This window comes from Oceaniglobus sp. K40-3 (assembly GCF_055808395.1).
The window spans coordinates 890,001-1,120,686 of sequence record NZ_CM147868.1 but is presented as its reverse complement, the minus strand read 5'-3'; the positions used below and the strand labels follow the sequence as shown (position 1 = coordinate 1,120,686).

Below are 230,686 nucleotides of genomic sequence, written 5' to 3'. Positions count from 1 at the left end.
ACGACCAACGGACCGCCACTGTCGCCCGAACACGAGGTGCGCCCCCTCATAGGTGCCCGAACACAGCATGTTCGGTGACAACGGCAGGGGGGCACGATCAACCAGCGCGCGCCATGCCTCTTGTGCGTCGCCTTCCTTGACGCCGAAAATGCTGACTGCTTCGCTGAACCCGCGCGCTGCGGCGTTGGCCCGCGCTTCCATCATTGCGCCGTTGCATTGCTCGCGCGGCAACATCTGGATCTGGCCCTGACGCATATCTTCGGGATGTTTCATTCCGTTGATCAGGCCCCAGCCGGTCACGATCGAGGGCACGCCGGGTTTGTCCAGAATCTCGCCCAGCTCGGCGGTGGGCACCTGAATCGTCTGATATTTCGCGTTCGGTTTGCGCGCCAGTTTGATCAGGGCAATATCGTTGTCAAACTCGGTCGTCAGATATTGCGGATGCCGGTACACCGCCGTCACCGGCACCAGATCGCCCTGCCCCGGGCGCAGGGTATTGGTGCCGACAAGCACTGCAAAGCGGTCAGGGGCGACATCAAAGGCATTGCCCTGGTCATCAACCATGCGAACGCAATGAGCCGCCGTCAGCACCCATTCGTCAAGAATGATCGTGCCGCCGCAAAACTGCGCATCCGGTGAAATCGGTTGACCGGCCACCATCAGGCCCACCTGCCAGGGCCAGGCCCCCTCGGCAGCCACTTCACCGCCGATGACCCGGCCACCGCTGGATTCGGCGATCTTTTCGGCGTCGGCCTGGGCGGCGGCCTTTGCCTTGGATCTCGGCAAAGGCAAAGGGTGATTTCGCCACATTTTCGGCGGCGCCAAGGGAGGAATTATCCTCGGCGCTGACTGATCCGGCCATGAGGCCCGCAGCCAGAAGGCCGGTGAACATGCGCTGTTTCGTTGTCAACATGGTATTGTCTCCGCCTGGTGAGGTGTCAATTCATTTCACGTCCGGCACCAGGTGCAGCCGGGTCCGCGTAATTTTGAGAGGCGCAATCGCGCCGGTGAAGCCGAAATTGCGGCTGTTGGTGGCCGGGTCGATGGCCGCTTCGAGAAACTGTTGCAACGCCGGGGCATCGCCACCGCCCCGTGTGGCGGTCGGATCGGCCAGCGCGGTCAGCACGGTGCGCGGGCTGCCCACCTCGGCAGGCACCGCGATCACGATGATTTCTTCCTGCCCCGGCAATCCGTCAGGGCTGTGAATTTCAAGCCCGATTTCCTGCGTTTCGCCAAACGCGATCCGGTTGGACAGGCCCGGGTCGGGCCACAGCACCGAGGTGTTGAACGCCCGGTCCACATACAGAACCGTCACATCCTGCGCCGTACGCGAGTTATTCTTGAGCGACAGCCACAGCCGGTCACATTCGCTCACGATTCCGCTGACATCAAATGCGCCGACACCTGAAATCGGTTCGTTACAACCATTGGCGCCCGGATTGCCGACAGCGCGTTCGATATTCTGGGTCAGCCCCGCACCGGGCAGGGAAAACCCCTTGGGTTTCTGGGATTCAGCCAGCGCCAGTGCCCGGCGCAGCCGGTGAACCCGCGCGGCCCGTTCGAAAAACCCGGCGGGATCGCCGCCCATACGCGGGGTGCTGCCCGGCCCGTCCGGGTCAAGCACCCCGCCGGGACCAGCCAGCGCCAGGGCGCCGCCCGACAGGATAAGAACCGCATCCGGGGCGGGCGAATTCCATTCCACCCCCTCGGGCAACCCCGCCGCGGCCAGCGCCCCAAGGGCATCAAGGACAGGCGCGTAATCTTTGGTGTCCAGCACCACGGGGGGCGAAATGCGGAACGGGGCAGGCGTGGCGGGGCGCACCTGCACGCCGTACCCGTCGGCGGGAATCGTGCCACTGACCAGCTCAAGCGCCGCAGAACTGGCGCCAGCCCGAACAAGGGTGGCGCGGGCCACGGGCGTGTCGGACGTGGCCGTGGTGTAAAGATCAAACACCGCCCCGTCGCCATAGCCCGAAAGCAGCCCTGCCCCCAACTCTCCGCCCGAAAACGGCACCCGTCGCCCGCCCGGCGCAAGCGACCCGAACACCGGCGCATTCAGCGCGCTGCCTTCGCCGTCAGGAGTCTGCACCGCCGAAGCCGCGCCATCCTGCATTGCATCCATGGCGCCGCGCAGGGCCTGTTCCCACGTCAGATCCGGCGTTTCAGACAGAACCGACGCCAGCGACCGGGTGAAATCACCGTACCAATTCGACAGGTCGGCCTTGTCCCCCAAGGGATATTCAAATGACCGCTGATCCGATTGCGAAGAATAGAGAAACGCGAAATCGCCCTCCAGCGGCGGCGCGATGGTGCCGGTTTCCTCGGGGTCCACGCCGCCTTCGGGCAGGCCAAGGGTGGCGGCGCTGATGAACCGCTCGGCCCCTGCCGCGCTGCTGATCGCGCGAAACCCCGTGGCCGAATAACAGGCATCGACGATGGCGATCAGGGTGGCGCCCTTGTCAAGGATGGTCTGGAACAGCGGCTGAAACTCATCATCGATCAGCGCGTTTTCCACCGCGCCGATCACCCCGTTCCAGTTTTTGGCATCGGCCGGCAACAAGATTTCGTCATAGCCGCCGCCCTCATCGCCGTTCATGTCGGGGGCCTGCGCGCCGTGGCCCGAGAAATAAAAGATCACCGTATCGTCCGGCCCGGCCACCCGGCCCAGATCGGCAAGCCCCGCAAGAATGGCAGCGCGGGTGGCAATCTGCGGCGGCGCGATTCCATCGGGCAGAACGGCGCCCGGATCGGCCAGCACCCGCACATCATCGGCCCCCCGGGCAAGCAGGGTGCGCGCCATCAGCCCCACATCATTGACCGGACCGCGCAGATCAGCATCCAGAAACTGATAATCGCTGACCCCGACCAAAAGGGCGTGAACATCTGCCCGGGCGGGCATGGCAGCCAAAACAACAGCACTGGCAAGTGCAAGGGGGCAAGCGGTTTCATGCCGATGACATTACCCGTTGCGCGCCACGTTGCAAGAATTCCGCCACAGGTGACGGAAGTTGTCATACCCGCCCGCTCAGTTGCGCTGGGGTGCGATACGGCGCGCCGGGCCACTGGCGGCCAGCGCCGTTCCCCCCAACCCCGTCGCATGCAGAAACCCGTTCAATTCCGGGCTGGAGCGGGTGGCGATCTGCCCCGCGCGGATCGCCAGATCAACCTGCGCCACCTCAAGAGCAAGGCGCGTCGGGATTGCATTCATGTCGCCCTGCATCGCTTTGGGCAGATCATCGAACGACACCTGCCCCACGAACAATTTGACATCCTTGCAATCCCACCCCGTCAGACCGCCGCGCAGCCGCGCCACCGTCGCCCGGGGCAGCGAACAGCGGTATTCCACCAGATCCTGCTCCCAGTCCCGCAATTCGAGGCGCATCGCGTCATACCCGGTGCGGCTCGCCGCGCTCATGGCGGAATTGGCGATCGACATGGCCAGCTCAATGCCGCCCGGCCCGGGCAGTTTATGGGCCCAGGCCAAATCGCGGCTGACCCCGGCATTGGCCACCAGAAACAGGATGCGTTTCATTTTCACCGCCTCTTCGGGGCTTAAGGGCGAATGGGCCATCTGCGCGCGGGCCCGTTGCACCGACAGGCCGGTTGTGCCGAAATTATCGGTGATCCCGCCATCCAGAAGTTTGACAAAGCTCACTTTTTCAGGATCGGCATAGCTTTCCAAGGCAGCAGCATAGGCTTTCATCGCGCTGCTGGCCTCGGGGTTGAAACGCGCAGCGGTCAACCAGTCAGGGGCGACATAATCGCAGTCTTTGCTGTGCGCTTTCAAAACGATGGGTGAAAACACCAGAGGAAACGCCGCCGAGGCACTGACCGCCTGAGAAATCGGATAGGATGACAGATCGGAACACAGCGCATCAAAGGTTTCCGCCGAAAACAGGAATGCCGTGTTGTTGGCGATGTCGCTGGCGTTGATCCAGGTCGCAATCCGGCTGCGTTTGCGCAGATCGCCAAAGGTGGCGCCGTGAAACAGGGATTCATCCAGAAACCGGCCAAAGGTGTCGGCGCTGTTTGCCCCGCCCGACAGGCCCCGCACCAATGTGACGGGGTTGAGGGGTGAATTGGCCATGTATTTTTCGGCATTGCGGATCAGGAATTTGTCGCGGTAATCATCCACCCCGGCGGGGCCGTAGTACCCGAAATAGGCCGCCGTCACCGATCCGCCCGACACGCCCGTCACCAGTTTGACGTCTGACAGGATACCATCGGGATCGCGCGGCGTGGCGGTGGCGGCACGCAGCCCCTCAAGCATCCCTTGCGCAAAGGCCGAGGCCCGCATCCCGCCACCGGAAAATGCCAGCCCCACCCAGACATCATCATCCCCGACCGCCGCAAGGTCACTGTCAACCACCGACAGGTTCGGTCCCGTGGCGACCTTGTTAACCGGCGTGTTGACCGCTGCACAGCCCAAGACAACGCTTAGCGAAACGAAACGGACATGGCGCAGCAGATTGGGCAGGGGCATCAGGGTTCATCAATCAATTCCGGCGGTTGCGCCACCTTAGGCCAGGCGATCGAAATGGCAAATCCCTTTTGCACCGTGGGCCGGGTCAATCGCGCCCCGTGGCGCGTTGCGATCGCCTGAACCAGGGCAAGGCCCAGACCATGGCCCGCCACCGCGCGGTCCCGCTCGCCGCGAACGAACCGTTCAAACGCCAGATCACCCAGATCATCAGGCAGGCCGGGGCCGGTGTCGCGCACCGCCAGGACGTGGCGGTCGCCCTGGGTGTTCAGCGTGATCGCTATGGCATCGCCGGTGCCACAAAACTTGATCGCGTTGTCCAGAAGATTGGAAACGCATTGGGCAATCAGGTTGCGATCTCCCAGAATCCACAGGCCCGGCGCCACCTCCATGCGGTAGGTCAGCGCCTTGTCTTCGGCCAACGGTTCATACAATTCGCCCACCTCACCGACCAGTTGCGACAGATCGACAGGCACAAGGCCGGGCGCGCCGCCCGATGCCGCCTCGGCCCCGGAAATATCCAGCAGCGAATCGAAGATACGGATCGCACCGCGCATTTCAGCGCGCACCTCGTCGGCGCCCGGTGAACGATCCAGCTTTTGCAAAATCCGGTTCAGGGGGTGCGCAATTCATGGGCGATGGCATCTGACAACCGGTGCGTGGCACGGTTGAGGTTCTGAATCCGGTCCAGCATCTGATGCACGTGCCGCTCTAGCCGGCCGAATTCATCATCGCTGCGCGGCCCCGGCAGACGTGCAGCCAGATCGCCCCCCGCCACCCTGTCAGCCAGCATGTTCAACCGGTCAATCCGCCCGATCACCACCCGCGCCACCGCCAACCCCGCCAAAAGCGCCACAAGGCACAGGCCCAGCCCGACCCAAAGGATATTGGCGCGCAAATCGCCCAGCACCGCCTGCGTCTGGCCCTGCCCCCGCGCGATCAGCAAGGGAAAGCCGCCGGGCAGCATCCGCGCGACCCCCAGATAGGGCTGTGCATCACGGTGAAACGCCCGCGCGCCGTCCATCGACAGATCGCCCACCAGCGCGGGCAGATCATCGGGCCAGTCCGCTATATTCCCGGCCAGAACCTCGCCCGTCTTGCCCTGAAGCAGGAACAGCGCCTGATCGGGGGGCGTGGTGGCGGCGCGAAACTCTACCGCTTCGCGCAGGGCGATGATGCGGCGTTGGTCGTAAAACGCCGCAAAGGCCGCCACATCGGCGGCCAATGTGGCGCGATCCTGCGCGGCAAGCGCGGTTTGCGTGCTGCGGTATTGCAGCGCCATCGCCCCCAGGGACAACAGGATAATCCCGCCCGCCACCGCCAGCGTCAGGCGCAGCATGGCCGAGCGTGGCCGGATCACCCGGGCGTCCCGTCGGGGGAAAACACATAACCCTCGCCCCGTTCGGTGTGGATCACCGCGCGCCCTGCCGCCGCCTCAAGTTTGCGACGCAACCGGCCCACATGCACATCAACCACGTTGGTTTGGGGGTCGAAATGCAGGTTCCAGACGTGTTCCAGCAGTTGCATCCGCGTCACCACCTCGCCGGCGTTGCGGGCGAAATAGGTGATCAGTTTGAATTCCTTCGGTGACAGGGCCACATGATCGCGCCCGATGTGCAGGGTGCGCGCCTTCAGCCGAATTTCCAGATCGCCAAAGGCCAGCATATCGTTATCCAGCACCGTCATCGAATTGCGCCGCAGCAGCGCGCGCAGACGGGCGCGCAATTCATCCGGGTCAAAGGGTTTGGCCAGATAATCGTCGGCGCCCCTTTCCAACCCTTCTATCTTGTTGCTTGCCCGGCCCAGCGCGCTGACCACAAGGATCAGTGATTTGGACCCGGCGGCACGCATCTTGGCGATGGCATCCACCCCGTCACCGCCGGGCAGCATCCGGTCCATCACCACCACGGCGAACCGGGCCAGGGAAGCCGCCTGCACCCCATCCGCCCAGTTGCGCATGATCACAGGGTCGCCCCCCAGATCGCGCACGGCGGTGGCGATGGCATCGGCGGTTTCGGCATCGTCCTCGACGATCAGGATACGGGGTACATCGGTCATGGTATTATCCCAGATCAAAAGAGATGCGTGCCCGCGTCAAGCAGATTCGCCCGGCTTTGCATCGCGGTGCGCGGTACATCGGCCCAAGGGTCGATCAGCACATGCAGCGTATCGCCCCCCCGCGTCACCAGCAAAAGGATCGGGGCGGTGATCTGCAAGGCGTCCAGTTCGGCGCGGCTTACCTCTTTGCCGTTCAGGGCTATCACCGTATCACCAGGCAACAGTCCGGCCACGAAGGCGGGTGAGTGATAATTTACATGCCCCACCCGGCCCGTGTCCTCGAACATCACACCGAGGGTGGCAAAGGTATAGCTGGTGATCCGCGCCACGCCCGTGCTGCTGCTGACCGCCAGCATCCCAAGACGGGCCGTCACCGGCGCCAGATCCAGAGCAAGCGTGAGCAACGTGCCACCCCGGCGCAGATGCAGGCGCGCGGTATCCGCCTCACGCCCGTCGATCAGCATGGCCAATGCGCCCACGTGATCAAGAACGCTGCCGTTATAGCCCAACAGGATATCCCCCGCGACCAGCCCGGCACGATCCGCGCGCGATCGCGGCGCGACAGATTCAACCAACAGCCCGGCAGGGACCACGCCCAGCGCCTCGGCGATCTGGGGTGTGACCCGGCGCAGGGACAGGCCCAGATCAGGCACATCGCGCAGGGTGCCATCGGCCATCAACGGCACAAGCCGCGCCAGATCGGCTGCCGCGATGGCCCAGCCAACCCCGGCCAGCGCCCCTTCGGGGGTGGCGCGGTTCAGCCCGATCAGCCGCCCGTCCCCATCCACCAGCGGCCCACCGGCCACGCCTTCGTTCAACAAGGCATCATGTTGCACCGCGTGCATGGGTACGCTCGGGTCATATTGACGTGCAGCGGCGGCGATGATCCCACGGGTCAGCATCACATCCATGCCCAAGGGCGCGCCCACGGCATAAACCGCCTGCCCCACCGGTAATGTCACCGGGGCCAGCGGCAGGCCGGCGATGTCAAATCCATCACCCTCGACCCGCAGCAATACCAAACCACGCGCGCCATCCCGCGCCACAACCCGGGCGCGCACCTGCCGCCCCTCGCCGTCACGCAGCGCCACATGGCCCCGCCCGCCAATTACATCAACCACGCTCAGCACCAGACCGCCCTCGATCAGCACGGCCGAGCCAAGGGGCCGGTCCCCGTCGCCCAGCACGATCACGGTTGCGGCGACCGCCCGTTCCAACCCTGTTCGGGCCTGTGCCACCAATGGGGCGCCCAGCACGATAACCATCAAGAGCGCCGCGCGCAGTGTGGGGCCGAAGAGGCCAAGCCGGGCCGTCAAAACCTTGGTAACCATGGCACGATCCTTTTGTTGAGTGCCTGACAGATATAGCGGACGCGCGCCCCGGGTTCACATGACAAGTCCCGTCACGCACCGGGTTGGGGCAAGGAAACCGTTGTATTGCGGGGGTTTTGGGGCAAATATTCAACCAACCCGCTGGTCACGAAGGATCATCCATGTCCATCAAGCTGTTTCACCTTGTCACGCTGGCGGCCCTGGCCGCCGCCCCCGCCGCCGCGCAAGAGACTGACCCGATCACCGCATCGCGGCTGTCGGCCGAATTGTTCGCCGTCGGTCAGGCGCAACATGACGCGCTGTTGATGATCGCAGCCGCCAAACTCCGCAAACAGGCCGAAGCCGGGGTCGAGGTAATAGAACGCACGCCCGAACGCGATGGCCCCCTTCCCCGCGAAAACCCGATTGCACCGCTGTTCTGGGAAACGATGCTGAACGCCGCCAGCGATCTGAACCCGGACGATGCACAGATGAACGGCCTGATTGACGACATCCGCGCCGAAACCACCAAAGGTGTGCGCAGCGGGCGGGTGGAAAGCTACACCAGCATCCGCGCCGGAGGCACCGACACCTATCGCCCGCTGGAGTTCAGCGCCGGTGTCTATGCCGATGTCTATGTCGAAGGATCGGGGGCGGCGGATCTCAACCTTTATATCCGCGATACCAAGGGGCGGCTGGTCTGTTCCGACACCGATATTTCCGCCATCGCCTATTGCGGCTGGCAACCCGACAGCGCCCAGACCTATGCGGTCGAGGTGCGCAACAAGGGGCGCAGCGCCTCGGCCTATAAGCTGATGACCAACTGAGGGGATGATCATGCACCGCCTGATTGCCACGACCGCCGCATTGCTCCTGCTGGCTCTGCCCGCCTTTGCCCGCGAAAACTATGCCCTGCTGATCGGTGCCTCCAGCTATCCCAGTCTGGACGAACGGTATTGGCTGAAAGGGCCGGCGAACGATGTTGATCTGGTGCGCCGGTTTCTGACGACGAACCCGACAATGCCCTTTGCCCCCGAAAACATCACGGTACTGGCCGATGGAATTCCGGGTGAAACCGCACCCACCCTGGCCGCGATCCGCACCGCGATGGGCGATCTGACCAACAAGGTGCAGCCCGGCGATTTCATCTACCTTCATTTTTCCGGCCACGGCACCCAGGCTCCGGCGCTTGACCCCACAACCGAACTTGACGGGTTGGACGAATTGTTCCTGCCCGTCGATATCGGCCCCTGGAACGATGGCACCGGCACCGTGGAAAACGCGCTGGTCGATGATGAGGTCGGCGTGATGCTGGACCGGCTGCGCGACCGGGGGGCCGATGTGTGGGTGGTGTTTGATCTCGTGCCATTCCGGCACCGCCACCCGGGGCGCCCCCACCGGCGATGATGACGTGCGCCAGCGCCAGTTGCCCCCCGGCGCCCTGTCGATCCCGGATGCGGCGATGGCCCGCGCCGAAGCGGCGGCGCAGGCAGCCGAAGCCACGCGCGGCCTGCCCGCCGATCCCCGCGCCCGCCCCGAGGCGCCGCTGGTGTTTCCCGGCACGGCGGAAAAAGGCAGTCTCGTGGCGTTCTTTGCCGCACAAACCAATGAAACCACGCCGGAAAAGAACATGCCCAAAGGCCAGGCCGACCGCCGCTCGCAAGGGGTGTTCACCTATACCCTGTTTCAGGCGCTGGCCGAACGCCCCGGCATCACCTATCGCCAGTTGGCCCAAGAGGTGCTGCGCAAATATACCACCGGCAATCTGGCCCGCTCGACCCCGCTGTTCGAGGGCGATCTGGACGCACAGGTTTTTGACGCCGAACCGGGGGCGCGCCTTGCCCAGTGGCCCGCGCGCGCCACGGGCGACACCCTGACGCTGGATGCCGGCACATTGCACGGGATCGAACCGGGCATGGCCTTGTCGGTCATGGCCTCGCCCGCCGACCCGACCGAGGCGGCAATGGGCACTGTCACCGTCACCGACGCGGGCACCTTTCGCACGATCACCGGCGCGCCCGCCGACCTGCCGCGCGGCGCGTGGTTGCGCAAAACCTCGGATGTGATTGACTTTTCCCTGACCGTGGCCCTGCCTGCGGCCCGCGGTGAAGCCACGCGCGCCCTGTTGCGCGCCGCCGAAATCATCCGCAGCGAAAACATGGCCGGTCCCCGGCTGCGCTTTGTCGCGCCGGGGGTCGAGGCCGATCTGCGGCTGGAACTGTTCGAGGACAGCGCCCGCCCCGATGCCATCTGGTTTCTGCCAGCCACCGGTCTGGTGTCCGAGGCGGATCTGAAAACGATCCCGTCGGTGTCCACCCGCGACAAGAGCGATTTCAAACTGGCCGATGTGATGGCCGAAAACCTGCGCGCCATGGCCAAGGCGCTGAACCTGCTGAAAATAGGCGCGGCCGCCAGTGGGGGCACCCTGAACGTCAAGGCCGCCCTGCAATCGGCGCGGTTCGATCCCGACCTGGAAGAGGTGATTCCCGGGTCGCGCGTGGCCCTGAGTGCCGCCAACGTGCCGCGCCTTATCCCCGACGATGTGATCGGCCTGCGGTTGGAAAACACCACCAATGGCCCGGTGGATTACAACATCCTGTATGTGGGGGCGGATTATTCGATCACCTTCATGGGCAATGGCCGGATGCCTGCGGGCGCCGTTCTGGACGAAGATTTCGTCAGGATTACCGATACCGGTTTCGGGCGCGACCGGATGGTCGTGGTTTTGTCCCCCGCATTGCCGCAATCCCAGCTTGAGGATCTGTCGTTTCTGGAACAGGCGGCGGTGGAACGCACCCGCGCCGCCCCGGTTGAGCGCACGGGCATCGCCGGGCTGCTGGACGAGGCGGGTTTTGGCGAAACCACCCGCGCCGCCGTCAGCCTGCGCAAGAAAAAGGCGGCAGATGCCCCCCTGCCCCTGTTCCTGTCGTTTGAATTCGACACAATTCCGGGGCGCTAACCGGCTATCCTGCGGCTGTGCGCAGGGCGGTGATGTTTTCGCCGTAAATCTCGGGTTGCGTGACCGATCCATCGCGAAACACCGAAGATCCGGCAACCAGAACATCAGCCCCCGCCGCCACGCACAGGGGCGCGGTGGCGGTATCGACGCCGCCATCAATTTCGATATGGATCGGGCGTTCACCGATCATCGCGCGCAGATCGCGGATGGTGCGCAGTTGCGATTCGATGAATTTCTGCCCGCCAAAGCCGGGGTTCACCGTCATCACATTGACCAGATCAATCATATCCAGCAGCGGCGCCACCGCCCCGGCAGGCGTTCCGGGGTTGATCGCCACCCCCACCTTGCAGCCCGCCGCACGGATGCTTTGCAAGGTGCGGTGAATATGCGGCCCCGCCTCGACATGCGCCGTGATCACATCTGCGCCCGCCCTGGCAAAAGCCTCAATATAAGAATCGACGGGGGCAATCATCAGGTGAACATCCATTACCGTCTTGATATGCGGGCGAATGGCCGCGCACAGCGCCGGGCCAAAGGTGATGTTCGGCACAAAATGGCCATCCATCACATCCACATGCACCCAATCGGCGCCCTGTGCCTCGATCGCGCGGATTTCCTGCCCGAAGTTGGCGAAATCGGCAGAGAGGATCGACGGGGCGATTTTTACGGAACGATCAAAACGCATGGCAACGGGCCTTTTTGAGCAGAGGTTTCGTGCCAGTTACCCCGGATCGGCCCGGTTGAACAGATGTCAGAAGGGGGGATGAGGTTTGACCGTTTGGTCAATGTTGCCAAATGCCCTGACCCGTGCAAGGGTTTGACCAGCCGAATTTTCCGGGGCCGCGCCATGACAACCACCCACGCCACTGCAACCCAATTGCCTCAGGTCACGCTTGCCCGCAATCCGGGGATGGAGCTGGACATGGATTGGGTGCGCGCCGTGCAGGCCAATACCAGCGCGATCGAGCGCCGCGCCGCCACCCTGCCTGGGCGACGCTCGGTGAAAAAGGAGTATCAGGCGGCCTGGTTGTTGCGCGCGATTTCCTGCATGGATCTGACCACCCTGTCGGGCGATGACACCCCGGCGCGGGTGCGCCGCCTGTGCGCCAAGGCCGCCAACCCGGTGCGCCGCGATCTTCTTGACGCTATGGGGGTGAGGGGGATCACAGTCGGTGCGGTCTGTGTCTATCACGACATGATCGAACCTGCGGTTGCTGCGTTGGAGGGCACCGGCATTCCCGTGGCGGCGGTGTCCACCGGGTTTCCCGCCGGGTTATCGCCGTTTCATCTGCGGCTGGCCGAAATCGGTGAATCGGTCAAGGCAGGGGCGGCAGAGATTGATATCGTGATTTCCCGGCGCCACGTTCTGACCGGCAACTGGCAGGCGCTTTATGACGAGATGCGCGCCTTTCGCGCCGCCTGTGGCCCCGCCCATGTAAAGGCGATTCTGGCAACCGGCGAATTGGGAACCCTGCGCAATGTCGCCCGCGCCTCGTTGATCTGCATGATGGCCGGGGCGGATTTCATCAAGACATCCACCGGCAAGGAAGCGGTAAACGCCACGCTGCCCGTCAGCCTGGTGATGATTCGCGCCATCCGCGCCTATCACGCGCGCACCGGGGTCATGGTGGGGTACAAGCCCGCCGGTGGTATATCGAAAGCCAAGGATTCGCTGGTCTATCTGGCGCTGATGAAAGACGAATTGGGCGACCGCTGGCTGCGCCCCGATCTGTTTCGGTTTGGGGCATCGTCGCTTTTGGGTGATATTGAACGGCAGTTGGAGCATCATGTGACCGGGCAGTATTCAGCGGGGTATCGCCATGGAATCGGGTGACAGCATTTGGGGCGGGCCGGGGAATTTGAGTATTTGGATCAGTAAAAAGCCATGAGCATTTCCGAGATATATCAAAACATGGAGTATGGCCCGGCCCCTGAGAGTGACGGTGAGGCGCAGGCGTGGCTTGAAAGCCATGGACGCGCCTTTGGGTTGTTTATTGGTGGGGCGGTAACGGCGCCCGGTGACGGGTTTGAAACCCGTAATCCGGCGCGCGACACGGTTCTGGCGCGGGTGACGCAGGCGCGGGGCGAGGATGTGGACGCCGCTGTTGCCGCGGCGCGGCGCGCGCAGCCGGGGTGGGAAAAATCCGGCGGCCCGGCGCGGGCGCGGGTGCTTTATGCGCTGGCCCGGCTGGTGCAGAAACAGGCGCGGATGTTTGCGGTTCTGGAGTGCCTTGATAATGGCAAGCCGATCCGCGAAAGCCGCGATATCGACGTGCCGCTGGTGGCGCGGCATTTCTATTACCACGCCGGGATGGCGCAGTTGCAGGAGAGCGAACTGCCCGACCGCGCCGCTCTGGGGGTGTGCGGACAGATCGTGCCCTGGAATTTTCCGCTGCTGATGCTGGCGTGGAAGGTGGCGCCCGCCATTGCCATGGGCAACACTGTGGTGCTGAAACCGGCGGAATATACGCCGTTGAGCGCGCTTTACTTTGCTGAGCTTTGCAGCCAGGCAGGGGTGCCGCCCGGCGTGGTGAATATCGTCACCGGTGACGGGGTGGTGGGCGAAATGATTGTCGACCACCCGGGCATCGACAAGATCGCCTTTACCGGCTCTACCGCCGTGGGGTGGCGGATTCGCGAACGCACCGCCGGGAGTGGCAAGGCGCTGACGTTGGAGTTGGGGGAAATCGCCCTATATCGTGTTCGACGATGCCGATATCGACAGTGCGGTTGAGGGGTTGGTTGATGCGATCTGGTTCAATCAGGGGCAGGTTTGCTGTGCCGGGTCGCGCCTTTTGGTGCAGGACAATATCGCCGATGATTTCCACGACCGACTGCGCACCCGCATGGCGGGGCTGCGCATTGGCGATCCGTTGGACAAATGCATTGACGTGGGCGCCATCGTCGACCCTGTCCAACTGACCACGATCCGCGACAAGGTGACGCGCGCAGGTGGCGAGGTTTTTCAGGCCTGCCCCGCGCCCGAAGGCTGTTTCTATCCCCCCACCCTGATCACCGGATTGTCGCCTGCCGATCCGCTGATGCAAGAGGAGATTTTCGGCCCGGTTCTGGTGTCCTGCACCTTTCGCACACCTGCCGAGGCGGTCGAACTGGCCAACAACACCCGGTACGGGCTGGCGGCGAGTGTCTGGAGCGAAAACATCAATCTGGCGCTGGATGTGGCGCCGAAACTGGCCGCCGGGATCGTCTGGATCAACGGCACCAACATGATGGACGCTGCCGCCGGGTTTGGCGGGGTCCGCGAAAGCGGCTTTGGCCGTGAAGGCGGCTGGGAGGGATTGGCCGGATATACCCGTGCAAACCGCAAAACCACCGCGTTAAAGCCGGTTGAGGCCGTTGTCGCGCCCAAATCCGCGACGGTGCCAACGCTGGATCGCACGGCCAAGCTTTATGTCGGGGGCAAACAGGCACGCCCGGATGGCGGATATTCGCGCGCGGTCTGGTCGAAAAAGGGTGCGCTGCTGGGGCACGTCGGCCTGGCCAACCGCAAGGATGTGAGAAACGCCGTCGAGGCGGCGCAGGGGGCCAGGGCATGGTCACGCAGTGCCGGGCATCTGCGCGCGCAAATCCTGTATTACATCGGTGAAAACCTGTCGGCGCGGGCGGCGGAGTTTGCCGCACGGCTGAGCGATATGACCGGAACAAGCGCCAAACAGGCCGAGGCCGAAGTCACCACCGCCATCGACCGGCTGTTTCACTGGGCGGCCTGGGCCGACAAGAATGACGGTGCGGCCAAGGGCGTGCCGATGCGGGTTGTTGCATTGGCGATGAATGAACCGGTGGGTGTTATCGGGCAATTTTCGCCCGACGATGCGCCCCTTCTGGGCCTTGTGTCGATGATTGCGCCCGCGCTGGCCATGGGAAACCGGGTGGTTGCTGTGGCGTCGCAGCCCTTTCCGCTGGCCGCGACGGATTTTTATCAGATCCTCGACACGTCGGATGTGCCTGCGGGGGTCGTCAACATCCTGACCGGCGATCATGGCGAATTGGCACCACACCTGGCGGGGCATCTGAATGTCGATGCCGTCTGGTCATTTTCCGGGCAGGATATATCGCGCGCTGTCGAACTGGCCTCGGCCGGCAATCTGAAACGCACCTGGGTGAACAACGGACGCAACCGCGACTGGGCCGGGCCAGATGGGCAGTCACACGAATTTTTAACCGCCAGCTGCGAAACAAAAACAATCTGGATTCCCTATGGTGAGGGGTGAGCGCATCTGACCACTGTACTTGTGAGCCGATCTGCCCTAGAAAACCCGGCAAGCTGCGCGGGAAACCGGGTGTGCCCGAGCAGACGAATAAAAAGCCACAACAAAGAGCACCGCACCTCGAATGACCGCATCCGCCCCGCGCGCCGCAACCGCCGCCATGCCCGCCCGTAACTGGATTCAGATCCTCGCAAAATACCGCGATCCCCACCATGGGCGCAGTATCTTTGAACTGGCGGTCAGCCTTCTGCCATATATGGTCATCTGGGCCGTCGCCTGGTGGCTGTTGCCGATCGCGCCATGGGCCTCGGTCGTGCTGGCGCTGGTGAATGGCGGGTTTCTGGTGCGGCTGTTCATCATCCAGCATGATTGCGGCCATGGTGGGTTTTTCCGCAATCGCCATGCATCTGACTGGACGGGCCGGGTGTTGGGGGTGCTGACCCTCACGCCCTATGATGTCTGGCGGCGCACCCATTCGATTCACCATTCCGCTGCGGGCAACCTTGATAAACGCGGGATTGGCGATGTTCACACCCTGACCGTCGCTGAGTATCGCGCGCTTTCCCCTTGGGGGCGGCTTTCCTACCGGCTTTACCGCAATCCGCTGGTTTTATTTGGTCTTGGGCCGATTTATCTGTTTTTGCTGCAAAACCGCCTGCCGCTGGGGTTGATGAAATCCTGGACCTATTGGTCAAGCGCGATGGCGACCAACCTTGTGATCATCCTGTCTTTGGCGGTCATCGCATGGTTTGGCGGCTGGCAACCAATCGTGCTGATCTTTCTGCCCACTGTCCTTGTCGCCGCATCGGCCGGGGTCTGGCTGTTTTATGTGCAGCATCAGTTCGAAGAAACCCAGTGGGACAAGAACGAAGACTGGCAGTTGCACGATGCCGCGCTGCATGGTTCGTCACATTATGTTCTGCCGGGCATTTTGCGTTGGTTTTCAGGCAATATCGGGGTGCATCATGTGCATCACCTTTATTCACGCATCCCGTTTTATCGCCTGACCGAAGTGTTGCGCGACCATAGCGAGCTGGCCACCGCCCAACGCCTGACCATCCGCGAGAGCCTTGCCTGCGTCAAACTGCACCTCTGGGATGAACAGCAGCGCCGCCTGCTGTCCTTCAAGGCCGAGCGCAAACTTTACGGCCGCACATAACGACTGGGGGCGCGAAATCACGCCCCCTGCTGCGGCTTTTTCCTGATGAAAATACTCAAAAAATGAACGCCCACCAACAGCGGGGCGTTCATTTTTCTTTTTCCAACTGCCCAGCCAGCGTGACAGGCGCCCGCGCCGCTCATCCGCATAGGCATCTACCTGATCCCAGCGTTCGCTGGCATCTTCGACCATCGGGTCGATGGTGCGTTCGCGGAATTGCAGCCACATCCGGCGTATCAACAACACCAGCACCAACAGGAAAACGAATATGGTGATGTTCAGCCAGGGAATAAGCCGCACATCAGGGCCATCGACCGGGCGCAAAGACACCGCGTTGGGAAAGATCGACAGGAATTCGTTGCGCCAGCCATAGTGGCGCACAGCCACCCATTGCGGTTTGTCGCGGGTCGAGATCATGTCGCTGGCTTCGGCCTGCAAATTCGATGAATCCAGCTTGAAATAGGGCGGCCAGCCCCACCCCGTGTCTTCGTTGCGATAAACGATAGGTTTGCCATTGGGGCGGATCGTTTCGATGAAACGCACATCCCGGTTCACCGTCGTGGGGTCGTTGCCCACGTCGGTCTGCGCCCAGAACAGGCTGTTTTCATTCACATCCACCCGGCGCACTTCGGTGTTGACGATGCGCACGATGTCGCGCTGGGGCATGGTGTAATGCAGGAATCCCCCGACCACGACGATCACCACGATCCAGAAGGTCCACTTTACATATCGCATCATCGTTCCTTACCAGTAATTGATCGCATAAATCAGCGTACCGATCACAATAACCGGCACAACATATACCCCGAGGATCAGCTTGCGCCGCACCGATCCGTCATATTCGGCCAGCCCGGCGCGCACATATTCCGCACGATCACCGCCAATCCCTTCTTCCTCCCAGCGTTTTTCAAGCCGCTCACGCCGCACCGAACGGGAATAGATCGACACCAGCACATATATGATACTGAGCACCACGAACCCCATCAGCCCCAACCGGGCAATCGCAAAGATCATTGCTGTCTCCTTACTGCGCCCCAGGGGCCAACCCGTTCGACCATGGCGCGTCGGTCGGGGACAGCCTTTGGCGTGACATCATCCATCCCCGGTTCGCCGCCGAACAGGGCGGCGCGGGTGCCGGCCTTGTCCACCTGATATTCCCGTTCCAGAAAATCGGCCACATATTGGCGCCGCTGATCGGGCCATGTGCGGTACAGTTTATAGAACAGTTCCTTATGGCAGATGAACAATTGCCGCACGTCCAGCGGCGCCAGTTCGGCCAAAAGCATATTCACCAGATCGCGGTCCGGCCCGGCAGCGGCGCGCAGGGTATAGAAATAGGCGGGGTGTTCGCTGGTGATCCGGGGCCATGTGCCGCCCCCCTCGACCCAGCGCAAAAGATCGCCAAGACCAAGAAAAGCGTCGGGCAAGGCACGCCCCAGCCGCCGCGCAATGGCGCGCAGATCGGTGCGGGTGGCGCCGCCCAGATCAATCTCAAGCGTCGCGGCCGCGTCAATCAGGATGAAATCCATCTTCTGGCGCAGGATCGCCACCGCGTCCACATTGCGCGCCTTGACGATAGGTTCGACCAGCGCGTTCTGTTCCAGCGTGCGGGCAATGGTGTTCGGCTGATCCAGCCCCATGACCGCGGCGCTTACCCCGTCATCAACCGTAAAGGCAGGCGGTGTCGCCGTGATCACAAACGGGGCATCCATGGTCTGGAAAACGTAAGAGCCACCGAAATGCGAGGTCCAGAAATCTCCATGGTCAAACTCCATCCGCTTCAACGTTACCGGGTTGCGGGTGACATCACCGGTGTGTTTGGCCAGTCCGATCATTTCGGCGATCAGCACATCATCCCACCAACCATCTTCGCGGGTGCGAAACAGGTCGATCTTTTCGGCCAGTTTGCGCGCGTCGGCCACATGCGAACCTGTGGTGTCCGCCTCGACCACGATCTTGCGGATGTCGAACAGGCGGGCGGGGCGCGAAATTTCAAACACCGAATTGGCCAATTCGCCCGCCACCGCATCACGGGCGGTCAACGCGAACAGCTCGCCTTCGTTGGTCTTGATAAAATCCACCAAAATCGGGCGGCTGGTGGAAAATGCCATGTTCAACAGCGGCGCGGTTTTCTGCTCCGTGCTCAGCAAGATGAACTGCCGGTTACAGCCGTTGGCGTTCAGATACTGATGATCGCCCAGCTCTTCGCCCACTTCCGGCGAATACCCCGACAGATCAATATGAAAATCCGCCAGCGCCGTCTGTTTGCCGGTGAGTTGTTTCAGCGCCCGGTTATAGCGTTCGATCAAAGCGGGCGACGACACCTCGACCAGCCCGCCAAACATCAGCCCCTTTTCGATCAGGCGTTTCATGTCGCCCCCTTCCCGCCCAACAGCATCCGCGCCCAGGTGATCGCAATGCCAAACCCCGCCAATTGCGCCCCGACCCAGCCAAACCACAAAACCGCACCCCACGGATCATGGTGTATCGCCGCCCGCACCTCGACCCCGTTCGATACGTAGATGCCCAGCGCCAAAACACCACCAAGTGCCAGCAACAAAACGGCGATCCCCGCCATGCGCGACAATACCGCCTGCCCCCGGCCCATGACCCAGCCCAGAACGGCCAGGCCGCCCACAGCCATCAGCGGCAGGGTTGTGGTGGCGGCCCAGACAACGGGCAAAGGTTCACTTACCATTCTTTCACTCTCCAACGGCGCGGCAGGGTCGATATGGTCAGCACAACAACCGGCGCCCAGATCAGCCCGGCCCACAGGCCAAGCCCAAGGAAATACCGCGCCGTCCCCCCCGGGGCCACCCCCAGCGCATCAATCACCCGACTGTCCTGTTGCCCATAGGCCCACAGGAAATATCCCGCCGAAATCAACGTCATCGCCACCGCCGACAGCCCGCCATTCACCACCAGCCACGCGCCGCCCTCGGGCAACACCCGGCCAAGGCCCAATGGCACGGCAATCGCGGCCAGCACGATCGCCAGAACCGGCAGAACCACCCCCATCACGCCTGTTCCCGATTGCGCCGCCGGGCCAGCGTGGTGAAAACGGCCAGAAAAATCGGCAACCAGATAAACGATGAAAACACCACGATGCCAAACGTCCGGCGCACATAAGCCTCGAACGGTTCAGGCCAGGGCAGCGGATCGGGGTTCATCACCGCAAACAACGCAAAGGCACAGATCGCACAGATCAGCACGCCCCCCACCAACGCCCGCCCATGGCCCAACGCACGGTAAACGCCCGGATCGGTGAAAAACGCCGCCACCCCCAGACTGACCACCACCGACGCGACAATCAGCGTGGCCCCGAACACCAGAACACTCATGCGCCCCTGCCCTCCAGATACCGCCGCTTGGCCTCTTCGCTCAGGCCGAAGTCACGCACCATATTGGCAATCGCCACCTCGTCGCTCTTGTCGGCATAGCGGAATTCACTGTCGGCATATCGGTTGATTTCCTGCACCACCATATCCACCGTGATCGGCTGTGCCATATCCCGGATCATCGCCAATTTGTCGCCGTAAGGTTTGAACAGGAACAGATCGGGGTTTTCCATCCATTCGTCGGGCAGCTCAAAATCCATCGCCCGCACCTTGACCGCATCGGTGATGTTCTTGATTGCGCGGCCGGTAAACCGGTGATCCGCCTCTTGGATCCCCTTCAGATATGTCCCCAGCTTGGCAATCGTATCCAGACGGCCCAGCCTGGCCTCCGTGCGCTCCCACACCTCGATCAACCCGTCCTCTTTCGGGCGACCGTGGCTGGCGAAACTGGCGGCGACCGCCTTTTTGATTTCCTGCGCCGCAAACAGATCATGATCGCCCACCGGGATCGCATGGTTCTTGCCCATCAACAGATGCAGAATGTCGATGTAATCCTCCCGCGTCTGCGGCCCGTCCACCAGAAACCGCGCCCCGGCCCTCTGGCGCAGGGCATCATCCACATTCTCGGGGTAATTCGAAAACATCCCAAAGGTGCAGTTCCCCCGCACCACCGTATTTGCCCCGGCAAAACTCTCCATCAACACAGCGGTGATCTCCAGCTGCCCGGATGAGCTCTGCCGATCACCGCGCTTGCCCGCCAGTTGATCAATATCGTCAATCGTGCCGAACCCGATCACCGACGGATCAATCATATTGTTGATAAAGGCCTTGGCGTTCTGCCCCGATTTCCCCTGATAGGAATCGATATTGTCGGTACTCAAGTTCTGATAGCGGAACGGATAGCCCGCCACCTCGCAATACCCCGAAATCAACCCCGCCATCATCTGGATCAGGGTGGTTTTCCCCGTCCCCGGCGCGCCATCGCCCATAAAGGTAAAGATAAACCCGCCCAATTCGGCAAAGGGGTTGATCCGCCGTTCGAAATCATAGGCCATCAACATCTTGGACAGCTTCATCGCCTGATATTTGGCGATATGGTTGCCCACCACCTCGTTGGGCTTCTTGAACGTCATGCTCAGGGCGCTGCCCCCGGCCCGGCGCGCGGGCGCAAATCCCTGAACGGTAAAATCATCCGCCTCAACCCGCCACGCCGCCGAGGTAAACGCCCCCAGCCCCGGCGCACTGCCCGCGCGCATTTCGACCCGCCCGATCAACGCCTCGCCAAAGGCCAGAACCGTGGCCACAAGGCGCGGCTCATCACTGGCAAAGGCGTGGATGTCCTGATCCAATTCCCACAACACACCATGCAAGGCCAGCGGCGCATTGTCGGTCAACACCTCCTCGACCTCGCCAATCTCCACCGTTGCCTCACCCGCATGGGCCGCCAAAAGAAACGTGGCCGCATTGGCAAACACCGACATGCACACCAATGCCTCCGCCGCCAGAAGATCCGAAAATTCGCCCTTGCGCGTGGCCGCCACCCCCGGCCAGATTATCCCGCTTCAGCGCATCCAACCCGGTGCGTTCGCAAAACTGCTCGCCCACCGCCAATGCAATCGCCAGCGCCCGGCGCATTCCCTGCAATACACTTGCCTGCAAGGGCGAGGGCAGACCATCATCGCCCACCCCCTCAATCCGCTCGATCAGCCGCACACCTTCGGGGCGCGCAGTCGACCGTGTCACCAGCCCCGGCGTGGTCGAGCGAAACCGCCGCCGCGTGCCAATCCCGGGCGAACGCTCTGCCGGGGCCTCGCCATGGCCCTCGGCCACCCGCGGCGTGTGATCAAACCCTTCCAGCATGGCCAAAGCCGCAGAATAATGCTTGCGGATATCCGCCTCGGGCAGTTCCATCTGATCGCCTGAAATGCTCACGAAACCCCCAGCTTTTTACTGACAAAAATACTCAAATTCCGACATCCACCAAACGCAGCTACCGATAACTCAGAACACGCCCCGCCGGCGACACCACGAATTTGCGAACCGAGGCAAAGCCGGGCGGGTTCATCTCGGCCAACACCTGATAGGGGCGCTGGGGCAGGATCACCGCGCGTTCGGTGCGGGTGGCGCCGGTATCGGCCCCGCGCCCGGCAAAAGGGTCAAGCGCGAAAATCTCGCGCTCCACGGTTGAAAACCACCCCTTGCGTTCGCTTTCCACCCGCTCGCTTTCCAGTTCCTCGATGGTCCAGGCCAGGCACCAATCCTGCCCCTCGGGCGCGCGGGCCTGTTCCAGAACATCGCGGATCGGCCCGCTTTGCCGGGTATAGGCCGCCGAATACATCGGTCCTACATGGATACGGCGCAGGCGTTTGGGGTGAAGATTGTCAAAATCCCCGTCAAACCCCTTGGCGATGGTCAGCAATTTCAGCCCGTCCATGGATTGCGCGATCAGATGCGCCTGAACGGCGGGCCAGCGGGTGGCGTCCTTGGGCAGTGATGTGTGCCCCGTGTCCTCAAGCTCCATCAGATAGATCACCGGCAGGTTCACCTGGCTGTCATAGACCGCCCAATGAACCAGAAACCGCCGCCGGTCATGCAAGCCATCCAGCCAGATCGTGCGCGGGTCATTCTGCGCCCAGAACAACCGTTGCTCCAACAGCGATTCGTAATACAGCCGCTGGGACATCGCGAATTGCAGCCGCGTGGGGATTTCGCGATCACCGATGATCTGGCTCAGCATCTGCTCGATCAATGCCGTGCGATCCGGGGTTGCCTCAAGATGGTGCGTGGCCTGGGCAAAATCGCTGCCCATGGTCAGCAACTCGCGAAACACCGGAAAACCGCTTTCGGTGGTGTCCATGGCAAGACTGCCAAGAAACGTACCGGTATCGCGCCCCGTCATCAGATATTTCATGCCCAGCGCACGAAACGTGCCGGCGATCCGTTCGATATAACCGCCAATAACCTGCACCTCGTTGCGGTCAAAGGTGCCCTCTACCTGCATTTCGGTGGCGACCCGGTCCAGGTGGGCCGTGATCGCTTCGAACTTTCTGAAATACCGGCGCACGATCTCGGTATCGGAAAGCCCCACGTGATCGCGGCTCAGATCCTTGCCTGTGATCACATCGCTCATGGCCTACTCGCCATACAGGTTCTTGTCGTGTTTATCGACGATCCCGGCAAAGCGGCGGGCAAAGCGTTCGTCCGCCTTGGCCTTTTGTTCCAATACCTTGCGGGCAAATACCATGTGATCTTCGTGGGCTTCCATCATATCGGCCATCCGGCTGTTGGTGGCCACACCGATCTGCGCCATGGCCGTCTGCGCCTCTTGATCCGTCTGCACGCCGATTTCGTTGATCCGGTGCGCCACATCCTGCTGCTGCGCCGTTTTCAGCGATTTGGTCAGGGCATCGTACAGCACCACACGTTGTTTCGTGTCGGTCTGCAATTTGTTGATCAGCACCATCTGTGTCGCCGCCTGATTTTGCAACGAATCCACCCAAGTTTTGCCCTTTTCGATATAGCGTTCAAGGGTTTGCGACTTGGCCAGCTTCACCTGCTCTTGCTGCACCATATCGTTATAGGCCTTGTTCAGGTCGGCCAGTTCAGTTTCCAGACGGGTGCGCGCGGCGGCGTCCTGTTCAACGCTGATCTTGTTTTCCAACTCGATCAGTTTCGGGTCCATGGCCAGAATTTCGGCCCGCAGCGACTCAAGCTCTCCCACGGTGAATTCACGCTCGTCCAGGGTTTCGCTCAGATTAACCTCAACCTTGGCTTTTTGTTCGTTCAGCACCGCCAACTGCCCTTCCAGCAGCTTGACGATGATGTCGGATTTTGAAATCAGATCCTGCAATTTGTCATCGACGCTGGCGGTGCGCATCCGCTCCTGCCGCATGGAATCGGATTTTCCCTCAGAGAATATCCCGACAAAACTCTCCCATCCCGTCTTGTCACGCATTTCGGCAAAGTCACGCGAAAATCCGGCGGTTACATCATCCAGCCCCATGATCAGCTCGGCGATGTTCGCGTTCATCATTTCGGTGTGAGCGTGAACATCGTCCAGGGTGGCGTTTTCAATGTCCACCGTGGCGTCGGTGCCTGCGGCCATTTTTGAACGGGCCGTTTCAATCCGGCTGGTCAGTTCGGAAATCTTGGATTGGGCTTCGGCCACCTGCGCCTGACTTTCGCGAACCTGAGATTCAAAATCGGCCATCTGGCCCTCCGTAATGTTACAAAGATTTACATAGGTATTTCCTTGAAGAATAGAAGGGCACAGGCACAGCGGCAAGCGTAGATGCACGATCAGCCAAGGCGAAGCCGCGCCATGGCAACCCTGCGGCGAAACTCGCTCAGCGCCGCGGGCGGCAGCGGCGCGGGCAGTGCATCAACCACCGAAACGCCCCAATCCACATAGGCCATCATCCGCGGCCGGGACCAGTTTTCGGGCGGCGACGCAACCAGCGCGCCGATGTTGGAGCATTTATCCGCCAGTTTCACCAGCGCCGCCTCGGGCGATTTTCCCGGGGCATTGGCAAGTTGGCACTGCTTTCGCTCGGGTTTCGGCAGGCTTTTGTCGTCGGTCAGTTCGGCCACGATTCCGGCGACCCGCGCGCCCATTTCCACCGTCAGATCAGCGGCGCTGAACGGGGGGCAATCCTCGACCGTATCGTGCAACCAGGCGGCGGCGATGGTGTCATTGTCGCCACCCCATGTGGCAACCAGCGCGGCAACTTCCTCCAGATGGATGATATAGGGTTCGCGCGCCGCGCCCTTGCGCATCTGCCCGTCGTGCAGCCGCCGTGCCAAAGCCTCGGCGCGTTCGATCGTGTCGTTCATGTCACCTCTCCTTGCCGGAGCCGACACCAGACGCACGCCGCGCCGGTCTCATGCCCGGCGCAAATATTCAGGGAAAACAGGGCAGCGAACACCGCCCCGCAGGTTCAGCTTGAAACAAAACATCGCGGGCGTCAACCGGCCCTTACACCACGTTGAAATCCGGGCCATAGGGATAGCCGGTGATATTTTCCGCGTCGTCATCGCCGATCACCAGAATATCATGCTCGCGGTATCCACCGGCACCGGGCATGCCCTCGGGCAGGGTCAGCATCGGTTCCATGCTGACGACCATACCGGGGGTCAGTACGGTATCCACATCCTCGCGCAGTTCCAGTCCCGCCTCGCGGCCATAATAGTGCGACAGGATGCCAAACGAATGGCCATAGCCAAAGCTGCGGTATTGCAACAGATCGCGACTGGCAAAGAAATCGTTAATCGCGTGAGTGATGCCCGAACAGGTGGCTCCCGGCTTGATCAGGGAAATGCCCAATTCATGGGCCGCGACGTTCGCCTGCCAGATTTTCAGGCTGGCGTCGTCCACTTCGCCCACGAACAACGTCCGTTCCAAGGCGGTGTAATACCCCGAAATCATCGGAAAGCAGTTGAGCGACAGGATATCGCCCCGCTTCAGCCTGCGGGCCGTGACAGGATTATGGGCACCATCGGTGTTCAGCCCCGACTGAAACCACACCCATGTGTCGCGGTATTCGGCATCGGGGAACCGCTGTGCGATTTCCAGCTCCATGGCATTCCGTCCGGCCATGGCGACATCAATCTCGCGCGCGCCTTCGCGCACCGCATCCCTGATTGCATACCCCCCACATCGGCCACCGCCGCCCCGGCGCGGATCAGATCGATCTCGGCGGCGGATTTGACCATGCGCTGTGCCATGCAGGCGGGGGCGATATCGATCATGCGTTCGGGCGACAGCATGCCTTGCATCGCCTGATGCTGGGTCAGCGTCATATGATCGCCCTCATACCCCAGAACCACACCGCTGCCGGTCACAGACCGCACGGCGCGCCAGAAATTATCGCCCTGCCAGTCCGTATAGGTGATCGCCGTGGCAAAGGATCGCCGCCAGGGTTGCCCGGCATCGATGCCCGCCGAAATCACCACACAATCTGTCGCGGTCACAACCAACCCGTAGGGGCGGCCAAAGCTGCAATAAAGAAAGCCCGAATAATAGGCGATGTTGTGCATCGAGGTGAACACGGCAGCCGCGATTCCGCGTTCGGCCAGATTGGCCCGCAACCGCGCCAGCCGCGCCTCATATTCGGCACCGGCAAACGGCAAAGCTGCCTTGTTGCCATTTTCGAATGTCAGAAATTCCGTGCGTGTATCGGTCATGCGTCATACCTCCTGACCTGAAGTCCCGGCGTTCAGGACGGATCAGAGCGGTATCGGAACGACGCCATCATTCCCGCTGCTTTGGCACTTAACCCTCTGGGCGCGGCCAATCAAGGGGCCATGGCGCGCTCAGGCCAAAACGGCATTTGTCAGCGCGCTGTCAGGCAATTCCAGCGCCTCGATCACATCGAAATGGTGGCGCCCCGGTTCGATGTGCAGGCGCGCATTTGGCCAGGCATCAGCCAGCCAGCGCGCCTGATCAATGAACACCGGGCGTTCATCGCCGCCCACCCATGCCGTTACCGGAACATCGCGAATGTCGCGCATCAAACGGGGGCTTTCGGCCTCGGCCGCTGCCATGTCGAGGTTGAAATCGGCATTCATCGCGGTGTCGATCAGCGGGCGCAAATCCACGACCGGCGATATGGGCACACAATTCACCACCCGCGCCTCGGCCCGGCCCAGATCGACATCGCGGCACAGCATCCGCGCCACCAGATGCCCCCCCGCCGAATGGCCGGTCAGGCGGATCGGCCCCTCTGTCGCCTCGGCGATCACCCGCAGGGCTGTGGCAATTTCCTGCGTGATCCCGGCAATCCGCGCCTGCGGGGCCAATGTGTAAGACGGTATCGCCACCACATAGCCCCGCGCCAGCGCCCCCGCCGCCAGATGCGACCATGAGGTGCGGTCAAACATCCGCCAATATCCCCCATGCACAAACACCACGACACCCTTGGCGGCGGTTTCAGGCAAAAACATATCGTACTGCTGGCGCGCCCCCGGCCCATAGGGTTGATCCAGCAAGGCCCGCCCCTGCGCCGACAACCCCGCGCGAAACGCTTTGGCCGCAGCGGCCCATTTCGCCGGATAGGCGATGGCGCCGGGAATGAAATCTCCGTTGGCATAGGCAATATCGTTGGACATGTCGGAACCCTCTGTGTGCAGGATCGGTTATAACTGGACAATCCGCCGGGTCACATGATTTGTCATGTCAAACCCGCGAACCTGCCCCAGACGGAGTGCTTGTCATGCTCGATTCCACCACCAACCTGTCCGACCTTCTGACCGATCCCGCCCTTCTGGTCACCCGTGCCTATCTGGCCGGCGACTGGGCCGACGGCGCGGGTGGCAAGACGTTCGATGTCACCAACCCCGCGCGGGGCGATGTGATTGCCAGCGTCGCCGATCTGAACCGTTCCCAATGTGCCGATGCCATCGAAAAGGCCCGTCTGGCGCAAAAGGAATGGGCCGCGCGCACCGCCAAGGACCGCGCCAACATCCTGCGCAAATGGTTCGACCTGATGATCGAACACGCCGATGATCTGGCCACCATCCTGACCGCCGAACAGGGCAAACCACTGGCCGAGGCCAAGGGCGAGGTTCTCTATGGCGCGTCCTTCATCGAATGGTTCGCGGAAGAGGCAAAACGGGTCTACGGCGAAACAATTCCCGGCCACCAGCCCGACAAACGAATCATGGTGATGAAACAGCCCATCGGCGTTTGTGCCGCGATCACGCCGTGGAATTTCCCCAACGCCATGATCACCCGCAAGGTGGCCCCTGCCCTTGCCGCAGGCTGTGCCATGGTGGTGCGCCCGCCCTCGCTGACCCCGCTGTCGGCCCTGGCATTGGGCGTTCTAGCCGATCGCGCGGGCCTGCCCAAGGGCATCCTGTCGATCCTCCCCTCGTCCTCCAGTTCGGAAATCGGCAAGGAATTCTGCGAAAACCCCACTGTGCGCAAGCTGACCTTCACCGGGTCCACCGAAGTGGGGCGTATCCTGCTGGCACAGGCCGCCGATCAGGTGATGAAATGTTCGATGGAGCTGGGCGGCAATGCGCCCTTCATCGTGTTCGACGACGCAGATCTTGACGCCGCAGTGGAGGGCGCGATGATGTGCAAATTCCGCAACAACGGCCAAACCTGCGTCTGCGCCAACCGGATCTATGTGCAATCCGGGGTTTACGACGCCTTCGCCACCAAACTGGCCGCCGCATTGGCAAAGAAAACCGTGGGGGACGGGCTGAAGGGCGCCGACCTTGGCCCGCTGATTGAAATGAGCGCGGTGGAAAAGGTGCAGGACCACATCAAGGATGCACTGGCCAAAGGCGCCAAGCTACAGACCGGCGGCGCGCCGCACGATCTGGGCGGGATGTTCTTTCAACCCACCATCCTGACCGGCGTGACCCAGGACATGGCCGTGGCCACCGAAGAAACCTTTGGCCCCCTCGCGCCCCTGTTCCGCTTTGACGACGTGGACCGCGTGATCGACATGGCCAACGACACGATCTTTGGTCTGGCCGCCTATTTTTACGCAAACGACCTGTCCAACGTCTATAAGGTGGCCGAGGCGCTGGAATATGGCATCGTCGGCGTGAACACCGGCATCATCTCAACCGAAGTGGCCCCTTTTGGTGGCGTCAAACAATCGGGCCTTGGCCGCGAAGGCAGCCACCACGGCATCGACGATTACCTTGAGATGAAATACGTCTGCCTGTCGGTATAACCGAAGCACCAGAAATCAAATGCCGGGCAAAGCCGCTGGAAATTGCGGTTTCGCCCGGCCCGTTCCCATGACATAATCCACCCCGTCGCGGCCCTGTTCCGGGGTCGCAATTCCATATCTCATTTTCAAGGACAGCCATGTGAACTGGGCGGACATTCTGCGCGAATTTGTAACACTTCTGGTCGTTATTGATCCGGTCGGCTCTATTCCTGTATTCCTGTTTGCAGTCGCCAATGTGCCACGCACGCTGCACCGCAGCTTTGCGGTACGCGCAGTGGCCATCGCCACCGCCGTACTGTTGGCATTTCTGATTGGCGGGCAGTATATTCTTGAAATTCTCGGCCTGCGCCTTGGATCGTTTCAGATTGCCGGCGGTATCATCCTGTTCCTGTTCGCCCTGACGATGATCTTTGGCAATTCCAAGCCCGACCTCGAAATCGAAGAGGCCGAGCGCGATCATCTGGCCGGTGCCGTCTTTCCTCTTGCCATGCCTTCCATCGCCTCGCCCGGCGCGATGCTCGCGGTTGTGGTTCTGACCGACAACCACAATCAAACCATCGCAGAACAGGCCCTGACCGGCGGGCTTCTGGTGCTGGTGATGATCCTGACGCTGTGCCTGTTGCTCGTTGCCACGCTGGTCTATCGCGTTATCGGCAAAACGGGTGCCAGCGTGATCAGCCGCGTCATGGGAATCGTACTGGCAACGATTGCGGTGGATTCCATCCTCGGCGGATTTGATACCCTGCACCTCATCGACGTGGCCGAAACCCCGCCAATATCTTCGGCCATCGAATAATGCCCTAGCGTCAAAACGCCTTGAACGTCAGGGTTGTCAACGTCCGCTCCACGCCCTTGATGGTGCGGACGTTGTCGTTGATGAACAGCCCGATATCGGCCTCTTTGGGGATATACATCTTCAGCAGCAGATCGAATTCGCCGCTGGTGGAATACAGCTCGGAATGCAACTCGCGCAGCACGATTTCATCGGCAACGCGGTAGGTTTCACCGGGGACACATCTGATCTGGACAAACACGCATTCCATGGGCCGTACTCCTCTTTGCGCGCAGTATGGACCGGCCCCGCGCCCGCGCGCCAGACCCCATGCAAAAAATTCCCCCGCCCCGCCAAGGATTGACCACCGCCACCCGTCATATGAGGGTGATACACATGAACCCATCGGATGAGGATATGGCCCACAGGGCTGCGAACGGCGATGGTGCCGCCTTTGCCGCCCTGCTTGAGCGGCGCTATGACACCCTGTTCGCCCTGTGTTTCCGCCTGACCGGAAACCGCGCCGAAGCCGAGGATCTGACACAGGACATATGTGTCACCCTGCCCGCCCGCTTGGCACGGTTTCACGGGCAGGCCCGGTTCACCACCTGGCTCTACCGGGTGGCGGTGAACGCGGCTCACGATCGGCGCCGCCGTCACGCCAGCCACGCCAGGGCCGCCACCGGATGGGGCGATTGGGAACAGGCCCGACAGGCCGATATGAACGACGCAGCCGAACGGCAGGATTGGCTCTATCACACCATGGCCCATCTGCCCGCTGATCTGCGCGACACCCTGGCGCTGACCATGGACGACGAGATGACCCACGCCGAGGCCGCCCAGGTGTTGGGTATCTCCGAAGGCACCATAAGCTGGCGCTTGTCCGAGGTGCGCAAACGCCTGCGCGATCTGGCCCAACAGGAGGGCGCGATATGACCGACCCGCTGAACGATCTGAAATCTGCCATGGCGCGCGCCACCCCCGCGCCCGACGCCACGCGCCGCGCCCGCATTCTGGCCGAGGCGCAAAAAATTTCGACACGACCCAAGGATCGGCAAACACCGCGCGTCCTATTCATGACCGCCCCAAGGGATGGGCGGTGTTATGGACAGGAGCCAGACAGATGTTTTCCACCCTCACCCGCCCCGTTCCCCTGACCGCGACAACCGCGCTGGTTGCCGCTGCCGTGTTTGTGGCGCTGCCAAACACCCGCGACATGCTGCGCCCAGGCGCGTCCCCCGACACCCTGCAACGGCAGGAAGAAACCGCCGACCGCGCCATGAGTGACGCCCCCATGGCCGAACCCGCAACCGCAGCGCCGCCGCCACCGTCGCCCGCCCCCAGCCTTGCCGCCAAACGCGCGCGCCCCGCCGCCGATGCCTATCTTGGTGGTGTGGTCAGCAAACCACCCGCCGCAGTCCCCGAGCCAAACACCGAAGCCTATGCCAATGCAAACCCGAACCCCGTGAAACCCGTCAGCGACCAACCGGTTTCCACCTTTTCGGTCGATGTGGACACGGCCAGTTATGCCGTCGTGCGCCAATCCATCATGTCCGGCACCCTGCCCCCCCGATGCCGTCCGGGTCGAGGAAATGATCAACTATTTCCCCTACGATTACCCGGCCCCCGCCACCGGCACCGCCTTTCGCCCCACGGTCAGCCTGATGCAAACCCCCTGGAACGCCGGCACGCAACTGCTGCGCATCGGGCTTCAGGGCGCGCTGCCGCCACTGGCAGATCGCCCGCCCCTCAATCTGGTGTTCCTGATCGACACTTCCGGCTCGATGAATGACCAGAACAAATTGCCCCTGCTGATCCAGTCGTTCCGCCTGATGCTGGCACAACTGCGCCCCGATGATGAGGTGGCCATCGTCACCTATGCCGGATCAGCCGGCCAGGTGCTTGACCCGACACCGGCCGGGGACCGCTCCACCATCCTCGCAGCCCTCGACCGGCTTTCGGCGGGCGGCTCCACCGCCGGGCAGGAAGGGCTGCAACAGGCCTACGCCACGGCAGCGCAAATGACAAAATACGGCGAGGTCAGCCGCGTCATTCTGGCCACCGATGGCGATTTCAACGTCGGCCTGTCCGACCCACAATCGCTGAAATCCTACATCGCCGACAAACGCGACAGTGGCATTTATCTTTCCGTGCTCGGCTTTGGGCGGGGCAACCTCGACGATGCCACGATGCAGGCCCTGGCCCAGAACGGCAACGGGCAGGCCGCCTATATCGACACGCTGTCCGAGGCGCAAAAAGTGCTGGTCGATCAACTGACCGGCGCGCTGTTTCCCATTGCCGATGACGTGAAAATACAGGTCGAATTCAACCCGGCGGCAGTGACCGAATACCGCCTGATCGGCTATGAAACCCGCGCCCTGCGGCGCGAGGATTTCAACAACGATGCGGTGGATGCAGGCGAAATCGGCGCCGGGCATCAAGTGACCGCGCTCTACGAAATCACCCCCGTCGGATCACCCGCCACCCTGAACGATCCCCTGCGTTATGGCGCCGAAACGCCGGGCGCCCCCAGCGGCGAACTGGCCTTTCTGCGCCTGCGCGCCAAGGCACCGGGAACCAACAAAAGCACCCTGACGGAACTGGCAATCCCCGAAACCCTCACCACCGGTGATACCGACGCAAGGTTTGCCGCCGCCATCGCCGGGTTCGGGCAGTTGCTGCGCGGGTCCGATTATCTGGGCGACTGGGATATGAAAGATGCCATCGCCCTGGCACATGGCGCCTTGGGCGAAGATGCGTTCGGATATCGCCACGAAGCGGTCAGCCTGATGCGCCTGGCCGACAGCATGAAAAACTGACGCCTGGCTTTTTACTGATAAAAATACTCAAAAAAGGCGCGCCACCTGGCGCGCCTTCAATCTTCACTAAGGTCGGAAAATCAGACCGCAGCCTTTTCAACCGCCTTGCGTTCAACAGTATCGCCCTTGGCAATCTCGATGCGGCGGGGTTTCAGCGCCTCGGGTACTTCGCGTACCAGATCAATATGCAGCATCCCGTCCACATGGGACGCAGCCGTCACGCGCACATGATCGGCCAGATGGAACCGGCGCTCGAACGCGCGGGTGGCGATCCCACGGTGAAGATAGGTGCGCGGTGTCTCTTCAGTCGATTTGCGGGCAGACACGATAAGGGCGTTTTCGCGCACTTCAACGGTCAGATCCTGTTCGGAAAATCCGGCGGCGGCGATCGAAATACGCCATCCATCTTCGGCGGTCTTTTCAATGTTATAGGGCGGATAGCTCTGCGCGCCGACATTGTCGGTCAAAACGCGGTCCATCAGATCGGCCACCTGGTCAAATCCGACAGTGGCACGATAAAGCGGGGCAAGATCAAAGGTTCGCATGGGTCATCCTTCCAAAAGCGACAACATTTTAAAGCCCTCCCAGCGGGGACGGGCCGATGTGCCGGGCCCGTATTGGCGCCCGGTAACGCTTAGGTAGGCAGGGAATCCGACGGTTCAAGCCCCTCAATCGCGCGGGCGCGCCTTGATGAACCGCGCACCCGACGCCCTGTGATCGCGCCGGGGCACCACGCGGCGGGTGTTTGCCGGCGCCGCCTCGATCACGCCGCGCCCGGTGCGCAGGGCCGCTTTCAGTTCGGCCAGAACCGGCGGAATATCCATGCCATAGGCCACCTTCCGTCCGCGGAATTCCCCCCCGATGACACGATTGAAACGATCCGGGCGCGACGGCCCGACAGATCGAACACCGGCGCGCCGGACGACCCGAACGTCACATCACACGACAGCATGATCAGGGCATCGCGACTGTCCAGCACCCCGCAGCGCCGCTGCCACGACAAGGCAGCGGCCCGGCCCCGGGCATAAGACACCACCGATACCTCCTGTCCGCGCGTTGGCATGGCTTCAACGACAAAAGGCGCGGCAATGCTGGCCGGGATCGGCTGATCCAGTTCCAGCAGCGCCAGATCGAACCGGATCTGCCCCGCACGGCCCATGGTCGGATCAGCATAGACCGGATGTACCACGGCGCGTTTCACGCCACGATCCGCCACCGCCAACCCATCGCGCAAACCCGCGCGAAACCGGACCGCGCCCAGGTCATGGGCCTTGCCCGCCATCCGGTCAAACAGGCAATGCCCCGCTGTCAACACCAGATCGGTGGCAATCAATACCCCCGAACAGAACCCCTGCCCGCCAATATCAACCCGCCCCACAGCCTCCCATCCCAACCCCTCAGAGCGAAGGGAAAGCCGTTTCAGCCCGGAATCCTGAGCAAATACCGGCGCCGGTCCACAGGCGAGCAGACCCAGGACCAGCGCAAGGAAGGCGTGGCAGACCGCCCTCATGGTTTCAGAAATTTCGCAAAACGACCGCTGCCATGGTTGAGTTGGCTCAACCGCGATGTCGAACGCCCGAACACCCCGTCATTCTCTTGCAACAGCGCCATGAGCACCGCCAGAGGCTGTTCCAGCGAGGTGCCGATCGACACCTTCTGTTCCTTCATATCGGCCATGGCCGACACCACCGATACAATCTCGGGGCGCCCGCCATCCAGCACAAAGACCGGCGCGCCTGACGATCCGAAATCCACCTGACACGACAGGATCAGCGCGCCGGATTGGCGGGCCAGAACATGGCAGGTCTTTTGCAGGCTGGGCCGTTCGGCACGATCATGGGCATAGGACACGACACCGACGCTATCGCCCTTTTGCGGGCGGGCATGGGTCGCAAATGGGGTGATGCGGCTGTTGCGGATCGGGCGGTCCAACTGGATCAGCGCCAGATCCCGGGCAATCCGGCCCATCGCCTTGTCGTTGATGTCATAATCCGGGTGCACCACGCTGCGCCGCGCCCCGCGATAGGCCTGGGCGCGGCCATCGCGCCAGCCTGCCAGAAACTCGATCTTGTCATCGTCGAACCTCCGCCCGGTGCGTTTGTCAAACAGACAATGGGCGGCGGTCAGAACAATATCCTCGGCAATCAGCGCCCCGGTGCAAAACGCTGTGTCGCCAAAATTCAGCCGCCCGACGGCATCCCAGCCGCGACTGTCATCCGCCGTAAGCAGGGTGCGCAACCCGGTTTCCTCTTGCGCCTGCGCGCCCAACGCGGCCAGCACCGCCATCGCGCCTCCAACAATTGCCCCGATCAACCGCATGCTATACTCCCTTGCCTTAACAAAGAGATAATCACGTTATTGGGCAGAGTTGCGGCAGAACCCTAGCGAAGGCGCGGCACTTGCGGGGCACCGCCATGGTCAAGCGCCGCTGGCCGCGGCCCCCGTGGCCCAGTCAAGCAATTCAACCGTATGCACCACCGGCACCTCCGCCGCGCTGCCGATCTGCATCATACAGCCGATATTGCCGGCGGCGATCACATCGGGGTCTTTCGCCATCAACGTCGAAACCTTGCGCGTTTTCAACTCCTTGCTGATTTCAGGCTGCATCAGGTTATAGGTACCGGCCGAGCCACAACACAGATGGCTGTCTTTCGGTTCAACCACCTCAAACCCGGCCCGTTTCAACAAATCCTTTGGCGCGCTCTTGATCTGCTGCCCATGTTGCAGGGAACAGGCCGCATGATAGGCCACGCGCAGGCCTTTTGTATCAACCGGCAGGTCATCAGGCAGCAATTTCACCAACACTTCGGACACATCCATCGCCAGTTCCGAAACCTTTGCCGCCTCCGCCGCCAAAGGATCATTGCGCAGCATATGCCCATAATCCTTCACCGTCGTGCCACAGCCGCTGGTGTTGATCACGATCGCATCCAGCGCATCGCGCCCATCCTCGGCCATCCAGGCCTTGATGTTGCGCGCCGCCGCCGCGTGGCTCTCCTCCTCGCGCCCCATGTGATGCACCAGCGCCCCGCAACACCCCATCCCATCGGCCACCACCACCTCGGCCCCCAATCGGGTCAACAAACGGATCGTGGCATCGTTGATATCGGTGTTCAGCGCCTTTTGCGCGCACCCCGTCAACAGGGCCACGCGCATCTTGCGCGCGCCCTCGGCGGCAAACACCTGCGGGTCGTCGTTGCGGCTTACCGGCGGCACCTTTTTCGGGGCCATCTCCAACATCGCGCGCAACCGCGCATCAGGCACCAGAAAGGCAAAGGGCCGCCCGATCTTGGCCCCCAACAGCGCCAGCCGGAACAGCATCGGATTGGGCAGCACCTTGGCCAAAGTCCAGCGCAGCACCCGTTCCATCATCGGGCGCCGATAGGTCTTTTCGATATGGGCGCGGGCATGATCGACCAGATGCATGTAATGCACCCCCGACGGGCAGGTCGTCATACAGGCCAGACACGACAGGCAGCGGTCGATGTGTTTCACCGTTTTCGCATCGGCCGGCCGGTCATTTTCCAGCATGTCCTTGATCAGGTAAATCCGCCCCCGGGGGCTGTCCAATTCATCCCCCAACACCTGATAGGTGGGGCAAGTGGCCGTGCAGAACCCGCAATGCACACAGGCCCGCAAAATCTCATTGCTGCGCGCGGTGGCCGGATTTTTCAACTGTTCAGGCGTGAAATTCGTCTGCATGTTCCGCTATCCCATCCGTCCGGGGTTCAAGATGCCGCGCGGGTCAAACTGGGCGCGGATACCCGCGCTGATCGCCGCCAGCGGCGCGGGTTCGGGGTGAAATGTCCCCAGCAACGCGTGGGTTTCGGGCGCCGCGCGCACCAAGGTGGCATGGCCGCGGATACCCGCCAACGCGCCGCGCAGATCCGCGCCCGCCGCCGTCCCGGCCCAGATCAACCCACCACCCCAATCAAACAACAACCGCGCATCAGGCAGCCGCGCCGCAATGGTGGCCCCGTCACCGGGCTTGACCGAGATCCGCCAGACATCCTCATCCGTTCCGGCAAATGTGGCACCATTGGCAATATCGCGCCACAGATCACCGACACGGCCCGCATCCATATCCACCTCTGCCGCACCGAAGGTGGCCAGCAACGCCTGCAACCGCCCCGCCCGATAGGCAACCGAATTGGCAAAGCCCTCGATACGGATCAACGCTCGCCCCTCGTGAAAGGCCGCACCGGAAACTTCAAACGGTGATCCCAACGCGGCAGACAGGGCCGCAATCCCCTGCGCCACATCCAACCCGGACAGCGAAACCACCGCCTGTGTCGCGGTGCAAGGCAACACCTTGAAACTGACCTCACTCAATACCCCCAGCGTGCCATGGGAACCGGCCATCAGTTTGACCAGATCGTACCCGGTGACATTCTTCATCACCCGCCCACCGTTCTTGATCGCATCCCCGCGCCCATCGACAAACCGCACCCCGATCAGACTGTCCCGGCACGCCCCCGCCTGAATCCGGCGTGGCCCCGAAACATTGGCCGCCACCACACCGCCAATGGTCGGCACACCATCGGTGCCCAACACCACCCGATGATCCATCGGCTCAAACGGCAGGCGCTGGTTTTCCGCCGCCAGCGCCGCCTCCACTTCGGCCAAGGGCGTCCCGGCCCGCGCCACAAGGGTCAGCGCCCCCGGTTCATACAGCGTGATCCCCGACAGGCCCGCCGTGCTCAACCGCTCACCCACGCGCGGCACAACCGCTCCCCGGGTGCCGCCCCCTTCAACCCACAAAGGGCCATCGGCATCACGCACCATCGCGCCCAATTCCGCCTCATCCCTGGGCAAAAGCATCGCATCCCCCTGCTTTTTACTGATAAAAATACTCAAATCCCAACGCCTGCGTCATATGGCCCGGCGGCTTTCGGTGCTGGCCAGCGGAAACACCTTGGCCGGGTTCAACAACCATTTCGGGTCGAACACATCTTTGATCCGCAACTGCGCCTCCAAATCCACCGGATCGTATTGATCCACCATCAGATCGCGCTTTTCGATCCCCACGCCATGCTCCCCGGTCAGGCAGCCGCCCACCTCGACACACAGGCGCAGAATGTCGGCGCCCATCGCCTCGCATTTTTCCAGGCTCGCCGGGGGTGTTGGCATCGAACAGAATCAGCGGGTGCATGTTGCCATCCCCCGCATGAAACACATTGCCAACGTCCAGCCCGTATTCAATCGACAATTCCTTGATCCGGCGCAGCACATGGGGCAGCGACGACACCGGGATCGTCCCGTCCAGACACATGTAATCATTGATCTGCCCCATGGCGCCAAAGGCCGATTTGCGGCCCAGCCAGATCTTGGCGCTTTCCTCGGCGGATTTGCTTTCGCGCAGTTCCACGGGGGTATGCCTGCGGGCAATCTCGATAATCAGGGCAAGCTGTTCGTCGATCTCGGCATCGCTGCCCTCGACCTCGACAATCAGCAACGCCTCGCAATCGGGGTATCCCGCGTGGGCAAAGGCCTCGGTCGCGCGAATACAGGGGCGGTCCATGAATTCGATGGCCACCGGCAACACCCCCGCCTTGATGATGTCGGACACGCAGGCCCCTGCCACCTCATTGTCGTCAAATCCGATCAACACCGGGCGCGCGCCTTCGGGCTTGTGCAGAATCCGCAGGGTCGCCTCGGTCACGACCCCCAGTTGGCCTTCCGAGCCACAAATCACCCCCAACAGGTCCAGCCCTGGCGCATCCAGATGGGCACCGCCGATTTCCACCACGGTGCCATCCATCAAAACCATGGTCACGCCCAACAGGTTGTTGGTCGTCACGCCGTATTTCAGGCAATGCGCCCCGCCGCTGTTCATCCCGATGTTGCCGGCAATCGCACAGGCCAGTTGCGAACTGGGGTCGGGGGCGTAAAAGAACCCGTCATCCTCGACCGCGCCGGTCACCGAAAGATTGGTGCGCCCGGTCTGCACCCGCACGACACGGTTGGGATAATCGGCCTCTAACACTTCATTCAGCCGCGCCACCCCAAGGATCACGCAATCCGCCGTGGGCAAGGCCCCCCGGCCAGCGATGTGCCCGATCCGCGCGGCACCACCGGCACGCCCATCTCGTGGCACAGTTTCAGCACCGCCGACACCTCATCGGTGCTGGACGGCAAAACGGCGCACAGCGGCGGACAGCGATAGGCAGTCAGCGCGTCGCATTCATAGGCCTTGGTTTCCCGCGCCTCATGGATCACCGCATGGGCAGGCAGAAGCTTTTGCAAGGCGGTCACAATTTCGGCCTTGCGGCCAATGATGGTGGCATTCGGGGCGGGCATATCCATGGGCGGCACTCCTGCGGGGCGATTGGTAAGAAAATATAACCAATTTTCCCATCTGGCAACCCGCTATCCTTGCCCCTAATGTCACGGGCATGACATTGATTGATCGTCTTACCCTGCTGTCGCTTCTTGATGCCGCTTCGGTCGCGGTGCTGCTGGTCGGCTGGGCGGTGATCGGCTGGTGGATCGAAAGGGAAGATGCGGCGCATCCTTCGGTGACCGTCATCATGATGCGATACCGGCGCGACTGGATGCAGGAAATGGTCACCCGGGAACCGCGCATCTTTGACGCCACGGTCCTGGGCGCCCTGCGCCAAAGCACGTCGTTCTTTGCCTCGACCAGCGTGATCGCGATTGGCGGGGTGCTGGCCCTGATCGGCAATGCCGAACGTCTGGGCGGAGTGGCGGCCGAACTCTCGTTGACCAGCGTGCCGGATTTTATCTGGGAACTGAAACTGGGCCTTGTGGCACTGCTGTTGACCAATGCGTTTCTGCGCTTTGTCTGGTCCAACCGCCTGTTTGGATATTGCGCCGTGGTGATGGCCGCGGTGCCCAATGCCATCGACAATCCGCTTACCTATCCCCGGGCGGTGCAGGCGGGCGAGTTGAACATCCGCGCGGCGTGGAATTTCAATCGCGGCCTCAGGTCGATGTATTTTGCCCTTGGCGCGCTGGCCTGGTTGCTGGGGCCTGTTCCCCTGCTGGTCGCCACGGCAACAACCCTGTGGATTCTCTGGTCGCGCGAGTTCCGCTCGCGCCCGCGCGACATTCTGCTGTCGGTGCCACCCGCGAAACCGTGAACTGCATGATCGCGGCGCCTATGGTATCACAAGGTACCCTGACACCGGAGCCTGCCATGAAACCTCTCGTCCTGTCCATCGCCTTGCTTTTCGCCACCCCGGCCCTGTCCGACCCGGCGCAGATCGAGGCGGTCACGGCCCGCGCCGACAGCGCGGGTTGGACATTTTCCGTCACCCTGCGCCACGCTGATACCGGATGGGATGATTACGCCGATGGCTGGCGGGTGGAACTGGCCGATGGCACGGTTCTGGGCGACCGCCCCCTTGCCCACCCCCACGAAACCGAACAACCCTTCACCCGGTCGCAATCGGGCATCGCGGTGCCGACAAGCGCGAACAAGGTGTTCATCCGCGCCCGCACCAAGGTTGAAGGCTGGGGCGAAACCACAACGCCGTTTGAAATGCCCCGTTAACGCCGCCCCTCGCGCAGCCAGGCGCCCACGGTCAGCAGCGCCGCCAACAGCAGGAACAGCCAGGCCGACACCAGCGGTATCACCGTGACATCCGCGGTCAAATAGGCCTTGCGTGGGGTAATCCCGATCCAGCCGCGCCCGGCGGCGGGCCGCCCTTCGCGCACCTGTCGCAGATCGGGAATGCCGTCTTCAACCGACATGACGCCCCCGCGCCGCAGATCCACCAAGGGCTGCAACAGACTGGCCGAGGCGACGGTTTGTTCAAACTCGCGCGGGGCAGCCGGGCCAAGGGCGATTACCGCGTCCTGATCGCCTTCGCGCAAACGATACAGCCCGATTTCCGGCGCGTCCCAATCCGCCGAAAATCGCCCCGGCGCCACCTGTTGCAGGGTCAGGGTGGTGGTGGTGCCATCGGGCGCGGTGATTTCGACATCGCCCACGGTATCTGACAGGGTGCGGCGCAACACAGTCATCCGCTGACCTTCCGCCGTTGCCGTCAGGGCCTCTTCGTCCAGTTCGGGTTCTTTCATCATCCAATGGGCCAGACGGCGCAGCAATTCCAACTGCGGCCCGCCGCCCTCAAACCCGCGCGACCACAGCCAGGCCTGATCCGAGGCCAAAAGCGCCACGCGCCCCTCGCCCACCCGGTTCAGGATCAACAGGGGCGCATCGTCCACGCCTTTCATCACCACCTGCCCGCCCAGCGGCGTCAGTTCGATCTGGCGCATCCAGCGGCCCCAACCGGGCAAACCATCAGCCGTCAGCGGCCCTTCGGCGGTGTCCAATCCCTGGGTCACCGGGTGCCGTTTCCCCAGATCGCTCAGGCGCGGCAGGAACCCCTGTTCGAACACCCGCGCCGTGGGCGCACCGGGCAGCACATCCCCCAGAGGCGAGCGATAGATCAGATCCGCACCGGCAAAATCCGGCCCCGCCGCCACCAGAACGGCCCCGCCCCGTTCCACATACTGACGAATATTGTCAAAATAAAGCGCGGGCAGAATGCCGCGCCGTTTATAGCGGTCGAACACGATCAGATCGAATTCATCGATCTTTTCCAGAAACAATTCGCGCGTGGGAAAGGCAATCAGCGACAGTTCCGTCACCGGCACGCCGTCCTGTTTTTCCGGCGGGCGCAGGATGGTGAAATGCACCAGATCGACGCTGCTGTCGGATTTCAGAAGGTTGCGCCAGGTGCGTTCGCCCGGGTGCGGCTCACCGCTCACCAGCAGAACGCGCAGCCGGTCGCGCACGCCGTTGATCTGCACCACGGCGGCATTGTTGCGGTCGGTCAGCTCGCCATCAATTTCCGGGGTGATGAACTGAATCACGTTCATGCCCCCGTGGGTCAGGGTGACGGGCAGTTCCAGATCCTCGTTCACCGGCACCTGAAAGGTCTGCATCGCGCCACCGTCCAGCGCGATCTGCAACAGCACCTCATCCGCCGCACCATCCGGCACCGCGCCCTGATCCTCGACCCGCACAGTCAGGGTGACAGGTTCGTCGATGATCGCAAAGGCGGGGGCGTTGGTGACCACCAGCCGCCTGTCCCAATCACTGCTGTGCCCGGTCAGCAGCACATGCAGCGGCGCGGGCAGATCGGGCGCCGCATCCACATCATGCAACCGCCCGTCCGTCAGCAGGATCGCACCGGCCAGCCGGGCGCGCGGTTCTTCGGCCATGGCCTCGGCAAGGGCCGTCATCAGCAAGGTGCCCTGATCACCCTCGCCATCCCCCAGATGCACCACCCGCAGTTCGGTGTTGTCCAGTTGCGCCACCTCGCGGGTAACGCCTGCAATAGCCTCGGCATTCTGCGCGGCGCGGTCGGCAATCCCCTGCGACGCACTTTCATCCACCACAAGGATCACGATGTCGCTCAGGGGGGCGCGATCCTCTTGTTGCAGCGAAGGATTGGCCAGCGCGACCAGCAGAACAACCGCCGCCAAACCGCGCAGCCACCACCCCGACAGCCCGCGCCAAAGGCACAGGGCGACAATACCACAGGCCAACGCGCCAAGCCCAGCCAGAACCGCGAGTGGCACAAGGGGATCAAAGATCACGCTATCCATGTTTCATTGCCCCAACCGATCCAGAAGAGCAGGCACATGCACCTGATCCGATTTATAATTCCCCGTCAGCACATGCATGATCAGGTTCACGCCAAACCGCATGGCAATTTCGCGCTGCCGTTCCCCGGCATAACCGCGCCCGACGGGAAACATCGCATTACCCCGTTCATCAACCGCCCAGGCCGCCGCCCAATCGTTGCCGCCGATCACCACCGGCGTCACGTTATCGTTGAGGTTGCGAAACGGCATCCCGTCCACCGTCTTGGCATCGGCGGGCGCCGCCTCGACCCAGACATCGCGGCTGTCAAAACGCCCCGGAAAATCCTGCAACAGATAAAAGGTGCGCGTCAGCACATGGTCACTTGGGATCGGCTCCAGCGGCGGCACGTCCAGCGCCCGGGCCAGTTGTTGCAGCTTGCGCCCGTTTTGCGACCCACCGCCAAACCGGGCAACATCGGCATCGCGGGTGTCAAACATGATCATCCCGCCCGTGCGCAGATAGGTGTTCAACCGCGCATAGGCCTCTTGGCTGGGCAGGGGTTGATCGGGGGTCACGGGCCAGTAAAGGAACGGAAAAAATGCCAGTTCATCGGTTTCAAGGTTCACGGCAATCGGGTCAGCCGGTTCAATCGAGGTGCGCGCGCTCAGAGTTCTGGACAGGCCCAACAGCCCGGCCTGTGCCACCCTGTCGACCTCGGGGTTGCCGGTAATCACATGGGCCAGAACCACCTCGGAGGTGGCACGCAGGGCGAAAGCGTCGTTCTTTTCCAGCGCCCAGCCGCTTTGCGGTGCCAAAACCAGCAGCGTCAGAACCACCACAGCGGCCCGCGCCCCGATCAGCCGCCCGGCAATCCACAGCGACGCCAGAACATCCAGCACCAAAAGCCCCAGCGCCGCCGACAAAAGCGGCCCCTGCAGGGCAGTTTCCCGCGCCACGGCCAGCCCCTCAACCGGGATACGCGGCGGCCAGATGGTGGGGGCCAGCGTGGTTTCATCTGAAATCACATTCAGCGCGATCCGCCGATCATCCCCGGCATAAAGCCCGGGCGGCGTTTGCGCCGATGGCACGGCAGCGGCCAGCGCGGCCCCGTCAATGCCGGGCAAGGTGCCGGCATCACCCGGCTGACCAAAGGCATTCAACACCACATCGGGCGTCCATGTGGTGCCTTCAAGATCCTCGGCGGTGGGGCGCGCGGGGCGGGTGGATACGGCCAGCCGCTCCAACATCTGAACAAACAGGCCCGACAGCGGCAGGGTGGACCATTCGGCGTTTGCCGTCACATGAAACAGCACCACCTGCCCCTGCCCAATCCGTTTGCGGGTGACCAGCGGCGTGCCATCGGCCAGCGCGGCAATCACCCGCCCCGCCAGATCGGGGTCGGGCTGCGCCATGACCTGGGCGTTCACCGTCACATCCTTTGGCACCGGCAGGCCAAAGAACGGCGATCCCTCGCCAAAGGCACGCAGGCCTTTCGGTTCGCCCCAGCTCATGGCGCCGCCCACGCTGCGGCCACCAGCGCGCAGGCGCACGGGCATCAGCGGATCCTCAGTCTCGCGGCTGATGTCACTGGCCGCAAGCCGCGGCCCGGCAAAGCGCAGCAGCAGACCGCCCTCCTTGATCCATGCCTCGATCGCCGTCGCCTCATCATCCGTGACGGTGGCCACATCGGCCAGAACGATCACATCGGGATTGGCCAAAAGGACATCATCCAGCGACCCGTCGATCAGATCGGCGGTGGGTTTCAACGCCTGTTCCAGATAATGGGTGGGCGACAAAAGTTGCAGCGCCTCGCGGTCATCGCGCCCGGCAATCAGGGCCACCTCGCGCCGTTTCAGCCCGTCATCCGTCAGGCTGACCGCCCCGGCGGACCGCACGCCATCCAGTTGAAACCGCGTAATCCGGTTGCGCAATTCAGGCGGCAGCGACAGGGCCAACTCGGCCCCTGTTTCACCATTGGCGAACGTCATGGTCGCCCGGGCCAGTTCCCGTTCGACCCCGTTCGGATCAAGGCCGAAACCGCTCACATCCACCGATTGCGCCTGCCCCGGCGTGGCGCGCAAGGCCGACAGGGTGATCGCGCCATCCCCGAACCGGGCGGGCGCAAGGGCCAGAACCGGGCGCGGGCTTTCGAACACCCGCAGGGGGCCGCGTGCCTCAAGGTTTTGCAAAACATCACCGCGCCAAGGGTGATCCAACCCATCCGACAGCCAAAGGGTTTCAAACTGCCCGCTCAGCGTATCGGCCCATTTCGACACTGCCGCGCCGTCAACGCCCCAAGGGTGCGGCTCAAGGCTGGGCAGGCGATTGGCCCAGGCATCGGCGGATTGAAACGGCAGATCGCCCCCCTCGGCAGGCAGATCGGTCAGCGACACCACGGCCACGGTGCGCCCATCGCGCCCCGCCTCATCCAGCGCACCGGCGATCCGGTCGATCCGGCGGGGCCAGTCGCGGGCGTCGGCCCATGTGCCATCAACCACGATCAGCATCGGCCCGGTGCCCGGCACCCGGTCATCGGGGTTCAGCACCGGCCCGGCGAACCCAACGATCACCGCCGCCACCGCCAGCATCCGCAGCAGCAACAGCCACCACGGGGTTTTATCGCTTTGCTGATCGTCATCCCTGAGGCCCAGCAACAGCGCCACACCGGGAAACCGCCGCCGGATCGGTGCCGGGGGCACAGCGCGCAACAACAGCCAGAGAATGGGCAGCGCCACAAGGCCCAGCAACAGCCAGGGCGCCGTGAAACCTATGCCGGAAAGGGTGAACATCAGTGGTCATGCTCCAACGCGCCAAACAACCACAACAGGGCCGAGGCCGCGCTTTGGCCCGTGTGATGGCAATGATATTGCCAACCGGTTGCGCGGGCCAGATCGCCCAACAGCGCCTTGCGCGCCGCCAGCCGGTCAAGATACCGGGCGCGCAGATCGCCGGCTTTCAGGGTTTCGTGGCGGACGGAACCGCCCATGGATTCGAAAATCGTGCGCCCGTCAAAAGGAAACGCCTCTTCCTGGGGGTCCAGCACTTGCAAAATCACGCCCTTCACGCCGCGAACCGCCGCTTCGGTCAGGGCCGCTGTCACCGGCGCGGGATCGCCCAGAAAATCCGACACGAACAGAGCGCGCGAACGGGGCAGTATCCCCCGCACCTCGGGGGCACCGTAATCGGGGGTGTCCGCGTCATCAGACAGCGCCGCCGCCAGTCGCAACAATTGCACCGCCCCCGAGCGCGGCGGCAGGCCAACACCCGACAGGCCTACACGTTCGCCGCCCCGCACGAGCAGAATTGCCAGCGCCATGGCCAACAATCGCGCCCGCGATGCCTTGGTCGCCAGCCCCTTGTCCGAGGAAAACCCCATGCTGCGGGCATTATCGACCCAAAGAAGCACGGATTGTGCCGCCTGCCATTCCTTTTCCTGCACGTAATGGGCATCGCTGCGCCCCGAGCGGCGCCAATCAACCGAGCGCGCCTCGTCCCCCGGCATGGCGGGGCGGTATTGCCAGAATTCATCGCCCGCCCCGGCCCGCCGACGCCCGTGCGCCCCCAGCATCACCGACTGCGCCAGATGTTGCGCATCCGCCAGCAGGGGCGGCAGCGGTGCAGCCAGCCCTTCGGCAGAGGCGCGGAGTTCGGCGGCGTGGCTCACGCAGCGGCCTCGACACGGGTGACATGGGCCACCACGGTTGCAATCACCTGTGCCAGGTTTTCACCCCGCGCCCGCGCCGCAAAGGTCAGCGCCATACGGTGCGACAGAACCGGTATCGCCATGGCCGCCACATCGTCGACAGAGGGCGCCAACCGGCCATCCAGCAAGGCCCGCGCGCGCACCGTCAGCATCAAAGCCTGTGCCGCCCGTGGCCCCGGCCCCCAGCCCACAGCGCCGCGCACCGCATCCGGCGCGCTGGCATCTTCGGGGCGGCAGGCGCGCACCAGATCGAGAATCGCCTCGACCACCGTATCGCCCACCGGCATCCGCCGCAGCAGGGTTTGCGCGGCCAACAGTTCGGCGGCGGAAAACACGTTGACCGATTCGTCCTCTTGCACGCCCGTGGTGGCGATCAGGATGTCACGCTCGGTCGCGCGGTCTGGGTAAGGCACGTCAATCTGCACCAGAAACCGGTCAAGCTGTGCTTCGGGCAGGGGGTATGTTCCTTCCTGCTCGATCGGGTTCTGGGTGGCCAGAACATGGAAAGGCAGGCTCAGGGCGTGGGGCTGACCGGCGATGGTCACGGTTTTTTCCTGCATCGCCTGAAGCAGGGCCGATTGGGTACGGGGGCTGGCCCGGTTGATTTCATCGGCCAGCAAAAGCTGACAAAACACCGGTCCCTGAATGAACCGAAAGGCCCGGCTGCCGTCCTGTGCAGTTTCCAGCACCTCGGACCCCAGAATATCGGCGGGCATCAGATCGGGGGTGAATTGCACCCGCGCGCCATCCAGCCCCATGACCGTGGACAGGGTATCGACCAGCCGCGTCTTGCCCAGACCCGGCAACCCGATCAGCAACCCGTGGCCGCCACACAGCAGCGCCGACAAAACCAGATCGACAACCTGCCCCTGACCGATAAAGCGGCGGGTGATGCTGTCCTTGGCATGGCTCAGCTTTTCGCCCAATGTCTCGATCTCAGCGATCAGCGTGTCGGCCTCGGCCATGACATCTCTCCGTTAATGACTATGTTGCTATTAGATAGACCTATCGTGACGGCGACAAATGGCAAAAGCAATGAGGGGACAAAACATCGTGAAACCCAGTGCCGAAGGCATCGCTGCCAGCGCGCGTGCCGCATCCAAAGGCGGATTGCCGCCGGTTCATCTGTGGAATCCGCCTTTCTGTGGCGATCTGGATATCCGCATCGCGCGGGATGGAACATGGTTCTACCTTGGCACCCCCATCGGACGCAAACGGTTGGTTCGGCTGTTTTCCACGGTTCTGAAACGTGAGGGCGACAATTATTTTCTTGTCACCCCGGTCGAAAAGGTGGGGATCACCGTTGAGGATGCGCCCTTCGTCGCCGTTGATTTCAACGTCACCGGCACAGGGCGCGACCAGAGTATCCGTTTTGAAACCAATGTGGGCGACATCACCACCGCCGACGCCGACCACCCGATCCGTGTGATCCGCGACGCGACAACAGGCGAGCCTTCGCCCTATGTCATGGTGCGCGCCGGCATGGAGGCGCTGATCGACCGCAAGAGTTTTTACCGGCTGGTCGATCTGGGCGAGGCATCGCACCATAAAGGGGCCGATTGGTTTGGCCTTTGGTCGGGGGGCGAATTCTTTCCGATGATACCGCTGGCCGAATTGGGTTAAACAACCCGCGATCAGTACAGCTCCCAGTCGTCTTCGTCGACGGCGGCGCCCATGGCTGTCCAATCGGCACGCACCCGGGCGATGCGGGTGTCGCCCCAGGTGCGAAACACCATCCAGAACCCCTCTGGTGTGACCCGGTTGAACGACAGATCGGCACGGGGATTGGTTGTCTGGTCCATGTCCCACATGGACATCGACACCTGAATCACCGGCGCATCACGAAACGCTTCGCCGAACCGGACCTCGCGCTGCAATTCACGTTCGCCCTGCCCCGACCACATCTGGCCGTTGTCCTTGTAATCGGCAAACAACAGGACCGTGCCCTGCTGCACTCCAAGAACCCGCGCATCTATCCGCCGCATTGTTGCTTCTCCCAGTTGACATAATTGGCAAACCACGCCGTACAAACAACAAAGGCCCCACGGATATCCGGGGGCCTTATCCTGCTTATCACTTGTCGGATCAGAGCGACGTTTACTTGGTCGACAATCCGATATGAGTGCCCATGGCAACCATATCTGCCAACAGCTTGGCCGCGTCATCAACGGGGCCGGGTTCGTTCTGGAACGTGGCCTTGGCGGTTTCGTGGGCGTCGACCGCCTCTTGCACCATTTCGTCCATATGCTCTTGAGTGACATCCCCCCGGGGCATGGCACGTTCGGCCAGAACCGTCACCCCATCGGCACCGATCTCGGCAAAGCCGCCGGTGACGACATATTCGTTCACCCCGTCGGGGCCAGAGGCCCGCAACAGGCCCGGGCGCAGGGTTGTGATCGTGGGCGCATGGGACGGCATCGCCGTCATATCGCCTTCGGTGCCCGGAATCTGAACCTCGGTCACCTGCACCGCAGCCAGGCTGCGTTCCGGGCTGACCAGGTTGAATTGCATCGTTTCGGCCATGTCGGCTCCTTACGGTACTTGACCGGCACGCCCCGAAAAAGGGGCGCGCCGAAAGATCATCACGCGGCGTCGGCAGCCATCTTTTGCGCCTTGGCTTTCACATCCTCGATGCCGCCAACCATATAGAAGGCACCTTCGGGAAGGTGATCGTATTCGCCGGCGACAACCGCCTTGAACGACGCGATGGTTTCTTCCAGCGGCACCTGAATGCCCGGCGAACCGGTAAACACCTGTGCCACGTCGAACGGCTGGCTGAGGAAACGCTGGATCTTGCGGGCGCGCGTCACGGTCAGTTTGTCTTCTTCGCTCAGTTCGTCCATCCCGAGGATGGCGATGATGTCCTGCAACGATTTGTAACGCTGAAGGATACCCTGAACGTCACGGGCCACCTGATAGTGCTCTTCGCCCAGAACCACCGGATCCATCAAACGCGAGGTAGAATCAAGCGGGTCAACGGCCGGGTAGATGCCCAGCTCCGAAATCGCACGGCTGAGGTTGGTGGTGGCGTCGAGGTGGGCAAAGGAGGTTGCCGGTGCCGGGTCGGTAAGGTCATCCGCAGGCACATAGATCGCCTGAACCGAAGTGATCGAACCGGCCTTGGTCGAGGTGATACGTTCCTGCAACTGGCCCATGTCGGTGGCCAGCGTCGGCTGATAACCAACGGCAGAAGGGATACGACCCAGAAGCGCCGAAACCTCGGAACCCGCCTGGGTAAAGCGGAAGATGTTGTCGACAAAGAACAACACGTCAGTGCCCGACTGATCGCGGAACTGCTCGGCCAGGGTCAGGCCAGACAGGGCAACACGCATACGCGCACCCGGAGGCTCGTTCATCTGGCCATAGACCAGCGCCACCTTGGATTCGGGCAGGTTGTCCGGAACGATAACACCGGATTCGATCATCTCATGGTACAGATCGTTACCCTCGCGGGTCCGTTCCCCCACACCGGCGAACACGGAAAATCCGCTGTGCACCTTGGCGATGTTGTTGATCAGTTCCATGATCAGAACTGTCTTGCCCACACCGGCACCGCCGAACAGGCCGATCTTACCACCCTTGGCGTAAGGCGCCAGAAGGTCGATGACCTTGATCCCCGTTACGAGGATTTCCGAGCTGGTCGACTGCGCGGCGAAATCGGGCGCGGGCTGGTGGATCGGGCGTTTTTCGTCGGTGGTGACGGGTCCGCCTTCGTCTACCGGCTCGCCGATGACGTTCAGGATACGGCCCAGGGTGCCGCTGCCCACGGGCACGGTGATCGGGCCACCGGTGTCCGACACGGCGGCGCCCCGCACAAGGCCCTCGGTGCCGTCCATGGCAATGGTGCGCACGGTGCTTTCGCCCAAATGCTGGGCCACTTCCAGCACCAGACGCTTGCCGTTGTTCTCGGTTTCAAGGGCGTTCAAAATTTGCGGAAGGTCACCGTCAAAGTGCACGTCCACGACGGCGCCGATGACCTGGGTAACCTTGCCTTTAGCGTTTGCCATTTTTTGTCTCCGGTTCGTCTTAGAGCGCTTCCGCGCCCGAAATAATTTCGATCAGCTCGTTGGTAATCACGGCCTGACGCGAGCGGTTGAATTCGATGGTCAGCTTGTCGATCATCTCGCCTGCGTTGCGCGTGGCGTTGTCCATCGCAGACATCCGCGCACCCTGTTCGCTTGCAGCGTTTTCCAGCAGAGCGGTAAAAATCTGCGTGGCAACGTTGCGCGGCAGCAAATCGGCCAGAATGCCTTCTTCGCTGGGCTCGTAATCGTAAAGCGTGCTTTCCTCGGCCGGTTCGAACGTGGCCGGGATGATCTGTTGCTCGGTCGGGATCTGGGAAATCACGTTCACGAACTGGCTGTAATAGATCGTGCAGACGTCGAATTCACCGTTGTCGAACCGCCCCAGCACATCCTTGGCGACATCCTGAGCATTGGTATAGCCCAGACGCTTTACCTCGCTCATGTCGACATGACCGATAAGGTAATCGCCATAATCCCGGCGCAACTGATCGCGGCCCTTCTTGCCAACGGTCAGAATCTTGACGGTCTTGCCCTCGGCCAGCAGCTTTTGGATGCGCGCCTTCGCCTTTTTGACGATCGAGCTGTTAAAGCCGCCGCACAATCCGCGTTCCGATGTCATCACCACCAACAGGTGGGTTTGGTCGCTGCCCGTTCCGGCCAGAAGGCGCGGGGCGGTATCGCTGCCCTGCACCGATTGGGCCAGCCCCGACATCACGGCGTTGAACCGTTCGGCATAGGGGCGCGCAGCCTCGGCGGCATCCTGGGCGCGGCGCAGTTTTGCAGCCGCGACCATTTGCATCGCCTTGGTGATCTTGCGGGTCGATTTGACCGACGCGATCCGGTTTTTGAGGTCCTTCAGGCTAGGCATCTAGACTGTCCTTCCGGGAATTTCAGGCTGCGAAGTCGTCGGCAAACTCACCGATGGCGGCGCGGATGCGGTCTTCGGCATCACCCTTTACCTTGGGGTCTTCGGCGGTGATCCAATCCAGCATTTCGCTGTGCTTGGAACGCAGATGGTTCAGCAGGCCCGCCTCGAAACGACCAACGGCCTTGACCGGGATCTTGTCGAGATAACCCTTTGTGCCCGCCAGAATGACGCAAACGATTTCGGCGTTTGTCAGGGGCGAATACTGGGGCTGCTTCATCAACTCGGTCAGGCGGGCGCCGCGGTTCAGCAACTGCTGGGTCGAGGCGTCGAGATCGGAACCGAACTGCGCAAACGCCGCCATCTCACGGTACTGGGCAAGCTCCAGCTTGACCGGGCCAGCGACCGATTTCATCGCGTTCGTCTGGGCGGATGAGCCAACGCGCGACACCGAAAGACCGGTGTTCACGGCGGGGCGGATGCCCTGATAGAACAATTCGGTTTCCAGAAAGATCTGGCCGTCGGTGATCGAAATCACGTTGGTCGGAATAAACGCCGAAACGTCGCCACCCTGAGTTTCGATAATCGGCAACGCGGTCAGCGATCCGGCACCGTTGTCTTCGTTCAGCTTGGCCGAACGCTCCAGCAAACGAGAGTGCAGATAGAACACGTCACCGGGATAGGCTTCACGTCCGGGCGGACGACGCAGCAGCAGCGACATCTGGCGATAGGCCACGGCCTGTTTGGACAGATCATCATAGATGATCAGCGCGTGACGGCCATTGTCGCGGTAAAATTCGGCCATGGCAGTGGCGGCATAGGGCGCCAGGAACTGCATCGGCGCCGGGTCGGACGCGGTGGCGGCCACGATGGTCGTGTATTCGATGGCGCCGGTTTCTTCCAGCTTCTTCACCAACTGCGCCACGGTCGAACGCTTTTGGCCGATGGCGACATAGATGCAATAGAGCTTCTGGCTCTCATCCGTGGCGGCATCGTTATAGGATTTCTGGTTCAGGATCGTGTCAAGCGCCACGGCGGTTTTACCGGTCTGACGGTCACCGATGATCAGCTCGCGCTGGCCACGGCCAACGGGGATCATGGCGTCGATCGCCTTCATGCCGGTCGCCATCGGCTCGTGTACCGATTTACGCGGGATGATGCCCGGCGCCTTGCTGTCGGCCACGCGACGCTCGGTCGCGTCGATCGGGCCTTTGCCGTCGATCGGGGCACCCAGACCGTCAACAACCCGGCCCAGCAGGCCGTCACCGGCGGGCACGTCCACGATCGAGTTGGTGCGCTTTACAACGTCACCTTCCTTGATGTCGCGGTCCGAACCGAAAATAACGATCCCGACGTTGTCGGTTTCCAGGTTCAGCGCCATGCCCTGAATTCCACCGGGGAATTCGACCATCTCACCGGCCTGCACGTTATCAAGGCCATGAACCCGGGCGATACCGTCACCAACCGACAACACGCGGCCAACTTCGGCCACTTCGGCGTCTTGCCCGAAGTTCTTGATCTGGTCCTTGAGGATCGCAGAAATTTCGGCTGCTTGGATACCCATCTATCCGACCTCTTTCATAATGTTCTGGAGTGCATTCAGTTTGGCGCGGACCGACGTGTCGATCATTTGCGAGCCCACCTTGACGACAAGGCCGCCAATCAGTTCGGGGTCGACAGCCACATTAATATTCACCTCTTTGCCGACCGCCTTTTTCAGGGTCTCGGCAAGGGATTTCTGTTGTGCCGCTGTCAGCTTGGTCGCGGCGGTGACATCGGCCGTCACCTCGCCTTTTTCGTCAGCGATCAACCCTCGCAGCGCCGTCAGCAGTTGCGGCAGCACGAACAGACGCCGCTTGCTGGCCATCAGGCGCAGGGTGTTGGCCATTGTCGCGCTCAGATCCATCTTGTCAGCCAGGGCGCCGATTGCGGCCTCCTGCTGATCGCGGGTGAACAGAGGCGACGAGATCAGCGTGCGAAAATCGTCGCTGTCGGACATGGCTGCGCCAAGCGCCGCAATGTCACTCTCAATGGCCGGCAAGGCCTTGTCTTCCTTCGCCAGGGAAAACACTGCCGTGGCATAACGCCCGGCAATCCCTGTGGAGATCGAAGCTGGTTCGGACACGTCCACCCTTTCGATGTCTTTACGCCCCGAACATCATCGCAGGACGATGTGTTCAGCGCAGTTGAAAAGACGCCCCCTCACGGACACGTCATCAAAGTCGGCGTGGGTGTAGCAGAGGTATCCCCCCCGCAACAGTCTAAGGCACCTGCCGCACAGGAAGGATGGAAGACGGGGACACCCCCTAATATCCGCAATATTTCATTTTATATCAGCGGCATAAATCGCACAAAGCGTGCCCTGCACCCGCCCGCGTATGTGGTTTTTTTCCCACGCGCCCCGATGCCATAGGGTAAGAGCGCCGCTTTATGGCCTCAAACCGGTTTGACCCCGGGCACAGCAAGGCCATCCAGCACCCGCAGCGGGCGGCGCACCGAATCCTTCAGACCCGGCCCGTGGCGGGCGGGCACCTGCTTGCTCACTTCCACCATAAGAATGCCACCGGCATAATGCCCCGACACCTTGCGCCCGACCCGTTCCATGAAATCCCCGGCCTTCAGCCAGAACCGCCTCTCGGACGGGGGCTGAAACAGCGCGGCAACATGGCGTTCGGGTTTGAACCCGGCCTGCTTCAGTTGCGATTCGAGCTGGCTCAGACTGTAGGGGCGCCCAAAACCAAACGGCGTGCGGTCGCGCCGCGCCCACATTCCCGCACGGTTCGGCACGATGAACAGCGCCCGCCCCGAGGGTTTCAGCACGCGCCAGGCCTCTTCCAACAGCGATGTCGGGTTTTCGCTGCTTTCCAGCCCGTGCATCATCACCAGGCGATCGGCTGTTTCACGCTCCAGCGGCCACAGGGTTTCTTCGCACAGGACCGAAACATTCGCCATGCCCGCAGGCCATGGCATCACCCCTTGCGGCCCTGGCATCAGCCCGACAACCCGGCGCGCATCGGCCAGATAGGGGCGCAACAACGGCACGGCAAAGCCGAACCCCACCACGGTCTGTCCTTTTGCGTCGGGCCACAGGTGCAACACCCGCCCCCGCACAGCGCGCTGTGCAGCACGGCCAAGGCGCGTGCGGTAATAGAATGTCCGAAGATCAAGTACGTCCAGGTGCATTGCCGACACGCCCGATTGCTGCAAGTGTTGGGTAACATAGGAACCAAAAGAGTAGAACGCCATGTCCCTTGATCTTGCCGTCATTCCCTGCCTGTCCGACAATTACGCGTTTCTGCTCCATGATACCGAAACCGGGGCCACTGCCCTGATCGACATTCCCGAATCGCTGCCCATTCATCGGGCGCTTCTGGCGCGCGGCTGGACGCTCAGCGAAATCTGGATCACCCATCACCACGATGACCATATCCAAGGGCTTGCCGGGCTGCTGGCCGATCATCCCGGCGCTTTGGTGACCGGCGCCACCGCCGATGCACACCGTTTGCCGGCGCTGGACCGCAAGGTAAGCGACGGCGACACCTTCGAATTCGCGGGCCATGCCGTGCATGTGCTGGACGTGTCTGGCCATACCATGGGCCATATCGCCTTTCACGTGCCGGATGCCCGCGCCGCCTTTACCGCCGACAGCCTGATGGCGCTGGGATGCGGGCGGCTGTTTGAGGGCAGCCCCGAAACCATGTGGGACAGCCTGAGCAAACTGGCCGCCCTGCCCCCCGACACCCTGATCTGTTCGGGCCATGAATACACCGAAACCAACGCCCGCTTTGCCCTGAGCGTGGACCCGGACAATGCCGCCCTGATTGCCCGCGCCGAGGCGATTCAGCGTGACCGCGCCATGCAGGTGCCCACGGTGCCGTCGCTGCTGTCCGAGGAACTGGCCACCAATCCATTTCTGCGCGCCCATTTGCCAGAACTGAAAGCGTACCTATCTATGCAAGACGCCAGCGACGCAGCCGTCTTTGCCGAGATCCGCGCCCGAAAGGACAGGTTCAAATAGTGACCGATTCTGCGCCACTTGCATCTGCCAAACGTCACACAAGGTTAAAATGTGAACGCTTGGACAAAGAAAAACCTTGAAGCAGGGCCATAAACAACCAAGCTTTAAGATTAAGAGGCCACGGTCGGAAAAGGAATCCTTTGCCGACCCAAGACAGGAAGGAGCACGGCGGTGCCTTCATTTTCAACGACACTTGAGCAAGCCATCCATTCAGCACTGGCCCTGGCCAATGCCCGCCGACACGAACTCGCCACGCTGGAACATCTGCTTCTGGCGCTGACCGACGAACCTGACGCCGCCAAGGTGATGCAGGCCTGTTCGGTCGACATCGAGGAACTGAAAACAACTCTGGTCGATTTCATCGACGATGATCTGTCCACCCTCGTCACCGATGTCGAAGGATCGGAAGCGGTGCCAACCGCCGCGTTCCAGCGGGTGATTCAGCGCGCCGCGATCCATGTGCAGTCTTCGGGCCGCACCGAAGTGACCGGCGCCAACGTGTTGGTCGCGATCTTTGCGGAACGTGAATCCAACGCCGCCTATTTCCTTCAGGAACAGGACATGACCCGCTATGACGCGGTGAATTTCATCGCCCATGGGGTGGCCAAGGATCCGTCCTTTGGCGAAACCCGCTCTGTCAGCGGCGCGCCCGAAGAGGCCGGGGAAGACACCCAGATCGAAGAGGGTGACGGCAAGGAATCGGCGCTGGCGAAATATTGCGTGGATCTAAACACCAAGTCCCGCAAGGGCGATGTGGACCCCCTGATCGGGCGCAGTCACGAGGTGGAACGCTGCATTCAGGTGTTGTGCCGCCGCCGCAAGAACAACCCCCTTCTGGTGGGTGATCCGGGCGTCGGCAAAACGGCGATTGCCGAAGGTCTGGCCCTGAAAATCGTGCGCGGTGAAACGCCCGAGGTTTTGGCGTCGGCCACCATTTTCAGCCTCGACATGGGCGCACTTCTGGCTGGCACAAGGTATCGCGGCGATTTCGAAGAGCGGCTCAAGGCCGTCGTGACCGAGCTTGAGGAGCATCCCGACGCGGTGCTGTTCATCGACGAAATTCACACGGTGATCGGCGCCGGGGCCACGTCTGGCGGCGCGATGGACGCGTCCAACCTGCTGAAACCGGCCTTGCAGGGCGGCAAACTGCGCTGCATGGGCTCAACCACCTATAAGGAATTCCGCCAGCATTTCGAAAAGGATCGCGCACTGTCCCGCCGGTTCCAGAAGATCGACGTGAATGAACCCTCGGTCGACGATACGGTCAAGATCCTGAAAGGTCTGAAAGAATACTTCGAAGATCACCACGGCATCAAATACACCGCCGACGCGATCAAGACGGCGGTGGAACTGTCGGCGCGCTATATCAATGACCGCAAATTGCCCGACAAGGCCATCGACGTGATTGACGAGGCGGGCGCCGCACAACATCTGGTCGCGGAATCGAAACGCCGCAAAACCATCGGCACCAAGGAGATTGAGGCGGTGGTCGCCAAGATCGCCCGCATTCCGCCCAAGAACGTCAGCAAGGACGACGCCGAGGTGCTGCGCGATCTGGAAGGTTCACTCAAACGGGTGGTGTTCGGGCAGGATACGGCGATCACCGCCCTGTCCAGCGCCATCAAACTGGCCCGGGCGGGCCTGCGCGAACCGGAAAAACCCATTGGCAACTATCTGTTTGCCGGTCCTACCGGTGTGGGCAAAACCGAGGTGGCGAAACAACTGGCCGATACGCTGGGGGTTGAGCTTTTGCGCTTCGACATGTCGGAATACATGGAGAAACACGCCGTTTCGCGACTGATCGGCGCGCCTCCGGGCTATGTCGGGTTTGATCAGGGCGGGATGCTGACCGATGGTGTCGATCAGCACCCCCATTGCGTGCTGTTGCTGGACGAGATCGAAAAGGCGCACCCCGATGTGTTCAACATCCTGTTGCAGGTGATGGACCACGGCAAGCTGACCGATCACAACGGGCGCGCGGTGGATTTCCGCAACGTGATCCTGATCATGACCTCCAACGCGGGTGCCGCCGATATGGCCAAGGCCGCCATTGGTTTTGGCCGCGACAAACGCGAGGGCGAAGATACCGCAGCGATCGAGCGGATGTTCACCCCCGAATTCCGCAACCGTCTGGATGCGATCATCAGTTTCGGCGCCCTGCCGAAAACGGTGATCCTGCAAGTGGTCGAAAAGTTCGTGCTGCAACTTGAGGCGCAGTTGATGGATCGCAATGTCCATATCGAACTGACCAAACCCGCCGCCGAATGGCTGGCCGAGCGGGGCTATGACGACAAGATGGGCGCGCGGCCCCTTGGCCGGGTGATTCAGGAACACATCAAGAAACCGCTGGCCGAGGAATTGCTGTTTGGCAAACTGGCCAAGGGCGGTGTCGTCAAGGTGGGCGTGAAGGATGGCAAGATCGACCTGCGGATCGAACCACCCGAAACCCGGCGTCTGGCCTCGAAAAAGCCGCCGCTTCTGACGGCGGACTGAACCGGTTTGCCACGTTACCTGCTGACGGCAACATTGATCCTTCTCGCGGCGCCCGCCGCCGCGAGAGACCCTGTTTTAAGCCTGCCACTTGACTGCACTCTGGGCAAAACCTGCTTTATTCAGCAGTATACCGATGCAGATCCAGGCAAGGGCGCGGCTGATTTCACCTGCGGCCCGCTCAGTTATGATGGCCACAAGGGCACCGATTTTGCCCTGCCCGATCTGGCCGCGATCACCAAAGGCGTTGATGTCTATCCTGCCGCCCCCGGCACCGTGATCGGGGTACGCGATGGCATGGTCGATCAGCTTCAGAACACCGAAAACGCCCCCGATGTCAGCGACAAGGAATGTGGCAACGGCGTTGTCCTGCGCCATGGTGATGGCTGGGAAACCCAATATTGCCACCTGAAACGTCGTTCAGTAAAGGTGCGCAAAGGACAGAAGGTCGGCACCGACACGGTCATCGGTCAGGCCGGGCTGAGCGGGCGAACCGAATTCCCCCACCTGCACCTGTCCGTGCGCAAGGACGGCAAGGTCGTTGATCCGTTCAACGCAACGGGCAACATTTTCTGTGGCGAAGCCCCTGAAAAATCGCTCTGGAAAGACACGCCGCCCTATCGCCCCGGGGGCCTGATCGCTGCGGGGTTTGCACCCAATGTCCCGTCCTATGATGCCATCCGGGCAGGCACGGCAAACACCGCCACACTGTCCGGCGATGCGCCGGCGCTGGTGATCTGGGCGGCTGCTTTTGGCGGACAGAAAGATGATGAGGTTTTGCTGGAAATCGTCGGGCCGGATGGGCCGATCCTGTCGCAGACTGTCACGCTGGAAAAGGCGCAGGCGCAGTTCTTTCGTGCGGTGGGCCGAAAGCGCCCAAAGGGCGGCTGGCCTGCGGGCGATTATCTGGGCCTCGTGCGCCTGATCCGGGACGGTGTTGAACTTGAAAGCCTCGGCGCGGATCTGACCATCACCGCCATACCCCCGGGGTAGGGGGGATTAACGCTCGGTCAGTTTCAGCTCGATCCGGCGGTTCTGCGCCCGCGCCTCGGGGGTGTGGGCCGGGTTTACCGGGTAGAATTCGCCAAACCCGGTGGGGGCCAGCCGGTTGGCCGGAAAATGCAGGTCTTCGGTCAGAAAGCGCACCACCGACAGGGCACGCGCCTGGCTGAGTTCCCAGTTGTCGGCATATTTGGCACTGGGGTTCAGCGGCACGTCGTCGGTATGTCCATCCACGCGCACCACCCAATCAATATCTTTCGGGATTTCGTCGGCCACCTCAAACAACAGCCGCGCCACCCGGGCAATCTGTGCCCGCCCCGCATCGGACAGGTCGGCAGAGGCGCTTTCGAACAGCACCTCGGACGAGAATACAAAACGGTCCCCGACGACACGCACGCCTTCGCGGTCGCCCAGAAGGTCGCGTAGTTTTCCAAAGAATTCCGACTGATACCGCTCCAACCGCTTGCGTTCGGCGGCTTCCAGTTCGGCGCGCCGCTTTGCCTCGATCGCGGTGCGGGCAAGGGCCGCGTTCAAATCGGCCCCCAGCGTTTCGATCCGCACCCGAGAGGCGGCGTCTTTGTCGCTTGCCAGATCCAGCAGGGCCTGAAGTTCGTCCAACTGGTCGCGCAATTTGGTTACCTGTTGGTTCAGCACTGCCAACTGGCGCTGGCTTTTTGCCGATTTGGCCTCTTCGGTTTTCAACTGCTCGTTTGCGGTGTCCAGCAATGCGGCACGTTTTTCGGCCTCGCTCAGGCGCGCTTTGGCCTGACGCTCGGCGGCGAGTTTGGCCGCCAGGGCCTCGGCCAGTTGATCGCGCAACGCGTCTTGCCCGTCCACGGCCCCCGACAGCGCCGCCGCCTCGCTGCGCGCCGCCTCAAGCGCGGCGGCAAGGCGATCACGCTCGGTCGCCTCGCGCCCCGCTTCATCGCGCAGTTTTGCAACCTCCGCTTCGGCGTCGCTCAGCCGGTCGCGGGCCGCTTGCAGATCCCCCTGAAACATTTCCTTTGCCGCCTCTGCCGCCCGCAGCGCCGCAGAGATCGACGCCAACTCCTCGGTCGTTTCATCTTTTTGCGCCAGTGCCGCGCGCAACAGCGCCGCACCTGAATCGCGTTCCTCTGCCGCCGCATCCCGGGCGGCAAGGGCCGTGGACAGGGCCGCTTCGGCCTGTTTCAGCTCATCCGCAAGGGCCGCACGCGCGCTCAGGGCCGCCGCCAGTGCCGTCGCAGCGTCATTGCGTTCGGCGTCGCCTGCCGCGAGGGCTGCGCTTAACCGCGCCGTAAGGTCGGCGTTGGTATCGCCCGATGTCGCCAGCGCCGCCCGTGCCTGGGTCAGTTCCTCGGCGGTCTGGTCGCGCGCCAGCAGCGCGGCAGCCAACCGTTCGTCCAGCGTGGCCGCATTGGTTTTGGTATCGGCAAGGTTGGCCCGGGTTTCGTCCAAAGCCTTGCGCAGATCATCCTCAGCCAAAAGCGCCGCGGCCAGATCGCGGTTCAGGGAATCGCGATCCTCTTTCGTCTCGGCCAGCGTTTTTTCCAGCGTGGCGGCGGCGCTGCGCCCTTCGTCGCGGGCCAGAATGGCGGCGGCAAGACGGGTGTTCAGATCGGCGCGATCTTCCTTCAGCGCGGCCATCTGTTCACCCAGCGCAGCGACCTGTTCGGCTGTCTTGCCCTCGGCCAGCAAAGCTGCGGCCAGCTTTTCGTTCAGGGTTGTACGGTTGGTTTCGGCCTGATCCAGCGCAATCTGCAAGGCGGCGACCTCGGCGTCGGATTTGTCTTTCGTCAGCAGGGCCATGGCCAGACGCCGGTTCAGATCGGCCTTCTCGTTCTCAAGCTGTGAAACGGTTGCGGTGCTGTCATCCTTGGCCAGCAGGGCAGCGGCAAGGCGTGCGTCCAGATCTTTTTCCGCCGATTTGGCAGCGGCCAGCAGGGTCAGCGTTTCTTCGGCACGGGCGCGCTGTTGCTCCAGCGCCAGTGTCATCGCCGAAAGTTCGGCATCGGATTGTTTCAGCTTGTCACGCAGGGCTTCGGCGGCGGCGGCTTCGGCAAGACGCGCCTTTTCTTCGTCACTCAGGCGGGATTCGGTGTCGGCCAGCGCCGTGTCGCGCTCTTTCACCTTGCTGCGCAGCTCTGCCGTCATCGCCTCCAACGCCTCGCGCCGGGCGGCGGCAAGGCGGGCCTGTTCGGTCTGCGCGTCGATTTCATCGCGGGCCTTGGCCAGGGCCAGTTGAACCTGCTCTTGTTCGCTCAGCAGTGTGCGCTGCGCCTCTTTCAGCTCCTCCACCGTGGCGCTCAGGGCCTCGCCCTGGGCAAGGGCCGTATCACGCTGCGCAAGAAGCGACGCGACCTGAGATTCAAAATCCGCGATCTCGCGCGCCCTGATCCTCGGTCTGGGCCGTGAGGCTGGAAATCAGCGCATCCTGTTCGGCGGCGCGGTCGTTGGCCGCCTGCAATTCATTGCCAAGATCGCTGTTGCGCGCCTTTTCCAGCCCCAAAAGCCGGGTCAGCCCCGCAACTTCGCTTCCCAGTGAATCAAGTTCGTTTTCCTGACCGGAAATTTCTTCACGCAGGACGAACTGGACGACCATGAAGATGGTCAGCACGAACATCATGACCAGCAACAGCGCCGTCATCGCATCGACAAATCCCGGCCAGATGCTGTTGGAAACCCGCTGAGACGATCTGCGCGTCAGAGCCATGGATCAGCCCCGCCCGCCATTGACCGGCTGGATGTCGCCCCGCGCCCCCTGCCCGCGCACAGCGCGGATCAGTGATTTGATATCGCTGCGCAATTCGGCGGTTGCCTCTTGCCGTCCGGCGGCCATTTCTTCCAGCAGGCGCAACAGTTGCACATCAATCGAGCGCAGGCGCATCCGGCTTTCGGCGTCCATGCTGCCACCGCCCTGTTCGGCCTGGGTGTCAAGGGCATCGGCCAGCCGCTCCTGCCCGCGCGCGACACGGTCCAGCGCTTCGCTGACCGACCCTTCGGAGGCCATCCGTTGGGTCATCTGTTCGATTGACGTCGCCAGGGTGCCCAATCGTTCGTCCACGGCGATGCGGCTGGCTTCGCCCTCGGCGAACATGGTTTGCAACTGGTCCATCTGCTGGGACATGTAATCAAGAACGGCGGCCACCATGCCCGCCTCGCCCTGCCCGTCCCCCTCGGCGCCGGCATAGCCAAGGCGCGTGATGCTGGACAACCATTCCTCAAGCTCGCGATAAAACCGGTTTTGCCCGTGACCGGCGAACAGCTCAAGCAGGCCCACAACCAGCGACCCGGCAAGCCCCAAAAGGGACGAGGAAAACGCCACCCCCATGCCGCCAAGTTGCGATTCAAGCCCGGCCATGAGGCGGGCAAACACCTGCATCCCGTCTTCGCCCTGATGGGGGGCCAGACCGCGGATGGTTTCGACAATGGCCGGAACAGTGGTGGCAAGGCCATAGAACGTTCCGAGAAGCCCAAGGAAAATCAACAGATTGACGATATATCGGGTGATATCGCGCGCCTCGTCGATCCGGGTTGCGACCGAATCCTGAATGGAACGGGATGACGAGGCGGAAATCTGCATCTGATGCCCGCGCGAGCCGCAACAGCGCCGCCAGCGGTGCCAGAAGGCGCGGCGCCTTGACGAATTCATGGCCCGGATTTTCGGCCACGAACCCCTCGATCCAGCTGACCGATTGGAACAATTGCACCAACTGCCAGAAACAGGCCGCGATCCCCAGAACGAAAACGATGGCGATAAATCCGTTCAGCCACGGATTGGCCAAAAACACCGGTGCGACCCGGGGAAACGCCACATAGCCACCGATGCCGACCAGCACCAGCACCACCAGCATCATGGTGATCTGTCTGATCGGTTGGGTGAATTGCGCCTTGACCTTGTGCTCGGCTTTGCCCGCCATGGGTTGTCGTGCCCCCTCAAATATTGCAGTGCAGAATAGACATCGTTCAGGGAATGTCCAATCACCCTTGGCGATTAGCCCGAGGTGAGGATTTCGCGCACCCGCCCGTCAAGCCACGCCAGATCGGGATCGGGAATACCCACCTCGACCAGATGGGCCACGGTGTTGAACAGATATTCGGTGTTCGGCCCCCGTCCGCCCACCGCCGTGGCGATAATCCGCGCCTGTTCCTCAAGGGGCAAGCCGCCGCAATATTGCACATGGTCGGTATCCACCACATAGGACACGGCCTGTACCTCGCGCCCATCGGCAAGGGACAGGGGCAGGATGCGTTCAACATAGGCCGATGAAATCAGTTCGCGGGCGCGCAGGTCTGTAAGGGTCTGCGCCTCGGCCCCCGGTTCCACCCGAAACCCCAGACCGACACAGCAGGCATCGGGCGCCGGGTCCAGCGCCAGAACAAGCCCGGGGTCATCTTCGGTGCCGCGATGATGGATTGAACGCATACAGAATGTCCGACTGTGGGCATTCAGGGTCGCGACAGATCGCTCGGCCACCGGAAACCCAGGGTTCCACATCAGTGATCCGTATCCGAACACCCACATTTCTGCTTGCGTCATCGCTCTGGTCCTTATGTTGCGGGGCCTGTAAACACCACCTGAGGCATGGGGGAAAGGGGCCGGAATGCGCAAATTACTGGCCGTTGTCGTGATTGCGGCGGCTCGCGTGGGGCGGATATTGGTTTGTCGGCTCATCTGCGGTTGAACGCGGGTTGACCGCGTGGTTTGACGCGCGGCGCGCCGATGGCTGGGTGGCCGATTATACCAGCCTGAACACCTCGGGGTTTCCCAGCCGCTTTGACACCACGATCACCGATCTGAACCTGTCCGATCCGCGCAGTGGCCTTGACTGGTCGGCGCCGATATTCCAGATCCTGTCGCTCAGCTACAAACCGCATCACATCATCGTGGCGCTGGCCCACAGCCAAAGCATTTCAACCCCGGCCGAGAGGATCGACATCACCAGCGATCAGATGCGCGGGTCGGTGGTGTTCGAACCTTCAACCGCGCTGCCGGTCGATCATTCGGCCTTTGTGATGCACAATGTTGCGCTCAGCGCCAGCACCGGCTGGACAAGCCGCCTTGACGAGGGGCGATTTGCCACGCGCAAAACCGCGGCGCAGGAAAACACCTATGACATCGCGTTTACCGCCCTTGGCTTTGCCCCCACCAATGCAACGCGCCGAGCGCTCGATCCTGCGGGCAAATTGCCAGATACCGTTGAAACCCTGACCATTGACACCACCGTCGCCTTTGATGCGCCCTGGGACAGGTTCGCCATAGAAGGCCCCCACCCAAGGATCACCGACCTGAAACTGAACGCCCTGCGCGCCACCTGGGGTGATCTTGATCTGCGGGCCACGGGCGATCTTTCGGTGGATGGCGGGGGCATTCCGACGGGCAACATCACGGTGACCGCCACCAATTGGCGCGAGATGCTGAAAATGGCCGTAGCGGGGGGCGCCATGCCCGCGTCCCTTGCGCCCACGCTTGAAAAAGGGTTGGAGGTATTGGCCGGGCTGTCAGGCGATCCGGGAACGCTGGACATCCCGCTCCGCTTTCAGGATGGCATGGTCAGCGTCGGCCCCGTGACCCTTGGCCCCGCCCCCGGTTGCCGTGATGGCCCTGCCCCGGCTGGATAACACACTGGCGCGGCGGCTGTTTCTTGACCGCCACCAGCTGCTTGCGCCCCCTTCAGGGCCGGGCAAGGGCGCCGACCTTTTGGGCCTGATCACCGATCTGGGGTTTGTGCAGGTCGACAGCGTGAACACCGTTGAACGTGCCCACCACATGATTTTGCACGCCCGGCGCACGGCCTATCGCCCCGCGCACCTTGCCCGACTGCTGGAGCGTGACCGCAGCCTGTTCGAACACTGGACCCATGACGCGGCGGTCATTCCCGTGGATTTTCTGCCCCATTGGCAGTTGCGCTTTGCCCGTGATGGCGTGCGGCTGGCACAGCGGTGGTCCACCGAACGCCGTCCCGGGTACCGCGCCGAATGTGGCAATGTCCTGCACCGCATCCGCACCAGTGGCCCTTGCCGGTCCGATGACTTTGCCGACCGCAGCAGCGGAAAAACCGGCGATGGCTGGTGGGATTGGCACCCCTCCAAAACGGCGCTGGAATATCTCTGGCGCAGGGGCGATCTGGCGGTTGCCCGGCGCGAAGGCTTTCGCAAGGTTTATGATCTGGCCGAGAATATTTACCCGCCGCTCAGCGCACGCACCGAAAGCGAAACCATCCACTGGGCCTGCACCGCCGCGCTTGACCGGCTGGGGTTTGCCACCTCGGGCGAATTGGCCGCGTTCTGGGCATTGATCACCCCTGCCGAGGCCCGGACATGGTGCGCCGAGGCGCTGGCAACAGGCGAAATCATCGAGATCGACGTGCAATCCCACGACGGCACTTGGCGCCGCCACTTTGCGCGGCCCGGTGTCATGCAAACCGCTGCCGCCCTGCCCGCCCCCGGCAATATGGTGCGCGTGCTCAGCCCGTTTGATCCGGCCCTGCGCGACCGCAAGCGCGCGCTGCGCCTGTTCGGATTCGATTACCGGATCGAGATTTTCACCCCCGCACCAAAGCGCAAATACGGCTATTATGTCTTTCCCCTGATGCAGGGTGACCAGATGATCGGACGGATCGACACAAGCGCCAATCGTGCCGCAGGCGCGCTTGGGGTGACCGCGCTTTGGCCCGAACCGGCTGTCCGTTTCGGAGCGACACGAGTGGCGCAACTGACTGCGGCCCTGACCCGCACCGCGCGCCTTGCCGGGCTTGACCATCTGATCTGGGCCGATGGTTGGTTGCGCGCCGAACCTTAACGGCAGTAAGATCCGCCGCGATACCGGGCCGTATCAAGATGGAAATGGTTCTGGTGAAACCGGTTGGCGTTCGGCCCCAGAACCGTGCCGAACGGGCCGCAGGCCGCCCGGTGCATCGCCTTGAGCAATGGCCCCTGCTGTTTGTTGCGCCAGCCATTCAGCACACTTACCTCGACCCCGTTGCGCAACACGATCCCGGCAATATCAATGGCGTGGCCCTTGCCATGTTCGGAAATCTTGGCGCCTTTCACATTGTTGCGCCCCCGACAGGAATACCCGGCGATGACCCTGAGCGAGGCAGCGCCGCCACCCAGCCGCCCGATGGTGGGCTTCACGCCCCGTTCAACCCATGTTTTCAACGCTTTGGCCGTGGTGCAATCCATCGTCGCACCGGTGGACAGGGCAATTCCCGCCACCGATGTCACCCGCACCGGCGCCGCGACCCCGCAACCCTGGATTCGCCCGGCGATGGGTGACAGGCGCGCCCCCTGAATGGCGCTGTCACCACAAATCGCGCCCTTTGCCCCGGCCACGGGCGGCGGCGGCGCCACGCGAAACCCTGCCGCGGCCACAGTCGCACGACGGCGCAGGTTTTCCGGGCGCGCTGGCGGGCGGGGCGAGCGGGCAACACCGCCCGCCAGCGCCGCCTCAACCACCTTGGTGTTCGGTGCAGGCACCTGAACATCGCGCAGAATGCGTGCAATGACATCATTCGTGACAGCGGGGCGTGGTTCGGGGCGACGCGAAACATTTGGCGCCCCGGCCCCCGCAACACCTGCATTCAGCAGGGCTATTGCAAGGGTCAGCGCGCCAAGTAATTTCATCGTTTCTGTATGCTCCGTCCAAAATTCGGGGCGTCGGTATCCTGGCCGGCTTCGATGATTCCCCGCCGGATCGCCCGTGTCCGGGTAAAGTAATCGAACAGATGGTCGCCGTCACCCTTGCGGATCGCCCGTTGCAGCGCGAACAATTCTTCGGTGAAACGCCCGAGAATTTCCAGCGTCGCTTCCTTGTTGTTCAAAAACACATCGCGCCACATGGTCGGATCGCTGGCCGCAATCCGGGTAAAATCGCGAAACCCGGCGGCGGAATATTTGATCACCTCGCTGTCGGTCACACGGCGCAGATCATCGGCCACACCCACCATGGTATAGGCGATAAGGTGCGGTGTGTGACTGGTGACGGCCAGCACCAGATCGTGATGTTCAGGGTCCATCTCATCGACCAGCGCGCCCATCGCCTCCCACAACGACCGCAGTTTCGCCACCGGCGCGTCGGGCGTGCCATCGACCGGCACCAGCAACAGCCAGCGGTTTTCAAACAGTTCGGCAAAGCCTGACCGCGGGCCGGAATGTTCGGTGCCTGCCAATGGGTGGGCCGGGACGAAATGCACGTTTTCGGGCAGATGCGGGCCGACCGCCTCGATCACTGCCTTTTTCACCGACCCGACATCGGACACCGTACAGCCGGGTGCCAGATGCGGCGCGATTTCGGCGGCAACCGCCCCCATTGCCCCCACCGGCACGCAAAGCACCACCAGATCGGCGCCCTTTACCGCCTCGGCGCTGGTTTCGGTGATCCGGTCGCACAGCCCCAATTCCGCAGCAATCGCGCGGGTTTCCGGCGACCGCGCGGTGCCGACGATTTCACCGGCCAACCCGGCGCGTTTCATCGCCAATGCCATGGATCCGGCGATCAATCCCAGACCGATCAGGGCAACCCGTTGGTAAATCTGGCTCATCCGTCCTGGCCCTTGAACCCTGCGATCGCATGAACCACCCGGCGGCAGGATGCCTCATCCCCCACGGTGATCCGCAGGCAATCAGGGAGCTTGTATCCCGCCACCTTGCGCACCAAAAGGCCCTCGGCCCGCAGATGCGCCTCGCAGGCGTTCGCCTCATCCGGATCATGGAACCGCGCCAGAATAAAATTGGCGCAAGAGGTATCACTGGGCACCCCCAGTTCAGCCAGCGCCTTGGCCAGCCATGCCCGCATCCGTGAATTTTCGGCCCGGCATTTTTCAACATAATCGGTATCGCGCAATGCGGCCTCGGCGGCAGCCATCTGCAATTCCGACAGGTTGAACGGCCCGCGCACCCGGTTCAGGGCGTCGATCACATGGTCCGGCCCATAACCCCAGCCGATGCGCAGCCCGCCCAGCCCATAGAGTTTGGAAAACGTGCGCGTCATGAACACATTTTCCCGCTTGTCCACCAGTTTGGCGCCGCCGTCGTAATCCTCGACATATTCGGCATAGGCGCCATCCAGCACCAACAGCACATGTTCGGGCAGATCGGCCGCCAGACGCGCCATTTCATTGCTGCCGATCATCGTGCCGGTCGGGTTGCCCGGGTTGGTGACAAACACCAGACGGGTGCGGAAATTTACCGCCTCCAGAATGGCGTCTACATCGACCTTGCGTTCGTGTTCGCACACTTCGATCGGGGCCGACCCGGCGGCCAGCGCCGAAATGCCGTACATGGAAAATCCGTGTTCCGTGTGAATCACCTCGGTCCCGGGGCCGCCGTAGGCCTGACAAAGAAAGGTGATGATCTCATCGCTGCCATTGCCACAGATCACGCGCGCGGGGTCCAGCCCGTGAACAGCACCGATGGCCGCACGCAATGCCCCATGATCGGACATTGGATAGCGGTGCAGTTGATGCACGGATTTGCGCACTGCTTCCTTCGCCGCCTCGGACGGGCCGAACGGGTTTTCATTGCTGCTCAGCTTGACCACATCATGGGCGCCGGCAATCTTGCTCGCGCCTCCGACATAGGGGCTGATTTCCAGAACACCGGGCTTTGGCTGTATGGCGTGTGACATCGTGACGTTCCCCTTTGCCCGGGTTCTAGCGGGGGTGGGGAACAAAACCAGAAGCCTTGTTGCCCGCAGAGCACGCAACGGAAATTTTGTTTCGCGCTGCGGTTTTATAGTCACGCGGAACCAAAAAGGGCCGCCGCAGTTTCCCGCGACGGCCCCGAATTCGGTATCTGCTCAGATCAGTTCTGAGCGTAGTATTCGATCACCAGGTTCGGTTCCATCTGAACCGCATAGGGCACATCGCCCAAACCGGGGGTGCGCACGAACGTGGCGGTCATCTTGGAATGATCAGCCTCGACATAATCGGGCACGTCACGCTCGGCCAGACCGACAGCTTCCAGCACAACGGCCAACTGCTTGGATTTGGCGCGCACTTCGATCACGTCACCCTCTTTCACGCGGTAAGAGGGGATGTTCACGCGCTGACCGTTCACGGTCACATGGCCGTGGTTCACGAACTGGCGGGCGGCAAAGATCGTGGCAACGAATTTGGCGCGGTACACGACAGCATCCAGGCGACGCTCCAGCAGGCCGATCAGGTTTTCACCGGTATCGCCTTTGACACGCTCGGCCTCGGTAAAGATGCGGCGGAACTGCTTTTCGGTCAGATCGCCGTAATAGCCTTTCAGTTTCTGCTTGGCGCGCAACTGAAGACCGAAATCCGAAACCTTGCCCTTGCGGCGCTGGCCGTGCTGGCCGGGGCCATATTCACGACGGTTCACCGGCGATTTGGGACGGCCCCAGATGTTTTCGCCCATGCGTCGGTCAATTTTGTACTTGGCAGAGGTGCGTTTTGTCACCGTCTGATCTCCTTCTTTTGTGCCCGTTGGCGGGCGTGAAGGGCGTTGTCCTTTGGGGTTTCCCCGACAGGCATCCCCTTGCGGGGGCCACCAACACCAATAAAACACGCCCCGAAAAATCGGGGCGCTGGCCGGGTCATACCCGTCTGAGTGGTGGTGTCAAGAGGCCGGTTGCACCGCCCGGCGACGCACCCGCCCCCGCGCCTCGTGCAGCAGGATCGCCGCTTCGGGCGATGACAGCATCCTGCGGGCCGTATCGCCAAAACTGTGCGGGTCGGTTTGCACATCCGGGGTGCAATCAAACAGGGCCGTGCGCTGTGCATCCGGGATCGCATCAAGCGGCGCGTGGGCAGGATGAAAACTCTCGCTCGCGACGCCATTGGCCCAAACCACATGATGGGCCGGCAACATGATGTGATAATAGACCACCTCGCGCATGCCATGATCGCGGATAACGGTGCGATCGTTGATCATATCGGCAGCGGCAACCAGCACCTCGGAGGTATTGAACAACGCCTGCGCCACGTCACCACGCACCAGAATGCGATGCTGTGGTGAAACGATCAGATCCGGCGCCGGACATTCAAGGCCGAGCGCGCCGGTGCGAACACGGATCGGCCGCAGGTCGGGAAGGGCCAGCAGCCGCGCGCCGGTGATGCGACGATGGCCAATCCATTGCACCGGTTGCGCCCCACCGTCACGGGTTTCGATCATGTCGCCCTGTTCCAGCCGTTCAACCGCGCGCGGCCCGTCGGGCGTGCGCAGAAATGTTCCCGCGGCAAAGCAGATCACGCCAGTGTCACGCACAGGTGGGGCATCGCGGCCCCCGATCGCCCGCGTCACCCAAAGATCGCGGTCGCGCGGTGGCATCCGTTCGGGAAACAACAGCAAAGGCCGGGCAAGCCGCGCCGTTTCAATCAACATCACCGGATAGGAGAGCCGACCATCGGTTACAACAAAGCAGCGGTCGAACAGCGGTTCGTCCGAATCGTCATCACCGATCTGCGGCAGGGCAAAGGATGCCCCGACCAGACGGCGCACAATGCGCCCCGCGCGTCTGCGCAATTCATCTTCGCCTTCCGGGCCGCTGAGAACCAGAACATCGTTCGGACCGTCCACGCGCACAGGCGCACCATGCCAGCGCCACGTGACGCCAACATCCAGAGACGCAACAGGCGCCCCGGCCAATCCATCAATCTCGGTCTGCGACCAGGAAACGACGAACGTGCCTCGAAAGCCCGCCATCCTGATATAAACCTGCCACTGCTCGTTTTTTTATTGGGTTTATTTTACCAGACGACGCATGGGCTGCCTAGAATAACGGCGTGTCACCAGTGGCCATATATGTAATCTTGCCGCCGAACCGGGTTTATTGTTGCAAATATTCCACAGATCGGCGGCAAGGCCCGTGTCAGGGGGTGGCAGCACCGCCAATATTTCCCCAGCCAAGCGACGGCTCACCCCGCTGCGCATCATAGGGCCGCCCCCCGACAAGCGCCGCCTTGATCGCCGAAGGCGCCGTGCCCCGCGCCAACCGCCCGGTGGAAAACCCAAGGCTGATCAGGCCCGCCGCCACCCCGGTTGCCGCCGAGGTGCCGCTGAATTCGCAAAAGAAGCTGGCGAACTCAAACGCCACCGGTGCGCCCCCCGGCCCCGGCTCATCGCGCCAAACCTTCTGGAACGCGCTGCTTGAATATCCGGGGCGTCCGGCCACATCGGTGGAAATCAGGGTTTCCACGGCCACCGGACAGGCGCCTTCACGGTCAAACAGGCGCTGCTCGTCCGTGCTGTCCAACTCGGCAAACGGATCAAGCCGATAGGCGTCGGCATCCAGCGCCGGCGCATCGCCCGACAGCGCAAACAGGGTGACCGGCGCGCCGCTCTCCGCCCCGGCGGAATAAGAGGCGCGCAATCCGTCCGACGTACAGGCCCCCACAGCCACGATGCCATTGTCCGGCGCGGCCAGATTGGCAGGATAGGCGATCATGCCATCCCCCGCATTGCCCGCCGCGCACAGGATCAGACGGCGCGATGATACATCCAGAAATGCGTCTTTCAGCCCGTCCCAGGCGGCCAGTGCGGCGGCGTCCGATGGATTTGCCTCGGCCCCTGTATCGGTCTGACCAACGGGCACCATCCCCGTGGCAGGGGGCGTTGCAGGCACCATACCCACCCCTGAACGTGTCGGGTCAGGCAAGGAGGCGGCCAGCACGATAACATCGGCCCCGATCAGATCGGCATAGGCAAGGGCCGCGCACATCTGATTGGGGTTCGGCATCGCGCTGGTGGAAATCGGCACGATTTCGCAGAACGGATCAATTCCGGCATAGGGCAGCGCCACTTCGGTTTCGCCCGCATCCCGGGGCCGGGGCGACAGGCGGGCCGGTTGGTGCAGATACACCTCGGACGCCGGCCGCGCACCAATCAGCCCCGCCATCGAAGTGCCATGGCCGCTGAACGCCCGCGCGGTGGCGGGGCGGGCTCCGTCATGGGTGGCATAGGCCTGGCCCAGATCGCGCAGGAACCGGTCGCGCGCGCTGTCCCCTGCCCCTGCGGCGGCGGCGGCATCTGAAATCAGCCCGGACCGGGCCTGTGCCTCGGCGCCCGACAGATCGGCCCGCGCCACGGCGAACACGCCCAGATCACGCGCGGCAAAATCAATGGCGCGGGCGCGGTCGATGGCCGGGGCGAGGCAGGGATGATCCAGATCCACCGACGTGTCGATCAGGGCAACGCGGGTTTTCTGCGTCCCGCTGCGCACCTTGCCCCAGGCATCGGGGCTGGAAAACCGGGTCAGATCAGTCACGACGCCCAATCGTTCAAGATGCCAGAGCGCATGATAGGTGGGATAGCTGCCCGCGTGTTGCGGTTCGCTGTCGGCGGGGCTTTTTACGTTGAATGCCATGGTGTTATCCCCTCCACTCTTCGGACGTTCGGATCATCTGTTCCTCGACCACCCGTTCCAGAACAGGCAGAAACAACTGTGCCAGTTGAAAACCGGCCCTCGTATCGGCAGGGAAATGCACGCCAGCCCACTCCCGATTGTGGGCAATCCGCATGGCCCGACGAAACAGTTCGGGGTTGCCCGGATGTTCCGGCACGGCGCGCGCGAAAATCTGCGCGATGGCCATGGATTGAAACGCGTGATTGCTGGGATAGGAATAATGGGCCGGATTGGCAAGAAAGGGCCGCATGGAAGGTTCCAGCATGTTGGGCCGGATCGCCTTCCACCGATCCTTGTAGCGCATCCCGACCTCTTCGCAGATCTGCGCCACAACGACCATCAGGCGCATGGTTTCGCCAAACCCGCTGGCGCCATTGATCCCCAGAGGGGCAAGATAGCCGGACAGTTCCAGATCGCGCTCATTGAGGATTTCTTCGCGCCGCCCCTGTTCATCGGCGGTTTGCAGGCGGGTTTGCAGATCGAGAAGAACCGGGATTTCGGCGCGCAGGTCGTTGCGGGTGGGTGGCGGTGAAACCGGCAGATTCACCCAATCCGCGCGCAGATCGTGCAATTTTTCGCGTTCTTCCCAAGGGGCGAGGATGTTGTAAACCGCCGCATCGTCGGCGTTGCCCCGGTTGCCGCGATTTCCCCTGTTACCACGGTTGCCCCTGTTACCACGGTTGCCGCGATTGCCCCTGTTCCCCCGGTTTCCACGATTGCCACGGTTGCCACGGTTCAGCGCCCCCTGAAACGACAGCCCCGACAGGGCCGCACTGACCGACAGCGCCGAAACCGATCCCATCATCTGTGCCCCCGGCCCGGTCGGTGACCAGCCCTGTTGGCTGGGTTGCAATGCGACATCACCGTCGCCCGGCGTTGCGCTCAGTTCGATCGTGTCGGCCCGCACGCTCAGCGCCCAGTCCTGCAGGATCGACAGGTCGAATCCCCCTCGTGTGCTCATGATCTTCCCTCTCCCTCGGAATTTTTGTTCAGGTCAGCCCGGCCAGAATCAACCCCCGCCGCAGGGTGTCGCCCGGGGCGTCATCAACCATTTTTATCAAGCCCTGCGTTTTGCGCCCGGCTGTAAAGGTCGGGTCCAGCGTCAGGATGCGTTCCGCCATCGCCTCGGCCTCGGCCCGCCGGCCCAACAGGCCAAGGCCGGCGGTGACATAGCGCAGAGCCGAGGAAAATTCAGGTTTGCGCGCAAGGGCGCGGCGGCCAAAGCGGATCGCATTGTCAAAATCGCCCTCGGCGTGGGACACCATCGAAAGCGTGGTGTCATAGGCATAGCGCAGGGGGCTGAACCGCCCCAGCGCAACCGCCCGTTCGGCCGCATGGCGCGCCTTGGCCCGTTCCCCCTGCGTGTGCCAGAACAGCGCCAGATGATCCCAGGCCAACGCCTGCGCCGGGGCCACCTCGACCGCGCGGGTCAAAAGATCGGCGGCCAGTTCATTGTCATCAGTCAGATAAAACAGCGCATAGCCCGCCGTGGTCAGATAAAGCCCGTTGAAGGCCCCGCGCGACAGCCCCTCGCGGGCCAGATCGGCGGTGTCACTTTGGGGGCCAACCGCCCGCCCCCAGCTTTCGCCAACGCGAAACGTATCCAGATAGGACAACAGGCCCAGATGCACCGGATCATGGGTTTCATCCCAGGCGCCGCGCAGCAGGGCATCGGCCCGGGCCATGGTTTCGGGCGACAGGCTGAACATCATGTTCAGGGATTGATAGGGCGCCTGCGCCGCCGTCGCCGACGGATCAACCCCGGGCAGGATGGACATCGCCAGTTGTTCGATCGCGCGGGAAACGAATTCGGCCATCCGGGGATGATAGATGTTCAGCATCCCGGTGTTTTCACATTCCAGCCGCTGATTCCACAGTGATCGGAGCGTCGCTGTCTCGATCACCTTGAGCGTCAGATGCACGCCGTCCCCCAAGGGCCGCACATGAAGTTGCAACAGGTGGGCCGGTCCGGGGCCAGGCGGATCGCCATAGTGGCGGCTGGCACCGTCGCGATGGTCATAGATATCGGTGCCACACATGGCCTGCGCCTCGGCACCGATGAAATCCAGCACCTCGTCGCAACTTTGTTCGACGTTCGCGGTCAACCCGTCGCCAACCACCGTCAGCAGCCCAAGTCCGGGCCTGAGCGGCGGCGGTATCGGCGGCGGCAAGATCAACGTGGCGGCGGGGGCGTCATCGACAAAATCGGCCCAGGCGCTGCGCTCAACGCGCAACCAGTCTTCGAAACTGTCGCGCCCTTCGCCGCCGATATCCATCCCTTCCAGCAGGTCGAGCGCGCGGTCTGATTTGGGCAGCGGCGCGCGACCGCTTCGGAAAAGAACGGTATCGATCGACAGCCTGTCGCGGTTGAGGGTGATGCTGTGGGGATCGGTCAGCAGGATATCATCGCCAAGAGGCGCCAATTCCCGGCGCAACACCGAAAGAGCGGTGCGAAACGAACCGGCAGCCTGTTTCGGCGCGCGGTCGCCCCAAAACATATCCTGCAAGGCAACCCGCGAGCGGCTGCCCCGATCAGACAGGGCAAGAACCGCAAACAAGGCCTTGCGCACCGCACCACCCGGCGTGCAATCGCGCCCGTCGGTCGTGCGCACACGCAACGGCCCGACAAGTTGCACATGGCCCCTGGGCGCACCCTCTGGCATCCGTTCTGGTTGCGTTGTCAAAACGCCCGTTCCACCCTTGTCTCTCAGGGCCTGCGTTCCGCTCAGACCCTTGAAAACCTTAGCAGGTGTACCATTCGGCGCAAGCGACCAGAGCCCGTGCACCAAGAGACAACTGGCATCCTGCTTATGTGTTGCCACAGCGGCAGGGAGTACCTCGGCAGGATACCAGTTGCCGTTTCCTGGAAACGCAGTCACCAGCCACGCCTTTGTCCGGGAAAACAAAGATTGGCCAATGGGTCGAACCTGCGCCAGGGTTGATATGGCTGCCCGCCCCCTCGGAACGGACAGCCACAACATCGGGAACCGGCCTGAAGGCCGTATCGCCCGGGAAATCGGACGTCCCAACCAAGCAACGTACGGGTCTGATCCGAAACACTGAACAGGCCACACGTCAAACAAGTGCGAGACAGCCAAACAGCCAGCCCCACAGGGTGATCGAAAAAACGCGGGGTTCGGCGATGACCACTGCGGCGGCGATTGGATTTGGAACGGGCCACCGCGATCATCGTTGTTCTTTCCGAGTTACGTCCTTTCGATAAACTGACCTTGCGTCAGCCGCGTTAACGATTCGTCAGCAAATGGGCGCGATATTGGCCCCGTTCGCGAAAAAACCGAATATTCTGGCGAAATTCACAAGGTTTATTTCGCTTTAAGGCGCATCAACACGAAAACGGCGCCGATCCCGGGGACCGGCGCCGTAAAATTCCACCTGTTCGGGAAAGCCCCGTCAGTGCCCCAGAATCTGGCTCAGGAACAATTTGGTCCGGTCTGACTTGGGGTTGTTAAAGAATTCTTCCGGTTCGTTCTGCTCTACGATCTGGCCCTGATCCATGAATATCACGCGGTTCGCAACCTCGCGGGCAAAGCCCATTTCATGGGTCACGCAAAGCATGGTCATGCCTTCTTCGGCCAGTTCGATCATCGTATCCAGAACCTCCTTGATCATCTCGGGGTCAAGGGCCGATGTGGGTTCGTCAAACAGCATGATGCGCGGGCGCATACACAGCGAACGGGCAATCGCCACGCGCTGTTGCTGCCCCCCGAAAGCTGGCCGGGGTATTTATCGGCCTGCTCGGGGATTTTCACCTTTTCAAGGAAATGCATCGCGGTTTCCTCGGCCTCTTTCTTGGGCGTCTTGCGCACCCAGATCGGGGCCAGCGTGCAATTCTCAAGAATCGTCAGATGTGGGAACAGGTTGAAGTGCTGAAAACACATGCCGACCTCGGATCGGATCTTGTCGATGTTCTTCAGATCCGACGACAACACGGTGCCATCCACGGTGATCTTGCCGGCCTGATGTTCCTCAAGCGCGTTGATACAGCGGATCAGCGTGGATTTGCCCGAGCCGGAAGGCCCGCAAATCACGATCCGTTCACCGCGATAGACGGTCAGATCAATATCACGCAGCACGTGAAAGGTGCCGTACCACTTGTTCATGTTGTCGATGGAAATCGCGACTTCGTCGCTGATGGCCATCTTGGCCGACGTGGGGGCGGTTTCGGTCATGGTCATGGCCAGTCCCTTTCCTTAACGGTGATCGGTCTGAAGCTGACGCTCCAACCATTGCGAATATTGCGAAATGCCATAGCAAACGACAAAGAACAGAAGCGCGGCAAAACCGAACAGTTCCCAGTACACACCGTTCCAATCGGTGCTTGCCAGGATCGGACCGCGGATCATGCCCACCAGATCGAACATCGAAATGATCGAAACCAGAGTGGTATCCTTGAACAGACCCACCGCCACGTTGACGATGCCCGGGATCGAGATTTTCAACGCCTGCGGCAGAATAATCAGCCGCATGGATTGCGCATAATCCAGACCCAGACTTTCAGCGCCCTCGTATTGCCCCTTGGGCAGGGCAGCCAGACCACCGCGGATCACCTCGGCGATATAGGCACTGGCGAACATCGTGATCATGATGATCACCCGCACGATCAGGTCAAAATTCGTCCCCGGCGGCAGGAAATAGGCCAGCACGACATTGGCAACGAACAACAGGGTAATCAGCGGCACACCGCGAATGAACTCGATGAACACCACGCAGATGCCCTTGATGATCGGCATATCGCTTTGCCGCCCCAGGGCCAGAACAATGCCCAGCGGCAGGGACAGCGACACACAGACCACGCCAAGGATCAGGTTCAACATGAACCCACCCATATCGCGACTGTCCACCGGTTCGAACGCCAGAACGCCCTGCGCCTCGGCGGTGATGAACCCGCCCAGCCACCACACGATCATGGCAACGATGACACCACCGAAAAACCCAAGCGCGAAAGAGCTTTTTACATATTTTCGATAGGCGAAATACCCGGCAACGAACCCGATCAGCGCCACGATAGGCGTCAGGATCGTCCCGCCCCAGATCAGATAGAAGGCGATGAACGGGTAAAGCCCGGTCAACACCAGCATTTTCTGCGGAAACATCTTGGAAAACAACAGCGGCGCAATGGCGACGAACAACAGCACAAAGGCCAGAGTCGGGCGCCAGTATTCATCTGCGGGATACTTGAACCCGAAGATCAACTGCTGCCAACGATCCGCGATCACCGCAAAACAGCCACCGCTGGCCCCATCCATGATTTCGCGGCATTCCCGGATATCGGACGCATGCCAGACGCCGTTGGTAAACCACGGCACAAGAACCCCAAGCAGCAGATAGACACAGTAAATCGCCGCCACGGTGAGAAGGGCATTGAACCAGCCTGAAAACAGGTTGGTGCGCATCCATTTCACGATCCCTGTCTCAAGCGCCGGGGGCGGCGCCTGCGGGATCACGGTGTCGCGCACAAAGGCGACAGACTGGGCGTGGGTATCACTCATGACAAGTGCTCCTTTGAACCGGCCATATCAACGCTCCCTCAGTTTGACGGAATTGTTATAGGCGTTCATCACCGTCGAAATCAGCAGGCTGATCACCAGATAGAACAACATCAACAGCAGCACCGATTCGATGGCCCGGCCTGTCTGGTTCAGGGTGATGCCCCCCAGGGTTCCGGTCGCGTCCATATATCCGACCGCGATGGCAAGGGACGAGTTTTTGGTGATGTTCAGGTATTGCGACACCAATGGCGGGATGATGACCCGCAGCGCCTGAGGCAGAACAACCAGATTCATGATCCGGTTGGGCCGCAGACCCAGGGCACCGGCCGCCTCTGTCTGACCCTTTGAGATCGCCTGAATACCGGCCCGCACGTTTTCGGCAATGAACGCCCCGGTATAAATCGCCAGCGCAAACCACAGCGCGATAAGCGAGCCGCGAATCTGAAGCCCGCCCTGAAAGTTGAACCCTTTAAGCGCCGGCAATTCCAACCCGATGGGCCGCCCCAGAACGAAGAACACGATCAGCGCAGGCAGAAAGAACAGCGCGACACTGGGCCAGAATGTGGGAATGACCCGCCCTTGGTCATAAAGGGTTTTGGTGGCGTGTTTGCGCAGAAAGACGATCCCCACGAGCGAGGCCACAAAAGCCGCAACCACAAACCAACTGCCCGGCCCCATGATCGGGACCGGAATGTAGATCCCCCGGTTGGTGAAGGCGAAAGCGTTCAGAAACATGGTTGAACTGGGGGTTTCCCCGCGAAACGCACTGGGCGCCGGCAGGCTGACTGTCATGACCGAAAAGATGATCAGGATCCAGATCAGGATCGGAACATTGCGGAACGCTTCGACGTAAACGGCCATGATCTTGCGCACCAGCCAGTTGTTGGACAGGCGCAAGACCCCGGCGATCACGCCGATGATGGTGGCCGAAACACAGGCCAGCACCGCAACGATCAGCGTGTTGAGAATGCCCACGATAGAGGCCCGCAAATGGGTGCTTTGACTGGTGTATTCGATCGGTGTCTGGTTGATGTCATAGCCCGAAGGCATGCCCAGGAAATCAAACGAGATATCCAGCCCCTGCGCCGCAAGGTTGCTGAGCAGATTGGCCCCCAGAAACGCCATGGCGGCGATCAGGATAAGCAGAGCTATGAATTGGAAGGTATAGGAACGATAGCGGGTGTCGCTCAACAGCATGGATAGCCGGAACGAGCCTTGCGGCGGGTCGGTAAGTGCTGACATTTTGCCATCCCTGTGGCTGTCCGGGTTCTGGCGTGGCGGCTTGGCCGCTCTTGGTTCCCGGACCTCTGAAAACGAAGCGGGCGCGGAAATTTTCCACGCCCGCTGTTACTCAGGTCTTAGCGGAACGGTGGCGAATACAGCAGCCCGCCATTTGTCCACTGCGCGTTCAAACCGCGCGCAAGGCCGATCGGTGTGTTCTCACCGATGGTTTTTTCAAAGATTTCGCCATAGTTGCCGTTTGCGGCAATGGCATCACGTGCCCAGGTCGAAGACAACCCGATCATCGCGCCCAGGTCACCTTCGGTGCCAAGCAGACGGTTGGTTTCGGGGCTGTTTCCGGGCGCCGCCGACATATCAGCCACGTTCGCGCTGGTGACACCCAGTTCTTCGGCCGAAATCAGTGCGTTCAGGGTCCAGCGGGCGATGTCGCCCCAATCGTTGTCGCCGTGGCGAACAAGCGGGCCAAGCGGCTCTTTGCTGATGATCTCGGGCAGGATCACATGATCGCCGGGCGCCTCAAAGGTGGCGCGGGTGGCGGCCAGACCGCTGGCGTCGGTGGTATAGGCATCGCAGGCGCCGGCCAGATACTGCTGGATGGCTTCGGCGTTGGTTTCGATCGGCACCGGCTCATAGCTCATGTTGTTCTTGCGGAAGAAATCCGCGAGGTTCAACTCGGTCGTGGTGCCGGTCTGAATGCAGACGGTCGCTCCGTCCAGATCCTTGGCCGAGGTCACACCCAGCGCCTTGGGAACGATAAAGCCCTGACCATCATAGTAGTTGATGCCGACAAAATCGAACTTGAGGTCGGTGTCACGGCTGAAGGTCCATGTGGTATTCCGGGCCAGCAGATCAATTTCGCCCGACGCCAGCGCGGTGAAACGTGTCTTGCCGGTGGTGGGAACGAATTCAACGGCATCCGGGTCGCCCAGCACAGCGGCGGCAACGGCGCGACATACAGCCACATCAAAGCCTTCCCAGCGCCCGTTCGCATCTGGCGCGGCAAAGCCTGCCAGACCGGTGGTAACGCCACAGTTCAGCTTACCGCGCGCCTTCACATCATCCAATGTGGCCGCAGCGGCAGCACCCGCGATCAGGCTGGTGACCGTCAACGCACCGAGAAATACGGTTTTTTTCATTTTTACCTCTTCCTGATTTTCCCGCCTTCTCAACAAAAGCGGTTCATCCGGTCCTCCCTGGACCGTCGTTCGTCTTGATAGAGGCCATCTTATCCAATGGCGCCCCTACAGACACAAGTGTGGCGTCTTTCATCACGAAAGGTCAAGGGTATGATAACAGAAACGGATTAAAAACAGGCAGCTTGCCCGCCGGAATGCCGGGTTACGCAGCGCCGTTTGTCGCGTCAGGGCCGTTGGCCAGGGCCATGAACCGATGCGCATGACGAAAATCGGCCCGCTTTATCGCGGCCTTTTTGTCGGCCTCGTCATCACGTCCCCACTGTCTCGCTTGCCAGTCTTCGTCGAGGCGCGACAGCTCCCATCCTGCATCGGCGGTGATCCGGCCCCGCGCAACCGCAAGGCCCAGAACGAACGATCCCGACAGCCCGACCAGATCGTGAAACGCGGCAATGTCGAAATCGGACATGGGCGTCATGGTTTCGGCCAGCGCCACCAGAACGTCGGGCGCTTGCGCCACGGGCATCACCCCCGACGTAACGGCAAGCGGGGCGCCAAGATCATCGCGCGCCCAATCCAGCAGCGGGTTCCAGCGTTCAGCCTGAAGCGCGATCAGCGAGATCGGGACCGGTCGCGCGATAGCACAGCAGATCGGTGCCGGCGTAATCGGCAATCATCGCGCTGACCTCGGCGCGCTGGGGCGCGACCTTGTCCAGCGCCGCGTTGACACTGCGGGTAAAGGGCATCGACAAGGGGTCGATCCGCTCGGCCTGGGCCTCCCATTCCGCCGCGACCGCGCTGGCCAGTGCCGCGGCAGGCAGAATGACCGGGCGGCGCGCCGGCGTGCGAACGGGCCGCCCGTCAAGATGAATGGCATATCCATCCGCCTCGGTCACGACTGCCGCAGATTTCCAGAACCGCTTTGTGCCCCATTCGGCCATCACTATTCCTCGGCAAACGGATCGGCGGGCACTTCGCCCGGCACCCATTCCAATTGTTCCCAGGTGCGGGCCATATGATCGGGCAAGGGCGCGGTCACCGTCATCGCTGCGCCGGTTACCGGATGCTGAAACGTCAAAGACCGGGCATGCAGGTGCAGTTTGCGGCTGATGTCACCGCCCAGTTGCGCGCCCCAGCCATCCCCCATGTTTTCCTGACCCGACCCGCCATATTTGCCATCACCGATGATCGGATGCCCCATCTCGGCCATATGGGCACGCAACTGGTGGGTGCGCCCTGTCACCGGCACCAGCGCCAACCACGCCGTGCGCCCGCCCAAAGCCGACAAAACGGCATAATCGGTCGTCGCGCGTTTGGCGCCTTCGGTCTTGTCCACCTCGCCGGGGTGAATGCAAAGCATCTTTTCCGCCTCGCCCCGCGCCCCGTGACCGGCCGCCTTGATCAGCCCGTATTTCACCGTTCCCATGCGCGGTTGCGGCACCCCGGCGACAGCGGCCCAATAAATCTTGCGCGTCCCGCGATGGCGCAACGCATCGGTCAGGCCCTTGGCCGCCATCCGGGTGCGCGCCAGCAACAGAACGCCCGACGTGTCTTTGTCAAGCCGATGCACAAGGCGCGGCTTTTCCTCGTGATCGCCCTGAAGCGCAACAGACAGGCCATCAACGTGGCGGGTCTGTTTGCTGCCGCCCTGTGTCGGCAGGCCGGGGGGTTTGTTCAACGCGATGATATGATCATCCTGCCAAATGACCGCCTCGCGCATCATCTGGGCATCGGCCCTGGATACCTTTTCCGAGGTGCGATCAACCGCCGGGCCGCGTTCCTCGGGCAGGGGCGGCACACGCACCGCCTGCCCCACGGCCAACCGGGACGCAGGTTTCACCCGCCCGCTATCGACGCGGATTTCGCCCTTGCGGCACATCTTTTCGATCTGAATCTGGCTGATCTGCGGAAACTTGCGCCGGAACCAGCGATCAAGCCGCTGATCGCCCTCGTCCTCGCCTACGGTCAATGTCTGAACGCCACTCATGCCCAAATTCCCCGTGCCAACATCATTCCCAGAAACAAACCGCCCACGGCCCCGCCAACGGACAATAACACATAAAGCGCGGCACTGCCCGTCTGGCCCCGTTCAATCAGCGTCACTGTCTCCAGCGAGAACGACGAAAACGTGGTAAACCCACCCAGAATGCCGGTCATCACGAAGGGGGCCAGATGGGTCTGGGATTTTTCGGCGGCAAACACTACGAAAACGCCCATGACAAATGACCCGATCAGATTGGCCGTCAGCACCCCCAACGGAAAGCCCAGCCCAAGCCCCGCACGCATAACAGCAACCCCGGTAAGATACCGCCCCGAAGCCCCGATGGCACCCCCGAGGGCGACCTGAAGAAGTGTTGTAATCATGGCCGCTGCATCCTTCGGAACCGGGCAGATGTCAACCGCCACCGATTGCACCCGGCCCGCTCCACAAGGTCGCATCTGACTCAGAACCATGCTAACGAACCACTGTCCTTTGCAGATGAAGATGAACGGAGCGGCGCATGGATCTGTTTGGCGAGTCGGGCGCGACTGAAAACACCTTTGGGGAATCACAAACGCGCCCGCTGGCAGACCTGCTCAGGCCGAAAGCCATCGAAGAGGTCATCGGCCAGGACAAACTATTGTCCGACGATGGCCCCCTTGGGTCGATGTTGGCCGCCGGGCGCGTTTCGTCCCTGATCCTCTGGGGGCCGCCCGGGGTTGGGAAAACCACGATTGCCAGGCTTCTGGCAAAGCGGACTGATCTGCATTTCGTCCAGATCAGCGCAGTCTTCAGCGGTGTGGCCGATCTCAAGAAAGTATTTCAGGCGGCGCGCGATCGCGCTGCAATCGGACAGGGCACATTCCTGTTCATCGATGAGATCCACCGGTTCAACAAGGCCCAGCTTGATTCACTGCTGCCTGTGATGGAAGACGGGACGGTTACCGTCTGCGGTGCCACGACAGAAAACCCATCGTTCAGCGTAAACCGCGCAGTGCTGAGCCGGTGCCAGGTGATGGTGCTGGAACGGCTGGATGAAGCGGCACTTGCAGGCCTGCTGACGCGCACAGAGGCGGAAACGGGCAAACCCCTGCCGCTGACGGATGACGCCAAATCCCTGCTTTGCGCCATGGCAGACGGCGACGGTCGCGCCCTTCTGAATATGGTGGAAAACGTTCTTTCCTGGTCGCAGACCGAAACCTATTCCGCAAAGGAAGTGGCCAGCCGCCTGACCCGTCGTGCGGCGCAGCATGATCGTGCATCGGACGGCCACTATGCAATCGCCAGTGCGATCCAGAAATCGATCAGGGGTTCTGACCCTGAGGCGGCCATTTACTGGGTCAACAGGGCGCTGGAGGGTGGCGAAGACCCGCGTTTCATCCTTCGCCGTCTTACAATGATCGCATGGGAAGACGTGGGGCTGGCAGACCCCGAAGCATCGCGTGTCTGCCTGAGCGCCTGGGATACATTTGAAAGGCTTGGCAGCCCCGAAGGCGATCTGGCCCTGTCACAGGCGGCGCTTTACCTTGCCCTCGCTCCGAAATCGAATGCGGGCTATGTGGCGCACAAGGCCGCGGGCGCCGACGCCAGAAACGCCGGTTCGGTTCCGCCACCTATGCATATCCTGAACGCCCCCACAAAGATGATGCAGGACCTTGGCTATAAGCAGGGCTATCAATACGATCACGATTCCCCGGACGGCTTCTCCGGGCAGAACTTCTTTCCGGATGGTATGAAAAGGCCGCACCATTATCAGCCGGTGGAACGTGGTTTCGAGCGCGAGCTGTCAAAGCGCGTCCGCTATTTTGACAGGCTTCGGCAAGAACGAAACCCCAAGCCGGATCAATAAGGTGCAAGGATTACATGCCGAACTCGTTGCAGATTCTGGCATGATGTTCGTCCAGACGCGGGCCGGCCCTGCCAATTCCCGAACGCGAGCCATCCATCCTGATCGGTGTGTGAAAGGCCTGCAACAGATTGCCATCCCGGGTCGGAATTGCCGATTGGATGTTCAGATTTTGAAATGCGTTTGATCCCATAAGCTCTGACCAGTTCAGGATTTTTGCACACCAGATATTGTCGGCAGACAGTTTTGCCTCCCATTCAGCGGCGCTTGACGTCAACAGCCGCTTTTGCAGGCTGCGTTGTATTTCGTTCTTGTCGGAAAATTGCGCCCCGGGCCGTTCTGCGAATGACAACAACGACGGCATATCAAGGGCCTGGGCCAACACATCAAGCGGCGTCATCGCCAGTGCGAGATAACCGTCGGCGGTTTGGTATACACCATAAGGCGCCGCAAGATACCCATGTGCAGACCCGCTTTCCAGACGCTGTGGCGGGCGTTGGCCATTGTTGCAATAGGTTGTCAGAAACTCGAACTGCAGGTCGATCAGGGATTCCAGCAGGCTTGTCTCGACCAATGCGCCCTTTCCGGTATTCGCGCGCCGGAACAACGCCCCGAGAATACCCTGCGCAAGGTTGGTGCCTGCACTGATATCGGCAATGGGCAACCCCAGAGGGACCGGGCCGTCATCGGCATTCCCGCTCAGCCACATGATGCCAGAGCGTGCTTGCGCCAACAGATCCTGACCGGGCAGCCCGCTCCAGTCGCCATCTGTACCGTACCCCGAGACCGAGCCATAAACGATATCGGGTTTCATCTGTTTCACCGCGTCATATCCAAGGCCGAGCCGATCCATGACGCCCGGTCGGAAATTCTGGATCACGACATCCGCCCGGGACACAAGCAGCCTGGCTTTTGCCAGATCACCGGGCGCTTTCAAATCCAGCGCGATACTTTCCTTGCCACGGTTGATGGCGTGAAAGATCGTGGAATCCTGATCAATCTCGGTGTCCGTCAGATAGTGCCTGCGACAAAGATCACCCCCGGCCGGGTTTTCAACTTTGACAACCCGCGCCCCCATGTCGAGAAGGCGAAGCGATGCATAGGGGCCAGCCAGAAACTGGCTGAAATCGACAATCAGCAGCCCGTCCAGTGGTGCGTTCAAGGGGTGGGGCCTTTTGCTGTCGGTGTTTGCAGATACCGGGCCGTATCAGCCCCCAGCGCCGGTGCCCCTGCCCCATTCACAAGCGCGTTTCCATCCAGCCGGATCGGGCATTTCGTGGTTACGGCGGTTTCTCCCGACCGGGCACGCAGAGTCTGAAGCGGGTCCAGCGCCCTGAATCCATCGGTTGCGACAAACCCCGGCCAATCCAGAACCGGAGCGCACCAGATTCCGGCAGGTTCAAGGATATCCAGCCAATGTTGCGTGGGTTGCGTGGCAAAAACATCTGCGACAATGCGCTTGATCTCATCAAGGTGGGAAAACGCCTGTTCCTGTTCGAACCGGGCCAGTTGCGGCGCATTCAACAGGTCTGCAACCCGGGCCAGCGGTGTCATCGCAAAGGCAAGATACCCGTCCGTCGTCTGGTAAACGCCATAAGGCGCCGGTTGATAGGGATTGGCGTTGCCGATTTCGTGGCGTTTGGGTTGTTGGTGATTGTCGTTCAGAAAACAGGTGAATTGCTCAAACGTCATGTCGATGGCCGATGACATCAGATCAACCTCGACCAACCCGCCCTTGCCGGTGACACCCCGCCGCACGAGACAGGCAAGGATGCCCTGAACAAGGTTTCCGGCGGTGGCGACATCCAGCATGGCAAACCCCGTTGGCACCGGCCCATCGTTCGCATTGCCGTTCAGCCAGGCGATGCCAGATAGGGATTGCACCAACAAATCCTGCCCCGGCTTGCCCACCCATGGCCCGCTGGTGCCATAACCCGATACCGCACCATAGACGATGCCGGGGTTCAATGCCTGCACAACGTCATAGCCAAGGCCGATCCGCTCCATCACGCCGGGGCGAAAGTTGTGGATCATCACATCCGCCGTCGCGATCAACGCGCGCACCGCTGCAAGATCGGCGGCATTCTTCAAATCGGCAGCCACGCTTTTCTTGCCGCGGTTGAAGGTATGAAACACCAGACTTTCGCCATCGAGCCGCTGATCGTTCACCACCATGGACCGGCACAGATCGCCCCCCCGGGGCGTTCGATCTTGATCACCTCGGCGCCAAGATCGCTCAGCCGCAGGGCCGCAACGGGACCGGCAAGGAATTGAGCAAAATCAAGAACGCGCAGCCCCTTCAGGGGAAGATCAAGCGAGGTATCGGGCATTTGGGGCCTGTCCTTTATTGTGTAAGTGCCGTTTCAAACGGGCTGGAACCAATCCGGAACCCCAGGGCGCGGGACAGCTCAAGCGCGGTAAAGCGAATGGTTGAGAGTGTTTCGGCGGCGCTGGCTGACGCGCCAGTCTGTTCGATGAACCCTGATGTGATCGCGGCGGCAACACCCCGGGAATCAAACACCGGCACACACAGGTTGCGCACCCCGTGAATCATCGTGCTGGGCGTATCCTCGAACCCGTTCAACCGGATATGTTCCAGCCGTGCCATCAGGGCCGGGCGATCATCGGCGGGGCAACGTGCAAGATACCGCTCACAGGTTTCAGCGGGCGAGAACGCAAGGATCACATGGCCGGAACTGGTTTGTTCAACGGGAAACAGCGCGCCCGTGCGCACCGAATATCCGGCAGGCAGCGGGCTTTGAACCGAGGTAAGAACCAGAACATTGGTGCGGTTCAATACGCCCAGATGGCACGATTGCCGGGTGCCCGCCGCGATACGTTCCAGCATGGGCAGGGCGGCGCGGATCAACCGTTCGGTCGGATCATGGGTGTGGGACAGTTCAAACAGTTTCAGCGTCAGGGCATAGCGGCTTGTCGCATCGTTTTGCTGCAAATAATCCCGCTCGGCCAGATAGACGACAATGCGGTAAAGCTCGCCCATGGTGCGGCCAAGGGCATCGACGATTTCATTCATCGTCAACCCATCGGGCGAGCGCGCCAAAAGCTCCAGGACGTCCAGCGCCTTTTCGGCGGCGGGTACGGCGGTTTTCTTTTTGTTCCCTCTGATCCATCAGGGGTGTCTTGTTTGCTCACGATCTCGCTCCATCCAATGAAGCCCTGAGCCTAGCCTGTTCAACCTTCGCAAAACAGAGCGACATCAATTCGTTCTCGTTTCTAAGGCCTTGGGCAACCGGCAAATCCATGGCCCCGCGCACGGCGGCCTTGACCGCCTGGGTGGCCACCGGCGAGTGGTCGGCGATTGCAGTGGCGATTTCCCGGGCTTTGGTCAGTTCCTCGCCCGCGTCCACCAACCATTCGATCATGCCGAACCCGGCGGCCTGTTCAGCCGTGAACCGGTCACCGGTCAGCAACAGGCGCATCGCCTGACCATAGCCGCACATGCGGGTCAGATGTTGCGCCGCACCGCCCGCGCCGTTCCAGCCCAGTTGCACCTCGGGGGCCGCAAAAACAGCAGATCGCGCCACAACCCGCAGATCACAGGCCAGCGCAATTTCCAGCCCGCCCCCCAGCGCCCAGCCTTTGACCGCCGCGATGGCCGGTTTGCGCAGGGCCAAAATCGGCGGAATGTAATCGGTCCGATTGCGCCAGGCCCAGAAATCTTCGTATCCCTCCAGTGCCTTGATGTCGGACCCGGCGCAAAATGCCCGTTTTCCGGCCCCTCGAAAAATCACCACATGCACGGCGGCGGTTTCATCCGCCTCGGCACAGCAGGCGGCGATCTGGCGGTACATCTGCGGGGTCAGGGCGTTGTGTTTGGCGGGGCGATCGAGAATGATCTCGCCCACATTGCCATCAACCAGAAACCGCACCTGCCCATCGGGTGTATCAGCCATCTTTCATCTCACTTTATCTGAAGGTTTGGAAGCCAGAGCGACAGTTGCGGTACAAAGGTCAGCACCAGCAACATGCCGAACAGCACAAGGTAGAACGGCACCGACGCCTTGATGAATTTTGCGATCGAAACGCCCGTGATGGCGCAGGTGGTGAACATCAACGTGCCAAGGGGCGGGGTCACGCCTGCAACGGTCAGGTTGAACACCATCACGATTCCGAAATGCACCGGGTCAATCCCCACCTTCAGGATCACCGGCACCAGAATGGGTGTCAGCAGGATGATGGTCGCCGACCCTTCGATGAACATTCCGGCGATGATCAACAGCAGATTGATCAACAGCAGCAACAACAAGGGATTTTCCGTCAGGGCCAGCATCCCTTTGGCCACCGCTGTCGGGATCTGCTCCCACGTCATGTAAAAGCCGAACGCGCTTGCCGCGCAGATGACCAACAGGATGATCGCGGTCGCCTGCATTGTCTGTTCAAGGATCGGCTGGATATGGGCCAGTTTCAGCTCGCCATAGATCAGCCCGACAATCGCCGCGAACAGCACCGCCATGGCGCCCGCCTCGGTGGGGGTAAAAAACCCAAAGCGAATTCCGCCCACAATCCCCACCGGCACCAGCAGTGCAAGGAATGCACCGGAAAACGCACGCCCCCGGTCGCGCCAGCCCATTGGCCGCTCGAACGCTGGTTGCAGGCCAAGGCGGCGCGACTGAACCGCAACCGCCGCCATCATCGCGGCACAGATGGCGATGCCCGGAACGATCCCGGCCAGGAACAGTCGCCCGATCGAAACATCGCCCATAAAGCCGTAAAGCACCAACCCGATGCCGGGTGGAATGATCACCGAAATGATCGACGAGGCCGCCGTCACTGCCGACGAAAACGCCGGGTCATAGCCGCGTTTCGTCATCTCGGGGACAAGAACCTTTGACTGCATCGCAGCATCGGCATTGGCCGACCCTGATACACCGCCAAGCAGCGTGGACAGCAATACGTTGACCTGCGCCAACCCACCTTTCCAATGGCCTGTCATCGCCTCGGCAAAGGTCATCATCCGCGATGTGATGCCCGCGTAGTTCATCACGACACCCGTCATCACGAACAGCGGAACCGCCAAAAGCGGAAAGGAATGGGTGACGGCAACGATGCGCTGCACGAAGATTTCGGGGGGCATGGCGCCGGAAATCAGGAAGAATGACAGCCCGGCCATCCCGATGGCAAAGGCAACGGGAATGCCGATGGCGATTCCGATCAGCAGGATAATGACGGGCGCAAGGGTCACAGCACTTCCTCCACCGGGGCAAGATCACTGTTTGGCAACACCCCCAAAAGGCGCAGCGCCGCGGTGATGGACATGCCCGCAAAGCTGATGACGGTCGCAAGATAGACATAGGTGAACGGTATATTCAGCACCGGAGAAGGGCGCGTCGCCCCCTGCCGCATCATCAAAACGCTGAGATAGGTGACATAGACCAGAAACGCCAAAACCAGCACATCCCCCAGCCGCAGAAGCGCGCGGCGCACCGGTCGCGGCAATATATCGACAAAAAGTGTCACGCGGATATGCAGCCCGTCGCGAAATGCCGTCATCGCCCCGACATAAACGACCCAGGTGAACAGAATGCCCGACAGTTCCGTCGTCCAGACGGCCGGGCGCTCGGTTATATACCGTGTCATGACCCCCCACAGGACAGACATCACAAGCAAGGCAAGTGCAGAAAATGAAATCAGATTTTCAGCGCGCCTGACCCAAACACCAATGAAATCCATACCGCCCCCCGGATTGGTCCGGCCAGACATTGGCCGGGCGCGTTGGTCTTCGCAGATCAGTTATCCAGAATCGCGCGGACCCGGTCATAGAGCCCGTCCGACCACTCGGGGAACTTGGTATAGACAACGGCAGTCGCCGCCTGAAACGCCGGGATATCCACATCGCGGTTAAAGGTAACGCCTTCGGCCTCCAGCTTTGAAATCCACTCTTCCTGACTGTTCAGCATCAGATCGGTCATGAACACACCGGCATTGATCGCCTCCTCGCTCAGGATGGTCTGAATGTCCCCGGGCAGTGCGACAAATGTATCGGCGTTCATCATCAAACCCGTGAACCCCTTGAAGTGACCGGTCAGGGAAATGACCTTTTTCGCCTCATAGAGCTTGGCCCCATAGATCGACGGCAAAGGTGCCTCGGCCCCGTCAACGACCCCGGCGGACAGGGCGGAATATACCTCGCCCCAGGCAACCTGTGTCGGGCGCGCGCCCATGGCCTCGAATGTTTCGACCCACATGATGTTTGGCGGGGTGCGGAACGTCATGCCTGCGGTATCGGCGGGCGTGCTGATGGGTTTGTCGGCCAGCATGTGACGCGACCCGAACAGCCAGTTCAGCGACAACAACTCTAGCCCCGATTCACTGCGCAGCCGGTCTTTCATGTCGGCATAAAGATCGGAATCGACGATCTTTTGAAAATCGCGCGGATCATCCAACAGGTATGGCCCGCCCAGCACCCCGAAATCGGCCACGAAATCACTGAGATATCCCGGGTCCGAGATGGTGATGATCGGGGCCCCGGCGCGCACCTGTTCAAACACTTCGGGGTTCGATCCCAGTTGCGCGTTGGGAAAAATCTGAATCGCGACACGGCCTTCGGTGCGCTCTTCGACATTCTTAACGAACTCTTCCATGGCCTGCTGAATCGGCTCCTTGTCCGATGTCACATGGGCCAGACGGAATGTGTAATCCTGCGCCGTGGCGGCCAATGGCGCCAGTGCAAGTGCGGCGGTGGCGAGCAAACGGCCGGCACGGCCAAAGTTAAACGACATGGTGTCCTCCCTATATCGTTGTGCGCCCAGAGGGCTGTCAAAGCCGGTTCACCCGGCTCGCGGTTCTTGCCAAATCATTATCACGGCTATTTCATATGTCAAAGTAATTTTTATACTTGCAAAATACGACAGCGATGGAGCATGGTCGCGTCAGACTCAAGGGAGGCGAAAAACATGATTCTCAGAGGCATGACATGGGATCACCCAAGGGGTACGACCCGGTGATCGCCGCGTCTGCTGCCTATGCCCGCACGACCGGCGTTGAGATTTCCTGGGACAAGCGATCGCTTCAGGCCTTTGCCGATGCATCGATCGAGGAGATGGCCGAAACCTATGATTTCATCGTGCTGGATCATCCCCACGTGGGCCAGATTGCCGAAACGGGCGCATTGCTGCCCCTGCCCGCGCCGCAGGATGGCAACGCGTCACTGGGCGGCTCTGCCGAAAGTTATCTGTGGAATGGTGAGTGCTGGGCCTATGCACTGGACGCCGCCTGTCAGATGTCGGCCCATCGCCCCGATCTGGATGTGCCTCTTCCCACCCGGTGGGAAGCGTTTCTGAAACCGGATGCCAAACAGTTGCGCCCGCTTACCCCGCTGCTGCCGGTCGATGCGTTTGATATGTTCATGACGCTGGTGGCCGGGCGCGGTGGCGTCACGATGCCCGTTGATGACCAGCGGTTCGTGTCAGATGACAACGGGCTTTATGCGCTCGACATCCTGCGGGCGCTCTATCGGCTTGGCCCGGATGAACAACTGGGCATGAACCCGATTCACGTTCTGGAAACCCTGTCCGAAAGTGACGATTTCGCCTGTTCGCCCTGCCTGTTTGGCTATGTCAACTATGCCCGACCGGGGTTTCGCAAACATCGCATTTCATATTTCGACATGCCATTGTGCAAGGGCGCCGCCCGCCCGCGCGCAATCCTCGGGGGGCCGGGATTGGCGTTTCCGCCGAGACCGCACACCCCGGGGACGCCGTTCGATTTGCCCAATGGATCGTATCCCCCGAGGTGCAGTCGGGCGTGTATCTGGCCAACAACGGCCAACCTGCCAATCGCCACACATGGCTGGCCCAACAACACGACCCGGATGTTTCGGGGTTCTTCAGGGGCGGGTTCAACACCATCGACAACGCCTGGACGCGCCCACGCACACCCTGGTTTCTCAGCTATGTCGATGCGGTTTGCGCAATCATGCCGGATTTCTTTCGCAAGGACATTCCGGCGGAAACCTTCCTTGCCACACTCAATTCACTTTATCGCCAGCACGCAAAAGGGGCCTGAACCATGCCAGTTGCCATCATCACCGGCGGAAACAAGGGCCTTGGCCTGTATCAGTCAAAACGCTTTCTGGAGGCCGGATTCGACGTTCACGTGGTGGCGCGCAGCCGGGGGGATTTTGACAGCCTCGGGACAGGCGCGCAGTTTCACGAACGTGATATTGCCCAGGATCGCAGTGCCGATTGGCTGACTGAAATTCACGCATCCAGCGGCCCGATCGCGGCCCTGGTGAACAACGCCGGGGTGCATCTGAAAAAGCCGATCTGGGATGTGGCGCCTGATGAACTGGACCACGTGCTGGATATCAACGTGCGGGCCATGTTCGCGATTTGCGGGCGCTATGTTGCGCTGCACCGCGATTGCGGCGGCGCCATTGTCAACGTCGCCTCCATGGGCGCGATTCTGGCGCTGCCCTCTGCTGCGGCCTATGTCACCGCCAAAACGGCGGTGGTCGGGCTGACCCGCTCCGTCGCGGTGGATGCGGCGCAGTTCGCCATCCGCTGCAACGCGGTCAGCCCCGGCTTCATCGACACCGACATGACACGCGCGATCCTGCAAAAAGATCCGGCGCGACGGGACAAGATCGAAGGCCGCATTCCAACCCACAGCTTTGGTCAGCCCGAAGATGTCGCTAACGCGATCTTTTATCTCGCCTCATCGCAAGCCGCCTATGTGAACGGCGTCAACCTGCCCGTGGATGGCGGTTATGCCATTGGGTTCTGAAGGAAAAATCATGGGACATCTCGAAACGAAACTGACCGCCGCCCGCGCCGTAAACACCGCAGAACAGCAGGCGCCAGGCGACATTCCGCCCGGCTATGCGCGCCTGCGTCTGGCGGTGGCCAGTCTGTGTGGCACCGATCTGCATTACTATTCCCACTTTGCCAATGCCGGGTTTCAGTTGAAAAACCCGGTCACGCTGGGCCACGAGGCCTGCGGTTATGTGGTTGATCCAAACGGATCGGGCCTGAAAGAGGGGCAGTTGGTCGCGCTGAACCCGATCATGAATTGCCAGCAATGTGCCCCCTGTCAGCGGGGCGAAGAAAACCTGTGTACGGCGAAAAAATTTCCCGGGTCGGCCACGACCGTGCCGCATCTTGACGGGTTCTTTCGCGCAATCATAGACCACCCGGCACGCTGTTGCCGCCCCGTCGCCAATCACGTGAACCCTCGTCACCTGACCTTTGCCGAACCCATGGCCTGTGCGTTGCACGCGCTCAACAAAGGGGGCGTTGCCGCCGGACAAAAGGTGTTGGTCACCGGATGTGGCCCCATGGGCCTGTTGGCCATTGCCGGGGCGGCGGCGCGGGGCGCAGATGTCACCGCGCTGGACCTGCGCCCGCCAGCGGTAGAGGTGGCCGTGAAAGCGGGCGCCAAGACGGGGCTGGTCGGCGGCCAATTCGACGAGACCGGCCTGGAAAAGCAATTCGATGTGGTGATCGAGGCCAGCGGCGCGATCCCGGCGTTCAACACCGCCCTGAAGGCGGTGCGCCAGAAAGGCCGGATATCAATTCTGAGCAACATTCAACTGCGCGAGGCACAGGTGTTGCTGCACCTGATCATGCTGAAAGAGATCGAGATCGTCGGTTCATTTCAGTTCAACCGTGAGTTCGAAGAGGCGGTGCGCCTGGTGGAAAGCGGCGGGGTGGATTTCGACGCTCTGACCGCCCGCGCCTTTCCCCTTGCCCGGACGGGCGACGCGCTGGAGCTGATGGCCTCGGGCGCGGCGTTCGGAAAGATCATCCTGTTGGGGGATGAGCGATAGTTTGGTCTGACGATTTATACGTATTTTCTAAAATTTGACGCCAATGCTGCAAACATATTGCAATTTGTCATTTTTGGTCATACCAAAATAAGAATGTAGGGGGGAACAGAATATGCCAACCGGAAACTGCCATGACTGAAACGTTCGACCACATCGTAATCGGTGGCGGCTCGGCGGGCTGCGTGGCAACGTCCCGCCTTGTGGAAGCAGGCGCAAAGGTTTTGCTGCTGGAAGGTGGGCATCATCACCGGCATCCGTTGCTCGACATGCCGCCGGGGGTGTTCAAGCTGCTGAAGAACGGCTCGAAATTCTTCAACACCCACCAATCCGTTCCGCAAAAGCACCTGAACGGGCGGCGCGCAGAAATCCCTCAGGGCAATGTTCTGGGGGGTGGGTCAACCGTGAACGGTCAGGCCTATGTGCGCGGGCGCCCCAGTGATTACGACGAATGGAATGATATCCTGCGCGGCAACAACGACGCCGTCAGTTGGAATTGGGAAAACGTCCTGCCGCATTTCAAGCGGCTGGAAGGGAACAAGAAATTCAACGACGATCTGCACGGCTGTGACGGCAAACTGGTGGTGTCCGACCCCGGCCATATCGACGATATGGCGCGGTGGTTCGTTCAGGCGGTTCAGGCCCAGGGCGAACCGTTCAACCCCGATTTCAACGGCGCAAATCAGCGGGGCGTCGGGTATTTTCAGTTCACCTATAACCAGGGGCAACGGGTGTCGGCGGCCTATGCGTTTATCGACCCGCTGATGAAAAACCCGAACCTGACCCTGCGCCTGCAATCGCGGGTGCAGCGGATCATCATCGAAGGCGGGCGCGCGGTTGGCGTGATTTACAAGGACAAAAGTGGCACGACACATGAGGTGCGCACCGATGGCGAAATCATCCTGTGCGCCGGTGCCCTGATCACGCCGAAACTGTTGATGCTGTCCGGCCTTGGCCCCGCCGATCACCTGCAATCCCACGGGATCGACGTGATCGAGGATATCGCCGGTGTGGGGCAGAACCTCAAGGATCACCCGGATGTGTCGGTGGTGGCACGGGCGAACGGGCCTTACGGATACTGGAAGCAGGATCGCGGCTGGAACATGATCCGCAACGGTCTGGAATTCAAACTGTTCGGGCGTGGAAAAATCACGACAACCGGGCTTGAGGCCGCCTGTTTCGTGAATCCAACCGACCCCGAAGCGCCCCCAACCCACGAGGCATACTGCATTCCGATCATGTATCTGAATGACGAACAATTGCAGGATATCAAAGAGGATTACGGCGTTTCGATCCAGATGGTTCTGCTGAAACCCCATTCCTCGGGCGACGTGCGCCTTGCCTCGGCCAACCCGGCGGACATGCCTTTGGTGGATCCGAATTTCCTGAAGGATCAGCGGGATATGGACGAGATGATCAAGGGCTTGCGGTATTTCCGCGAGACCATGCAAACCCGCCCCCTGGCGGACAGGATCGACCGGATCGTCGCGCCGCTGGATTTTTCCGACGCGGCGCTGAGCGAACATTGCCGCAAGGTGGTGAAAACCAATTTCCACCCGGCAGGCACGGCCAAAATGGGCGCAGATGGCGACCCGGGCGCGGTGCTGGATGCGCGAATGCGGGTGCGCGGTATCGAAGGGCTGCGGGTCTGCGACATGTCGGCGGTGCCGACCATTCCGGCGGGCAATACGAATGCACCGGCAATGGTGCTGGGGGATCGGTGCGCCGACATGGTTCTGGGCGCGCTGTGATGCGCGTTCACAGAAAACATCTTTGGACGGATCAAACAGAACGGCGCAGCGGGGGAGCACATGCCTGATATCGGAAAACTTCTGCGAGAGAAGAACATCATCTTTGTCACGATTGCCCTGTGTCTGATTTTTTACATGATCAGCCCGCGGTTTCTGAGCGTTGACAACATGTCGGCCATTTCACGGCAAATCGTGCCCATCGGGCTGATCGCGCTGGGGCAGTTCTTTGTCGTGGTGTCGGGCAATATCGACCTGTCCATGGGCATGGGATCGGTCCTGTTCGCGATCCTGCTGGGCGTGTGTTTCGGCGCCACGGGGGGCGTCGGTGTGGGGATCGGGGCGGTTATCGTCGCATCGCTGGCCGTCGGGTTTTTCAACGGCGTTCTGGTGGCCAAACTGAAACTGCCCGCCTTTATCGTAACCCTGTCGATGCTGTTCATGGCGCAGGGGCTGTCCGGGCTGATCATCCCGCGCGGGCAACAGATATTCCTGATGGGCGGCTTTTTCCGCTTTGTGGGGTCCGAGAAATTCATGGGCTTCTACCTGTCGTTCCTGTTTCTCGTCGCGCTGTTTGTGCTGGCCTATATCGTTTACAATCACACCCGCTGGGGCGCCTATATCGTGGCCATCGGCAACAGCGAAGAAAACGCCAAACTGGCAGGCATCAACGTCGACCGGGTGAAAATCGGCATCTTCATGTTTTCCGCCCTGTGCAGCGGTTTTGCCGGCGTCATGCTGTCCACGCGCATGGGGTTCGTTCAACCGGGCCTTGATGGCAACGGCCTGCTGCTGGACGGGATCGCGGCGATCATCATTGGCGGAACGTTGATTTTGGGCGGGCGGGGCACCATCGGCGGTGCCTTTTGGGGGCTGCTGTTTATCGGCGTGATCAACAATTCCCTGAATCTGCTGAACGTCGAGGACGTCTGGCATCAAGTGTTCAAAGGCGCCGTCATTCTGGCGGCACTGGGTGCGAACTGGGTGCTTTGGCAATCGCGACAGGCCGAGGCCCATTAAGCGGACAACAACCAAATACGACATTGGACAAACCTGGAGGAGAATCCCAATGAAGCTGACACCACGCCTTGTGGCAACCACCGCACTTGCAACCCTGTTTGGCGCGGGCGCGGCCCTTGCCGCAGACGATAAACTGGATATCGTCTTTATCAACGACGGCCACGTCGCGCCTTATCATGTGGCCTGGCTGACTGGTTTTGAAGACGCCATCGCCGCCTATGACAAGGCCTTTGACGATGTGAAAATCACCGGGCGCTGGCTGTCGGCGGAAGGGTCTTTGGAAAAGATGATCCAGCAGACCGAGGTGACAATCAACGAACACCCCGATGTAATGTTCGTGAACGCCATCAACGTCGATGCCTTTGCCCCGCTGGTGGCCAAGGCACAGGCAGCCGGCATCACCTGGATCGCCGTGCATTCCCCCATGGAAAGCGCCGATTACAGCTTTACCCTCGGCGATGTGGTGAACGGCACCAATCAGGGCATGGCCATCTGCGCGCTGTCCGGCGGCAAACCCTATAAGGTTGGCGTCATGTTGGGTCAGGCGGGCAACCCCTCGGGCGAGGCGCGGCGCGAGGGTATCCTGAAAGGGATCAACACCTGCGATAACGTCGACGTGGTGGCCGAACAGCCCGCCGATTGGGACACCGTAAAGGCACAGGAAATTGCCGAAAACTGGATGACCCAATTCCCCGATCTGAACGCGATTTCGGGCGTGACCGATGGCTATATGTATCCGTCGATCGCCATTGCGGCCAACAGCGGCAACAGTGATCTTCAGTTCTTTGGCTATGATGGCGACATCCCGATCCTGCAACAGATGAAAGATGGGCCGGTGATGGCCGATGTCCTGCTGTCGGGCACCCGCGAAGGGTGGAATTTTGTTCAGATGGCCTATCGCATCCACAAGGGCGAAACCCTCGACAAGGTTTATGATTTCTTCACGCCGCTGGTTATGACCAAGGCCAACCACGAAAAGGCGGTCGCAAACGGTTTCCCGGCAGATGTCGAAGTGTATGACGTGGATCAGGCATTGGAGGTGGCCGCCAAGGGCTATCTCGAATTCGGCCCCGAATCCGTCAAGTAAAATGAACCTGCCACCGGTGCCCAAAGGGTGCCGGTGGCCCATGGGCCGTCAGGGAGGATGAAGATGGCAAGCACAACGGCAAATGGCGTCGGCGCACCGAAAAAGTCGATTGATAGCCTCGCTTTGCGCTATCTCGTGTTGGTCGGATTGATCGCGGTGGCGTCAATCGGGTTCAGCATCGCCAATGACAACTTCTATTCCCTGACGAACCTCGGCATCCTGCTGCGCTCGATCTCGGTTCTGTTCCTACTGTCCATGGGCATGACGTTCATCATGCTGACCGGTGGCATCGACCTGAGTGTCGGGTCCAATGTCGCCTTTGCCGGGGGTGTCGGAGTGATTGCCCTGACCACGACCGGCAGCGCGCTTGTGGGGTTCGGCGCGGCAATCCTTGCGGGCATGGCCATTGGTGCGGTCAACGGGTTCTTTATCGGGCGCCTGAAACTTTCGGCGTTCATGGTCACGCTGGCCACCTATGCATTGGCGCGCGGGTTGGCATTGGTGATCTACAACGCGACGTCGATCAACGTGACGAACGACACCTTCCTGTGGCTGGGCGGGGTCAGCTGGGGCAACATGCCCGTGGTCATTCCCTTTGTCGCGCTGGTCTTTTTCGCCCTGTCGGTGCTGCTGTATAAAACCACCTTCGGGCGCGACGTCTATGCGGCGGGGTCCAACTTTGCCACGGCCTTTGTGCTGGGGCGGCGCCCCGAACGCACCCTTGTGTGGATATACGTCCTGTCCGGCGCATTGGCCGGATTGTCGGCGATCATCACCGTGGGGCGCGTGTCTTCGGGGCAACCCTGGGCCGGGCTTTACCTTGAGTTTGACGCGATCACGGCGGTGATCCTTGGCGGAACCTCGCTGTTCGGCGGGCGGGGCCGATTGCTCGGCACCATCCTCGGGGTGCTGCTTTACGGGATCATCATCAACGGCCTCGTGCTGACGGGCACCAACCCTTACCTGCAAAGCCTGATCAAGGGGGCGATCCTGTTGGGCGTCGTGGTTCTGGACAACTTTACACAGCGGGGGAAAACAGCATGACCAACCGGATCGACATGAAGGGGATGGGCAAAAGCTTTTTCTCTACCCGCGCGTTGGACAACGTTGATTTCACTTGTGTCGCAGGCGAGGTTCACGCGCTGGTCGGGTTGAACGGCGCGGGCAAATCGACCCTGATGAAGGTATTGGGCGGGGTGTATTCCGCCGATGAAGGGGTGATCGAAAAGAACGGCACGCCCATCGAAATCAACGCACCCGCCGATGCAGGCGCCGCGGGAATTTCGATGATCCATCAGGAATTGTCGCTGATCAACGAGTTGACCGTTGCGGCAAACATCTTTCTGGGGCGCGAGTTGAAGCGCGGCAATTCACCGTTCCTTGATAAACGTGAAATGGCCCGTCAGGTGAAAATCCAGCTGGACCGGTTCGGCCTGACCCTGAACCCCAATCGCCCGGTGCGCGAATTGAATTCAGGGGAAAAGCAGATCGTCGAGATTATCCGCGCGCTCATGTCCAACAGTTGGCTGATCGTGATGGATGAACCCACCTCGGCCCTGTCCGAGGAAGACAAGGACCGCCTGTTTCAGTTCATCGCCCGGATGAAGGCCGAAGGCATCGCCATCATCTATATCTCGCACCACATGCCCGAGATTTTCGGCATCGCCGAACAGGTGACGGTCATGCGTGATGGGGTGGTCGTTTTGTCGGAACGCACCGCCGACACATCAGAGGAACACGTTATTCAATCGATGACCGGCAAGGCGCTTGAGCAATTCGTGAAACCCGCCAAAGAGGTGTCAGGCACGCCGATCCTGTCGGTAAACGGCCTGTCCAAACCGGGCGCCTATGACAACGTCACGCTGGATGTGCGCCCCGGTGAAATCGTCGTGATGACCGGGTTGCGGGGCTGTGGCGCGCCGGACCTGGCCAAGGCGATCTTTGGTCTCGATGGCGAATATTCCGGCACTGTCACCTATCAGGGGCACGTCCTGAAACCCGGGCGCGGCCCTGCTGTTGCAGTGCATCAAGGCATGGGGTTGGTGACTGAAAACCGCGACAAGAACGGCATCCTGCCGCCCCTGTCGGTGCGTGACAACATTGCCCTGCCGTTTCTGGAAAAGGCGGTACGCGGCGGCGTGATTGATGCCCGCGCGATTGACGCGGTGGTCAGCAAGGCGATCCGCGATACCTCGACCAAAGCATCCTCGCCCGATCAGGAAATCCGGTTTCTGTCTGGTGGCAACAAGCAAAAGATCTGTTTCTCGCGCTGGCTGGATGAGGATCTGAAACTGCTGATCCTGCTGGAACCCACCCGTGGCATCGACGTTCACGCCAAGGCCGACATCTATCGCATCATCGAGGATCTGGCCGGACGCGGCGTTGGTATTCTGGTGCTGTCTTACGAAATCGACGAGGTCATCATGCTCGGGGATCGGGTGCTGACCCTGTATCAGGGCCAGAGCGTTGCGGAATACGCCTATCCGAACTTCGACAAGGATCAGATGCTTGCGGATATGGCCGGTGCCAGCCGCGTGCATTGATCCCTCTGCCCCCTGAAGGAGAATACAGTGCTCTATAAAAGTTTCATCGACAATCAATGGGTCGAAGCGTCGGACGGCGCGCGCATGTCGGTTCAGAACCCGGCAACGGGCGAGGTCTGGGCCGAAGTGCCCGCCTGTGGCAGCGCCGAAGCGATGCGCGCACTGGAAAGTTCGCAGCGTGCGCAAAAGACATGGCAGATGCTGCCGCCCGTGGAACGCGCCGCCTATATCTACAAAATCGCCGCCGGGATCGAGGCCGAGCGCGCCCTGTTCGAGGAACTGCTGGTCAAGGAACAGGGCAAACCCCGCGCCGAAGCAGCGGGCGAGGTGGATGATACCATCCGCTATTTCACCTATGCCGCCGAGGCCGCGCGCCGGCTGCGCGGCGATATCTTTCCGTCCGACAATCCACGCGAACAATTGTTCATTTACAAGGTACCTTACGGCGTGACCCTGGGCTTGTGTGCGTACAATTACCCCCTTGCCCTGATCGGGCGCAAAGCCGGGCCTGCCCTGGTCACCGGCAATACGATGATCCTCAAACCTCACGAGGCAACGCCGGTGACCGCATCGGTGTTCTGCCGGATCGTCCAAGAGGCGGGCCTGCCTGCCGGGGTGATCAACATGCTGACCGGCACCGGCACCGATGTCGGCGCGCCCCTGGTCGAAAGCCCGATCGTGCGGATGATCACCCTCACCGGATCAATCCGCGCCGGGCAGATGATTGCGGAAGCGTCGGCCAAAAACATTACCGCGCTTTCGCTGGAGCTGGGTGGCAGTGCGCCGTTCATCGTGCTGAAAGACGCCGATATCGACGCCGCCGCCGAGGCCTGTGCCACCGCCCGTTTTGCCAATGCCGGGCAGGTTTGCATCTGTAGCGAATCGGTGCTGGTCGAAGCGGCCGTGGCGGATGACTTCACGCAAAAGCTGTTGGCCCATGCCGCCAGAATCTCGCTTGGCGATCCCATGACCAACGGCGGCATGGGGCCGATCACGACGCCGGGTGCACGGGACAGGGTGGAACAGATCGTCGCCGATTCCGTGGCGAGTGGCGCAAAGATCGCACTGGGGGGCAAGCGCCCCGAGGGCGCGGCGTTCAAGACAGGCAACTGGTTTGAGCCGACAGTCCTGATCAATGCAACCCCGGAAACCGCCGCCGTTCGCGAGGAAATCTTTGGCCCGGTCCTGCCCATCGTACAGGTTGCGGATTACGAAGAGGCATTGGCGATTGCCAACGCCCGCCCGGATGGTCTGTCGGCCTATCTCTGGACCCGGAACCCTTCGGTTTACATGGATGCAATCCAGCGGTTGGAAACCGGAACGATCTTTCTGAACTCTGGGATCGCGGGGAATGTTCAGGGGTATCACAATGGGCACAAGTTGAGCGGTGTGGGGGGTGAGGATGGGGTTTATGGTATTGAGGGGTATTTGCAGAAGCGCACCGTTTATCAGAGATACTGATGCGCCTCAGATGTCGCCGAAGGTTTCGCTGACGTGTTTCCACGCCTTGTCGAGATGGCGGCGCATGGCGGTTTCGGCGGCATCTGGATCGCGCATGAGGATGGCGTCGAAAATGTCCAGATGGGCCTGATAATTGTCGCGGTTGCGGTCCTGCAACCGCGGCATCTGCGACCATTGCGGCGCAAGCCAGGTGGTATAGGCCTTGTGGAGCGCCACAAGAACGGGGTTGCCGGTGATCTGATACAGCACCGAATGAAACGCCGTGTCGGTCTGATAAAACAGATCGCTGTCATCAATGGCCGCGCCGTTGATTTCCAGCGCCTGTTTCAGCGCGGCGATATCATCCTTTGTCCCATTGGCCGCCGCCTGCCGGGCCAGCGAGGTTTCCAGCAGAACGCGGGTGTCGAACAGGTTTTTCACCCCGCCCTGCTGGCCCAGAAGATGGGTGACGATGCTGCTTACCGCATCGACCGCCGTATCAAACCCCGGCGTGCGCACGACAGGGCGGTGGCGCGGCAGGGCCTCGACCAGCCCGCGCGACGACAAGAGGCGCACCGCCTCGCGGACCACGGTGCGGCTGATGCCGAATTCCTCCATCAGATCCCGTTCCGGCGGCAGGGGGGTGCCGTCTGCCAGAATGCCGGCGTGAATCCGGCTTTCGATGGTCGTGACCACGAGATCCGCCGCCCGGCCTTTGCGATCCTGCATGTCCACCTGCCCCTCCTTCATACCGCTGACGGGAATCATCCATCCTGCATACACTGAAACCCCCGGGGAATGCGATTTGTGAGCATCATCTTTACTTTGGTACGACGAAATACAGGAATATACGATTCAACTTTGGAATATACGCATATAAACCTTTCGGAGCGCCCATTATGGGCGTACAAAAGACGCAACAGGGGAACTTTCATGGCGCAAAACCACACCACAACCGACCGACACCGGATCGCGGATATCACGGTTCAACTGTTTCATGTCCCCCTGGCCGAAGTCCTGTCCGATGCCAAACACGGCGATCATACGCATTTCGAACTGATCACGGCAACCATCCGGCTTGCCGACGGAACCGAAGGCACCGGATACACCTATACCGGTGGCAAGGGCGGGCGGGCCATTGCCGCGATGATCGACCATGACCTTGCGCCGTTCCTGATCGGACAGGACGCAACCGCGGTCGAGGCCCTTTACGACGCAATGCAGTGGCATGTGCATTATGTGGCGCGCGGCGGGGTCGCATCCTTTGCGATTTCGGCGGTGGATATCGCCCTGTGGGATATTCGCGGCAAACAAACGGGAAAACCCTTGTGGGACATGGCGGGCGGCACGGCGGACCGCTGCCGCGCCTATGCGGGGGGATCGACCTGAATTTCCCCCTGCCCAAGCTGCTGAACAGCATTCAGGGCTATCTGGACCGTGGCTTTGACGGCATCAAGATCAAGATCGGCCAACCCACCCTGGAGGAAGACATCGCCCGCATCGCGGCGGTGCGCGGCCTGATCGGCCCGGACGTGGCATTCATGGTCGATGCCAATTATTCAATGAGCGTGGATCAGGCAATCACCGCCGCCCATGCCTTTGCGCCCTATGACATCACATGGTTCGAGGAACCGACGATCCCCGACAATTACAAGGGCTATGGCCAGATCGCCAGGGCCACGGGTATGCCCCTTGCCATGGGGGAAAACCTGCACACGATCCACGAATTTGAATATGCGTTCGACGATGCGCAGCTCGGCTTTGTTCAGCCCGACGCGTCAAACTGTGGGGGGATCACCGGATGGTTGCAGGTGGCCCGGCTTGCCCGCAGGCACGATATCCCCGTCTGTTCGCACGGGATGCAGGAACTGCACGTCAGCCTCGTTTCCGCCCAACCGAACCCCGGCTGGATCGAGGTCCATTCCTTCCCTATCGACGAATACACCACCCGGCCCCTTGTCGTCGAAAACCACCTGGCCATCGCACCAGACACCCCAGGCATCGGCGTCACATTCAATTGGCAAAAACTACAAAACGCTCACACAAAACAACGCTGAAAAATTGTACCTGCCCGTCTCCGGCACAAAGGGTGGCAAGACCCCGCTCAGCGCCTCGATGGCAATCTCGGGACGCATTCCCCCACTGCGCCGCGACATCTTGGGTACTGCCCGTGGGGATATCGGCGATTTTCTTTTGCGGTTGCGGGATTGATCAACGCATGGGCATCGCCCCCACGGAAGGCGCCCCAGGCGCCGCCGATATAGAATCAGTCATATGTATGTCATCCTCGTTCCCCTCTGGGGTCCAAGGGGTCATGGGGTTCTTTTCGTTTACGTGTCACTCAGGCCGTAGCCTGCGATCTTGTCGATGACGTCCTGTATCTGGGCCTCGCTCAGCAGCGGCGGTTCGCCCAGTTGCAGGCAGCCGTGATATTGGCGGGCCAGCGTTTCCAACTCTTCGGCCAACCAAAATGTCTGGGCCAGATCACTGCCTGCGGCGATCATGCCGTGATGGGCCAGCAGGCAGGCCTTGCGCCCCTCCATGGCCTGCAAGGCCAGGCGCGACAGTTCGGCCGAGCCATAGATCGCATAGGGCGCACAGCGGATGTCGGGGCCACCAAAGACGGCAACCATATAGTGAATCGGCGGGATGGCGCGGCCCATGATCGCCAGCGTGGTGCAAAAGGTCGGATGGGCGTGCAGCACCGCGTTGGCATCGGGGCGGGCCAGCAGGATGTCGCGGTGAAAGCGCCACTCGCTCGACGGTTTGAATGGCCCGTGCGCCGTTCCATCCATCTCAAGAAAGGTGATGTCGCCCGGTGTCAGGCTGTCATAGGCGCGGCTGGTGGGGGTGATCAGCAACCCATCCCCATGGCGCAGACTGATGTTGCCGGAGGTGCCTTGATTCAGCCCAGAGGCATTCATTTTCAGGCAACAATCAATGATCTCCTGCCGCTTTTCGTCTTCGCTTTGGTTGTCCCGCATCTTGATTTCTCCCTTTATCGTTAGCCGCCAGCCCGACGATGGGGCCGGGCACAAGCACCAGAAACGTCACCGCCACCCGCCGAGCACACCGCCAGCGACAAAAGACTTGAGGCCAGCGCGTCATTGGTCAGCCCCAGGCCCGTCAGCGCCAGAACGCGCCATTTATGGTGGGATTGCGCGGACACTCAGAGATCGACGCGCGGCATCGCATAGGTTGTCGCCGTTCCGCCGACACAGTCATCACCCGCGCTGTCAGTCACCGAAACGGCAAGCTGACAGACAGGTTTGTCATTGCGCACTGCCTTGCGGAAATTCAGGTGTGTGTTCAGAAACACGGCACCCCGCCCCAACAAATCGTCGGCCGGACAGGCATCGAGGATTCCGGTCGTCACCCCGCCCTGCACGATCAATTTGCCGGACCGCGTCGTTTTCACCAGCGTTTCCTCACAATGTACCGGGTCGCCATCACCGGTCGTGGTGGTGAAATTGCGAAACGCCTTCATTGCCGTGGTCCGGCTGCGTTCGCCCGTTTGCCCCATCGCCGGCTTTCCCGCTGCTACACTGCTCCAGCCGCCTTTTGCTGCTGAGTTCATGGCTAAATCTCCTCGGTCGTTTTCACCAGCCCCGGCACATCGGGCGAGAGCGGCCCCCACGGATACCCCATGAATTGCGGACGCCCGGTGAATATCCTGCGGCGGGCAGACTGCCAATATAAAGCGTCTCGACCTTACATTGAAACATCACAGATCGCTTTTCGCGTTCGGCCAAGGGAAAGGCGACGAACAAGCGATTCAAGGTCAAGCCGAAACGCTATAGTGATCGTCAAACACGCAGGCGCGGCTGGCCAGGGCATCGACGTTTGAGGTCTGACAGCGTGTATCAGGAATGGACCGGCCCAGCGCCGCTTTGTTCAGGCTATCCCCCGGCATCTCGATGATGGTCATCATCTTTCATCGTGGTTCTCTGCCGCCATGCCATCAAACGAGGCACGGAAACGGGTGAACATATTCGCAGCCAAGCCCTTGTTTTGCAGGGCAGTTCAAGAAACCTAAACGGCATCACGCCCCGACACCCGCAAGATCCAGATCAGACCACTTGACAGAAAGTTGGGGTCTGTGCTTGTTTCATCGCACTGATATCTCAGATAAGTGGTCACTTGAGATATCATTCTGAATTCATAGACCAAAGCCACGAAACGGGAGGGAACTGAAATGAAAAGTTTGATAAAGTCCGCAGCAATGGCGGTTGCCATGCTGGGGTTCGGCGCGGCGCAAGCGGCTGCTGAGTATCCGGATCATCAAATCACAATGATCGTGCCATTCAGCGCCGGCGGTGGGTCTGACCGTGTGGCAAGAACGGTTGACCGGTTCTGGCAGGAACAAACCGGTGACAGCTTCAACTTCCAATATCAACCGGGCGCCGCCGGTGCCGTGGGGGCTGCGGAAATCAGCCGCGCCAAACCCGACGGCTATACCATCGGCATTGTGAACCTGCCCAATCTGGTGGTGCAGCCGGTGGCCGGGACCGGCGCGTTTGCGCTTGACGGCTTTGACTATATCGGGCGGGTGAACGCCGACCCCATCGTCTTGATGGTTCCCGAAAACAGCCCTTACCAGACCCTTGACGATTTTCTGGCGGCTGCAAAAGAAGCGCCCGGCACGATGACCCTGGCAATCACCGGCACCATGGGGGCGGCGCATCTGGCGGCCTTGCAGATGATGGAAGACGCGGGCATTCAGGTGACGCTTGTTCCGACACAGGGCGGGTCGAACACCGTGGCGCGGATTGCGGGCGGTCATGTTACCGCCGGGCTGATCGGTCTGGGTCTTTATACCGGCCAGGAAAACGGCCGCGCCCTTGCCGTGACGGCCGCAGAGCGTTCGGATTTCACACCTGACGTTCCGACCTTTGCCGAAAATGACATCCCGATTGATCTGTCCACGGCCCGCATCATCGTGGCCCCAAAGGGGTTGCCGGATGACGTTCTGGCCTATCTGCGCACAAATCTGAAATCGGTCACACAAAGCGAAGGGTTCATCTCTGCTTCGGCCGATCAGGGACAGGGCGCGATCTGGCAGGATGGGGCCGCGCTGGAAGATGCCGTCATGGCGATGGAGCAAAGCACCACGACATTGCTGCGCAAGTATGACTTGATCGACTGATATTCCTGCATTTCAACGGCGACCCATAGTTTGGGTCGCCACGGTCGGGGAGACCACCTTCAATGCCTCTTACTGAAAGCATCGCTGCGGCGATGGACCCGATGGTCTTGCTGATGATTGTCCTTGCGACTGTCTTTGGCGCGATCATTGGCGCGTTGCCGGGGTTCAGCTCGGTTATGGCGATATCTTTGTTGTTGCCTGTGGTCTATCCCATGGACCCGCTCATGGGGCTTCTCGTGCTTGGCTCGATCTATATGGGTGCGATGTATGGTGACGCGAACGCCGCCATCTTGCTGAATATTCCGGGTACGGCATCATCATTGCCCACAACCTTTGATGGTTTCCCGATGACCCTGCAAGGCCGCGCAAAAGAGGCCCTGCTCGCCGCCCTGGCCGGGTCGGTTTTTGGCGGGGCTGTCGGCGTTCTTGTTCTGATGTTTACCTTCGGCGCATTGGCCGAGTTTTCATTGCGCTTTGGCCCGCAGGAATATTTCTGGCTGACTGTTCTGGGGCTTACGACCATTGCAGCCCTGTCCGAAGGCAACATGATAAAGGGTCTTGTGGGCGGCGGTCTTGGCATCGCGATCAGCCTGATCGGGATTGATCCATATTGGGGCATGCCCCGTTTTACATTCGGGCAAACCGCGCTGATTTCGGGTGTTCATCTTATTCCGGCGCTGTTGGGCCTGTTTTGCGTTGCACAGGTCTTGTCCAGCCTTGCAGGACAAGACGGTGATCGACGTGCGCCGGAAATCGGTGCGCAAAAAGATGCATTGGGCAAGGTCATGCGAACCATGGGGCGGCGTTGGGATGTGCTGCTGCGGTCCTCGGCGATTGGCGTGGTGATCGGGATGCTTCCCGGCGCGGGGGGGCCGATTGCCTCGACCATCTCGTACAACGAAACCCGTCGGTGGGATCGCGACAGCTCCAGCTTTGGCAAAGGCCGGGTGGAAGGCGTGCTTGCGTCCGAAGTTGCGAATAACGCCATGGTGGGCGGCAGCCTGATTCCGATGATGGCACTGGGCATTCCGGGCAATGTGAATGCTGCGGTGATTCTTGGCGCGTTGATGTCGTTTGGCATGCGACCGGGCATGAACCTGATTTCCGACGGCTCGGGCGTTGCGATGTCGTTCATGATCGGGCTGCTGATCTCAAGCATACTTCTGGCGCCGCTGGGCTATTTCATCATCATTCGGATATCAACGCTGGTGCTGCGTATTCCGCGGACATATCTGGCGCCGACCATTCTGGTTTTTGCCTGCGTCGGGGCGTATTCCGTCACCAATTCGATGTTTGGTGTTGTCATCATGGCCGCAATGGGGATCGGGGGATATGCCTTTCGCAGGGTCGGGATCGAAGCGGCGCCCATCGGTCTGGGTCTGATCCTCGGGCCGATTGCCGAACGTGAATTTACCAGTTCGCTTCTTATTGCGCAGGCTCAGGGCAGCTATCTGACCATGGTGTTCAGGCCCATCTCGCTGGTGTTGGTTGTGCTGTGTCTGCTGTCCATCGCAACGCCACTGTTCGTTCTGCTGCGAAACAGACGGGCGGCACGGCGGGCCGGAACACCCACCGCGACGGAGGCATCGGAATGATAGCACATCTTGAAAAGGCCCTGCTCGCCCTTGTGATCGTCTTTTGCGCGACGCTGACATGGGAGGCATCAGGGATCAAACCACCGGCCTGGACCTTCCCAGTGTTTGTCGGAGTGTTCACCGCTGCATTGGCCGTCTGGGCCATGGTGCGCACCCTGACGCGCCCCTTGGCCGGGCCTGTCTTTCCCGAAGGCAGCGCCCAACTGGTGCTGGTCGGAATGGCCGGATTGCTCGGGTATATTCTATTGTTGCAGGTGAGCTATCTTGCCGCGACGCCGGTGTTTCTGTTTCTGGGATACCTCTATCTGATGCCGGAGCGCACCAAGCGCAGCGTCGCTATCGCCGTCATAATTGCAGCCGTGACCACCGGTTTTACGTGGCTTTGTTTTGCCTACTGGCTTGGCGTCAACCTTCCCTGATGTCAGTCGGCGCTTCCAAGGGCACGGCGCCAGGATGCGGTCAGATGCGTTTTCATCGCCTGCCCCGCAGAATCGGCGTCGCCATCAATCACAAAGTCGAGGATAACAAGATGCTCTCGGATTGCTCTGTCGTCGGTATAGTTCCGAAGCCGAAACACCAGCCGCGACAGTTGCAGGCGGCCAAGAACGCGGTCAAACAGATCGTCGGCAAAGGCGTTGTCGAGGGCCTTGATGAACAGACAGTGCATTTCGTGGTCAAGCGCGGTGCGCGCGTTGATTTCGCCCAGGTTCAGGGGCGCCTGCCCCGTATCATTTTCGCCGGCGGCCCATGTTCGCGCGCGCAAATCAATGGCTGCGGATTTGTCTGGTTGATCGGCATAGGCGCGCACTGCCTCTATCTCGACCATCAGGCGCATCTGAAACGCGTCGTTGATCGTTTTTTCGTCGATGTCCAGAATGCGGATTCCGCGTTGCGGGATAAGGGTGACAATGCCCTCGCCTTCAAGCCGTTTCAACGACTCGCGCATTGGGCCCATCGGAACATCAAGCAGCGCGCACAATTCGCGCTGGGATACGAGCTGTGCCGGCTTCAACACACCTGCATTCAGTTTCTCCATGAAACGTTCATGGGCCACATTGCGCAAGGTGACGGTCTTGGGCGGAACTGCATCGGTCATTCGGAACGTCATCCTTGGTTGCGCAAAAAGGTTGGAACCTCTGGGGCTGTTTATCCGATGCCACTGATATCTCAATCAAGTACTCAATCAAGGATATAACTGTGACACATCCAGCGGTCCCAACATTTTATGGCTACCGACGCACTTTGGGGCGGCCGGGAATTCGCAATGTTCTTCTTGTGCTGAACATTACGGGGCTGACGGCGCCGTCGGCACGCCGGATTTCACGCGATTTAATCGGAAGCCAGTTGATCACCATGGATCATGGGGCCGCAATCAATGGCCGTGGCGAGGCACCGGTAAACGCCACCATTCAGAATCTGGCCCGCCATCCCAATGTTGGCGCAGTTCTGATCCTGAGCGCGCACCGTGGCAAAGCCCAGGATCTGTTGGAAAGCCTCTCTGACGATGACCGGCCCGTCGCCGTTGTGTCACTGGATGATACAAACCGCGATGCTTTGGAATTCCGCGCCACCGCAGTGCGAACCGGCGCAGGCTTGCTGTCGCAGATTTCCAGACAACTGCGCGAACCGGTCCCGTGGAGCGATCTGTTGATTGCACTGGAATGCGGCATGTCCGACCCGACCTCAGGCTTGGTTGCCAACCCATTGCTGGGCCTTGTTACGGATCGGTTGATTGGCGATGGCGGCGCTGCGGTTTTTGGCGAAACAACCGAGTGGCTGGGATGCGAAGCGCATCTGGCCGAACGCGCGGCAACCCCTGAAATCGCCGCGCAACTGGCCCATGCGGTGCGGCGGCGTGAAACCCTGGCGCGCCAGGTCGGGCTTGACCTTGTGGGGAACAACCCGAATGACGCCAATATCGCGTCGGGGCTTACCACCATCGAGGACAAGGCGATCGGCAGTGTCGCCAAATCCGGAAGCGCCCCGATCACCACGTTCCTGGAGTATGGCGAGCATATGCCAGGCCCCGGTCTGGCTGCCATGGATGGCCCGTCCTATACGCCTGAATCCCTGACCGGCCTTGTCGCGGCAGGCGCGCAGATTTCGCTGTTTACCTCTGGTGTCGGAAATTCCTTTGTCAGTGGCCTTGCCCCCACGATCAAAATCACTGCCAACGCCGAAACAGCGCGCAAACTGCCGGTTCAGTTCGATTTTTGCTGCGCCAACGCGCTGTCCCACCCCGAACAGATGAATGCAACCGCCGATGCCCTGATCGCGCGCATCGTCGAGGTTGGCTCGGGGGCCCTGACGTTTGGTGAAATATTGGGCGAAGACAACGAGGTTATCGCGCGTTTCGGAGAGACATTGTGACAGATACAGCCAATACAGTGCAGGCCATCAGGCTGCACGCCGAAGATACAGTTGCGGTGCTGACCCAGTCCGTCAGATCAGGGGATAGGGTGTTGATCTCTGGCCCGGGCGCCCCTCTGACAATTGCCGCCGCTGAAAATATTCCCTGCTATCACAAGATCGCGCTTGCCGAGGCCGCGACAGGGGCGCGTTTGCTGCGCAGCGGCATCGTGATTGGCACCGTCACATCCGCCATCAAGGTCGGAGAGTGCGTTCATATCCACAATCTGGCCAGCATTTTCGCAACCAAAATCACAGAGAGCGCATGATGGGAAACCCACCGGATATCCTGTTCATATTTTCCGACCAACATGCCCAACGGGTCGCCGGGTGCTATGGCGATCAGGTTGCCGAAACTCCCGCGCTGGACCGGTTGGCACGCGAGGGTGTTGCATTCGACAATTGTTATACCCCATCGCCGATCTGTGGCCCGGCGCGTATGGCAATGCTGACCGGGCGCCCACCTTACAGCACCGGTATCTGGACAAACAACGACATGCTGCCTTCGGACATGCCAACCTATGCCCATGCCCTGAGCGCGGCCGGTTATGATACAATCAGCGTTGGGCGCCTTCACGCCCTTGGCCCGGACCAACATCGCGGCTTTGGCCAGCGGGATATCGGGGATCATTCGCCCAATTGGCCCGGCGTCGCCCGCCACAACATGGGCATTCTCAGCAAGACCCACGGTCCGAACCGGATCAGCGTTGAACGCAGCGGGAAGGGAAACAGCGCATATCAAAGCCTGGATGAGGCAAGCCTTGATGCGACACTTGCGCGCCTCGATGCAATTCACGAACGCCGCAAATCCGGGGTCCACCAGCCGTTTTTCCTTCAGGTTGGATTTATGTTGCCCCATCCACCTTATGTTGCCGGGGCCGACGATTATGATCGCTTTGCTGGTCGCGTGCCGCCTCCGGCCCTTGCGCCAGAAGATACCCCGCACCCATGGGTAAAGTGGTGGCGCGCCAACCGCCGGGTCGAAGATGTGACCGGCGAAGAAGCCGAAAGATCGCGCACCGCGTATTATGCCCTTGTGCGCCGGATGGATCTTCATATCGGAATGATCCTTGAGAGGCTTGAGGCGTTGAACCTCGGGAACGACACGCTTGTCGTGTATGCGTCGGACCATGGTGATCATCTCGGAGAGCGCGGTCTGTGGTGGAAGCACACGATGTACGACGAGTCTGCGAAGGTGCCGCTGGTCATGCGTTGGCCGGGCCGGATCGCACCGGGCGAACGGCGGGCAGAACCTGTCAGTCTTTTGAATGTCTCGGCCAGCTTCCTTGATGCCGCCAAAACGCATCCCCTGCCCAATTCCCACGCGGAAAGCCTGCTGCCGCTGGCACAGGGGCGCGCCGGGGGCTGGCGCAACACGGTTCTGTCGGAATATTGCGTTGACCCGGACGAAGGCTATTCCGGCGGGCGCTGGACACTACAGCGCATGGTTCGGTCCGAGGGGTGGAAGTACATCTATCACGATGGGTTTCCAGAACAGTTGTTCGATCTGCACAACGACCCGCAAGAACGTCACGACCGCGCCAATGATCCGGATTGCCGCGAAACTGTCGCGAAATTGCGTGCCATGGCGTTGGATGGTTGGGATCCGACCGCGGTAAAAACCAAAATGGTATCCCGCGCCCGCGACCGGAATGTTCTGCGCCAATGGGCGAATGTCGCGCAGCCCGACGACGCGCTGCGGTGGGAATTCGACCCGGATATCAACACCCTGATCCGTTAAAATGGCCCGATGTTCAGGCGCGGCCAGATGTCGGATACCGGGGTATCATGGCGCGGCGCTTGCTCGGAAATGTGCGCTAAAATCTGCTGCGGCCTGGCCTTTTGCGATAATTTGAAGATGCTGTCAGAATCGAATGCCGTTGCGAGAGGAATCACATATGCGCAGGAATCCCTCCCCGAATATCATCGTTATTCAGACCGACGACCATGCCCGCTGGGCCTTGCCGTGCTATGGTGCAACGGGGATCGAGGCGCCGAACCTTTCGGCGGCTCGCGGCGTCTGGCACGATCATGGACAATGCCTTTACGACAACGCCGGTTTGTTCGCCTGCGCGGGCATCATTGCAGACCGGATTGATGCCGTCACAACATGGTGTGCGCGATTTCCTCATGTCACGGCCCGAATATCAGGATCGCGACTGGCTGGCCGGGTTCGACACGCTTGCCCAGCAATTGCAACGCTCGGGTTATACCTGCGGGCTGAGCGGCAAATGGCACATTGGCCGCGACTATGAACCTGCCCCCGGATTTTCGTTCTGGCACGCCCTGAGCGGGGCCTATCCGATCCATCATCAAGGCTCACACGAGCTGAGCCTTGATGGAGCGATCGCGCGGAAAGACGGCGTTCTGACCGATGTGATCACCGATGGCGCGCTTGAATTTCTTGCGCAGCAGGCCCCTGACAGGCCGTATTTTCTGTATGTCGGATATTACGCCACCCATTCCCCGTGGGATGGGCACCCTGACGAATTCATCACGAACCGCACCCATGTAACGCCACCCGACGCCGTGCCGGACGGATATCACGCCCGCAACGCCGAACTGGACTTTACCCCCGGTCGGGACATTGCCGAAGCCCAAGCCCAGTATCGCGCATCGGTTGCCGAAATCGACCGGGGCGTCGGGCGGATCTTGCAACAAGTGGCAGGCGAAAACACGTTGATCGTTTACACTGCGGATCATGGGATGTGTCTGGGCCAGAACGGCGTTTTCGGCAAAGGCAACGGAACGATACCGCTCAATTTCTTTGACGACAGCATCCGTATCCCGATGATCCTGTCCTGGCCGGGTGTGTGGCCCGAGGGCGCGCGGTCAGATGCGCTGTGTGATTTGACGGATCTCTATCAAACCATCCGCACCGTCGCCGGGGCCGAAACCGACGAAACCGACGGGCTGCCCCGGCCCGGTCGGGCCATCGACATTACAAACCACGGGATGACGTCGATCAAACCCTATCAGGTGTGTGAATATGGCCCCGATTCCATGATCCGGGACGGACAGAAAACTGCGCTGCGCCGGGGAATGGGGGGCGAGACATCGGGCGCGCCGGACCTGTTGGCGAAACTGGAACAGTTTTATAGCGGGTTGGAATGCCCGCCGCCTTGGGAATGGACGCCCGAAGCGCAACCGACATTCAATCTGATCGAACCCTGGCGGGCCAAAAGAACCTGACCCGCCAGCGATGCGCGGACGGGTCAGGGTTTAACGCCCGCGAATGGTTTTTATTCTATCGATACCTGTGTCGCTGCCAGAAGCTCCTGATCCACCGGATCAAAGAACGTCATGACCACCTTATCAAGTGCGGCATCGGGAAAGGTGTTTTCCCCCTCGTAGGTATGCGTCACCTTGCGGGCGCTGTCGCGGCCGACATCCAGCCCCCAGAAAGACACATGGCCTGAAACACAGGGGATGCTGCCTTGTGCAATATCCTGATCGCCACAGAAAAGCGTGGCCTTCGCCGTCCGGTCGTCTTTGACATCAATCCGCACGCCGCATTTTTCCACATGCCCGGCCAACGCCCCGGATACGGAAATATGGTCTTTGCGCCAGATGTGTTCAAACACCAGCTTGCCGTCGTCGATAAACAGACTGTACCCGCCAAGATCGTCACCAGCGGACAAAAGAACACCCTCTGCGCCCGCCTGATCGGTGTTGAGGTGTGCGGTGATATTCATCGAGCGTTCGGACGATGTTACCATGCTGAGTTGCGGAATATGCCCCTGACCGGCGAACAGGGTGATCTCTTTTTCGGACATGAGGCCGTTTGGCTGCCGAAAGACGATGATATCGACAAGAGTTCGATCATCAAGCGGCATGACGTCGTTGGCTTCCGCCTCTTGCCACCAGATATCCTTGAGCGACGCGAGCCGTTCGGGGTGTTGCGCCGCAAGGTCGTGGCATTCGGAAAAATCGTTCCGCGTATCGTAAAGGCGCCACGTGTCGGCGGCGTAATCATCGCCTTTTTCATGCTCTGAAACCGCCTTCCAACCATCGTGGAATATCGCACGCCGCCCGAACATTTCCCAATACTGGGTGTTGCGGGGTGCGGGGGCCTGCGGTTCGGTCAGCGCGTCACGAAAGCTGGCTCCGTCGAACGTGGCCGCGTCACGATTGCCGATGATGTCGAGCAGTGTCGGGGCGATATCGACCGCGTGCAGGAATTGATCGCGGATTTCATCCCCCTTGGTTTGCAGCCCCATGGGCCATGACACCACCAGCGATGACCGAACGCCCCCCAGTTCGACATATTGCTTGTACCGCCGGAACGGCGTGTTCCCCGCCATCGCCCAGCCTTCGGGATAATGCGCCGGGCCATTCGGCCCGCCAATATCATCGATCCGCCCGATCTGTTCGGCAACGCTTTGGGGCATACCCGAATAGGGCGCGTTCACATCAACGGCACCATGCGGGCCGCCTTCACGGCTGGCGCCGTTGTCGGACATTATCAGGATGATGGTATTGTCAAAAAGATCAAGGCGTTTCAGTTCGGCAACAACCCGACCGATCTGAACATCGGAATGTTCCAGAAAACCGGCATAGGCGGCCTGCAACCGGGTATAAAGACGCTGGGCATCTGCATCCAGATCATCCCAGGCCGGAACGTCAGGATTGCGTGGCACCAGATCAGTATTCTTGGGAACGATCCCAAGTTCCTTTTGGCGCTCAAGGCGATCCTGACGGGTCTGATCCCAGCCTTTTTCGAAAACGGGAATATATGGGTCGATGTATTCGCGTGGCACCTGAATGGGCGCATGGGTCGCGCCAAAACAGAAATTCAGGTAAAACGGGGCCTTGCGCCGAAAGGCCCTGTGATCACGAAGATAGGTGATTGCCCGCTCGGCCAGATCCTCGCTCAGGTGATAGCCGTCCGTTCCGGGCGGGTCGATGGTGTGATTATCCTGAATCAGTTCCGGGGTGTATTGGTCGGTGCATCCGCCCAGAAAGCCATAATAGCGATCAAACCCACGGGACACGGGCCAGTTCCCATAGGGGCCGGCGGGGGTGACCTCATGCGCCGGGGTCAGGTGCCACTTTCCCACCATATAGGTGCCGAACCCATTTTCACGCAGCATCTCGGGCAAGAGGGGCACATCCCTGCGCACAACCCCGCGCCCGTTGGGGAAACCGGTATCGGAATCCGCAAGGCAGCGCATCCCGACATTGTGGTGATTCTTTCCCGACAAAAGCGATGCGCGCGTCGGAGAACACAGCGGCGTCACATGAAAACCGTTGAAACGCAATCCACGTGCGGCAAGCGCATCAATATGCGGCGTCCTGATTTCTGAACCAAAGCAACCAAAATCAGCAAAACCGGTATCATCGAACAGGATCGTCACGATATTGGGGGGGGCATCGGTGGCATCCGACGGCCACCACGGCGTAGAATCCTCGACCGTGCGGCCAATTTTGCCCGGAAACTCTGTCATGATGTCTTGTCCTTTTTCGAAAGAAAACCGACGCGAAGGGCCGCGCCGGATGCAATGCCCTGATCGGCAACAGCGCCCGGATTCATGCCACGCCCTGGGATTTCCAGTATTTGACACCAGCGGCATTTGCGCCAATAGTTAGAAATGCAAACGCCATTCCAAAAGGTTATGTATGCCCAATGCCGTTTGAAGTTCCCAATCTGACACTGCTGAAACAGTTCGTCGTGACCGCCGAAGAACAGGGCATTTCAAAAGCCGCGCTGCGCCTGCGCATTTCACAGCCCGCTTTGTCCAAGAATATCAACAAGCTCGAAAGCATGCTTGGCACCAAATTGTTCGTGCGCCATGCCTCGGGGTCCGACCTGACAGAGGCGGGTCGTCTGTTTTATGAACGCGCCCAGGTGATCGGGCTTGAGTATCAACATGCGCTTCAGGACGTGCGCAATGTCGTGGCCGAGCAGGATGCGACAATCACTATCGGGGCAGGTCCGGTATGGTCGTCGGCGATCCTGCCGCTTGTGGCCGAGAAATTTCATGCCCTGTATCCGCGACACAGGCTTCGGGTTCAGACCGGATCAGTGAACGATCAGGCCGAAGATCTTCGTCTGGGGCGGATCGATATTTATGCAGGCGCTCTGATACAGATAACACGTCTTCCGGGGTTCACTGTGCGGTCCCTCGCCCAGTGCGAGATCGAAGTGCTGTGCGCGCCGGATCATCCTCTTCTTGCGGCGGGTGGCATCGTTGACCTGTCTGCAATCGCCGCCTATCCGTTTGTCGCGTTTTCGCCATCCATGGATGTAACCCAGCGTATTTCGTCCCATTTCCGCTCCAAAGGCGCACCTCCGCCCAAGATCCTGGTCGAAACCAGTTCGATATTCGCCTGTGTCGAGCTGGTCCGGTCAGGCAAATACCTGATTGTCGAAACGGCCATGCTCAAGGATACAGTGATCGGCGCCGGGCTTGCCACCATTCCGACCGAAATGAATAAATGGCCTTTCGCCATGGGCATCGTTCATCGCGATGGGATCGACCGCATTCCCTATCTTCGCAGGCTGATGGATATCATGGCCGAAACTCTTAAACAGCATGTTAATTCCGGGCGAAGTTCCTGACGGACCGCCTTGGGACTGGCCATGCGCGTATGCGAATGCAGCGGCGCAAGATCACGCATAACCAAATTTTATACCACATTCCATTTAAGTTATGCCAAAGCACCGCCAACTTGCCGTAGTCTTTCAGCAGAAAATATCCAGTGAACTGGCGGGGAGCCATGAAATGCTTAATCGACGCAACCTAATGCTGACCGGGCTGTCCCTGGCGGCACTTACCGCGCTGTCCGCGCCCGTGTTTGCACAGACGACCTCGCTGAAGGTTCAGCTTTCGTGGCTTCCGAATGCGGCCGCCGCGGGCGAGATTGTCGCGCTGCAAAAGGGGTTCTATACCGACGCCGGGCTTGAGGTGGAACTGTTGCCGGGTGGCCCCGGGTCAAACGCGGTTCAGGAACTGATCGGCGGAACGTCGGATATTTCGATCGCCTATGCACCGCAGATCATGTATTCTGCCAACCGTGGCCTGCCGCTCAAATCCTTTGCGGCCAGCTTTCAAAAGGCGCCGCTGACATTCTATTCCTTCAAAAAGTCGAACATCAACAGCGTCGCTGATTGGAAAGGCAAACGCATCGGCGCAGCGCAAAGCGCCGTTCCCCAGATCGAAGCGATGTTGAACGCGAGCGGCCTGACGATTGATGACATAACCTTCGTACAGGCCCAAACGCCGGCGCTATTGCAGGGGCAGGTCGATGTCGTTGCGGCCTGGCCAACCAATGTTGCACAGGTTGCCGTGCTTCTGGCCGAGGGCGGTGAGATGAATACCCAGTCAATCTGGGACAATGGTCTGCAATTCCAGTCAAATTACTATATCGCGACCGATGCGACCCTGAAGGATAACCCCGAAGAGTTGGTCGCATTCCTTGAGGCGACGGACAAGGGCTGGGCCTGGGCGGCTGACAACATGGAAGAGGCTGCAAAGCTGTTGGTCGATTATGCCCCCGCGCTTGACGCGGCGCAGGAACAAGCGGCGCTGGAAATCATGATTCCCGGTTTCATCTATACCGACGAAACAGTCGAAAACGGGTTTGGCAACGTATCAGCCGACCGTTGGCAACAGACGCTGGATACATACGCCGCGCTGGGTGAGATCGACGCCAAGCTGACAGCGGCAGATGTCTTTGACGGGTCTATCCTGGCCGCGTCGACAAGAACGAAGCGATGAACACGGCGGTTCAACCCCAAGAGGTTCTGGCGCGCGATACGGCGATTCACCTGCGCGACATTTCCGTTACCTTTGGGCGAGGCCCAAACAAGGTAGAGGCCATCGGAAATGTCACGTTGGATATCGCCGAGGGTGAATTCGTATCCCTGATCGGTCATTCCGGCTGTGGCAAATCCACCCTGTTGCGTGTCATCGCCGACATCCTCAAACCCAGCACCGGGGAGGTGTCCATGTTTGGCACCCCCACCGAGGCCCGTCAGCAGCGGCAATTCTCGATGGTGTTTCAGCAATCCGTTCTGATGCCTTGGGCCACCGTGTTGGAAAACGTGCGCTTGCCGTTCGAGGTCGGGCCATCACCGGACGGCAGAGCCGAACCGATGGACCCGATGGAGGCACTGAAGCTGGTTGAACTGGATGGCTTCGCTGAGTCCTATCCCTCACAACTGTCGGGGGGCATGCGACAGCGGGTCGCCATTGCCCGGGCGTTGGTGACACGCCCACGCGTTTTACTGATGGATGAACCGTTCGGCGCATTGGATGAACTGGTCCGCGATTCCCTCAACGTCGAACTTCTGCGGATCTGGCGCAAAAGCGGAACGACAATCGTGTTTGTAACACATTCCCTGCAAGAGGCGGCGTTCATCTCTCAACGTGTGGTCGTCATGAGCCGCAGGCCAAGCAGGATTGGCGGCATCCTGGACATCGACCTGCCCGAGGATCGCGATATTGCCTTGAAAGACGCCCCCGCGCTTGGCGCATGTGTCGCCAAACTGCGCGCGATGCTGGACGAAGGATAGACCCATGTCACTGAATGAAACGCATGCAACGACGTCGGATACACCAACTGGATTCCGGTTTCCCGAAGACGGCACAGCGCGGGTTGCGCTTATGGGTTTCTTTGGTCTGGCATCGGTGATCCTGCTTTGGCAACTGATCGTCACGGTTTTTTCGGTCCCTGATTATCTGGTCCCGTCGCCCTTGGCCGTCATCAAGGCATTGCGCGACGATTTTGGGCTGCTGGCATCAAGTGCGATGCCGACGATCATCGAGGCCTTCCTGGGGTTTTTGCTTGGCAATACGATCGCCATTCTGGTTGCGGTTTCGTTTGTCTATAACAAAGCCATCGAAGAAATGTATTATCCCGTCGCAATCCTGATCAAGACGATTCCGATTGTCGCCATCGCGCCGGTTCTGAAAATCATGCTGGGCAATGGGATTGAACCGAAAATCGTTGTCGCCGCCCTTATCTGCTTTTTCCCGACACTGGTGAACGCGGTGCGCGGGTTCAGGTCGGTATCGCCACAGTTGCTTGAATTGATGCATGTGCTGTCCGCGTCCAAATCCGAAACATTCCGGCGCGTCCGCATCTATGCCGCGATGCCGTATATTTTTTCGGCGCTCAAGATTTCCGTGACGATGTGCGTTCTTGGCGCGATTGTCGGAGAGTGGATTGGCGCGAACGAAGGCATTGGCTATCTTTTGCTTCAGAGCATGTTTGATTTCAACACGCCGCGCCTGTTTGCCACGATTCTCACGGCATCAACGATTGCCATCATCGGATTCACGATCGTTTCATGGCTTGAAACCCGTGTCATCCGTTGGAACCCAGGTGAATCCTTCTGAGCGCCACAAACTGATGACAACGACGCGGCAAAAGCCACGACCGGAACTGTTATTGCGAGATCAGTAACAATTCAAACGTCACACAGATGGCGTTCACCGAAGGCGCCAACACGCCCTGACCATACGGGCCGTCAAAGCCGACAGACAGCGCCGCAAGATCGGCCCGGCCCGCCGAAAGGCGCCCCTCTGTCAACAGTACTTCGGTTGCATAGCTGCCGATCCCGACCTGATCGGTGAATGCCGTGCCGATCAGGCTGCCAAGGCCTTTGACGGTCGCGCGTTCCACTCCGGCGCTTTTTGCAATCGCCGTTATGGCCATGTCGATCGGTTCATGGGGGCGGGCGGTCGCCAGAACGGCGTTGGCAGGCGCGTTCGTTTCGGTCAGCACAGGCCGGAACAGGGTAAATGCGGTTTCGGGGTCATCCGCGCTTTCCATCCGCGCGCCCTCCAGCGCGATCGCCTCTACCTCGATGTTTCCACTCAGAACACTGGCATCAGCCAGCAGGTGGCCCGCGTGAACATTGCCGTTGCGATCCGCCCAAACCCCATGGATGTGCGCAAACGGCGCGCCGTCCCGAAGGCCAAGATGCGCACCGGCCCGGATGATCCGGGCCTGCTCCAGCGTGGTGGTTGCGCTGTACCACGCCACATGCCCGTCCCCCGGCGCCGGAGCGGGGCGCACAAAGGACAGCGCATCGGCGGCAACGTCGACAAGATCAAACCACGCCGCATCACCGCAACCGGCATCTGCCATGGCCTCGATCAGCGGCACACCACCACGCAGCATCACCCTGCGCCGCGTTGCACGGCAGGGCACCGCCGTAAAACGCGCCTCAGCGCGTGGCCCCGGATGGCGGATCAGCGGCAGGTCAGCCATCGGCGATGTCACCCCGGGCGATCAGCTCGGCGCGGATCATCTTTTTGGTGATCTTGCCATAGGCCGATTTCGGCAAGGACTCCCAGAACACCACCTTGCGCGGCACCTTATAGCGCGACAGGCTGGTGCCCAGCCAGTCCAGCAAGGCCGAGGCATCGGGCGCCGGACCGCGGGCAACACAGACCGCAACACCGACCTCGCCCCAGGTAGGGTCGGGAACACCCAGCACGGCGGTTTCGGAAATATCGGGATGTTGCAGAATCTTTTCCTCGATCTCGCGCGGATAGATATTCGACCCCCCGAAATATACATGTCCGAGGCACGGCCAGTCAGATACAGGAACCCCTCGGCGTCCAGATGGCCCAGATCGCCGGTCAGGAACCATCCATCGCGAAAACTGTCGGCATTGGCCTTGGGGTTGTCGTAATAACCGGCAAAAACTGCGGGGCCGATAACGGCGATTTCGCCCGTTTCGCCGGGGGCGCATTCCCGGCCCTGCGGCGTCTGCACCTGAACCTGCATGCCCGTCCGGGCAAAGCCGCAGGTGCCAAGGCGCATCACCGCATCATCAGCCGAATGGTGTGACGGCGGCAGAACGGTGATATTGCCCGTGACCTCGCCCAAGCCGAAATACTGCACCAGCACCGGCCCCAGAACCTTGAGCGCAAGCACCTGATCGGCACGGTACATGGGGGCGCCGGCATATATCACATACCGCAGGCAGGTGTGATCATGAACATGGACCGAGGCGTGTTCGACCAGCAATTTAACGATTGTCGGCACGGTGAAAATGTTGCTCACCCGCCATTCGGCAACCAGCCGCCATATCTCGTCAGGGTCAAACCGCCCCCCGGCGGGCAGGATCGTCTTGACCCCATGGGCGACCTGGGCAAGCTGATGAACACCCGCGCCGTGGGACAGCGGCGCCACAACGATGGACGCGTCCTGTGGCCCGGTTCCGGGCATGAGATCACAAAGGTGGTTGGTCACGACAAAGGCCATCTGGCCATGGGTCAGCACGGCGGCCTTGGGTTTGCCCGTGGTCCCCGAGGTAAAGAAGAACCACGCCGGATCATCCCGCTCCACCGCTGCGGGCACAACCACAGCCCCCGCATGCGCCGCGACAAGGGTGTCATAATCGTCTGCGCCCTGATTGCCCCCTATGGTGACGGTAAAGGCCACCGAACCGGCACAGGCGGCAATGTGATCGCCAAACCCCGCCCCGGCCAGCAGCCCTTTCGCCCCCGAAGACCGCGCCAGCCAGGCGACATCTTCCGGGGTCTGGCGAAAATTCGCAGGCACCCAGATGCAGCCCAGCTTCCAACAGGCAAAGGCCGCCTCGAACATCTGGTTGCAGTTTTCCGACTGCACAAGGATGCGGTCGCCCTTTTCGGCGCCATAGCGATCCCGCAGCGCGGCGGCAAACGCGGTGGCCCGCGCTTCGATCTCGCTCCAGCTCCACTGTGCTGTGCCCCAGACAAGGCCGATGTCGTCGGGGTGGCGCCGCGCGCTTTCGGTCAGGAAATGCGACAGGTTCATCACTCGGGTCGAAACAGGATTCATCACGACACCCGCTCAAGGATCGAGGCATAATTGGCCACCGCCGCCCCCCATGTTGAACACGCCTGCCATGGTCGCGCCGGGAATCTGCATCTCCCCCGCCTCGCCCATCAGTTGCATCGCGGCCATGATGTGCATCGACACGCCCGTCGCGCCAATCGGATGCCCCTTGGATTTCAACCCCCCCGAGGGGTTCACCGGCAGCCGACCATCCCTGGCGGTCCAGCCTTCGCGGATCACCCGACCGCCTTGCCCCGGTTCGGCCAGGCCCATTGCCTCGTATTCCAGCAACTCGGCCACGGTAAAACAATCATGGGTTTCGACCAGGCTCAGATCGTTCACGCGAACACCAGCCGCATCATATGCCGACTCCCAGGCGCGGCGCGCCCCGTCAAAGCGGGTCATGTCACGGCGCGACAGGGCAAGGGGTTCGTTCGCATGGGTACGGGCGCGAAAGGCAATGGCACGGCGCAGATCGCGCGCCACCTCGGGTGCCGCCAGAACCAGCGCCGCCGCCCCATCGGATACCAGCGAACAATCGGTCCGGCGCAATGGCCCGGCAACATAGGGGTTTTTCTCTGACACGGTGTTGCAAAAGGCCACTCCGAAATCCCGGCGCATATGGGCAAAGGGATTGGCCATGCCGTTCGCATGGTTCTTGGCGGCGATCATCGCCAGTTCTTCCGAACGATCACCGTATTTCTGAAAATAGTTCGCGGCGATATTGCCAAAAAGACCGGCAAATCCCCCGCCAACACCGGATTCTTCCTTGCGATAGGACGCGCCCAAAAGGATGTCGCCCACTTCGGCCCCCGGCGTGGCCGTCATTTTTTCGGCCCCCACCACCAATGCAACCTTGCCGCGTCCGCTCGCGATGAAATCCATCGCGCCGTGCAATGCAGCAGAGCCGGTGGCGCAGGCATTTTCATAACGTGTGGCCGGCACCCGGGACAGCCGTTCGTCCCCCATGCCCACAAGCGCCCCCTGAAAATCCTGATCGGAAAAGCCGTTGTTGAACACGCCGACGAATATCCCGTCCACGTCTTCGGCGGCGATTCCCGCATGGGTCAGTGCAGGCGCGGTGACGTCCGCCATGAGCGTTTCGGTGTCAGGGGCGTCGCTGCGGCCAAAGGCGCTGTGCGCCCAGCCCACGATATACGGGTCTGTCATGTCGGTTCCCTTTCGGATGCTGCGCGGGTCGAAGACTGCGCCAGTCTTGTTTCAATACCTTCGGCTTCGCGCTGCAACAGCGCCGCCAGTTCGCTGTCGCGTGGCGGCTGCATGCGGCTTTCGATCGCGGCAATCGACAGCGCCCCCACGACCGTTCCATCGGCCCGCCGCAGCGCAACGCCCAGCCCCCAACTGCCCGGCACGACACGCCCGGGGTTCAGCGCATATCCACGCGCCCGGGCGGCCAGAACCGCGCGGTGCAACTCCTCTGCGTCAAGCCCGGGATAATCGCTGGCCAGTGACCCTGCATTGTCATCCAGCACCGCCCTGATTTCATCATCCGGCAGCGCGGCAAGCATCGCCAGCGACCCGGCGCCAACCCCCAAAGGATGCTGCGCACCGGCGGTCAGGGCATGGGTGCGGATCGGAAAGGCCCCCTCTTGCCGGTGCAGGCAGACCGCGGCCGACCCGCGGCGCATGGACACAAAAGCGGTGTCGCCGCTGTCCCGGGCCAGCCGGGCCACGGCATCGGCGGCAATTTCAAGCAACCCGTGGCGCGGCGTCGCGAGCATGCCAAGCACATAACATTCCGGCCCCAGCAGATAATGCCGGCTTGCCGCATCCTGTTCGATCAGCCCCCCCGGATCAGCGCCAGCAAAAGCCGCCGCACGGTCGGCTTGCCAAGCCCCGAAGCGGCGACAAGCGGCGCCAGAGCAACGCCCCCCGCGCCACTGCGCCCGACCAGCCGCAACAGCGCCAAAGACCTGTCCACGGCCTGGGTTCCGCTTACCGCGCGTCCGCCGTCCGATCTGTTCACAATATGGACCACGATCTTTTACTTTTCATGCCAGGAGGGTGATTTAACCCCGGAGCCTGCGGAATTACAGGAGAATTGCAAGAATTATCTTGTCCTGCAATTCGAATTCTGATCCACATTGTGAAATCCTAGGGAGGAATTCACATGAATATGGTTCTAAAGACCGGCCTGGCAACACTGCTGGCCACAACGCTGTTGTCGGGCGCTGCCCTGGCCGAAACGCTGCGCCTGTCGCACAACACCGGCGACACCACCACCTGGCAAAAAGGGGCCGACCGGTTTGGCGAACTTCTGGCCGAAAAAACCGATGGCGCCTATGACGTTCGCGTCTTTCCGAACGCGCAGCTGTCGGGCGGCGATCAGATGCGTCAGGCTGAAATGGTCGGTCGCGGCGCGCTGGATCTGGTCGTGACCTCGGCCATCAACGTCACGCCTCTGGTGCCTGAAATGGCCGTCTTTTCGCTGCCCTATCTTTATGCCGGTTACGATCAGGTGGATGCCACCACGCAGGGCGCACCTGCTGACCTGCTCGAAGACATCCTGCGCGACAAGGGAATCGAAGTTCTCGCATGGGGCGAAAATGGCTTTCGCGAAGTGACCAACAACGTCCACCCGGTCAAATCGCCTGCCGACATGCAGGGCCTGAACATGCGCGTGGCAGGGCCGATGTATATCGACGTCATGAATGCCCTTGGCGCCAATCCCCAGCAAATGCAGTGGGGCGAAACCCTGACCGCATTGCAACAGGGTGTCGTTGACGGGCAGGAAAACCCGATCGGTGCGGTGATCATTCCTCAGCAAGTCTATGAGGTGCAGAAATATCTCACCACATGGCATTATTCCTATGACCCGATCTTCCTTGGGGTATCCACAAAGGTCTGGGACGGGCTTGATGCCGACACGCAAACGCAGATGCGCGAAGCCGCCGAAGAGGCGATGGCCTATCAACGCGAGATCACCCGCAAGGGCACAGCCGACGGCGTAGCCTTCCTGCGCGACAAAGGCATGGAAGTCTATGAACCCTCCGAGGAAGAGCTTCAGGCCTTCCGCGTCGCGACCCAGCCCGCCTTTGACAAATGGGCCGACAAGGTTGGCCCCGAGATTGTCGGCGCCTTCCGCAAGGCCATCGACGAGACCGGCAAAGGCAATTAAACCGGATTGGCGCGGCACCGGACATCGGGCCGCGCCAATTTTCGGGAGGAGAACGCCTTGCGGTTCATTCTGCGGGACTTTGAAAAAATCGTCTGTGCGGTGTTATTCCTCGGGATGACCCTGCTTGGCTTTACCAATGTCGTGGTGCGGTATGGCACCCATTATTCATTTGCCGCCTCCGAAGAAATCCTGACCAACGGCTTTTTGTTGCTTACCGTCTTCGGGGCCGCCATCGCGGCGCGGCGCGGCGAACATCTTGCCGTGACTTTGGTGCAGGACGCGCTGCCAAAACCGCTGGCACAGGCGGTCTTTGTGCTGTCGGTCCTGCTCAGTGTCGGGTTGCTTGCGGCCTCGGCCTGGTTTTCCTGGGCGACGTTGATGAACCTGATGGACAACGGAATGCGCAGCTATGCGCTTGGGGTTCCTGCATGGTGGTATCAGGCCGCACTGCCGTTCGGCTTTGCCCTTGTGATCCTTCGCTATGTGCAGCACGCCATCGAAACATGGCGCGCGCCCCACGCCGAACCGCCGGTTACGCCCAGTGTCTGAACTGTTTGACATGAGCGCCGGCACCCAGATGATTGCCATCTTTTTCCTGTTCATGGCGCTGCGCGTACCCGTCGCCTTTTCGCTGGGGCTGTCGGCGATGTATGCCATGTGGCGCATCGGCTTTGGCTTTGATCTGGCCGGTGATCTGATCGCGACCGGCATTGGCAAATACGCGCTGTTGGCCATCCCGTTCTTTATCCTTGCAGGCACCCTGATGGGGTCTCTTGGTATCGCCGAACGTATGGTGCGTTTCTTTCGCGTGCTGATCGGTGACCTGCCCGGCGGCATGGGGGTGGTCGGCACCGTTGTTTGCCTGTTCTGGGGCGCGGTCTCTGGCTCTGGCCCCGCATCGGTCGCGGCCATCGGACCGATGATCATCCGCGGCATGGAGGAAGACGGCTATCCGCGCGCCGCTGCCGCGGCGCTGGTCTGTACGGGGGCTGCGCTGTCGATTGTTATCCCGCCCTCTATCGGCCTCGTGATCTATGGCGTGATCGCCGAAACCTCGATCTCGGCACTTTTCATTGCCGCTATCATTCCAGGCCTGTTCATGGGCTTGCTGATGCTGCTGGTGCTGCCATTCATCCGGGGCACCGGGCGCAGCGCCCTTGACCGGATGGCGCCACCACCGCCAAGCGATGGATACTGGCGTGACCTGTGGCGCACCTTCCGCGAATCGTTTTGGGGTTTGATGACACCGGTGGTGATTCTCGGCGGCATCTACTCTGGTGTCTTTACCCCGACCGAGGCCGCGCTGGTGGCCACGGTTTATGCGCTGGCCGTCGGGGCCTTTGCCTATCGCACCCTCACCTGGCGCACGCTTTATGATGCCCTGACCGAGGCGGCGGCCTCCTCTGCTGTCGTGATGCTGGTGGTTGCCTATGCCAGCCTGTTCGGCTGGGTTGTCACGGTCGAGGATCTTGTCGGTCAATATTCCGGCCAGCTTCTGGGCCTGTCGGACAACGGCGCGGTGATTCTGCTGGTGATCATGGTGATCCTGCTGATCGCGGGCATGTTCATGGACCCGGTCACGGTGATGTTCATATCCCTGCCCATCTTTATGCCGGTGGTGCGCGAACTGGGGTGGGATCCGGTCTGGTTTGGCGTGCTGGTCATGGTCAATCTGGCCATCGGGCTGATCACGCCGCCGGTGGGCATCAACCTGTATGTTGCCGCCAATGTCACCCGCCTGCCCATTGAGAAAATCGCAAGGGCGGCGGTTCCCTTTCTGCTGGTCAGTCTGATCGGCCTCGCCGTGGTCGCGGCGTTGCCCAGCCTGTCCCTGTTTCTGCCGGAGTTCCTGAAATGACCCAGACCGTCGCCCTTGTCACCGGAGCCGCACGGGGCATCGGGTTGGCCACTGCCCTGCTGTTCCATAAGGAAGGGCGGCGCGTCGTGATGCTCGACCGCGATACCGACGAACTCGGTCGCGTCACAGACGGGTTGCAGGGCGTTCTGGCCCTGTCCTGTGACGTGTCCCGCCCCGAAGAGGTGGCACGCGCACTGGAGCAGACCGAGGCCGCCTTTGGCCGGCTCGACATTCTGGTAAACAACGCAGGCGTGGCCGATTTCGGCCCGATTGCCGAAACCGACTTTGCCCGCTGGCGGCGGGTGATGGAAACCAACCTCGACGGCATCTTCCTGATGAGCCAGGCAAGCCTGCCGCTGTTGTCGCGTCAGGGCGGCGCAATCGTGAACATCGCCTCGATTTCGGGCCTGCGCGCCTCGACCCTGCGGGTGGCCTATGGCACGTCAAAGGCGGCCGTGATTCACCTGACCAAACAGCAGGCCGTCGAACTGGGCGAATATGGCATCCGGGCCAACTGTGTCTGCCCCGGCCCGGTCGATACCAAGCTGGCCCTTGCCGTGCACACCCCGGCCATCCGCGCCGCCTATCACGACGCAATTCCGCTGAACCGCTATGGCACTGAGCGCGAGATTGCCGAGGTGATCGCCTTTCTTGCCGGTGAAAAGGCCAGCTATGTCACCGGTCAGATCGTCGCGTCGGACGGTGGATTCGAATCATCGGGCGTTGGCCTTCCGGCGCTTAGAACGCCCCGCTAAAGCGTCTCGCCTTTACACCGAACTGTGAATCGGCATGCGAAATTGCCCCACTTAGGTGGGTTATGAGCGAGTAAAATTGACCCACCTGTTTCGTTAACATCGGCGCTTCAAGTGCGGAGGGAAGAGCAGGTGTTATTGATGGAAAGTGTATCGAAGATCCGTCTGTGGGTGCTGGTTGAAGGGCGCAGTATCCGGTCTGTTGCGCGGGCGACGGGATTATCGCGCAACACGATCAAGAAGTATCTGAAGGATGAGAGCCCGCCGAGCTACCAGCGCCAAGCCCCGCCGGTTCGGCACAAACTGTGCAACGGGTTTGATCTTCGGCTTCAGGAGCTGTTCGAGCAGGACCAGAAGCGACCACGCCGGGAACGGCGAACGGCCGTGAGGCTTTACGAGCAGCTTGTCTCGGAAGGTTATCCTGGTTCCTATTCGCCGGTTCAGCGATTTGTCCGCGATCTGAAGCAGGCCGGTGCCGGTTCGGGCGAGGCTTTTATCCCGCTTTATTTTGCGGCAGGTGACGCGCTGCAATTTGACTGGAGCGAGGAACGGGTTGTCCTGGGCGGTGTCGAGCGATCGGTGAAGGTTGCCCACTTCCGCCTGTGCCATAGTCGCAAGCCCTTTGTCGTCGCCTATCCCGGCGAAGCCCAGGAGATGGTGCTGGATGCCTTTGTGCGGGCGTTGTCCTTCTACGGCGGGGTCCCGCGACGGGGTGAACATCGACCCACCGAAGGTGGCAAACCGTCCGGGGGACGGTTTGAGATGTGAACGGGCGGAGCCCCGGGATCATCGACAATCCCAAAACGATGGTGACCTATGTCTCCCGCTCGAAGGATCGGATATTCCATCCGCGGTTCCTCGCGTTGATGAACCACTATGTCATGGAGCCGCCGTCCATTGGGCTTGAACCAATGGCGCCCTTCTGGACGGCCCTGCCCCCCGCGTCGGGCTGGGAGAAGGGTCAGGTCGAGAACCAGGTCCAGTTTTTGCGAGGCCGGTTGTTTGCCCCAATGCCAGCCTTCGATGATCTGGATGGGCTGAACGACTGGTTGCGCCTGCGCTGCGAGGAGCTGGCAAATCGCGCTCATCCTGAACATTCGACCCGCACGGTTGCAGAGGTTTTTGAAGATGAACGCGCCGGGCTGCGCCCCCTGGGGCGGGCTTTTGATGGCTATGTGGAGAAGACGGTGCGTGTCCGCTCCACCTGCCTGGTTCAATATGCCAGCAATCGCTACAGCGTGCCGTCCCGGTTTGCAGGCCAGCATGTCTCCTTGCGCGCCTATGCGGGCCGGATCGTGCTGGTGTCAGGCCAGAATGTCATTGCCGAACACAGGCGCCGCTTCACCCGCAACATCAGCTACTTTGAGCCGTGGCATTATGTTCCTCTGCTGGATCGCAAACCCGGTGCCTTGCGCAACGGGGCGCCCTTCGTGGATTGGCAACTGCCAGATGCCATGCATCGGATCAGGGAACATTACATGGCCGGCAAAGGTGGGGATCGGGAGTTTGTTGATCTGCTTCTGCTGGCCCAGGATCACCGGATCGAGGTGGTCGAGATTGCGTGTGATCTGGCGGTGGAGCAAAACACCCTGCGCCTGCCGGCCATCGTCAATCTGATTAACCAGCTGGTCGAGCCGGTCATCACCTCCTTGAGCGAAACATACGTCTATCCACAGCTGACCCTGCGCCCGGAGGCCGATTGTAAGCGCTATGAAACGCTGTGCTCGGCAGAGGGGGCCGTCATATGAACGCTCTCATTGATCAACTGACCGCCCTGAGGCTGCATGGAATGGCAGCTTGCGCACATGATTTGCTGTCCGCGCGCAAGCCGCCCAGTCTGACCACAGCGATAAAGCAACTGATCGACGCGGAAACTGTAGAGCGCCGGGTGCGCTCCATCTATTAGCTGACAGGCGATGCTTTGCATCGCCGAGAGGCCAGTATCAAATGCGCATCGCGAAGTTCCCTCATCACAAGGACTTCGCCACCTTCGATTACGGCGCGGCAGCCGTCACCAAGGCCCGGATCGAGCCCTTCTGCTCGGGCCAGTTTACCGAAGAGGCACACAACCTCATCCTGGTGGGCGGAACCGGAACAGGCAAAACCCACATCGCCATCGCGCTTGGAACCGCCTTGATCAACAACGGCAAAAAGGCCCGCTTCTTCAACGCGGTCGATCTGATCAATGCCCTCCCTCTCATGCATGTAAACATGCACTGCCGGGCAGTGGATCAAGGAACAGGCCGATGGCAACGCCGGGAAGATCATCCGGCAACTGTCGGCCCTGGATTGCGCCATCATCGACGAGTTGGGCTACATCCCCTTCCCGAAATCCGGCGGCGCACTGCTGTTCCACCTGATCAGCAAGCTCTACGAGAAAACCAGCGTCATCATCACCACCAATCTGGAGTTCGGGGAATGGGTCGCTGTCTTCGGCCCCTCTCATCGCTGCAAGCAGCGACTGCCGGGCAGTGGATGCCAAGATGACAACCGCGCTGCTGGACCGCGTCACGCACTGACCTGCCCCCCGGTCGTCCCTCATTCATAACGAGAGTCCTTGGGTTTGATAGTCGTCGATTTCGGGTGTGGCAAGCGCGCCGGGCGCGGTGCCATCATGTAGGTCAAGCGCCCGGCGCGCTTCTGCTGGGGTCTTGTTGCCGAGCGATGAGTGTGGCCTGACGTTGTTGTAATCGTAGCGCCAGAGGGCCAGCGTTCGGCGGGCATCTGCCAAGGTGTCGAAGATCTCTTCGTTCAGGCATTCATCGCGGAGGCTGCCGTTGAATGACTCGATGTAGCCGTTCTGCTGCGGCTTGCCGGGATCGATGTAATGCCACTCGACCTTGTTGTCGTTTGCCCATTTCAGGATCGCTTTGCTGGTAAACTCGGTGCCATTGTCCGAGACAATGCAGGCGGGCCTCCCATAGATCCGGACCAGCGCATCCAACTCCCGTGCGACCCTGGCCCCGGAGATGCTCGTGTCCGGGACCAGGCATAGGTTTTCGCGGCAGCAATCGTCGTTCACAGCCAGGATGCGGAATTTGCGACAGGCTCCGAAGGTGTCGGACAGGAAGTCCAAGGACCAGCGCTGGTTCGGGCGCAATGGCACTGGCATCGGTGTGCGGCTGCCTCGCGCCCGTTTCCGGCCTCTACGGCGGCGCACTGACAGACCCTCTTCCCGGTAAATTCGGTAAAGTTTCTTTTCGTTCATAATCATGCCCACGCGCTCCAGCAGGACGCCAATGCGCCGGTAACCGAACCGGCGCCGTTTCTCAGCAATCTTGTTCATTTCCAGGCGGACCTCCGGATTATCGGGCGATCTTTCGCGCCGCACGGTCTTGGGATCGACACCGATCAGGACGCAGACCCGGCGTTGAGAGATCGGATGATCCCGCATCGCCCGCAGCGCTGCGTCCCGCCGTTGCATCGGCGTCGTCAGGGCTTTCCCAGGAGATCCTTCAGCACAACATTGTCCAGCATGACATCTGCCACTAGGCGTTTCAGCTTCGCGTTCTCATCCTCGAGCTGCTTCAGCCGCTTAGCATCGGACAAATCCATCCCGCCATACTTGGCCTTCAGCTTGTAGAACGTCGCAGGGCTCAGGCCATGCTTCCGGCACAGATCAGCGGTTGGCAAACCAGCCTCCTGCTCTTTGATCATCCCGATTATCTGCGCATCGGTAAAACGGCTTTTCCTCATCTCGTCTGCTCCTTCAGGTTGGGCAGACTCTACATCAGATTGAGGGAACTTCCGGGGGGCAGGTCAGCACCACTGCGCCATCATCGAGACCGGCAATACGTCATACCGCTTCGCGCAGAGCAAAAGCCGCAGAGAAGAATAACCGCACCGCAAGCAAAGCCCACAGACGGACTCGCTATATGAGGGCGGCCCGCCTGAGGGCTTTGCCTCCCAATAGGCGGGTCAAAATCAAATGCTGAAACCGGGTCAGTTTTGAACGCTCATTGACAACAGAGCTGAAGAACCGTGGGCTGCAAGATATCCTGATTGCGGTCGTAGACGGTCTCAAGGGCTTCCCTGATGCCATCACCGCAGCCTTTCCGGACACAGCCGTGCAAACGTGCATTGTCCATCTCGTGCGCCACTCGCTGAACTTCTGTGCCTGGAAAGATCGCAAGGAGGTGGCGGCTGACCTGCGGCGGATTTACAGTGCCCCTACAGCCGAGCAAGCCGCTGCGGAGCTGGATGCCTTTGAAGAAAAATGGGCCAGCAAATATGCGTCGATCGCCCCCGCCTGGTGCAGGGCTTGGCAAGAGGTAATACCGTTCTTTGCCTTTGATCCGTTCGGCGCTACAAACGATCCCCCGGATCGTTTGCTTCACGCTTGAACTCCGGAAAATCATCTACACCACCAACGCAATTGAAAGCTTGAACCGGGTAATCCGCAAATCGATCAAGACGCGAGGATCGTTCCCGACCGAAGACGCAGCCACGAAGCTGATCTACTTGGCGATCCGCAACTTTGAGAAAGGCGGCCGGAATGTTCGAGAATGGTTTGCGGCTCGCAATCATTTCGCCATAATGTTCGAGGATCGCTTCAATGCGTGACTGTATCTGAAACCCGCATGGGCCAGGCCAGATACACAAAGTTCATGACACTCCCCTACCGCACCACGAACTGGTCTGACTACAACGCTGCGCTCAGAAAGCGCGGATCGCTGCTGATCTGGGTGGACAAGGAGATGGCCTGGCTCGCACCGCATGAGGGGCGCCTCGGGCGCCCGCCGGTCTTTTCGAACGCGGCGATCCAAGTCTGCCTGTCGATCAAGGTGCTGTTCAAGCTGCCGCTGAGACAGACCGCGGGAATGGTCGCCAGCCTCTTGCGACTGGCCGGGCTGGACTGGCCAGTCCCTGACTATTCTACCTTGTGCCGGAGGCAGAAGACCTTGGCCGTCCAAATCCCCTACCGCCGTGCCGACGGGCCGTTCAACCTGCTCGTCCCCTCTCGTGACATCACTGCGTGATGCACTGCCGGGCAGTGGACAGCACCGGGATCAAGTTCCTCGGCGATGGTGAGTGGCAGGTTCGCAAGCACGGGGTGCAGGGCCGACGGCGAGCCATGTCGCGCCATCGGTCCGAGCGACGATGGCGAGCGGCGCAAGGTCCATCTGGCCATGGATACTGCCACGTCTGACATCCGCGCCGTCGAATTCACTCCCAGCCGCGACGGCGACAGCCCAGTGCTGCCAGACCTGCTCGACCAGATCCCGGAGGGCGAACCGATCGGCACTGTAACCGCCCCTCTCGGCCGATTGCTCCGCAATCGCCTGCCGGGCAGTGGACGGGGCCTATGACACGCGCCGTTGCCATTTCGCCATCATCGAGCGAGATGCCGTTCCGATCATTCCGATCCGCAAGAACGGGCGGGAGTGGAAAGAAGACTGCCCGGCAGCAAGGTCTCGAAACGAGACCCTGCGAGCCACCCGGCACTATGGCAGGGCGTTCTGGAAACGCTGGACTGGATACCACGCCCGCAGCCGGATCGAGGCAAAGATGCGCTGCCTCAAGGCATTCGGCGAACGCATCGCCGCACGAGATCCCGACCGACAGACCGCCGAAATCCACATCCGCATCGCCCTCATGAACCGCTTCAACGCCCTCGGTACCGCCGAGATCGTTCGCGTCGCATGACGTCAGTGGGGAAAGGGGGAGGTCACGCCTCAAGCGTGAATGCTGCAACAACGCCCACGGCGTTCGATCTTGGCACGATCTAAGATACCCAACACATGGCCTCGTTTTGGGCTTTTTGTTCTCTCTCGATATTCGATCAGGAAATCTCTGAGTCGACGCTCAACCTCATAAAGTTCTGGGCGACCCTGAGGCGGAAATGTGACGTCAGTAAATGGAATTCGGGGCATAGGTGTCCTCTCTAAATCTGTGCGCCAAACCATTAGCGGACAGCTTCAAGCAGCTCTCTGTGATGGTGTCCCATGTCGTGGTGTAGCTCCGGATGGGCCTCGCGCTTCCGGGCGGGCGGAGTTGGTCAGTCGCACTGCGCGGCAGGCAAGCTGACGATGGCATCATCGCAGACTGGTGCGAGCGTTTCCAGTGTCATGTAGCGACCACGCTGGACGGTCCATTCCTCGGTCTGTTCCATCAGGATCGCGCCGACGAGACGTCGTATTGAGGGCTCGTTCGGAAAGATCCCGACGACATCGGTGCGCCGCTTGATCTCGCCGTTCAGTCGTTCGATGGGGTTGGGGGAGTGCAGCTTGGTGCGATGTTGCTGGGGAGTTCGCGCCGGTCCGCCGAAGGCGGCAAACCGTCCGGGGGACGGGTTGAGGCAAGAACGGGCTGAGCCCCATGCAGGCCAGAACGTCCTCCTCGGCTCCATCCATGAGCGTTGCGAGCTTCGGCAGCTTGGGCCGCATCTGATCGGCCACCAGACGCCACTGCACCTTGGCGGCCGTGTGATCTGGTTGGGCGAAGGCGGTGGCGATGAAGGCGGACACGACACGTCGGCTGTTCTTGCCGGCATGGGCCAGGGCATTGCGCTGGAAGTGGACGCGACAGCGCTGCCAGGTTGTGGACAGCACGCGGGCCGTCGCGGCCTTGATGCCTTCGTGCGCATCCGAGATAACGAGCTTCACGCCACTCAGCCCGCGGCGGACAAGGTCACGGAGGAATTCGGTCCAGAAAGGCTCGGCCTCCGAAGCGCCGATCACCATGCCCAGAACCTCGCGTCGCCCGTCGGTGTTCACGCCGACTGCGAGGGTAACCGCGACACTGACGATCCGGCCGCCCTGGCGAACCTTGAGGTAGGTGGCATCGATCCAGAGGTATGGCCATTCGCCGTTGATCGGTCGGGTCAGAAAGGCATCGACCCGTTCATCAATTTCCTCGCAAAGCCGACTGACCTGGCTCTTGGAGATTCCGGTCCCGCCCATGGCCTGCACGAGATCGTCCATGGCTCTGGTCGATACGCCATGGACATAGGCTTCTTGAATAACGGCCGTCAGCGCCTTCTCCGCGGCCCGTCGAGGCTCCAGGAAAGAGGGAAAGTAGGAACCGGTGCGCAGCCGGGGGATGCGCAACTCCACACTGCCTGCCCGGGTCTGCCAATCCCGGTCGCGGTAGCCATTACGCTGCGCCAGACGTTCGACGCTCTTCTCGCCATAGTCGGCGCCGGTCCTGGCGCCGACCTCCAGGTCCATCAGCCGTTCGGCGGCGAAACCGATCATCTCGCGGAGCAAATCGGCATCGGCGCTCTTTTCCACAAGCGCACGCAGGTCCATCATCTGTTTGGTCATCGGGTGTAATCCTCGGTTCAGGTTGGTCATCACAACCCGACCCTACCGAGAAACCCGATGGCCACCGCAAGCTACACCACGTCCGGGGACGTCACCCTCTCTGGCTGCTGTGTTTTCAACAAGAGGATCCGGATCCATGGCACCTTACTGAGAACAATCGGCTGCTTTGGTCAAGATCAACCCCGGCAGTACAGCCACCCAAACGAAAATGCCGACCCTCTCGGATCGGCATTTTGCAGATTAAATATTTTCAATGACTCAGCTGTCAGTGGTCATTTTAGCCCCACCCAGTGGCCGTTTTTTTGGGCCGAATGGCTCTTAATTACCCCCTATAACACGACATCAAGATTCAAAGACCATTCACCCCGAGCACCTTGAAAATCCGCAGGTCGCGCAGGTCGCGCAACCTTCCACCATGCGCATTTCAAAACCGCCGCAGGACGGGCACGTTTTGCCGCGCGGACGGGATTGGTCGGCCAGATCGGCGTGGGGGTCTGATTTCAGGCCCATGCCTTCGCCCGCAATGAAACCAATGGCGATCATGTGCCGCTCGATCACACCACCGATGGCCGCAAGAATCGAGGGGATGTATTTGCCCTGCATCCAGGCGCCACCGCGTGGGTCGAACACCGCTTTCAGCTCTTCTACCACGAATGACACGTCTCCGCCGCGCCGGAAAACGGCACTGATCATCCGGGTCAAGGCGACGGTCCAGGCAAAATGCTCCATGTTCTTGGAGTTGATGAACACTTCGAACGGGCGCCGGTGACCGCCGATCGTGATATCGTTGATGGTGATATAAAGCGCATGTTCGCTGTCCGGCCATTTCACCTTGTATGTATTGCCTTCAAGGGTCTGCGGCCGGTCCAGCGGCTCGGCAAGATACACCACATCCCCGTGGGGCATCTGCGGTTCACCTTCATCTGTGGCCATCGGCATGGACGCGCCTGCACTGCCGGTTTCTTCTGTGGTCGAAACGCTCAGAACCGACCCCGTAACGGCATTCGGCCGATAGGTCGTGCACCCCTTACAGCCCTGGTCCCAGGCCTCCATGTACACATCCTTGAACGCGTCAAAGGAAATGTCCTCGGGACAGTTGATGGTCTTGGAGATCGACGAGATCCACCCACTTCTGCGCCGCCGCCTGCATTTTCACATGGTCCAGCGGCGCCAGGGTCTGCGCGTTGACGAAATGATCGGGCAGATCGGCATCGCCCATCCGGTCGCGCCACATCTGAACGGCGTAATCCACCACCTCTTCCTCGGTCCGCGATCCGTCATTCTGAAGAACCTTGCGCGTATAGGCATAGGCGAACACCGGTTCGATCCCCGACGACACGTTTCCGGCATAAAGCGAAATTGTGCCGGTCGGCGCGATCGAGGTCAGCAGGGCGTTGCGGATACCGTGCTTTGCGATGGCATCACGCACGTCGCCGTCCATCCCCTGCATCGCACCCGACGCAAGGAATTTTTCGGCGTCGAACAGTGGAAACGCGCCTTTCTCGGTCGCAAGGTCCACCGACGCCAGATATGCGGCGCGGGCGATACAGTGCAGCCAATGCTCGGTCAGACGCGCCGCCTCGTCCGAGCCATAGCGCACGCCGACCATCAGCAATGCATCGGCCAGCCCGGTCACGCCCAGCCCGATCCGGCGCTTGTTCTTCGCCTCCTCGGCCTGCGCCTCCAGCGGAAAGCGCGAGGCGTCCACCACGTTGTCCATCATCCGCACGGCCACCGTGACCAGATCGCCCAAAGCCGCCTCATCCAACGCGGCGCCATCGCCGAACGGGTCAGGCACCAGACGTGCAAGGTTCACCGACCCCAGCAGGCAGGCACCATAGGGCGGCAGGGGTTGTTCACCGCAAGGGTTGGTGGCCGCGATCGTTTCGCAATACCCAAGGTTGTTCGCCGCGTTGATCCGGTCGATGAAAATCACCCCCGGTTCGGCAAAATCATAGGTCGAGCGCATGATCGCATTCCACAAATCCAGCGCCCGCAAGGTGCGAAACACCTTGCCCTCAAACACCAGATCCCAGGATTTATCCGCTTTCACCGCATCCATGAACGGATCGGTGATCAACACGCTGACATTGAAATTGCGCAGGCGGGCCGGGTCGGATTTGGCGGTGATGAAATCCTCGATATCCGGGTGATCGCACCGCATGGTGGCCATCATCGCGCCCCGCCGTGATCCGGCTGACATGATGGTGCGGCACATGGCATCCCAGACATCCATGAATGACAGCGGCCCACTGGCATCCGCCGCCACGCCTTTTACCTCTGCGCCCCTGGGGCGAATGGTGCTGAAATCATAGCCGATGCCGCCCCCCTGCTGCATGGTCAGCGCGGCTTCTTTCAGCATGTCGAAAATGCCGCCCATGCTGTCGGGGACCGTGCCCATGACAAAACAGTTGAACAGGGTCACGCTGCGCCCGGTGCCGGCCCCGGAAATGATCCGCCCGGCAGGCAGATATTTGAAATCTTCCAGCGCGGCGTAAAACCTGTCTTCCCACAGGGCCGGGTCTTTTTCGACCGCTGCCGTGGCCCGGGCAATGCGCCGCCAGGTGTCTTCAACCGTCGCATCCCCGACCGTGCCATCGGCAGATTTCAGGCGATATTTCATGTCCCAAATCTGCTCGGCGATGGGGGCGGCGAAACGGGTCATGGGCGCAATCCTGAAGTTGTGGGCCTGAGGGTGTAAGGCGAGTCGCGGGAAGGTATTCAGACTACCACGCGCAACACCGCGACACCACCACACCTTGAAGTCCTGACGCATTACCATACCATATGCGCATCACTTGGGGGTGAATCGGTGGATGATTTTGTAAACATGCTGAAACTCAGCGTCGGGTCCGAATCCGTCGACACGCTGATTGAATGGCAACAGCTGCGCCGCCGTCAGGTGGCGGACGGCACCCATTGGCATGTCACCCGGATGTGGCCCAAGCGTGCCGATGAAATTCTGGCCGGTGGATCAATGTATTGGGTCGTCAACGGGTTGATCCAGTGCCGCCAGCGCATCACCGGATTTCGCGAAGTGATCGGCGAAGACGGCATCCGCCGCTGCGGCATCGTTCTGGCGCCCGAGGTGATCCGCACCGATACCGCCCTCAAACGCCCGTTTCAGGGCTGGCGCTATCTGCTGCCCGCCGATGCCCCCGCCGATCTGCGCAAGGGGCGTTCCGCCGAAACCGCCCTGCCCCCCGAACTGGCCACCGCCCTGTCGGAAATCGGGGTGCGTTAATCACGCAGGTGCAGCCGCGCCTTGATCTGCTCCATCGCTGCCAAGGCCGCGTCATCCCAGGGGGCCGTCAGGGATTTGAACAGCGTCGCCTGTGATTCATGCACCGGCCCGTCACTCAGCATCCGCAGGTGATTGGCGCGCAGGGTTTCGCCCGTGCTGGTGATGTCGGCCACCGCCTCGGCGGTTTCCTGCCGCACGGTGCCTTCGGTGGCGCCCTGACTGTCGACCAGTTGATAATCGGCCACGCCGTGGGTGCGCAGATAGGTGCGGATCAGCCGGTGATATTTGGTGGCGATCCGCATCCGAAACCCGTGCTGCGCGCGAAATGCGGCGGCGGCGGCATCCAGATCATCCAGCGTTTCCACATCGACCCAGTGATCGGGGACCGCGATCACCAGATCGGCGTGGCCAAACCCCATTTCGGCCAGTTCCGTCACCTGCACATGCCACAAAGGCAGTTTTTCACGCACCAGATCGCTGCCGGTCACGCCCATGTGGATACGCCCGGCGGCCAATTCGCGGGGCACCTCACCGGCGCTTAACAGCACCAGTTCGACACCTGTGATCCCGCCGACAACGCCGGAATATTCCCGCTCTGATCCGGTGCGCGCCAGCGTAATGCCAAAGCCCGCGAACCAATCGAACGTCTTTTCCATCAGCCGCCCCTTGGACGGCACGCCAAGTTTCAGGGTCATGTCACGCCCCCCAGCAACAGCGCCAGATCGGGGCGGATCACGCCCCCCACCGCCGGAATGGACCGCCCCTGCCCCAGAACCCGGGTCAGCGCGTCATACCGCCCGCCACTGGCCACGGGGGGCAGATCGCGGCGGCCCTCGGCATACAGGCCAAAGACGAAACCATCGTAATATTCCATGTTGGTGCGCCCATAGCTGCCCTCAAAATCCAGCCGGTCCACGTCGATTCCCCGGGCGCTCAGGGCATCCAGCCGCGCCTCAAGGGTTTCTACGGCGCGAAAGATGGCCGGCATATCCACTGCCAGATCCTGAAGATGATGCAGGGCGGCGGGGGCGCGATCCTGCAAATTCAGCAGGTCGTCCAGCAGTTGCACCTGCGCGGCGGGCAGCGGCGGTTCGGCGGCATCTTCGCGCAATGCGGCAAGGCGGGTTTCCACTTCGGCGCGGCTGCGCATTCCGATCTCTGGCCCGGCGTTTTTGAACGGATCGCCCGATTGCAGCAATTTACCGCGCCGCTTGCCCGGTGTTTCGACGCTGAAACGGTCCAGCAGCGCGCGAAACCGCCCCGGCCGCCACAGATGGCGCAACAGCGCCGCCTTGCGCCGGTCGCTGGTGTGCAACCCGTGGATCGCCGCGATCAGAATGCCAATATCGCCCGAGGCCATGCGCAGGGGAATATCCGCCAGCGCCCCGGCAATCAGCGCGAACACCTCGGCGTCGGCGCGGGCCGGATCGCTGCCGTCAAACACCTCAAACCCCACCTGAATATATTCGCGGGCACGGTCGGGGTCGTCCTCCTGACGGCGAAACACCTCACCGGCATAGGTATAACGCGCCGGATCGGCACCGCTGGCCATATGCATCTGCACGACCGGCACCGTGAAATCCGGGCGCAACATCTGTTCGCCGTGCAGCGGGTCGGATGTGGTGAAGGCGCGCGCACGGATGTCTTCGCCGTAAAGGTCCAACAGGGTGCCCGCCGGTTGCAGGATCGTCGTTTCCACCGGCACAGCGCCCGCCCCGTCGAACAGGGCGCGCAGGCGGGCGGCTTCGGCAAGGATCGCCGCTTTGGCGATGGCTGCAACTGGCATCAGACCTTCCCGAGCCGCTTTTTGATTTCGCTGACCAGATCATCCAGCGGGCATTCAAACTGTGCCGGCTGATCCTTCCATTCCTCATGGCTGACCGTTTCGGCCAGCCGCGCGCCCAGTTTCAGATCCTTGATCTGCACCACGCCGCGGTCATGTTCATCACCGCCCTGGATCACAGCAAAGGCGGCGTTGCGTTTGTCGGCGTATTTCAACTGATTGCCGAAATTCTTGGGGTTGCCCAGATAGACCTCGGCGCGGATTTTTGCCGCGCGCAGCCTCGCCACCATCCTCTGATAATCGGCCATCCTATCGCGGTCCATCACCGTGACAACCACCAGATCGTCGTCCTCGCCCTGCCCCTTGTTCTGCGCCGCAAGGGCCGCCAGCAAACGGTCAACCCCGATGGAAACCCCCGTCGCCGGAACCTCCTGCCCGGTAAACCGCTTGACCAGATCGTCATAGCGCCCCCCGCCCGCGACAGAGCCAAACTGACGCGGCTTGCCCTTTTCATCAAGGGTTTCAAAGGTCAGTTCCGCCTCATAGACCGGGCCAGTGTAATAACCGAGGCCACGGACGACGGAAGGGTCGATGATAATGCGGTCGGGACCGTAGCCTTGAGCATCAAGGAGTTTGGCAATGGTTTCGAGTTCACCAACGCCTTCACACCCGATTGTAGAATTTTCGACAAGCTGCATCAGATATTGGAGTGTCTGAATGTTTGCGCGATACCCTGCTGCCGATCCACTTGCGGCAAGACCCCCACTTGCACGATACACCATTTCCTCAGTAATCGAACTCGCTAAGCGTGGATCACCACGTTGTGCCCATTGCTGCGCACCAAGGCTGTCGGCATCGTTCATTCGCTGATTAGCATCGACAAACATCAGGACTTTCTCCACTTGCCAATCGGCAAGCCCCGCACCCTTGGTGAAATCACCACTCTCGTCCTTGCGCCCTTCGCCCAGCAATGCACGAACGCCCTCGACACCTAGCCGATCCAGCTTGTCAATCGCACGCAACACGATCCCGCGCTCGGCCTCTTTGTCGTCGCCGGACAGGCCCGCGACTTCCATCACCCCATTCAACACCTTCCGGTTATTCACCCGGATGATGTAATCGCCACGGGCGATCCCCACCGCCTCCAGCACGTCGGCCAGCATGGCGCAGATTTCGGCGTCGGCGGCGACGGATGGCGCGCCAACGGTATCGGCATCACACTGATAAAACTGGCGAAACCGGCCCGGCCCCGGCTTTTCGTTGCGCCAGACCGGCCCCATGGCATAGCGGCGATAGGGCGCGGGCAGATCGTTGCGATACTGCGCCGCGACACGGGCCAAAGGCGCGGTCAGGTCATAGCGCAGGGCCAGCCAGTCGGCGTCTTCATCCTGCCATGCGAACACACCCTCGTTCGGGCGATCGACATCGGGCAGGAATTTGCCCAAGGATTCAACCGTTTCCACACCGGACGTTTCCAGCGCGTCAAACCCATAGAGATGATAAATCTCGGCGATCTTATCCAGCATCGCCTTGCGGCGCGTTACCTCGGCGCCGAAATAATCGCGAAATCCCTTCGGCGTCTGGGCCTTGGGGCGGGGCGTTTTTTTGACTTTGGCCATGGGACTCTCGCAGGTGCGTTTCGCGCCAGCGTCTAGCCCAAGGTGGCCACGGGGGCAAGGTGGCGGGCTAGATCGGCAGCGCCGTCGTTTCCTTCAACTCGCGCAGGGCGAACGACGAGGTGACCGCGCGCACATGGGCATCGCGCAGCAGAACATTTGTCAGAAACCTCTCATAGGCCGGAACATCACGACAGCGGATTTTCAGGATATAATCGTCGGCCCCGGCCACGGCATGACATTCCATGATTTCGGGGTGGGCGCGCACGATGGCGGCAAAGGCGCGAATGGAATCCTCGGCGTGATCGGCCAGCGAGACATGGGCAAACACGCACAGCCCCGCCCCCGCCAGCACCGGATCAAGCAGCGCCACCCGCGCCCGCAACAGGCCCGCTGCCTGAAATTCCTGCACCTTGCGCCAAACGGTGGACTGCGCCATCCCGACCTTTGCGCCCAGTTCCGCCAGCGGCGTCGATGCGTCGTCCTGCAAGGCGCGCAAAAGGGCGCGCTCGGGATCAGAAAATTCCATTTTACCCGCAATTTCCGATTATCATTCCAATCATACCCCGCAAAACCGGACCTCTGGAAGTTTATTCTCTCACATCTGGCGTAGAATTGAAACAACAGCGAATGGAGGTTTCCAATGACCTATGCTTCAAAACACCCCGATGCCGATGGCCGGTTTTCCTATTCCGACGAAGAAAACGCCGTCTGGAACAGCCTGTTCACCCGGCAGATGACGTTTCTGAAAGGGCGGATCGCGCCGCAATTCCTGAACGGGGTTGCGCGGCTGGGGCTTTCCCCCGATGCGGTGCCGCAGATCGCCGAGATCGACGCCCGTTTGCAGCAGTTGACCGGCGCCGGGGTCAAAGGGGTGCCGGCCATCATCCCACCATCGGAATTCTTTGCGCTGCTGGCCAAACGCAAGTTCCCCGTCGCCACCTTTCTGCGCCGCCGCGAACACATGGATTACATCGAAGAGCCGGATATTTTTCACGAAGTGTTCGGCCATTGCCCGATGCTGACCGATCCGGCGTTCTGTGATTTTATCGAGGAATTCGGCAAAACGGCGGTAAAGCTGGGCAAGGGGTATTCATGGCGGCTGTTCCGGCTGTTCTGGTTCACCGTCGAATTCGGCATGATTCACACGGCTGACGGGCTGCGCGGTTATGGCGCCGGTATCGCGTCATCCCCTGCCGAGGTGGAAAATGCCACGGGGGGCGTGGCCGAGGTGCTGCCCTTTGATCTAATGACAGTCCTGCGGACCCCCTATCGCATCGACATCGTGCAGCCGGTCTATTTCGCGATCACCGACATGGCCGATCTGGTCGCCGCATTGGACACCGACATTGCCGGGGCCATTGACCGGGCCAAGGACATGGGCGATCTGCCCGCGCGCTTTGCCAAGGCGGCATAGGGGCTGGATTTTCCCGATCCGGCGGTGCTATGGCTGCGGGTATGGAACAGGGTCGTCAACAGCTTGAGGAACGGATCGCACATCTGACGCGGGTGGTCGATGACCTGTCCGATATCGTGGCCACACAACAAGACAGGATCGAACGGATCGAACGCCGCCTTGCCATGGTCATGCAGCGCGAGGCCGAGCGTGAACTGTCCGAAGGTGGCAGCGTCCCGCTGGCCGATCAGCGCCCGCCCCACTGGTAGGTGCTAGCTTCCGGTGACGTCGCTGGCCGCAAGCTGACCGTTCACCAGCAACAATTCAAACCATTCCGACGTGGTGCCGAACCGCGGATAAACGGTCACGAAACTCACCGCCTTGTTCAGGCGGGCGGTGCGGTCTGCCGGGCAAGGCACATTGGCGCGCACACCGCAGATGCGCGATTTCACCTTTTCATAGGCGGTATCCGTGGCGGAATAGGGCCGGGTGTTGCCAGTGTCATATCGGGTTGCCTCATGCACATCTGCCGCGCCGAACAGCACCAGCGCGCCGGTCACCTGCCGCGCACAGCGGTCGCGGAACCCGGTCACAAATTGCGAACGCGCCCCGGTCGAGGCCGGGATCGGATCGTGCAATTGCCAACGCGCACGCCCGTCATTGGGGGATTGCGCGACAGCATCGCCCAGATCGCTTTTGCCCAGCCCGCAGATCGTCGCCACCTCGCCAAAGGGCAAAACTGTGCCTTTGGCCACTGTGGGCGTCGCTTCCACAGGGCCGGGGGCGGCGAAAGCGGCCCCGAAAAGGTGCGGGGCGCCCTCGCCCGGCGCGGCGGCGCGGCCCCCACCGAACAGGGTGCCAAAGAACCCCTTGCGGGGCGGTTCGGCATCGGCCACCTCGGATGGCGCCTCATCCGGGGGGCAAGATCGGCGCGCCCGGTGGTTCTGTGACTTGGCGCTGACGCGGACTCTGGCGCAAGAGCCTTACCCTCGCTGTTCAGCCCGGCCTGATCGGCGGCCAGCCCCTGAACAGGCAGATCCTTGCCCCCAAAAGGCAGCCCCCCGCACGACGACAAGGCAAAGGCCATCAGGCCCAGCAAAACGACCCAGCGCAATCCAGCCACCATCACAGATCCTCAACCGTTACGACACCACCCAGGGATTTGATCGCGCCCTTGATCTGCGGCGTCACCGGAAAATCAACGCCCAGTGACACTTCGACCTCGCCGGGCAGATCGGGGTGCATCAGGCACAATTGCACCGGCCCGCGCGCCCGGATTTTCTGATCGCCCATGGCCCGCCCCAGCACCGAGGCGACAGCGGCAACCGCCGCTTCCTCGTCCACGAACACCCGCAGGCCCGCCCCCCGGCATCGGCCACCGCGCTGTCGATGGGGGCGACTGAGCGGCCCAACAGTTTCAACTGCTCGGATTCAAAGGTCGCCTCGACGGTGATCACCACGTTCATGCCCGGTTCCAGATGATCGCGGCATTTTTCCAGCGTGTCGGAAAACAGCGTCACCTCATACAGCCCGGTGGGATCGGACAGTTGCACAAAGGCAAACCGGTTGCCCTTGGCCGATTTGCGTTCCTGGCGGCTGGCCACGGCGCCCGCCAGTTTGGCGATGCGCGCGCCCTTGTTGGCCACCTCAAGCGACAGATCGGCCAGCGTCGTCACCTTTTTGCGCTTCAGCGCCGCCATATAATCATCAAGCGGATGACCCGACAGATAGAACCCGATCGCCTTGTGTTCCTCGGCCAGTTTTTCGGCCGGCAACCAATCGCCCGCGGGCGACAGGCGCGGTTCGGGCAGATCATCGCCCGCATCGCCGAACAGCGACACCTGATTGCTGCTTTTCTGCTCAAAAATCGCAGCCGAATAATTGACCAGCGCATCCAGCGAAGCAAACACCCGGCGGCGGTTGGAATCAAGCTGGTCAAACGCCCCGGCCCGGGCCAGCATTTCCATCGGGCGCTTGCCCACCCGTTTCAGATCGGACCGGCGCGCCAGATCGAACAGGGTGGCAAAGGGTTTGTCGCGCCCGTCAACGATCCGCGCCCCGGTGATCAGCTTCATCGCCTCAAGCCCGACGTTTTTCAGCGCGCCCAACCCATAGACGACCTTGCCATCCTTCACCGTGAACGTCGCCGCCGAGCGGTTCACGCAGGGCGGCACGATTTCAATCTTCAGCCCCCGGCGCACTTCCTCGGCATAAACCGAGAGCTTGTCCGTCAGGTGAATATCACAGTTCATCACCCCGGCCATGAATTCAACCGGGTGGTTCGCCTTGAGCCACGCCGTTTGATACGACACCACCGCATAAGCGGCGGCGTGGGATTTGTTGAACCCGTAGTTGGCGAATTTTTCCAGAAGGTCGAAAACCTCGGTCGCCTTCTTTTTATCCACCCCGTTGGCCTTGGCGCCCGCCTCGAATTTGGGCCGTTCCTTGGCCATTTCAGCGGCGATCTTTTTCCCCATGGCGCGGCGCAACAGATCGGCACCGCCAAGGGAATAGCCCGCCATGACCTGCGCGATTTCCATCACCTGTTCCTGATAAACGATGATGCCCTGGGTTTCCTCCAGAATGCCGTCAATGCTGGGGTGGATCGACGCGCGGTCCTTCAGCCCGTTCTTGACCTCGCAATAGGTGGGGATGTTTTCCATCGGGCCGGGACGATACAGCGCCACCAGTGCCACGATGTCTTCGATACAAGTGGGTTTCATCCGGCGCAGGGCATCCATCATGCCGCTGGATTCCACCTGAAACACCGCCACGGTTTTGGCGCTGGCGTACAGATCGTAACTGGGCTTGTCATCCAGCGGGATCAGGTTGATGTCATTCTCGCCCCCCTCGGGCGGCTGATACAATGTCGCCCCGTCAGCCCCCACATGCAGGGGCCGCCCGCCGCCGATAATCAGATCAACAGCGTTCTGGATCACGGTGAGGGTTTTCAGGCCCAGAAAGTCGAATTTGACCAACCCGGCCTGTTCCACCCATTTCATGTTGAACTGGGTTGCGGGCATGTCTGATCGTGGGTCCTGGTACAGCGGCACCAGTTCATCCAGGGGCCGGTCGCCAATCACCACCCCGGCGGCATGGGTCGAGGCATTGCGCAACAGCCCCTCAACCTGCTGACCGTATTCCAACAGCCGCGCGACGACTTCTTCGTCCCGGGCCATTTCGCGCAGGCGCGGCTCATCGGCCAGCGCCTTTTCGATGGAAACGGGTTTCACCCCCTCGACCGGAATCATCTTGCTCAGGCGATCAACCTGACCATAAGGCATCTGCAACACGCGCCCCACATCGCGCACCGCCGCCTTGGACAACAGCGCGCCAAAGGTGATGATCTGGCCCACCTTATCGCGGCCATATTTGCCCTGCACATAGCGGATCACCTCTTCCCGGCGGTCCATGCAAAAGTCGATGTCAAAATCCGGCATCGACACACGTTCCGGGTTCAGGAACCGTTCAAACAGCAGGGAGTAGCGCAACGGATCAAGGTCGGTGATGGTCAGCGCATAGGCCACCAGCGACCCGGCACCAGAGCCACGCCCCGGCCCCACGGGAATGTCGTGATCCTTGGCCCATTTGATGAAATCCGCCACGATCAGGAAATAACCGGGAAACCCCATGCCCTCGATGATACCCAGCTCAAATTCCAGCCGCTTTTCGTAATCCTCAACCGAAACGGCGTGGGGGATGACCTTGAGCCGTTCAACCAGCCCCGCCTGCGCCTGACGGCGCAACTCCTGCACCTCGTCATCGGCGAATTTCGGCAGGATCGGCGCGCGGCGTTCGGATTTGATGGCGCAGCGGCGGGCAATTTCAACGGTGTTTTCAATCGCCTCGGGCAGATCGGCAAACAGCGCCGCCATCTCGGCGGGGGATTTGAAGTAATGCTGCGGCGTCAGACGGCGGCGCGGTTCCTGCTGATCCACATAGGCGCCCTCGGAAATGCAGATCAGGGCGTCATGGGCCTCGTACATCCGGGCCTTGGGGAAATAGACATCATTCGTCGCCACCAGCGGCAGATCCATGGCATAGGCCATTTCCACATGCCCCTGCTCGGTCAGACGCTCGGGTTCGGGCGGGGTGGAATCGTCACGGGGGTGGCGCTGCAATTCGACGTACAGGCGGTTGGGATAGATCCCGGCCAACTGCTGCATCAACGCCTCGGCCCGGTCCCGATGCCCGGCACGCAAGTGACGCCCCACCGGGCCATCCGGCCCGCCGCTCAGGCAAATCAGCCCGGCGGAATGGGCCGCCAGATCCTCCAGCGTCACCTCGGGCAATGCGCCGTGCTTGTCCAGATACAGCGCCGAGTTCAGCTTCATCAGGTTGCCATAACCCGCCTCATCCTGCGCCAGCAAAACCACAGCCGCCGGGGCGCGCGGTTTTTCCCCGGCGCCGCCGGATCATAGGCAACATCAACCTGACAGCCGATGATCGGCTGTACCCCGGCATCGACCGCCGCGACTGAAAATTCCAGCGCCGCAAACATGTTGTTGGTGTCGGTCACGGCCACGGCGGGCATTCCACCGGCCGCGCAAAGACCCGGCAGTTTCTTCAGGCGCATCGCACCTTCCAGCAGGGAATATTCGGTGTGCAGGCGCAGGTGAATGAATCGGGGATCATTGTTCATCCGCGCAACGTAATCCGCTGACGCCCCCGAGGAAAGGACCGAAAATGTCGCCCCCCCTGCAAGAACCGCGCAGGCCCCCATTCCACGCGCCGGATCAATAAATATATAAATCCTTGCTTTGCGCCGCGTTTCACGCTTCACTGCTTCAAAGGGCCGCACCACTGCTTTACGCCGCATCGGGCGGGGTGCAATGGCCTGATGAAAAAGAAGGCGGCGGAACAGTCCGAATGAGCAACACGTTTCTTCTGAACGGGGAAACTGTGCATGTGGACGGTGAACCATCCACTCGCACTCTTCTGGATTGGCTGCGCGAAAATCGCCGCCTGACGGGCACAAAAGAGGGCTGCAACGAAGGCGATTGCGGCGCCTGCACCGTCATGGTCAGCGACGAACGCGGTCATCGCGCCCTGAACGCCTGCATCCTGTTTCTGCCGCAACTGGCCGGAAAATCCATACGCACCGTCGAAGGCATCACCGGGCCAAACGGTGAATTGCATCCGGTCCAACAAGCGATGATCGACCATCACGGCGCGCAATGCGGGTTCTGCACCCCCGGTTTCATCGTTTCCATGGCCACCGCCCACCTGAACGGGCGCACCGACCACGACAACCAACTGGCGGGCAACCTGTGCCGCTGCACCGGCTATGCGCCCATCGTGCGCGCGGCCCATGCGGCAGAAGGCGAGCCTGTGCCAGAGTGGATTGCCACCCCCGTGACCCTCCCTGAAACCGTGACCGATGGGGCCGCTTCGGCGTTCCAACCAAAAACAGCCGATGAACTGGCAAACTGGTACGTTGAAAACCCCGACGCCACGCTGATTGCCGGGGCAACGGATGTGGGGCTTTGGGTCACAAAGGGCCTGCGCGATCTGAAAAAAACCGCGTTTTTGGGCGGCATCACCGATTTGCGCGAGATTGATGTCACCGACACCGCCATCCACATCGGCGCGGGTGTCACCCTGAGTGATCTTTTGCCGGTGATGGCCGACCACCACCCCGATTTTGCCGAAATGATCCGCCGCTATGGCAGTGTGCAGGTACGCAACGCCGCCACCGTGGGCGGCAATATCGCCAACGGTTCGCCGATCGGTGACAGCCCCCCGGCGCTGATCGCCCTTGGGGCCACCCTGCATCTGCGCCGTGGCGACACCCGGCGCAGCCTGCCGATCGAGGATTTCTTTATCGAATACGGCAAGCAAGACCGCGCGCCCGGTGAGTTTGTCGAATCTGTCAGCATTCCGCGTCAGGATGACCGGCTGAAGTGCTACAAGATTTCGAAGCGTTTTGATCAGGACATCAGCGCGCTGTGTGGTTGTTTCAGCCTGCGCATCGACGATGGCAAGGTGGCCGAGGCGCGGATTGCCTTTGGCGGAATGGCCGGGGTGCCGAAACGGGCCACCCATGTGGAACAGGCCCTGATCGGACAGCCTTGGGGCGCCGAAGCCGTTGCTGGTGCATGGGAGGCATGGGAGCAGGATTTTGCCCCCATGAGCGACATGCGCGCCAGTGCGCGGTATCGTCTGGATGTGGCGCGCGGCCTTCTGACCCGGTATCTGCTGGAGGATCTGGGCGGCGCCACACGGGTGCTGGAGGTGCAGCCATGAAAGACGACCGCTCGCCCGATCCCGCCGCGCGCCCCTGCCCCACGATGCCGCGCGCCTGCATGTGACCGGCACCGCGCGCTATGTCGATGACATCCCGGTGCCGTCCGATTGCCTGCATCTGGCCTTTGGCATCGCCTCGGTGGCCCATGGGCGGATCACGGCGATGGGTCTTGACGATGTGCGCGCCGCCCCCGGGGTGGTGCGTGTGCTGACCGCCGCCGACCTGCCCTTTGCCAATGATGTTTCACCCTCGATCCACGATGAACCGCTTTTGGCCACCGACACGGTGCATTATATCGGACAGCCGATCTTTGCCGTGGTTGCCACCAGCCATCTGGCCGCGCGCAAGGCGGCAACGCTGGCCCGGATTGACTACGAGGAATTGCCGGCCCTGCTGAGCATTGATGCCGCGCTCAAAGCGGACAGCCGGTTCGAGGAAGGCCCGCGCATCTTTGCCAAGGGCGATGCCGACACCGCCATTGCCGCAGCGCCCCATATCCTTGAGGGCCAGATCGAGATCGGCGGGCAGGAACATTTCTATCTGGAAGGGCAGGCCGCGCTGGCCCTGCCGCAAGAGGGCGGCGATATGACCGTCCATTCCTCGACCCAGCATCCGACCGAGATTCAGCACAAAGTGGCCGAGGCGCTTGGGGTGCCGATGCACGCTGTCCGGGTTGAAACCCGGCGTATGGGCGGTGGGTTTGGTGGCAAGGAAAGCCAGGGCAACGCGCTGGCCGTGATCTGTGCCGTTGCGGCCCGTGCCACCGGGCGCCCCTGCAAGATGCGCTATGACCGCGACGACGACATGGTGATCACCGGCAAGCGGCACGAGTTCTGCATTTCCTATCGTCTGGGCCATGACGATGAGGGGCGGATTCTGGGCCTCGAGTTCATGCAATACACCCGTTGTGGCTGGGCGCAGGATCTGTCGATCCCCGTGGCCGACCGGGCGATGCTGCATGCCGACAACGCCTATTTGCTGGAGCATGTACGGATCGAATCTCACCGGTTGAAGACCAACACCCAGAGCGCCACCGCGTTTCGCGGGTTCGGCGGGCCGCAGGGGATGTTGGGAATCGAGCGGGTTCTGGACCATCTGGCCCATGTCGTGGGACGTGATCCGCTGGCGGTGCGCCGGTTGAATTTCTATGCGCCTGCGCCTGCGGCGGGCGGGAAAGGGGGGCTGTCAGCCCCCCCGGCCTGCGGCCTCCCCCCCGAGAGTATTTCGGTCAGTAAAAAGGAGAGTGGTGCCGATCTGACCTCGCGGGGGGTGGGCGATGCCTTTCCTGTGGAAGGGAATGTTGAGGCGCCATCGGTCGGGGTGCAAACGACGCCGTATCATATGCCGGTCAAGGATTTCATTCTGCACGAGATGGTAGAGCGGCTGATTGAAACCTCGGATTACGAGGCCCGGCGCGCGGCGGTGGCGGCATGGAATGCGGAACATCCGGTTCTGAAGCGCGGAATTGCCCTGACCCCGGTGAAATTCGGGATCTCGTTCACCCTGACCCACCTCAATCAGGCGGGCGCGTTGGTGCATGTCTATCAGGACGGGTCGATCCACATGAACCATGGTGGCACCGAAATGGGGCAGGGGTTGTTTCAGAAGGTGGCACAAGTGGCGGCGGCGCGGTTTGGGGTGGATGTGAGTGCCGTCAGGATCACCGCCACCGACACGGGCAAGGTGCCGAATACCAGCGCCACGGCGGCATCATCGGGCAGTGATCTGAACGGTATGGCGGTGCAGGCGGCCAGTGACATCATCCGCGACCGGATGGCGGAATGTCTGGCGGGATTGCATCAGGCCGACCCGAAAACGGTGGTGTTTTCCGGCGGCGAGGTGCGCGTGGCGGATGAGACCTACAGCTTTGCCGAGGCGGCAGCGCTGTGTTATCAGAACCGGGTTTCCCTGTCGTCCACCGGGTTTTATGCCACCCCCGACATCAATTGGGACAGGATCGCCGGGCGGGGAACGCCGTTTTATTATTTTGCCTATGGCGCGGCAGTGACGGAAGTGGTGATCGACACCCTGACCGGTGAGAACCGCATTCTGCGCACCGATGTGCTGCATGATGCCGGGGCATCCCTGAACCCGGCGCTGGATATTGGCCAGATCGAGGGCGGCTATGTGCAGGGCGCCGGGTGGCTGACCACCGAAGAGTTGGTCTGGGACGATCAGGGGCGGCTGCGCACCCATGCGCCGAGCACCTATAAAATCCCGGCCTGTTCGGACCGCCCCGATGTGTTCAACGTGGCCCTGTGGGATCAGGAAAACCGGGCCGACACCGTTTACCGCTCCAAGGCGGTGGGCGAGCCGCCGTTGATGCTGGGCATTTCCGCCTTTCTCGCCCTGAGCAATGCGGTGGCGGCCTGTGGTGAAGCCTATCCTGCGCTGGATGCACCGGCGACGGCGGAACAGGTGCTGCGCGCCGTGCAGCGGGTGCAGGGATGAGTTTTGATCTGGAAGAGTTGCGCGCCCTGGTCGCCCGTCACGGGCGGGTGGTGCGCATCGCCGTGGCCGAGGTGCAGGGATCGGCCCCCCGAGAGGTGGGTGCGTCGCTCTGCGCCTGGCCGGGGGGCAAAGCGGCACTATCGGCGGGGGCGCGTTGGAATTTGACGCGGTTCACCGGGCCTTGTCCATGGATGCGGACAGGGTTGAGCGGATCGCCCTTGGCCCGGCATTGGGGCAATGCTGTGGTGGGGCGGTCAGCCTGTTAAGCGAAATATGGGACGCCGACCGCCTGGCCCGGATCGACGGCCCGGTGGTGGCGCGCGGGGCCGGGGCGATGCCCCTGTCCGTGCGCCGGATTTTAGCCGAAGCGCGAGGCGGGGCACAGATACAGCCACGTTTCATCGACGGCTGGATGGTTGAACCGATTGCGCCGCCCGCCCGCCCCCTGTGGATTTTTGGCGCCGGGCATGTGGGGCGCGCCTTGGTCAGCGTTCTTGCCCCCCTGCCAGATTTTGCAATCACCTGGGTTGATACGGCCCCGGAACGGTTTCCGGCGGTTCCTGACAATGTGACCCAACTGATCGCTGTGAACCCCGCCGACGTGGTGCGCCATGCGCCGGCGGGTGGCGACCACCTGATCCTTACCTATTCCCATGCCCTTGATCTTGAACTGTGTCACCGGCTGTTGGCTCATGGGTTTGGCAGTGCCGGATTGATCGGGTCGGCTACCAAATGGGCACGGTTTCGCAAGCGGCTGGGGCAACTGGGCCATTCTGACGCCCAAATTCTGCGCATCTGCTGTCCGATCGGGCAGCCCGCGTTGGGAAAACACCCACAGGCCATTGCTCTTGGCGTTGCGGCAACGCTACTGTCGCAAAAAACGGCATACATCGCAGCGAGGGATAGCGCGTGAATGACAATGCACCGCTGTTGCGGATTGAGGGGCTGACCAAGGCCTATCCCGGCGTTGTCGCCAACTCTGGCGTGGGGTTCGATCTGCATGCCGGCAAGGTTCACGCGCTTTTGGGGGAAAACGGTGCGGGGAAATCCACGCTGGTCAAGATGATCTATGGGTTGGTGCGGCCCGACAGCGGCACCATGGCCCTGCGCGGTGCGCCCTATACCCCCGCCAACCCCAATGCGGCGCGGGCCGCGGGCGTGGCGATGGTGTTTCAGCATTTCTCGCTGTTTGATGCCCTGGATGTGGCCGAAAACATTGCCCTGGGCATGGAAAACCCGCCGCCCCGGCGCGCCCTGTCCGCCCGCATCCGCGAGGTGAGCGAGGCGTATGGCCTGCCCCTTGATCCAACCCGTCAGGTGGGCGAGCTGAGCGCAGGCGAACGCCAGAGGATCGAGATCATCCGCTGTCTGTTGCAAGACCCCAAGCTGCTGATCATGGATGAACCGACCAGCGTTCTGACCCCGCAAGAGGTGGAAATCCTGTTTCGTACCCTGCGCCAGCTTTCGGCGGAGGGCACCGCGATTCTTTATATTTCGCACAAGCTGGAGGAAATCCGCGCGCTGTGTGATGGGGCCACCGTTCTGCGGCTGGGCAAGGTGGTGGCAAATTGCACGCCCGCCGAAAAATCCGCGAGCGAACTGGCCGAGCTGATGGTGGGTCAAACCCTGGTCGCCCCCAGCCGCGACCAGACCGAGGTGGGCGATATTGTTCTTTCGGTCAAAGGACTGTCTTTGGCGGCGCCCCATGCCTTTGGTACATCTCTCAAGGACATCAGCCTTGATTTGCGCGCCGGCGAGGTGTTGGGCATTGGCGGGGTTGCCGGCAATGGGCAGGATGAACTGCTTGCCGCCATGTCGGGCGAGGCGATTTCCGAACGCAGCGCAGTGGTGCTGAACGGCGCCCCCATCGGCCACCTTGGCCCCAATGCCCGCCGCGCCCTTGGTTTGCTGACAGCGCCCGAAGAACGGCTGGGCCATGCCGCCGCCCCGGATATGAGCCTGACGGAAAACGCAATGCTGACGGGTGCGCAGCGCAAGAAGCTGGTCAATAACGGATTTCTCAACTGGACGGCCGCGCGCCGCTTTGCCGAAACGGTGATCGAACGTTTCGATGTGCGCACCCCCGGCCCCGGCCATGCCGCGCGGCTCGCTTTCCGGCGGGAATCTCCAGAAATTCGTGATCGGGCGCGAGATATTGCAAGACCCCGACGTTTTGGTGGTAAATCAACCCACTTGGGGCGTCGATGCCAGCGCGGCGGCGGCAATCCGGCAGGCCCTGCTGGATATGGCGGCCAAGGGTGCGGCGGTGATCGTGATTTCGCAGGATCTTGACGAATTGATGGAAGTGTCCGACCGGTTTTGTGCCATGAACGAGGGCCGCCTTTCGGCCGCGCGCCCGGCCCATGGGCTGAGCGTCGAAGACATCGGGCTGATGCTGGGCGGTGCCCATGATATGGAGGTGGCGCATGGGGCCGGATAGGATCGTACGTTTCAACCAAGGCGAGGGTGTTTCACCCCACAGCGGAAACCGCCCATGATCCGGCTTGAAAAGCGCCCCGAACCGTCGCGTTTCTGGACCGCCACCACCCCCGTTCTTGCGGTGATCCTGACGATCATCGCCGGAGGCATCATGTTTGCCATGCTGGGCAAGGATCCGGTGGCGGCCATCCGCACCATATTCTGGGATCCGCTGTTCAACGAACAATTCGCCGCCTATTCGCGACCGCAGCTTTTGGTCAAGGCCGGGCCGTTGATCCTGATCGCAACCGGGTTGGCGCTGGGGTTTCGCGCCGGGGTGTGGAACATCGGCGCCGAAGGACAGTATATCATCGGCGCAATCTGTGGCGCGGCGGTGGGGCTGGCGTTTTATCCGACGGAAAGCTGGATCGTCTTTCCCCTGATGGTGCTGGCTGGGGCGCTGGGGGGCTGGGCCTGGGCGATGATTCCGGGCGTTTTGCGCACGAAATTCAACACCAACGAAATTCTTGTTTCGCTTTTGCTGGTCTATGTGGCCGAACAGCTTTTGGCCTCGGTCGCCCTTGGCGCCCTGCGCAACCCCGAGGGGGCGGCTTTCCGGGCAGCCGGAATTTGCAACAATACCCTGCGGCCTCCAACCCGGAACTGATCGCAGGCACCGGCATGCATTGGGGCGTCGTGGCGGCGTTCATCGCGGTAATCTTTGCCTATATCATGCTCAACCGGCACATGACCGGGTTTCACATCCGCCTTGCGGGGCAAAGCCCCCGCGCCGCCCGGTTTGCCGGTGTCAAACCCGCGCGCCTGATCCTGATGTGCCTGGGCATATCGGGGGCGCTGGCGGGGTTGGCCGGAGTGTTCGAAGTATCCGGCCCCGCCGGACAGATCAGCATTGATTTCAACATCGGATACGGCTTCACTGCGATTATTGTCGCCTTTCTGGGGCGACTGCATCCTTTTGGCATCCTGTTGGCCGGGCTGCTTATGGCGCTGACCTATATCGGGGGCGAACTGGCGCAATTCATGCTGGGCCTGCCCAGTGCCGCCATTCAGGCGTTTCAGGGCATGCTGTTGTTTTTCCTGCTCGCCGTCGATGTCCTGACCAATTACCGTATCCGCATCGGCAAGGGTGCCGGCCAATGACCACCCCCGCCCGGAGATCACCGCAATGAACCTTTCTGCCATTGATCCAGTCCTGTTGATCGCTTCGCTCATGGTGGCGGCGACCCCGATTATTCTGGCCGCCATCGGCGAACTGGTGGTGGAAAAGGCCGGGGTTCTGAACCTTGGTGTTGAAGGAATGATGATCACCGGCGCGATCTGTGGCTTTGCCATTGCCGTGGAAACCGGCAGCCCGGTTCTGGGCTTTGTCGTCGCGGCCATTGGCGGTGCGGTGATGGCGATGATTTTTGGCCTGCTGACGCAATATCTTCTCAGCAATCAGGTGGCGACGGGGCTTGCCCTTACGCTGTTCGGCCTCGGGGTTTCGGCCATGGTCGGACAGGGGTATCGCGGGGTGAAACCACCCTCCACCGCCGAGCTTGACCTCGGGCCACTAAGCGACATTCCGGTGCTGGGGCCGATCCTGTTCAGCCATGACTGGGTGATCTATTTTTCACTGGCGCTTGTCGCCGGGGTCTGGGCATTTTTGAAATTCACCCGCGGCGGGCTGATCCTGCGGGCGGTGGGCGAAAGCCACGATGCCGCCCATGCGCTGGGGTACAAGGTGGTGCATATCCGCCTGATGGCCATCGCGTTTGGCGGCGCCTGTGCCGGGTTGGGCGGCGCCTATATCAGCCTGATCCGCGTGCCTCAATGGACCGACGGAATGACAGCGGGCGCCGGTTGGATCGCGCTGGCCATCGTGGTTTTTGCCAGTTGGCGCCCGGGCCGGGTTTTGTTGGGGGCCTATCTTTTTGGCGGGATCACCGTGTTGCAGTTGAATCTGCAGGCGGCGGGCCTGCCTGTTCCGGTCGAGATCTTGTCGATGTCACCGTATCTGATAACCATTGCTGTGCTGGTCGTCATATCGGCCCGCCACCGAGGGGCGGCAGGGGCGGCACCGGCCATGCTGGGCCGAATCTTTCACGCCTCGTCTTAGGGGCAAATTAACCACTGGCCCCTATCAAGGGGCCGCGTTCACAGGGGGAACACATGATAAACCGCAGAACACTTATGGGCGCAACCGCCGCATTTGCAACGCTGGCCACCGGGGCCTTTGGCCAGACCGACAAGGTCAAGGTTGGCTTTGTCTATGTCGGGCCGATCGGCGATGGCGGCTATACCTATGAACACGATCAGGCCCGCCTGAAAGTGATCGAACATTTCGGTGACAAGGTTGAAACCGTCTATCAGGAAAGCGTGCCGGAAGGCGCCGACGCCGAACGTGTGATGACCCAGATGGCGCTGTCGGGCACCGATCTGATCTTTGCCACCTCGTTTGGTTTCATGGACCCGGCGGCCAACGTGGCGGCAAAATTCCCCAACGTGAAATTCGAACACGCCACCGGGTACAAGACCGCTGACAACCTTGGCATTTATAACGCCCGTTTCTATGAAGGGCGCGCTGTTCTGGGCCATATCGCGGGCCGGATGACCAAGACCAACAAGATCGGGTATATCGCGTCATTCCCCATCCCCGAGGTGCTGCGCGGCATCAACAGCGCCTATATCCATGCGAAAAAGGCGAACCCCGATGTCGAATTCAACATCATCTGGGCCTATACTTGGTTCGATCCCGCGAAAGAGGCAGACGCCGCCAAGGCCTTGATCGAACAGGGCAACGATGTGATTTTGCAACACACCGATTCAACTGCGCCCAGTGCCGCCGCCAAAAAGGCCGGCAACGTGATCACCTTTGGTCAGGCCTCTGACATGGCGGAATACGCCCCGTCGCCGCGCGTCAGCGCGATCATCGACAACTGGGCACCCTATTACATCGAGCGGGTTCAGGCGGTTCTGGACGGCACCTGGAAAAGCGACGACACATGGGATGGCATTGGCCCCGGCATGGTGAAAATCGGTGAAATCTCCGATGCCGTGCCGGCCGATATCAAGGCCGAAGCCCTGGCATTGAAAGACCAGATCGCGGCGGGCGAACACCATCCGTTTACCGGTCCGCTGAACAAGCAGGACGGCAGCGTCTGGCTGGCCGATGGCGAAACCGCCAAAGACAGCGAATTGCTGAGCATGGATTTCTATGTCGAAGGCATCAAAAGCGAAATCCCGAACTGATCTTCAAGGTCTTGTCGGGCCACGGCCCGAAATCTTGGCTGAAATCATGGCGCGCCTGACCGGGCGCGCCATTTTCACATCGGGGGAACCCCGTGCAAAGCCCCCTTGTCGGCGCGCATCGCCCATGGCACCGTCGCGCCATGAAAAATCCCATCACCTCCCCCGACGGCAGCCCCCTGTCCGCCTTCTGCTTTGGCGCCATGCAATTTGGCGGCAAGGCCGATGAGGCACAGGCGCGCGCCATGTTCGACGCCTGCCGCGCGGCGGGTATCAACTTTTTCGACACGGCCTATGTTTATACCGACGGCGCGTCCGAACAGATGCTGGGCAAATTCGCCGCGCCCGAGCGTGACAGCCTGATCATCGCCACCAAGATCGGGTTTGAGGGTGCCTCGACCCGCGCCAACATTCAGCGCACCTTTGCCCAATCCCTCGACAGGTTGTCGATGGACCATGTCGACATCCTGTACCTGCACCGATGGGATGATGACACGCCCCTGCAAGAAACCTTTGAAACCCTCGCCGAGCTTCAACAAGCGGGCAAATTCCGCCATATCGGCGTGTCCAACTTTGCCGCCTGGCAGGTGATGAAAGCACAGTCCGTCGCCGCGCAACTGGGCACCCGGATCGCGATGATCCAACCGATGTATAACCTTGTCAAACGGCAGGCCGAGGTTGAAATCCTGCCCATGGCACAGGCCGAAGACATTGCCGTGGTGCCGTATTCCCCCCTTGGGGGTGGTTTGTTGACCGGAAAATATGCGACCGGCGCGCAGGGGCGGTTGGAAGAAGATGCACGGTATAACGCGCGTTACGGCCCGGCCTGGATGCACGATGCCGCTTCGGCCCTGTCCGATCTGGGGCGTGAATTGGGCGTGAGCCCGGCGACGCTGGCCGTGGCATGGGCCGCGCGCCAGCCCGGCGTGACCGCCCCGATCATCAGCGCCCGCACCCCGGAACAATTACAGCCCTCGCTGGAGGCCCTGAATTTCGCCATGGACGACGCGCTTTATGCGCGCATCACCGCCCTGTCGCCCACCCCGCCCCCCGCCACAGACCGGTTGGAGGACGCATGAGCGACATCGCAATCATTGGCGGCGGGATCGCCGGCGTTTCCGCCGCTGCAACCCTTTCTGCCGACGCCACCGTCACCCTGATCGAGGCCGAAGACCATCTGGCCTATCATGCCTCGGGGCGGTCAGCGGCGTTGTTTCTGGAAAATTACGGCAACGATACCGTGCGCGCCCTGAACCGCGCCGGTGCCCCCCATCTGCACGACACCGGCATCCTGCGTCAGCGTGGCATGCTGATGCTGGCCCGCAGCGACCAACAGGCGTCGTTCCAGAGCGAAGCCGCCTCTTTCGGGTTGGAACATCTGGCGCCTGACGCCGCCGAGGCACTGTTTCCGATCCTCAACCGCGATACGGTTGCCCATGCCGGGTATCGCGCGGATGTTTTCGATCTGGATACCGATCTGTTGGTGCAGAACTATCGCCGCGCGGCGCTGGCCAATGGCACGACCATCCACACCCGCGCCCGGGTGAACGCCATCACCCGCGAAAACGGGCGCTGGCGGATCACCTGGCCCGGTGGCGAAACCGGGGCCGACCTGTTGGTCAATGCCGGCGGGGCCTGGGCCGACGGCGTGGCCCAGATGGCCGGGGCGGCGCCCATCGGGCTTCAGCCTTATCGCCGGTCGATGGCCGTGATCGCTGCGCCCGGTGGCCATGATGTGACAGGGTGGCCCTTTGTCATTGGGGTAAACGACGGGTGGTATGCCAAACCCGACGCCGGGCGCTGGCTTATCTCACCCTGCGAGGAACACCCTTTGCCGCCACAGGATGCCTGGGCCGATGATATGGTGCTGGCCGAGGGGGTGGAGCGCTATCAGGACATGGTGCGCGAGCCGGTCACCCGGATCGAACACAGTTGGGCCGGGCTGCGCACCTTTGCCCCCGACCGCGCGCTGGTGATTGGCCCCGATGCGGTGCAGGCAGGCCTGTTCTGGATGGCCGGACAAGGCGGGTACGGGTTTCAGACCGCGCCGGCGGCCGCGGCGCTGTTGGGGGATCTGGTGAATGGCCGCACGCCGACGCTGGAACCTGCCGCCGTTGCCGCGCTTTCGCCGGCGCGGTTTGCCTGACCGGCGGGGCATCGCCCAAGGCGAAACCCTGCGTTTATCACAACCCGGTCTTTCGGTATGGTTGCCCCATGCGTTGGTTTGTATGGTTTGTTCTGTGTTGCGCCCTGTGGGCCTGTGGTGGTCCGCGTACGGCGCCCCCCGAAACCGTCGGTTTTTCAGCACCCACCCGCCCGCAGTTTGAAGACGCCGATCCACACCCATGGGATGGCGCAAGCCCCGCCGCCCACGCGGTTCACGGCATCGACGCGTCGCGCTGGCAGGGTGCCATTGACTGGACCGTCGCGCGCCGGGGCGGGGTGAATTTTGCCTGGCTCAAGGCCACCGAGGGGGGCGATGTGCTTGACCCGCGCTTTGCCGATTATTGGGACGGCGCCAGACGTGCAGGGGTCGTGCCCGGGGCCTATCATTTCTTTTATTTCTGCACGCCTGCCGCTGTTCAGGCCCGGTGGTTCATCGCCAATGTCCCACGCCAGAAAGGCAGCCTGCCCCCGGTTCTGGATCTGGAGTGGAACCATCGTTCGCCCACCTGCCAACTGCGCCCGGACCCGGCCATCGTGCGGCGCGAGGCGCGGATTTTCATCAATATGATCACCCGCCATTATGGCCAGCGCCCCGTCATCTATACCACGCCCGAATTCTGGGTGCGCAACGACATCGGGCAACTGGGCGAAGAAGTCTGGCTGCGCTCGGTCGCGGGGCATCCCTCGGCGGTCTATCCCGGGGCGCGCTGGAGCTTTTGGCAATATACCGCAACGGGGCTGGCACAGGGGATCGAGGGCAAGGTGGACCTGAACGCCTTTGCCGGCAGTCCCCGCGCCTGGCAGGGCTGGCTGGCCGCGCGCAGCATCCGTTAAAGCGGGCGCAGGGTGGCGCGTTCTACAATGTGACAGGGAAACAGCCGCGCTTCGGGGAAACGGTCGGGGTCGGTCAGCATGGCAACGACCAGTTCAATGGACGACGCGATGATCTGTTTAACCGGCTGGTGAATCGTGGTCAGGTTGATGTTATCCCAACGGGCCATTTCCATATCGTTCAGGCCAATGATTCCGATGTCGCCCGGGCAGGACAGCCCCGCCGATTCAATCGCGCTGAGCGCGCCAATGGACAGCACATCATCGCCGCAGAAATAGGCCTGTGCGGGATCGCCCTGCAACAGGCGGCCCATTTCCGCGCGCCCGGCCTCGAACGAATAATCCTCGGCAAAGGTGACGGTGAAATCCACTCCGGGCGCCTGCCCCGCTTCTTCGGCAAAGCCGCGCAGGCGATCCTGGGTCGAAGTGGCGGTTTCCGGCCCGCCCATGAATGCCACCCGGCGATACCCCCGTGCCACCAGCGTGCGGGCGGCCATGCGGCCACATTCGATGTTGTCGATTCCCACCACATGCACCTTTGGCGTACTGGCGTGCCGCCCAAAGGAATGAACGACCGGCATACCCGCATCGCGAAAGGATTTGGCAAAACTGGGCGGCAGGGTGGACGAGGCGACGATCACCCCATCCACCGAATATTGCCGCAGCAGAACCACAGAATCTTCCGGGTCACGCTCATCCGACAGGTTCACCAGAAGGGGCGCAACCCGCGATCCTGAAGGCCGCGGGTGAACAGATCGAACACCTCAAGGAAAATCGGGTTGTGAAAATTGTTGCTGATCAGCCCGATCAGTTTGGTACGCCCCGTGGTCAGGGACGAGGCGAGCGCATTGGGGCTATAGCCCAGTTCGCGCGCGGCCTGTTTCACCTTTTGGCGGGTTTTTTCGCTGACCGAGGCGCCCTCGGTAAATGTGCGCGACACGGCCGAACGGGACACGCCCGCCCGCTCGGCCACGTCTTTCAAGGTGATCGCCAAGGGTCAATCGTCCCGGGGGGCGAGGAAAAAGTGATAGCCGCACAGGGCGCCCATTCCCGCAAAGATCACGCCCCAAAAGACGGCTTCCTGTGAAAACTCCACAATCGCCCAGCCAAAGCAGAACACCACGATGACGATCCGCCGCCAAAGCGGGCGATAGAACGGATGATCGAAGTTGAACATCAGATCAGCTCTGCGATGGCCACGCGGCGGCCTTCGGCCACCGACAGCAGTGCGGCATCGGCCAGCGCCAGCGCCATCATCCCGTCGCGCCCCGTGGTGGGGGGCCGTGCCGTTGGTCACGCAATCGACAAAGGCGGTTATTTCTGCGGCATAGGCCGCTGTATAGCGCGACATGAAGAAATCAAGCAGCGGCGGGCGGTGATATCCGTTGGCATCGGCAATCTCAATCCTTGCGGTATGGGTATTCTGGGCGCTGACGCTGCCGGCGGCGCCGTGAACCTCGATCCGCTGATCATAGCCATAGGTGGCGCGACGGGTGTTGTTGATGGTGCATTGCCTGCCGGACGCCGTGGTCAGGATCACATTGGCGCTGTCGAAATCCCCGGCGGCGCCGATCTCGGGGTCCACAAGGTTGGACGCGGCAGCCATCACATGGCTTACCTCTTCGCCCAAAAGCCAGCGGGCGACGTCGAAATCATGGATCATCATATCGCGGAAGATCCCGCCCGAGCGTTTGATATAGGCCACCGGCGGCGGGCCGGGATCGCGGCTGGTGAGCGTGACCATTTCCACCGGGCCGATCCGGCCCTGATCAATGGCCGCCTTCAGGGCGTTGAAATCGGGGTCGAACCGGCGCTGAAACCCGACCATCAACGTGCCTTTGGCCGCGTCCACATGGGCAAGGCAGGCCTTGACCCGGGACAGGGACAGATCGACCGGCTTTTCGCAGAACACCGCCTTGCCGGCCGTGACAAAGCGTTCGATCAGATCAGCGTGGGTGTCGGTGGGGGTGCAGATCACCACGGCATCGATATCGTCTGCCGTTTCGATGGTTTCGATGCTGCGCACATCCGCGCCAAAGGTATCACGGATATGATGCGCCGCCGCTTCCATCGGGTCGGCGACGGCGACAAGGGTGGCGCCAGGAACGGCGGCGATGGCTCTGGCGTGAACCTGACCGATGCGACCCGCACCGAGAATGGCAAATCTGACTGTCATGTGACCCTCTGGTTTATTCGGGGCAGGCCCCGGCAACATTCTGATCGAAATCGGCGACTGACCCGGTCATTACACCGGACACCGGGCCAGGCAAGGGCCAACCGGCCCTCGGCGGTCGCGGCTGCTCCCTTCTCGGGCTATGCCGCGCCTTCGTATTCGGCGCCGGTTTTGGCCCCGGTGATATAGGCCACCACATCCTGCCCATCGGTTTCCTCGCGCCGCAGGTTGGCCACGATCCGCCCGCGCCGGAACACCACGATCCGGTCCACCAGATCGAACACCTGCCGCATGTTGTGGCTGACGATGATCAGGCTTTCACCCGATTCCTTGAGGGTGCGGATGATGTTTTCCACCTGTGCGGTTTCCTGCACCCCCAGCGCCGCTGTGGGTTCGTCCATGATGGTCAGTTTCGACGCAAAAGTGGCAGTGCGCGCGATGGCAACACATTGGCGTTGCCCGCCCGACATGTTGCGGATCGAATTGGACAGGTTGGGAATTTTCACCCCCGTGCGTTTCAGCCCCTCTTCCGTTGCCTTGCGCATGGCGCGTGAATTGATGATCGAGAACGGCCCGAGATTGAACAACCGCAACTCGCGCCCCAGAAACAGGTTGGACGGGACATCCAGATCATCGGCCAGTGCCAGGTTCTGGAACACAGTCTCAATCCCCGCCTCGCGGGCCTCCAGCGGGCCCGAGAAATCAACCTCGGTGCCGTCAAAGATCACCTTGCCACGGGTGCGCTGTTCCACCGCCGTGATCTGACGCACAAAGGTGGATTTGCCCGCCCCGTTGTCACCCATGATCGCCACATGTTCGCCCTTGCGGATTTCGAAATCCGCGCCCTCAAGGGCGTGAACACCGCCGTAATGTTTGGTCAGGCCGACCGTTTTCAGAATGATATCACTCATGATCAGGACTCCATGGCGCGACGGCGTTGACGGTATTGGTCGGCCACGACAGCGGCGACGATGATCGCGCCCTTGATCATGTCCTGATAATAGGCATCCAGCCGCAAGAAGGTGAACCCCGAGATGATAACGCCGAAAATCAGCATCCCGATGGTGGTGCCGACAACCGATCCACGCCCCCCGGACAGGGAAACGCCGCCGATCACCGCCATGGCGATGGCATCGAGTTCATACATGACACCCATGCCCGATTGCGCGGTCAACCCCCGCGCCGCCAGCACCAGCGCGGCAAACCCGGCCAGCATGCCGGCGATGGAATAGACCAGCATCTTGTGACGTTCGACATTGATGCCCGACATGCGGGCCGCTTCTTCGTTGCTGCCGATGGCATAGGTGTGTTTGCCATAGATCGTGAATTTCAGGATCAGGTGGAACAGCAACGCGATGCAGAGAAACAGGACAACCGGCGTCATCCCCTTGCCCAATGCGGCAAAGCTGTCGGTGGGAAAGCTGACCGGCTGGCCCTTGGTCCACCACGACGCTACACCGCGCGCCGAGACCATCATCCCCAGCGTGGCGATGAACGGCGGGATCTTGGTATAGGCAATCAGCGACCCGTTTATCAGGCCCGCAAATATCCCGCATAACAATCCGATTCCGATCGGAACAATCACCGGCAGATCGACCCAGCCCAACGATGCGAAAACCGCCCGGTCATAGGTGCCCACCTGGGCAAAGCTCATGGCGATCATGGCCGTGGCCCCAACGACAGAGCCGGACGAAAGGTCGATCCCGCCCAGAATGATCACCTGGGTCACGCCGATGGCGATGATGCCGACAATCGACACCTGAAGGATCATGATTTTCAGACGGACGACATTGCCCAGAAACGATTGATCGCGCAAAAGCCAGCCAAGCAGTTCGAAAATGATACAGATGCCGATCAGCCCGACCAAGGCGTTGAATTCAGGTGGCCAGTGTCGCTTTTTCTTGCCGCCGCCGAACATGTCGGCGTTTGTCGCTGCATCGGCCATCGTGTCTCCCCCGTCTGAAAATATCTGGTGTCGTTGCACCGCGCCACATCCGGCGCGGTGCAATCATGGGATCAGTTGGCGCCCATGAATTGGTCAAGGTTGGCCGGTGTGACCAGCTTGAAGGGGATATAGACCTTTTGGTCTACATCATCGCCATTGGAGAGAGAGATCGCCGCATCGACAGCCCCCGCGCCTTGCCCGGCAGCATCCTGGAACACGGTCACGTCCAGATCACCGGCTTTCATGGCCGCCAGCGCATCGGCGGTGGCATCGACACCCCCGACCAGCATTTCCGCCATATCCATGCCGGCGCTTTTCATGCCCTGAATGGCGCCAATGGCCATTTCATCGTTGTTGGCGATCACGGCGTCAAATTCCACACCACCCGAAAGGAAGTTGGTCATGAGATCCTGCGCCTTGACCCGGTCCCATTCCGCCGTCTGCTTTTCGACGATGTTCATGAAGTTGCACATATCCATGCCCACCACATCTTCGACGTCCTTGGTGCGCTGCACGGCGGCCTGATTGGAAAGCTGCCCCATAAGCACGATCACATTGGCACCGCCTGCCTTGCCCTGGGCGCGCAGCATCTTGCAGATTTCAAAGGCTTCCAACGTGCCGGATTCGATTTCGTTGGACGCCACGAAGGCCTGATTATCGGGCAGGTCGTCAACATTGATCGGCTCGCGGTTGACATAGACCAGCGGAATACCGGCCTCGGCGGCGGCGTTCGACATGGCGACGGTGGCCGATGTATCAACCGCGTTGACAATAATCGCATCAACGCCCGAAGCGATGAAATTCTGGATCTGGTTCAACTGCTTGCCTACATCGTCGGTGGCGTCTTCCACCTGAAGATCAATGCCCTGTTCCGTGGCATAATCCTGCATCCCGTTGCGCAGAACGGTCAGAAAGTTGTCATCGAAACGGGCCATGGAAACCCCGATATTTTCGGCCATGGCCGTTGTCGACATCAGCGCAGTCAGGCCAATGGCCAAAAGTGTCTTTTTCATTGTTTTCCTCCCAATTGACGTGCCCGGCGCACGTCGTTTCTGATGCCGGGGCGCCCGCGCGCGGGTGCGTCTGGTGATCCCTCAATCCATCATGCCACAGGTTGCACGACATGGGTTTCGATAAATGCGATGGACCGCGACAGCGCCGCCTGCGGGTCGGGCAGCGCGTGTATGTCCGGGGCGAAACATTCAAACGACAACGGGCCGCCATAGCCGCCGCGCAAAAGCGCCGCGATCTGCCCGATATTATCAAGCCGGTCGTCGGCATCGACCAACCCACGGTGATGATCGCGCATCTGCGCCACAGCAAGCGCTGGATCGGCCACGCCCGAAATGTGAACAATACCGGTCTGGGCGGCAAAGATCGCGCCCTCGCCGGCCAGATGATGGTGAAACGTATCGTGGACCACCTTGAACCACGCGCCCAGACCAAGGGTTTCGATGGTATCGACCAGCTCTGCCTTGGAGCGCAGGTTGCAGGTGGCAAAGCCCAAAGGCTCGACCAGGCCGGTCAAACCGTGGCGCTTCAACATCGGGGCCAGTTCGCGCAGGGCATGGGCCAGATCGGCCCGTCGTTCAGGTTCGCGCAGCCGCCGCCCGTCGTTGCGTGGGATCAGCGCGACAGCAGCGGCACCGCAGGCAACCGCCGTTTGCATCACCCCCTCGGCGGCAACCCGGGTTGCATCGGTGAAATCGTTGAATGCCTTGACCTCTGCGAGCGCGAAAATCCGCTGTCCTGCGTCCTGCGCCGCCCTGGCGATGGCGCCGGGGGATTGGCCGTCAAACAACGGCCCGGCCAAATCGTTGCGAAATTCGACCCCGGCACAGTTCAGCCGCGCCGCAAGCTCCAGCAGCGCCGCGGCGCTCATATGCGGTGCCGTCATATGATTGAGCGAAAATTTCAGCATCTGCCTTTTCATCCCTGGACGTGCCGCCATCTTTGGTGTCTGCGGGCAGTATTGCAACCGGTTGCAAAGTCGTCAAGTTTTGTGTGCAATCCGGGGGAAATCGTGGCACCTGCGGAAACACGCGCCCAGTCTCATCCCTAATGAATTCCCGCTAACATATTGAAATACAATGCATATTACCGCCAGGCGCAGACCGAAGACACACTGGACCTGAAAACCGGATCACCCTGTTGATACGCCATATACCACGACTCATGCCATCAATTCCACGCTACCGGGAACCCGGCGGCGTCTTCATGCGTTTCTGACCCAACACAATTTACAAGGAATGAATCATGTTGGACATCGGAGGCATCGGCGGCCTGATCGTACTGATACTGGATATTTGGGCGCTGATTTCGATCATCAATGCACGTGCGACCACGGGAACCAAGGTTCTTTGGGCGCTTCTTGTGCTTATCCTGCCGATCATCGGCTTTATCATCTGGTTTTTCGCAGGCCCGCGTGGTCAAACGGCCTGAGCCAAACCGAAGGAGCGACCATGCACCCGACCCTGAGACTCTGGTGGCGGGCCGGTAAGGCGGTGTTTTTCGGAATGGATGAATTGAACCTCGGCCTTATCTCGGCCGGGGTTGCATTTTATGGAATGCTGGCGATTTTCCCGGCTGTTGCTGCCATCATCGCGTTGTGGGGGGTGGTGGCAGACCCGAACATCGTCAACAGCCAGCTGGAACTGCTGCGCGATTTCATGCCCGCACAGGCATTCAACATCCTCGATTCTCAAGTGAACCGCCTCATCGGTGCCAATAACAGTGCGCTGGGGTGGGCCACGCTGATTTCCACCGTCGCCGCGCTGTGGTCAACCCGGGCGGGTGTTGCGGCATTGATCCGGGGGCTGAATGCGATTTACCGGGTCAGCAACCGTACCAGCCTGCGCCAGATATTGGTTGCGCTCTGGATGACACTGGCCCTGATCGGCGTGGCGCTTGTGGCGCTGGCCTCGGTGGTTGTCGTGCCGATCATCCTGTTGTTTCTGCCCCTCGGCCCGCTGACCGAACTGGCCCTGTCAGCCGCCCGCTGGGCCATTGCGCTCAGCGTGGTTTTGTTGGGCCTCAGCGTGGTCTATCGGTTCGGCCCCAACCGGCGTGATCACCGGCCCCATTGGTTCACCTCTGGTGCAGTCGTGGCCATGTTGATCTGGGCGGGGGCGTCTTATGGATTTTCAATATATCTGACGAACTTTGGCAAATACAACGAAATCTATGGCACCCTCGGCGCGGTCATCGCCCTGCTGATGTGGTTTTATATCAGCGCCTATGTGGTGTTGCTGGGGGCGTTCCTGAACGCCGAACTGGACCGGGCGCGTCGTTCCATGTTCGGTGAGGGGCCGCCGGTCAATCCGGCCCCCTGCCCAACCCTCTTGGGCCTGACTGACCTTTCGGGGACATTATATCAGCGGGCGAACATCCGGTGCCGAGTGTTCGATCCCTGCGATCCGTGACAGTTTCTCCAGATCGTTGACGATCAGCGTGCCGTCCATCCAACTGAAAAGCTGACGTTCCCGAAAGCGGGCCAGGGTTTTATTGGTGTGCACCAACGACAGCCCCAACGCATCTGCAAGATCCTGTTGGCGATATGGCAGCGGCATGGACAGCCCCGAAGACAGCCCCACCGCCTTGGCCCGCCCGAACAGGCGCACGACGGCCCAGGCCATCTTTTGCGTTGCATCCATCTGGCCAACAGTGGCCAGCGCCTCGCCCAGAAAATTCTCTTCGACTGCGGCAAGCCAAGTCAGATCAAAGGCGCGCTCCGGGCGCATCTTGAACAGCGACCACACTTCGCTGCGGTTGAATACGCAAAGGCGCATGTCGGTGGTCGCATCGACGGAATGGCGCATCTCCCCCATGACGCCCGCCTGGATTCCAAGAAAATCGCCCGCAAGCACAAAGTTGAGAACCTGCCGGCGGCCGTCTTCCAATGTCTTGTAACGTACCCCCATGCCCGACAAAACGGTGAAAAGCTGGGGCGAGTTCGTCCCTTCCATCAACAGCTGCGTCCCTGCCTCAACGGCCAGTTCCCCGGCCTTGAACCGAGTCATGAAGGCGATTTCATCCGTGGTCATCGGCGCAAATATTGACATTTTGCGCAGGGGGCATTCAGAACAGGGAATGGTCATCATCAACTCCGTGGTATGTCACAGTTTAATGCAGCCGCCCCGGTTTTGATACATATCCCATTACAAACCAACCTGCCAAACACAGACAAGGCCCGGACGATGGACATGAACAACGCAGGAAAACGCGTGCTTATACTCGAGGGTCAGTCGCTGGTTGCAAGCGATCTGGCGGAAGGATTGTCTCAGATCGCGCCAATGATGCGCGTCGAAATCCGACAGACGCTGAATGATGCGATAGAGCACACACCCGACGATGCCAGGTTTCACCTTGCCTTCATCGGCGCCGAACTTGCCCATGATCCGGCCTCTCAAGCCCTGGAGTGGGTCGAAGAGCGGGCCGGGCGGATCATCATTCTGGGCGACCGGCAAGCGGTTGAAACCACCAGGGCCCATGCCCACGAACAACTGACCTGGCCCATCTCGGATACGGCGCTTGCCGGCGTAATTGCGCACGTCACTTGCGGCGCATAGATTTGCCCGCGTTCAGCCCGCCGATGAAGGCGTCGATCAACTGGCTTTGCGATACTGCCACGGGTTGTGGCGGCGGGGCCTGGCGGGGTGGCGGTGCCACATCGCGGCGTGCGGCAACGGCGATCAGAATGAACCCGACACCGCAGAACAACAACCCCATCACCAGCGCGGCAATCAACCCGCCATAGGCGATGGCCAGCGCGATCCAGGCAGCAGCGGTCAGAAACCCCAGCCCAACCAACAGGAACAGGGCACCAACCGCCCCGAATGCGGCGCGGCGTGCGGCGCGGGCCGCAGCGGCGCGCATCGGGGCGAAAAGACTGTGCAACATGGATCAGCGACGCGCCGTGATCAGGCCCACAAGAACGCCGACACCCGCAGCAATACCCAGCGCCGTCGCGGGATTGTTGCGCACGTATTCTTCGGCAGTGTCGGCGCCACTGCGGGCGTGTCTCTGCAAATCGGCCAATTGTGCCTCGCCGGCTGCGCGCATGGCACCCGCTTGCGAACGAACATCACCCGCCACCTGTTCGCCCTTTGCCTTGCTCAGATCGCCAATGATCTTGGTCAATCCGGCAATATCGGATTTCAGGGTTTCAACCTGCGCAGAGAGATCTTCGGTGGTCACGGTTTTTGTAGTCGCCATGGTGGAATCCTTTCAGGAAACTTTAATTTTGCTTTCGCCCATCAACGCCTGACCACGGCACCGGTTCCCGATGCTCGATCATAAAATCGTCATAGGCGCGCGGGAACCGGACCGGGATCTTCCGGGTTTGACAGGTAACGCCCTGTTCAGGGCACCGTAAAGTGTAAGGAGTACCTCAAATGTTAGGATGGGCATTAACGTTTTTCCTTGTCGCGCTTGTCGCGGCTCTGTTCGGATTTGGCGGGCTGGCCAGCGCATCGGCCGGGATCGCGCAAATTCTGTTCTTCGTCTTCCTGATCCTGTTCGTGGTCACATTGGTGGCCCGTCTTTCAGGTCAATCGCACCATCGCTGAACTGAAAATGCCCCGCCAGATATTGGCGGGGCATTCTTTTGCCAAAACGGACGGATCAGACCGGCGCCTTGAGGGTTTCGGTACTTGAAAAGAACATCGCCTGACTGACCGCCGAACGAACCTGTTCCTCAGAATAGGGTTTCGAGATCAGGAATGCCGGTTCCGGCTTGTCCCCGGTCAGCAGACGTTCGGGGAACGCGGTGATGAAGATCACCGGAATATCGTCGAACTGCGCCAGAAGATCATTCACGGCATCAATGCCGGATGAATTGTCGGCCAGTTGGATATCGGCCAAAATCAGATCGGGCCGCTTGCTGGTGCCCAGTTCAACCGCCGCCTTACGGGTGCGGGCGATGCCGGTCACGTTATGGCCCATATCGGAAACGATGGAATGAATATCCATGGCGATGATCGCCTCGTCCTCGATGATCATGACGTTGCCGGTCATGGATTGCTGCATTTCGGCAATCGCAACATCCACCAGATTGTGCGCCTCTTCGGGCGTGACATCCATGATCTGCCCGACTTCCTCGAAGGTGAAAGATTCGATGGTGGTCAGCAACAGCGCCTCGCGAGTGTTGTTGGTCAGACCCGCCATATGATCGAGCGCGGCGGATTCCAGCCGCGTGATCGGGTCTTCGGTATCTGCGGTCGGCGCACCTGCCGTGGACCAGATCATGTGAAATGCCCGGAACAATGCGACCCGGGGCTGCAATGCGGATTCAAATATGGACCGGTCAATCAGAATCGCCTCAAGCGTGGCGGCAGCATACCGATCACCGGTTTCCTGACTGCCCGTAAGGGCGCGCGAATAGCGGCGCAGAAAGGGAAGATCGCCGCCAATTTGGGTTGAAATATCGACGGTTTGCGATGAAGAGCTCATTCTGGTCACGATCCTTGATTTTTTTACACGTGTCGGGAACCAAACGTCGACATGCACGGTTGGTTCCCCATGCGCGCAACTTTTTAAGAGACTGCAATAGATATGACTCCGAGCAAGGAAACGTCAAACGTGATGAAACAAATCGACGAAAACCTGCGTCGGGTTTATCGAGAAGCCGAACCTTTGGATGTCCCCGACAGGTTCAAGCTGTTGCTCGACAAGCTGCGTGAACAGGAAAAACCGAATGACCAATGAACCCGATCCACGGGATGAACTGGTCGATCATCTGCCCGCACTTCGTGCGTTCGCGATGTCACTGACCCGAAATTCCGCCATGGCCGACGATCTTGTCCAGGACACGATCGAAAAGGCGTGGAAAAACATAAAATCCTTCACCCCCGGCACCAACCTGCGCGCGTGGCTGTTCACGATACAACGCAACGCGTTCTATTCCAGCCGCCGCAAGGTCAAACGCGAGGTCGAGGATGTCGATGGCATCATGGCCGGCAATCTGGCCGAAAAGCCCGCCCATGACGGACGCTTGGCGCTGAATGATTTTCGCCGCGCGTTTGAACAATTGCCCGTCGAACAACGCGAGGCGCTGATCCTCGTGGGTGGATCCGGCTTTGCCTATGAAGAAGCAGCGCAAATGTGCGGCGTTGCCGTCGGCACGATCAAGAGCCGGGCCAATCGCGGGCGCAAACGCCTTGCCGAACTTTTGCAACTGGCCGAGGGCGAAGACCCCACCATTTCCGACGCCAATACCGCCGCCGTTCTGGCCGCGTCACCGCAGATCGGCTGAGATGCTGCCCGCAGGTCGTGGATTCAAGCCACTCAATCGTCTGGGAATACGTCTGGTTCTGTTGCTGGGCCTGGCCCTTTTGCCCATCGGCATTATCGCGATGCTGCAATCCTATCGCGTCATTTCCGATGCCAATGACCGGGTTGAAACGTCGCTGCTGGGGGAAACCCTGAACGCAGCACAGGCCGAACGGCGCCTTGTCACGCGCACGGTCGGGGTTGCGCAGTCGCTTGCCCTGCTGATCCCCACGATGCTGCGCGACGGTAATACCTGTTCGGCCCATATGGCCGATCTTGTCAATCAGCGGCGCAATGTGATCTTTGCCGGTTTCGTCAATACCGACGGCATCATGGTCTGTGCCTCTGCGGGTGTCGGGCGCGACATGAACACGGATGGATCGGTCACCGAATACCTTGCCAATCCCCGGTCGATGATCACCTCAAGCCAGAGCGGTGCGGTCAGCAAACAGGCCGCCCTGTTGATCACCGAACCGGTGTTCACGGATGGAAAGGCCATCGGATTTGTCACGCTTTCGGTGCCCCATGCCGCGTTGAAAATCGCCCCCATGCAGGGGCAGAACATTTCACCGCTCGATGTTTTGACGTTCGACAGCAAGGGCGCGCCGCTGACGTCGGGCATCGGTATGGACAATGTTGAAGATCGCCTGCCCGCCAATCGCGCCCTTTCGGCCCTGACCGCCGATCGCGGGCTGGTGTTTCAGGATGAAGACCGCAGCGGCCATTTGCGGATATTCACCGTGGTGCCGCTGGTTCAGGAGCAGGTGTTCACGCTGGCAATCTGGCCACGCAACACCGCGATCATCGGACTGCCCCAGATGGTGCCGGCGCTGCTGTTCCCTGTCCTGATGTGGCTGGTCAGCCTTGCCGTTGCCTTTGTCGCCGTGAACCGGCTGGTGATCCGCCATATCCGCAACCTGCGCCGCAACATCCGCGCCTTCAGCGCCACCCGCCGCATTCATCGCACCGGCGAGGCGGATCAGCCTGACGAATTGCGCGAGGTGAGCGATGCCTTCGCCTTGATGACCGAACAGATTTTACGCGACGAGGCAGATCAGGAAAATCTGCTGCACGAAAAGGATGTCCTGCTGAAAGAGGTGCATCACCGGGTCAAGAACAACCTGCAACTGATCGCGTCCATCACCAACATGCAGATCCGCCGGGCGCGCCATGGCGAAACTCGTCTTATGCTGCGCCGCTTGCAGGATCGGGTCATGAGCCTGGCAACCGTCCACCGCAGCCTGTATCAGGCCAGCATCCTGTCCGAGGTGCGCGCCGATCTTCTGGTCACCGATCTGGCGCGGCAGCTGGCCCGCTCGGCCGACATGCCGGAACAGCATGTTGGGTTCACGATGGAAACCGAACCGGTGCTGCTGTACCCTGATCAGGCGGTGCCGCTGTCGCTGTTGGTGACCGAGGCCGTGACAAACGCCTATAAATATCTTGGCCGCCCCGACAGCGGCGCGCCCTGGGTTTTCATGTCCTTGCGCCCGCTTGAATCAGGCGAGATCGAACTTTGCGTCAGCAATTCCACCGGCACCCCTGTCCTGCCACGGGATCCTGACGAGGTGTCGGGCCTTGGTTCACAACTTATCAATGCGTTCGTGATGCAACTGGGCGGCACCATGCAAGCCATCGAAGATGACGCCGATGCCTATCGCGTCAACGTCACCTTTACCCCCGCCGATTTCACCCTGGAAACCGGCGAGAACGAGGTTCAGTAATCCTTCTCGAAAAATATCCCAAGGGATGTTTCGCCACTGTTGTTCGCGCCGCCCTTGATGGTCAGCGATGGCGACAGATCAAGGTTCAGATTGATCTCGGCCTCGCCCTGTGAATCGACGGTGACATCGGTATAAAGGTTCTCGGACAGGTATTTGCCCGCTTTCAGGCCGGCGTTTCCTTCTTCGTCGGTGGTGATGTCCAGATCGTCCAACCCCGTGCTTTTGCGCAGGTTGCTGACGATACCGTCACCGCCCTTACCCGCAAGTGTCGCAACAGCCGAGGCCAGTTGTGCCGCCTGAAGCGGCGAAATCGAGGTGATGGATTTCCCAAACAACAGCCGCGACAGAACCTCTTCCTGTGGCAGTTCAGGTTCGGAAAGAAAGTTGATTTCGGGCGCAAGGGCCTGACCTTCGATCACGATCTTGACCAGCACATCGCCCGCCTCGGTCGAGGCGACAAGACGGATCGTCGGGGTGAAATCCCCCTCAAGGGTGACGCTCCCCTCCTCCATGGTAAGCCGCTTGCCCAACAGATCAAGCCGCCCACGCACCAGATCGAATTGCCCCGCCGGAATGATATTGTCGGTGGTGCCGCGCAGGGTCAGCGCACCGCCCATTTCAGCGTCCAACCCCCGGCCCCGGATGAACAGCCGGTTTTCGGCCCGGATCGTCAGATCCAGAGGATAGGCAACAGATGCGCCGCCCCCGCCCGACCCGGGTTGTTCAATCATCCCGGCGCGGGCGCGGGTGGCCCGCACATCCGCCGGTTCACCCACATGGACCAACCCATCGGGGATCGGCCCTGTCACGCCCAGCCCGGTCGAGGGAACCCGCAGTTCGCTTTCCACAATATCCACCAGACCGGCAATACGCGCCCCACCAAGAAGCGGGCCTTTGACGGTGATATTGCCATCCATCACCGCGCGGTAAAGGCGCGGATCCTCGACGACAAATCCGGTTGCCCGGGCGTTCAGATCGGCATTGAAACCGCCGCTCAGGGTGATCGGGCCGGTTATGGCCAACTGCCCGCCGCCCTGTTTCTTGGCGCGCACATCCAATTGTATCGCGCCGCCAGACAGGGTGCCGTTCAACGCGACATCATCAAGCACGATGTTCAGGGCTGGGGCGATCACCCGCGCGCCCTGCGTGCTAAGCCGCCCGGAAACCGACGATAATTGCAGCGGGCCGTTCACCGCAATATCAAGCGCAAGTGTTCCGTCAAGGCTGCGCGGTTGGATAAAACTGTTGGCCAGCGACAGGGGCGCCTGACCGTTCAGTTTGATATTGGCGCGCGAAAAATCCTGCGCCACCGTGCCATCCGCCCTGAGCGTGATGCCACCCGGCCCCGTTCCCGTAACGTCAAGGCCCAGTTGGTTGCCGGTGCTGCGCACTTGCCCGCTGGCTGTGACAGGCCCGTTCAGGCCCGGCACAAACGGCCCGATATCGGCAAGACGCGCCGAAATATTAAGATTGGCATCGCTGCCCAGAACCCGGCCATCGGCGCTGGCGGTCAGGCTGGAGGTGTCGATCTTGAAGTTCCGCACATCAATCGCGCCGCCGCCCGTGCGGTTGGCCACGACACGTACCTTTGTGCTGCTGCCCAGAATACGGTCGGCCTCGGGTTGGCCCACGCGCAGATTGCTGCCGGTCACATCCGCCGAGACATCGAATTCCGACAGATCGGCGCGGCTGCGCCCCTTCACATCGGCGCTAAGCGACCCGGCAAGGGGCCGGTTGGCAAGGGGGGCAAAACGCGACAGATCGTCAGCGCGCACTGTGGCGGTTCCGTCAATCAGGGGGTTGCCCGTCAGGGCATCCTTGATCGACGCGCTGGCCTTGATCACCGCATCGGCGGCCGCACCATCCAGCGTGACCTGCCACAATTCGCCCACCTCTTCGGCAAACAGGTTCACCTGCGCCTGCCCGGTCATCCGCGCATCCAGATCGCGCAGATCAGCAATGGTCACATCCGCCTTGAGCGCGCTTTTGCCCTGCGCATACTGCCCATCAGCCTTTGCCACGATCTGATCATTCGTAATGTTCAGGCGCGGCAGGTTGATCGTTTCGCCATCGCGTTTCACGGTCAGGGCAACATCCGTTGCACCGCGCAACAGGCGATCGACGTTTTCCTGCCCGATTTTCAGCGACCGGGTTTCGCCATCCAACACCACGTCAAGCACGCTCAGATCCGGGCGCGCCTGCCCCTTGATCTTAACATCCACCGCGCCGCCCAAGGCCCGGCCCGCAAGGCCCGACAAGGGCGCCAGCGTGGTGGCCGACAGGTCTGCATCCAGCGCCACCAGCGGCGTGCCCGTGGTAATGTCTTCGCCCCGCGCGCTGCCCTCCAGCCGCAAACCAAGAGCCGCCGCCGTCAGGCGCAGCCCGTTGATGGTGGCACTATCGCCATTGCGCGACACCTTGCCCTGCAAGGTGACCAATCCATTCAGCAACGGGTCGATATCCGGCATCCCGGTGGAAACAGACCTCGCGTCAAGCGTGACATCGGCATCAACCTCGCTGGCGTCCAGCCGGGCCGATCCGGTGATCGTCGCGTTGACAGCGCCGCTCAGCTTGCGCCCGGCAAGGCCGGAAAACCGCGCCAGACTGTTGACCGAGGCGTCGATCATCCCGCTGACCAGTGGCGCAACCTCGCCCAATCCTTCGATCTGACCGGCCCCTTCGGCGTGCAAACCGGTGCCCGCGCCGTTCAACAGGAACCGCTGAAGCGAAACCACCCGACCCTCACGCTGTACCCGCGCCGAAAGATCGGTGCGCCCGACCAAAAGATCATCAAACCGCGCATCCCCGGTTTTGACGCCCCGGCTGACCAGATCGACCGAAACGTCAGCATTGCTCAGATCGGCCAGAATTTGGCCGGACAGTTTCAAGGTCACAGCGCCGCCCAGATCGCGCCCGGTCAGCCCCGAAAACACGGACAGGTCATCAACCCGCGCGTCGGTCCTGGTGTCGATCCGGGGCGAAGGATCATCCAGCCCGGCCACGGTGCCGCTGCTGTCAATCAGCGCGCCCACGCCGTTGCCGTTCACGTTGTACGTCCAGACACCATCGACCATCGACGCCGTGGCGGACAGATCGACCGGACCGTCCATTTTCGGGTCAAGCACCTTTGCGTTGCGCAACCGGACATCCGCCCGCAGGCTGCTGACCGCCGTGGTCAGATCGCCCGAAGCGTCGACGGACAGTTCCGGGTTTGCAAGGTTCAACTTGTTGATATGTGTGCCGGTTTCATCCCGCGCGGCCTGCACCACAACCTTGGTGTTTCCCGCCAACAGGGCATCCGCCTGCGCCTGATCTATTTTCAGATCCGTGGTTGCGCCATCCAGCGCCACCTGAAACGCCCCATCCAGCGGCTTTGCCTTCAGATCAAGGTTCGCCGTGATCGCCCCGCCCAGCGGGCGCCCGGCCAAACCGGAAAACGCGGTCAGATCCTGCGCGCTCAGGGTTGCGTCAAGTTCAACGGTGGTGTCGCCCCCGCCAATATTTGCCTGCCCCGATCCTGTCAGATCAAAACTGTGGCCCGTCACGCTCAGCTCATCCAGAACTATCGGCCCGCCGCTGGCCCAGCGCAACGCGATGCTGCCATCCGCGCTGGTGCCAAGGGCCTTTTGCATCGCTTCATTTGGCGTTGCCAGCCCGCTCGTGGCAAAATCAAGCTTCGCCGTCACCGATTTGGCACCGCCATCACCATCGGAAATCTGGCCACCACCATCCAAAACCACACGCCCGACCGTAAGATCGGGGCGGGTCAGGGTGTTCAGCGTGATCTTGCTGGTCCAATCCTGACCAAGGGCGGCATCGAATTTCACCGCCAGATCGACGCTGTCGACAGTCGTGGCGTCGCCCCCCAAAGGCAGCAGAACCGGCGTTCCGTCCTTGGCGGCGATTTTGCCGGTCACGTCGATCAGATCAGGCAGGCCATTGGCCCCGACCGACACCTTGCCCCGAAGGCGCAGGGCATCGGCGCTCAGGTCCAGTTGGTCGATCACCATGCCACCGTCGGGCCGGGTTGCCCCCTGCGCGACAAGTTGCACATCCGGGCCAAAGAACGGACGAAACCGCGGCGCGAATACCGGTGCGATATCGCCCCCCAGCTCGACCTTGAAACCGCGGGTCTGGGCGCTGCCTTCGCCCGTGGCCAGCAATTCAACCGTGCCGGACAGGCGTCGTTCGCCGTCAGTGTCCAGCTTGATCGCGGCGCTGAATTCCGACAGCGGGCCGGCGCCGTCGACATCAAGCTGAATGGCCGGGCGCCCCGGCAGGCCCAGAAGGTTCGCCGTGATACCATCTGCGGCCTCGGTGACGTTCAGTTTCAGCGCCAGATTTTCGGTGGCATTGTCATAAGACGCATCCAGCGTCAGTGCACCCGTGGCCCCGTCAACCCGCTCGATCGCGATCTTTGCGTTGCCTTCACCGCCGTCCAGACTGACCGATCCGTCCAGCGAAACCACAGCCGCCGCGCCAAACAGCGCCGCGCCCAGATCAACCCTGGCCGCCTTCAATTCGCCGATTTCGACCGATACCGGCAAATCAGGAAGCGCGAAAGGCGTCGCTTCGGGCGCCGGTGCCGAAGGGTCAGACGCGGGCAGACGCGGCACGATGATTTCGCCCGCTGTCAGCGACGTAACCTCAAGCCGCCCCAGCAACAGCGCCGACCGGTTCCAGTCAAGCACCACGTCGCGCAGGGTCAGCCAAACGCCTTCATCGTCTGCGATGGTCAACTCATCAAGGCTCGCCTCGGAACTGAGCGCGCCAGCGAACCCACGAATGTTCACGCTGCGCCCGGCGCCTGACAGGTTGTCCTCGATCAACCGTTCCAGAAACCCGCCGCCGTCGTCATCCTGTGCCAGAACCGGCCCCGACATGAACGTGAGCGCCAGCAAGAGAAAACCAATAATACGCATTAAAATGCCTGCCCGATTCCAACATAAACCTGAGCACCGCTGGAGGTGCCGCCGATGGGGGCCGCCACGTCAAGGCGGATCGGCCCGATAGGGGTGAGATACCGCAGGCCCAGACCCGCGCCGGCGTGGGAATCGGCATCACCGCCAAAACTGTCGGCGCCGACCAGCCCGAAATCGGCAAAGGCCACCACGCCGATGCTGTCATAGACCTTGGCGCGAAATTCGCCCGACAGCCCAAGGAACGACCGCCCGCCGGTCAGATCACCATTCACGGTAACGCCCAGGGATTGATAGGATTGCCCACGCACCGTGCCCCCCGCCGGAATAGAACCGATACCCGTTCGGCACCCCCAACAGCGACGCGCCGATGATCGAGCCACCCTGAACACGCCCGGCCAGAACGAATTTATCCTCGCTCCCAAAGGCGCGATAGGCGCGGGTGTCGAATGTCAGCCGCGCGCCGCTTTCGGTGCCGCTGACCCCCAGAAAGGGCATGACATCCACATCGGCGTAATATCCTTTGGTCGCGTCCAGCGCCACGTCGCGGCTGTCATAGGTCGCGTTCAGGGGCAGCACGATCTGATGAAACGATGCCGTGCCGGTGGCGTCCGTGTCTTCGGAATAGGCATAGGCAAGACCGGCGGAAACCGTCAGTTGATCACTGACATAGCGGGTAAACCCAAAGCCCAGTCGCCCGGTTTTTGAGCTGTAGGTGGGTTCATTCACCTGCTCGACCTCGGCGAGAATGTAAAGGTCGGTGTCGGGGTCCGGCGTGGCAGGGCGGCCATAACGGGCCGAGAATTTGTAATCGGTGCCGCCCGTGCCGCCACCGATCCCTGAAACTTCACCGTCAAGGCGCAGGCGTTCCGCCCCACCCAAAAGATTGCGATGCAGCCAGTAACTAGACAGGGTCAGCCCTTCGACGGTCGAAAGCTCGGCGGAAAATCCGATGCGGCGCGGCTTTTGCTCGGCCAGGGTGGCCGTGACATCCAAAAGATCGCCGCTGCGCAGCGTCTTGGCTTCGGCCAGGGAAACGGATTTGAACACCTCGGTGCGGCGCAATCGTTTGGCCGACTTTTCGATCGCCGCCGGTGAATAGATTTCGCCCGTAGGCAGGCCCGCAATCTTGCGCAGGCGCGCCGGGCGCACCCTGTCGCCCCCCTTTAGCAGAAGATCGCCAAACCGCACCCGCGGCCCCGGCGCGATACCCACCTGCACGCCCACCTGATCGACGTTGTGGTTTGCCGTCACCTTTTGCGATGCCACCGCCGCCTTGGCATGGCCCGTATCGCGCCAGCCATCAATCACCGCAGCCACACCATCACGGATCAGCGGCGTACGCGCGGGTTGTCCAACGACGAACCCCTTTGGCAGTTCCGTATCCGGCGCCTGCGGGCGGACATCGGTCTGCGAAAAGGTATATTGCGGGCCGGGCTTTACGGTGACGGAAATGGTGCCGATTGTTTTTGGTGGCGACAGGGGTGAAATGCGCGCGGCCTCGCGCCCGTCAACCAGAATATTGATCACACCGCCAAAGCGGCCCTCGGAATAAAGCGTCCCCACAAGGCGCCCGTAATCGGCAATGGCCGCCGCGAGCAATTCTTGCGGGTCGTTGTTGCCCTCGGCCTGCGCCGCCACAAGCAGCGACGAGATCCTTCAACTCTTGCGCCAGATCACCGTCGGCACCCGGCGTCTTGAACGCAAGACTGTCGAGCGCCAAGGCAGGTACCACCCACAGCCCGACTATTGCCACGCCTACGCAACTGCACAGTCCCCGAAGAGAGATCATTCCCGTTCCACCGCCATCTTGTTTTATACGAGTCTACAGGGCAAGCGGCCTTTGTACAGGGCATCGCACCCCGAAAGCGAAGCTCCGCCGCCCAGATCACGAAAAAGTTGGCTGTCTTTGGAAATTAGAAGATTGACGCAACGGAACCCCGCAAAGGATCAGTCGTCGGGCCCATTTCTGCCCTCGGTCGGGGCGGGTTCGCCCAGCATCCGAACCTCGCGCTGGGGGAAGGGAATCGAGATGTCATGGGCGCGAAACGCATCCCACAACGCCAGATATACATTGCCGCGAATATTGGTCAGCCCGCCGGTGGGATCGGTGATCCAGAACCGCAGGATGTAATCCACCGAACTGTCGCCAAAACCGACAATGTGGCACACTGGCGCCTGGGTGCTCAGCACCCGTGGCACCGATGCCGCCGCTTCGATTGCCACGGCGCGCACTTTGTGTGGATCATCGCCATATGCGGTGCCGAAATGAATATCGAGCCGCACAAAATCGTTTGAATGCGACCAGTTGACCACCTGCCCGGTGATCAGATCCTCGTTCGGAATCAGATATTCGCGGCCATCCCGCGTGGTGATCGACACATAGCGCGCGCCCAGAGAATTGATCCAGCCGAAAGTTTCGCTGATCGAAATCACATCCCCCGGTTTGATCGATTTATCCAGCAGGATGATGATGCCCGACACCAGATTGCTGACCACCTTTTGCAGGCCAAACCCAAGCCCCACACCGATGGCGCCTGACAGCACGGCAAGCCCGGTCAGATCGACGCCAACCGCCTTCAGCCCCAGAAAGAACACCGCGCCATACAGCGACAGTTGCATCGCCTTGACCGCCAGCACCTGCATGGAGGGGCTGATGTTTTCATTGCGCCTGATCCGCGCCGAACTGGTCTGGGTCACCAGACGCGCGAGGGTGAACAGCACGCCAATCACCACAAACGCGTGAATCAGCGTCAGGGCGGACAGGCGGAAATTGCCCACCTGAAGGGCCAGTCCCTCAAGAAAGACGGACGCTTCGTCAAGCAGGCCCAAAAAATACAGCGTCACATAAATCCAAAGCCCCCAGCGCACCACCGACCGCAGGGACGGATGCCGCACCAGCCGGGTGGCAAAGACGACAATCAGCCATGCGGTGGCGATACTGGCCGCAAGCGCCAGCAGAAACGACCGCGAGGGAAACACATGAATCCAGCGCATGATCCAGGTAGCAACCCAGATCAGCCCGACGAAATAAATCAGCTTGAGCCGCCGGTTGATGACAAGCAACGCGCGCAGCCGCCACTTTGGCCATCCATCCCGGGTGCGCAACCAATCGCGCATCCGTTCCATCGTCATGCGATTCAGCACCCAGGCCAGCAAGACACAGGCGATGATGATGGCAATCTGATAAAGGCGCGTGGGCAAGATCAGGTTCAGCGCCTGCGCCGCAAGCAGTCGCCACAATTCGGTGATCCATTGGATCAGGTTTTGAAATCCGGTTTCCATCGCCCGCCTGTTTACACCGGATCAGAGTGGCACGGGCAGGGCATCGCCACAAGGGCGCGCTCAGGCGCGCCCGGCCGCCGCCGAAAGGCTCTGGGCGTCGATTCCCAGCAATGCCAGGGCTGCCGCCCATTTGGTTTCATCCTGCGGGCCAAAGACAACGGCGGGGTCCGCCGGGCAGATCAGCCAGCCATTGTTCAGGATTTCCTCCATCAACTGGCCCGGCCCCCATCCGGCATAGCCCAGCGCCAGAATCGCGCGCTCGGGCCCGCCTCCGGCCGCGAGATCATCCAGAACATCGCGGGTGGCGGTCAGCGCGAAATCATCGCCAAAGGGCAAGGTGCCCTCAACCGCCGTATAATCGCGCGAATGCAGCACAAAACCCCGCCCCGTTTCGACCGGACCACCGAAATGCACCTCCATCGGGCGGCTTCGCGTGTCGGTCTCTATCTCAAGCTGTTCCATGAGGGCGGCAAAGCCAAGTTCCGGCAGGCGTTTGTTCACGATCAGGCCCATGGTGGCCTCGCTGTCGTGTTCGCAGACGTAAATCACGCTGCGTTCGAACCGGGGGTCGCCCATGCCCGGCATCGCGATCAGCAGCTTTCCCGCCAGATCCTGTGATGTGTCGCCCTGTGTCATCCCCTAGCAGTGACAAAGCCCGCAGAAATGTGCAAGGCACCAGCCGCCATACACGCATCCATCGCCCCTTTGTGATTTCCAATCCCGGCCCCCATGGCTAGGGTCGCGGGATGAAACGATTGCTTTGCATCCTTGCCGCCTGCGTCACGCTCGGCCCCCTTTCCGCCCGCGCCCAATCACTGGACGATCTGGCCGATTTCCAACTGCTGCCAGGGTGGCGCACCGACCATGGCACCCAGATGGCCGCCCTGCGCGTCACCCTGCGCCCCGGCTGGAAAACATACTGGCGCGCCCCCGGCGATGCCGGCATCCCGGCACAGTTTGACTGGCGCGGCTCGGACAATCTGGGCGCTGTGGCGATACACTGGCCGGTGCCACAGGTGTTTGATCTGAACGGGATGATGACGCTGGGGTATCGCGATCAGGTGATCATTCCGATCGAACTTACCCCGCGGCGGGCAGATCGCCCGATTTCCCTCCATGGCACGGTCGACATGGGGGTGTGCGAAAACGTCTGTGTGCCGGTGATGGGCCGTGTCGCCGCCGATCTTGCGGTTGAAACAACCCACAAGGACGCGCGCATCGTGGCGGCATTGCAAGACCGGCCCATGACAGCGCCCGAGGCAGGGGTTTCGGCGGTGCAATGCGCGGTGACGGCCAGGGATACCGGGGTGCGCCTGACGGCCACGGTGATGATGCCCCCATTGGGCGGGGATGAATTTGTCGTTGTCGAACTGCCCGGCGCGCCGGTCTGGGTGTCTCAGGCGGCAAGCCGGCGGCGGGGCGGCACGCTTGCCGCGACGGTCGACATCCTGCCCGACGGCGCCGCGCCGCTGGCGCTGAATCGCTCGAACCTGCGGATTACCGTGCTGGGGCGGCGCGGCGCCGTCGATATCCACGGCTGCGGTTAAGCTGCGCGCCGGCGCAGCGCCACTGCAACACCACCAATCACATAGACCAGCACGGCCAGTACCGCGACCCCGGCCAGAAACACCGCCAACGCCAGTGCAGGCGTCGCCGCGCCCGGCATAATTCCGGTCAGCGGCGGGGCATAGGTGCCGGTGAATATCACCGCGCCGAGCGTCATGGCAAACCATCCCGCGCTGGTCAGCGCCACAAGGACCACCCCGGCCCCAACCCCGCGCGCGCCGCGCCGAAACGCCAGCGCCCGGCGCAGCGCGGCAATCTGTTTTGCCAGATCCTGCTGCATGACCAACAGGGCAGGCACCACCAGCAGCACCAGAACAAACCCGAAGCCCAGACCATAGACCAGCGTGACAACCGTGGGTTTCAGAAATTGCGCCTGCGCCGAGGTTTCATAAAGCAATGGCGCCAGCCCCAGAACGGTTGTCGCCGTTGTCAGGAACACCGGGCGCAGCCGGTCGGCCACACCGTCGATAATCGCCGGAATCAACCCCCGTTCGGCGGCGTATTCATCCACCGTTGACACCAGAACGATGGAATCGTTGATGATGATCCCCGTCATCCCGATCATTCCCACCACCGAAAACAGGCTGACCGGAATTTCCCACAGGTAATGGCCGTAAATCGTGCCCACCAAACCAAAGGGAATGATCGCCATCACCACCAAGGGCCGGGTCCAACTGGAGAAAATCCACGCCAAAGTCAGGTAAATCCCCAGCAGGCACAGCCCGAATCCGACGGCGGCATCGGTCAGGAACGCGTTTTCCTGTTCCGCCAGCCCCGCCTGCCGGGTCGTCACGCCAAAGTTTTCTTCCAGTGCGGGCAGGAATTCAGTTTGCAACCGTTCGGTGATTTCGGCGGCGCGGGCCGGGTCGTCGTCGGAAATGTCACCAAACACCGACACCATCCGCAATCCGTTTTCCCGCCGCACCGTGGAAAAGCCGCCGCGCCGGTCCACGGTCACAATATCGGCCAGATTCACATAATCGCCACTGCTGGTGCGAATCCGGGTGCGATCAAGGAAATCGGCGGTCAATTCATCAGGCGGCAGTTCCACCCGGATCTTGGCCGAACGCGGCCCATCGGGATAGCTCGCCGCCTCGATCCCGTTCAGCCGGTCGCGCAAAATGCCGCCCAGCGCGTCAATCGACACGCCCAGCGCCTGCCCCTGCGGCGTCAGATCAAGGATCATCTCTTCCTTGTCATAGGCCAGCGAATCTTCCAGCGCCGAAACTTCGCCAAATTGCGCCATGGTGGTTTTCAGGGATTCCGCCGCCTCTTTCAGGCGCTCGGCACTGGCGCCGTAAATCTGCACATCCAGAGAATCGCCCCCGGCCCCGACCCCCAGCGCCGGAACGACAGGGTTTCCAGCAAGGGGTGCGATGGCACCGCCTCTTGCAGATCGCCCAGAAAACGAAAGCTGGAATAGGGCCGCAGATCGGCGTCGATCAGTTCGATCGCGATGGACCCCAACAGATCGGCATCCTTGGTATCCGCCCCCGACAACCCCCGCCCGGTGGTGCCGCCCACCTGCGCCAGGGCGAAATCAACCGGATTGCGGCCAAATTCGGCCTCATATTTCGCGCCCAGATCCTCAACCGCCTTTTGCAGGTCGTGCATCATTTCCAAGGTGTCGCTGCGGGTGGCACCGGGGGCCATGGCGAAATTGCCGCTGATCGATTCCTGTTCCGGGCTGGCAAAGAACCGCCATGTCACATCGCCCCGAATGAACAGCGCCGCCTGACTGACCAGCACCACAATCACCCCGGCCATCACCGGATAGCGTGCCCAGATCACCCCCGCCATAAGACGGCGAAAGATCACATCGCGCACCCATGAAAACCCGCGGTTCACCGTGCGCGAGGGCCAGTCATACCAATGCTGTTTCGCCGAATGGGCCATGGCGTGGGCCATGTGGTTGGGCAGGATCAGAAAACACTCCCCCAGCGACGCGATCAACACAACGATCACCGTGAACGGAATGTCGGAAATAAGATCGCCAAACCGCCCCCCACGGCCACCAGCGCCAGAAACGCAATCACCGTGGTCAGGGTGGCCGAAAACACCGCCGGAAACATCCGCTGGGCCGCGTTTACCGCCGCCTGCATTGGCGTTTCGCCCAATTTCCGCACCCGAAAATCGGCGTGTTCGCCCACCACGATGGCATCATCCACCACGATGCCCAGCGTGATGATCAGCGCAAACAGCGAAATCATGTTCAGGGTCAGACCCGCCGCATACATCAACGCGACCGCCGCCGTCATTGCCACGGGAATGCCCGCCGCCACCCAGAACGCGGTGCGCGCGTTCAGAAACAGGAACAGCAACAGCACCACAAATCCCAGCCCCATCACCCCGTTTTCCAGCAGGATGTTCAGCCGCCCGGTGATTTCTTCGGCGCGGGTGCGGATCAGGTCGATCTTTACGCCCTGAGGCACGCCCAGTTGCATCTCATGTGCCACCGCCTCAACCTGATGCTGAATGCCGATGGCATCGCCCTGATCGGTCCGGTCAACGCGAGATCGAAATGGCGCTGTCCTCACCGACGAAATAAGCCAGATTACGGTCGATCCCCTCGGTGCGCACCGTCGCCACATCGGCAATGCGCAGCTTGCTCCCGTCGGGGTTTGAGCGCAGAACAATATCGCCAATCTCATCGGCGCTGCGTTTTTCCACCCCCGTACGCAACCGCGCACTGCCCGAAACATCACCGGCGGGTTTTGTCGCGGCGCCCCGGGCAATGGCCGTGGCCAGTTCGCGCATCGTCACGTTGTTGCGGATCAGCGAGATCGACGCCACCTGAACCACCGTTTCCGGGGCAGCCACGCCGCGCAGGGTGACGCGGGTCACCCCCGCCTGAAACAGCCGCACGGTGAATTCGTCGGCCAACCGGCCCAGTTGGTCCACACCCACCGGCCCGGAAATCACCACATCCGTCACCCGGTCGCGCCACGCACGGCGGCGCACCTCGGGGTCTTCGGCGTCTTCGGGCAGGTTGCTGACCGAATCCACCGCCCCCTGCACATCATCGACGGCGCGGGCCATATCCCAGCCCGGTTCGAAATCCAGCGAAATCCGCGCCCGCCCTTCGGATGAATTGCTGGTGCTGCTTTCCACGCCTTCAACAGCCATAAGCGTGGGTTCCAGAACCTGCACGATGGCGCTGTCTATATCCTCGGCCCCTGCCCCATCCCATTGAACCGAAACTGAAATGCTTTCGATCACCACATCGGGAAAGAACTGCGCCCGCATCTGCGGTGCCGCTGTGATGCCCAGAACCAGCATCACCACCAACAACAGATTGGCCGCCGTGCGGTGTTGGGCGAAATAGGCAAGAATTCCGCGCGCCGCGCCAAGCTGCCGTGTGGCCATGGCCTAGCCCCCATCCGGGATTCGATCCGCTCGATCGTCTGGGCCGGCACATTGGGTTCGCGCAATTGGGCCAGAACACGTTCTTTCGCGTCGCTGGGCATTCGGGTGTTGCCTTGGACAAAGGCAATCAGGCGGGCGCGGCGTTCCTCGGTCAGTTCCACCATTGCCGGCACGGTCGGTTCATCCGGCACCGCCTCGGCGGTCGGGCGCAGGGGGCGCACCTTGATCCCGGCGCCCAAAAGGGGCGAGCGTTCGGCAACCACCTCGCGCCCAGCCAAACCGCGGGCGCGCACCAGCACATCGTCACCCTGACGGCGCAGCACCTCGACCGGGGCGACCTCAAGCCGCTCATCGGCACCGACCAAAAGAACCGTTCCCGCCGAATCCACCGCAGCGGCGGGCAGGCGCGCCACGCGCTCCAGCGCCGGTTCATCAATATCGACGCTGGCGAAATCACCGGGGCGAAACCCTTTGGCGCTGTTCAGATTGGCAAACAACAAACGCCCGGTCTGCCCGCTGCCCACCGCCGCGCTTTCGCGGCTGATCCGCCCTGATGTGGCAAGGGTCAGCCCGTTCAGCTCAAGCGACACAACCAGTTCGGCATCAATCAACTGCCCGGTGTCATCCAAAAGCCGGGCATATTGCGGCGTCGACACCCGGAACGACACCTCAAGCGCGTCAGGGTCGATCAGTTGCGCCAGCTTTTCATTGCTGGTGACAAGCCGCCCCTTCACGACCGTCACATCCCCCAGCACGCCAGAAAATTCCGCCGTGACCTTGGTATCGTCCACCCGGCGCTGTGCCTCGTTCAGCGCGATCTTTTCGCGGCTAAGCTGGGTGGTTGACTGATCCAGCCGCGCCTGCGCCTGCGCCTGTGCCTGACGGCGCGACAAAACCGATTGTTGCGCCGAGGCCGCCGCCAGTTCCGCCGCCTCGATCAACGCGGCGGTGCCAACGCCCCGTGCAGCCAGATCACGCTGACGTTGCAAGGCCCGTTCGCGCAGATCGGCCTGCGCACGGGCCGATCCCACCTCTTCAGTGGCAAGCTCAAGCCCGCGGTGGGCATCGCGCACCTCGCCTTCGGCATCCGCCAGATCGGCGCGGGCCACTTGCAACGCAGTCATGGCGGCGGTCGGATCAATCCGAAACAACAACTGCCGCGCCTGCACACGGCCCCCGTCCTGCACACCTGCGCCCAGTTCCATAACCTCGCCCGCCGCGCTGGCGCGCACCTCCAGCGTGCGGCGGCTGCGGATTTCGCCAAAGGTGGACAGAACCGGCACCACGGTTTCCGGCGCAAAGGCAATGACGTTGACCGCCAGCACCCGTTCCCGGGCCGGACGCTCGCGGCCCTTTTCGGCATTGCGCGCCTCGAATGCCGAATAAAGCCCCTGCCCGGCCAGCGCCAGAAGGCCCAGCGTCGCGGCCAGCAGAAACAGCCCGACAAGAGAACGGCGCAGAAATCGCATATATCAGGGCCTCACATTTTGTTGTCGCACAGAATACCGGGTCTGGCACATCCGCCAAACCCGAAACCCGATTATGCCATCAAACGTGCGTGAGCGTCACTTGCGCCGCAGATGTTCATCCAGACGGGGGAAAATTTCCACAAAATTGCAGGGACTGTGGCGATAATCCAACTGAGGCGCCAGAATCTCATCCCAGCCATCCTTGCAGGCCCCCGGACTGCCCGGCAGGGCAAACAGATAGGTGCCCATGGCAACACCGCCACAGGCGCGGCTTTGTACCGCGCTGGTGCCGATCTTTTTCATGCTGACAATGGTGAAAACGGTGCCAAAGGCCTCGATCTCCTTCTCATACACATCCCGGTGCGCCTCAACGGTCACATCCCGCCCGGTCAACCCGGTGCCGCCTGTTGAAATAATCACGTCAATATCCGGGTCGGCGCACCAGTCGCGCAGCCGGGCGGCAATCGCCGCGCGGTCGTCCTGCACGATGGCGCGGGCCGCCAGCAGATGCCCTGCCCCCTCGATCCGTTGAACCAGTGTATCGCCGGACCGGTCATCATCGGCACTGCGCGTGTCAGATACCGTCAAAACGGCGATGCGCACCGGCACAAAGCGTTTTCCCTCATCAATCCGCGCCATATTCTCTATCCTTCTTGCACCAAAGCCAGCCACCCAAGGCAAAACATCACATCCGTTCAGCGCAAACGCGCCTGAAGCATCAGCAGATCGGCCCATGCCTCGCGCTTGGCCACCGGATTGCGCAACAGATAGGCGGGGTGGAACATGGGCAACGCGGGACGGCCCAGCGCCTCGGCCCATGATCCACGCAGACGGGTGATGCCTTTGCGGCCCAACAGGGCGTGACAGCTTAGGTTGCCCATCAGCACAAGGATTTCGGGCTTTGCCAGTTCCACGTGGCGCTGCAAGAAGGGCAACATTATCGCAATCTCGGCCGGTTCCGGGTCGCGGTTCTGGGGCGGGCGCCAGGGCAGGATGTTGGTGATATAGATCCCATCGCGCGCCCCGGCGGTGCGGGCCATGCCGATCGCCTCGAACATCCGGTCCAAAAGCTGCCCGGCGCGGCCAACGAAGGGCTTGCCGACGATATCCTCATCCCGTTCCGGCGCCTCGCCGATCACCATGACACGGGCGCCCGGCACACCATCGGCAAAGACCGTGTTGCGCGCGCCCCGCTTCAGTTCGCATCCCTCAAAGGTGGCCATGGCGGCGCGCAGCGCATCCAGATCCTGCGCCCCGCTGGCGGCGGCACGGGCCAGATCCACCGGATCGGGGCCTTGCACCGGATCGGGAAACGCCGCCGACGCAGGTGCAGCGGGCGCGATGGCGGCCACCCTGGGCGCCGCTTGGGGAATTTCATAGCGGTCGACCGGCACATCGCCGATGGCCTCGGTCACGCCAAGTTCGACCTGCCACGCCAAAGCGGCGCGCAGTGCATCAAACCCCATATCATCCACGGTCAGAATCCCCATGCCTGCCATCATATGCCCACGGCGCGCCGTTTCCCATGGCACCGCGCAGCTTTTTTGGCCCATGGCCCGGCTTGACCCGCAGCCGCCCTTTCAGGTAACTCCAATCCCGGAACAGGGGGCAGCAAGGCATGACCTTTCGACACCGACATCTGCTGGGCATTGAACCCCTGCATCCGGTTGAAATCACCACCATTCTTGATTTGGCCGATCATTACGTGACCCTGAACCGCGGCACGCTCAAACACGGCGATGCCCTGGCCGGGCTGACCCAGGTGAACATGTTCTTTGAAAACTCAACCCGCACCCAGGCCAGTTTCGAACTGGCGGGCAAACGGCTGGGTGCGGATGTGATGAACATGTCGATGCAGGCCAGCAGCATCAAGAAGGGCGAAACCCTGATTGATACGGCAATGACCCTGAACGCCATGCACCCCGATCTGCTGGTGGTGCGTCACCCCCATTCGGGGGCGGTGAACCTGCTGGCCGAAAAGGTGAATTGCGCGGTTCTGAACGCCGGTGACGGGCGCCACGAACACCCCACGCAGGCCTTGCTTGATGCGCTGACCATCCGGCGCGCCAAGGGCCGGCTGCACCGCCTGTCCATCGCCATTTGTGGCGATATCGCCCATTCGCGGGTGGCGCGCAGCAACATCCTGCTGCTGGGCAAGATGGAAAACCGGATTCGCCTGATCGGCCCGCCCACCCTGATGCCTGCCGGTGTGGCCGATTGGGGGGTCGAGGTGTTTGACGACATGCGCGCCGGGCTGGAAGGCGCCGATGTGGTGATGATGCTCCGCCTGCAAAAAGAACGGATGGACGGCGGTTTCATTCCCTCCGAGCGGGAATATTACCACCGTTACGGGTTGGATGCCGAAAAGCTGAGCCATGCCAAACCCGACGCCATCGTCATGCATCCCGGCCCGATGAACCGGGGCGTGGAAATTGACGGCACCCTGGCCGACGACATCAACCGATCCGTCATTCAGGAACAGGTGGAAATGGGCGTGGCCGTGCGCATGGCCGCGATGGACCTGCTGGCCCGCAACCGCGCCGCCCCCGCATGAGGTGATGGTGTGACCACGCCAATCATCATTCCGGCCAATGAATTCGGCGTGGTGCGGGTGTTTCACCTGTCCGAGCAGGCTCGCCGCAATGATCGGGCACGGCGAAACGCTTGAGCCGCTGGAACAGGCGCTTGGCAGCGGTCCCCTTGCCCCCGATCACGTGCAGATCGTGCTGTTGCGCCAGCTTGACGATCTGGGGCTGGCCGGGTTGCTGGAACAGGGTCACGGCATTGCCCATGCCACCCTTGCCCCCGACCGCGCAGCGCTGGCGGCGCTGACCGGCAGCGTTGCGATTGTACGGTCCCGCGCCTTTGGCACCGCCACCACCACCCTGCACCCCACCGACGATTGCGCGCTGGTGGCCACCTATGGCGAAGAGGCGGCACCGCCCCCCGGTTCGAACCACTGCCTGCCGGTGGCGCGCAGGGCATCCTGCCGGGCGGCCGCACCGATGACGACACGGCGCACCGCGCATCCCTGCGCACCCTTCTGATCGGGCTGGCCGTGGCCGTGCTGCTGGCGCTGGTTGTGTTGCTGGCCACCGGGGGCAAGGGATGAGCACGCCCGCCCCGGGATGGGACGACATTCTGGATCACGACGAAGAGATCATCTGGCAGGGCGCCCCCGACGCCCGGGTGCGTCTGTCAGGCGGGTTAAGCGTGTCGGCCTTCGGTGTGTTCTTTGCCGGGTTCGCCGCCTTCTGGATGGCCGGGGCGGCAATGATCGGCAACGACATCGGGATCATCGGTCTGATATTCCCGCTGTTTGGCCTGCCGTTCCTGTTGATCGGGCTTTACATGATCTTTGGACGGTTCATCTGGGATGCCTATGTGCGGCGCGGCACGTTTTATACCCTGACAAACAAGCGCGCCTATATCGCCACCGCCACGATGGGGCAACGCAGCCTGAAATCCCATGAAATCGGGCCAAACACCCCGCTTGAACTGATTCAGGGGCCGCCTGACAGCGTTTATTTCAAAGCCGGGGATAACAGCGGGCGGTCCCGCAGCCGCAAGATCGGGTTTGAATACATTCAAGACGGGCGCAGGGTTCTGGGCCTGTTGCGCGACATCCAGAAAGACGCACCATGAAACTGCATTTCACCAACGCCCGCCTGATTGACCCCGCGCAAGGCACCGACACCCTTGGTGATCTTTTTGTCAGTGACGGGGTGATCACCGATTCCCCCGGCACAGGGCCGCTGACCACGGTTGAATGCGGCGGCAAATGTCTGGCCCCCGGGATCATCGACATCGGCGTGAAAATCAGCGAACCGGGCGAGCGGCACAAGGAAAGCTTTCGATCCGCAGGCCGGGCGGCGGCGGCGGGCGGGATTACCACCATGGTCACCCGCCCCGACACCGAACCGGCCATCGACACCCCCGAGGTTCTGGAATTCGTCATGCGCCGCGCCAACACCGACAGCGCCGTGCGCGTGCTGCCCATGGCCGCCCTGACCAAGGGCCGGTTGGGGCGGGAAATGACCGAAATCGGGTTTCTGACCGATGCAGGCGCCGTGGCCTTCACCGATTGCGACCGGGTGGTGCAGGACACCAAGGTGTTTTCCCGCTGCCTGACCTATGCGCGGTCCCTGGGCGCGCTGGTCATTGCCCACCCGCAAGATCCGGGCCTGTCGAAAGGCGCCGCTGTGACCTCGGGCAAATTCGCATCCTTGCGCGGGTTGCCCGCCGTGTCGCCCATGGCCGAGCGCATGGCGCTGGATCGGGATATGGCGCTGCTGGAGATGACCGGCGCGCGCTATCATGCCGATCAGATCACATCGGCCCGCGCCCTGCCCGCGTTGGAGCGCGCCAAGCAAAACGGGCTGGATGTGACGGCGGGCGTGGGTATTCACCACCTGACCCTTAATGAATTCGACGTGGGCGATTACCGCACATTCTTCAAGATAAAGCCGCCCCTGCGCAGCGAGGATGACCGCGTCGCCATGATCGAGGCCCTGGCAGACGGGCGAATCGACATCCTGTGTTCCATGCACACCCCACAGGACGAGGAATCAAAGCGCCTGCCGTTTGAAGAGGCGGCAAGCGGTGCCGTGGGCCTGCAAACCCTGCTGCCCGCCGCCATGCGGCTGGTTCACGCCGGGCATATCGACCTGCCCACCCTCTGGCGTGCCCTGTCCCTGAACCCGGCGCGGCGTCTGAACCTGCCCCAGGGGCGGCTGACTCCCGGGGCGCCCGCCGATCTGGTGCTGTTCGATCCTGACGCGCCCTTCGTCCTGGACAGGTTCACCCTGCTTAGCAAATCCAAGAATACCCCCTTTGACGGCCAGCGCATGGAGGGCCGGGTGATCGGCACATGGGTGGCCGGTGCCCGGGTTCATGGAGAATGACATGACATACTTTCAACCCGTGTCGGGGCGGCAAAAATGGTGATCGTGGCGTTTGGCGTTTACCTGCTCACGGCGATCCTGGCCTATCTTCTTGGCTCGGTGCCCTTTGGCATGGTCATGGCGCGGCTATTCGGGCTGGGCGATCTGCGCCAGATCGGGTCGGGCAATATCGGTGCCACCAATGTTTTGCGCACGGGCAACAGGTTGGCCGCGTTCCTGACGCTGCTGCTGGATTCCGGCAAGGGCGCGATTGCGGTCTTGCTGGCCCGCTGGCTGGTTGGGGAACAGGCGGCGTTGTTTGCCGGGGGCGCCGCGTTTCTGGGCCATTGTTACCCGATTTATCTGGGGTTCAAGGGCGGCAAGGGGGTTGCCACATTTCTTGGCACCGTTCTGGCCCTCGCCTTTCCTGTGGGTCTGGCGGCCTGTGCCACCTGGGCGATTGTTGCGGCGGTGTTCCGCTTTTCCTCGCTTGCCGCGCTGGTGGCGGCGGCGCTGTCGCCCCTTGTGGCGCTGGCGCTGGGAAAGGGGGCGCTTGCCGTGTTGTTGATTGCGCTCGCCGCGCTGATCTTTTTGCGTCACTCTGCCAATATTGCCCGGCTGCGCGCCGGGACGGAACCAAAGATCGGGGCGAAATCGTGAAATACATCGCCGCCCTGTGCCTTTTACCTGCCGCCGCCTTTGCCCAAGGCACCACCGCGCCCCGCATCGACGCCATTCTGGCGCAGGCCACGGCAGAATGCCGCGCCGCCGTGATGGAGGGCGATCCTGACGCGCCCGAACCGGAACTGTTGGTTGAACCCGGTGCGCTGACATGGGTGGATCTGGACGGTGAGGGCGAAAAGAACGACACGGTGGTGGATTTCAACTATATCCTGTGTTCGCTTGATTATTCGCTCTGGCATGGCTCGGGGGGCAGTATCCTGCACCTTGTCGTCAACGGCGAAACCTCTGCCAGTTGGACCGGCGGCTTGTGGCGGCTGACCGAGTTCAACGGCCAGCCCCTCATGTTGATCGGGCGGCACGGCGGGAATTGCGACGGTTACGGTGCGCAACCCTGTGTGCAGGCGATCTCGGCCTTTGAGGGCGGATTTTCCACCATCCGCCTGCCCGCCCCCATGGAAGAGGACGACCGCCCCTAGTAGCTGTATTCCTCGTAAATCCGCTTGAGATCGCCATTCCATTTGCCGTGGTAATCGGCCAGCAGATCGTCGGCGGGGGTGCGGCCGGTTTCCAGAGTTTCCTTGATCGCGTTCAGGAAATGGGTCTCATCGGGGATAAGCCCACCCGCACCCGGGCGCGCCCGGGCCTTCAGGCCGGCATCGGCAATCGCCACAACCTCGCGCGCCAGATCATGCATGGAAATGCCGCCCACCTGGGCCTGCAACCCATCCACCGATGCGGCCACGCGCAACCCCTCGCGGGTTTCAGCATCCCAACCCTTGGCCAGATCCCAGGCCGCATCCAGCGCCCCCTGATCATAGGTCAGCCCGACCCAGAACGCAGGCAGCGCACACAGACGCCGCCATGGGCCACCATCGGCCCCGCGCATTTCGATGTATTTCTTCACCCGCGCCTCGGGGAACAGGGTGGTCAGGTGATCGGCCCAATCGCTCAGCGTGGGGCGTTCGCCGGGCAGCGCGGGCAGTTCGCCGCGCAGGAAATCACGAAACGACATGCCCAGCGCGTCGATGTATTTGCCATCGCGATAGACAAAGTACATCGGCACATCCAGCGCGTATTGCACCCATGCCTCAAACCCGAAACCGTCTTCGAACACGAAAGGCACCATGCCCGTGCGCGCATCGTCAAGACCGCGCCAAACCCGGCTGCGCCATGATTTGTGGCCGTTCACCTTGCCCTCAAAGAACGGCGAATTGGCGAACAGGGCAGTGGCAACAGGTTGCAACGCGATGGCGACGCGCATCTTCTGCACCATGTCGGCCTCGGTTTCGAAATCAAGGTTCACCTGCACCGTGCAGGTGCGGCGCATCATCTGTTTGCCGTGGGTGCCGACGCGATCCATGTAATCGTTCATCAGCCGGTAACGCCCCTTGGGCATCAGCGGCATCTGATCGTGGGTCCATTCGGGTGCAGCCCCAAGACCGATGAAACGCACACCGATTTCATCGGCCACGGATTTCACTTCGGCCAGATGCACGTTCACTTCGTCACAGGTCTGGTGGATGGTTTCCAGCGGGGCGCCCGACAGTTCCAGCGCGCCGCCCGGTTCAAGGCTGACGTTGGCGCCGTCCTTTTCCAGCCCCAAAAGGTTGCCCCCTTCCAACACCGGCGACCAGCCGAACCTGTCGCGCAGGCCGGCCAGCACCGCGTGGATCGAACGTTCACCCTCATAGGGCAGGGGTTTCAGGGTGTCGGCGCAATAGCCGAACTTTTCGTGCTCGGTGCCGATCCGCCAGTCTTCGCGGGGCTTACACCCTTCGGCCATGTATTCGGCCATCTGTTCGTGCCGTTCGATCAGGCCGCCGCCGGATTGAGGAATGGACATGGGGCAGGCTCTCCGATGAATGGGTCTGATACTGGGGGACGAGGGTTGGAAGGATTTGCCCCGCTTGTCAATGCAGGCGGGTGCGGTCACGTTGCCAGATCACGAACAGGCGCTGTGCATTACTGCGCGCCGCACGGATTGCGGCGTCGTAATCCAGACCCGGCAAAGGCGCGAGCGCATCAAATAACTTGTCCGCCCCTGCGGCATCGGATGGCACGCACAGGGGCGGCGCGCCGTCGGAATGAAACAACCAATCCCGCCCCTGTGTGGTGTCGAATTCCACCCGCACGATGGCATCAATGCTGATCGCGGCCCCGCCGCCCGGTCCGAAATAGGTGATCTGGCGTTCATCCACCTCAACCACCCCCGGCCCATCGCCCGCACCGGGAAACATCGCGCGGCGGACACCGGGCAGCGCAATGGCACAGCCCCCCAGCATCACCGCAAACCCGACCCAGCGCAGCAGCCCCGTATCGGTCAGCCCCCAATAGAGGCCAAGCAAGGCCACCACCGCGCCGATCATCGCTTCGCGCCATGGCCAGAGGGCAGCGCGCAATTCCGGGCGGATCAGGCCGATCATGTCCAATCCCCCAACGCCGCCTGCCAGAGCGTGAGCGCCGCAACCGCCGCCGTATCGGCGCGCAAGATGCGCGGACCAAGGGAAACGGGGTGCGCCATGGGCATTGCGGCCAACCGCGTGCGCTCGGTTGGTGAAAAGCCACCCTCGGGGCCGATCAGGATCGCCCATGGGCCTTTGGGGGCGTCAGCAAGCGACGTTGCCGCCCCCAGCCGCGATTCATCGCAGAACATCAGATGCCGGTCAGCGGGCCAATCCGCCAGCACCCGGTCAAGGCGCGCCAGATCATCGACGGGCGGCACAAAGGTCGCGCCGCATTGTTCTGCCGCCTCGATCGCATGGGCCTGAAGCCGGTCTTGCCGCACCCGTTCGGCATTGGTGAATTCAGTCTGCACCGGCGTGATGCGGGCGGCGCCCAGTTCAACCGCCTTTTCCACGATGAAATCGGTGCGCGCCTTTTTGATCGGCGCAAACAGCAGCCAGACATCCGGCGGCATCCCCTGTGGTGCGGTCTGTTCCACCACCTCCAGCGCGCCTTTGCGCCGGTCGGCCCGCGCCACTTTGGCGCACCACGCGCCATCGGCGCCGTTGAACACCGTCACCGACGCCCCAACGGCCAACCGCATCACCCCGAACAGGTAATGGGATTGGGCCTGCGTCAGCGCGCAGGATTGCCCCGGGGCAAGGGGATGGTCTAGGTAAAGCCGAACATTCGATGCCATGGGAACACCATATGTCCGAGACTTCGCAGATACCAGACGGACAAGTGGCCGATGCACCGCCCGACAACTGGGTGGATCGTTTTGCGCCCGCGTCAACCCGCCCCTATCTGCGGCTGTCCCGCGCAGACCGGCCGATCGGAACGTGGTTGTTGCTGCTGCCCTGCTGGTGGGGGCTGTTTCTGGCCATGGGCATGACCGGGCGCATGGGCTGGGGCGATCTGTGGATATTCACCGGCTGTGGAATCGGGGCATGGCTGATGCGCGGAGCGGGCTGTACCTGGAACGACATCACCGACCGCAATATCGACGGTGCGGTGGAACGCACCCGGTCACGGCCCATCCCTTCGGGGCGGGTAAGCGTAACACAGGCGTTGATCTGGCTGGCGGCACAGGCTCTGGTGGCCTTCGCGATTCTGCTGACGTTCAACACCACCGCCATCGCCCTTGGCATCGGGTCACTGGCACTGGTCGCGATTTACCCCTTTGCCAAACGGTTCACATGGTGGCCGCAAATCTTTCTGGGGCTGGCGTTCAACTGGGGCGCGATCCTTGCCTTTGCGGCCCATTCCGGCACGGTCAGCACGCCTTCGGTGCTGCTGTATCTGTCGGGCATCACATGGACGCTGCTCTATGACACGATCTATGCGCACCAGGACAAGGAGGACGACGCCCTGATCGGCGTAAAATCCACCGCCCGCCTGTTTGGTGACAACACCCACACTTGGTTGCGCCGGTTTCTGGTGGCCACAGTCACGCTCATGGCGCTGGCGGTGATGACGGCCTTGGTGGGGCGGGCGAACGTGTTGTCGGTGGTTGTCGCCCTGGGTGCGCCCTGGGCCATGGGGTGGCATATGGCGTGGCAGCTGGGGCGGTTGAACACCGAAGACACATCAAACTGCCTGCATCTTTTTCGCAGCAACCGCAACGCCGGGCTGTTGGTTGCGCTGTTTCTCGCCGTTGCGGCCCTGCTCTGATTGCCCCCGGACGCCCGGCGCACTAAAGACATGGCCGATACCGATCTGATCCAAGAGGTACGGATGCGTTCATCCCCGTTTATCCCCGCATTCTTTGCCTTCGGGCTTGCCGCGATTATCGCGGTGTTTTCGGCCAGTTTCGCAGTGACCCAGATCGAGAAACGATCCGTCGCCGATGTCACAACGGCGATGCGCGATCAGGGGCACAACTGGGTATCTGTTGCGGCAGACGGGCTGCAACTGGAACTGACCGGCATCGCCCCGGACGAGGCAACACGGTTTCGCGCGATCACCGTGGCCAACGGCATCGTGGATTCCGCCCGGGTGATCGACCAGATGGATGTGGCCGCCGCCGCCGTGATCGAAGCGCCGCGGTTTTCCATCGAAATCCTGCGCAACGCCGATGGCGTTTCCCTGATCGGGCTGATCCCCCAGGCAACAGACCGCGCCGCCCTGCTCAGCCGGATCCGCAGCATCAAAGATGCAGGCGAGGTCAGCGATCTTCTGGATATCGCCGATTACACGCCCCCCGAAGAATGGGACGATGCGTTGGATTTCGGGTTGATGGCGCTGGCCAAACTGCCCCGCTCGAAAATCTCGATTGCGGCGGATGAGGTGGCGATTGACGCGATTTCGGACAGCCGCGACGCCAAACGGCGGCTGGAAAGCGATCTGTCACGCGCCGCCCCCGAGGGGCTGAAACTGGTGATGGAGATTGCAGCCCCCCGCCCCGTCATCACGCCCTTTACCCTGCGGTTCCTTGTCGACACCGACGGGCCAAGGTTCGATGCCTGCTCTGCCGCCACCGAAAAGGGCCGCGATCAGATCATCACCGCAGCCCGCGCCGCCGGGTTGGAGGATGAGATCACTTGCACCATCGGCCTTGGCGCGCCCAGCCCGGAATGGCCGCAGGCCGCCGCCGCCAGCATCACCGCGCTTGCCGAATTGGGCGGCGGCTCTGTCACCATTTCGGACGCCGACATCACGCTGGTTGGTCAATCCACCACCCCACAGGCGGATTTCGACCGTGAGGTGGGCAAGCTTGAGGGCAAGCTGCCCCTTGGGTTCTCGCTCTTTGCGGTCCTGCCCGATCCGGTGGTCATCGACGGCACCGGCGATGGCAAAGGCCCGCCAGAATTCATCGCCTCCAAAGATCCCGAGGGCACGGTAGAGCTGCGCGGACGCATCGGCAATGACCGCGCCCGCGCCGCCATCGGCAGCTTTGCCCGCGCCCGGTTCGGCATGGAAGAAGTCACCGATGCCACCCGCACCGACGACACCCTGCCCGAAGGCTGGCTCCCCCGGGTGCTGGCCGCGCTCGATTCTCTGGCGCAACTGCACAATGGCGCCATCGTCGTGCAACCCAACGTGGTGGATGTGAGCGGCGTCACCGGCAACCCCGATGCCCGCACCGAAGTGTCGCGCATTCTGTCCGACCAATTGGGCAGCGCCGAGAATTTCACCCTAAAAATCACCTATGACAAAAAGCTCGACCCGGTGCTGGGTCTGCCCACCCCCGAGGAATGCGTCGCGCAGATCAATCAGGAACTTGCCACCCGCAAGATCACCTTTGCCCCCGGTTCTGCCGACATCGACGAAGACGCCCGCGAAACAGTCGAACGGATCGCTGCACTGCTGCGCACCTGTGACGATGTGCAGATGGAAATCGGCGGCTATACCGACAGTCAGGGCCGCGAAATCATGAACCAACAATTGTCCCAGGCCCGGGCCGAATCGGTGCTGACCGCCCTTGCCGCCCGCCGTGTGGCGACGGCGAACCTCACGGCCATCGGGTTTGGTGAAGAACAACCGATCGCCACCAACGACACCGAAGACGGACGCGAGGCCAATCGCAGGATTGAATTCAAACTGATTGTGCCCGAAGAAGACACCGAAGCCGAAACCGCGCCTGACGATCCCCCGTCCGAAACGGCAACCGGCGATATCATCGAAGGCGGCGCGGGAAGCGAAAATGAACAGAACTGAATTCATCGTTGTCACCGCGATCATCCTGTTCGTGGCGTTCTCACTGGGATGGTTTGCCAGTTGGCTGGTGCACCGCCTGACCCGGGTCAGCCAAAGCGACATTGGCGAACTCGACAAGATGGCGCAGGCCATGCACGAGGCCGAAGAGGCCCGCAACGAGGCCATCGCCTATGTCCACGCCCGCGAAACAGAGTTGAAAAACCAGCTTGCCCAGACCGAAGCGGAACTGCGCGCCGCCATGGACGGGCTGCGCGACGCCCGCCAGGAGGCCGAGGAACTGCGCGGCTATATTGAACGGATCAATCAGAACGCCTGAGCCCGGGTCAGGAACGACGGCAGCAGGGGCGCGCCAAACCCAGAATCATGTATGCCGGAACGGCATTCCTTTTGGTCAGAGCGAAATTCGCTTGGAGCGTGTCGCCGCCTTACCAGCGAGACAGCGCCACCTCGTCGTCATCGCGCGCCGCCACCCAGTGCGCCCCTGACGCGGTGGTTTCCTTTTTCCAGAACGGCGCGCGGGATTTCAGGTAATCCATCAGAAATTCCGCCCCGGCAAAGGCATCACCCCGGTGGCGCGAGGCCGTTGCAACCATCATGATCGGCGCCCCTGGCGCAAGGCTGCCATGGCGATGAATGACCAGGACATCGTCCAGTGCCCACCGGTCACAGGCCGTTGCAACCATGGCGGCAATCGCGCTTTCGGTCATCGCCGGGTAATGTTCGATCTCCATCGCGACAAGATCGCCCGCCGCAGTATTGCGCACGATCCCGGAAAAGCTGACCACGGCCCCGGCGTTGCCCTGCGCGGCGGTAAAGGCGTTCAGTTCCGCCCCCGCATCGAATGCCGCAGTCTGCACCCGCACCGCCATGTCAGCCGCCGGTCATGGGGGAAAGAACGCCACTTCGCGCGCATTCTTCAGGGGGGCGTCGAAATCGGTCAGTTCCTGATCCACCGCCACCCGCAGCGCCGACAGATCGCAGAATGCCACGTCATAGCGGTCTTCCCGCTGGCGCAGCTCGCTGACCAGATCGGCCACCGTTGCGGCCGAAGTTTCCACCTGTTCCCGGGGCAAACCGATACGTTCGCGCACCCATGCGAAATAAACCACGTCGATCATTTGCGTGCCTCATCTTTCAAAAACGGCAGGGCCTTGCGGAAATAATCCCAGCCGGTCATCAGGGTCAGGGCCGCTGCAACCCAAAGCAGGGCAATGCCCACCCAGCCGGTCCAGAACTGCGCCGAATCAAGCCAGCGCAAGCCCACCTCATCGCTGAGTGTACCACCCAGAATCGAATCCACCATATCCGGGTCCATCCCGATGGTCCGGTCGATAAAATGATGCAACAGGATACCCGGCACAAACAGCATGGCAATGGCTGTCATCTGTGCCGTGGTTTTCCATTTGGCCAGCCGCGTCACCTTTAGCAACCCCGCCTTGGCGCCCAGAAATTCCCGCAGCCCGGAAACAAAAACCTCGCGAAACAGAATCATCGTGGCGGGCAGCAATATCCAGGGGTTCATGCCGGAAAACCCCGTAAGAACCAGCAGCGCGATCACCACCATCGCCTTGTCTGCAATCGGGTCGAGCATGGCGCCAAACCGGCTTTCCTGTTTCCAGGCACGGGCAAGATAGCCGTCAATCCAATCGGTCACCGCCGCCGTCACGAACAGCACCAGCGCGAACCAGTCGGCCCAGGGGCGGGTGAAATACAAAAACATGATGGCGACGCCCGGCGCGGCCAACAGACGGAGCACCGTCAGAATATTCGGGATCGTCCATGTCATGGCCAAGAGATAGACGTTCGGCGCGGGGGTTGAAAGACAGATCGTGTCGTGAAGGGCCACAAGGCGTTTTTTGTGGCGGACCATGGGTTTCACAGGCCGCGCTTCGGGTTGACTTTGCCCCTGTCGCGGGAAAACAACAGGGCAACTGCGAGGGCCGATGACCAACGATGATTTCCGACTGCTTGGCCAGAGTGTTCTGGCCGACGGCTTTACCCGGCTGAGCCGGTTCGAATTTGACCTGCGCCGTCGTGACGGCACCTGGCAGCGGATGGACCGCGAGGTGTTCGAGCGTGGCCACGGCGTGTGTTGCCTGCTTTACGATCCCGAAACGCGCACCGTCGTTCTGACCCGGCAGTTTCGCGTTGCGGTGCAGATCGCCGGGGATGATGGCATGATGATCGAGGCCCCGGCCGGCCACCTGGATGGCGCAGCACCCCGTGACCGGATGCACGCCGAACTGGAAGAGGAAACCGGCTATCGCATCGGTGAACTTTTTCCCGTCGGGAATTTCTATATGTCGCCCGGGTCGATCTCGGCCTATCAGCGGCTCTATCTCGGGCGATATCGCGCGGCAGACCGGGTGTTGCCCGGGGGCGGCCTGAAAGAAGAAGGCGAAGATATTGCCGTGCTGCACGTTCCCCTGGACGACGCGATGAAGATGGTCGGCGACGGCCGTATTCAGGACGGTAAAACGGTGATCCTGCTTCAGGCGCTGGCGCTTCGGCTGGCACAGGGGTTGGGGGCGTTCGACGACACCGTCTGTTAACGTGTCTCTCGCCAATGCTCGGGCCGCAGCCCAAGCCCCACGGCACGCGCCGGAAGCCCCCGCAGCACCGCGACCTTGTTCAGCAGTTTGATGATGAACGGCGGGCGTGGCGGTGATTTCGTGTTCAACGCCGGCACCAATATGAACTTATGCGCCAGTATTTGCGCCTTCTGGGTCAGATTTGCAGGCCAGGCGCGGCGCTTTTGCACCCGAGAAAGGTGGTTTGGCCCGGCGGAACCAGCCAGCAAGGGTGGCCCCAAAAGGCGGGCCGTCGCCACCGCATCCTGAATGGCAAGGTTGATGCCAACCCCACCCACCGGCGACATGGCGTGGGCCGCATCACCGATGCACAGAAAACCGTCGCGCCACCATGTCGTCAGGCGGTTCACCTGCACCGTCAGCAATTTGACCTGATCCCATGACGCAAGCGCCTCGGTGGCGTCGGACAGCTCTGGCGCGATCGCGGCGATCCTCTGACGAAACGCCGCAAGCCCCTCGGCGCGAATGACATCCGCCGCCCCCTTTTGGAACGGCAGGGCGCATTGCCAATATTTGCCACGATCAAGTTGCACCAGAAATCCGCCTGATCCGATTTTCCCCAATGATTCCTGTTCCTTTGACGGGGTTCGGGGCAGGCGCATCCAGAAGACATCAATCGGCGCGCCAAGGTCTTCGACCGCCAAGCCCGAGGCATCGCGCAATGTCGAATCGCGCCCGTCGGCCCCGATCGTAAGGTCCGCATGTATGGCAAACGGCCCGTCTTTGTCGCGCGCCCTCACGCCGGTGATTTTCCCGTCCCGAACGATCAGATCTTCGGCTTCGGTGGATTGCAGAAGGGTGAAATTCGGATAGGTGCGCGCCGCGTCGGCCAGACAATCAAGGAAATCCCATTGCGGCATCATGGCGATGTATTTGCACTGTGTGGGCAGCCTGCCAAAATCCGCGATGTCAAACGCCGTCCCGGAAATCGTGACCGATGCCTGACGTATTTTTTGATGAGGCCGCGTGAGCAATTCTTCCAGCAAGCCCAATTCGTGGAACAGCTCCAGCGTCGATGGGTGAACCGTATCACCCCGAAAATCACGCAGGAAGTCGGCGTGTTTTTCCAGAACGATCACATCAACCCCTTGGCGCGCCAAAAGATAGCCTGTCATCAACCCTGCCGGGCCACCACCGGCAACAACACATTGCGCATGTAACGCCCGCATGGATTTCCTTTCTCGGTCCCCGATACGAGCTTAGCACGTTTTCGACGATATCGGCGGGCCAGAACGGCGACTTTGCCAAATTTCACCTGCCGCTGCATTACCCCTTTTCATGGAAATAGGCATAGATCGTGTCTGCCAGATTGTTCGAAATCCCCTCCACCGCTTTCAGGTCTTTCAAATCGGCCCGGGCCACGGCCTTGGCGCTGCCGAAATGTGTCAGCAGGGCGCGTTTACGGGCCGCGCCCACACCGGGCAGATCATCAAGCGGGGTGGCGCCGACCGCCTTGGCCCGTTTGGCGCGATGGGCGCCGATGGCGAAACGGTGCACCTCGTCGCGCATCCGCTGGATGAAATACAGCACCGGATCGTTGTGGCGCAGGGCCATGGGCGGTTTGCCGGTGCGGTGAAATTCCTCTTTCCCGGCGTCGCGATCTTCGCCCTTGGCCACGCCGACCATGGCAATGTCACCGACGCCCATCTGATCCATGATCTCGCGCACCGCCGAAACCTGCCCCTGCCCGCCGTCGATCAGCAACAGATCGGGCCATGCACCAGAGTTGCGTTCCGGGTCTTCCTTGAGCAGGCGGGAAAAACGGCGGGTCATCACCTCTTTCATCATGCCGAAATCATCGCCCGGAGTCAGGTTGGCCCCCTTGATGTTGAACTTGCGATACTGGTTCTTGATAAACCCATCCTGCCCCGCCACGATCATTCCGCCCACGGCATTGGTGCCCTGAATGTGCGAGTTATCGTAAACCTCGATCCGTTTCGGGGGCGCAGGGAGATCGAACGCCTCGGCCAGACCTTTCAACAGTTTGGTTTGCGTGGCGCTTTCCGCCAGACGCCGGGCCAGACTTTCGCGCGCATTGCGCAGGGCACCGGCCACCAGTTCATGCTTTTCACCCCGCTGGGGCACGGCGATTTCAACCTTGGTGCCCCGCTTTTCGCTCAGGGCCTCGGCCATCAGATCACCATCTTCGATCGCGTCAGACAGCAGAACCAGCGGCGGTGGTTCACGGTCGTTGTAAAACTGCCCCACAAAGGCCTGCATCACCTCGGCCAGCCCGGCCCCCTTGTCGGCGGACAAGCCGGCACCGGTGCGCGGATAGAAATCATGGTTGCCCCAGTTCTGATTGGCGCGGATGAAAAACACCTGCACGCAGGCCTGCCCCTGATCCATATGCAGCGCGATCACGTCGGCCTCGGCCACGCCCTGGGGGTTGATCGCCTGCCCCGCCTGCACCTGTGTCAGCGCGCGAATACGGTCGCGCAGGGCGGCGGCGCGCTCAAACTCCATCGCCTGACTGGCCGCTTCCATGTCGCGGGCCAGTTCCGCCTGCACATTGGTGGATCGGCCTTGCAGGAACCGCTCGGCATCCTTGACGAGGGTGCGGTATTCGCCTTCGCTCACATACCCGACACAGGGCGCGGCGCAGCGTTTGATCTGATATTGCAGACAGGGGCGCGTGCGCGCGGCAAAGAAAGAATCCGTGCAGTTCCGCAGCAGAAACACCCGTTGCAACTGGGTCAGGGTGCGGTTGACCGCCCCCGCGCTGGCAAAGGGGCCGTAATAGCTCCCTTTTTCCTTTTTCGCGCCCCGGTGCTTTTTGATCTGGGGAAAGGGATGATCGCCGGTGACGAGGATATTGGGAAAGGATTTATCATCGCGCAGCAGCACGTTGTACTTCGGCTTGAGCTGCTTGATCAGGTTCTGTTCCAGCAGCAGCGCCTCGGTTTCTGTCCGGGTGGTCAGAAACATCATCGAAACCGTTTCGCGGATCATCCGGTCGATGCGCGGCGTATGGCCGTTCGGGTTGGCATAATTACTGACCCGTTTGCGCAGGGCGCGCGCCTTGCCCACATAGAGAACCGCGCCGCGGGCATCGAGCATCCGATAGACACCGGGCGAATTGTCCAGCGTCTTTAGATAGGATTGCACACAGGCGTGGCCGGTGGGGCGGGTGTCTTGTTCGCTCATTCTGGCATCATCGTGATTCCCGGGTTTGTCTGCAACGGGATGGCAGCAACGGCAAGGGTGAACATACCCACCGTTTTTGTGGATAACTCTGCTGATAACTTCTGAAGGTCCGCGAATTTCCGTTTGTTTTGGCAGGTTTCATCGGTATGCCTGTTTTTTAGGCTTGTCCGTAAGGCATTGGAAATAATGTAGATTTTTCCAATTTTGACGCAAACATCTGAAAACATTAAAGAAACCCTAACAGTTTTGTTACAACTCCGGGGGCAGTGTACAACTAACGTCGCGACACTTGGATGGGGCCACATGTTGGCCCACACATTCCGCCTGACGGCAGGGTACAAATGTTGCCCTCAGGCGGCAAAACCCCTCAGAAAATGTCTCGGGAAAACCTAGCGGATCACCATCACGACATAGACCGCATAAAGCGCAACCAGCGCCACGCCCCATCGGCGCCCCATGCGCCAGCGCCAGAACACGAAAGGCGCAAGCAGCAGTGACGCCCCCAGCATGACCCAGAGATCAAAGGTCAGGAACTGCGCGCTTACCGGAATCGGGCCGACCAGTGCCGTGATCCCGATCACCGCCAGAATATTGAACATGTTCGATCCGATGACATTGCCCATCGCCACATCCGCCTGTTTGCGAAAGGCCGCCATCACCGTTGTCGCCAGTTCGGGCAGTGAGGTTCCCACCGCCACAAGCGTCAGCCCGATCACCGTTTCGCTGACCCCGAAATCGCGGGCGATCCCGGTGGCACCATCCACCAGAAGATCAGCCCCGATCGGCAGCCCGATCAGCCCCAGCGCCAGCGCCACGGCGATTTTCCACCCGGCCATGGACGGATCGGCGCCCTCGACCTCTTGCACATCCTCATCGTCGGCGCGGCGATGGCACAGGGCATCACGCAGCTGATCGCCCAGCATCACCGCCAGCCCCGCCAAAAGGATCAGCCCGTGCCACCACGTGAGGGGGCCGAAAAAGCTCAGCCCGATAAACAGAACCGTCGCCAGCAGCATCATCACATAGCTTTTGCGCGTATCCGACCCGGTCATGTGCAGGACAGTAATCATCGCGGGAATGCCCAGCACCAAAAGGATATTGGCTGTGTTCGATCCCACAACATTGCCCAAGGCGATGCCCGGCGCATTGTCGCGGATCGCACTGACCGAAATCAGAAGCTCGGGCGCCGATGTGCCGAAGGCGACAATCGTCAGCGAAACAACCAGGGCCGGAACGCCCAGGCGCAGCGACAGATTGACCGCCCCCCGCACCAGTGAATCCCCTGCCAGCAACAGAATCAGCAGGCCGATGCCCACAAATGCAAAATCATGCATTCTAGGTTTTTCTCCCGCCGCAATCACACGGCCCCTTACCGATCCGGTAACGCCCGCAGTGGCGGCATTTCATGGATTTCACCCGTGCCTGCCCCGGAAACCGCAGCTTGCCAAACATGCCCAGAACGACAATGACAAGCAGGAACAGGGTGACAATCTTGACCATCATCTACAGGCCGAACCGGGCAAAGGCGGCCCGGTCCTCCAGCGCACTCAGGGCGGCATCGCCCATGGACAGGCCCAGCCGCGACAGAAACGGGCGCTTGCGGCTCAGGACGGTGAATCGCACCTTGTCGCCAAACAATTCCTTCATTTTCGGCACCAGATGGCCGATGCCGTCGATCAGGCCAACATCCTGTGCGCCCGCCCCGGCCCAGATTTCACCGGTGAACAAATCGCGCCCTTCGGGCAGTTTGCCCGCGCGGCGGCTTTGCACCTGGCGGATGAACGCGGCGTGAATCTGTTCCTGCAAGTCTTTCAGGCGCGAGATGTCTTCTGGCTTTTCGGCCTGAAACGGGTCGAGCATGGATTTCGAATTTCCCGCCGTATAGACCCGGCGTTTGATCCCGTGCCGCTCGATGAAATCCTCCAGTCCGAAACCTGCGGAAATCACTCCGATCGACCCGACGATGGATGTTTCATCGGCCCAGATATGATCGGCCGCAGTGGCCAGCCAATATCCGCCCGACGCGGCCACATCTTCGACAAAGGCGTGAACGGGAATTTTCTTTTCCCCCGACAGCCGCCGGATGCGCGCCGCGATCAGCGCAGATTGCACCGGGCTGCCCCCGGGGGAATTGATGACCAGGGCCACCGCACGCGGTTTGCCCCGCGCAAATGCCTTTTCGATCAATGGGGCAAGCCCGGCATCGTTCAGGGCACCCCGCCCGCCAGATGAGATAACCCCCTCAAGACGGATGACGGCGACTCTGGGCGGTTTGGGCAGGAATGGGATAAAGCGCTTCATCCTTGGCATGTAGAGCCTGCCGCCCTCGGCAACAAGGCTCGGCGCCATCAGAACATCACTTGCGCAGGCGATAACCGGTTTTGAATATCCACCCGATGACACAAAGGCACAGCAGGGTAAACGCCGCGACAGCCGCGACGCTCCACCCGACCGACACATCCGAAGTGCCGAAAAATGCCCAGCGAAACCCTGAAACCAGATAAACAACCGGGTTGAACAGCGTGATCGTCTGCCACACCGGGGGAAGCATGCTGATCGAATAAAACGACCCGCCCAGAAACACGAGGGGCGTGACGATCAACATGGGCACCAGTTGCAACTGTTCGAAATTCTGCGCCCAGATGCCGATGATGAACCCGAACAACGAAAACGACAGGCAGGTCATCAGCAAAAACGCCACCATCCAGAACGGATGCAGAATGGTGATGTCCACAAAGACAAAGGACGTTCCAAGGATGATAAGGCCAATCATCAGAGATTTGGTCGCCGCCGCCAGAACATAGCCGGCGGTCAGTTCGATAAATGACGCAGGCGCCGACAGGAATTCATAGATCGTGCCGATGAATTTGGGAAAATAGATGCCCATCGCGGCATTGCTGACCGATTGCACCAGCACCGACAGCATAATCAGACCGGGCACGATGAAGGCACCGTAATTCACCCCCTCGACCTGGTCGATGCGGCTGCCGATGGCGGCGCCGAACACCACGAAATACAGCGACGTGGACAGCACCGGCGACACCACCGATTGCAACAGGGTGCGGAATGTGCGGGCCATTTCAAACACATAAATGGCGCGGATTGCGGTGAGATTCATCATGTATCCTCTTGCACAAGCCCGACGAAAATATCCTCAAGGCTGCTTTGCCGGGTCTGCACATCGCGCAACACCATTCCCGCCGCCGACAGATCGGACAACAGCGTGGTGATGCCCGTGCGTTCGCCCTGGGTATCATAGGAATAGGTCAGCGTGCCATCATCCCCCAAAGTCAGGTCATAGGCGGCCAGCACAGCGGGGATTTCATCAATCGGCTGTTGCAGTTCGATCACCATCTGTTTCTGGCCCATGCGGCGCATCAGGGCGGCTTTTTCCTCGACCAGCAGGATCTCGCCCTTGGCGATAATCCCGATCCGGTCGGCGATTTCTTCTGCCTCTTCGATGTAATGGGTGGTGAGGATGATCGTCACGCCGTCGCGTTTCAGATCGGCCACCACCTTCCACATATCCTTGCGCAGTTCCACATCCACCCCGGCGCTGGGTTCGTCCAGAAACAGCACCCGTGGTTCATGGGCCAGCGCCTTGGCAATCAGAACCCGGCGTTTCATTCCGCCCGACAGTTCCATCGTCTTGCTGTCTTTCTTGTCCCACAGGGACAGTTGGCGCAGCACCTTTTCGACATAGGCATCATCGCGCGGCTTGCCAAACAGGCCCCGGGAAAAGCGCACGGTGTTGATCACCCGCTCGAACGGTTCAAGGTTGATTTCCTGCGGCACCAGCCCGATCAGGCTGCGCGCGGCGCGATAATCAGCAACGGTGTCATGGCCGCCTACGGTAATGCTGCCCGAGGTGATGTTGGCAATCCCGCAGATCAGAGAAATCAGCGTGGTTTTCCCGGCCCCATTCGGCCCGAGCAACGCCAGAATTTCACCCTCGCGGATACCAAGCGAAACGGTTTTCAGGGCCTCGAACCCGCTGTCATAGGTTTTCCGCACGTCGCGCACGGTGACGATATCGCTCATTGGGGCCTCCGGGATGTTCGTCGGCCATGTGACCCGGACCAGCCCCGGTTTGCAAGCGGCCATAAGGCAGAAACCTCGGCGTTTTGCCCTGTTCGCCCCGCCCCCCTGTGGTTAGGGTGCGGGAAACACCGGGAGGAACGGCATGAACAAGGGTGCGCGCAAGATTTACGAAACGATTTGCAACGATCCGATCGCTTCGCCCCATGGCCATTGCGAACCGTCATGGTTTGCCAGGGATACGGCATTTCCCGACCCGACCAGCCTGATCCTGATCCCCGATCATTACCTGTTTCGCATGCTCAATTCCCAAGGTGTATCACTGGCCGAACTGGGCATTGGCGTTGCCCCGGAACAGCGCGACAACAAGGCAATCTGGCGGCTGTTCGCCCGGCATTGGGACAAGTTTCTGGGCACCCCTTCGCACGTCTGGCTGACCTATATGTTCCGCGAAACCTTTGGCTGTGATCTGCCGTTCGGCCCTGACACGGCGGATGAGATCTATGATCATATCGATGCGGCCCTGAAAACGCCTGAATTCCGCCCCCGCGCCCTGTTCGACCGGTTCAACATCGAAGCGCTGGCCACCACCGATGCCGCCACCGACCCGCTGCCCCATCACCAAAACATCCGCAAATCGGGCTGGGCCGGGCGCGTCGTGCCAACCTTCCGCCCCGATGCCCTGTTCGACCCGGCCGATAGCCGGTTCGCCCCGGCGATGAAGGCGCTGGCCGAAATGCACGAAATAGGCCGTTTCCCCGATTTCCTTGACGCCCTGCGCAGCCGCCGCGCCGCCTTTGCCGCGCTGGGGGCCACGGCCACCGATCACGCCCAAGAGGTGCTGCGCACCGCCTGGATTCCCGAACGCATGGAGGAACTCTATGCCAAGGCCCGCAAGGGGGACTGCACCGCCGAAGAAGCCGCCGATTTCAACGCGCACATGTTGGTCGAATCCGCGCGGATGAGTTGCGATGACGGGTTGGTGATGCAGCTTCACGCCGGATCGCGGCGCAACACCAACGCCTCGCTTTTGCGCCAGTACGGGCGCGACATGGGGGCAGATATTCCCGTAACCACCGACTGGGCGCGTGGTCTTGGCCCGCTGCTGGATCAGGTCGGTCATGTGGACAGCTTCAACATGATCCTGTTTACATTGGATGAATCCACCTACGCGCGCCAGCTCGCCCCCATGGCGGGCCACTGGCGGTGCCTGCGCATCGGGCCGCCCTGGTGGTTTCATGACAGTGCGCGGGGCATCGCACGGTATTTCGACCGGGTGGTGGAAACCGCAGGATACCACAATCTGGCCGGGTTCAACGACGATACCCGCGCCTTTTGTTCGATCCCCGCCCGCCATGATGTCTGGCGGCAAGGTGTGGCCACCCATCTGGGCAAACAGGTGAAACGCGGGCTGTTCGGAATAGATGATGCAACCCGTATTGCCGGATTGCTCAGCACCGGATTGGCGCGCTCTGCCTATCGGCTGGAGATATGAGTATGAACCGCATCCTGCACTTTGGCATCGGCAATTTCCACCGCGCCCATCAGGCATGGTACACCCACAAGGCGGGCGGTTGGCACATCACCGGCGTTTCCCTGCGCTCACCCACCGTGCGTGACAGGCTGGCCGCACAGGGTTTCGGCTATACCCTGGTCACCAAGGATGCGGGGGAAACGGATTTCGCATGGATCGACACGATTGACGAGGTTCTCGTGGGCGGCGAAGACACCGACCAGATCATCGCCCGGATCGCCGCCCCCGACACCCATGTGATTTCATTTACCATCACCGAAAAAGGCTATGGCATTGTCCCGGGCACAGGGCGCCTGAACCCCGACGATCCGGCAATCCGCGCCGATCTGGACGGGGCGAATGGCACGATATTCGGCCTGTTGGCACGGGGCCTGGCGGCCCGCATGGCAAATGGCGCCGGGGGCGTCACCCTCTTGTCCTGCGATAACCTGTCGTCCAACGGCACCAAGCTGCACCGCGCCCTGATGGATTTCTGCGCGATTGCCGCACCCGATCTTGCGCCGTGGCTGGCCGAAAACGTCACCTGCCCCGAAACGATGGTTGACCGCATCACCCCAGCCACCACCGACGCCCTGATCACCGAGGTAAAACAGAAAACAGGCCGCGATGATGCGGCCCCCGTCGCCACCGAAGCCTTCAGCGATTGGGTGATCGCCGATACTTTCGCCGGGCCACGCCCCGTGTGGGAAGAAGCCGGCGCGCGGCTGGTGGCCGATGTTGCGCCTTATGAGTTGCGCAAGCTGCGATTGCTGAACGGCGCACATTCGTTTCTTGCCTATGCCGGAACGCTGGCCGGCCACACCTATGTTCACGAAGCCATCGCCGACCCCGCCCTTTTAGCCGATGTGCGCGCCCTGATGGCCGAGGCGACAGACACCCTGCCCGACGACATTCGCGGCGAAACCCCCGCATACGCCGAGGCCCTGATCGCCCGCTTTGCCAACCCAACCCTGCACCACCAGTTGCGCCAGATCGCCATGGACGGCAGCCAGAAACTGCCTCAGCGGCTGGTCGAAACATGGCAGGCGCGCCAAGCGGCAGGATTGTCCGCCCCCGCCATCGAAACCGCCATCGCCGCATGGCTATCGTTTGTGATTGCAGAAACAGCGCAGGGGCGCCCTCTGGACGATCCCGCGGCCAAAGCTCTCGCGCAGGCCTGTGCCCAGGACAGACCCGTCCCGGCACTCCTGGCCGCCGCCAGCCTGCCCACCACTCTGGCCGACCGTCCCATTATCCGCGCAGCCACGTCGTAAACCCCGTTGCTTCTGCCGTAAGCGTCCGGCCCGGCTGTTCTGACGTGCCATAGAGTGTGTTGATAAGTGTCCACCATTGATAGTGGACATCTTGAGGACGGAAATGGCGGGCAAGAAGGGTCAGAAGAAGCGGTTCTGGTCGGATGAGGAGAAGGTTTCGATCTGCGCGCAAACCTGCGCGCCGGGGGTATCGGTTGCGCAGGTGGCGCGGCGTTACGCGATGAACACCAACCTGATCCACAAATGGCTACGTGATCCCAAGTTTGCACCGGATCCTGAGATCATTGAAGGTGAGGTTGCTGAGACGGCATGTTTTCTTCCTGTGGAGATTGTGGACCGGGCCCAGCACGAAGACACAGCCCGGACGCCGGACGCCAATCCTGTTGATTTCCACTTAGAAGTGAGCCGGTTTAGCGAATAATTTTCACTGAGAATTGAGCCATGTGACCCTTCCCCCAGCGCGATGCGCAACGGGGAGCAATGGAGTGATACACATGGGACTTTTGAACATAATCCGACGGATGTCTTTGCGGGAGAAGCTATCGATCCGCGAGATTTGGTGACGTCCCCGGACGTGGTGTAGCTTGCGGTGGCCATCGGGTTTTTCGGTAGGGTCGGGTTGTGATGACCAACCTGAACCGAGGATTACAGCCGATGACCAAACAGATGATGGACCTGCGTGCGCTTGTGGAAAAGAGCGCCGATGCCGATTTGCTCCGCGAGATGATCGGTTTCGCCGCCGAACGGCTGATGGACCTGGAGGTCGGCGCCAGGACCGGCGCCGACTATGGCGAGAAGAGCGTCGAACGTCTGGCGCAGCGTAATGGCTACCGCGACCGGGATTGGCAGACCCGGGCAGGCAGTGTGGAGTTGCGTATCCCCCGGCTGCGCACCGGTTCCTACTTTCCCTCTTTCCTGGAGCCTCGACGGGCCGCGGAGAAGGCGCTGACGGCCGTTATTCAAGAAGCCTATGTCCATGGCGTATCGACCAGAGCCATGGACGATCTCGTGCAGGCCATGGGCGGGACCGGAATCTCCAAGAGCCAGGTCAGTCGGCTTTGCGAGGAAATTGATGAACGGGTCGATGCCTTTCTGACCCGACCGATCAACGGCGAATGGCCATACCTCTGGATCGATGCCACCTACCTCAAGGTTCGCCAGGGCGGCCGGATCGTCAGTGTCGCGGTTACCCTCGCAGTCGGCGTGAACACCGACGGGCGACGCGAGGTTCTGGGCATGGCGATCGGCGCTTCGGAGGCCGAGCCTTTCTGGACCGAATTCCTCCGTGACCTTGTCCGCCGCGGGCTGAGTGGCGTGAAGCTCGTTATCTCGGATGCGCACGAAGGCATCAAGGCCGCGACGGCCCGCGTGCTGTCCACAACCTGGCAGCGCTGTCGCGTCCACTTCCAGCGCAATGCCCTGGCCCATGCCGGCAAGAACAGCCGACGTGTCGTGTCCGCCTTCATCGCCACCGCCTTCGCCCAACCAGATCACACGGCCGCCAAGGTGCAGTGGCGTCTGGTGGCCGATCAGATGCGGCCCAAGCTGCCGAAGCTCGCAACGCTCATGGATGGAGCCGAGGAGGACGTTCTGGCCTGCATGGGGCTCAGCCCGTTCTTGCCTCAACCCGTCCCCCGGACGGTTTGCCGCCTTCGGCGGACCGGCGCGAACTCCCCAGCAACATCGCACCAAGCTGCACTCCCCCAACCCCATCGAACGACTGAACGGCGAGATCAAGCGGCGCACCGATGTCGTCGGGATCTTTCCGAACGAGCCCTCAATACGACGTCTCGTCGGCGCGATCCTGATGGAACAGACCGAGGAATGGACCGTCCAGCGTGGTCGCTACATGACACTGGAAACGCTCGCACCAGTCTGCGATGATGCCATCGTCAGCTTGCCTGCCGCGCAGTGCGACTGACCAACTCCGCCCGCCCGGAAGCGCGAGGCCCATCCGGAGCTACACCACGACATGGGACACCATCCAAGCCCTTTGTCGTCGCCTATCCCGGCGAAGCCCAAGAGATGGTGCTGGATGCCTTTGTGCGGGCGTTGTCCTTCTACGGCGGGGTCCCGCGACGGGGTGAACATCGACCCACCGAAGGTGGCAAACCGTCCGGGGGACGGTTTGAGATGTGAACGGGCGGAGCCCCGGGATCATCGACAATCCCAAAACGATGGTGACCTATGTCTCCCGCTCGAAGGATCGGATATTCCATCCGCGGTTCCTCGCGTTGATGAACCACTATGTCATGGAGCCGCCGTCCATTGGGCTTGAACCAATGGCGCCCTTCTGGACGGCCCTGCCCCCCGCGTCGGGCTGGGAGAAGGGTCAGGTCGAGAACCAGGTCCAGTTTTTGCGAGGCCGGTTGTTTGCCCCAATGCCAGCCTTCGATGATCTGGATGGGCTGAACGACTGGTTGCGCCTGCGCTGCGAGGAGCTGGCAAATCGCGCTCATCCTGAACATTCGACCCGCACGGTTGCAGAGGTTTTTGAAGATGAACGCGCCGGGCTGCGCCCCCTGGGGCGGGCTTTTGATGGCTATGTGGAGAAGACGGTGCGTGTCCGTTCCACCTGCCTGGTTCAATATGCCAGCAATCGCTACAGCGTGCCGTCCCGGTTTGCAGGCCAGCATGTCTCCTTGCGCGCCTATGCGGGCCGGATCGTGCTGGTGTCAGGCCAGGATGTCATTGCCGAACACAGGCGCCGCTTTACCCGCAACGTCAGCTACTTTGAACCGTGGCATTACGTTCCTCTGCTGGACCGCAAACCCGGCGCCTTGCGCAACGGGGCACCCTTCGTGGACTGGCAACTGCCCGATGCCATGCATCGGATCAGGGAACATTACATGGCCGGCAAAGGTGGGGATCGGGAGTTTGTCGATCTGCTTCTGCTGGCCCAGGATCACCGGATCGAGGTCGTCGAGATTGCGTGTGATCTGGCGGTGGAGCAAAACACCCTGCGCCTGCCCGCCATCATCAACCTGATTAACCAGCTGGTCGAGCCGGTCATCACCTCCTTGAGCGAAACATACGTCTATCCACAGCTGACCCTGCGCCCGGAGGCCGATTGTAAGCGCTATGAAACGCTGTGCTCGGCAGAGGGGGCCGTCATATGAACGCTCTCATTGATCAACTGACCGCCCTGAGGCTGCATGGAATGGCAGCTTGCGCACATGATTTGCTGTCCGCGCGCAAGCCGCCCAGTCTGACCACAGCGATAAAGCAACTGATCGACGCAGAAACTGTAGAGCGCCGGGTGCGCTCCATCTATTAGCTGACAGGCGATGCTTTGCATCGCCGAGAGGCCAGTATCAAATGCGCATCGCGAAGTTCCCGCATCACAAGGACTTCGCCACCTTCGATTACGGCGCGGCAGCCGTCACCAAGGCCCGGATCGAGCCCTTCTGCTCGGGCCAGTTTACCGAAGAGGCACACAACCTCATCCTGGTGGGTGGAACCGGAACAGGCAAAACCCACATCGCCATCGCGCTTGGAACCGCCTTGATCAACAACGGCAAAAAGGCCCGCTTCTTCAACGCCGTCGATCTGATCAATGCCCTCCCTCTCATGCATGTAAACATGCACTGCCGGGCAGTGGATCAAGGAACAGGCCGATGGCAACGCCGGGAAGATCATCCGGCAACTGTCGGCCCTGGATTGCGCCATCATCGACGAGTTGGGCTACATCCCCTTCCCGAAATCCGGCGGCGCACTGCTGTTCCACCTGATCAGCAAGCTCTACGAGAAAACCAGCGTCATCATCACCACCAATCTGGAGTTCGGGGAATGGGTCGCTGTCTTCGGCCCCTCTCATCGCTGCAAGCAGCGACTGCCGGGCAGTGGATGCCAAGATGACAACCGCGCTCTTGGATCGCGTCACGCACCACTGTGCCATCATCGAGACCGGCAACACCTCATACCGCTTCGCGCAGAGCAAAAGCCGCAGAGAAGAATAACCGCACCGCAAGCAAAGCCCACAGACGGACTCGCTATATGAGGGCGGCCCGCCTGAGGGCTTTGCCTCCCAATAGGCGGGTCAAAATCAAATGCTGAAACCGGGTCAGTTTTGAACGCTCATTGACAATGGGGCACAAAACGTTGTGCTGATCGGAGGCCCTGGAACGGGCAAAACCCTTGCTGCGACAGCCCTCGGTGTCCAGGCCGTCGAACATCATCGCCGAAAGGTGCGCTTCTTCTCGACCATCGAATTGGTCAACGCCCTCGAGTTGGAAAAGGCAAAAGGCAAAGCAGGGCAACTTGCTGAAGGCCTAACCAAGCTCGATCTCGTGATCCTTGACGAATTGGGCTATTTGCCGTTCAGCGCTTCGGGCGGCGCATTGCTCTTCCATCTGCTGAGCAAACTCTACGAACGCACCAGCGTCATCATAACCACAAACCTCAGCTTTAGCGAATGGGCCACGGTCTTCGGAGACGCCAAAATGACCATTGCTCTGCTCGATCGTCTCACCCATCGCTGCCACATCCTCGAGACCGGCAATGACAGCTTCCGCTTCAAGGCACGCTCAGCCGCTGCAGCCCGAACAAGGAAGGAACCCAGTAGTGTCTTGACGCCAGCATGAAACAAGAAACATAACCTAGAGATGGCTCAATTCTTGATGGAAAAACCGGCTCACTTTTGCATGGAACTTAACAACATGGCCCCTGAACACGGTTCGCAATCAGGCCGTTGAACTGCACGGCCACATCGACAATGCCCTTTTTCACCGAGGCAAGCTGCTCGGGCGGCGCCGCCACCGACGTTGGCGGGATGTTGCCGCGGACGCGGCCGTCGGTCACCCGTTCGACTTCGGCAAGCCAGGCCGGAAGCACTTCGCTCCAGCGAAATGGCTTGACGGCCAGAAGTAGTTGACAAGCAGGCGCGTGTTGGCGCTTGCCGTGCTGGCACTTGCCGCCAATGCTGTCGCCGCGAAAATTGGCCCGTATTTCATCCGTGGGTCTCCTCCCAGTGTTTCAAGGTCGTCTCGTTTCAGAACGCCACGCGGTCGCCACCTTTGAGGGCGAGGATTTCGCGGGCCTCGTCGGGGGACGCAACTTCGCATCCCAGATCCTCGACGATACGACGGATCTTGGCGACTTGTGCCGCGTTGCTTTCCGCCAGTTTGCCGCGCGAAAGGAACAGGCTGTCTTCCAGTCCCACGCGGACGTTGCCGCCCATCTGGCTTGCGGTGGTCGCCAGTGTCATCTGCGCCCCGCCGGCGCCCAGTACCGACCAGCGGTAATCGTCGCCGAACAGCCGGTCGGCGGTGCGTTTCATGAACACCAGATTGTCGACCTCGGGGCCGATGCCGCCGAGGATGCCAAAGATGAACTGGATGAAGATCGGCGCCTTGAACAGGCCGATATCCATGCAGAATTTCAGGTTGTAGAGGTGGCCAACATCGTAGCACTCATGCTCGAACTTGATGTCATGCGGCGCGAGGGTATCCGCCGCTTCCTTGATGTCGCGAAACGTGTTGCGGAAGATGTTGCCGTCGGAATTGGCGACGTAGTCCTTTTCCCAGTCGAACTTCCAGTCGTCATCGCCATAGCGTTTGGCCAGCGGATGGAACGAGAAGTTCATAGATCCCATGTTCATCGAACACATTTCGGGGCTGAAGGTTTTGGCCGGCGTGATCCGGTCCTGGATCGAAAGCGACAGCGAGCCGCCGGTCGAGATATTCACCACCGCATCGGTCGCCTGTTTGATCCGCGGCAGGAAGGGTTGGAAATCTGTCACATCAACCGACGGCGCGCCGGTTTCGTTGTCGCGGGCATGCAGGTGCAGGATCGACGCCCCGGCCTCTGCCGCCTCGACCGCCTGACGCGCGATATCGTCATAGGTATAGGGCAACGAGTCTGACATGGTGGGCGTGTGGATTGCACCGGTAATGGCGCAGGTGATGATTGTCTTTTGGCGTGCCATGATCAGGCTCCTTTGGTGGTGTCGGTGCGTTCGACGCGGTAGCCGAGCGGGAAAAGCTGCAGATTGAAGCGATCCTGGACCAGGCCCCAGATGCCCTTGGGCGCCTTGAGCATGATGACGATTGCCACGAGACCCAGCACCATGAGGTAGATCGTGCCAAGGTCGGCCAGGGTTTCGCGCAGGGCAAAGAATAGCAGCGTGCCGAGAATCGGGCCTTCGATGGTGCCGATACCTCCGATCACTACGATGAAGATCACGAAGGCGGTCCAGTCGTTGACGCTGAATGCTGCATCAGGAGATATCCGCAGCTTTTGCAGGAAGATCAGGGCACCGACCATCGCTGTCATGGCGCTTGTCACGATGTAGACTAGGAATTTGGTGCGAAAGATGTCGATACCCAAACTGCCGGCCGCCAGTTCATTGTCGCGGATCGCGGTCAGCGCCAAGCCCTTGCGCGAACGCAGGAACAGATAGACTGCGGCAACCACCAATACCGCCATTCCCAGTGCCAGCCAGTAGCTCAGTGCCTCTCGGGCAGAGCGCCCGTCGGCCATGGAACGCACGATATCGACCGGCAAGGATGACCCTGAGCCGCCGCCAAGGGAACTGACCTGTGCAAACCCAAGACGAAACACCTCGGCCATAACCCAAGTGCCAATGGCAAAATAGGCACCGCGCAGGCGGAATATCAGCGCTGCGACCGGGACCGACACCAGCGCACCAAGCCCCCCGGCCAGCGCAATCGCCAGAACCGGGCTCAGCCCGCCAAAGATTGTCAACGCAAACAGCATATAGCCGCCAAAGCCGACATAGGCTTGCTGGCCCACGGACACCAACCCGGCATAGCCTGCCATCAGGTTCCATAGGGACGCCAGCGCCAGATAAAGGAACAACTCACCTAACAATCGCATGTCGGCACGTCCCGCCCACCAAGGTGCTGCGATCAGAATAACCAAGATGACAGCGCCCAGCACTCCGGCGATTTGGGCGGCGCGACCGCCGCGCGAAACGGTGTACGCGTCTGTGCTCATGACGAAACCCTCGGGAACAGGCCATTGGGGCGAAAGGCGAGGATGACCAGAAACGCGATGTGGCCTGCCAATAGCTGCCAGCCGGGATCGATCTTGGCACCGACGGTCTGGGCCACACCCAGAATAACACCACCCGCAAGCGTACCCCAAAGGTTGCCAAGTCCACCGATGATCACCGCCTCAAAGCCAAAGATCAGCCGCCCGCCCCCGATAGAGGGATCAAAGCTGGTGCGGATGCCAAGAAAAATGCCGGCAATTGCCGTCACGGCCAGCGCCAGCGCCATTGCAAGGCCGAAGATGTGACGTTTGTTCAGCCCCATAAGCTGGGCAATGTCCTGATTGTCGGATACGGCACGAAAGGCCCGGCCAAGCGCCGTGCGGTAAAACATCCATTGAAGGCCCGCGATCACCACGACTGCCACGGTAAATGTCAGGATCGGCAACAGCCCCAGTGACAGCCCGCCAACCGTAACGCTGGCGGTTTCCAACGCCCCTGCATCAAGCTTTTGCGGATCGGCGGAATAACCTTCGAGCAATGCGTTCTGAATGATTACCGACAAACCAAACGTGACCAGAAGCGGCGGCAAAAGGTCATCGCCCAGAGTCTGGTTCAGGATGGCGCGTTGCAGCACATACCCGATACCGGCCATCATCGGGATCACCAGAACCAGGGCCAATAGCGGATGCAGCCCCAGGGCCACGGAGGTTGTCAGCCCGAGATAGGCCGCCATCACAATCAGGTCGCCATGGGCAATATTCACCAGCCGCATAACCCCGAATATCAGCGACAGACCCGCCGCAAACAGCGCGTAAAGCCCGCCCAGCAGGGCCCCTTGAACAATTGCGTTCAACCATTCCATGTCACTCAATCCCGAAATAGGCGCGGCTGATGTCTTCGCGCGAAACGGAGTCTGACTCACCTTCCAGTGACACCCGACCCTCTTGCAGGCAGTAAACCCGTGACGACACCGACAGCGCCTTGGAGATGTCCTGTTCGACGATCACGGCACTCATGCCATCACCGACAATGCCGGGGAGCGCGGCATAAATGTCCTTGATGATGATGGGAGCAAGGCCGAGGCTGATCTCGTCGAACAGGATCAGGTCCGGGTTCGACATCAACGCGCGGCCAATCGCCACCATCTGTTGTTGCCCGCCCGAAAGCGACGTGGACGCCTGATTGCGCCGTTCCTTCAGGATAGGGAACAGGTCATAAACCTTTTGCAAGGTCCACGGACCGGGTCGATTCACCCGCCCGCCGATCAGCAGATTTTCCTCGACCGAGAGCGATGGGAACAACTGCCGCCCCTCCGGCACCAGCGCCAGCCCAAGTGCGGCAACCTGATCGGCGCGCAAGGCGCCGATGGCCGCGCCGTTGTAGCGGATCTGTTCTGCGCCATTGGGCATCAGCCCGGAAATCGAGCGCAAAAGCGTGGTCTTGCCCGCACCGTTTGATCCGATAATGGCCAGCACTTCGCCTTCGGTAACGGACAGGTCGATGCCATACAGCGCCTGAAAGTCGCCATAGTGGGCATCAAGGCCCGAGATACTGAGGATAGGCTCAGGCATCGGCTTCAATCCCCAGATAGATTTCCTGGACTTCGCGGCTGTCCATCACGATCTTCGGATCGCCCTCGGCGATCTTCTTGCCGAAATCGATCACGATCAGCCGGTCCACAACTGCCAGCAAAGCATTTACCACATGTTCAATCCAGATAATCGACACCCCAGAGGCGTGAATGTCCTTGATGGTCTTGACCAGCGAATGGCATTCCGCCTCGGTCAGACCACCCGCTATCTCGTCCAGCAACAACAGCTTCGGTTTGGCACAAAGCGCACGGGTCATTTCCAGACGCTTGCGGTCGAGCAATGTCAACTTGCCCGCAAGCGTATTTGCCTTGCTCAACAATTCAGTCTGCTCCAGCACCTCAAGGCACAGCCGCTCTGCCGCGTGACCTGACAGGCCCGCAGCCTGCGTTGCGGCAATCATCGCGTTTTCAAACACCGTGAGACCGGAAAACGGCTGCGGCACCTGAAAGCTGCGGGCAATGCCCGACCGGCTGCGCGTCGCGGCGCTTTGGGCCGTGATGTCATTGCCGCAAAAATGCACCCGACCAGAATCCGGTGTCAGCGTGCCGGTGATCAGGTTGAACATTGATGTCTTGCCCGCACCATTCGGCCCGATCACGCCAAGCGCCTCGCCCTGGGTCAACTCGTAACTTTGGTTGTCGGCAACCGTCACGGCTCCAAATGCCTTGGTCACGCCATCAAGCTTTAGAATGGTCGACATCATCGCACCCTTTTTGAGGTTCGGGCGCCGGACGTTCGGCGCCCGGCTTCGATCAGCCCAAGAGCTTTAGTTCGCCGGTCAACGGGATATTCGGCGCGGCGGAATTGGCGACGATCTTCAGGTCAAAAGCTTCGCCCTCTTTCTGCCACTGTCCCGCAACCAGCGGCGTCTTGGTGACGTTGTTGATCGGCCCGTTGGCCCAGTTCACATTGCCGACGATGGTGTCGAGGTTGGTTTCCGGGATGGCGGCGGTGATGGATTCGTAATCCTCAAGGTCTTCGGCCCGCTTGACCACGTCCGCGACAACCTCGAACAACGCGTGTTTGAAACCGATCGGCTGGGTCCACGGACGGCCCGACGCGGCGGTATACCCTTCGGCCAGTTCGCGGGAACTGGCCCCGGTCAGTGAGGAAGAGAACGGGTGGTTCGGTGACCACCAGATTTCGGACGACAACCCGTCGCCACGGTCACCAAGCGATTCAATCACCGAGGGGAACAGCAGCGCCTTGCCGATGGTTACAATCTTGGGATTGAAGCCCTGTTGCGCGGACTGCGACCAGAACGTCGCGAAATCGGGTGGGATCATGTTGCCGGTGACGATCTCGCAGCCTGCCGCCTTGAAGGCGGCGATCTGGTTCGAGAAATCGTCATTCACCGGCTGGTAGCGACCGGGATCCACCAATTCGTACCCGGCGGCAGCAAACGGTTTCGGCAGTCCAAGCTCCGCGTCACCCCACGCATTGCCGTCGGCGTCGTTGGGGAACAACCCGCCGACCTTCTTGGCCACGTCCGCGCCGCCCCACATGTCGAGGAACGCGGCAATTACATCCTCAAGACCCCAAAAGAAGTGGTAGGTCGACCGGAAGCCGGTCCCCGGCACACCGTTGCGGCCAAAGAAATAAGGCTGCCACGGGCAGTCGGTGGTGATGCAGGGCACTTCGTTGATCTCGGCCTGATCGGAAACCGGGTTGACGGTGTCGGGGGTCGATGCGGCGACAATGATGTCGACCTCGTCACCAAGAATCAGATCGGCGGCGACTTCGGCGGCGCGGTTCGGGTTCGACTGGCTGTCCTTCGAGATGATCTCGATGTTCCAGGTCTTACCGTTATTTTCGATCCCCCCGGCAAAGGCGTCCTGGATCGCACCAATCACATAATCGTCAGCCTCGGCAAATCCGGCCAAAGGGCCGGTGCGCGGGCTGACGTGCCCAACACGCAGTGTCGGATTGGCGGCATAAGCACGGGTGCCGCGCAGAATGGCCGGGGCGGCCAACAGTGCTGTTGCCCCGGTCAGAAACCGACGGCGTGAAGAGTACTTGGTCTTCATGGTATTTCCTCCCAGAAATTGGCCACCCTCCCGGGCAGCCGGTGTTTTTAGTCCAATATTCTCTCTAGTTTCGTCAGATGCCGACCGACGCGGGCGCGCACTTCGGCGGCCTCTGCTTCGGTCCACTTGCGAAATCCCTCCCCGGATTTCATGCCAAGTTTGCCGTCCTTCACCAATTGTTCGAGATATGGTGAGGGGCCGGGCCGGTTTTCCAGATCGGCCAGAACATTCTCGTGGATGTCCAACGTCAGATCAATGCCCACCAGATCTGCGTTTTCCAGTGGTCCCAGCACCGAGAGACGACGGCCAAAACAGGATTTGACTACCGTATCGACGGATTCCGCGTCGCAGATCCCCCGTTCGACCAGGGAAATCGCCTCGCGCCAGAGCGCATGTTGCAGCCGGTTGCCGATGAATCCCGGCACGTCCTTTTCCACCAGAACCGGCGTCTTGCCGGCATCCGCCAGCAGCGCCATCATCCCGTCGGCCACGGCGGCGTCGGTCCATTCGGTCTTAACCACCTCGACCAGCGGGATCATGTGTGGCGGGTTCCACCAGTGGGTGCCAATTGCACGCGACCGGTCCTTTAGCCCCTCCATGATCCTGGTAATCTGAATGACCGAGGTGTTGGACGCCAGGACACAATCTGCGGGCGCATGTTCCTCGATCTCGTCAAAGATCTTCTTCTTCAGATCAAGCTTTTCCGGTGCCGCTTCGAACACGTACTGCGCGTTTTTGACCGCTGCACCGACCGAATTGCAAAGTTCGATCATTTTCAACGCACGCGCAATCTCGTCCTCGCTGGCGCCCAATACCTTGAGGCTGTCCGAAATTCGTTTTGGCGCGCTTTTCAGCGTTTCCTCGTGCGGGTCGCTGATGGTCACATACTGACCGGCACGGGCCAGGGTCAGGGCGATGCCGTGACCCATGAGACCAGCGCCGATGACGGCCATTTGCTGTTTCTTGGCCACCATTGTTCAACCCGCCGTATAGCCACCGTCGGCATACAGGATATGCCCGGTGTAAAAGTCTGACGCCTTCGAGGCGAGGAAAAGGAGCGGTCCGGCCAAATCCTCGGGTTCACCCAGTCTGCCTTTGGGAACACGGGCAAGGAACCCGGCGCGCACTTCCTTGGCCTTTTCGTCGTCGGCGAACATCCATGCGGTCAATGGCGAGCGGAACACCGTCGGCGCGATGGCGTTCACCGTGATGCCAGTTGGCCCCAACTCGCAGCCCAACGCCTTGACGATGCCGTCGGTCGCTGCCTTTGAGGCGCAATAGGCGGTGTAGCCCGCGGGGTGCCCCAGAAGTCCACGCGCCGATGAGACCAGAACGATCTTGCCGCCATGGCCCTGCGCCTTCATCTGACCAGCAGCGGCCCGCGCCAGAAGCCAGCTTTGCGTGACATTGGCGTCCATAACGCTTTCAAACGTTTCGGGCGACATATCGTTGATCAGTGCGACCTTGTTCATACCTGAGGCCACAACGAGGATATCAAGCTGGCCATAGGCCGCAACGGCATCCGCCACCAGTGAATTGCAGACGCCCTCATCCGTCGGACGTTTGTTGATCGCGATCACATCCGCGCCCATGCTGCGGCATTCTTCGGCGATCCCGTCCAGCGCGGACTGATTTCCCGCCACCAGCACCAGCTTGCAACCGGCACCCGCCAGAATACGCGCCGCGACCATGCCGAATGCGCCGGAGGCACCGGTGATCAGCGCCACCTGGCCCTTGACCTCGAACATCGAAAGGGGATTTGCCATCACGTTCATGTCTTTTGTCTCCGATCAGCTTTCGGGGGGATACGGAATGACCACAAGCATCTTGCAGGTGTCATTGGTGCGGTTCTCGATCTTGCGCACCTCGTCAGGCGGGATGGTGCAACTGTCGTAGCGGCCCAGAACTGTTTCCTCGCCATCGACGATCACCGTCATCTCGCCTTCGAGCACGACATAGACTTTCTCAAATGGCGTTGAATCCGGCCCCGCTCCGCCACCGGGCAGAAACTGGCTGAACCCGATCCATTGGTTGGTCGGACCACCTTCCTCGAACCCCTGAAGCCTCAGCCCGTGGCATTCGAAATGGTTTGGCGCCACATAGGGCTGCGCGTCCTGAAAGCGTTTCAGGTGCATGATATCTCCTCGCGTTTATTGTCTGTCCCGATGGGCAGGCCCCCCCCCAGAGCGGCCCGCCGGGTGCTTTAGAATTCCGCGCCGTCGTCGATGCGGAAGTTCTGGCCTTTGTCGATCATCGCCACGAGCCGGATGATGCAGCCGTCACCGCGATCCCAGTTCCAAGGGAAGAAGGCGAATGTGCAGCGCTTGCCGGTCACCGCGTCCAGATCGCCGCCGACGTTTTCAATGCCGAGGATACCATTCTTGAACAGGATCTGGTGTACCGGCTCCCAATCCGGGAAGTCATCTTTCCAGTCGTTGCCGCCGGACCATTCCTTGTACTCTTCGGCCAGGTGCGGGAGCAATGGGCCGTTGCGCTGGGGGCCGATTGCAGTGGCAAGCGGGTGGTCGTTGGCCTGGGTATCGTGGCCGACAACCTTGACGCCTTTTTCCACCATCCATTCGCCAGCCGAGGCAACAAAGCCGGGGCAATAAGCAAAGTAGTCGCCATCCTCGTAATCGTGATGCCAACCGGTATTGATGATCAGCACGTCATTCTTGCGGATGACATGACCACAGGCTTTCTCCAAATCTTCGCCGGTGATCGGCTCCCACTTCTTCTTGGGCAGCGACACGACAATCCCAGTTCCAAAGAAATGCGGCAGCGGAACCTCGTCAATAAACGGCGTGCCCTGTACCACGTGCGCCGGTGCGTCGATGTGTGTGGTGGCATGCATGGTGGTCGTGATGCGCTGACTCAGCACACCGGATTTGGCCATGTAGTGGATGCGCTCAATCTTGGTATCCTGAAAATACGGCCAGTTCGGGTTCTGAAACCCGAAACGATGGCTGAGGTTGTAGAACTCCAGCCCCATGTCGTTGTCGGTATTCGCCTGAAATTCGATCCCGCGGATTTCGACCATCTGAGATGTCTCCCTTGTTCGCCCAAAAGGTGGCTTTTCGTTCCTGAAGGTGCAGAGAAGCTCTTCGCCCCCCGTCCCGCATAACGGTACGGCAAACCCACCATGCGGTCAATAATTTGTTGAATTTCGGTTGCACCGCACCGCATTGCGATACATAAGAGTCCGGCGAGCAGACGTATCGCTTAGGTAAAATATTGCGAGATTACGGGCTAATGCTTGAAGTTTCCGACAAAACAGACCGGGGTGGCATTCAAGTTATTGCGCGGGCGGCTGCGATCCTGCGTGTGCTCAAGGATCACCGTACCGGGCTGAGCCTCGGCAGGATTGCGACTGAGACCGGGTTGCCCCGGTCTACGGTACAGCGAATCACCGGCGCTTTGGCCGCCGAGCGCCTGGTCATCAGCGATCCAAACGGCGGTGGTCTTCGCCTTGGCCCCGAACTTGCGGCACTGGCCGAGGCGGCCAGTTACAACATTGTTGAACGCTGCCGGTTGATTCTGAACGAGATCACGCACGAGACCGGTGAAACAACCGACCTTGCCGTGTTCAAGGGTGAAGGTATGATTTTCATTGATCAGGTTCCAGGGCTGCACCGGCTCCGCACTGTGTCGTCGGTCGGCGATGTTTTTCCTCTGACCACAACGGCCAATGGACGTGCCTGCCTTGCGCTGATGCCCGAAGACGACGCCATGAAACTGGCGAAACAGGAATGGCAACGAACCGGGAGTGCTGAACGGTGCAATGAACTGCGCAAGATTTTGAAGGGCATTCGCGAGACCGGTCTGGCATATGATACTGATGAACACAGCCAGGGCATCTCGGCCGTTGGAGTCGCGTTCCAGGGTGGGAGCGGAAACTACTATGCAATTTCGGTCCCCGTTCCGTCGACACGGTTTGCGAAAGTCCGTAAGAATGTGGAACACGCGCTGACGCGGGCGCACACCAATGTTTCCGAGATATTTGGCAATGCAAGCGGCCCGATCCGTTAAATTTCGATGGCGTCCGCGATGGCCAGCGCGCGAGTGGCCTGTAGTTCCAAACGAACACGGATCACCGCAACGCGCTTTGGCTTCAGCGAGCGGTTCCGGATCATTCCCGCCGCTATCGGCTTTCCGCTGGTTGCACTTTTTGCCGCTGCCGGGCTCTATGAAATGTCCGGTCGGTTGCAACGGAGAGATAGCTTTGACTGGTCTGACATCCTCGCCGTCACCCGCGCGTCATGAAGGACGGATCAATCGGCAGACAGTGCTGGCAGAACGCCTCACCGCAGAAATGCTGCCAAAAGGGGCTTTCGGCCCACCGGGCCACGACAGCCTCGTCCGAGAGAGCATGGACACGTTGAACATACTGCACCCGGCCACCAGACGGTGCGAGGTGGCGGGACGACCGGTGTGGGATAGAAAGAATCCGAGCCATTCCCAATCAAAAACTTCCCGGTCGGTCAGGACAGCAAGCTTCACCAACACGTGGCGCATGTCAATCATCTCGATCAATCGCGCGCAGCAGATCAGCCTGGTCAGCGGGGCGTGTTCTGCTTTCATATTATGGCTCGGAATTGCAGAGTCTCGGCTGAGATAATAGAAAAAACCTGCGCCTGCCGCCCAATAAATTCGGGACGTTGAGCAATAAACTTAAATACCGGCTGGTTGTTTAGATCGTAACCGGGCCATTGGCACTGCCTGTGACCTGCCCCCCGGTCGTCCCTCATTCATAACGAGAGTCCTTGGGTTTGATAGTCGTCGATTTCGGGTGTGGCAAGCGCGCCGGGCGCGGTGCCATCATGTAGGTCAAGCGCCCGGCGCGCTTCTGCTGGGGTCTTGTTGCCGAGCGATGAGTGTGGCCTGACGTTGTTGTAATCGTAGCGCCAGAGGGCCAGCGTTCGGCGGGCATCTGCCAAGGTGTCGAAGATCTCTTCGTTCAGGCATTCATCGCGGAGGCTGCCGTTGAATGACTCGATGTAGCCGTTCTGCTGCGGCTTGCCGGGATCGATGTAATGCCACTCGACCTTGTTGTCGTTTGCCCATTTCAGGATCGCTTTGCTGGTAAACTCGGTGCCATTGTCCGAGACAATGCAGGCGGGCCTCCCATAGATCCGGACCAGCGCATCCAACTCCCGTGCGACCCTGGCCCCGGAGATGCTCGTGTCCGGGACCAGGCATAGGTTTTCGCGGCAGCAATCGTCGTTCACAGCCAGGATGCGGAATTTGCGACAGGCTCCGAAGGTGTCGGACAGGAAGTCCAAGGACCAGCGCTGGTTCGGGCGCAATGGCACTGGCATCGGTGTGCGGCTGCCTCGCGCCCGTTTCCGGCCTCTACGGCGGCGCACTGACAGACCCTCTTCCCGGTAAATTCGGTAAAGTTTCTTTTCGTTCATAATCATGCCCACGCGCTCCAGCAGGACGCCAATGCGCCGGTAACCGAACCGGCGCCGTTTCTCAGCAATCTTGTTCATTTCCAGGCGGACCTCCGGATTATCGGGCGATCTTTCGCGCCGCACGGTCTTGGGATCGACACCGATCAGGACGCAGACCCGGCGTTGAGAGATCGGATGATCCCGCATCGCCCGCAGCGCTGCGTCCCGCCGTTGCATCGGCGTCGTCAGGGCTTTCCCAGGAGATCCTTCAGCACAACATTGTCCAGCATGACATCTGCCACTAGGCGTTTCAGCTTCGCGTTCTCATCCTCGAGCTGCTTCAGCCGCTTAGCATCGGACAAATCCATCCCGCCATACTTGGCCTTCAGCTTGTAGAACGTCGCAGGGCTCAGGCCATGCTTCCGGCACAGATCAGCGGTTGGCAAACCAGCCTCCTGCTCTTTGATCATCCCGATTATCTGCGCATCGGTAAAACGGCTTTTCCTCATCTCGTCTGCTCCTTCAGGTTGGGCAGACTCTACATCAGATTGAGGGAACTTCCGGGGGGCAGGTCAGGACGGATACCGAAGAACTCGCGCCTTGGAACTGGACGCCGCAACAGGCGTCAAGCGCGACGTAGCCGGACGGATACGGGGAGTCGGTTGATCGTACGAGAGATTATGTATTCTTCGCTAGGTTTGGCGGTGACCTACTCTCCCACGTCTTAAGACGCAGTACCATTGGCGCGACGGCACTTAACGGCCGAGTTCGGGATGGGATCGGGTGTTTCTGCTCGCGCTATGACCACCAAACCGAGGGAAGAATACGGGCCCTTTTTGGGCCCCACCATGGGGGGCGTTTTGAGGCGCTTTTGCATGGTGATCAGTTATGATTGCAACTTATCCAAGTCCTGTACACCTGGTGTACTTTTGATTTTCTTCATTGGTTTGTGCCAACGAAGTCCAGCTTCCACTGGATCAAATCAAGCCTATCGAGCAATTAGTACCGGTCAACTGAGCACATTGCTGCGCTTACATCTCCGGCCTATCGACGAGGTGGTCTACCTCGGCTCTCAGGGATACCTTGTTTTGAGGGGGCTTCCCGCTTAGATGCCTTCAGCGGTTATCCTTTCCGATCATAGCTACCCAGCACTGCTCCTGGCGGAACAACTGGTACACCAGTGGATCGTTCACCCCGGTCCTCTCGTACTAGGGGCAACTCCTCTCAAGTATCCTACACCCACGGCAGATAGGGACCGAACTGTCTCACGACGTTCTAAACCCAGCTCACGTACCTCTTTAAACGGCGAACAGCCGTACCCTTGGGACCTGCTCCAGCCCCAGGATGAGATGAGCCGACATCGAGGTGCCAAACGGTGCCGTCGATATGGACTCTTGGGCACCATCAGCCTGTTATCCCCGGCGTACCTTTTATCCGTTGAGCGATGGCCCTTCCACTCGGGACCACCGGATCACTATGGCCGACTTTCGTCTCTGCTCGACTTGTCAGTCTTGCAGTCAGGCTGGCTTCTGCCATTGCACTCAACGAGCGATTTCCGACCGCTCTGAGCCAACCTTCGCGCGCCTCCGTTACTCTTTGGGAGGCGACCGCCCCAGTCAAACTACCCGCCACACAGGGTCCCGGAACCGGATAACGGTCCGCGGTTAGACATCAAGCAAAGCAAGGGTGGTATCTCAAGGATGGCTCCACAGACACTAGCGTATCTGCTTCAAAGCCTACCACCTATCCTGCACATGCCTGGCCTGATGCCAGTGTGAAGCTGTAGTAAAGGTGCACGGGGTCTTTCCGTCTAACCGCGGGAAGCCTGCATCTTGACAGGCAATTCAATTTCGCTGAGTCGATGTTGGAGACAGCGGGGAAGTCGTTACGCCATTCGTGCAGGTCGGAACTTACCCGACAAGGAATTTCGCTACCTTAGGACCGTTATAGTTACGGCCGCCGTTTACCTGGGCTTCAATTCAAGGCTTGCACCTCTCCTTTTAACCTTCAGGCACCGGGCAGGCGTCAGACCCTATACGTCGTCTTGCGACTTCGCAGAGCCCTGTGTTTTTAGTAAACAGTCGCCACCCCCTGGTTTGTGCCCCCGGCCACCACTTGCGTGATAACCGGGCCTCCTTCTCGCGAACTTACGGAGGTATTTTGCCGAGTTCCTTCAACATCGTTCTCTCAAGCGCCTTGGTATTCTCTACCAGTCCACCTGTGTCGGTTTAGGGTACGATCTAGCGGAAGAGCTATTTCCAGGAACCTCTAAGCAGCCCATTCAATCCGATAAGGATGAACTACCCTCGAGATCCGTCACTTCTTCCTGGCCCAGGAATATTAACCTGGTTCCCATCGACTACGCCTTTCGGCCTCGCCTTAGGGGTCGGCTTACCCTGCTCAGATTAGCTTTAAGCAGGAACCCTTGGACTTTCGGCGACAGGGTCTCTCACCCTGTTTGTCGCTACTCATGTCATCATTCTCACTAGTGATCTCTCCACCGGATCGCTCACGCGCCGGCTTCACAGAAAAGACTTTGTCTTCTTTATTTTGCGCTACCGCCTTCGGCTACTTGAGCGCGTTTGCGCCCCTGCAACCAACGATCCGCTTAAACAAAAAAGACGAAGTCTTATGTCACACTACGCTCCGCTACCATGCACTATGTGCATCCTAAGCTTCGGCTCATGGCTTGAGCCCCGTTACATCTTCGCCGCAAGACAACTTATCTAGACCAGTGAGCTGTTACGCTATCTTTAAAGGATGGCTGCTTCTAAGCCAACCTCCTGGTTGTTTTGGTCGTCTCACATGCTTTCCCACTTAGCCATGAATTAGGGGCCTTAGCTGTAGGTCAGGGTTGTTTCCCTCTTCACGACGGACGTTAGCACCCGCCGTGTGTCTGCCATCTAGTACTCCTCGGTATTCGGAGTTTGGTTAGGATCAGTAAGCCTGTGGGGCCCCATTACCCATCCAGTGCTCTACCCCCGAGGGTATTCGGATGACGCTCTACCTAAATAGATTTCGCGGAGAACCAGCTATCTCCGAGTTTGATTGGCCTTTCACCCCTAGGCACAACTCATCCCGACCTTTTTCAACAGGTGTGGGTTCGGACCTCCAGTTAGTGTTACCTAACCTTCATCCTGGTCATGCCTAGATCACTCGGTTTCGGGTCTGATCCATCTAACTCATGCGCCCTATTAAGACTCGCTTTCGCTGCGCCTACACCTATCGGCTTAAGCTTGCTAGATAGACCAAGTCGATGACCCATTA

The 230,686-nt window shown here is 61.2% G+C and carries 197 protein-coding genes, 2 rRNA genes and 27 pseudogenes (2 of these 226 only partly in view); 92 read left to right on the top strand and 134 right to left on the bottom strand.

Annotated features, from left to right (window positions below; genetic code table 11):
- From AC0L7P_RS05735 to AC0L7P_RS05700, 8 genes and pseudogenes are all read right to left on the bottom strand, one after another.
- A protein-coding gene (locus tag AC0L7P_RS05735) for a trypsin-like serine protease (RefSeq protein WP_473434858.1) crosses the window boundary here: on the bottom strand, positions 1-50 show its 5' portion. 157 nt of this gene lie to the left of the window's left edge; only the first 50 of its 207 coding nucleotides appear in the window; the start codon lies at positions 48-50; its stop codon lies off the left edge, out of view.
- 160 nt (positions 51-210) lie between these two features.
- Positions 211-810: pseudogene (locus AC0L7P_RS05730) on the bottom strand (S1 family peptidase); the annotation flags it as partial.
- A 133-nt stretch (positions 811-943) separates the two neighbouring features.
- Positions 944-2,899: a caspase family protein gene (locus tag AC0L7P_RS05725; RefSeq protein ID WP_473434857.1), complete on the bottom strand. Its 1,956-nt coding sequence runs from the start codon at positions 2,897-2,899 to the stop codon at positions 944-946.
- A 126-nt stretch (positions 2,900-3,025) separates the two neighbouring features.
- Complete coding sequence (locus tag AC0L7P_RS05720) at positions 3,026-4,483, bottom strand: patatin-like phospholipase family protein (protein WP_473434856.1); 1,458 nt, start codon at positions 4,481-4,483, stop codon at positions 3,026-3,028.
- A complete protein-coding gene (locus AC0L7P_RS05715) occupies positions 4,483-5,085 on the bottom strand; it encodes a sensor histidine kinase (protein WP_473434855.1) in 603 nt (200 codons plus the stop codon). The genes AC0L7P_RS05720 and AC0L7P_RS05715 overlap by 1 nt, the downstream gene beginning before the upstream one ends.
- An 8-nt stretch (positions 5,086-5,093) precedes the next feature.
- Positions 5,094-5,840, bottom strand: a complete 747-nt coding sequence (locus AC0L7P_RS05710; protein ID WP_473434854.1) for a HAMP domain-containing protein — start codon at positions 5,838-5,840, stop codon at positions 5,094-5,096.
- The gene (locus AC0L7P_RS05705; RefSeq protein WP_473434853.1) at positions 5,837-6,538 is read right to left on the bottom strand and encodes a response regulator transcription factor; all 702 of its coding nucleotides are present in this window, start codon (positions 6,536-6,538) and stop codon (positions 5,837-5,839) included. Before AC0L7P_RS05705 ends, AC0L7P_RS05710 begins: the two co-directional genes overlap by 4 nt.
- Positions 6,539-6,552: 14 nt before the next feature.
- A complete protein-coding gene (locus AC0L7P_RS05700; RefSeq protein ID WP_473434852.1) occupies positions 6,553-7,869 on the bottom strand; it encodes a trypsin-like peptidase domain-containing protein in 1,317 nt (438 codons plus the stop codon).
- Positions 7,870-8,030: 161 nt separating this feature from the next.
- Between AC0L7P_RS05700 and AC0L7P_RS05695 the strand changes: the two genes are divergently transcribed.
- From AC0L7P_RS05695 to AC0L7P_RS05685, 3 genes are read left to right on the top strand one after another with little or no spacing between them, the layout of a single operon-like run.
- Positions 8,031-8,675: a hypothetical protein gene (locus tag AC0L7P_RS05695; protein ID WP_473434851.1), complete on the top strand. Its 645-nt coding sequence runs from the start codon at positions 8,031-8,033 to the stop codon at positions 8,673-8,675.
- Between the two features lie 10 nt (positions 8,676-8,685).
- Entirely contained in the window at positions 8,686-9,255 is a 570-nt protein-coding gene (locus AC0L7P_RS05690) for a caspase family protein (RefSeq protein WP_473434850.1), read from the top strand.
- Positions 9,188-10,807, top strand: a complete 1,620-nt coding sequence (locus AC0L7P_RS05685) for a hypothetical protein (protein WP_473434849.1) — start codon at positions 9,188-9,190, stop codon at positions 10,805-10,807. Before AC0L7P_RS05690 ends, AC0L7P_RS05685 begins: the two co-directional genes overlap by 68 nt.
- Positions 10,808-10,811: 4 nt before the next feature.
- Here AC0L7P_RS05685 and rpe read toward each other — a convergent pair whose 3' ends face one another.
- Complete coding sequence (rpe, locus tag AC0L7P_RS05680) at positions 10,812-11,492, bottom strand: ribulose-phosphate 3-epimerase (RefSeq protein ID WP_473434848.1); 681 nt, start codon at positions 11,490-11,492, stop codon at positions 10,812-10,814.
- A gap of 162 nt (positions 11,493-11,654) precedes the next feature.
- Here rpe and deoC point away from each other — a divergent pair, with 162 nt between their 5' ends.
- From deoC to AC0L7P_RS05665, 3 genes and pseudogenes are all read left to right on the top strand, one after another.
- Positions 11,655-12,641 carry a deoxyribose-phosphate aldolase gene (deoC, locus tag AC0L7P_RS05675; protein ID WP_473434847.1) on the top strand — a complete coding sequence of 329 codons (987 nt, stop codon included), beginning with the start codon at positions 11,655-11,657 and terminating at the stop codon, positions 12,639-12,641.
- A 51-nt stretch (positions 12,642-12,692) separates the two neighbouring features.
- A pseudogene (locus AC0L7P_RS05670) lies at positions 12,693-15,039 on the top strand (aldehyde dehydrogenase family protein).
- 121 nt (positions 15,040-15,160) lie between these two features.
- Positions 15,161-16,195, top strand: coding sequence for a fatty acid desaturase (locus AC0L7P_RS05665; protein ID WP_473434846.1), 1,035 nt, complete (start codon positions 15,161-15,163; stop codon positions 16,193-16,195).
- 222 nt (positions 16,196-16,417) lie between these two features.
- On the opposite strand, the pseudogene AC0L7P_RS05660 reads toward AC0L7P_RS05665, so the two are convergent.
- From AC0L7P_RS05660 to AC0L7P_RS05605, 12 genes and pseudogenes are all read right to left on the bottom strand, one after another.
- A pseudogene (locus tag AC0L7P_RS05660) lies at positions 16,418-16,930 on the bottom strand (DUF1523 family protein); the annotation flags it as partial.
- 9 nt (positions 16,931-16,939) lie between these two features.
- Entirely contained in the window at positions 16,940-17,209 is a 270-nt protein-coding gene (locus AC0L7P_RS05655; RefSeq protein ID WP_473434845.1) for a hypothetical protein, read from the bottom strand.
- Positions 17,206-18,567 carry a DUF6638 family protein gene (locus AC0L7P_RS05650; protein ID WP_473434844.1) on the bottom strand — a complete coding sequence of 454 codons (1,362 nt, stop codon included), beginning with the start codon at positions 18,565-18,567 and terminating at the stop codon, positions 17,206-17,208. Before AC0L7P_RS05650 ends, AC0L7P_RS05655 begins: the two co-directional genes overlap by 4 nt.
- Positions 18,564-18,893 (bottom strand): hypothetical protein, encoded by a 330-nt coding sequence (locus tag AC0L7P_RS05645; protein ID WP_473434843.1) that lies wholly within the window; start codon positions 18,891-18,893, stop codon positions 18,564-18,566. Before AC0L7P_RS05645 ends, AC0L7P_RS05650 begins: the two co-directional genes overlap by 4 nt.
- Entirely contained in the window at positions 18,887-19,213 is a 327-nt protein-coding gene (locus AC0L7P_RS05640; RefSeq protein WP_473434842.1) for a hypothetical protein, read from the bottom strand. The genes AC0L7P_RS05645 and AC0L7P_RS05640 overlap by 7 nt, the downstream gene beginning before the upstream one ends.
- A complete protein-coding gene (locus tag AC0L7P_RS05635; RefSeq protein ID WP_473434841.1) occupies positions 19,213-19,536 on the bottom strand; it encodes a hypothetical protein in 324 nt (107 codons plus the stop codon). Before AC0L7P_RS05635 ends, AC0L7P_RS05640 begins: the two co-directional genes overlap by 1 nt.
- Positions 19,533-21,465: pseudogene (locus tag AC0L7P_RS05630) on the bottom strand (AAA family ATPase). Before AC0L7P_RS05630 ends, AC0L7P_RS05635 begins: the two are co-directional and overlap by 4 nt.
- 58 nt (positions 21,466-21,523) lie before the next feature.
- Positions 21,524-22,663 (bottom strand): hypothetical protein, encoded by a 1,140-nt coding sequence (locus AC0L7P_RS05625; RefSeq protein ID WP_473434840.1) that lies wholly within the window; start codon positions 22,661-22,663, stop codon positions 21,524-21,526.
- 3 nt (positions 22,664-22,666) lie between these two features.
- Positions 22,667-23,743: a hypothetical protein gene (locus AC0L7P_RS05620; RefSeq protein ID WP_473434839.1), complete on the bottom strand. Its 1,077-nt coding sequence runs from the start codon at positions 23,741-23,743 to the stop codon at positions 22,667-22,669.
- Positions 23,744-23,832: 89 nt separating this feature from the next.
- The gene (locus AC0L7P_RS05615; protein ID WP_473434838.1) at positions 23,833-24,366 is read right to left on the bottom strand and encodes an HD domain-containing protein; all 534 of its coding nucleotides are present in this window, start codon (positions 24,364-24,366) and stop codon (positions 23,833-23,835) included.
- A 142-nt stretch (positions 24,367-24,508) separates the two neighbouring features.
- Positions 24,509-25,716 (bottom strand): annotated as a pseudogene (locus AC0L7P_RS05610) (aminopeptidase P family protein).
- 129 nt (positions 25,717-25,845) lie between these two features.
- A complete protein-coding gene (locus AC0L7P_RS05605) occupies positions 25,846-26,640 on the bottom strand; it encodes an alpha/beta hydrolase (RefSeq protein ID WP_473434837.1) in 795 nt (264 codons plus the stop codon).
- 104 nt (positions 26,641-26,744) lie between these two features.
- Here AC0L7P_RS05605 and AC0L7P_RS05600 point away from each other — a divergent pair, with 104 nt between their 5' ends.
- A complete protein-coding gene (locus AC0L7P_RS05600) occupies positions 26,745-28,220 on the top strand; it encodes an NAD-dependent succinate-semialdehyde dehydrogenase (protein ID WP_473434836.1) in 1,476 nt (491 codons plus the stop codon).
- Between the two features lie 139 nt (positions 28,221-28,359).
- On the top strand, positions 28,360-29,016 hold the full coding sequence (locus tag AC0L7P_RS05595; protein WP_473434835.1) for a MarC family protein: 657 nt from the start codon (positions 28,360-28,362) through the stop codon (positions 29,014-29,016).
- A gap of 10 nt (positions 29,017-29,026) precedes the next feature.
- Here AC0L7P_RS05595 and AC0L7P_RS05590 read toward each other — a convergent pair whose 3' ends face one another.
- Positions 29,027-29,263 (bottom strand): Lrp/AsnC ligand binding domain-containing protein, encoded by a 237-nt coding sequence (locus tag AC0L7P_RS05590; protein WP_473434834.1) that lies wholly within the window; start codon positions 29,261-29,263, stop codon positions 29,027-29,029.
- Positions 29,264-29,388: 125 nt separating this feature from the next.
- On the opposite strand from AC0L7P_RS05590, the gene AC0L7P_RS05585 reads away from it, so the two are divergent.
- Positions 29,389-29,928: an RNA polymerase sigma factor gene (locus AC0L7P_RS05585; protein WP_473434833.1), complete on the top strand. Its 540-nt coding sequence runs from the start codon at positions 29,389-29,391 to the stop codon at positions 29,926-29,928.
- Positions 29,925-31,811 (top strand): annotated as a pseudogene (locus AC0L7P_RS05580) (vWA domain-containing protein). Before AC0L7P_RS05585 ends, AC0L7P_RS05580 begins: the two are co-directional and overlap by 4 nt.
- Positions 31,812-31,891: 80 nt before the next feature.
- On the opposite strand, the gene AC0L7P_RS05575 reads toward AC0L7P_RS05580, so the two are convergent.
- The 7 genes and pseudogenes from AC0L7P_RS05575 to AC0L7P_RS05545 all read right to left on the bottom strand — a co-directional run bounded on the left by AC0L7P_RS05575 (position 31,892) and on the right by AC0L7P_RS05545 (position 38,117).
- Positions 31,892-32,356 (bottom strand): Hsp20 family protein, encoded by a 465-nt coding sequence (locus AC0L7P_RS05575; protein ID WP_473434832.1) that lies wholly within the window; start codon positions 32,354-32,356, stop codon positions 31,892-31,894.
- A 123-nt stretch (positions 32,357-32,479) separates the two neighbouring features.
- Positions 32,480-32,635 carry a hypothetical protein gene (locus AC0L7P_RS05570; protein WP_473434831.1) on the bottom strand — a complete coding sequence of 52 codons (156 nt, stop codon included), beginning with the start codon at positions 32,633-32,635 and terminating at the stop codon, positions 32,480-32,482.
- Positions 32,605-33,321: a trypsin-like serine peptidase gene (locus tag AC0L7P_RS05565; RefSeq protein WP_473434830.1), complete on the bottom strand. Its 717-nt coding sequence runs from the start codon at positions 33,319-33,321 to the stop codon at positions 32,605-32,607. The genes AC0L7P_RS05570 and AC0L7P_RS05565 overlap by 31 nt, the downstream gene beginning before the upstream one ends.
- The gene (locus AC0L7P_RS05560) at positions 33,318-34,130 is read right to left on the bottom strand and encodes a trypsin-like serine peptidase (protein ID WP_473434829.1); all 813 of its coding nucleotides are present in this window, start codon (positions 34,128-34,130) and stop codon (positions 33,318-33,320) included. Before AC0L7P_RS05560 ends, AC0L7P_RS05565 begins: the two co-directional genes overlap by 4 nt.
- A gap of 99 nt (positions 34,131-34,229) precedes the next feature.
- Positions 34,230-35,513, bottom strand: coding sequence for a glycolate oxidase subunit GlcF (gene glcF, locus AC0L7P_RS05555; RefSeq protein ID WP_473434828.1), 1,284 nt, complete (start codon positions 35,511-35,513; stop codon positions 34,230-34,232).
- Positions 35,514-35,519: 6 nt separating this feature from the next.
- Positions 35,520-36,632 carry an FAD-binding protein gene (locus tag AC0L7P_RS05550; protein ID WP_473435407.1) on the bottom strand — a complete coding sequence of 371 codons (1,113 nt, stop codon included), beginning with the start codon at positions 36,630-36,632 and terminating at the stop codon, positions 35,520-35,522.
- Between the two features lie 51 nt (positions 36,633-36,683).
- Positions 36,684-38,117 (bottom strand): annotated as a pseudogene (locus AC0L7P_RS05545) (FAD-linked oxidase C-terminal domain-containing protein).
- 89 nt (positions 38,118-38,206) lie between these two features.
- Here AC0L7P_RS05545 and AC0L7P_RS05540 point away from each other — a divergent pair.
- Positions 38,207-38,914, top strand: coding sequence for a DUF599 domain-containing protein (locus tag AC0L7P_RS05540; protein ID WP_473434827.1), 708 nt, complete (start codon positions 38,207-38,209; stop codon positions 38,912-38,914).
- A gap of 56 nt (positions 38,915-38,970) precedes the next feature.
- Complete coding sequence (locus AC0L7P_RS05535) at positions 38,971-39,327, top strand: hypothetical protein (RefSeq protein ID WP_473434826.1); 357 nt, start codon at positions 38,971-38,973, stop codon at positions 39,325-39,327.
- Here AC0L7P_RS05535 and AC0L7P_RS05530 read toward each other — a convergent pair.
- The 4 genes from AC0L7P_RS05530 to AC0L7P_RS05515 are packed head-to-tail and all read right to left on the bottom strand — an operon-like array spanning position 39,324 to position 46,041.
- Positions 39,324-41,393, bottom strand: a complete 2,070-nt coding sequence (locus AC0L7P_RS05530; protein ID WP_473434825.1) for a hypothetical protein — start codon at positions 41,391-41,393, stop codon at positions 39,324-39,326. The two genes, AC0L7P_RS05535 and AC0L7P_RS05530, sit on opposite strands and share 4 nt — an antisense overlap.
- Before the next feature lie 3 nt (positions 41,394-41,396).
- Positions 41,397-44,162, bottom strand: a complete 2,766-nt coding sequence (locus AC0L7P_RS05525) for a DUF4159 domain-containing protein (RefSeq protein WP_473434824.1) — start codon at positions 44,160-44,162, stop codon at positions 41,397-41,399.
- Positions 44,162-45,037 carry a DUF58 domain-containing protein gene (locus AC0L7P_RS05520; protein ID WP_473434823.1) on the bottom strand — a complete coding sequence of 292 codons (876 nt, stop codon included), beginning with the start codon at positions 45,035-45,037 and terminating at the stop codon, positions 44,162-44,164. The genes AC0L7P_RS05525 and AC0L7P_RS05520 overlap by 1 nt, the downstream gene beginning before the upstream one ends.
- On the bottom strand, positions 45,034-46,041 hold the full coding sequence (locus AC0L7P_RS05515; RefSeq protein WP_473434822.1) for an AAA family ATPase: 1,008 nt from the start codon (positions 46,039-46,041) through the stop codon (positions 45,034-45,036). Before AC0L7P_RS05515 ends, AC0L7P_RS05520 begins: the two co-directional genes overlap by 4 nt.
- A 70-nt stretch (positions 46,042-46,111) precedes the next feature.
- On the opposite strand from AC0L7P_RS05515, the gene AC0L7P_RS05510 reads away from it, so the two are divergent.
- Complete coding sequence (locus AC0L7P_RS05510; protein WP_473434821.1) at positions 46,112-46,699, top strand: DUF1285 domain-containing protein; 588 nt, start codon at positions 46,112-46,114, stop codon at positions 46,697-46,699.
- Between the two features lie 11 nt (positions 46,700-46,710).
- Here the strand turns inward: AC0L7P_RS05510 and AC0L7P_RS05505 are convergent, their stop codons facing one another.
- From AC0L7P_RS05505 to AC0L7P_RS05475, 7 genes are all read right to left on the bottom strand, one after another.
- Positions 46,711-47,061: an H-type lectin domain-containing protein gene (locus AC0L7P_RS05505; protein ID WP_473434820.1), complete on the bottom strand. Its 351-nt coding sequence runs from the start codon at positions 47,059-47,061 to the stop codon at positions 46,711-46,713.
- Between the two features lie 112 nt (positions 47,062-47,173).
- Complete coding sequence (locus AC0L7P_RS05500) at positions 47,174-47,599, bottom strand: F0F1 ATP synthase subunit epsilon (RefSeq protein WP_473434819.1); 426 nt, start codon at positions 47,597-47,599, stop codon at positions 47,174-47,176.
- Between the two features lie 59 nt (positions 47,600-47,658).
- A complete protein-coding gene (gene atpD / locus AC0L7P_RS05495; RefSeq protein ID WP_473434818.1) occupies positions 47,659-49,083 on the bottom strand; it encodes a F0F1 ATP synthase subunit beta in 1,425 nt (474 codons plus the stop codon).
- Between the two features lie 19 nt (positions 49,084-49,102).
- Positions 49,103-49,969, bottom strand: a complete 867-nt coding sequence (locus AC0L7P_RS05490; protein ID WP_473434817.1) for a F0F1 ATP synthase subunit gamma — start codon at positions 49,967-49,969, stop codon at positions 49,103-49,105.
- A gap of 22 nt (positions 49,970-49,991) precedes the next feature.
- A complete protein-coding gene (atpA, locus tag AC0L7P_RS05485) occupies positions 49,992-51,530 on the bottom strand; it encodes a F0F1 ATP synthase subunit alpha (RefSeq protein ID WP_473434816.1) in 1,539 nt (512 codons plus the stop codon).
- Positions 51,531-52,091: a F0F1 ATP synthase subunit delta gene (locus AC0L7P_RS05480; RefSeq protein WP_473434815.1), complete on the bottom strand. Its 561-nt coding sequence runs from the start codon at positions 52,089-52,091 to the stop codon at positions 51,531-51,533.
- Positions 52,092-52,402: 311 nt separating this feature from the next.
- Complete coding sequence (locus tag AC0L7P_RS05475) at positions 52,403-53,149, bottom strand: class I SAM-dependent methyltransferase (RefSeq protein WP_473434814.1); 747 nt, start codon at positions 53,147-53,149, stop codon at positions 52,403-52,405.
- A gap of 61 nt (positions 53,150-53,210) precedes the next feature.
- Here AC0L7P_RS05475 and gloB point away from each other — a divergent pair, with 61 nt between their 5' ends.
- The 3 genes from gloB to AC0L7P_RS05460 all read left to right on the top strand — a co-directional run bounded on the left by gloB (position 53,211) and on the right by AC0L7P_RS05460 (position 57,467).
- The gene (gene gloB, locus AC0L7P_RS05470) at positions 53,211-53,984 is read left to right on the top strand and encodes a hydroxyacylglutathione hydrolase (RefSeq protein WP_473434813.1); all 774 of its coding nucleotides are present in this window, start codon (positions 53,211-53,213) and stop codon (positions 53,982-53,984) included.
- A gap of 171 nt (positions 53,985-54,155) precedes the next feature.
- Positions 54,156-56,477 (top strand): ATP-dependent Clp protease ATP-binding subunit ClpA, encoded by a 2,322-nt coding sequence (gene clpA / locus AC0L7P_RS05465; RefSeq protein WP_473434812.1) that lies wholly within the window; start codon positions 54,156-54,158, stop codon positions 56,475-56,477.
- A gap of 6 nt (positions 56,478-56,483) precedes the next feature.
- A complete protein-coding gene (locus AC0L7P_RS05460) occupies positions 56,484-57,467 on the top strand; it encodes a M23 family metallopeptidase (RefSeq protein WP_473434811.1) in 984 nt (327 codons plus the stop codon).
- A 6-nt stretch (positions 57,468-57,473) separates the two neighbouring features.
- Here AC0L7P_RS05460 and AC0L7P_RS05455 read toward each other — a convergent pair whose 3' ends face one another.
- The 4 genes and pseudogenes from AC0L7P_RS05455 to AC0L7P_RS05440 all read right to left on the bottom strand — a co-directional run bounded on the left by AC0L7P_RS05455 (position 57,474) and on the right by AC0L7P_RS05440 (position 61,995).
- Positions 57,474-59,837: a peptidoglycan -binding protein gene (locus AC0L7P_RS05455; protein WP_473435406.1), complete on the bottom strand. Its 2,364-nt coding sequence runs from the start codon at positions 59,835-59,837 to the stop codon at positions 57,474-57,476.
- Complete coding sequence (locus AC0L7P_RS05450) at positions 59,824-60,168, bottom strand: hypothetical protein (RefSeq protein ID WP_473434810.1); 345 nt, start codon at positions 60,166-60,168, stop codon at positions 59,824-59,826. The genes AC0L7P_RS05455 and AC0L7P_RS05450 overlap by 14 nt, the downstream gene beginning before the upstream one ends.
- A gap of 3 nt (positions 60,169-60,171) precedes the next feature.
- A pseudogene (locus AC0L7P_RS05445) lies at positions 60,172-61,375 on the bottom strand (biopolymer transporter ExbB).
- Positions 61,376-61,449: 74 nt separating this feature from the next.
- Positions 61,450-61,995, bottom strand: a complete 546-nt coding sequence (locus tag AC0L7P_RS05440; RefSeq protein ID WP_473434809.1) for a gamma-glutamylcyclotransferase — start codon at positions 61,993-61,995, stop codon at positions 61,450-61,452.
- Between the two features lie 92 nt (positions 61,996-62,087).
- Between AC0L7P_RS05440 and AC0L7P_RS05435 the strand changes: the two genes are divergently transcribed.
- On the top strand, positions 62,088-63,077 hold the full coding sequence (locus AC0L7P_RS05435; protein WP_473434808.1) for a DUF2125 domain-containing protein: 990 nt from the start codon (positions 62,088-62,090) through the stop codon (positions 63,075-63,077).
- Positions 63,055-64,257, top strand: coding sequence for a winged helix-turn-helix domain-containing protein (locus tag AC0L7P_RS05430; protein WP_473434807.1), 1,203 nt, complete (start codon positions 63,055-63,057; stop codon positions 64,255-64,257). Before AC0L7P_RS05435 ends, AC0L7P_RS05430 begins: the two co-directional genes overlap by 23 nt.
- On the opposite strand, the gene AC0L7P_RS05425 is transcribed toward AC0L7P_RS05430, so the two are convergent.
- The 15 genes and pseudogenes from AC0L7P_RS05425 to crcB all read right to left on the bottom strand — a co-directional run bounded on the left by AC0L7P_RS05425 (position 64,254) and on the right by crcB (position 81,073).
- Positions 64,254-65,081: an extensin-like domain-containing protein gene (locus tag AC0L7P_RS05425; protein WP_473434806.1), complete on the bottom strand. Its 828-nt coding sequence runs from the start codon at positions 65,079-65,081 to the stop codon at positions 64,254-64,256. The two genes, AC0L7P_RS05430 and AC0L7P_RS05425, sit on opposite strands and share 4 nt — an antisense overlap.
- Positions 65,078-65,998 (bottom strand): prephenate/arogenate dehydrogenase family protein, encoded by a 921-nt coding sequence (locus tag AC0L7P_RS05420; RefSeq protein ID WP_473434805.1) that lies wholly within the window; start codon positions 65,996-65,998, stop codon positions 65,078-65,080. The genes AC0L7P_RS05425 and AC0L7P_RS05420 overlap by 4 nt, the downstream gene beginning before the upstream one ends.
- Positions 65,995-67,083 (bottom strand): histidinol-phosphate transaminase, encoded by a 1,089-nt coding sequence (gene hisC, locus AC0L7P_RS05415; protein WP_473434804.1) that lies wholly within the window; start codon positions 67,081-67,083, stop codon positions 65,995-65,997. Before hisC ends, AC0L7P_RS05420 begins: the two co-directional genes overlap by 4 nt.
- A gap of 176 nt (positions 67,084-67,259) precedes the next feature.
- Entirely contained in the window at positions 67,260-67,880 is a 621-nt protein-coding gene (gene rpsD, locus AC0L7P_RS05410; RefSeq protein WP_473434803.1) for a 30S ribosomal protein S4, read from the bottom strand.
- Between the two features lie 159 nt (positions 67,881-68,039).
- Positions 68,040-69,125 (bottom strand): Hint domain-containing protein, encoded by a 1,086-nt coding sequence (locus AC0L7P_RS05405; protein ID WP_473434802.1) that lies wholly within the window; start codon positions 69,123-69,125, stop codon positions 68,040-68,042.
- A 166-nt stretch (positions 69,126-69,291) separates the two neighbouring features.
- Positions 69,292-70,785 (bottom strand): S8 family serine peptidase, encoded by a 1,494-nt coding sequence (locus AC0L7P_RS05400; RefSeq protein WP_473434801.1) that lies wholly within the window; start codon positions 70,783-70,785, stop codon positions 69,292-69,294.
- Positions 70,786-70,789: 4 nt separating this feature from the next.
- A complete protein-coding gene (locus tag AC0L7P_RS05395) occupies positions 70,790-71,785 on the bottom strand; it encodes a phosphatase PAP2 family protein (RefSeq protein ID WP_473434800.1) in 996 nt (331 codons plus the stop codon).
- Between the two features lie 28 nt (positions 71,786-71,813).
- A complete protein-coding gene (locus tag AC0L7P_RS05390; protein ID WP_473434799.1) occupies positions 71,814-73,508 on the bottom strand; it encodes an AfsR/SARP family transcriptional regulator in 1,695 nt (564 codons plus the stop codon).
- 727 nt (positions 73,509-74,235) lie between these two features.
- A pseudogene (locus AC0L7P_RS05385) lies at positions 74,236-75,020 on the bottom strand (amino acid ABC transporter ATP-binding protein).
- Positions 75,021-75,035: 15 nt separating this feature from the next.
- A complete protein-coding gene (locus AC0L7P_RS05380) occupies positions 75,036-76,334 on the bottom strand; it encodes an amino acid ABC transporter permease (RefSeq protein ID WP_473434798.1) in 1,299 nt (432 codons plus the stop codon).
- A 27-nt stretch (positions 76,335-76,361) separates the two neighbouring features.
- Positions 76,362-77,576, bottom strand: coding sequence for an amino acid ABC transporter permease (locus AC0L7P_RS05375; RefSeq protein WP_473434797.1), 1,215 nt, complete (start codon positions 77,574-77,576; stop codon positions 76,362-76,364).
- A 116-nt stretch (positions 77,577-77,692) separates the two neighbouring features.
- The gene (locus AC0L7P_RS05370; protein ID WP_473434796.1) at positions 77,693-78,712 is read right to left on the bottom strand and encodes an amino acid ABC transporter substrate-binding protein; all 1,020 of its coding nucleotides are present in this window, start codon (positions 78,710-78,712) and stop codon (positions 77,693-77,695) included.
- A gap of 202 nt (positions 78,713-78,914) precedes the next feature.
- Positions 78,915-79,650 (bottom strand): annotated as a pseudogene (locus AC0L7P_RS05365) (ATP12 family chaperone protein).
- Between the two features lie 2 nt (positions 79,651-79,652).
- On the bottom strand, positions 79,653-80,696 hold the full coding sequence (locus AC0L7P_RS05360; protein ID WP_473434795.1) for an RluA family pseudouridine synthase: 1,044 nt from the start codon (positions 80,694-80,696) through the stop codon (positions 79,653-79,655).
- Complete coding sequence (crcB, locus tag AC0L7P_RS05355) at positions 80,693-81,073, bottom strand: fluoride efflux transporter CrcB (protein WP_473434794.1); 381 nt, start codon at positions 81,071-81,073, stop codon at positions 80,693-80,695. The genes AC0L7P_RS05360 and crcB overlap by 4 nt, the downstream gene beginning before the upstream one ends.
- Positions 81,074-81,210: 137 nt before the next feature.
- Between crcB and AC0L7P_RS05350 the strand changes: the two genes are divergently transcribed.
- A complete protein-coding gene (locus AC0L7P_RS05350; protein WP_473434793.1) occupies positions 81,211-82,539 on the top strand; it encodes a replication-associated recombination protein A in 1,329 nt (442 codons plus the stop codon).
- A 10-nt stretch (positions 82,540-82,549) separates the two neighbouring features.
- On the opposite strand, the gene AC0L7P_RS05345 is transcribed toward AC0L7P_RS05350, so the two are convergent.
- The 8 genes from AC0L7P_RS05345 to AC0L7P_RS05310 form a co-directional block, all read right to left on the bottom strand.
- Positions 82,550-83,698, bottom strand: coding sequence for a CaiB/BaiF CoA transferase family protein (locus tag AC0L7P_RS05345; RefSeq protein ID WP_473434792.1), 1,149 nt, complete (start codon positions 83,696-83,698; stop codon positions 82,550-82,552).
- The gene (locus tag AC0L7P_RS05340; RefSeq protein WP_473434791.1) at positions 83,695-84,711 is read right to left on the bottom strand and encodes a CaiB/BaiF CoA transferase family protein; all 1,017 of its coding nucleotides are present in this window, start codon (positions 84,709-84,711) and stop codon (positions 83,695-83,697) included. Before AC0L7P_RS05340 ends, AC0L7P_RS05345 begins: the two co-directional genes overlap by 4 nt.
- Entirely contained in the window at positions 84,702-84,866 is a 165-nt protein-coding gene (locus tag AC0L7P_RS05335; RefSeq protein WP_473434790.1) for a CoA transferase, read from the bottom strand. Before AC0L7P_RS05335 ends, AC0L7P_RS05340 begins: the two co-directional genes overlap by 10 nt.
- Before the next feature lie 14 nt (positions 84,867-84,880).
- A complete protein-coding gene (locus AC0L7P_RS05330) occupies positions 84,881-85,663 on the bottom strand; it encodes an IclR family transcriptional regulator (RefSeq protein WP_473435405.1) in 783 nt (260 codons plus the stop codon).
- A gap of 22 nt (positions 85,664-85,685) precedes the next feature.
- Complete coding sequence (locus AC0L7P_RS05325; protein WP_473434789.1) at positions 85,686-86,450, bottom strand: enoyl-CoA hydratase/isomerase family protein; 765 nt, start codon at positions 86,448-86,450, stop codon at positions 85,686-85,688.
- A gap of 8 nt (positions 86,451-86,458) precedes the next feature.
- Positions 86,459-87,739, bottom strand: coding sequence for a TRAP transporter large permease (locus AC0L7P_RS05320; RefSeq protein ID WP_473434788.1), 1,281 nt, complete (start codon positions 87,737-87,739; stop codon positions 86,459-86,461).
- Positions 87,736-88,155: a TRAP transporter small permease gene (locus tag AC0L7P_RS05315; RefSeq protein ID WP_473435404.1), complete on the bottom strand. Its 420-nt coding sequence runs from the start codon at positions 88,153-88,155 to the stop codon at positions 87,736-87,738. Before AC0L7P_RS05315 ends, AC0L7P_RS05320 begins: the two co-directional genes overlap by 4 nt.
- Before the next feature lie 128 nt (positions 88,156-88,283).
- Entirely contained in the window at positions 88,284-89,276 is a 993-nt protein-coding gene (locus AC0L7P_RS05310; RefSeq protein WP_473434787.1) for a C4-dicarboxylate TRAP transporter substrate-binding protein, read from the bottom strand.
- A 1,024-nt stretch (positions 89,277-90,300) separates the two neighbouring features.
- On the opposite strand from AC0L7P_RS05310, the gene AC0L7P_RS05305 reads away from it, so the two are divergent.
- The 9 genes from AC0L7P_RS05305 (at position 90,301) to AC0L7P_RS05265 (ending at position 100,179) form a co-directional block, all read left to right on the top strand.
- Positions 90,301-90,561, top strand: a complete 261-nt coding sequence (locus tag AC0L7P_RS05305; RefSeq protein ID WP_473434786.1) for a hypothetical protein — start codon at positions 90,301-90,303, stop codon at positions 90,559-90,561.
- 3 nt (positions 90,562-90,564) lie between these two features.
- Positions 90,565-91,281, top strand: a complete 717-nt coding sequence (locus AC0L7P_RS05300) for an SDR family NAD(P)-dependent oxidoreductase (protein WP_473434785.1) — start codon at positions 90,565-90,567, stop codon at positions 91,279-91,281.
- Between the two features lie 10 nt (positions 91,282-91,291).
- Entirely contained in the window at positions 91,292-92,323 is a 1,032-nt protein-coding gene (locus AC0L7P_RS05295) for an alcohol dehydrogenase catalytic domain-containing protein (RefSeq protein WP_473434784.1), read from the top strand.
- 131 nt (positions 92,324-92,454) lie between these two features.
- Positions 92,455-94,071: a GMC family oxidoreductase gene (locus AC0L7P_RS05290; protein ID WP_473434783.1), complete on the top strand. Its 1,617-nt coding sequence runs from the start codon at positions 92,455-92,457 to the stop codon at positions 94,069-94,071.
- Between the two features lie 60 nt (positions 94,072-94,131).
- On the top strand, positions 94,132-95,088 hold the full coding sequence (locus tag AC0L7P_RS05285) for an ABC transporter permease (protein WP_473434782.1): 957 nt from the start codon (positions 94,132-94,134) through the stop codon (positions 95,086-95,088).
- Positions 95,089-95,137: 49 nt separating this feature from the next.
- Positions 95,138-96,175 carry a sugar ABC transporter substrate-binding protein gene (locus tag AC0L7P_RS05280; protein WP_473434781.1) on the top strand — a complete coding sequence of 346 codons (1,038 nt, stop codon included), beginning with the start codon at positions 95,138-95,140 and terminating at the stop codon, positions 96,173-96,175.
- Positions 96,176-96,238: 63 nt separating this feature from the next.
- The gene (locus AC0L7P_RS05275) at positions 96,239-97,219 is read left to right on the top strand and encodes an ABC transporter permease (RefSeq protein ID WP_473434780.1); all 981 of its coding nucleotides are present in this window, start codon (positions 96,239-96,241) and stop codon (positions 97,217-97,219) included.
- Entirely contained in the window at positions 97,216-98,718 is a 1,503-nt protein-coding gene (locus AC0L7P_RS05270) for a sugar ABC transporter ATP-binding protein (protein WP_473434779.1), read from the top strand. Before AC0L7P_RS05275 ends, AC0L7P_RS05270 begins: the two co-directional genes overlap by 4 nt.
- A gap of 27 nt (positions 98,719-98,745) precedes the next feature.
- Positions 98,746-100,179: an aldehyde dehydrogenase family protein gene (locus tag AC0L7P_RS05265; RefSeq protein WP_473434778.1), complete on the top strand. Its 1,434-nt coding sequence runs from the start codon at positions 98,746-98,748 to the stop codon at positions 100,177-100,179.
- Between the two features lie 6 nt (positions 100,180-100,185).
- Here AC0L7P_RS05265 and AC0L7P_RS05260 read toward each other — a convergent pair whose 3' ends face one another.
- Positions 100,186-100,887: a FadR/GntR family transcriptional regulator gene (locus AC0L7P_RS05260; RefSeq protein ID WP_473435403.1), complete on the bottom strand. Its 702-nt coding sequence runs from the start codon at positions 100,885-100,887 to the stop codon at positions 100,186-100,188.
- A 204-nt stretch (positions 100,888-101,091) separates the two neighbouring features.
- On the opposite strand from AC0L7P_RS05260, the gene AC0L7P_RS05255 reads away from it, so the two are divergent.
- Both AC0L7P_RS05255 and AC0L7P_RS05250 read left to right on the top strand, forming a co-directional pair.
- Positions 101,092-101,547, top strand: coding sequence for a hypothetical protein (locus AC0L7P_RS05255; RefSeq protein ID WP_473434777.1), 456 nt, complete (start codon positions 101,092-101,094; stop codon positions 101,545-101,547).
- A complete protein-coding gene (locus AC0L7P_RS05250; RefSeq protein ID WP_473434776.1) occupies positions 101,487-102,215 on the top strand; it encodes a mandelate racemase/muconate lactonizing enzyme family protein in 729 nt (242 codons plus the stop codon). The genes AC0L7P_RS05255 and AC0L7P_RS05250 overlap by 61 nt, the downstream gene beginning before the upstream one ends.
- A gap of 273 nt (positions 102,216-102,488) precedes the next feature.
- Here AC0L7P_RS05250 and AC0L7P_RS05245 read toward each other — a convergent pair whose 3' ends face one another.
- The 3 genes from AC0L7P_RS05245 to AC0L7P_RS05235 form a co-directional block, all read right to left on the bottom strand.
- A complete protein-coding gene (locus AC0L7P_RS05245) occupies positions 102,489-103,142 on the bottom strand; it encodes a class II aldolase/adducin family protein (RefSeq protein ID WP_473434775.1) in 654 nt (217 codons plus the stop codon).
- 185 nt (positions 103,143-103,327) lie between these two features.
- Positions 103,328-103,735, bottom strand: coding sequence for a MaoC/PaaZ C-terminal domain-containing protein (locus AC0L7P_RS05240; RefSeq protein ID WP_473434774.1), 408 nt, complete (start codon positions 103,733-103,735; stop codon positions 103,328-103,330).
- A 204-nt stretch (positions 103,736-103,939) separates the two neighbouring features.
- The gene (locus tag AC0L7P_RS05235; protein ID WP_473434773.1) at positions 103,940-104,089 is read right to left on the bottom strand and encodes a hypothetical protein; all 150 of its coding nucleotides are present in this window, start codon (positions 104,087-104,089) and stop codon (positions 103,940-103,942) included.
- A 264-nt stretch (positions 104,090-104,353) separates the two neighbouring features.
- On the opposite strand from AC0L7P_RS05235, the gene AC0L7P_RS05230 reads away from it, so the two are divergent.
- The 3 genes from AC0L7P_RS05230 to AC0L7P_RS05220 all read left to right on the top strand — a co-directional run bounded on the left by AC0L7P_RS05230 (position 104,354) and on the right by AC0L7P_RS05220 (position 107,318).
- Entirely contained in the window at positions 104,354-105,304 is a 951-nt protein-coding gene (locus AC0L7P_RS05230) for a Bug family tripartite tricarboxylate transporter substrate binding protein (RefSeq protein ID WP_473434772.1), read from the top strand.
- A gap of 62 nt (positions 105,305-105,366) precedes the next feature.
- Positions 105,367-106,899 (top strand): tripartite tricarboxylate transporter permease, encoded by a 1,533-nt coding sequence (locus AC0L7P_RS05225; protein ID WP_473434771.1) that lies wholly within the window; start codon positions 105,367-105,369, stop codon positions 106,897-106,899.
- The gene (locus tag AC0L7P_RS05220) at positions 106,896-107,318 is read left to right on the top strand and encodes a tripartite tricarboxylate transporter TctB family protein (RefSeq protein ID WP_473434770.1); all 423 of its coding nucleotides are present in this window, start codon (positions 106,896-106,898) and stop codon (positions 107,316-107,318) included. Before AC0L7P_RS05225 ends, AC0L7P_RS05220 begins: the two co-directional genes overlap by 4 nt.
- Positions 107,319-107,320: 2 nt before the next feature.
- Here the strand turns inward: AC0L7P_RS05220 and AC0L7P_RS05215 are convergent, their stop codons facing one another.
- Positions 107,321-107,995, bottom strand: coding sequence for a GntR family transcriptional regulator (locus tag AC0L7P_RS05215; RefSeq protein WP_473434769.1), 675 nt, complete (start codon positions 107,993-107,995; stop codon positions 107,321-107,323).
- Between the two features lie 101 nt (positions 107,996-108,096).
- Here AC0L7P_RS05215 and AC0L7P_RS05210 point away from each other — a divergent pair, with 101 nt between their 5' ends.
- From AC0L7P_RS05210 to AC0L7P_RS05195, 4 genes are all read left to right on the top strand, one after another.
- Positions 108,097-109,269 (top strand): UxaA family hydrolase, encoded by a 1,173-nt coding sequence (locus AC0L7P_RS05210; protein ID WP_473434768.1) that lies wholly within the window; start codon positions 108,097-108,099, stop codon positions 109,267-109,269.
- The gene (locus AC0L7P_RS05205; RefSeq protein WP_473434767.1) at positions 109,266-109,577 is read left to right on the top strand and encodes a UxaA family hydrolase; all 312 of its coding nucleotides are present in this window, start codon (positions 109,266-109,268) and stop codon (positions 109,575-109,577) included. Before AC0L7P_RS05210 ends, AC0L7P_RS05205 begins: the two co-directional genes overlap by 4 nt.
- The gene (locus tag AC0L7P_RS05200) at positions 109,574-111,049 is read left to right on the top strand and encodes a sulfatase family protein (RefSeq protein ID WP_473434766.1); all 1,476 of its coding nucleotides are present in this window, start codon (positions 109,574-109,576) and stop codon (positions 111,047-111,049) included. Before AC0L7P_RS05205 ends, AC0L7P_RS05200 begins: the two co-directional genes overlap by 4 nt.
- A 206-nt stretch (positions 111,050-111,255) precedes the next feature.
- The gene (locus tag AC0L7P_RS05195; protein WP_473434765.1) at positions 111,256-112,500 is read left to right on the top strand and encodes a sulfatase-like hydrolase/transferase; all 1,245 of its coding nucleotides are present in this window, start codon (positions 111,256-111,258) and stop codon (positions 112,498-112,500) included.
- Positions 112,501-112,550: 50 nt separating this feature from the next.
- Here AC0L7P_RS05195 and AC0L7P_RS05190 read toward each other — a convergent pair whose 3' ends face one another.
- Positions 112,551-114,755: an arylsulfatase gene (locus AC0L7P_RS05190; protein WP_473434764.1), complete on the bottom strand. Its 2,205-nt coding sequence runs from the start codon at positions 114,753-114,755 to the stop codon at positions 112,551-112,553.
- Positions 114,756-114,934: 179 nt separating this feature from the next.
- Between AC0L7P_RS05190 and AC0L7P_RS05185 the strand changes: the two genes are divergently transcribed.
- The 4 genes from AC0L7P_RS05185 to AC0L7P_RS05170 all read left to right on the top strand — a co-directional run bounded on the left by AC0L7P_RS05185 (position 114,935) and on the right by AC0L7P_RS05170 (position 118,652).
- The gene (locus AC0L7P_RS05185) at positions 114,935-115,870 is read left to right on the top strand and encodes a LysR family transcriptional regulator (RefSeq protein ID WP_473434763.1); all 936 of its coding nucleotides are present in this window, start codon (positions 114,935-114,937) and stop codon (positions 115,868-115,870) included.
- A 163-nt stretch (positions 115,871-116,033) separates the two neighbouring features.
- Entirely contained in the window at positions 116,034-117,029 is a 996-nt protein-coding gene (locus AC0L7P_RS05180; protein ID WP_473434762.1) for an ABC transporter substrate-binding protein, read from the top strand.
- On the top strand, positions 117,026-117,826 hold the full coding sequence (locus AC0L7P_RS05175) for an ABC transporter ATP-binding protein (RefSeq protein ID WP_473434761.1): 801 nt from the start codon (positions 117,026-117,028) through the stop codon (positions 117,824-117,826). The genes AC0L7P_RS05180 and AC0L7P_RS05175 overlap by 4 nt, the downstream gene beginning before the upstream one ends.
- Positions 117,827-117,830: 4 nt before the next feature.
- On the top strand, positions 117,831-118,652 hold the full coding sequence (locus AC0L7P_RS05170) for an ABC transporter permease (protein WP_473434760.1): 822 nt from the start codon (positions 117,831-117,833) through the stop codon (positions 118,650-118,652).
- 49 nt (positions 118,653-118,701) lie between these two features.
- On the opposite strand, the gene AC0L7P_RS05165 is transcribed toward AC0L7P_RS05170, so the two are convergent.
- From AC0L7P_RS05165 to AC0L7P_RS05145, 5 genes and pseudogenes are all read right to left on the bottom strand, one after another.
- Complete coding sequence (locus AC0L7P_RS05165) at positions 118,702-119,529, bottom strand: PPC domain-containing DNA-binding protein (RefSeq protein WP_473434759.1); 828 nt, start codon at positions 119,527-119,529, stop codon at positions 118,702-118,704.
- Positions 119,522-121,092 (bottom strand): annotated as a pseudogene (locus AC0L7P_RS05160) (acyl-CoA synthetase). Before AC0L7P_RS05160 ends, AC0L7P_RS05165 begins: the two are co-directional and overlap by 8 nt.
- Positions 121,092-122,259: pseudogene (locus AC0L7P_RS05155) on the bottom strand (acetyl-CoA acetyltransferase). The pseudogenes AC0L7P_RS05160 and AC0L7P_RS05155 overlap by 1 nt, the downstream one beginning before the upstream one ends.
- Positions 122,256-122,831: an IclR family transcriptional regulator gene (locus tag AC0L7P_RS05150; RefSeq protein WP_473435402.1), complete on the bottom strand. Its 576-nt coding sequence runs from the start codon at positions 122,829-122,831 to the stop codon at positions 122,256-122,258. Before AC0L7P_RS05150 ends, AC0L7P_RS05155 begins: the two are co-directional and overlap by 4 nt.
- Positions 122,832-122,890: 59 nt before the next feature.
- Entirely contained in the window at positions 122,891-123,088 is a 198-nt protein-coding gene (locus AC0L7P_RS05145) for a helix-turn-helix domain-containing protein (protein WP_473434758.1), read from the bottom strand.
- A 132-nt stretch (positions 123,089-123,220) separates the two neighbouring features.
- Between AC0L7P_RS05145 and AC0L7P_RS05140 the strand changes: the two genes are divergently transcribed.
- The 9 genes and pseudogenes from AC0L7P_RS05140 (at position 123,221) to AC0L7P_RS05100 (ending at position 129,386) form a co-directional block, all read left to right on the top strand.
- Entirely contained in the window at positions 123,221-124,228 is a 1,008-nt protein-coding gene (locus AC0L7P_RS05140; RefSeq protein WP_473434757.1) for a DctP family TRAP transporter solute-binding subunit, read from the top strand.
- Positions 124,229-124,285: 57 nt separating this feature from the next.
- Positions 124,286-124,777, top strand: a complete 492-nt coding sequence (locus AC0L7P_RS05135) for a TRAP transporter small permease (protein WP_473434756.1) — start codon at positions 124,286-124,288, stop codon at positions 124,775-124,777.
- The gene (locus AC0L7P_RS05130; RefSeq protein ID WP_473434755.1) at positions 124,770-126,086 is read left to right on the top strand and encodes a TRAP transporter large permease; all 1,317 of its coding nucleotides are present in this window, start codon (positions 124,770-124,772) and stop codon (positions 126,084-126,086) included. Before AC0L7P_RS05135 ends, AC0L7P_RS05130 begins: the two co-directional genes overlap by 8 nt.
- On the top strand, positions 126,083-126,841 hold the full coding sequence (locus AC0L7P_RS05125; RefSeq protein ID WP_473434754.1) for an SDR family NAD(P)-dependent oxidoreductase: 759 nt from the start codon (positions 126,083-126,085) through the stop codon (positions 126,839-126,841). Before AC0L7P_RS05130 ends, AC0L7P_RS05125 begins: the two co-directional genes overlap by 4 nt.
- 138 nt (positions 126,842-126,979) lie before the next feature.
- Entirely contained in the window at positions 126,980-127,606 is a 627-nt protein-coding gene (gene istA, locus AC0L7P_RS05120; protein WP_473432712.1) for an IS21 family transposase, read from the top strand.
- The gene (locus AC0L7P_RS05115; RefSeq protein WP_473434753.1) at positions 127,603-128,586 is read left to right on the top strand and encodes a Mu transposase domain-containing protein; all 984 of its coding nucleotides are present in this window, start codon (positions 127,603-127,605) and stop codon (positions 128,584-128,586) included. The genes istA and AC0L7P_RS05115 overlap by 4 nt, the downstream gene beginning before the upstream one ends.
- A complete protein-coding gene (locus tag AC0L7P_RS05110; RefSeq protein WP_197422327.1) occupies positions 128,583-128,744 on the top strand; it encodes a hypothetical protein in 162 nt (53 codons plus the stop codon). The genes AC0L7P_RS05115 and AC0L7P_RS05110 overlap by 4 nt, the downstream gene beginning before the upstream one ends.
- 41 nt (positions 128,745-128,785) lie before the next feature.
- Positions 128,786-128,980, top strand: a pseudogene (locus AC0L7P_RS05105) (ATP-binding protein); the annotation flags it as partial.
- Between the two features lie 88 nt (positions 128,981-129,068).
- A complete protein-coding gene (locus tag AC0L7P_RS05100) occupies positions 129,069-129,386 on the top strand; it encodes an ATP-binding protein (RefSeq protein ID WP_473435401.1) in 318 nt (105 codons plus the stop codon).
- Here AC0L7P_RS05100 and AC0L7P_RS05095 read toward each other — a convergent pair.
- Positions 129,381-130,534, bottom strand: a protein-coding gene (locus tag AC0L7P_RS05095) for an IS3 family transposase (protein ID WP_473432659.1) whose coding sequence is annotated in 2 segments (ribosomal slippage) — positions 129,381-130,285 and positions 130,285-130,534 — 1,155 coding nt in all. Because the reading frame shifts where the segments join, the coding sequence is not laid out codon by codon here. The genes AC0L7P_RS05100 and AC0L7P_RS05095 overlap by 6 nt on opposite strands.
- A gap of 272 nt (positions 130,535-130,806) precedes the next feature.
- Between AC0L7P_RS05095 and AC0L7P_RS05090 the strand changes: the two are divergent.
- Positions 130,807-131,401: pseudogene (locus tag AC0L7P_RS05090) on the top strand (IS256 family transposase); the annotation flags it as partial.
- 44 nt (positions 131,402-131,445) lie between these two features.
- Positions 131,446-132,484 (top strand): annotated as a pseudogene (locus AC0L7P_RS05085) (IS5 family transposase).
- A gap of 352 nt (positions 132,485-132,836) precedes the next feature.
- Here the strand turns inward: AC0L7P_RS05085 and AC0L7P_RS05080 are convergent.
- A pseudogene (locus AC0L7P_RS05080) lies at positions 132,837-134,103 on the bottom strand (IS256 family transposase).
- A 360-nt stretch (positions 134,104-134,463) separates the two neighbouring features.
- Positions 134,464-136,768: pseudogene (locus AC0L7P_RS05075) on the bottom strand (adenosylcobalamin-dependent ribonucleoside-diphosphate reductase).
- A gap of 147 nt (positions 136,769-136,915) precedes the next feature.
- On the opposite strand from AC0L7P_RS05075, the gene AC0L7P_RS05070 reads away from it, so the two are divergent.
- Entirely contained in the window at positions 136,916-137,347 is a 432-nt protein-coding gene (locus AC0L7P_RS05070) for a DUF1489 family protein (RefSeq protein WP_473434752.1), read from the top strand.
- Here AC0L7P_RS05070 and hisG read toward each other — a convergent pair.
- The 4 genes from hisG to AC0L7P_RS05050 all read right to left on the bottom strand — a co-directional run bounded on the left by hisG (position 137,344) and on the right by AC0L7P_RS05050 (position 141,275).
- Entirely contained in the window at positions 137,344-138,042 is a 699-nt protein-coding gene (gene hisG, locus AC0L7P_RS05065; protein ID WP_473434751.1) for an ATP phosphoribosyltransferase, read from the bottom strand. The two genes, AC0L7P_RS05070 and hisG, sit on opposite strands and share 4 nt — an antisense overlap.
- On the bottom strand, positions 138,039-139,133 hold the full coding sequence (locus AC0L7P_RS05060) for an ATP phosphoribosyltransferase regulatory subunit (protein ID WP_473434750.1): 1,095 nt from the start codon (positions 139,131-139,133) through the stop codon (positions 138,039-138,041). The genes hisG and AC0L7P_RS05060 overlap by 4 nt, the downstream gene beginning before the upstream one ends.
- Positions 139,133-140,749, bottom strand: a complete 1,617-nt coding sequence (gene hisS, locus AC0L7P_RS05055; protein WP_473434749.1) for a histidine--tRNA ligase — start codon at positions 140,747-140,749, stop codon at positions 139,133-139,135. The genes AC0L7P_RS05060 and hisS overlap by 1 nt, the downstream gene beginning before the upstream one ends.
- A gap of 67 nt (positions 140,750-140,816) precedes the next feature.
- Complete coding sequence (locus AC0L7P_RS05050) at positions 140,817-141,275, bottom strand: Lrp/AsnC family transcriptional regulator (RefSeq protein WP_473434748.1); 459 nt, start codon at positions 141,273-141,275, stop codon at positions 140,817-140,819.
- A 114-nt stretch (positions 141,276-141,389) separates the two neighbouring features.
- On the opposite strand from AC0L7P_RS05050, the gene AC0L7P_RS05045 reads away from it, so the two are divergent.
- Both AC0L7P_RS05045 and AC0L7P_RS05040 read left to right on the top strand, forming a co-directional pair.
- Positions 141,390-142,163, top strand: a complete 774-nt coding sequence (locus AC0L7P_RS05045; RefSeq protein WP_473434747.1) for a phenylalanine 4-monooxygenase — start codon at positions 141,390-141,392, stop codon at positions 142,161-142,163.
- Between the two features lie 41 nt (positions 142,164-142,204).
- Positions 142,205-142,411 (top strand): SlyX family protein, encoded by a 207-nt coding sequence (locus AC0L7P_RS05040; RefSeq protein WP_473434746.1) that lies wholly within the window; start codon positions 142,205-142,207, stop codon positions 142,409-142,411.
- Positions 142,412-142,414: 3 nt separating this feature from the next.
- Here AC0L7P_RS05040 and AC0L7P_RS05035 read toward each other — a convergent pair whose 3' ends face one another.
- Together AC0L7P_RS05035 and dnaE are read right to left on the bottom strand one after the other, a co-directional pair.
- Positions 142,415-143,038, bottom strand: coding sequence for a hypothetical protein (locus AC0L7P_RS05035; RefSeq protein ID WP_473434745.1), 624 nt, complete (start codon positions 143,036-143,038; stop codon positions 142,415-142,417).
- A 229-nt stretch (positions 143,039-143,267) separates the two neighbouring features.
- A pseudogene (gene dnaE, locus AC0L7P_RS05030) lies at positions 143,268-146,784 on the bottom strand (DNA polymerase III subunit alpha).
- Positions 146,785-147,011: 227 nt separating this feature from the next.
- Here dnaE and xdhA point away from each other — a divergent pair.
- The 10 genes and pseudogenes from xdhA to AC0L7P_RS04980 all read left to right on the top strand — a co-directional run bounded on the left by xdhA (position 147,012) and on the right by AC0L7P_RS04980 (position 159,507).
- Positions 147,012-148,388 carry a xanthine dehydrogenase small subunit gene (gene xdhA, locus AC0L7P_RS05025; protein WP_473434744.1) on the top strand — a complete coding sequence of 459 codons (1,377 nt, stop codon included), beginning with the start codon at positions 147,012-147,014 and terminating at the stop codon, positions 148,386-148,388.
- Positions 148,389-148,449: 61 nt separating this feature from the next.
- Entirely contained in the window at positions 148,450-150,840 is a 2,391-nt protein-coding gene (gene xdhB, locus AC0L7P_RS05020; protein ID WP_473434743.1) for a xanthine dehydrogenase molybdopterin binding subunit, read from the top strand.
- Positions 150,837-151,753: pseudogene (gene xdhC, locus AC0L7P_RS05015) on the top strand (xanthine dehydrogenase accessory protein XdhC). The gene xdhB and the pseudogene xdhC overlap by 4 nt, the downstream one beginning before the upstream one ends.
- A pseudogene (locus AC0L7P_RS05010) lies at positions 151,750-153,280 on the top strand (ABC transporter ATP-binding protein). The pseudogenes xdhC and AC0L7P_RS05010 overlap by 4 nt, the downstream one beginning before the upstream one ends.
- A gap of 54 nt (positions 153,281-153,334) precedes the next feature.
- Positions 153,335-154,419: pseudogene (locus tag AC0L7P_RS05005) on the top strand (ABC transporter permease).
- A gap of 25 nt (positions 154,420-154,444) precedes the next feature.
- Complete coding sequence (locus AC0L7P_RS05000) at positions 154,445-155,377, top strand: ABC transporter permease (RefSeq protein WP_473434742.1); 933 nt, start codon at positions 154,445-154,447, stop codon at positions 155,375-155,377.
- Positions 155,378-155,451: 74 nt separating this feature from the next.
- Positions 155,452-156,510, top strand: coding sequence for a BMP family ABC transporter substrate-binding protein (locus AC0L7P_RS04995; protein ID WP_473435400.1), 1,059 nt, complete (start codon positions 155,452-155,454; stop codon positions 156,508-156,510).
- A gap of 140 nt (positions 156,511-156,650) precedes the next feature.
- Entirely contained in the window at positions 156,651-157,586 is a 936-nt protein-coding gene (locus AC0L7P_RS04990) for an aldo/keto reductase (RefSeq protein ID WP_473434741.1), read from the top strand.
- Positions 157,583-158,653, top strand: coding sequence for an NAD(P)/FAD-dependent oxidoreductase (locus tag AC0L7P_RS04985; RefSeq protein WP_473434740.1), 1,071 nt, complete (start codon positions 157,583-157,585; stop codon positions 158,651-158,653). Before AC0L7P_RS04990 ends, AC0L7P_RS04985 begins: the two co-directional genes overlap by 4 nt.
- 68 nt (positions 158,654-158,721) lie before the next feature.
- Positions 158,722-159,507, top strand: a complete 786-nt coding sequence (locus AC0L7P_RS04980) for a glycoside hydrolase family 25 protein (RefSeq protein WP_473434739.1) — start codon at positions 158,722-158,724, stop codon at positions 159,505-159,507.
- Here the strand turns inward: AC0L7P_RS04980 and AC0L7P_RS04975 are convergent.
- The 6 genes and pseudogenes from AC0L7P_RS04975 to AC0L7P_RS04950 form a co-directional block, all read right to left on the bottom strand.
- Positions 159,504-160,498: pseudogene (locus AC0L7P_RS04975) on the bottom strand (LacI family DNA-binding transcriptional regulator). The gene AC0L7P_RS04980 and the pseudogene AC0L7P_RS04975 sit on opposite strands and share 4 nt — an antisense overlap.
- Positions 160,499-160,501: 3 nt before the next feature.
- The gene (gene iolG / locus AC0L7P_RS04970; protein ID WP_473434738.1) at positions 160,502-161,680 is read right to left on the bottom strand and encodes an inositol 2-dehydrogenase; all 1,179 of its coding nucleotides are present in this window, start codon (positions 161,678-161,680) and stop codon (positions 160,502-160,504) included.
- Between the two features lie 137 nt (positions 161,681-161,817).
- Complete coding sequence (locus AC0L7P_RS04965) at positions 161,818-162,591, bottom strand: ATP-binding cassette domain-containing protein (RefSeq protein ID WP_473435399.1); 774 nt, start codon at positions 162,589-162,591, stop codon at positions 161,818-161,820.
- The gene (locus AC0L7P_RS04960) at positions 162,591-163,622 is read right to left on the bottom strand and encodes an ABC transporter permease (protein WP_473434737.1); all 1,032 of its coding nucleotides are present in this window, start codon (positions 163,620-163,622) and stop codon (positions 162,591-162,593) included. Before AC0L7P_RS04960 ends, AC0L7P_RS04965 begins: the two co-directional genes overlap by 1 nt.
- A 71-nt stretch (positions 163,623-163,693) precedes the next feature.
- Positions 163,694-164,635 (bottom strand): sugar ABC transporter substrate-binding protein, encoded by a 942-nt coding sequence (locus AC0L7P_RS04955; protein WP_473434736.1) that lies wholly within the window; start codon positions 164,633-164,635, stop codon positions 163,694-163,696.
- Between the two features lie 89 nt (positions 164,636-164,724).
- A complete protein-coding gene (locus AC0L7P_RS04950; RefSeq protein WP_473434735.1) occupies positions 164,725-165,543 on the bottom strand; it encodes a TIM barrel protein in 819 nt (272 codons plus the stop codon).
- Positions 165,544-165,878: 335 nt separating this feature from the next.
- Between AC0L7P_RS04950 and AC0L7P_RS04945 the strand changes: the two genes are divergently transcribed.
- Both AC0L7P_RS04945 and AC0L7P_RS04940 read left to right on the top strand, forming a co-directional pair.
- Complete coding sequence (locus AC0L7P_RS04945) at positions 165,879-166,064, top strand: PLD nuclease N-terminal domain-containing protein (protein WP_473434734.1); 186 nt, start codon at positions 165,879-165,881, stop codon at positions 166,062-166,064.
- A 20-nt stretch (positions 166,065-166,084) separates the two neighbouring features.
- Positions 166,085-167,044 carry a YihY/virulence factor BrkB family protein gene (locus AC0L7P_RS04940; protein ID WP_473434733.1) on the top strand — a complete coding sequence of 320 codons (960 nt, stop codon included), beginning with the start codon at positions 166,085-166,087 and terminating at the stop codon, positions 167,042-167,044.
- Here AC0L7P_RS04940 and AC0L7P_RS04935 read toward each other — a convergent pair.
- Entirely contained in the window at positions 166,991-167,719 is a 729-nt protein-coding gene (locus AC0L7P_RS04935; protein ID WP_473434732.1) for a Crp/Fnr family transcriptional regulator, read from the bottom strand. The two genes, AC0L7P_RS04940 and AC0L7P_RS04935, sit on opposite strands and share 54 nt — an antisense overlap.
- 99 nt (positions 167,720-167,818) lie before the next feature.
- Here AC0L7P_RS04935 and AC0L7P_RS04930 point away from each other — a divergent pair, with 99 nt between their 5' ends.
- Positions 167,819-168,190, top strand: a complete 372-nt coding sequence (locus AC0L7P_RS04930; RefSeq protein WP_473434731.1) for a hypothetical protein — start codon at positions 167,819-167,821, stop codon at positions 168,188-168,190.
- Here the strand turns inward: AC0L7P_RS04930 and AC0L7P_RS04925 are convergent.
- Both AC0L7P_RS04925 and AC0L7P_RS04920 read right to left on the bottom strand, forming a co-directional pair.
- Complete coding sequence (locus AC0L7P_RS04925) at positions 168,174-168,521, bottom strand: phage holin family protein (RefSeq protein ID WP_473434730.1); 348 nt, start codon at positions 168,519-168,521, stop codon at positions 168,174-168,176. The two genes, AC0L7P_RS04930 and AC0L7P_RS04925, sit on opposite strands and share 17 nt — an antisense overlap.
- Positions 168,522-168,524: 3 nt before the next feature.
- The gene (locus AC0L7P_RS04920) at positions 168,525-168,836 is read right to left on the bottom strand and encodes an ElaB/YgaM/YqjD family protein (protein ID WP_473434729.1); all 312 of its coding nucleotides are present in this window, start codon (positions 168,834-168,836) and stop codon (positions 168,525-168,527) included.
- A gap of 179 nt (positions 168,837-169,015) precedes the next feature.
- On the opposite strand from AC0L7P_RS04920, the gene AC0L7P_RS04915 reads away from it, so the two are divergent.
- Positions 169,016-169,189, top strand: coding sequence for a DUF1328 domain-containing protein (locus AC0L7P_RS04915; protein WP_473434728.1), 174 nt, complete (start codon positions 169,016-169,018; stop codon positions 169,187-169,189).
- A gap of 55 nt (positions 169,190-169,244) precedes the next feature.
- Here AC0L7P_RS04915 and AC0L7P_RS04910 read toward each other — a convergent pair whose 3' ends face one another.
- The gene (locus AC0L7P_RS04910; RefSeq protein ID WP_473434727.1) at positions 169,245-170,072 is read right to left on the bottom strand and encodes a response regulator; all 828 of its coding nucleotides are present in this window, start codon (positions 170,070-170,072) and stop codon (positions 169,245-169,247) included.
- A 132-nt stretch (positions 170,073-170,204) separates the two neighbouring features.
- On the opposite strand from AC0L7P_RS04910, the gene AC0L7P_RS04905 reads away from it, so the two are divergent.
- From AC0L7P_RS04905 to AC0L7P_RS04895, 3 genes are read left to right on the top strand one after another with little or no spacing between them, the layout of a single operon-like run.
- Entirely contained in the window at positions 170,205-170,327 is a 123-nt protein-coding gene (locus tag AC0L7P_RS04905) for a NepR family anti-sigma factor (protein ID WP_473434726.1), read from the top strand.
- On the top strand, positions 170,317-170,874 hold the full coding sequence (locus AC0L7P_RS04900) for an RNA polymerase sigma factor (RefSeq protein ID WP_473434725.1): 558 nt from the start codon (positions 170,317-170,319) through the stop codon (positions 170,872-170,874). Before AC0L7P_RS04905 ends, AC0L7P_RS04900 begins: the two co-directional genes overlap by 11 nt.
- A gap of 1 nt (position 170,875) precedes the next feature.
- Complete coding sequence (locus AC0L7P_RS04895) at positions 170,876-172,615, top strand: sensor histidine kinase (protein ID WP_473434724.1); 1,740 nt, start codon at positions 170,876-170,878, stop codon at positions 172,613-172,615.
- On the opposite strand, the gene AC0L7P_RS04890 is transcribed toward AC0L7P_RS04895, so the two are convergent.
- The 5 genes from AC0L7P_RS04890 to AC0L7P_RS04870 form a co-directional block, all read right to left on the bottom strand.
- Entirely contained in the window at positions 172,609-177,537 is a 4,929-nt protein-coding gene (locus tag AC0L7P_RS04890) for a translocation/assembly module TamB domain-containing protein (protein ID WP_473434723.1), read from the bottom strand. The two genes, AC0L7P_RS04895 and AC0L7P_RS04890, sit on opposite strands and share 7 nt — an antisense overlap.
- Positions 177,537-177,845 carry a BamA/TamA family outer membrane protein gene (locus tag AC0L7P_RS04885; protein ID WP_473434722.1) on the bottom strand — a complete coding sequence of 103 codons (309 nt, stop codon included), beginning with the start codon at positions 177,843-177,845 and terminating at the stop codon, positions 177,537-177,539. The genes AC0L7P_RS04890 and AC0L7P_RS04885 overlap by 1 nt, the downstream gene beginning before the upstream one ends.
- Complete coding sequence (locus tag AC0L7P_RS04880; protein WP_473434721.1) at positions 177,799-179,175, bottom strand: autotransporter assembly complex protein TamA; 1,377 nt, start codon at positions 179,173-179,175, stop codon at positions 177,799-177,801. Before AC0L7P_RS04880 ends, AC0L7P_RS04885 begins: the two co-directional genes overlap by 47 nt.
- A 309-nt stretch (positions 179,176-179,484) precedes the next feature.
- Positions 179,485-180,819 (bottom strand): mechanosensitive ion channel family protein, encoded by a 1,335-nt coding sequence (locus AC0L7P_RS04875; protein WP_473434720.1) that lies wholly within the window; start codon positions 180,817-180,819, stop codon positions 179,485-179,487.
- A gap of 60 nt (positions 180,820-180,879) precedes the next feature.
- Positions 180,880-181,455, bottom strand: coding sequence for a YqgE/AlgH family protein (locus AC0L7P_RS04870; RefSeq protein WP_473434719.1), 576 nt, complete (start codon positions 181,453-181,455; stop codon positions 180,880-180,882).
- A 110-nt stretch (positions 181,456-181,565) separates the two neighbouring features.
- Between AC0L7P_RS04870 and AC0L7P_RS04865 the strand changes: the two genes are divergently transcribed.
- Positions 181,566-182,366: a protein-disulfide reductase DsbD domain-containing protein gene (locus AC0L7P_RS04865; protein ID WP_473434718.1), complete on the top strand. Its 801-nt coding sequence runs from the start codon at positions 181,566-181,568 to the stop codon at positions 182,364-182,366.
- Here AC0L7P_RS04865 and AC0L7P_RS04860 read toward each other — a convergent pair.
- The 4 genes and pseudogenes from AC0L7P_RS04860 to AC0L7P_RS04845 all read right to left on the bottom strand — a co-directional run bounded on the left by AC0L7P_RS04860 (position 182,363) and on the right by AC0L7P_RS04845 (position 188,695).
- A pseudogene (locus AC0L7P_RS04860) lies at positions 182,363-185,751 on the bottom strand (efflux RND transporter permease subunit). The gene AC0L7P_RS04865 and the pseudogene AC0L7P_RS04860 overlap by 4 nt on opposite strands.
- Complete coding sequence (locus AC0L7P_RS04855) at positions 185,664-187,220, bottom strand: efflux RND transporter periplasmic adaptor subunit (RefSeq protein WP_473434717.1); 1,557 nt, start codon at positions 187,218-187,220, stop codon at positions 185,664-185,666. Before AC0L7P_RS04855 ends, AC0L7P_RS04860 begins: the two are co-directional and overlap by 88 nt.
- Before the next feature lie 96 nt (positions 187,221-187,316).
- Positions 187,317-187,859: a molybdenum cofactor biosynthesis protein B gene (moaB, locus tag AC0L7P_RS04850; protein ID WP_473434716.1), complete on the bottom strand. Its 543-nt coding sequence runs from the start codon at positions 187,857-187,859 to the stop codon at positions 187,317-187,319.
- A 56-nt stretch (positions 187,860-187,915) separates the two neighbouring features.
- Entirely contained in the window at positions 187,916-188,695 is a 780-nt protein-coding gene (locus tag AC0L7P_RS04845; RefSeq protein ID WP_473435398.1) for a uracil-DNA glycosylase, read from the bottom strand.
- 143 nt (positions 188,696-188,838) lie between these two features.
- Here AC0L7P_RS04845 and AC0L7P_RS04840 point away from each other — a divergent pair, with 143 nt between their 5' ends.
- The 6 genes from AC0L7P_RS04840 (at position 188,839) to AC0L7P_RS04815 (ending at position 193,263) form a co-directional block, all read left to right on the top strand.
- Positions 188,839-189,774 carry an aspartate carbamoyltransferase catalytic subunit gene (locus AC0L7P_RS04840; RefSeq protein WP_473434715.1) on the top strand — a complete coding sequence of 312 codons (936 nt, stop codon included), beginning with the start codon at positions 188,839-188,841 and terminating at the stop codon, positions 189,772-189,774.
- A gap of 88 nt (positions 189,775-189,862) precedes the next feature.
- On the top strand, positions 189,863-190,267 hold the full coding sequence (locus AC0L7P_RS04835) for a hypothetical protein (protein ID WP_473434714.1): 405 nt from the start codon (positions 189,863-189,865) through the stop codon (positions 190,265-190,267).
- Positions 190,268-190,328: 61 nt separating this feature from the next.
- A complete protein-coding gene (locus AC0L7P_RS04830; RefSeq protein WP_473434713.1) occupies positions 190,329-190,865 on the top strand; it encodes an aspartate carbamoyltransferase catalytic subunit in 537 nt (178 codons plus the stop codon).
- Positions 190,862-192,124: a dihydroorotase gene (pyrC, locus tag AC0L7P_RS04825; protein WP_473434712.1), complete on the top strand. Its 1,263-nt coding sequence runs from the start codon at positions 190,862-190,864 to the stop codon at positions 192,122-192,124. Before AC0L7P_RS04830 ends, pyrC begins: the two co-directional genes overlap by 4 nt.
- Before the next feature lie 36 nt (positions 192,125-192,160).
- Positions 192,161-192,763, top strand: coding sequence for a glycerol-3-phosphate 1-O-acyltransferase PlsY (gene plsY, locus AC0L7P_RS04820; protein ID WP_473434711.1), 603 nt, complete (start codon positions 192,161-192,163; stop codon positions 192,761-192,763).
- Entirely contained in the window at positions 192,760-193,263 is a 504-nt protein-coding gene (locus AC0L7P_RS04815) for a hypothetical protein (protein ID WP_473434710.1), read from the top strand. Before plsY ends, AC0L7P_RS04815 begins: the two co-directional genes overlap by 4 nt.
- Here AC0L7P_RS04815 and AC0L7P_RS04810 read toward each other — a convergent pair.
- The 3 genes from AC0L7P_RS04810 to AC0L7P_RS04800 all read right to left on the bottom strand — a co-directional run bounded on the left by AC0L7P_RS04810 (position 193,260) and on the right by AC0L7P_RS04800 (position 195,929).
- On the bottom strand, positions 193,260-194,630 hold the full coding sequence (locus tag AC0L7P_RS04810; RefSeq protein ID WP_473434709.1) for a glutamate--cysteine ligase: 1,371 nt from the start codon (positions 194,628-194,630) through the stop codon (positions 193,260-193,262). The genes AC0L7P_RS04815 and AC0L7P_RS04810 overlap by 4 nt on opposite strands.
- Positions 194,631-194,697: 67 nt before the next feature.
- Entirely contained in the window at positions 194,698-195,210 is a 513-nt protein-coding gene (locus tag AC0L7P_RS04805; RefSeq protein ID WP_473434708.1) for a hypothetical protein, read from the bottom strand.
- The gene (locus AC0L7P_RS04800; protein WP_473434707.1) at positions 195,207-195,929 is read right to left on the bottom strand and encodes a 16S rRNA (uracil(1498)-N(3))-methyltransferase; all 723 of its coding nucleotides are present in this window, start codon (positions 195,927-195,929) and stop codon (positions 195,207-195,209) included. Before AC0L7P_RS04800 ends, AC0L7P_RS04805 begins: the two co-directional genes overlap by 4 nt.
- A gap of 11 nt (positions 195,930-195,940) precedes the next feature.
- Here AC0L7P_RS04800 and ubiA point away from each other — a divergent pair, with 11 nt between their 5' ends.
- The 3 genes from ubiA to AC0L7P_RS04785 all read left to right on the top strand — a co-directional run bounded on the left by ubiA (position 195,941) and on the right by AC0L7P_RS04785 (position 199,205).
- Positions 195,941-196,903 (top strand): 4-hydroxybenzoate octaprenyltransferase, encoded by a 963-nt coding sequence (gene ubiA, locus AC0L7P_RS04795; RefSeq protein ID WP_473434706.1) that lies wholly within the window; start codon positions 195,941-195,943, stop codon positions 196,901-196,903.
- A 63-nt stretch (positions 196,904-196,966) separates the two neighbouring features.
- Entirely contained in the window at positions 196,967-198,889 is a 1,923-nt protein-coding gene (locus tag AC0L7P_RS04790) for an OmpA family protein (RefSeq protein WP_473435397.1), read from the top strand.
- Positions 198,876-199,205 (top strand): hypothetical protein, encoded by a 330-nt coding sequence (locus AC0L7P_RS04785; RefSeq protein WP_473434705.1) that lies wholly within the window; start codon positions 198,876-198,878, stop codon positions 199,203-199,205. Before AC0L7P_RS04790 ends, AC0L7P_RS04785 begins: the two co-directional genes overlap by 14 nt.
- A gap of 109 nt (positions 199,206-199,314) precedes the next feature.
- Here the strand turns inward: AC0L7P_RS04785 and AC0L7P_RS04780 are convergent, their stop codons facing one another.
- The 3 genes from AC0L7P_RS04780 to pgsA are packed head-to-tail and all read right to left on the bottom strand — an operon-like array spanning position 199,315 to position 200,675.
- Positions 199,315-199,758, bottom strand: coding sequence for a molybdenum cofactor biosynthesis protein MoaE (locus tag AC0L7P_RS04780; RefSeq protein ID WP_473434704.1), 444 nt, complete (start codon positions 199,756-199,758; stop codon positions 199,315-199,317).
- Positions 199,759-199,770: 12 nt separating this feature from the next.
- On the bottom strand, positions 199,771-200,007 hold the full coding sequence (gene moaD / locus AC0L7P_RS04775) for a molybdopterin converting factor subunit 1 (protein WP_473434703.1): 237 nt from the start codon (positions 200,005-200,007) through the stop codon (positions 199,771-199,773).
- Positions 200,004-200,675, bottom strand: coding sequence for a CDP-diacylglycerol--glycerol-3-phosphate 3-phosphatidyltransferase (gene pgsA, locus AC0L7P_RS04770; RefSeq protein ID WP_473435396.1), 672 nt, complete (start codon positions 200,673-200,675; stop codon positions 200,004-200,006). The genes moaD and pgsA overlap by 4 nt, the downstream gene beginning before the upstream one ends.
- A gap of 157 nt (positions 200,676-200,832) precedes the next feature.
- Here pgsA and AC0L7P_RS04765 point away from each other — a divergent pair, with 157 nt between their 5' ends.
- Positions 200,833-201,441, top strand: coding sequence for an NUDIX domain-containing protein (locus tag AC0L7P_RS04765; RefSeq protein WP_473434702.1), 609 nt, complete (start codon positions 200,833-200,835; stop codon positions 201,439-201,441).
- Here the strand turns inward: AC0L7P_RS04765 and AC0L7P_RS04760 are convergent.
- The 7 genes from AC0L7P_RS04760 to AC0L7P_RS04730 form a co-directional block, all read right to left on the bottom strand.
- The gene (locus tag AC0L7P_RS04760; protein WP_473434701.1) at positions 201,438-202,649 is read right to left on the bottom strand and encodes an FAD-dependent oxidoreductase; all 1,212 of its coding nucleotides are present in this window, start codon (positions 202,647-202,649) and stop codon (positions 201,438-201,440) included. The genes AC0L7P_RS04765 and AC0L7P_RS04760 overlap by 4 nt on opposite strands.
- A gap of 97 nt (positions 202,650-202,746) precedes the next feature.
- A complete protein-coding gene (uvrC, locus tag AC0L7P_RS04755; protein WP_473434700.1) occupies positions 202,747-204,627 on the bottom strand; it encodes an excinuclease ABC subunit UvrC in 1,881 nt (626 codons plus the stop codon).
- 389 nt (positions 204,628-205,016) lie between these two features.
- Positions 205,017-205,961, bottom strand: coding sequence for a calcium/sodium antiporter (locus tag AC0L7P_RS04750; protein WP_473434699.1), 945 nt, complete (start codon positions 205,959-205,961; stop codon positions 205,017-205,019).
- Position 205,962: 1 nt separating this feature from the next.
- On the bottom strand, positions 205,963-206,130 hold the full coding sequence (locus AC0L7P_RS04745) for a hypothetical protein (RefSeq protein WP_473434698.1): 168 nt from the start codon (positions 206,128-206,130) through the stop codon (positions 205,963-205,965).
- Complete coding sequence (locus tag AC0L7P_RS04740; RefSeq protein ID WP_473435395.1) at positions 206,131-206,928, bottom strand: S49 family peptidase; 798 nt, start codon at positions 206,926-206,928, stop codon at positions 206,131-206,133.
- 55 nt (positions 206,929-206,983) lie between these two features.
- On the bottom strand, positions 206,984-207,745 hold the full coding sequence (locus tag AC0L7P_RS04735; protein ID WP_473435394.1) for an ABC transporter permease: 762 nt from the start codon (positions 207,743-207,745) through the stop codon (positions 206,984-206,986).
- Positions 207,745-208,668 carry an ABC transporter ATP-binding protein gene (locus AC0L7P_RS04730; RefSeq protein WP_473434697.1) on the bottom strand — a complete coding sequence of 308 codons (924 nt, stop codon included), beginning with the start codon at positions 208,666-208,668 and terminating at the stop codon, positions 207,745-207,747. Before AC0L7P_RS04730 ends, AC0L7P_RS04735 begins: the two co-directional genes overlap by 1 nt.
- Positions 208,669-208,810: 142 nt before the next feature.
- Between AC0L7P_RS04730 and uxaC the strand changes: the two genes are divergently transcribed.
- From uxaC to AC0L7P_RS04695, 7 genes and pseudogenes are all read left to right on the top strand, one after another.
- On the top strand, positions 208,811-210,160 hold the full coding sequence (gene uxaC, locus AC0L7P_RS04725) for a glucuronate isomerase (RefSeq protein WP_473434696.1): 1,350 nt from the start codon (positions 208,811-208,813) through the stop codon (positions 210,158-210,160).
- 2 nt (positions 210,161-210,162) lie between these two features.
- Positions 210,163-211,452: a mannitol dehydrogenase family protein gene (locus AC0L7P_RS04720; protein WP_473434695.1), complete on the top strand. Its 1,290-nt coding sequence runs from the start codon at positions 210,163-210,165 to the stop codon at positions 211,450-211,452.
- Positions 211,453-211,555: 103 nt separating this feature from the next.
- Complete coding sequence (locus AC0L7P_RS04715) at positions 211,556-211,873, top strand: transposase (RefSeq protein ID WP_473434694.1); 318 nt, start codon at positions 211,556-211,558, stop codon at positions 211,871-211,873.
- A gap of 233 nt (positions 211,874-212,106) precedes the next feature.
- A pseudogene (locus AC0L7P_RS04710) lies at positions 212,107-213,373 on the top strand (IS256 family transposase).
- A 214-nt stretch (positions 213,374-213,587) separates the two neighbouring features.
- Positions 213,588-214,571: a Mu transposase domain-containing protein gene (locus AC0L7P_RS04705; RefSeq protein ID WP_473432711.1), complete on the top strand. Its 984-nt coding sequence runs from the start codon at positions 213,588-213,590 to the stop codon at positions 214,569-214,571.
- Positions 214,568-215,411 (top strand): annotated as a pseudogene (locus AC0L7P_RS04700) (ATP-binding protein). Before AC0L7P_RS04705 ends, AC0L7P_RS04700 begins: the two are co-directional and overlap by 4 nt.
- A gap of 132 nt (positions 215,412-215,543) precedes the next feature.
- Positions 215,544-216,035 (top strand): annotated as a pseudogene (locus AC0L7P_RS04695) (ATP-binding protein); the annotation flags it as partial.
- Between the two features lie 67 nt (positions 216,036-216,102).
- Here the strand turns inward: AC0L7P_RS04695 and AC0L7P_RS04690 are convergent.
- The 11 genes from AC0L7P_RS04690 to AC0L7P_RS04640 all read right to left on the bottom strand — a co-directional run bounded on the left by AC0L7P_RS04690 (position 216,103) and on the right by AC0L7P_RS04640 (position 225,066).
- Complete coding sequence (locus AC0L7P_RS04690; RefSeq protein WP_473434693.1) at positions 216,103-216,285, bottom strand: hypothetical protein; 183 nt, start codon at positions 216,283-216,285, stop codon at positions 216,103-216,105.
- Between the two features lie 157 nt (positions 216,286-216,442).
- On the bottom strand, positions 216,443-217,378 hold the full coding sequence (gene kce, locus AC0L7P_RS04685) for a 3,5-dioxohexanoate:acetyl-CoA acetone transferase (RefSeq protein ID WP_473434692.1): 936 nt from the start codon (positions 217,376-217,378) through the stop codon (positions 216,443-216,445).
- Positions 217,379-217,380: 2 nt separating this feature from the next.
- Entirely contained in the window at positions 217,381-218,409 is a 1,029-nt protein-coding gene (locus AC0L7P_RS04680; RefSeq protein WP_473434691.1) for a branched-chain amino acid ABC transporter permease, read from the bottom strand.
- A complete protein-coding gene (locus tag AC0L7P_RS04675) occupies positions 218,406-219,269 on the bottom strand; it encodes a branched-chain amino acid ABC transporter permease (protein ID WP_473434690.1) in 864 nt (287 codons plus the stop codon). Before AC0L7P_RS04675 ends, AC0L7P_RS04680 begins: the two co-directional genes overlap by 4 nt.
- A 1-nt stretch (position 219,270) precedes the next feature.
- Entirely contained in the window at positions 219,271-219,978 is a 708-nt protein-coding gene (locus AC0L7P_RS04670; protein WP_473434689.1) for an ABC transporter ATP-binding protein, read from the bottom strand.
- Entirely contained in the window at positions 219,971-220,699 is a 729-nt protein-coding gene (locus tag AC0L7P_RS04665) for an ABC transporter ATP-binding protein (protein ID WP_473434688.1), read from the bottom strand. The genes AC0L7P_RS04670 and AC0L7P_RS04665 overlap by 8 nt, the downstream gene beginning before the upstream one ends.
- Before the next feature lie 52 nt (positions 220,700-220,751).
- Positions 220,752-221,972 carry an ABC transporter substrate-binding protein gene (locus AC0L7P_RS04660; RefSeq protein ID WP_473434687.1) on the bottom strand — a complete coding sequence of 407 codons (1,221 nt, stop codon included), beginning with the start codon at positions 221,970-221,972 and terminating at the stop codon, positions 220,752-220,754.
- Positions 221,973-222,073: 101 nt separating this feature from the next.
- Entirely contained in the window at positions 222,074-222,979 is a 906-nt protein-coding gene (locus AC0L7P_RS04655; protein ID WP_473434686.1) for a 3-hydroxyacyl-CoA dehydrogenase family protein, read from the bottom strand.
- Between the two features lie 24 nt (positions 222,980-223,003).
- Positions 223,004-223,792 (bottom strand): SDR family NAD(P)-dependent oxidoreductase, encoded by a 789-nt coding sequence (locus tag AC0L7P_RS04650; protein ID WP_473434685.1) that lies wholly within the window; start codon positions 223,790-223,792, stop codon positions 223,004-223,006.
- Positions 223,793-223,816: 24 nt separating this feature from the next.
- Positions 223,817-224,161, bottom strand: coding sequence for a cupin domain-containing protein (locus tag AC0L7P_RS04645; protein ID WP_473434684.1), 345 nt, complete (start codon positions 224,159-224,161; stop codon positions 223,817-223,819).
- 68 nt (positions 224,162-224,229) lie between these two features.
- On the bottom strand, positions 224,230-225,066 hold the full coding sequence (locus tag AC0L7P_RS04640; protein ID WP_473434683.1) for a cyclase family protein: 837 nt from the start codon (positions 225,064-225,066) through the stop codon (positions 224,230-224,232).
- Between the two features lie 212 nt (positions 225,067-225,278).
- Between AC0L7P_RS04640 and AC0L7P_RS04635 the strand changes: the two genes are divergently transcribed.
- Positions 225,279-226,055 carry an IclR family transcriptional regulator gene (locus AC0L7P_RS04635; RefSeq protein ID WP_473434682.1) on the top strand — a complete coding sequence of 259 codons (777 nt, stop codon included), beginning with the start codon at positions 225,279-225,281 and terminating at the stop codon, positions 226,053-226,055.
- A 6-nt stretch (positions 226,056-226,061) separates the two neighbouring features.
- Positions 226,062-226,289 (top strand): DUF2189 domain-containing protein, encoded by a 228-nt coding sequence (locus AC0L7P_RS04630; protein WP_473434681.1) that lies wholly within the window; start codon positions 226,062-226,064, stop codon positions 226,287-226,289.
- On the opposite strand, the pseudogene AC0L7P_RS04625 reads toward AC0L7P_RS04630, so the two are convergent.
- From AC0L7P_RS04625 to AC0L7P_RS04610, 4 genes and pseudogenes are all read right to left on the bottom strand, one after another.
- Positions 226,279-226,572, bottom strand: a pseudogene (locus tag AC0L7P_RS04625) (transposase); the annotation flags it as partial. The gene AC0L7P_RS04630 and the pseudogene AC0L7P_RS04625 sit on opposite strands and share 11 nt — an antisense overlap.
- A gap of 202 nt (positions 226,573-226,774) precedes the next feature.
- A protein-coding gene (locus AC0L7P_RS04620; protein WP_473432659.1) for an IS3 family transposase occupies positions 226,775-227,928 on the bottom strand; the annotation gives its coding sequence in 2 pieces (ribosomal slippage) (positions 226,775-227,679 and positions 227,679-227,928; 1,155 coding nt in all).
- A gap of 187 nt (positions 227,929-228,115) precedes the next feature.
- Positions 228,116-228,231, bottom strand: a 5S ribosomal RNA gene (gene rrf, locus AC0L7P_RS04615).
- A 166-nt stretch (positions 228,232-228,397) separates the two neighbouring features.
- A 23S ribosomal RNA gene (locus tag AC0L7P_RS04610) occupies positions 228,398-230,686 on the bottom strand; it runs 693 nt beyond the window's last position.

Excerpts from the sequence above, each read along its gene's own strand:
- AC0L7P_RS04810 (WP_473434709.1), bottom strand. The coding sequence starts at position 194,630 with ATGTCCATTCCTCAATCCGGCGGCGGCCTGATCGAACGGCACGAACAG.
- AC0L7P_RS04960 (WP_473434737.1), bottom strand. The coding sequence starts at position 163,622 with ATGGCCGATGCAGCGACAAACGCCGACATGTTCGGCGGCGGCAAGAAA.
- ubiA (WP_473434706.1), top strand. The coding sequence starts at position 195,941 with ATGTCCGAGACTTCGCAGATACCAGACGGACAAGTGGCCGATGCACCG.
- AC0L7P_RS05620 (WP_473434839.1), bottom strand. The coding sequence starts at position 23,743 with ATGGCCGATTTTGAATCTCAGGTTCGCGAAAGTCAGGCGCAGGTGGCC.
- istA (WP_473432712.1), top strand. The coding sequence starts at position 126,980 with ATGGAAAGTGTATCGAAGATCCGTCTGTGGGTGCTGGTTGAAGGGCGC.
- AC0L7P_RS04645 (WP_473434684.1), bottom strand. The coding sequence starts at position 224,161 with ATGCACCTGAAACGCTTTCAGGACGCGCAGCCCTATGTGGCGCCAAAC.
- AC0L7P_RS05240 (WP_473434774.1), bottom strand. The coding sequence starts at position 103,735 with ATGAACTCAGCAGCAAAAGGCGGCTGGAGCAGTGTAGCAGCGGGAAAG.
- AC0L7P_RS04715 (WP_473434694.1), top strand. The coding sequence starts at position 211,556 with ATGGCGGGCAAGAAGGGTCAGAAGAAGCGGTTCTGGTCGGATGAGGAG.
- AC0L7P_RS05165 (WP_473434759.1), bottom strand. The coding sequence starts at position 119,529 with ATGGCTGACCTGCCGCTGATCCGCCATCCGGGGCCACGCGCTGAGGCG.
- AC0L7P_RS05140 (WP_473434757.1), top strand. The coding sequence starts at position 123,221 with ATGAATATGGTTCTAAAGACCGGCCTGGCAACACTGCTGGCCACAACG.
- atpD (WP_473434818.1), bottom strand. The coding sequence starts at position 49,083 with ATGGCAAACGCTAAAGGCAAGGTTACCCAGGTCATCGGCGCCGTCGTG.
- AC0L7P_RS04995 (WP_473435400.1), top strand. The coding sequence starts at position 155,452 with ATGGGCGCAACCGCCGCATTTGCAACGCTGGCCACCGGGGCCTTTGGC.
- AC0L7P_RS05060 (WP_473434750.1), bottom strand. The coding sequence starts at position 139,133 with ATGCCAGTTGCAGCCATCGCCAAAGCGGCGATCCTTGCCGAAGCCGCC.
- AC0L7P_RS05370 (WP_473434796.1), bottom strand. The coding sequence starts at position 78,712 with ATGAAAAAAACCGTATTTCTCGGTGCGTTGACGGTCACCAGCCTGATC.
- AC0L7P_RS04745 (WP_473434698.1), bottom strand. The coding sequence starts at position 206,130 with ATGATGGTCAAGATTGTCACCCTGTTCCTGCTTGTCATTGTCGTTCTG.
- pyrC (WP_473434712.1), top strand. The coding sequence starts at position 190,862 with ATGAAACTGCATTTCACCAACGCCCGCCTGATTGACCCCGCGCAAGGC.
- moaB (WP_473434716.1), bottom strand. The coding sequence starts at position 187,859 with ATGGCGCGGATTGATGAGGGAAAACGCTTTGTGCCGGTGCGCATCGCC.
- AC0L7P_RS05220 (WP_473434770.1), top strand. The coding sequence starts at position 106,896 with ATGATAGCACATCTTGAAAAGGCCCTGCTCGCCCTTGTGATCGTCTTT.
- pgsA (WP_473435396.1), bottom strand. The coding sequence starts at position 200,675 with ATGACATGGACGATCCCGAATATTCTGACGGTGCTCCGTCTGTTGGCC.
- AC0L7P_RS05420 (WP_473434805.1), bottom strand. The coding sequence starts at position 65,998 with ATGAGCCAGATTTACCAACGGGTTGCCCTGATCGGTCTGGGATTGATC.
- AC0L7P_RS05195 (WP_473434765.1), top strand. The coding sequence starts at position 111,256 with ATGCCCGCTGGGCCTTGCCGTGCTATGGTGCAACGGGGATCGAGGCGC.
- AC0L7P_RS05175 (WP_473434761.1), top strand. The coding sequence starts at position 117,026 with ATGAACACGGCGGTTCAACCCCAAGAGGTTCTGGCGCGCGATACGGCG.
- AC0L7P_RS04985 (WP_473434740.1), top strand. The coding sequence starts at position 157,583 with ATGAGCGACATCGCAATCATTGGCGGCGGGATCGCCGGCGTTTCCGCC.
- AC0L7P_RS04935 (WP_473434732.1), bottom strand. The coding sequence starts at position 167,719 with ATGACCATTCCCTGTTCTGAATGCCCCCTGCGCAAAATGTCAATATTT.
- AC0L7P_RS05215 (WP_473434769.1), bottom strand. The coding sequence starts at position 107,995 with ATGACCGATGCAGTTCCGCCCAAGACCGTCACCTTGCGCAATGTGGCC.
- AC0L7P_RS05285 (WP_473434782.1), top strand. The coding sequence starts at position 94,132 with ATGCCTGATATCGGAAAACTTCTGCGAGAGAAGAACATCATCTTTGTC.
- AC0L7P_RS05575 (WP_473434832.1), bottom strand. The coding sequence starts at position 32,356 with ATGCGAACCTTTGATCTTGCCCCGCTTTATCGTGCCACTGTCGGATTT.
- AC0L7P_RS04630 (WP_473434681.1), top strand. The coding sequence starts at position 226,062 with ATGGCGTCCGCGATGGCCAGCGCGCGAGTGGCCTGTAGTTCCAAACGA.
- AC0L7P_RS05605 (WP_473434837.1), bottom strand. The coding sequence starts at position 26,640 with ATGTCCAACGATATTGCCTATGCCAACGGAGATTTCATTCCCGGCGCC.
- AC0L7P_RS05110 (WP_197422327.1), top strand. The coding sequence starts at position 128,583 with ATGAACGCTCTCATTGATCAACTGACCGCCCTGAGGCTGCATGGAATG.
- AC0L7P_RS05150 (WP_473435402.1), bottom strand. The coding sequence starts at position 122,831 with ATGCTCGCGACGCCGCGCCACGGGTTGCTTGAAATTGCCGCCGATGCC.
- AC0L7P_RS05490 (WP_473434817.1), bottom strand. The coding sequence starts at position 49,969 with ATGCCTAGCCTGAAGGACCTCAAAAACCGGATCGCGTCGGTCAAATCG.
- AC0L7P_RS05405 (WP_473434802.1), bottom strand. The coding sequence starts at position 69,125 with ATGGCGGGCTTTCGAGGCACGTTCGTCGTTTCCTGGTCGCAGACCGAG.
- AC0L7P_RS04640 (WP_473434683.1), bottom strand. The coding sequence starts at position 225,066 with ATGGTCGAAATCCGCGGGATCGAATTTCAGGCGAATACCGACAACGAC.
- AC0L7P_RS05395 (WP_473434800.1), bottom strand. The coding sequence starts at position 71,785 with ATGAGCACACGAGGGGGATTCGACCTGTCGATCCTGCAGGACTGGGCG.
- AC0L7P_RS05245 (WP_473434775.1), bottom strand. The coding sequence starts at position 103,142 with ATGCGGGACAACCAAAGCGAAGACGAAAAGCGGCAGGAGATCATTGAT.
- AC0L7P_RS05170 (WP_473434760.1), top strand. The coding sequence starts at position 117,831 with ATGTCACTGAATGAAACGCATGCAACGACGTCGGATACACCAACTGGA.
- AC0L7P_RS05720 (WP_473434856.1), bottom strand. The coding sequence starts at position 4,483 with ATGCCCCTGCCCAATCTGCTGCGCCATGTCCGTTTCGTTTCGCTAAGC.
- AC0L7P_RS04865 (WP_473434718.1), top strand. The coding sequence starts at position 181,566 with ATGAAACGATTGCTTTGCATCCTTGCCGCCTGCGTCACGCTCGGCCCC.
- AC0L7P_RS04750 (WP_473434699.1), bottom strand. The coding sequence starts at position 205,961 with ATGCATGATTTTGCATTTGTGGGCATCGGCCTGCTGATTCTGTTGCTG.
- AC0L7P_RS04945 (WP_473434734.1), top strand. The coding sequence starts at position 165,879 with ATGTTGGACATCGGAGGCATCGGCGGCCTGATCGTACTGATACTGGAT.
- AC0L7P_RS05690 (WP_473434850.1), top strand. The coding sequence starts at position 8,686 with ATGCACCGCCTGATTGCCACGACCGCCGCATTGCTCCTGCTGGCTCTG.
- AC0L7P_RS04785 (WP_473434705.1), top strand. The coding sequence starts at position 198,876 with ATGAACAGAACTGAATTCATCGTTGTCACCGCGATCATCCTGTTCGTG.
- AC0L7P_RS05510 (WP_473434821.1), top strand. The coding sequence starts at position 46,112 with ATGAGGGGACAAAACATCGTGAAACCCAGTGCCGAAGGCATCGCTGCC.
- AC0L7P_RS05665 (WP_473434846.1), top strand. The coding sequence starts at position 15,161 with ATGACCGCATCCGCCCCGCGCGCCGCAACCGCCGCCATGCCCGCCCGT.
- AC0L7P_RS04740 (WP_473435395.1), bottom strand. The coding sequence starts at position 206,928 with ATGAAGCGCTTTATCCCATTCCTGCCCAAACCGCCCAGAGTCGCCGTC.
- uxaC (WP_473434696.1), top strand. The coding sequence starts at position 208,811 with ATGAACAAGGGTGCGCGCAAGATTTACGAAACGATTTGCAACGATCCG.
- AC0L7P_RS04670 (WP_473434689.1), bottom strand. The coding sequence starts at position 219,978 with ATGCCTGAGCCTATCCTCAGTATCTCGGGCCTTGATGCCCACTATGGC.
- AC0L7P_RS04890 (WP_473434723.1), bottom strand. The coding sequence starts at position 177,537 with ATGCGTATTATTGGTTTTCTCTTGCTGGCGCTCACGTTCATGTCGGGG.
- AC0L7P_RS05300 (WP_473434785.1), top strand. The coding sequence starts at position 90,565 with ATGCCAGTTGCCATCATCACCGGCGGAAACAAGGGCCTTGGCCTGTAT.
- AC0L7P_RS05180 (WP_473434762.1), top strand. The coding sequence starts at position 116,034 with ATGCTTAATCGACGCAACCTAATGCTGACCGGGCTGTCCCTGGCGGCA.
- AC0L7P_RS04875 (WP_473434720.1), bottom strand. The coding sequence starts at position 180,819 with ATGGAAACCGGATTTCAAAACCTGATCCAATGGATCACCGAATTGTGG.
- AC0L7P_RS05255 (WP_473434777.1), top strand. The coding sequence starts at position 101,092 with ATGGCGCAAAACCACACCACAACCGACCGACACCGGATCGCGGATATC.
- AC0L7P_RS04930 (WP_473434731.1), top strand. The coding sequence starts at position 167,819 with ATGGACATGAACAACGCAGGAAAACGCGTGCTTATACTCGAGGGTCAG.
- AC0L7P_RS05380 (WP_473434798.1), bottom strand. The coding sequence starts at position 76,334 with ATGAGTGATACCCACGCCCAGTCTGTCGCCTTTGTGCGCGACACCGTG.
- AC0L7P_RS04920 (WP_473434729.1), bottom strand. The coding sequence starts at position 168,836 with ATGGCGACTACAAAAACCGTGACCACCGAAGATCTCTCTGCGCAGGTT.
- AC0L7P_RS05705 (WP_473434853.1), bottom strand. The coding sequence starts at position 6,538 with ATGACCGATGTACCCCGTATCCTGATCGTCGAGGACGATGCCGAAACC.
- AC0L7P_RS04655 (WP_473434686.1), bottom strand. The coding sequence starts at position 222,979 with ATGGCCGTCATCGGCGCTGGTCTCATGGGTCACGGCATCGCCCTGACC.
- AC0L7P_RS05375 (WP_473434797.1), bottom strand. The coding sequence starts at position 77,576 with ATGTCAGCACTTACCGACCCGCCGCAAGGCTCGTTCCGGCTATCCATG.
- AC0L7P_RS05350 (WP_473434793.1), top strand. The coding sequence starts at position 81,211 with ATGGATCTGTTTGGCGAGTCGGGCGCGACTGAAAACACCTTTGGGGAA.
- AC0L7P_RS05565 (WP_473434830.1), bottom strand. The coding sequence starts at position 33,321 with ATGAGGGCGGTCTGCCACGCCTTCCTTGCGCTGGTCCTGGGTCTGCTC.
- AC0L7P_RS05615 (WP_473434838.1), bottom strand. The coding sequence starts at position 24,366 with ATGAACGACACGATCGAACGCGCCGAGGCTTTGGCACGGCGGCTGCAC.
- AC0L7P_RS04830 (WP_473434713.1), top strand. The coding sequence starts at position 190,329 with ATGAGCACGCCCGCCCCGGGATGGGACGACATTCTGGATCACGACGAA.
- AC0L7P_RS05700 (WP_473434852.1), bottom strand. The coding sequence starts at position 7,869 with ATGGTTACCAAGGTTTTGACGGCCCGGCTTGGCCTCTTCGGCCCCACA.
- crcB (WP_473434794.1), bottom strand. The coding sequence starts at position 81,073 with ATGATTACAACACTTCTTCAGGTCGCCCTCGGGGGTGCCATCGGGGCT.
- AC0L7P_RS05525 (WP_473434824.1), bottom strand. The coding sequence starts at position 44,162 with ATGTTCACCCTTTCCGGCATAGGTTTCACGGCGCCCTGGCTGTTGCTG.
- AC0L7P_RS05655 (WP_473434845.1), bottom strand. The coding sequence starts at position 17,209 with ATGATCTTTGCGATTGCCCGGTTGGGGCTGATGGGGTTCGTGGTGCTC.
- AC0L7P_RS05560 (WP_473434829.1), bottom strand. The coding sequence starts at position 34,130 with ATGCGGTTGATCGGGGCAATTGTTGGAGGCGCGATGGCGGTGCTGGCC.
- AC0L7P_RS05360 (WP_473434795.1), bottom strand. The coding sequence starts at position 80,696 with ATGAGTGGCGTTCAGACATTGACCGTAGGCGAGGACGAGGGCGATCAG.
- AC0L7P_RS05695 (WP_473434851.1), top strand. The coding sequence starts at position 8,031 with ATGTCCATCAAGCTGTTTCACCTTGTCACGCTGGCGGCCCTGGCCGCC.
- AC0L7P_RS04665 (WP_473434688.1), bottom strand. The coding sequence starts at position 220,699 with ATGTCGACCATTCTAAAGCTTGATGGCGTGACCAAGGCATTTGGAGCC.
- AC0L7P_RS05045 (WP_473434747.1), top strand. The coding sequence starts at position 141,390 with ATGACCTATGCTTCAAAACACCCCGATGCCGATGGCCGGTTTTCCTAT.
- AC0L7P_RS05260 (WP_473435403.1), bottom strand. The coding sequence starts at position 100,887 with ATGCAGGATCGCAAAGGCCGGGCGGCGGATCTCGTGGTCACGACCATC.
- AC0L7P_RS04735 (WP_473435394.1), bottom strand. The coding sequence starts at position 207,745 with ATGAATCTCACCGCAATCCGCGCCATTTATGTGTTTGAAATGGCCCGC.
- AC0L7P_RS05570 (WP_473434831.1), bottom strand. The coding sequence starts at position 32,635 with ATGGATATTCCGCCGGTTCTGGCCGAACTGAAAGCGGCCCTGCGCACC.
- AC0L7P_RS04895 (WP_473434724.1), top strand. The coding sequence starts at position 170,876 with ATGCTGCCCGCAGGTCGTGGATTCAAGCCACTCAATCGTCTGGGAATA.
- AC0L7P_RS05505 (WP_473434820.1), bottom strand. The coding sequence starts at position 47,061 with ATGCGGCGGATAGATGCGCGGGTTCTTGGAGTGCAGCAGGGCACGGTC.
- AC0L7P_RS04990 (WP_473434741.1), top strand. The coding sequence starts at position 156,651 with ATGAAAAATCCCATCACCTCCCCCGACGGCAGCCCCCTGTCCGCCTTC.
- iolG (WP_473434738.1), bottom strand. The coding sequence starts at position 161,680 with ATGACAGTCAGATTTGCCATTCTCGGTGCGGGTCGCATCGGTCAGGTT.
- plsY (WP_473434711.1), top strand. The coding sequence starts at position 192,161 with ATGGTGATCGTGGCGTTTGGCGTTTACCTGCTCACGGCGATCCTGGCC.
- AC0L7P_RS05535 (WP_473434826.1), top strand. The coding sequence starts at position 38,971 with ATGAAACCTCTCGTCCTGTCCATCGCCTTGCTTTTCGCCACCCCGGCC.
- AC0L7P_RS04780 (WP_473434704.1), bottom strand. The coding sequence starts at position 199,758 with ATGGCGGTGCGGGTGCAGACTGCGGCATTCGATGCGGGGGCGGAACTG.
- AC0L7P_RS05185 (WP_473434763.1), top strand. The coding sequence starts at position 114,935 with ATGCCGTTTGAAGTTCCCAATCTGACACTGCTGAAACAGTTCGTCGTG.
- AC0L7P_RS05550 (WP_473435407.1), bottom strand. The coding sequence starts at position 36,632 with ATGCTTTTGCCCAGGGATGAGGCGGAATTGGGCGCGATGGTGCGTGAT.
- AC0L7P_RS05280 (WP_473434781.1), top strand. The coding sequence starts at position 95,138 with ATGAAGCTGACACCACGCCTTGTGGCAACCACCGCACTTGCAACCCTG.
- AC0L7P_RS04675 (WP_473434690.1), bottom strand. The coding sequence starts at position 219,269 with ATGGAATGGTTGAACGCAATTGTTCAAGGGGCCCTGCTGGGCGGGCTT.
- AC0L7P_RS04980 (WP_473434739.1), top strand. The coding sequence starts at position 158,722 with ATGCGTTGGTTTGTATGGTTTGTTCTGTGTTGCGCCCTGTGGGCCTGT.
- AC0L7P_RS05585 (WP_473434833.1), top strand. The coding sequence starts at position 29,389 with ATGAACCCATCGGATGAGGATATGGCCCACAGGGCTGCGAACGGCGAT.
- hisS (WP_473434749.1), bottom strand. The coding sequence starts at position 140,749 with ATGGCCAAAGTCAAAAAAACGCCCCGCCCCAAGGCCCAGACGCCGAAG.
- AC0L7P_RS05125 (WP_473434754.1), top strand. The coding sequence starts at position 126,083 with ATGACCCAGACCGTCGCCCTTGTCACCGGAGCCGCACGGGGCATCGGG.
- rpe (WP_473434848.1), bottom strand. The coding sequence starts at position 11,492 with ATGCGTTTTGATCGTTCCGTAAAAATCGCCCCGTCGATCCTCTCTGCC.
- AC0L7P_RS05430 (WP_473434807.1), top strand. The coding sequence starts at position 63,055 with ATGGCCCTGCCCCGGCTGGATAACACACTGGCGCGGCGGCTGTTTCTT.
- AC0L7P_RS05335 (WP_473434790.1), bottom strand. The coding sequence starts at position 84,866 with ATGCCCGATACCTCGCTTGATCTTCCCCTGAAGGGGCTGCGCGTTCTT.
- AC0L7P_RS04635 (WP_473434682.1), top strand. The coding sequence starts at position 225,279 with ATGCTTGAAGTTTCCGACAAAACAGACCGGGGTGGCATTCAAGTTATT.
- AC0L7P_RS04870 (WP_473434719.1), bottom strand. The coding sequence starts at position 181,455 with ATGACACAGGGCGACACATCACAGGATCTGGCGGGAAAGCTGCTGATC.
- gloB (WP_473434813.1), top strand. The coding sequence starts at position 53,211 with ATGTCCCTTGATCTTGCCGTCATTCCCTGCCTGTCCGACAATTACGCG.
- AC0L7P_RS04925 (WP_473434730.1), bottom strand. The coding sequence starts at position 168,521 with ATGTTGCACAGTCTTTTCGCCCCGATGCGCGCCGCTGCGGCCCGCGCC.
- AC0L7P_RS05270 (WP_473434779.1), top strand. The coding sequence starts at position 97,216 with ATGACCAACCGGATCGACATGAAGGGGATGGGCAAAAGCTTTTTCTCT.
- AC0L7P_RS05540 (WP_473434827.1), top strand. The coding sequence starts at position 38,207 with ATGACATTGATTGATCGTCTTACCCTGCTGTCGCTTCTTGATGCCGCT.
- AC0L7P_RS05425 (WP_473434806.1), bottom strand. The coding sequence starts at position 65,081 with ATGAAATTACTTGGCGCGCTGACCCTTGCAATAGCCCTGCTGAATGCA.
- xdhA (WP_473434744.1), top strand. The coding sequence starts at position 147,012 with ATGAGCAACACGTTTCTTCTGAACGGGGAAACTGTGCATGTGGACGGT.
- AC0L7P_RS04900 (WP_473434725.1), top strand. The coding sequence starts at position 170,317 with ATGACCAATGAACCCGATCCACGGGATGAACTGGTCGATCATCTGCCC.
- AC0L7P_RS05040 (WP_473434746.1), top strand. The coding sequence starts at position 142,205 with ATGGAACAGGGTCGTCAACAGCTTGAGGAACGGATCGCACATCTGACG.
- AC0L7P_RS05645 (WP_473434843.1), bottom strand. The coding sequence starts at position 18,893 with ATGGTAAGTGAACCTTTGCCCGTTGTCTGGGCCGCCACCACAACCCTG.
- AC0L7P_RS04915 (WP_473434728.1), top strand. The coding sequence starts at position 169,016 with ATGTTAGGATGGGCATTAACGTTTTTCCTTGTCGCGCTTGTCGCGGCT.
- AC0L7P_RS05050 (WP_473434748.1), bottom strand. The coding sequence starts at position 141,275 with ATGGAATTTTCTGATCCCGAGCGCGCCCTTTTGCGCGCCTTGCAGGAC.
- AC0L7P_RS04765 (WP_473434702.1), top strand. The coding sequence starts at position 200,833 with ATGACCAACGATGATTTCCGACTGCTTGGCCAGAGTGTTCTGGCCGAC.
- AC0L7P_RS05340 (WP_473434791.1), bottom strand. The coding sequence starts at position 84,711 with ATGGTGGTGAACGATCAGCGGCTCGATGGCGAAAGTCTGGTGTTTCAT.
- AC0L7P_RS04940 (WP_473434733.1), top strand. The coding sequence starts at position 166,085 with ATGCACCCGACCCTGAGACTCTGGTGGCGGGCCGGTAAGGCGGTGTTT.
- kce (WP_473434692.1), bottom strand. The coding sequence starts at position 217,378 with ATGGCACGCCAAAAGACAATCATCACCTGCGCCATTACCGGTGCAATC.
- hisG (WP_473434751.1), bottom strand. The coding sequence starts at position 138,042 with ATGACCCTGAAACTTGGCGTGCCGTCCAAGGGGCGGCTGATGGAAAAG.
- AC0L7P_RS04835 (WP_473434714.1), top strand. The coding sequence starts at position 189,863 with ATGATCGGGCACGGCGAAACGCTTGAGCCGCTGGAACAGGCGCTTGGC.
- AC0L7P_RS05685 (WP_473434849.1), top strand. The coding sequence starts at position 9,188 with ATGTGTGGGTGGTGTTTGATCTCGTGCCATTCCGGCACCGCCACCCGG.
- AC0L7P_RS05635 (WP_473434841.1), bottom strand. The coding sequence starts at position 19,536 with ATGAGTGTTCTGGTGTTCGGGGCCACGCTGATTGTCGCGTCGGTGGTG.
- AC0L7P_RS04800 (WP_473434707.1), bottom strand. The coding sequence starts at position 195,929 with ATGGCATCGAATGTTCGGCTTTACCTAGACCATCCCCTTGCCCCGGGG.
- AC0L7P_RS05515 (WP_473434822.1), bottom strand. The coding sequence starts at position 46,041 with ATGGCCGAGGCCGACACGCTGATCGCTGAGATCGAGACATTGGGCGAA.
- AC0L7P_RS05440 (WP_473434809.1), bottom strand. The coding sequence starts at position 61,995 with ATGACGCAAGCAGAAATGTGGGTGTTCGGATACGGATCACTGATGTGG.
- AC0L7P_RS05325 (WP_473434789.1), bottom strand. The coding sequence starts at position 86,450 with ATGGCTGATACACCCGATGGGCAGGTGCGGTTTCTGGTTGATGGCAAT.
- AC0L7P_RS05000 (WP_473434742.1), top strand. The coding sequence starts at position 154,445 with ATGAACCTTTCTGCCATTGATCCAGTCCTGTTGATCGCTTCGCTCATG.
- AC0L7P_RS05225 (WP_473434771.1), top strand. The coding sequence starts at position 105,367 with ATGCCTCTTACTGAAAGCATCGCTGCGGCGATGGACCCGATGGTCTTG.
- AC0L7P_RS05625 (WP_473434840.1), bottom strand. The coding sequence starts at position 22,663 with ATGAGCGATGTGATCACAGGCAAGGATCTGAGCCGCGATCACGTGGGG.
- AC0L7P_RS04720 (WP_473434695.1), top strand. The coding sequence starts at position 210,163 with ATGAACCGCATCCTGCACTTTGGCATCGGCAATTTCCACCGCGCCCAT.
- AC0L7P_RS04805 (WP_473434708.1), bottom strand. The coding sequence starts at position 195,210 with ATGATCGGCCTGATCCGCCCGGAATTGCGCGCTGCCCTCTGGCCATGG.
- AC0L7P_RS04910 (WP_473434727.1), bottom strand. The coding sequence starts at position 170,072 with ATGAGCTCTTCATCGCAAACCGTCGATATTTCAACCCAAATTGGCGGC.
- AC0L7P_RS04650 (WP_473434685.1), bottom strand. The coding sequence starts at position 223,792 with ATGGCAAATCCCCTTTCGATGTTCGAGGTCAAGGGCCAGGTGGCGCTG.
- AC0L7P_RS04840 (WP_473434715.1), top strand. The coding sequence starts at position 188,839 with ATGACCTTTCGACACCGACATCTGCTGGGCATTGAACCCCTGCATCCG.
- AC0L7P_RS05290 (WP_473434783.1), top strand. The coding sequence starts at position 92,455 with ATGACTGAAACGTTCGACCACATCGTAATCGGTGGCGGCTCGGCGGGC.
- AC0L7P_RS04760 (WP_473434701.1), bottom strand. The coding sequence starts at position 202,649 with ATGCGGGCGTTACATGCGCAATGTGTTGTTGCCGGTGGTGGCCCGGCA.
- AC0L7P_RS05230 (WP_473434772.1), top strand. The coding sequence starts at position 104,354 with ATGAAAAGTTTGATAAAGTCCGCAGCAATGGCGGTTGCCATGCTGGGG.
- AC0L7P_RS05640 (WP_473434842.1), bottom strand. The coding sequence starts at position 19,213 with ATGGGGGTGGTTCTGCCGGTTCTGGCGATCGTGCTGGCCGCGATTGCC.
- AC0L7P_RS04855 (WP_473434717.1), bottom strand. The coding sequence starts at position 187,220 with ATGCGATTTCTGCGCCGTTCTCTTGTCGGGCTGTTTCTGCTGGCCGCG.
- AC0L7P_RS05275 (WP_473434780.1), top strand. The coding sequence starts at position 96,239 with ATGGCAAGCACAACGGCAAATGGCGTCGGCGCACCGAAAAAGTCGATT.
- AC0L7P_RS05190 (WP_473434764.1), bottom strand. The coding sequence starts at position 114,755 with ATGACAGAGTTTCCGGGCAAAATTGGCCGCACGGTCGAGGATTCTACG.
- AC0L7P_RS05235 (WP_473434773.1), bottom strand. The coding sequence starts at position 104,089 with ATGATGACCATCATCGAGATGCCGGGGGATAGCCTGAACAAAGCGGCG.
- AC0L7P_RS05200 (WP_473434766.1), top strand. The coding sequence starts at position 109,574 with ATGATGGGAAACCCACCGGATATCCTGTTCATATTTTCCGACCAACAT.
- hisC (WP_473434804.1), bottom strand. The coding sequence starts at position 67,083 with ATGTCACACGCCATACAGCCAAAGCCCGGTGTTCTGGAAATCAGCCCC.
- AC0L7P_RS04680 (WP_473434691.1), bottom strand. The coding sequence starts at position 218,409 with ATGAGCACAGACGCGTACACCGTTTCGCGCGGCGGTCGCGCCGCCCAA.
- AC0L7P_RS04790 (WP_473435397.1), top strand. The coding sequence starts at position 196,967 with ATGCGTTCATCCCCGTTTATCCCCGCATTCTTTGCCTTCGGGCTTGCC.
- AC0L7P_RS04955 (WP_473434736.1), bottom strand. The coding sequence starts at position 164,635 with ATGAAAAAGACACTTTTGGCCATTGGCCTGACTGCGCTGATGTCGACA.
- AC0L7P_RS05400 (WP_473434801.1), bottom strand. The coding sequence starts at position 70,785 with ATGGCATTCAACGTAAAAAGCCCCGCCGACAGCGAACCGCAACACGCG.
- AC0L7P_RS05315 (WP_473435404.1), bottom strand. The coding sequence starts at position 88,155 with ATGTCTGTCCTGTGGGGGGTCATGACACGGTATATAACCGAGCGCCCG.
- AC0L7P_RS05310 (WP_473434787.1), bottom strand. The coding sequence starts at position 89,276 with ATGTCGTTTAACTTTGGCCGTGCCGGCCGTTTGCTCGCCACCGCCGCA.
- moaD (WP_473434703.1), bottom strand. The coding sequence starts at position 200,007 with ATGATCGACGTGGTTTATTTCGCATGGGTGCGCGAACGTATCGGTTTG.
- atpA (WP_473434816.1), bottom strand. The coding sequence starts at position 51,530 with ATGGGTATCCAAGCAGCCGAAATTTCTGCGATCCTCAAGGACCAGATC.
- AC0L7P_RS05500 (WP_473434819.1), bottom strand. The coding sequence starts at position 47,599 with ATGGCCGAAACGATGCAATTCAACCTGGTCAGCCCGGAACGCAGCCTG.
- AC0L7P_RS05450 (WP_473434810.1), bottom strand. The coding sequence starts at position 60,168 with ATGGCTCTGACGCGCAGATCGTCTCAGCGGGTTTCCAACAGCATCTGG.
- AC0L7P_RS05590 (WP_473434834.1), bottom strand. The coding sequence starts at position 29,263 with ATGGAATGCGTGTTTGTCCAGATCAGATGTGTCCCCGGTGAAACCTAC.
- AC0L7P_RS05650 (WP_473434844.1), bottom strand. The coding sequence starts at position 18,567 with ATGAAACGCCTGATCGAAAAGGGGCTGATGTTTGGCGGGCTGGTCGAG.
- AC0L7P_RS04950 (WP_473434735.1), bottom strand. The coding sequence starts at position 165,543 with ATGCTGAAATTTTCGCTCAATCATATGACGGCACCGCATATGAGCGCC.
- deoC (WP_473434847.1), top strand. The coding sequence starts at position 11,655 with ATGACAACCACCCACGCCACTGCAACCCAATTGCCTCAGGTCACGCTT.
- AC0L7P_RS05600 (WP_473434836.1), top strand. The coding sequence starts at position 26,745 with ATGCTCGATTCCACCACCAACCTGTCCGACCTTCTGACCGATCCCGCC.
- uvrC (WP_473434700.1), bottom strand. The coding sequence starts at position 204,627 with ATGAGCGAACAAGACACCCGCCCCACCGGCCACGCCTGTGTGCAATCC.
- AC0L7P_RS05295 (WP_473434784.1), top strand. The coding sequence starts at position 91,292 with ATGGGACATCTCGAAACGAAACTGACCGCCGCCCGCGCCGTAAACACC.
- glcF (WP_473434828.1), bottom strand. The coding sequence starts at position 35,513 with ATGCAGACGAATTTCACGCCTGAACAGTTGAAAAATCCGGCCACCGCG.
- AC0L7P_RS04905 (WP_473434726.1), top strand. The coding sequence starts at position 170,205 with ATGAAACAAATCGACGAAAACCTGCGTCGGGTTTATCGAGAAGCCGAA.
- AC0L7P_RS05725 (WP_473434857.1), bottom strand. The coding sequence starts at position 2,899 with ATGCCCGCCCGGGCAGATGTTCACGCCCTTTTGGTCGGGGTCAGCGAT.
- AC0L7P_RS04730 (WP_473434697.1), bottom strand. The coding sequence starts at position 208,668 with ATGAGCGATATCGTCACCGTGCGCGACGTGCGGAAAACCTATGACAGC.
- AC0L7P_RS05530 (WP_473434825.1), bottom strand. The coding sequence starts at position 41,393 with ATGGATAGCGTGATCTTTGATCCCCTTGTGCCACTCGCGGTTCTGGCT.
- AC0L7P_RS05475 (WP_473434814.1), bottom strand. The coding sequence starts at position 53,149 with ATGCACCTGGACGTACTTGATCTTCGGACATTCTATTACCGCACGCGC.